This window comes from Paenibacillus zeisoli (assembly GCF_003994465.1).
In the GTDB taxonomy this organism is placed as follows: domain Bacteria; phylum Bacillota; class Bacilli; order Paenibacillales; family Paenibacillaceae; genus Fontibacillus; species Fontibacillus zeisoli.
Genome location: NZ_RZNX01000001.1, coordinates 1,153,427 through 1,317,101 on the forward strand (window position 1 = coordinate 1,153,427; position 163,675 = coordinate 1,317,101).

At 48.6% G+C, this 163,675-nt stretch carries 111 protein-coding genes and 1 other annotated feature (1 of these 112 only partly in view); of the genes, 12 read left to right on the forward strand and 99 right to left on the reverse strand.

The window, feature by feature from the left end; genetic code table 11:
• From EJP77_RS05540 to EJP77_RS05560, 5 genes are all read right to left on the reverse strand, one after another.
• Positions 1-2,801, reverse strand: the 5' portion of a protein-coding gene (locus EJP77_RS05540) for an AAA family ATPase (RefSeq protein WP_127198124.1). It extends 625 nt beyond the left edge of the window; 2,801 of the gene's 3,426 nt are visible here — the first part of the coding sequence; the start codon lies at positions 2,799-2,801; its stop codon lies off the left edge, out of view.
• Positions 2,798-3,982 (reverse strand): exonuclease SbcCD subunit D, encoded by a 1,185-nt coding sequence (locus tag EJP77_RS05545; protein WP_127198125.1) that lies wholly within the window; start codon positions 3,980-3,982, stop codon positions 2,798-2,800. The genes EJP77_RS05540 and EJP77_RS05545 overlap by 4 nt, the downstream gene beginning before the upstream one ends.
• A 45-nt stretch (positions 3,983-4,027) precedes the next feature.
• Positions 4,028-7,933 carry a helicase-exonuclease AddAB subunit AddA gene (addA, locus tag EJP77_RS05550; RefSeq protein ID WP_127198126.1) on the reverse strand — a complete coding sequence of 1,302 codons (3,906 nt, stop codon included), beginning with the start codon at positions 7,931-7,933 and terminating at the stop codon, positions 4,028-4,030.
• Positions 7,930-11,484 carry a helicase-exonuclease AddAB subunit AddB gene (addB, locus tag EJP77_RS05555; protein WP_127198127.1) on the reverse strand — a complete coding sequence of 1,185 codons (3,555 nt, stop codon included), beginning with the start codon at positions 11,482-11,484 and terminating at the stop codon, positions 7,930-7,932. The genes addA and addB overlap by 4 nt, the downstream gene beginning before the upstream one ends.
• A 216-nt stretch (positions 11,485-11,700) precedes the next feature.
• Entirely contained in the window at positions 11,701-13,077 is a 1,377-nt protein-coding gene (locus tag EJP77_RS05560; RefSeq protein ID WP_127198128.1) for a class I SAM-dependent rRNA methyltransferase, read from the reverse strand.
• Positions 13,078-13,204: 127 nt separating this feature from the next.
• Here EJP77_RS05560 and EJP77_RS05565 point away from each other — a divergent pair, with 127 nt between their 5' ends.
• Positions 13,205-14,194, forward strand: coding sequence for a Na/Pi cotransporter family protein (locus tag EJP77_RS05565; protein WP_127198129.1), 990 nt, complete (start codon positions 13,205-13,207; stop codon positions 14,192-14,194).
• A gap of 204 nt (positions 14,195-14,398) precedes the next feature.
• On the opposite strand, the gene EJP77_RS05570 is transcribed toward EJP77_RS05565, so the two are convergent.
• The 7 genes from EJP77_RS05570 to EJP77_RS05600 all read right to left on the reverse strand — a co-directional run bounded on the left by EJP77_RS05570 (position 14,399) and on the right by EJP77_RS05600 (position 19,548).
• Complete coding sequence (locus tag EJP77_RS05570) at positions 14,399-14,830, reverse strand: NUDIX hydrolase (protein WP_127198130.1); 432 nt, start codon at positions 14,828-14,830, stop codon at positions 14,399-14,401.
• 156 nt (positions 14,831-14,986) lie between these two features.
• Entirely contained in the window at positions 14,987-16,327 is a 1,341-nt protein-coding gene (mtaB, locus tag EJP77_RS05575) for a tRNA (N(6)-L-threonylcarbamoyladenosine(37)-C(2))-methylthiotransferase MtaB (protein ID WP_127198131.1), read from the reverse strand.
• A gap of 4 nt (positions 16,328-16,331) precedes the next feature.
• Complete coding sequence (locus tag EJP77_RS05580; protein ID WP_127198132.1) at positions 16,332-17,096, reverse strand: RsmE family RNA methyltransferase; 765 nt, start codon at positions 17,094-17,096, stop codon at positions 16,332-16,334.
• Positions 17,097-17,196: 100 nt separating this feature from the next.
• Positions 17,197-17,877: a site-2 protease family protein gene (locus EJP77_RS05585; RefSeq protein ID WP_127198133.1), complete on the reverse strand. Its 681-nt coding sequence runs from the start codon at positions 17,875-17,877 to the stop codon at positions 17,197-17,199.
• A gap of 3 nt (positions 17,878-17,880) precedes the next feature.
• Positions 17,881-18,846, reverse strand: coding sequence for a 50S ribosomal protein L11 methyltransferase (gene prmA, locus EJP77_RS05590; protein WP_127198134.1), 966 nt, complete (start codon positions 18,844-18,846; stop codon positions 17,881-17,883).
• A gap of 129 nt (positions 18,847-18,975) precedes the next feature.
• Positions 18,976-19,149 carry a YfhD family protein gene (locus EJP77_RS05595; protein ID WP_127198135.1) on the reverse strand — a complete coding sequence of 58 codons (174 nt, stop codon included), beginning with the start codon at positions 19,147-19,149 and terminating at the stop codon, positions 18,976-18,978.
• Between the two features lie 30 nt (positions 19,150-19,179).
• A complete protein-coding gene (locus EJP77_RS05600; protein ID WP_127198136.1) occupies positions 19,180-19,548 on the reverse strand; it encodes a hypothetical protein in 369 nt (122 codons plus the stop codon).
• A gap of 214 nt (positions 19,549-19,762) precedes the next feature.
• Here EJP77_RS05600 and EJP77_RS05605 point away from each other — a divergent pair, with 214 nt between their 5' ends.
• Positions 19,763-20,179: a DUF2207 domain-containing protein gene (locus EJP77_RS05605; RefSeq protein WP_425464227.1), complete on the forward strand. Its 417-nt coding sequence runs from the start codon at positions 19,763-19,765 to the stop codon at positions 20,177-20,179.
• Between the two features lie 2 nt (positions 20,180-20,181).
• Positions 20,182-20,460, forward strand: a complete 279-nt coding sequence (locus EJP77_RS05610; RefSeq protein WP_127198138.1) for a YxcD family protein — start codon at positions 20,182-20,184, stop codon at positions 20,458-20,460.
• 166 nt (positions 20,461-20,626) lie between these two features.
• Here EJP77_RS05610 and dnaJ read toward each other — a convergent pair whose 3' ends face one another.
• The 11 genes from dnaJ to gpr form a co-directional block, all read right to left on the reverse strand.
• Positions 20,627-21,751, reverse strand: a complete 1,125-nt coding sequence (dnaJ, locus tag EJP77_RS05615) for a molecular chaperone DnaJ (RefSeq protein WP_127198139.1) — start codon at positions 21,749-21,751, stop codon at positions 20,627-20,629.
• A gap of 139 nt (positions 21,752-21,890) precedes the next feature.
• Positions 21,891-23,735 carry a molecular chaperone DnaK gene (gene dnaK / locus EJP77_RS05620; RefSeq protein WP_127198140.1) on the reverse strand — a complete coding sequence of 615 codons (1,845 nt, stop codon included), beginning with the start codon at positions 23,733-23,735 and terminating at the stop codon, positions 21,891-21,893.
• 51 nt (positions 23,736-23,786) lie between these two features.
• Positions 23,787-24,404 (reverse strand): nucleotide exchange factor GrpE, encoded by a 618-nt coding sequence (grpE, locus tag EJP77_RS05625; protein WP_246021683.1) that lies wholly within the window; start codon positions 24,402-24,404, stop codon positions 23,787-23,789.
• Between the two features lie 48 nt (positions 24,405-24,452).
• Positions 24,453-25,481 (reverse strand): heat-inducible transcriptional repressor HrcA, encoded by a 1,029-nt coding sequence (gene hrcA, locus EJP77_RS05630; protein ID WP_127198141.1) that lies wholly within the window; start codon positions 25,479-25,481, stop codon positions 24,453-24,455.
• 196 nt (positions 25,482-25,677) lie between these two features.
• Positions 25,678-27,231 (reverse strand): stalk domain-containing protein, encoded by a 1,554-nt coding sequence (locus EJP77_RS05635; RefSeq protein WP_127198142.1) that lies wholly within the window; start codon positions 27,229-27,231, stop codon positions 25,678-25,680.
• Positions 27,232-27,472: 241 nt separating this feature from the next.
• A complete protein-coding gene (locus EJP77_RS05640) occupies positions 27,473-27,934 on the reverse strand; it encodes an N-acetyltransferase (protein ID WP_127198143.1) in 462 nt (153 codons plus the stop codon).
• A 149-nt stretch (positions 27,935-28,083) separates the two neighbouring features.
• On the reverse strand, positions 28,084-29,307 hold the full coding sequence (gene hemW / locus EJP77_RS05645; RefSeq protein ID WP_127198144.1) for a radical SAM family heme chaperone HemW: 1,224 nt from the start codon (positions 29,305-29,307) through the stop codon (positions 28,084-28,086).
• Positions 29,308-29,692: 385 nt separating this feature from the next.
• Entirely contained in the window at positions 29,693-31,510 is a 1,818-nt protein-coding gene (gene lepA / locus EJP77_RS05650) for a translation elongation factor 4 (protein WP_127198145.1), read from the reverse strand.
• A 109-nt stretch (positions 31,511-31,619) separates the two neighbouring features.
• Entirely contained in the window at positions 31,620-32,159 is a 540-nt protein-coding gene (locus EJP77_RS05655; RefSeq protein WP_127198146.1) for a hypothetical protein, read from the reverse strand.
• A gap of 39 nt (positions 32,160-32,198) precedes the next feature.
• The gene (locus tag EJP77_RS05660; protein WP_127198147.1) at positions 32,199-33,476 is read right to left on the reverse strand and encodes a stage II sporulation protein P; all 1,278 of its coding nucleotides are present in this window, start codon (positions 33,474-33,476) and stop codon (positions 32,199-32,201) included.
• Positions 33,477-33,620: 144 nt separating this feature from the next.
• Positions 33,621-34,637, reverse strand: coding sequence for a GPR endopeptidase (gpr, locus tag EJP77_RS05665; protein ID WP_127198148.1), 1,017 nt, complete (start codon positions 34,635-34,637; stop codon positions 33,621-33,623).
• A gap of 161 nt (positions 34,638-34,798) precedes the next feature.
• On the opposite strand from gpr, the gene rpsT reads away from it, so the two are divergent.
• Positions 34,799-35,071: a 30S ribosomal protein S20 gene (gene rpsT, locus EJP77_RS05670; protein WP_068616180.1), complete on the forward strand. Its 273-nt coding sequence runs from the start codon at positions 34,799-34,801 to the stop codon at positions 35,069-35,071.
• 120 nt (positions 35,072-35,191) lie between these two features.
• Here the strand turns inward: rpsT and holA are convergent, their stop codons facing one another.
• From holA to EJP77_RS05700, 6 genes are all read right to left on the reverse strand, one after another.
• Complete coding sequence (gene holA, locus EJP77_RS05675) at positions 35,192-36,211, reverse strand: DNA polymerase III subunit delta (RefSeq protein WP_127198149.1); 1,020 nt, start codon at positions 36,209-36,211, stop codon at positions 35,192-35,194.
• Positions 36,212-36,483: 272 nt separating this feature from the next.
• Positions 36,484-37,692, reverse strand: a complete 1,209-nt coding sequence (locus EJP77_RS05680; protein ID WP_127198150.1) for an anti-sigma factor family protein — start codon at positions 37,690-37,692, stop codon at positions 36,484-36,486.
• Positions 37,689-38,237, reverse strand: a complete 549-nt coding sequence (locus tag EJP77_RS05685; RefSeq protein WP_127198151.1) for an RNA polymerase sigma factor — start codon at positions 38,235-38,237, stop codon at positions 37,689-37,691. Before EJP77_RS05685 ends, EJP77_RS05680 begins: the two co-directional genes overlap by 4 nt.
• 210 nt (positions 38,238-38,447) lie before the next feature.
• Entirely contained in the window at positions 38,448-41,054 is a 2,607-nt protein-coding gene (locus EJP77_RS05690; RefSeq protein WP_127198152.1) for a DNA internalization-related competence protein ComEC/Rec2, read from the reverse strand.
• A gap of 236 nt (positions 41,055-41,290) precedes the next feature.
• Positions 41,291-41,812, reverse strand: coding sequence for a deoxycytidylate deaminase (locus EJP77_RS05695; protein ID WP_127198153.1), 522 nt, complete (start codon positions 41,810-41,812; stop codon positions 41,291-41,293).
• Positions 41,813-41,828: 16 nt separating this feature from the next.
• Entirely contained in the window at positions 41,829-42,329 is a 501-nt protein-coding gene (locus EJP77_RS05700; protein ID WP_127198154.1) for a ComEA family DNA-binding protein, read from the reverse strand.
• Positions 42,330-42,441: 112 nt separating this feature from the next.
• Between EJP77_RS05700 and comER the strand changes: the two genes are divergently transcribed.
• Positions 42,442-43,281 carry a late competence protein ComER gene (comER, locus tag EJP77_RS05705; protein ID WP_127198155.1) on the forward strand — a complete coding sequence of 280 codons (840 nt, stop codon included), beginning with the start codon at positions 42,442-42,444 and terminating at the stop codon, positions 43,279-43,281.
• On the opposite strand, the gene leuS is transcribed toward comER, so the two are convergent.
• Positions 43,278-45,719 (reverse strand): leucine--tRNA ligase, encoded by a 2,442-nt coding sequence (leuS, locus tag EJP77_RS05710; RefSeq protein WP_127198156.1) that lies wholly within the window; start codon positions 45,717-45,719, stop codon positions 43,278-43,280. The two genes, comER and leuS, sit on opposite strands and share 4 nt — an antisense overlap.
• Positions 45,720-45,830: 111 nt before the next feature.
• Positions 45,831-46,086 (reverse strand) — a binding site (T-box leader).
• Positions 46,087-46,158: 72 nt separating this feature from the next.
• Positions 46,159-46,296, reverse strand: coding sequence for a hypothetical protein (locus tag EJP77_RS20575; protein ID WP_185897160.1), 138 nt, complete (start codon positions 46,294-46,296; stop codon positions 46,159-46,161).
• A gap of 258 nt (positions 46,297-46,554) precedes the next feature.
• Between EJP77_RS20575 and EJP77_RS05715 the strand changes: the two genes are divergently transcribed.
• Entirely contained in the window at positions 46,555-46,866 is a 312-nt protein-coding gene (locus EJP77_RS05715) for an ArsR/SmtB family transcription factor (RefSeq protein WP_127198157.1), read from the forward strand.
• 48 nt (positions 46,867-46,914) lie between these two features.
• Here the strand turns inward: EJP77_RS05715 and EJP77_RS05720 are convergent, their stop codons facing one another.
• The 13 genes from EJP77_RS05720 to spoVAE form a co-directional block, all read right to left on the reverse strand.
• Positions 46,915-47,688: a class I SAM-dependent DNA methyltransferase gene (locus EJP77_RS05720; protein WP_127198158.1), complete on the reverse strand. Its 774-nt coding sequence runs from the start codon at positions 47,686-47,688 to the stop codon at positions 46,915-46,917.
• 26 nt (positions 47,689-47,714) lie between these two features.
• On the reverse strand, positions 47,715-48,632 hold the full coding sequence (locus EJP77_RS05725) for a CvfB family protein (RefSeq protein ID WP_127198159.1): 918 nt from the start codon (positions 48,630-48,632) through the stop codon (positions 47,715-47,717).
• The gene (rsfS, locus tag EJP77_RS05730) at positions 48,629-48,976 is read right to left on the reverse strand and encodes a ribosome silencing factor (RefSeq protein WP_127198160.1); all 348 of its coding nucleotides are present in this window, start codon (positions 48,974-48,976) and stop codon (positions 48,629-48,631) included. Before rsfS ends, EJP77_RS05725 begins: the two co-directional genes overlap by 4 nt.
• A 43-nt stretch (positions 48,977-49,019) precedes the next feature.
• Positions 49,020-49,589, reverse strand: a complete 570-nt coding sequence (yqeK, locus tag EJP77_RS05735; RefSeq protein ID WP_127198161.1) for a bis(5'-nucleosyl)-tetraphosphatase (symmetrical) YqeK — start codon at positions 49,587-49,589, stop codon at positions 49,020-49,022.
• Positions 49,570-50,166 (reverse strand): nicotinate-nucleotide adenylyltransferase, encoded by a 597-nt coding sequence (locus EJP77_RS05740; RefSeq protein ID WP_127198162.1) that lies wholly within the window; start codon positions 50,164-50,166, stop codon positions 49,570-49,572. The genes yqeK and EJP77_RS05740 overlap by 20 nt, the downstream gene beginning before the upstream one ends.
• A 20-nt stretch (positions 50,167-50,186) precedes the next feature.
• On the reverse strand, positions 50,187-50,483 hold the full coding sequence (gene yhbY, locus EJP77_RS05745) for a ribosome assembly RNA-binding protein YhbY (protein ID WP_127198163.1): 297 nt from the start codon (positions 50,481-50,483) through the stop codon (positions 50,187-50,189).
• A 57-nt stretch (positions 50,484-50,540) separates the two neighbouring features.
• On the reverse strand, positions 50,541-51,407 hold the full coding sequence (locus EJP77_RS05750) for a shikimate dehydrogenase (RefSeq protein WP_127198164.1): 867 nt from the start codon (positions 51,405-51,407) through the stop codon (positions 50,541-50,543).
• A 65-nt stretch (positions 51,408-51,472) separates the two neighbouring features.
• Entirely contained in the window at positions 51,473-52,600 is a 1,128-nt protein-coding gene (gene yqeH, locus EJP77_RS05755; protein ID WP_127198165.1) for a ribosome biogenesis GTPase YqeH, read from the reverse strand.
• Entirely contained in the window at positions 52,600-53,124 is a 525-nt protein-coding gene (locus EJP77_RS05760) for a YqeG family HAD IIIA-type phosphatase (protein ID WP_127198166.1), read from the reverse strand. Before EJP77_RS05760 ends, yqeH begins: the two co-directional genes overlap by 1 nt.
• Before the next feature lie 110 nt (positions 53,125-53,234).
• Positions 53,235-55,448, reverse strand: coding sequence for a transglutaminase TgpA family protein (locus EJP77_RS05765; protein WP_127198167.1), 2,214 nt, complete (start codon positions 55,446-55,448; stop codon positions 53,235-53,237).
• Entirely contained in the window at positions 55,441-56,643 is a 1,203-nt protein-coding gene (locus tag EJP77_RS05770) for a DUF58 domain-containing protein (protein WP_127198168.1), read from the reverse strand. Before EJP77_RS05770 ends, EJP77_RS05765 begins: the two co-directional genes overlap by 8 nt.
• Before the next feature lie 43 nt (positions 56,644-56,686).
• On the reverse strand, positions 56,687-57,643 hold the full coding sequence (locus EJP77_RS05775) for an AAA family ATPase (RefSeq protein ID WP_127198169.1): 957 nt from the start codon (positions 57,641-57,643) through the stop codon (positions 56,687-56,689).
• Between the two features lie 274 nt (positions 57,644-57,917).
• Entirely contained in the window at positions 57,918-58,268 is a 351-nt protein-coding gene (gene spoVAE / locus EJP77_RS05780; protein WP_127198170.1) for a stage V sporulation protein AE, read from the reverse strand.
• A gap of 400 nt (positions 58,269-58,668) precedes the next feature.
• On the opposite strand from spoVAE, the gene EJP77_RS05785 reads away from it, so the two are divergent.
• Positions 58,669-59,742 carry a M42 family metallopeptidase gene (locus EJP77_RS05785; protein ID WP_127198171.1) on the forward strand — a complete coding sequence of 358 codons (1,074 nt, stop codon included), beginning with the start codon at positions 58,669-58,671 and terminating at the stop codon, positions 59,740-59,742.
• A gap of 443 nt (positions 59,743-60,185) precedes the next feature.
• Here EJP77_RS05785 and EJP77_RS05790 read toward each other — a convergent pair whose 3' ends face one another.
• Both EJP77_RS05790 and EJP77_RS05795 read right to left on the reverse strand, forming a co-directional pair.
• Entirely contained in the window at positions 60,186-61,373 is a 1,188-nt protein-coding gene (locus EJP77_RS05790) for an MFS transporter (protein WP_127198172.1), read from the reverse strand.
• A 70-nt stretch (positions 61,374-61,443) separates the two neighbouring features.
• The gene (locus EJP77_RS05795) at positions 61,444-62,022 is read right to left on the reverse strand and encodes a YcdB/YcdC domain-containing protein (RefSeq protein WP_127198173.1); all 579 of its coding nucleotides are present in this window, start codon (positions 62,020-62,022) and stop codon (positions 61,444-61,446) included.
• 264 nt (positions 62,023-62,286) lie between these two features.
• On the opposite strand from EJP77_RS05795, the gene EJP77_RS05800 reads away from it, so the two are divergent.
• A complete protein-coding gene (locus tag EJP77_RS05800) occupies positions 62,287-62,631 on the forward strand; it encodes a MerR family transcriptional regulator (protein WP_221885997.1) in 345 nt (114 codons plus the stop codon).
• Between the two features lie 77 nt (positions 62,632-62,708).
• Here EJP77_RS05800 and EJP77_RS05805 read toward each other — a convergent pair whose 3' ends face one another.
• Positions 62,709-63,173, reverse strand: a complete 465-nt coding sequence (locus EJP77_RS05805) for a CBS domain-containing protein (protein WP_127198174.1) — start codon at positions 63,171-63,173, stop codon at positions 62,709-62,711.
• Positions 63,174-63,390: 217 nt separating this feature from the next.
• Between EJP77_RS05805 and EJP77_RS05810 the strand changes: the two genes are divergently transcribed.
• Entirely contained in the window at positions 63,391-64,362 is a 972-nt protein-coding gene (locus EJP77_RS05810) for a helix-turn-helix transcriptional regulator (protein WP_127198175.1), read from the forward strand.
• Between the two features lie 84 nt (positions 64,363-64,446).
• The gene (locus EJP77_RS05815) at positions 64,447-64,902 is read left to right on the forward strand and encodes an SRPBCC domain-containing protein (protein WP_127198176.1); all 456 of its coding nucleotides are present in this window, start codon (positions 64,447-64,449) and stop codon (positions 64,900-64,902) included.
• A gap of 438 nt (positions 64,903-65,340) precedes the next feature.
• Here the strand turns inward: EJP77_RS05815 and xylB are convergent, their stop codons facing one another.
• The gene (xylB, locus tag EJP77_RS05820) at positions 65,341-66,837 is read right to left on the reverse strand and encodes a xylulokinase (protein WP_127198177.1); all 1,497 of its coding nucleotides are present in this window, start codon (positions 66,835-66,837) and stop codon (positions 65,341-65,343) included.
• Between the two features lie 62 nt (positions 66,838-66,899).
• Positions 66,900-68,216 carry a xylose isomerase gene (xylA, locus tag EJP77_RS05825; RefSeq protein WP_127198178.1) on the reverse strand — a complete coding sequence of 439 codons (1,317 nt, stop codon included), beginning with the start codon at positions 68,214-68,216 and terminating at the stop codon, positions 66,900-66,902.
• A gap of 177 nt (positions 68,217-68,393) precedes the next feature.
• On the opposite strand from xylA, the gene EJP77_RS05830 reads away from it, so the two are divergent.
• A complete protein-coding gene (locus EJP77_RS05830) occupies positions 68,394-69,611 on the forward strand; it encodes an ROK family transcriptional regulator (RefSeq protein ID WP_127198179.1) in 1,218 nt (405 codons plus the stop codon).
• Between the two features lie 21 nt (positions 69,612-69,632).
• On the opposite strand, the gene EJP77_RS05835 is transcribed toward EJP77_RS05830, so the two are convergent.
• The 10 genes from EJP77_RS05835 to EJP77_RS05880 form a co-directional block, all read right to left on the reverse strand.
• Positions 69,633-70,523, reverse strand: coding sequence for a DMT family transporter (locus EJP77_RS05835; protein WP_127198180.1), 891 nt, complete (start codon positions 70,521-70,523; stop codon positions 69,633-69,635).
• Between the two features lie 90 nt (positions 70,524-70,613).
• Positions 70,614-72,110, reverse strand: a complete 1,497-nt coding sequence (locus EJP77_RS05840; protein WP_127198181.1) for a hypothetical protein — start codon at positions 72,108-72,110, stop codon at positions 70,614-70,616.
• Between the two features lie 225 nt (positions 72,111-72,335).
• On the reverse strand, positions 72,336-72,791 hold the full coding sequence (locus EJP77_RS05845; protein WP_127198182.1) for a DinB family protein: 456 nt from the start codon (positions 72,789-72,791) through the stop codon (positions 72,336-72,338).
• A gap of 224 nt (positions 72,792-73,015) precedes the next feature.
• A complete protein-coding gene (locus EJP77_RS05850) occupies positions 73,016-76,174 on the reverse strand; it encodes an alpha-mannosidase (RefSeq protein WP_127198183.1) in 3,159 nt (1,052 codons plus the stop codon).
• Positions 76,174-78,477 (reverse strand): glycoside hydrolase family 3 N-terminal domain-containing protein, encoded by a 2,304-nt coding sequence (locus EJP77_RS05855; RefSeq protein ID WP_185897162.1) that lies wholly within the window; start codon positions 78,475-78,477, stop codon positions 76,174-76,176. The genes EJP77_RS05850 and EJP77_RS05855 overlap by 1 nt, the downstream gene beginning before the upstream one ends.
• Before the next feature lie 33 nt (positions 78,478-78,510).
• Entirely contained in the window at positions 78,511-79,428 is a 918-nt protein-coding gene (locus EJP77_RS05860) for a carbohydrate ABC transporter permease (RefSeq protein ID WP_127198184.1), read from the reverse strand.
• A 27-nt stretch (positions 79,429-79,455) separates the two neighbouring features.
• Complete coding sequence (locus EJP77_RS05865; RefSeq protein WP_127198185.1) at positions 79,456-80,385, reverse strand: ABC transporter permease; 930 nt, start codon at positions 80,383-80,385, stop codon at positions 79,456-79,458.
• Positions 80,386-80,473: 88 nt separating this feature from the next.
• Positions 80,474-81,955, reverse strand: a complete 1,482-nt coding sequence (locus EJP77_RS05870; protein ID WP_127198186.1) for an ABC transporter substrate-binding protein — start codon at positions 81,953-81,955, stop codon at positions 80,474-80,476.
• A gap of 276 nt (positions 81,956-82,231) precedes the next feature.
• A complete protein-coding gene (locus EJP77_RS05875) occupies positions 82,232-83,755 on the reverse strand; it encodes a response regulator transcription factor (protein WP_127198187.1) in 1,524 nt (507 codons plus the stop codon).
• A gap of 2 nt (positions 83,756-83,757) precedes the next feature.
• The gene (locus tag EJP77_RS05880) at positions 83,758-85,587 is read right to left on the reverse strand and encodes a sensor histidine kinase (protein ID WP_127198188.1); all 1,830 of its coding nucleotides are present in this window, start codon (positions 85,585-85,587) and stop codon (positions 83,758-83,760) included.
• Between the two features lie 248 nt (positions 85,588-85,835).
• Between EJP77_RS05880 and EJP77_RS05885 the strand changes: the two genes are divergently transcribed.
• Positions 85,836-88,586 (forward strand): endo-beta-N-acetylglucosaminidase, encoded by a 2,751-nt coding sequence (locus EJP77_RS05885; protein WP_127198189.1) that lies wholly within the window; start codon positions 85,836-85,838, stop codon positions 88,584-88,586.
• Between the two features lie 61 nt (positions 88,587-88,647).
• Here the strand turns inward: EJP77_RS05885 and EJP77_RS05890 are convergent, their stop codons facing one another.
• The 40 genes from EJP77_RS05890 to EJP77_RS06080 all read right to left on the reverse strand — a co-directional run.
• Positions 88,648-90,411, reverse strand: a complete 1,764-nt coding sequence (locus EJP77_RS05890; protein WP_127198190.1) for a sensor histidine kinase — start codon at positions 90,409-90,411, stop codon at positions 88,648-88,650.
• Positions 90,412-90,751: 340 nt separating this feature from the next.
• Positions 90,752-91,735 carry an aldo/keto reductase gene (locus EJP77_RS05895; RefSeq protein WP_127198191.1) on the reverse strand — a complete coding sequence of 328 codons (984 nt, stop codon included), beginning with the start codon at positions 91,733-91,735 and terminating at the stop codon, positions 90,752-90,754.
• A 51-nt stretch (positions 91,736-91,786) separates the two neighbouring features.
• On the reverse strand, positions 91,787-92,485 hold the full coding sequence (locus tag EJP77_RS05900; protein WP_127198192.1) for an SDR family oxidoreductase: 699 nt from the start codon (positions 92,483-92,485) through the stop codon (positions 91,787-91,789).
• A gap of 51 nt (positions 92,486-92,536) precedes the next feature.
• Positions 92,537-92,992: a VOC family protein gene (locus EJP77_RS05905; protein ID WP_127198335.1), complete on the reverse strand. Its 456-nt coding sequence runs from the start codon at positions 92,990-92,992 to the stop codon at positions 92,537-92,539.
• 49 nt (positions 92,993-93,041) lie between these two features.
• Entirely contained in the window at positions 93,042-94,085 is a 1,044-nt protein-coding gene (locus tag EJP77_RS05910) for a LacI family DNA-binding transcriptional regulator (RefSeq protein WP_127198193.1), read from the reverse strand.
• Between the two features lie 232 nt (positions 94,086-94,317).
• The gene (locus EJP77_RS05915; RefSeq protein ID WP_127198194.1) at positions 94,318-94,500 is read right to left on the reverse strand and encodes a hypothetical protein; all 183 of its coding nucleotides are present in this window, start codon (positions 94,498-94,500) and stop codon (positions 94,318-94,320) included.
• 234 nt (positions 94,501-94,734) lie between these two features.
• Positions 94,735-97,896 carry an alpha-amylase family glycosyl hydrolase gene (locus tag EJP77_RS05920; protein ID WP_246021685.1) on the reverse strand — a complete coding sequence of 1,054 codons (3,162 nt, stop codon included), beginning with the start codon at positions 97,894-97,896 and terminating at the stop codon, positions 94,735-94,737.
• A gap of 556 nt (positions 97,897-98,452) precedes the next feature.
• Positions 98,453-99,697: an extracellular solute-binding protein gene (locus EJP77_RS05925; protein ID WP_127198195.1), complete on the reverse strand. Its 1,245-nt coding sequence runs from the start codon at positions 99,695-99,697 to the stop codon at positions 98,453-98,455.
• Positions 99,698-99,723: 26 nt separating this feature from the next.
• Positions 99,724-101,412: a methyl-accepting chemotaxis protein gene (locus tag EJP77_RS05930; RefSeq protein WP_127198196.1), complete on the reverse strand. Its 1,689-nt coding sequence runs from the start codon at positions 101,410-101,412 to the stop codon at positions 99,724-99,726.
• Between the two features lie 363 nt (positions 101,413-101,775).
• Positions 101,776-104,061 carry a glycoside hydrolase gene (locus EJP77_RS05935; RefSeq protein ID WP_127198197.1) on the reverse strand — a complete coding sequence of 762 codons (2,286 nt, stop codon included), beginning with the start codon at positions 104,059-104,061 and terminating at the stop codon, positions 101,776-101,778.
• A 63-nt stretch (positions 104,062-104,124) separates the two neighbouring features.
• Positions 104,125-104,334 carry a hypothetical protein gene (locus EJP77_RS05940; RefSeq protein WP_127198198.1) on the reverse strand — a complete coding sequence of 70 codons (210 nt, stop codon included), beginning with the start codon at positions 104,332-104,334 and terminating at the stop codon, positions 104,125-104,127.
• A 241-nt stretch (positions 104,335-104,575) separates the two neighbouring features.
• Entirely contained in the window at positions 104,576-105,778 is a 1,203-nt protein-coding gene (locus EJP77_RS05945) for a cohesin domain-containing protein (protein ID WP_127198199.1), read from the reverse strand.
• Between the two features lie 99 nt (positions 105,779-105,877).
• On the reverse strand, positions 105,878-110,233 hold the full coding sequence (locus EJP77_RS05950) for a beta-L-arabinofuranosidase domain-containing protein (RefSeq protein WP_221885998.1): 4,356 nt from the start codon (positions 110,231-110,233) through the stop codon (positions 105,878-105,880).
• Positions 110,234-110,555: 322 nt separating this feature from the next.
• Positions 110,556-110,726, reverse strand: coding sequence for a dockerin type I domain-containing protein (locus EJP77_RS20580; RefSeq protein ID WP_185897164.1), 171 nt, complete (start codon positions 110,724-110,726; stop codon positions 110,556-110,558).
• A 38-nt stretch (positions 110,727-110,764) separates the two neighbouring features.
• Positions 110,765-114,244 carry a carbohydrate-binding protein gene (locus EJP77_RS20975; RefSeq protein ID WP_281278464.1) on the reverse strand — a complete coding sequence of 1,160 codons (3,480 nt, stop codon included), beginning with the start codon at positions 114,242-114,244 and terminating at the stop codon, positions 110,765-110,767.
• A gap of 130 nt (positions 114,245-114,374) precedes the next feature.
• Complete coding sequence (locus EJP77_RS05960; RefSeq protein ID WP_185897166.1) at positions 114,375-115,367, reverse strand: S-layer homology domain-containing protein; 993 nt, start codon at positions 115,365-115,367, stop codon at positions 114,375-114,377.
• A 274-nt stretch (positions 115,368-115,641) separates the two neighbouring features.
• Positions 115,642-118,896, reverse strand: coding sequence for a family 43 glycosylhydrolase (locus tag EJP77_RS05965; protein ID WP_127198203.1), 3,255 nt, complete (start codon positions 118,894-118,896; stop codon positions 115,642-115,644).
• Between the two features lie 348 nt (positions 118,897-119,244).
• Positions 119,245-120,276 carry an ABC transporter substrate-binding protein gene (locus EJP77_RS05970; protein WP_221885999.1) on the reverse strand — a complete coding sequence of 344 codons (1,032 nt, stop codon included), beginning with the start codon at positions 120,274-120,276 and terminating at the stop codon, positions 119,245-119,247.
• 17 nt (positions 120,277-120,293) lie between these two features.
• Positions 120,294-121,289 carry a sugar ABC transporter substrate-binding protein gene (locus EJP77_RS05975; RefSeq protein WP_127198204.1) on the reverse strand — a complete coding sequence of 332 codons (996 nt, stop codon included), beginning with the start codon at positions 121,287-121,289 and terminating at the stop codon, positions 120,294-120,296.
• A gap of 17 nt (positions 121,290-121,306) precedes the next feature.
• Positions 121,307-122,875 carry a response regulator gene (locus EJP77_RS05980; RefSeq protein ID WP_127198205.1) on the reverse strand — a complete coding sequence of 523 codons (1,569 nt, stop codon included), beginning with the start codon at positions 122,873-122,875 and terminating at the stop codon, positions 121,307-121,309.
• Complete coding sequence (locus EJP77_RS05985; RefSeq protein WP_127198206.1) at positions 122,847-124,667, reverse strand: sensor histidine kinase; 1,821 nt, start codon at positions 124,665-124,667, stop codon at positions 122,847-122,849. Before EJP77_RS05985 ends, EJP77_RS05980 begins: the two co-directional genes overlap by 29 nt.
• A gap of 185 nt (positions 124,668-124,852) precedes the next feature.
• Positions 124,853-125,092, reverse strand: a complete 240-nt coding sequence (locus tag EJP77_RS05990) for an HPr family phosphocarrier protein (RefSeq protein ID WP_127198207.1) — start codon at positions 125,090-125,092, stop codon at positions 124,853-124,855.
• Between the two features lie 42 nt (positions 125,093-125,134).
• A complete protein-coding gene (gene yjfF / locus EJP77_RS05995; protein ID WP_127198208.1) occupies positions 125,135-126,118 on the reverse strand; it encodes a galactofuranose ABC transporter, permease protein YjfF in 984 nt (327 codons plus the stop codon).
• Positions 126,115-127,131, reverse strand: coding sequence for an ABC transporter permease (locus EJP77_RS06000; RefSeq protein ID WP_127198209.1), 1,017 nt, complete (start codon positions 127,129-127,131; stop codon positions 126,115-126,117). Before EJP77_RS06000 ends, yjfF begins: the two co-directional genes overlap by 4 nt.
• A complete protein-coding gene (locus EJP77_RS06005; protein ID WP_127198210.1) occupies positions 127,121-128,647 on the reverse strand; it encodes a sugar ABC transporter ATP-binding protein in 1,527 nt (508 codons plus the stop codon). The genes EJP77_RS06000 and EJP77_RS06005 overlap by 11 nt, the downstream gene beginning before the upstream one ends.
• A gap of 93 nt (positions 128,648-128,740) precedes the next feature.
• Complete coding sequence (locus EJP77_RS06010) at positions 128,741-129,772, reverse strand: ABC transporter substrate-binding protein (protein ID WP_127198211.1); 1,032 nt, start codon at positions 129,770-129,772, stop codon at positions 128,741-128,743.
• A 286-nt stretch (positions 129,773-130,058) separates the two neighbouring features.
• Positions 130,059-132,749 (reverse strand): cellulase family glycosylhydrolase, encoded by a 2,691-nt coding sequence (locus EJP77_RS20855; protein WP_127198212.1) that lies wholly within the window; start codon positions 132,747-132,749, stop codon positions 130,059-130,061.
• Between the two features lie 657 nt (positions 132,750-133,406).
• Positions 133,407-134,681 carry an ABC transporter substrate-binding protein gene (locus EJP77_RS06020; protein ID WP_127198213.1) on the reverse strand — a complete coding sequence of 425 codons (1,275 nt, stop codon included), beginning with the start codon at positions 134,679-134,681 and terminating at the stop codon, positions 133,407-133,409.
• The gene (locus EJP77_RS06025; protein WP_127198214.1) at positions 134,681-136,534 is read right to left on the reverse strand and encodes a GGDEF domain-containing protein; all 1,854 of its coding nucleotides are present in this window, start codon (positions 136,532-136,534) and stop codon (positions 134,681-134,683) included. The genes EJP77_RS06020 and EJP77_RS06025 overlap by 1 nt, the downstream gene beginning before the upstream one ends.
• 106 nt (positions 136,535-136,640) lie before the next feature.
• Positions 136,641-137,534, reverse strand: a complete 894-nt coding sequence (locus tag EJP77_RS06030; protein ID WP_127198215.1) for an RCC1 domain-containing protein — start codon at positions 137,532-137,534, stop codon at positions 136,641-136,643.
• A gap of 242 nt (positions 137,535-137,776) precedes the next feature.
• Positions 137,777-139,360, reverse strand: coding sequence for a cysteine peptidase family C39 domain-containing protein (locus tag EJP77_RS06035; protein ID WP_127198216.1), 1,584 nt, complete (start codon positions 139,358-139,360; stop codon positions 137,777-137,779).
• 49 nt (positions 139,361-139,409) lie between these two features.
• Positions 139,410-140,303, reverse strand: coding sequence for an alpha/beta hydrolase (locus EJP77_RS06040; RefSeq protein WP_127198217.1), 894 nt, complete (start codon positions 140,301-140,303; stop codon positions 139,410-139,412).
• Between the two features lie 27 nt (positions 140,304-140,330).
• Entirely contained in the window at positions 140,331-141,167 is an 837-nt protein-coding gene (locus EJP77_RS06045; protein ID WP_127198218.1) for an ABC transporter permease, read from the reverse strand.
• On the reverse strand, positions 141,154-142,104 hold the full coding sequence (locus EJP77_RS06050) for an ABC transporter ATP-binding protein (protein WP_127198219.1): 951 nt from the start codon (positions 142,102-142,104) through the stop codon (positions 141,154-141,156). Before EJP77_RS06050 ends, EJP77_RS06045 begins: the two co-directional genes overlap by 14 nt.
• A 28-nt stretch (positions 142,105-142,132) precedes the next feature.
• Positions 142,133-142,864 carry a thioesterase II family protein gene (locus EJP77_RS06055; RefSeq protein WP_127198220.1) on the reverse strand — a complete coding sequence of 244 codons (732 nt, stop codon included), beginning with the start codon at positions 142,862-142,864 and terminating at the stop codon, positions 142,133-142,135.
• Entirely contained in the window at positions 142,861-148,608 is a 5,748-nt protein-coding gene (locus EJP77_RS06060; protein WP_127198221.1) for a non-ribosomal peptide synthetase, read from the reverse strand. The genes EJP77_RS06055 and EJP77_RS06060 overlap by 4 nt, the downstream gene beginning before the upstream one ends.
• 12 nt (positions 148,609-148,620) lie before the next feature.
• Positions 148,621-158,781 (reverse strand): non-ribosomal peptide synthetase, encoded by a 10,161-nt coding sequence (locus tag EJP77_RS06065; protein WP_127198222.1) that lies wholly within the window; start codon positions 158,779-158,781, stop codon positions 148,621-148,623.
• Positions 158,782-158,799: 18 nt separating this feature from the next.
• Positions 158,800-160,437 (reverse strand): type II CAAX endopeptidase family protein, encoded by a 1,638-nt coding sequence (locus EJP77_RS06070; RefSeq protein WP_185897168.1) that lies wholly within the window; start codon positions 160,435-160,437, stop codon positions 158,800-158,802.
• A gap of 11 nt (positions 160,438-160,448) precedes the next feature.
• Positions 160,449-161,702, reverse strand: coding sequence for an ACP S-malonyltransferase (locus EJP77_RS06075; RefSeq protein ID WP_127198224.1), 1,254 nt, complete (start codon positions 161,700-161,702; stop codon positions 160,449-160,451).
• On the reverse strand, positions 161,699-163,675 hold a 1,977-nt coding region (locus EJP77_RS06080; protein ID WP_148115055.1), incomplete at its 5' end, for a non-ribosomal peptide synthetase. The genes EJP77_RS06080 and EJP77_RS06075, both read right to left, overlap by 4 nt.

Genomic DNA, 163,675 nt, shown 5'->3' on the forward strand with positions numbered 1-163,675 from the left:
GCTTCCTTGCTCATAGCAAGTTTTGACTTGCAATCCTCCCATTCATCCTCTTGAAGCTGTCTGCCTCCTAGTTTGGATTCCAGCTCGCGCGTCTGAATCGTGAGATCACGCTCAAGGTCGCGGTGAACGGTTATCCGTTCTTCCAGTTTCTCTCTTGTCTCAGAGTCCAGCAGAGCCGCTTCAGTCTCTTCCTCCCGGGCAAAAGGACTTAGCTCCAATTGCTGCTCAAATCGGATTCGAAGCTGCTGCTCCTGCTCCAGAGCTGAGATTGAAGTCTGCTGCGCGGCGGCTCCTATCTTGGCGGTCTCCTGATTCGCTTGATCCGCTGTCATGTGCTGCTTCTGGAGGGCCGCAGCCTCTCTTCGCAGCAGATCAAGACGGTCCGCTGCATCCTGGAGCAGCTTGCCGACCGCTTCATCCCCCACTATAGCATGGAGGCGCTCCTCCTTCTCTTTCAACAGGTCACTTTTGCCGGCAAGCTGGGTCTGCCACTGCACCCGCTGCTTGTCCAGTTCAGACGCTTCCTGCGTCAATGTGCGAAGCAGGGTGGTCTTCTCTTCAATAAAGGGACCGCTGACCTCAAGTCTCTTCTTCACATCGTCAGACACGGCATCCTTCTCATGGATATCCCCGACCAGCCGATCTGTATCGGCCAGTGAATACTCGGGCAGTTCCTTGCTCCACCTATCTTTAAGCTCCTTCTGTTCACGCGTGAACTCATCCAGCAGCTGAAGGGACTGGTCATATTGACTTTGAAGAGAGCTAAGCTCCGCATTTAGACCCGCAATCCGGGGTTGAAGAGCAGCGTGGCTGCCAAGGACTCTTTTCACCTCTCGCTGAAGGTCTTCAAGGAACGCCTGAGCCGTCTGCATTTCCTTCCGAGCTTTATTCAGATCTACTTGCCACTCGCCATACGTCTTCGATGCATCGGACTCGTAATTCGGATCCAATGCCTGCAGCGAGGCAGCAGCCTGAAGCAGAGGATCAGCCTCAGCAGATGTAGCCGCTGGACTCAGGGATTCCATTAGTGCCTGGCAGGTGCCAAGCCCACTGGAGAGACTGTATTTCATGTCCCGAAGTGAAGGCAGACCAGCTGCAATCTGTTCCATTTCAGCTTCAAGCTGTTTAGCTTCTTCCAAGATGTGTACAGCCGGGGCAGGATGGTGATCCGAACCGCAGACAGGGCACGTTTCGCCGTCAATCAATTGCTCTGCAAGTCGCGCAGACCATAAATGCAATTCCTGTGATTTCACGGCGAGACGAAGGGTATTCTCCCGCTGTTCCAGACCGTTAAGCATATGCTGGCTGTCCTGCATCAGACTAATAAATGTCTCTATTAATCCTGCAGCCTGCACGGCAGCCTGATGGCGATTTCCGATTTCTACGGTTTCAAGCTGCTGGGCTTCATCCAGTGCTTTCCGGGCTTTAACCAGACGCTCCTTAAGCTCAGTGGAGTTGTTGTCTGCTTTGGTTCTCCGGTCCATAAGCTGTGTGAACCGCTCCTTAAGCGATGCAGCCGCCTGTACTTTGCGTCTTAGGACAGCAGGGACCTCCACTTCCTTAAGCCGCTGCTCCAGCTCTTGACGACGCTGAACCGCTTTAGCAAGAAGCTGCTCTTCCTTCGCAATCTGTTCCGTATGAACTTGAAGAGAGCGGACAGCCTCTTGGAGCCTGGATTCCAGTTCAGCTGATTCCAGCTTCACCGCATCCCGCTCAGTCTGAAGCTGTTTTGCCTGTTCAAGCTGATCGAGCCGGACAAGCAGACCTGGCTCTTCAGACACCAGCGCTTGGCGGGCAGATTCAGCCGCTACAGCAGCCTGTGCTGCCGCAGCTTCCGCCTCGGCAGCGGCCGCCATCGCCTGCTGCGCGGTCACTTGGCGCTCCGCAGCCAGACGCCTCGCGTCATGCCACGCGCCGAGCGCCGGACGCAGCTGCTCGGCTGCAGCGGCTAGCGCAAGCCGCGCCTCCAGCTGCGCGATCTCGCCGCTCTGCTCCTGCAGCTGCAGGAGCGACTGCTTGCGCTGATGCAGCTCGGCGCCAAGCTCGCGCAGCTTGGAGAGCTGCTCGTACAGGCGCTCGGCTTCCAGCAGCTCACGCCGGCGCAGCTCCGCTTCCGCAGCAGCCGCCTTCAGGCGCCCGGCGGCTTCCTGCAGGGCTTCCTCTGAAGCCAGACCCAGCCCCTGCTGCTCTGCAGCAAGCTCTTTAAGCCGGCTGTCAGTCTCTTTGACCTTACGGCTGAGCTTCATCCCCAGGTGATCGCCGTACTTCTCCAAATGGAACAAGCGCTGAAGCATCTGCCGGCGTTCACTGCCTTTTAGAGATAGGAACTCCGCGAATTTCCCTTGCGGGAGCACTACGGCCCGGGTGAAGTCATCCATCTTAAGTCCGATCTTCTCCTCTACACAGCGGGTGACCTCGGCCAGCTTGTCAGCGTGAACCTGATCCCCTTCCGGCAGAACCTGAATAAAACGGCTAATCGTATTGCTGACGGAGACATCCCCTGTTCGCTTGAACCTGCGCTCTACCCGGTAACATTCCGCCCCTTCAGCAGACATCAGCTCAAAGGTAAATGCAACAAAGAGGCTGTCTTCCGAGTGATTCATGATGCCCTGCGTACCATTTACTGCGCGCTCCACTTTGCCGTATAAAGCAAGTGTAATGGCATCGAGTAGAGTGGATTTACCGCTGCCGGTAGGACCGAAGATGCCGAACAACCCGGTCTCGCACAGCTTTGTGAAATCTACCTCCTGAGGCTCACGGTAGCTTTGCAGACCTGAGAGTTTAAGAGAAATTGGCTTCATGATGCGTCTCCCTCCAAGCCAGCAGGGTGTTCATCCTCAGCAACAAGCTGCATAAACAGCTCCACCAGCTCCTCCTCCGGCTCAGCTCCGCCGCTTTGGCGCTGGTAGAATTTGCGGAACAGCTCATGAACCGGCATTTGTGAGCGCCCAGCGGCCGTCTGTTCAATCTCCCGGCCTGGATACACCGGTCTGATATGAATAATTCCTTCGCGTGATTTACGAAGTAACTGGATATCCCCAAGTGACATCGCCTCCGTGAGGCGAATCTCCAAATCTATGAATGCATCCGCATCACGCCCGTCATCCAACCAGCGGTGAACCTCTTCAAGTCCGCCCGTACAGGTCCAGCGAACCAGCGGCCTTCCACTCCGCAGGTAGATTTCTTCAGTTACCGGTGTCCCCCCAGGTACAACGTCTATGAGCATCACCGACTTGGCTTGTCCAGCTTCAGAGAAGCTGTAGGCGAGCGGTGAACCGCTGTACCGGATCAAGCCGTTCCCTTTAACGGATTGGGCACGGTGGAGATGCCCTAGTGCCGTATACTGGGCTCCTATATCCAGTGCGGCAGGATCTACGGTATAGGCGCCGCCAATCTGAATCGGACGTTCGGAATCACATTCCACGCCTCCCAAGACATAGATATGGCTCATCGCCAGATTCACTGTGTTCTTGCTGAAGGATTGCCCCAGAAGGCGCATTAAATGTCCAACCCGTTCACTATAAGCCAATCTCAGTTCTCCTTCATCCACCTGACCGGCAAGGAGCTCGCCGAGTCTTGCTTCAGATGGATAAGGCAGTGCTGCAATGACTGCTGACTCTCCAGTTCGGGCTGCATTCAGCCGAATGGGCTCTGACGAAGGAAGTCCTACCAGCGTAATCCCGCTGCGGGTAACCAGCGGCGTCACGGAGGCTACCCGCTCAGGCTGGTCATGGTTGCCTGCAATGGCAACCATTTGTCTGCCATCCTCGGTTAACCTCGCCGCTGCATCATAGAACATCATTTCCGCAGCCGCTGGGGGATTGACGCTATCATAGACATCTCCCGCCATCATAATCAGGTCGGCCTTGGTATCCTTGGCAAGCTGCACCAGCTCATCCAGGAACTTTTCCTGCTCACTTAGCCGGCTGCGCCCTTCAAGCGTTCTTCCAAGATGCCAGTCTCCAGTATGCAGAATTCGCATATTCTTCCCTCCTCTTCTCCGGCAAGGATTCATTCCTGCCCGTATTTATAATTTCACGGCCTCCCCCTGATCAAAGAAATACAACCATTTCTCATGAATAGGAACACCTGTAATCTCCTCTAAGGCTCTTGCATAAAGCTCCAGCTGGTATCTATATTTCTCAGCAAGGGCGGTAAGTCCGCCCTGATGCTCCAGCACACGGTCACTCTTATAATCAAGTAAAATCCACTTCCCGTCGACACAGAACAAGCAATCGACAATCCCTTGGACGAGCACGGTTTCTTGAGTCAGTCCCTGCCCTATTTGAAGCTTGAGTGTTTCGTTACCAAGAACATCCTGCCCATCTCCCGTCAGCATGGGATAAGCTTCCGAAGCCGGTACTCCGTAACTGAATGCAAGCTCTCGCTTGATCCATTCCGCTTCGCGTAGACTGAGTCCAAGCGGACTCTTCAGGAATTGGATAATCCGCTCCCGCTCCAGCTCTTCCGCCTGATCGGCAGCCATAATCTGCTGCTGAATAAGCCAGCGGATCGTCTCTTCAACTGCAAGTTCCGCATTCTCAGCATCAAAAGAAACATGTTGCATGACCGTATGATAAGCAGTTCCCCGCTCTGTTGGTGTCATTCTGCGCTGCTCCATGAATTTCGGTCTTCGAAGATGAAGCTTGAAGGTAGACGGATCAGCTGGCTGACTAGCCTCCTCCTGCATGGCCTGACCTTCCAGGATATTAACTGGAGGATCATCCTGCATTGCAAGCAAGGCCTTCATCTCGGTTACAGTCGTCTTGGCAGAAATCTGACTGGCCGCTTCAAATGGATACGACCAACCCAGCCTGGAAGCAACAGCGCTGGATAGGTTCGGGTCAACCTCTTTCTTGACTAGAACAGGACGCCCGGATATTAGCGCCTGCAGTGCTGCTCTTTCTTCTGCATCGCTAGTCTCTCCCGCTTTCTCAGACGCTGCCGCTGCTTGTCTCTGCATAGTTTGGGATGAGAGGACTCCGATTCGCCAATTCAGGGATGGTGCAGGGAGCCTTGCACCCGTATCTTCACCAACGTCTGCAAGCTCTCTCAGTACAGAGGCTGCCGGGTGCCGGATCAATGCAGGACCGATCCAGTCCAGATAGCTTCGGCCCCGGGCGAGCATGTAGTCTGGAAGCATTTCATCTCCATTCTGGAGCGCCTGACTCCAGACTGCTGCTGCCTTGGGCAGATCCTTAACAGCAGACACCAGCACTAGCTTATCTTTTGGACGAGTAAGAGCGACATAGAGTACCCTCATTTCTTCAGCCAGCAGTTCCATGTTCGCACGTCTGCGAATGGCCAGGTTAGGAAGTGTTGGATAACTTACCCGTGTATCCGCATCAACGAATTTCGGACCGAACCCCAGCTCCTTATGCATCAGGAAAGGAGCATTCATGTCCTGTCTATTGAACATCTTGGATAGACCTGCAACGAACACGACAGGGAATTCAAGTCCTTTACTCTTATGAATCGTCATGATTCGAATACCTTCATTCTGGTCGCTGCCCGTACCTGGAGCACCGAAATCGCCGCCATTTTCTTTCAGCCTGAAGACAAAACGTAGAAAGCGGAACAACCCACGGGAAGAGGTGGACTGCTCATAATTCCGCGCTCTATCATAGAGCGCTCTTAAGTTGGCCTGACGCTGCGCTCCGCCTGGCAGACCTCCAACCCAGTCCAGATATCCTGTCTCTCTGTAAATGTTCCAGATCAGCTTTCCAAGCTCGCCCTGTCTGGCTTCAGTTCTCCAGCCTTCAAGCTGGACAAGGAATCTGCCAAGCTTGCGGGACAGCTCATCGCTGGACGATTCGTCCGCAGCGGTCGCCTGAACCGCCTCGTAGAAGCCTCCATTTGGGGCTGCTAATCGGATTCCAGCCAGTTCCTCCTCCGTCAATCCGTAGATCGGAGATCTAAGAACAGAGGCCAGCGGGATATCCTGCTGGGGATTATCAATAACCTGAAGCAGGGACAGCATAATCTCCACTTCGGATGCCTGAAAGTAGCCTTGGCTAAGTTCACCATAAGCCGGTATGCCTTCAAGCCGCAGCTCCTGAATCATGGCCGGGGCCCAGGAGAGCGTTGACCTTAACAGGATCACCATATCCCTGTACTGAACGGGACGGTGATCTTGTAACGTCTTGTCAAAGATATACAGCGGCTTGCCGTTCTCCCCCATCATTTCATGAATGCGCGCCGCAATCAGGCGGGCTTCCAGCCTAACCGCTTCCAGCTCGGCTGCGTCTTCCGCATTTCCTTCATCTTCCGGATTCAGTTCCGCTGCGCTCTCTTCTGACGACGTGTCCGTCTTACTTCGGTCAACTAGCAGCAGCTCGGGAAGATAACCGGAGCTATCCGGGGAGTCCTCCGGAAATCCCTCCCCATAGACAAGCTCTGCACGGGTGTCATAGGCTATTTCCGCCACACCTTCATTCATCATCTGTCTGAATAAATAATTGACCGCGCCAACGACCTCTCTCCGGCTCCGGAAATTGCGTGCCAGATCAATTCGGAGTCCCTCTCCCGAGAAATCCGGGCCGTAAATTCGGTATTTGTCCAGGAATAATCCGGGCTCCGCCAGTCTAAAGCGGTAAATACTCTGCTTCACGTCACCGACCATGAACCTGTTGCCGGGGGTCGCTGTAGAAATCAAACGTACAATGTTCTCTTGAACCGTGTTCGTATCCTGATATTCATCCAGCAGAACCTCCTCGTACTGCATTTGATATTCAAGAGCGGCATCGGATGGGATAATATTCTCCGGGGTTGAATCCGGGTGTCTCAGGATTTGCAGACAGTAATGCTCAAGGTCCGAGAAGTCCAGCCATCCTTTGGCCTGCTTCTCCTCCTGATACCTTCGAGCAAATGAGATGATTAACTCTGCCAGCTCATTCATAAGTGGAGCAGCCTTGTGCAGCTCAGCCACAAAGTCCTCGGCCGGTCGTCCGAACAGCTGACCGCGCAGCTCCGTGATCGTCTTCTTGGCCTCTTCACGCAGGCCTTTTACACGCTCCTGCAGAATGGGGTCCGTCTGGTCCTTCTTGCAGGGCTTCAGCTTACCGAAGCCTGAATACTGGAACACATGATATAAATTCTCCCATGGCTGATAAGAAGCTGCTTCAAGAAGTCCCTCAACCACTTCGAGATCCTCATCCAGAGAAGCAGCATAAGGAGCAGGGCCGCCGGGAGATAACGCGATCTCCTTCGCCTGCTTGAGCAAATCCCGCACCCCGTTCAAAGTCAGCACGGTATCTGCAAGGATCGATTTCACCCATGGGCTTTCAGACATCTGATTCATATCGGCCATTTCGAACAGCGCAGCCGTAGAGCGAAGCCAGTGGTCCGGCCAAGAATGGCTTCGGGAGAAGTCATATAACCGCTGGACCAGCAGGAACATCGCATCATCACTGCGTTCTCCGCTGAACCAATCCACCAAAGAAAGGAAGGCTCCTCCCTCGGCTTCTGTTCCATACTTCTCTTCGAACAGCTCCTCCAGCACTTCCTGACGGAGCAGCTTCACATCGCTCTCCGAAGCAATTCTGAAGCCGGGATCAAGTGGAATTAAGGTGTAGTACCGCTGTATAACTTCCAGACAAAATGAGTGCAGCGTTGTAATCGATGCACGTCCAAGCATAGCCAGTTGACGGCTTAAATGCTCATTTGACGGGTCCTCTTCTAGCAGAGCTTCAAGTGCCGAGCGAATACGTTCCCGCATCTCAGAAGCTGCGGCTTTGGTGAATGTCGCCACCAGGAGACGGTCCACACTAAGCGGCGCCTCCACATTGGATATTTTGCGAATAATCCGCTCTACCAGCACTGCAGTCTTGCCTGATCCCGCTGCAGCGGCAATCAGCATATTACCTCCGGACTGGGAAATGGCGTTCCACTGATCATCACTCCATTTACTTCCTGGCGGTTTGGGCATGCTCATTCCAGTCCCTCCTCTCTAATCCGTGCTGCTCCAGAAGACAGCCATTCAGAATCCTCTTGGCGGCTGCGTTCTCCCAGCAGATCCCAGGTCTGCTCTTTGCCGGGTTTGATCAGCATATTGTATTTATTGTCTTCCATTGTCTCGTCAAATTGGCACACAGACCTGTATGAACAGTGCGTGCATGCCGTCTCTTGTCCAATCCGGTAAGGCTCAATTGCTACGTCTCCCTCGGTAATCCGCGTTCCGATTCCCTTGATTGTATTTCTGACCGATTGAAGCAGCGTGTCCCACTGGTCTGGAGTGGCTACAGAAGCGCTGCTGTAGAAGGTCCCGTCTGTTTTTAACGCAACAGGAAGAATATCCGAATAACCTTTCTCCAGCAATCCATCCATGTGGGAAATGATATCCTTGTCAGCCATCAGAAGGCCTTTCATTTTGAACCGTTTGAGCATTTCCGCGCCTGCCTGCTGTGGGTCAAGTCCATTAGCAGATTGAAGCAGGGGATTATGCACATGGAAATACAAGGCTCCGGCCGGTACAGCAGAATTTCCAAGCCACTCTTCCGCCGAGCTGATGATAACGTCCAGATAAGTAAGCATCTGGAGCGAGAGGCCGTAATACACCTCGTGAAGCTTAAGATCGGTCTGGCTCGATTTATAGTCAATGACACGCAGCAGAATCCCCTGCTCGCCTTCCGCCATATCGACGCGGTCAATTCGGCCGACAATCTCCATGACACAGCCGTTCGGAAGCTCAAAAGTAAGCGGCGGAAGCGTTCGTCCAGGCCCGAAATCCAGTTCCAAACCAATCGGCTCAAAGCTTCCGCGGCGGGACTGTTCTCCCAGAATGACAGAGGCCCGGCCTACAATATTCTTAAGTTTGCGGGAAATATAACCGTACCGCTTCGAACTTAACAGAATTTCTCCCTGCAGCTTGGGAGCCAGCTTGTCAACAGCCGCTTCGGCTTCTCTGATACATTCGTCAGCTGACAGACTGCCCCAGCTTCGATTCTGTTCTTTGAAGGTGATGGCCATTGAGCTTAGAGCCGCATGGAAGAGTTGTCCAATATCTGGAGCTTTTAGGCGATAGAGTTGTCTTTCTCTAAGCTTCAATCCATGTGAGGCAAAATGCGAAAAAGGACAGGAGGCGAACCGCTCCATCCGGGAGACGCTGGTCCGCAGTCTTTTACCGTATAATTTGCGGCTTGTAGCCGGAGTAAGGGCATGGGTTCGATTGCGATAACCGAGTGAACCGAGCAGCTGGTTCAGCTTCGCGCTCCACTCCGGTCTCGACCGGTACCATTCCAGCACATCCCACCAGACCGGAGCGATTTCCGTTCCGGTCTTCCACAGGCGCAGCTGACCGATCAGCTCGGTAAGTGTCGGGGAAGGGTGTGTTACTTTCGCCATATCAATGGCTCCTTCAGCTGGGGATAATGAGCCCTGAGTCTCCCCGCGCAGCGCAGGAAATATCGTGTAAATATGCCGAATCACCTCGGAAGGCAGCAGCGCCTTCCCGTCCTCATCAGCAGACGGATAACTCACCCAGAGCGAGCAGCTTGCAGCGGAAAGCGCGTGATAAATGAGAAACCTCTCATCAAGCAGCTGACGAGTGATCCCAGGTGAAAGCTGCATTCCTGTCTTCGCCAATGTGGTTCTTTCCTGATCGGTCAAAATGCCTTCTTCCTGAATGAGGGCGGGCATCACACCTTCGTTAACACCCAGGAGGAATACATGCTTCACGTGACTGGTGCGGGTCCGGTCGGTCGAACCGATAAGAACCTGATCCAGAGAGGGCGGAACTAAAGCCAGCTTCAAACTTTCTAAACCCGTACCCAGGATCCCCGCAAATATTTCATTGCTTAAGATCTCTTCGCCCATCATTTCAACCATCTGGTCCAGCAGATCCAAGATAGCCCCCCACAACTGTCTATGCTCCATCGCCTCTTGCGGATGTCCCTTCGTCAGAGCATGATGAGCAAGCAGATCCAGCCGCTGCGGAGCTTCTATATCCTCGAGAAGCCGGTAGACAGCTTCACATTTCTCACGTACGGTCTTCCCTTTCTTAAGCCGTTTCTCGAAAGCCCCTAAAGGGCTGGCAATCGCTTGGCGGCAAAGCTCGATCCTTTCCATACCACTTGCGGCAGAAGTCTCATCTGCAGAGGTCTCGAGTGACAGACTCGGTCTCCCTTTCCACGGCCGCTGATCCGTCCATCTGGACCCATGAACCCCGCTTGCAAGAACATAATTCTCGAGCGTGTCCATATCGTTTCTATTAATTGAACCGTCTAGTGGCAGAACGAAATCCGTTTTGACGCAGCGGAACACATCGTCATATTTCCAATACTTTTGCACCACATCCAGGGAAGCGCGAAGATATTCAACAAGCGGATGATGGAGCACCGAACGTTTCTGATCAAGAAAGTAAGGGATATCATAATCTTCAAAAACTGAAGCTGCAATGTGCTCATAATCGCTTAAATTCCTCACAAAAACCGCGATATCCCGCCAGCGTGACCCCTTGTCCCTCACCAGGCTCACGATGGCACGTGCCGACTCTTCCACTTCCGCTCTGCGGTCAGGTGCAGCATGCAGGCTCAGGCTGCTATAGAAGTCTGCGGGAAGCTCGCCCCTCCAACGGATACGCTTTTCATAAGCAGACTCCAAGTGAGCCAATGTCTCACTCTGCACAAACCGTGGGTATGGCTTAGCATCTAACACCACTGTATCCTCGATATCTATATATAGGGATTCGGCCAAGGCTCGTAGTTTCATGTAAGCCAGTGCTGTAGGATGAAATAAATCCAGTTCATGAGGCTGCGTGCCGTGATCATAAGGCTTGTCCAGCGTGAGCGAAATCCGGACCTTGGAAGCACTCTTCAGGAGCTGTCCAATCGCTTCATATTCTTTGGGTGTGAACGTATAGAAGCCGTCAATCCAAATTTCACAATTTCTCAAAAACTCAGACTTCTCCGCTCCCTCAGCCAGCTTGGTCACATGGTCCTCGGCGTCGACGTAGTGATGCGAGAGCTCTTCTTCAAACTCCTTATAGAGCAGTGATAGATCATGCAGCTTGTCCTTAAGCAGCGGAGATTCCCCTTCATCCTCCCGCAGCTGGGAATAGTAATCCTCAAGCGCTGCAGCATCCCCCATGTACTTCTTCATTTCGGTATATAAAATATTCAAACGGTCAATCAGCCCCAACTGATCGCCCGCATTCTTGTATAATTTAAGCTCGCTTCTGCGTCGCCGCATGATTTTGTACAGCAGCATCCTTTTCCCCTCGTCACTAATGGGTATCAGAGCTGAACCACCAGTCTCCTGCATAACCCTAAGCGCTAGTCGGCGGAAGCCGAGCACCTGAGCACGAATCGTACCTTTCAGCTCTTCGGTCCCTACCAGAGCCCGTTCAATTTGAAATGTTCCTTGTTCAGGAACTAATATGATGATCGGAGGCCCCGAAGGGTCCTCGCGCAGTCTTGTTCGAACTTGTTCAAGCACCAGGCTGCTCTTCCCGCTGCCCGATCGGCCAATAATAAATTGAATTGACATTCTCCAGGCCTCCCGCCCCATTATCCGTTAATTCGTTCACGGACAAAATATGATTCCTATTATATCACATAGAGCAGCGAATTCAGAGAACGTATGTTTGTAAAATTTGCCTTGAGCTATCGCTCAAGTTCTCCTTAACAACAAAAAAAAGCACCCTTGGTTGGATGCTTTTCTTAGCTTAGGTAGCTTATAGAAATAATACTTAGGTGGCCTAGATTAGAGATTCGTTTTGCTTCGAACCTCGAAGACGGCAAACTTCAGGTAATGTCCTTCCTCAACACCCAGAATCTGCGGGTGGTCCTTTCCAGCAGCCCGCCACTCCACCAGACGGAGTACCTTGCCGGCATCAGCAGCCGCATCGAGAATCGTCTCCAGGAAGAGCTCTGGCCGCATGTGGTATGAACAGCTGGCTGTTACCAAATAACCGCCTTCATTCACAAGCTTCATCCCGTGCAGATTAATATCCTTATATCCCCGGGTAGCTCCTTTAACCGCGCTCTTTGTCTTGGCGAAAGCTGGCGGATCCAGAATGACAACATCCCAGGTACGTCCTCCTGCGGCCGTCATAGGTACGGAAGTATCAGCCTTGCTCTCTGAAGCCTGGGCCCGAACCTTACGCTCATCTACGCCTTTGACCTGTTCACGTAGATAATCGAAGGCATCGGCAACGACGAACTCCACCCGCTCTCCGAATCCGTTCAATTCCACATTGGCTTTGGCACTTTCAATCGCATGGGCCGAGATATCCAGACAGGTGACTTTCTTCGCCCCATATTTGCAGGCATGAAGGGTGAAGCTTCCCGTATGGGAGAAGCATTCAAGCACTGTAGCCCCATCCCAGTAAGGGAATGTAACTTCTTTGCCCTTACTGTTAAAAGGTACCAATCTAGTCTCATCTGTATCTCCTGCAACCTCCTGAAGAGTAATTCCACTGCGGGCTCCCCAGCCCGTCATCAGCGGCTCGATGGAGGCGCGGTTCTCACGCTGATCGAAGAAATAACCTGTCTTCTGGCCCTCTTCAATATCTACAGAAATAATCAGGCCATTCTCCATCACCGTCACATGACGTGGGCAGGTGCCGTACAGTGGCTCCTTGATCTGTTCCAGGCCTTCCATTTCCCGGACGCTGACATCGCTGCGTTCATAGATTCCGATAGGCTGTATAACCTGGACCAGTGCCTTCACAATCTGCTCCCGCCGAAGATCCATTCCAAGTGTTAGCACCTGGATGACGAGCACATCGCCAAAGCGGTCCACAACCAGCCCAGGCAGGAAATCTGCTTCACCATAAACAAGGCGGTAAGCCTTCTCTTCCACAAAGCGTTCACGCAGCTGAAGACACTCTTTGAATCTTCTTGTAAAAAATGCCTCGTCCATTTCTTCTAACGGTCGATAGGACACCACTCTGACACTGATCTGCGACTTAGGGTTGTAATAACCCGTCGCCAAATATTTGCGCTGATGATTCAGAATCTCAACGAGTTCGCCCGGCTGAGCTTCACCCTCAATCGTCTCGATTTCATTGCTAAATATCCAAGGATGTCCCTGTTCCAGCCTTTTTCTCCGGCTGCGCGACAAGATTACAGATGCCACCAAAAATCACTCCAATTTATTCGTATTAAAATATAATATAGCCCAAGAATGGCTTGTCATGCTCGTATGACTCCACGCATAGCCTAACAATAGAGGCTCAGAACAACAGAAGGAGGGATTCATCCTGCTGCTGCGTGAAATTATGATTCCACTAACACTCGGACTCTCCCTCTTTATGTTCGGTATGAAAATTATGGAGTCCGCCCTTCAGGCATGGGCAGGCCCTCTGCTGACCAAGCTGCTGAACGCATCCACGACAACACCCTTGAAGGGGATGGTGTTCAGCACCTTGGTCACCGCCGTACTGCAGAGCAGTACGGCCGTCACAGTAATGACAATCGGACTTGTGAATGCGGGCCTCCTTACTTATGCACGCACGCTTGGAATCATACTCGGAGGGAACATCGGCACGTGTCTGACTACTGAACTCATCGCCTTTAATTTCACCCAAATCGGCATGCCGCTGCTTATCATCTCTTCCGCACTCTGGGCAGCCTCGATCTTGATTGAGGACAAGCTTGGATCTGGACGAAACTTTACTGTTAAGCTTAGAGCAGTTCAATACGGCGCTCTCGCTGCCGCAGGCTTCAGCTTAATCCTGATTGCTATCAAGTGGATGCAGTCGGTTAGTCCAGCACTTGAAGCTGCCGGAATTCTGGACTGGCTCATCAGAAAGGCCTCAGACAGCCTGCTTTGGGGAGCAGCCGCAGGAGCTATTCTAACAGCTCTGGTCCACAGCAGCGCCGCTGTGATTGGGATGACGATGACCCTTGTAGGATCAGGCGCACTGCCTGTAGAATTGGGTATCGCCATGGTGATTGGCTCCAACGTCGGGACCTGTGTCACCGCGCTGATCGCTTCCATTGGCGGTACCCGCTCAGGGAGCTTTGTGGCCTGGTCACATATTATCCTCAATCTGGGAGGAGCCGTCCTGTTCCTTCCTTTGATTCCTAGTCTGGAGGCTGTCTCGGCATGGATAACGAATGATCCAGCCTCCCAAATTGCCCACAGCCAGACTGTATTTAATGTTGTCTGTTCCGTTCTTGCCCTGCCGATCTGCTACCTGCCCGTGTGGAAAGCAGGCAAAGACCTTCCTCCAGCTGGCAATGCGGCTTAAACCGTTCCTGGATTCCTTCATTTTAATAAAGGATTGGTCTTATTGACGTATTGTTTCTTACTCTAACACCAGCGGAGGGGGCGGAATCGTCCTGAAGAAGCGAAGCGTTCGCCTTTGCTCCCGGATTCCATCACAAAAGTGATGATAATAAGGAATCCGGAAGCAACAGCGATCGTAAGGACGATCCGCCCATAGAGCGCAAGATTACACCTCTAGGCCCAGCAGCTTAAGACCCTTCTCCAATATAAAATCATTATTGTCATAGCCAGACTTTTGCTGTTTTTCCCAGGCTTCTTTCGGCTCATACCAAGCTACACCGCGAATCTCTTCCACCTGTGCCCGCAAATCACCGCTCACACTCTCGACAAGATAATAGTGCACTTCCTTGTCCACATTTCCATGCTGAGGATGCTGATAAGTATATGCAATAATATCGATTGGCTGCACAATACGCCCGGTTACACCCGTTTCTTCTACAATTTCTCGAAGAGCGGTCTCTTCAATTGTCTCACCAGGCTCTCTCTTCCCTTTAGCAAATGAGATCTTGCCATAGCGGTCAGTAATCAGCTGAATTTGCAGTTGATTCTGGACATGGCGATACACAATCCCACCCGCGGATATTTCTTTGAATGACATCCTGTCAGGCCTCCTTCTTGTAACGCTGTACAAATGTATTTGAACAACAAGGATTTCAGCCCGAAGCGGGTTGAAATCCTTGTTGTTATTCCACCACTTAATTATATGGGTTTACCCAGGTCTACTGATGAGTTCTAATTCTCCGGTGAATATGAATTAGGCAATTGCTTCAGGCGCAGAGTCAAGCACTCGAACGAGCTGCCCCTCACAAGTATTTACACCGGCCTTTGTTACTTTAACCCGGCACACCTCGCCTCTTAGCTCTTCAGGACCATCGAACAGAATTTGCAGATAGTTGTCACTATAGCCCATCAACTTGCCTGGGCCGCACAGCCCCTTGTCATCACGTTCGGGTATAACATCCAGAACTTGACCCACAAACTTCTCCGCATAAGCGAGCTGCATCTGTTCAGACATATCAATTAAATCGTGAACGCGCGCATGCTTAATCTCCTCATCCACTTGATCTTCCATTCTCGCAGCTGGAGTACCTGTACGTTTGGAATAAGGGAAGACATGCATTTCCGAAAATCCGATTCTCTTGATCGCTTCAAAGCCTTCCTGGAACAGTTCATCCGTCTCACCAGGGAAGCCTACGATAATATCTGTCGTAATGGCTACATCCGGCATGAAGTCACGAATTAACCGGATCTTCTCTTCGAACTCGGCAATCGTATATTTCCGGCGCATACGTTTCAGCACTTCATCACTTCCCGCTTGAAGCGGAATGTGGAAATGCCGGGACATCTTGCTTGAGTTCTTCAGAACGTCAAGCATTTTCTCATCAATTTGGCTTGCTTCAATCGAGCTGATACGAATGCGCTCAAGTCCTTCAACTTTGTCGAGGTCCCAGAGGAGATCTGACAGGCGGTAATTCTCCAAATCGTCGCCATATCCCCCGGTATGAATCCCGGTAAGAACAATTTCCTTGAATCCGGCAGCAACCAGCGAATGAGCCTGCTTGATCACACTTTGCGGATCACGGCTGCGTGATAGCCCGCGAGACCAAGGGATGATGCAGAAGGTGCAGAAGTTATTGCAGCCCTCCTGAATTTTGAGGAAAGCTCTCGTGCGATCGGCAAAATCAGGCACATCCAGCTCCTCAAATTCCCGGGTCTTCATAATGTTGCGAACCGCATTAATCGGCTGGCGTTCAGCTTGAATTTGCTGAATAAAGGGCATAATTTTGTCCCGATCCTGCGTACCAATTACAAGATCTACACCGGGAATGTCCAGAATTTCAGCGGGTGAAGTCTGGGCATAACAACCCGTTACCGCAATAATGGCATCCGGATTGCGGCGGACCGCACGGCGGATAATTTGACGGCTCTTCTTGTCTCCTGTATTGGTTACGGTACAGGTGTTAATCAAATATACGTCAGCTGTCTGTTCGAAATCGACTTGTTCATAGCCCTCATTCTTAAACAGCTGCCAAATGGCTTCAGTGTCATAAAAGTTCACTTTGCAGCCCAAAGTGTAAAATGCTACGGATGGCATGTTGTCATGCTCCCCCCATTTCTCCGGTTTCATAAAGCATACATGTCAGGGCGGCCATTCCAGCCGTCTCCGTCCTAAGAATGCGCCTGCCTAGCCCGACAGATAAGGCACCTGCGGCCTCGGCCTCTTCAATTTCCTTCTCGGTAAATCCACCTTCAGGTCCAACTACAATCATAATCCGATATTTACGGTCCCTGTTCATCTGTTCGGACCAAGGCTTCAGCACGTCACGCAGTTGTTTGCCGTTCTCCTTCTCGTAACATACGCAGACGAGATCATAGGCTGTGAACTCCACCTTCAGCTGTTTCCAGGTTAATGCCTGCTCTACTTCTGGAATCTTGCTGCGATGAGCCTGCTCAGCAGCTTCCTTGGCGATCTTGCGCCAACGGGTAATCCGCTTCTCTTCCTTCTTAGCATCATACTGAACAATGGTCCTCTCCGACAAAAAAGGCACAAAAGAAACTGCACCGATCTCGGTGCATTTCTGGATAACTATTTCCATTTTATCGCCCTTGGGCAGGCTCTGAGCCACAGTCACCTGGAGCCAAGGCTCCTGGGACAGCGTGAGATGTTCAACAATCACCGCCTGAACCTCAAGCGGTTCAATGGCCTGAAGCTCGACGATGGCTTCCTTGGAGATGCCGTCACTTACAATAACCTTATCCTTCGGCTTCCCCCGCATTACCCGGGCAATATGCCTGGCATCTTCGCCTGTAATCGTTACTGAAGTCTCTCCGAACTGTTCAGACGTAATGAAATAACGCTGCATGTCTTAACCTTCCTTGTCCAAAATCATCAATGTACATCATACAACTTTTGGCGTAGGCTGACCAGTGTGAAAAACACTCTTCCAGCGTCTTCCTCCCAGCCTAACCAGAGACCAGATTAAATAGTCCTAAGTACATCGAATACGCTGCATTATACAGCGGAGTAATGGTGAACTGTTTCAGCGCCGGAATGAACAAAATGAGCAAGAAGATGAATAATGCCCACCGTTCGAACTGTTGAAGTCTTCCCAGCATAGAACGTGGTGCCAAATCCTCGATAATACGATATCCATCTAAAGGAGGCAGCGGAATTAAATTGAATAAGAACAGAAAGAAATTCATTAAATTGAAATAATAGAAAAAGGAAGAGATCGCTTCCGCCAGCTTACTGGGATCACCTGACCACAATGAATTCATCACGCCGAAATGATGAAGGGCCGCATAAATCAAAGTTCCCAGAATCCCGAGAAGCAAGTTACTTATCGGTCCTGCTGCAGACACAATAATCCCCATAAGACGTGGATTACTAAAGTTTTCCCGGTTCACCGGCACTGGTCTTGCCCAACCAAAGCCAGCAAGCAGCAGAAGCAGCATGCCTATAAAATCGAAATGAACAGTCGGGTTAAGCGTGACCCGGCCGAGCAGTTTAGCAGTTGGATCACCAAATTTATTAGCAAAGTATGCATGTGCAAATTCATGAACCGTAAAGGCAATAATTAATGCCATAAGAAAGAATGGCAGCTTAGCCAAAGGGAAAACAAATATATTATTTAGAAAATCCATACTTTACCTCTTCCTGGCCACGAAAGCCACCCAATCTTCTTCACGTGCCGTTTCCGTTATTTCAAAGCCCGCCTTGATGAGAGCTTCTTCTACCAGCTGCTCTTTGTTCTTATAGATCCCTGAAGCAATATAATATCCGCCCGGCTCAAGTGCCAGATATACATCATCAATGAACAAAAGAATAATCTCGGCCAAAATATTAGCCACCACAACGCGTACGGGCAGCTTAATACCCAACCCATCTGTACCCTGCTTCAGTACAGACAGCAGATCGCTTTCATGTACAGTAATCTGCTCGTTCAGTCCGTTAAGCAGTGTATTCTCTCTGGCGCTTACGACGGCTACAGGATCAAGGTCGATGGCCAGCACATGCTTGGCACCCAGCTTCACAGCCCCAATCGCCAATATCCCTGAGCCAGTCCCCACGTCCACAACCTCGTCCCCTTCACGGATAACACCTTCCAGTGTTCTGAGGCATAGAGCTGTCGTAGGGTGAGTTCCTGTACCGAATGCCATTCCGGGGTCAAGCTCAATAATACGCTCCTCCGGAGTCTCCGGTTCATACTGCTCCCAGGTTGGCTTAATTGTCAGGCGCGTGGATACACGCAGCGGCTTGAAGTACTGCTTCCAGTTATTCGCCCAGTCATCCTCATGAACATCCTTGATTTCATATTTGAGCTCCCCTGCATCGATACCAAAGTCCTTCAGCTCTTCGATCCGGGGCTTAATTTCCTCTAACACTTCCTCTACGCTGCTTGTCTCTGGGAAATACCCTTTCACTCTGGCCTTCCCTTCAGGGATATCATTAGGCTCCAACTCATACCACTGTCCGTAGGAAAGATCCTGCAGCTTGCTGTTGTATATGGATTCCTCGATAGATACCCCACCTGCACCCGCTTCATGCATAAAATTGGTAATCATCTCCACCGCTTCTTCTGTTGTATGTATAGTTAACTCTCTCCAATTCATGAGTTAAATGCCTCCTCTTTCCTAATTGCATAACTCTCATTGTACTATACAAATTGAAGAGAGACAAAATTCCCCGCAAAAAAACCCGCCGGAATAAAATACGACGGGTTTTGAATAATCAGCTTCTTTTTACATCAATCGATTGCCATGCTGACGAGCATCTGCCCGCTCACTCCGCTGCAGGGCTTCCCAATCTTCCTGATCTGCACGCTCTTCAGAAAACTCTACATCAAGATAGCTGCCTTTTAGATTCTGAGGTACCTTGCCTGTAAAGCGCTTGATATACGCAGGCCTCTTGTTCATCTCATTCCCTCCTTATCATTTGGGTTGCCCCTATAGCATGCCACCTGCTTCTTCAATAATTCGCAGTGCCTGATGGTGAGACCCTTCATCCACAACCACCGTAAGCAGAATGTCTCTCCCTGTTGGCCCGCCTTGTCCTCCGTCGCTCATTCCGCTTGCCGCAGGGTCTGCTGCAGCCAGGATTCCTGCGGAATGATTCGTAATCTCTGCATCCTGGGTAAGGGATGCAAGGGAGCTCCACTCCCCCGAGAACATATTGACAGGATCATAACCTTCACCAGGATAACGGCTGAACCGGGTTATGGACATGTCTACCACCCGAAGGGCCTGAAGCTTACGCTGAGCTCCTTCGGCCTCTTCAGGGCTTTTGAAGTACGCCAGGATATTTTTCTCGGTCATCTGTATCGTCCACCTTTCTCGTCAATGGTGCTCAACACAAGCTCTTGGAGATTTAGGATGCGGCGCATCAGGCATTTTTATTCGGTAAATAATCTAATCTGTTAAGGGAAAACTATTTTGCCATATAAAAATGAAACCGATTCCTGCCGCTTCCGTATTAAATGTTATAGACAAACAACAATATATCTTTATAGGAGGCTTCAAGACACACATGATGAAGAAGTTAATGCTTGTCGTAATGGCGTTTACATTGTTCTTTGCATTCACCGCACCGCATGCAGTCGATGCTAAACGTTCGGGTGGAGGATTTAAATCCGGTACACGTTCCTACACCAACACACCTAAGAAATCCAATGATTATGATTCAACTAGGAAATCTTCAACTACAACTAACGGACAAACAGCTAAACGCGGATTTTTCAGCGGCGGAGGATTTATGAAGGGCCTTATGATCGGCGGCCTTGCAGGAATGCTCTTTGGCGGAATGTTCTCCAATATGGGTGCTTTTGGAAGCATTCTCGGTTTGATGATTAACCTGCTTGCCATTTATGTAGTGGTAATGATTGCAATTGCCTTGTTCCGAAGATTCAAGAAACCGAAATATAACGATCATCGTGGAGGAAGATACTAAGTATGGTTCTCAGTATGGATGAAATCATCAACGCTATCTGTCTTCATATGGCTCAACGCAAAGACGTTCGTCCAACCGAAGTTCAGGTCGAATTAGCCTGGGATGAAGATACTGGTTACACAGCTGAGGTATGGGTCAATGGCAGAAGTCAGTATCTCGTAGAAGCCAATATTATTGAAGCCATATTGCTGTACGCACATACGGAATATGGACTTAGGGTGTTCCGGGAAGATGTTACTCTCGACCTGGATGAAGAAATCACAGCGAGAATTGCGAACTAAATAGACATTAGACAAGCCCCCTGCCGATGGCAGAGGGCTTTCTATATGCCTGATATATCCGGGCGCCAAATAAAAAACTGTCCTACAGTCTAGCGACTTGTAGAACAGTTTTTTTCATTATGGACTGAACTTTACGAAGTTCGTTCCAAAGGGTTAAAACTTCGGATTAATCTCCACGAAAGGCACGCTTCATACGATCAAAGAAAGATTGCTCATTCTCATGCGTGTGCTCGCCCTCAAGTGCTGAGAATTGACGAAGCAGATCCTTCTGATCGTCGGTTAGCTTGCTTGGGGTAACAACGACGACCTTAACATGCTGATCGCCCTGTCCAATTCCGCGCAGCCGAGGTACTCCTTTTCCTTTTAAACGGAAATAAGTACCCGTCTGAGTGCCCGCCGGGATTTTAAGCTTAACTTTCTCCGTAAGGGTTGGGATTTCAATTTCATCACCCAATGCAGCCTGAGCGAAAGTAAGCGGAATTTCACAGTATATGTCGTCTCCTTCACGCTCGAAGAAGTCGTGCGGCTTCACGCGAATCACGATGTAGAGATCGCCAGCCGGACCTCCGCGCAGACCGCCTTCACCTTCTCCAGACATGCGCAGCTGAGCGCCATCATCGACTCCCGCAGGAATGCGCACATGAATCTTGCGCTGTTTCTTCACCTGGCCGTTACCATGACAGGTAGGGCACTTCTCTTTGATAATCTTGCCTGCACCACCGCAATTGCTGCACGGACGGCGATTCACCATACGGCCAAACGGCGTATTCTGAACCACTTCCTGTTGTCCTGAACCATGACAGACGGAACAAGTCTCCGGTTTCGTTCCAGGCTTGGCACCCGAACCGAAGCAGGTATCACAGGATTCGGTACGCGGAATCGTAATGTCAGACTCTTTACCGAATACGGCTTCCTTAAATTCAACCGTCATCGTATACTGCAGGTCATTCCCGCGCTGTGGGGCGTTCGGGTCTCTTCTTCCCCCGCCACCACCAAAGAACATATCAAAGATATCGCCTAGACCGCCGCTGCCAAAGTCACCGGAGAATCCTCCACCCATGCCTTGGTTCGGATCCATATGTCCATATTGATCATAGCGGGCCCGCTGCTGCGAATCACTGAGGACATCGTATGCTTCCTTAACCTCTTTGAACTTCGATTCAGCGTCCGCGGCTTTATTTACGTCAGGATGATATTGACGTGCAAGCTTTCGATAGGCCTTCTTAATCTCTTCATCAGAAGCACTTTTACCGAGGCCCAGGACCTCATAGTAATCGCGTTTCTCTGCCAATTGTTCCACCCCCCATATCTTTAAAGGCTAGCACTGCAAAGTGACTTAGCTAGGCAAAAGGAAAGCCAAAGCGCGGGATGCCTATGCGCTTTGACCTTCCCTGTTACCTAAATAAGCTATAACACCAGTCCCTGGTGAATTAGTTCTTCTTATCTTCGTCAACCACTTCATAATCAGCATCAACGATGTTATCTTTACCTGCCGCTCCGCCAGCAGAAGCACCATCAGCGCCTTCAGCTTGCTGAGCTTGTGCAGCCTGCTCATACAGTTTAACAGAAAGCTGCTGAACAATCTCGGTCAATTTCTCGGTAGCTGCTTTGATTTCATCCAGGTTGTCGCCTTCCAGCGCTTTTTTCAGCTCGTCTTTGGCTGCATTTGCCTTCTCAACTTCACCAGCATCTGCTTTTTCACCAAGGTCTTTGATGGTTTTGTCAACAGAATATACAAGTTGGTCACCAGCATTCTTCGCTTCAACCAGCTCTTTACGCTTCTTGTCTTCCTCAGCGTGCAGTTCTGCATCCTTCATCATTTGTTCAACTTCAGCATCGCTCAGACCGCTGGAAGAAGTGATGGTGATCTTCTGGCTCTTGTTCGTTCCTTTATCTGTCGCAGATACGTTCACGATACCATTGGCATCGATGTCGAAAGTAACCTCGATCTGAGGCACACCGCGTGGAGCCGGAGGAATATCTCCCAGCATGAAGCGTCCAAGTGTTTTGTTGCCTGCAGCCATTTCACGCTCACCTTGAAGCACGTGAATCTCTACGCTAGGCTGGTTATCCGCATAAGTGGAGAACACTTGGGATTTGCTTGTAGGGATCGTAGTGTTGCGTTCGATCATTTTCGTAAATACGCCACCTGCAGTCTCGATACCCAGGGAAAGAGGAGTTACGTCGAGAAGGACTACGTCTTTAACGTCACCTGTAAGTACGCCGGCTTGCACAGCAGCACCAAGAGCAACTACTTCATCCGGGTTAACGCCTTTATGAGGTTCTTTGCCTGTCAATTTCTTAATCGCTTCCTGAACGGCAGGAATACGAGTAGAACCGCCGACAAGGACGATTTTGTCGATATCCGCAGGAGTCATACCTGCATCGCTAAGTGCACGGCGAGTTGGTCCGAGTGTTCTTTCTACCAGATCAGCAGACAGTTCTTCGAACTTCGCACGAGTCAGGTTCACTTCCAAGTGCTGAGGCACTCCGTCTGCTACAGTGATGAACGGCAAAGAGATCGTTGTCGTAAGAACACCGGACAATTCTTTCTTCGCTTTCTCAGCTGCGTCTTTCAGACGTTGTACAGCCGCTTTATCCTTGCTAAGATCAATACCTTGATCTTTCTTGAATTCAGCAACGAGGTAATCAATGATAACTTGGTCAAAGTCGTCACCGCCAAGACGGTTGTCCCCGCTTGTCGCTTTAACTTCGAAGAATCCGTCACCCAGTTCAAGGATGGATACGTCAAATGTACCGCCGCCCAGGTCATAGACCAGGATGGTCTGATCTTCGGACTTCTCAAGACCGTAGGCAAGTGCAGCTGCCGTTGGCTCGTTCACAATACGCAGAACTTCAAGACCTGCGATTTTACCGGCATCTTTGGTTGCTTGACGCTGGCTATCGTTAAAGTATGCAGGAACCGTGATAACCGCTTGAGTTACCGGTTGTCCAAGATAGGCTTCAGCATCAGCTTTCAATTTTTGCAAAATAATTGCGGAAATCTCTTGCGGTGTGAAATCTTTGCCATCAATCGATTCTTTGTGGCTCGTACCAATATGTCTCTTGATTGAGATGATCGTACGATCCGGGTTAGTGATAGCTTGGCGCTTGGCTGTTTCACCTACCACACGCTCTCCATCTTTCTTAAAACCTACTACCGAAGGAGTTGTGCGCGCACCCTCCGGGTTAGGGATAACAACGGCTTCGCCGCCTTCCATAACTGCTACGCAGGAGTTCGTTGTTCCAAGGTCGATACCGATAACTTTACTCATTAGTATATTTCCTCCTTAAGGATGTAATGTTCATCTTGCTTATGTGTGTAATTAGCCGCTTACTTTAACCATTGCAGGGCGCAGAACTTTATCTTTGAGCAGATAGCCTTTCTGTACTTCCTCTACAACGATGCCTTCTTCGTATTCATCCGATTCCACCTGCATGATCGCTTGATGGTATTCCGGGTTAAATGGCTGGCCTACCGAATTCATAGGCGTAAGTCCTTCTGCAGACAGGATTCCTTCCAATTGACGGAAGATCATATCTACTCCCTTGGAGAACGATTCCGCTTCCGCATTCTCCTTAACTGCTGCAAGAGCGCGATCCAGGTTATCTACTACCGGCAAAAGCTCGGTAATCAGCTTGGCTGAGGCATACTTTCCAAGCTCCTCTTTCTCCTTCTGCGTACGTCTGCGGAAGTTGTCGAAATCAGCTTGAGAACGCAGGAAACGCTGCTGATGCTCCTGCACTTCATTGCGAAGCTGTTCCAATTCAGCAGACACGGCAGACTGAGCGGATGCTGCACCCTCGCCCGCATCTGTAGAGTTAACTTCTTCCGCCTCAAGATTATCGTCATTGGATACATTAACATTATCATTAGAAGGGTTCATGTTATCTTCCTTTACCTCATTGTTGAGTTCTTCTTGAATAGGTTGTTGTTCCTTCAAGATGTCTTCACCTCCTTAAAATACGAAAATTGCTGTTATTCATTCAATTTAATGTTTGGACAAAAATTTCGTCATATCTTTCGACAAAATATTGAGGATGCCGATGACTCTGGCATATTCCATACGGGTTGGGCCTAATATACCTATAGTTCCGAGCGCTTCACCTTCGACGGCATAAGTGGCTGTGATTAAGCTGCAGTTGGCAAAGGCAGCATGGTCATTCTCCGTACCTATACGAACCTGAATACCCGAGCCTGAAGAAGCCGAAACCAGCATTTTCATTAAAGTTGGAGTCTCCTCAAGCAAATCAAGGATGCTCTTCACTTTATCCACGTCGCGGAATTCCGGCTGGGTTAACATATTTGTTGTCCCGCTCAGGAATACGCGCTGGCCTTCATTACCACTGTCAAGAGCTTGATCCAGAACCGTCATTACCTCCTCAAAATGGGATACATGACGCTGCAGCTCTTGACCGAGCTCGGTGTAAAGTGCTGATTTCAGTTTGAAAATTGGCACCCCAGCCAGCTTGCGGTTCAGTAGATTAACGACTTTCTCCATCTCCGATACAGATACTCCGGCGGGAATAGACACCGTCTTATTCTCCACCTGTCCTGTATTCGTCACCACAATTGCAACTGCCGTATCCTCATTAAGTGGCAGCAGCTGAAAGTGGCGTAGTGAAGTATGAAAAACCTCCGGTCCCAGCAGGATGGAAGTATAATTCGTCATATGTGAGAGAATCGTGCCCGCATGTTGAATGACCTGCTCAACAACATTCAGCTTCTCAGCATAAAATGTCTTAAGCTGCATTAATTCCTCAGACGCAATAGCTTCCGGTGGAACAAGGTGATCCACGTAATATCTGTAGCCTTTATGTGAAGGTATCCGCCCCGCAGAAGTGTGGGGCTGTTCCAGGAACCCAAGCTCCTCTAAATCGGACATTTCATTTCGGATTGTAGCCGGACTGTAACCGACATCGCCACGCTTGGAAATGCTCCGAGAGCCTACAGGCTCAGCCGAACGGATATAGTCATCTACAATAGCAGTCAAAATCATTCTTTGCCGTTCCGTTAACATGATATCCCTCCTAGCGGACTTTATCGTACTTTCATTCAGCCACCGTTTCATCGTTAGCACTCACTTCTAACGAGTGCTAATCGGTAATACAAAAATACCAAACCAACCTGGACATTGTCAAGTCAGTTCGGTATCTTCGCACCACTATTTTATCGGCTTTAGGTCTACATAAAAGGTGACGTATTTTGCTGCCGAATTATTTAATTCTTACTTTCTCATAATTCTTGTTGTTATCAGGATCTATAAGGTAGTATAAATAACCTGAATCATAGTCCACCGAGCCAATTATAAAGTTGTAGACTAGGTGATAACGACTTCCCTCTTTAGTAATAGACGATGCTGGAAAGCTGCTTGGATATTGAGTCACATAAACATCTAGGTATAAGGAAACCATGGTATCCGAGATATTCAAATTATTACGCAGTTCATTAGATAGGTATAATATAAAGGTTGGCATAGCGTCTTCATTAGCATCCTGTTTATCAACCCAATCCGACCACTGATCACCATCCAGCATGGTCCCCCCGATAAGATACATCGTTCGATCCTCCGAAGGAATTACAAACCACTCAAAATCCAAATGCAGACCGTCGTAAGTTAGGCCGCCGTAGTTGTCGTTTAAGTATTTTTCTAAAGTCTTGGCACCCTCAGTATTTACAGCAGCAATGCTTGTATTAGGCTTTGATTGCACTATGGAACTTAAACTCTGTTCTGCTTGGGGCTTCGCAAGAAATGTCTTAACATCACTGGACGGAATAGCCAGGTTGATATTCGCTGAACTTTGAACGCCCGCCGAGGTCACACCTACCAACTCACCCTTCATATTAAATAGAGCTCCTCCACTGCTCCCATGATCAATAGGAGTGGAGATTTGAATGTAGTTTTGACCATCCACTTTTCTTATAGTTTGACTAACTACCCCGCTTGTCAAAGTGTTTTTGTAACCCAGAGGAGAGCCAATGGCAACAACTTCTTCTCCTAATTGAAGACTAGTAGAATCACCTATTTTAACGTATTGCAAGTTAGTGGCAGGAATTTTTAATAGAGCCAGATCAAGATCTTCATCCTTAACCAGCAAGGTTGAGGTTGTGAAAGAACGTTGATCATTAAATTCTATTTTTACTGAAGAAGCACCCTCGATCACGTGGAAGTTCGTCAGTATTTTGCCGTCACTGCTCACAACAATACCACTCCCCGTTGCGAGCGGCTTGTTGGAGCTGTCATAGGTTTCGATGTAGACTACACGATTTGACAGCTTGCCAATCTCCTGCACAGAAAAATTAGTACTAGGCTGGGCTGTAGTATTTGAACTCCCATCATACTCAAAAGAAGGAGGCTGTGGAGAAATGATATTAATCACTTGACCTTTTACCTCGATCGTATTCCCGAAAGATTCACCGATAAAACGAAGTGGAACATAAGTCACTCCATTAATAGTACGCGGCTTTGTTGTTAATGTGATTTTCGTGCCATTACGTAGGGCGAATTTCTGCCCTAATTTGATTTCAATGTTCACACCGTTTTTTGAAGCTTTTACCGTCTGAGTTTTTGCATCCCACTTCACATTAGCGCCCAGACCTTCAAAAATCGTTCTCAAGGGAACGAGTGTAGTTCCATTCTCTTGAATCGGTTTGCTGGTAAATTGCAGCTTTACTCCGTCAATATAGACGTTGATCCCTTGATCAGCTCCAAACACCGTAGCAGGTAATATTAATGATAAAAATAAAACCAACACTACTACTTTCTTCATCTTTTTTCCCCATTCTGTCTACTAAATAGTTTTACCCTCACTTAATTATAGGATAAAAGTACCAATAAAGGGAATGTTTTTTTCAAAACTAGTACAACAAACATAGATCTTTTTTCACACCAGCCACGAGAGTTCCCTATTATGAAAATAAACCACTCCCGCATATTAGCTAAATGAATGTGCTAATAAGGTTCGTGGTCTATTACGTAGTTAGTGAAACTTTATAAATTTGTGCATCACGTTAGTTCAGCATCTTCAAAACAGCAATCTCATCACACGCATGCTGCTTCGGACAGACAATGCAATCGGTCCAAACCTTCTCCGGGAAAATCTCTTTATCCACAACGGTAAAACCGTTCTTCTTAAAGAAAGAGACCTCATAGGTCAGCGCCATAATCTTCGGAATATTCCGCTCTCTGGCCTGCTTGATCAGCTCGTCGATAATCTTCGAACCAATTCCCATTCCCTGATAACCTTCGGAAATCCCAAGGGAGCGAACCTCTACCAGATCTTGTCCCAGAAGGCAAAGAGACCCGCATCCAACCACTACTCCGTCCACTTCCGCAACAACAAAGTCATTAATCTGCTGTTCAAGAACCTTGCGCGAGCGCGGCAGCATAATCCCCCGGCGTGCATATTCTTCTATCATTTCAAAAAGCGGACCAACATCTGATAATGCCGCTTGTCTGCATACCACAGCCATTATACTGCCTCCTGAGTTGTATATAATATGAATAAATATACACTAAGTCGTATAACGTTTCAATATAAAAATAACTATATTGAAACAGGGTATGCATACGCCTGACAGGGGTTACAGTGAATTCAGTTTGAAATATCCTGAAGAAGTTCTTATTCGTTATTAGCAGTCAGATAACCGATAAATTCAGCAAAAACTTCATTCCCGAACAGAATACCCTTCTCGCTGAGCTTATATCCCTCAACTTCATTTGTCCGCTCTAACAGACCAGCCTGGAGCATTTTGTCCAAGGGTGCTTTAAACTTCTCTTCGATAGAGACCCCAAACTGTTCAAAGAAATGCCTGCTCTTGATCCCGTCCAGAACACGCAGGCCAACCATAACGAAGTCTTCCATTGCCTCATCTGTAGTAACCTCAAATTGATCAAGGCGGGGCAGTCCGGTAGAAGCCGCCTCATTATAAGGATTGACGCCTTTGATGTTAATATGACGCTGCCCTCCAACGTACCCGTGAGCTCCGGCACCAAGTCCGTAATAATCCTCATTACGCCAGTAGGTCATGTTATGTCTGCTTTCGTAGCCAGGTTTAGCGAAGTTGCTAATCTCATACTGTTTATAACCGGCCTCTTTCATTCGGGACATGAGCAGCAGATACATCTGCAGCTCATCCTCCTCATCCGGCAGAGGAAGTTCATTCTTCTGATACATCGTATGGAAAAGCGTGTTCTCTTCAACTTTAAGGCTGTAGATCGAATAATGCGGAAGCCCAAGGGCCAGCGCCTTGGTAATGCTCTGATCCAGCATTTCTACAGTCTGATTCGGCAGTCCGAACATCAGATCTATGGACATATTGCTGATGCCTGCCTTATGAGCGTTCTCCAGGCTGCGGTATACATCATCCGTATTATGAATACGTCCAATGCGTCCGAGGAGTTCATTCTGGAACGCCTGCACGCCAAAGCTGACCCGGTTCACGCCGCCATCCTTCATGACAGCTAGCTTCTCCAAATCAGTTGTTCCCGGATTGGCTTCCATGGTAAATTCAATGTCTTCAGCCCATTTGGGAAAATGCCGGCGGACAGATGAAAGGAAGAACTCCATTTCTTTGGGTGTCAGTACCGTTGGCGTTCCGCCGCCAACAAAAATAGTATCAATCACTCCTGGCGGGGTTTGCTGAGTGGTGAGCTCCATCTCATGATCCAGTGCCTTCAAATACTCCATAACCGGCTGATCCTTAAGGACATAGGAATTGAAATCACAATAGAAACACTTATTTGTACAGAATGGAATGTGTATATAAATGGCTTTAGGCGCCCCAGCTCCAGCAATTCTTGAACTCGCGGCCTCACCTGACTTTATGTTAGCTGTGTTATGCATATGGTTACCCTCCTTACCTATAAGCCTTATGCTTTAAGGTAACTTCTACTGCTGTCTATTCTTCCTACTTCAAAAATCGATAACATTTATATCGATTGTTCTTTCTTCTTGCCCGCTCTCCTTACGGAAAAAGGAAAGCCTCGCGGCTTTCCTTCAGCGTTCTGACAAAGTCTTTATTATTTAATAATCAGATCAGGTAGGAGGGAAAATGTCTTGTAAGAGTTCACGTCCGCCTTTGGGAGCCCTTTGCCACCACTTGGTCTAATCAGGCAAAGGGCGGACAAGAAGCGGCTGGAAAGACATTTCCCTCATTAAATCTGCTTATTAAAAATCTCTTTGTCATCTCTGAGTATGCCGCAGCTTTCCCTTTTCTCCGTAATCTCGTTTAATCTTCGTCGATCTTCAGAACCGCCATGAACGCTTCCTGCGGCACCTCAACGCTGCCGACCTGCTTCATGCGCTTCTTACCTTCTTTCTGCTTCTCAAGCAGCTTCCGCTTACGGGAGATATCTCCGCCGTAACATTTGGCAAGTACGTTCTTACGCATCGCCTTAACCGTCTCACGCGCAACAACTTTTGTACCGATGGATGCCTGGATTGGCACCTCGAACATTTGCCGTGGGATGAGCTTTTGCAGCTTCTGGCAGATCAACCGTCCCCTGTGGAACGCTCTGTCCCGGTGAACGATGAACGAGAACGCATCGACCTGCTCACCGTTCAGCAGGATCTCCATCTTAACGAGGTTCGAAGGACGGTATCCTGTCAGCTCGTAGTCAAATGATGCATATCCTTTGGTACCGGATTTCAACTGATCAAAGAAATCGTACACGATTTCAGACAGAGGAATGTTATAGGTAATTGTAACACGCGTCGTATCCAAGTACTCCATGTTACCGAATTCACCGCGTTTGTTCTGACACAGTTCCATAACCGTACCCACGTAATCATTAGGCACGATAATGCTTGCCTTAACGTAAGGCTCCTCTACCTTATCGATCTTACCGACTTCCGGATAGTGTGAAGGGTTATCAATGGTAACCACTTCCCCATTGGTCAGTGTGACTTTGTAGATAACGCTCGGTGCCGTTGTAATCAAAGGTATGTTGAATTCACGTTCGATACGCTCCTGGATAACATCCATGTGCAGAAGGCCAAGGAATCCGCATCGGAAGCCGAATCCAAGGGCGCTAGATGTCTCCGGCTCGAAGCTCAGTGACGCATCGTTCAGCTGGAGCTTCTCAAGCGCCTCGCGCAGATCGTTATAATCCGAGGTCTCAATCGGATACAGACCGCAGTAGACCATAGGGTTAATTTTGCGGTAACCCGGTAAAGGCTCCGGTGTCGGGTTCTTCGCATCCGTTACGGTATCACCCACGCGGGTATCACCCACGGATTTGATTCCGGCAACAATGAAGCCTACATCCCCGACATTAAGCTCGTCCACAATGCCCATCCGTGGCATGAAGGCACCGACTTCAATCACTTCAAACGTCTTCTCAGTCGCCATCATTTTAATCTTGGAGCCTGCTTTGATCTTCCCGTCAATTACACGGACATACACGATGATCCCTTTGTATGGATCATAGTGAGAGTCAAAGATCAGGGCTTTCAGCGGCTGATCCGGATCTCCTGTTGGAGCCGGAACCTTGCTTACTACTTGCTCAAGGATTTCTTTAATCCCGATTCCTGCTTTGGCTGAAGCATGCACGGCTTCGCTAGCATCCAGTCCAATAACATCCTCAATCTCCTGCTTAACCCGGTCCGGGTCAGCACTCGGAAGGTCGATCTTGTTGATAACCGGTAGAATTTCAAGGTTGTTATCAAGTGCCAAGTACACATTTGCCAAAGTCTGGGCTTCAATTCCCTGCGCCGCATCGACAACCAGCAATGCACCCTCACAAGCCGCAAGGCTTCGGGAAACTTCATATGTGAAGTCGACGTGTCCCGGCGTATCGATCAAATTAAGCAGGTATTCTTCACCATCATCGGCCTTGTACGTTAATCGAACGGCCTGCAACTTGATCGTGATCCCGCGCTCACGCTCTAGATCCATCTGGTCAAGAACCTGCTCCTGCATTTCACGGGAAGATAGCGCTCCCGTATATTCTAGAATACGGTCTGCGAGCGTTGATTTACCATGGTCTATATGTGCAATAATACTGAAGTTTCTGATTTTCTTCTGTCTTGCTCTAATATCCGTCATGCCTTACCCCCACCAATGAACCTGAAGTACAATCAACTCATTATATCAGCTACGCACGATGAATTAAAGACTGCGTTTCATGAATGAGGGATTGAGTCTGCTTGTGAACCTAATTAGTTAAGGAACCAAACAAGGATACTACCCATTTGATTCCATTCTGGGAGGCTTGCTGCAGCAGCTCTCCGGTACGGTCGGCAAAATGATCAATCGGTGTCTTGGGAGATGCGGGAAGCAGGATATTCCCTGGAGTTTGAAGCACTCCAGATGTATCCTGTGTCTGAACCTGCTGCTGAATGAACTGCTGCGGTTGACCAGACTGAATATATTGCCCGTTCTGTGCCTGATAACCTGCAGCATTTGGATTATTTAAATTGCCTGAACCTACTCCCTGGACAGACTGCTGCGGATTCCCCTGTACTACACCACCTTGCACTACACTTCCTTGCACTGTACTACCTTGTCCTTGATTCGGTTGTAGCGAATTAGCAGACAAAGCAGTACCGCCCTGCTGAATATACTGCTGAGCAGTAACCATGCCCGTACCTGCGGCCATATTTGCCGGAGCTGTATCTGCAAGCTGGATGCCTATGGTGGCTCCTGCCACAAGCAATAGACCATACAGTATCGTTTTCCTGAACGTCCTCTTCATCCCCACTACCTCCTTTACTGCTTCATCCATCCCCTGTCATTAAGCATGCGGGGCCGTCGCCTTTTCCGTTTGAGCCGTATTTTTCGGCTTATTCTCCTTCGGTTCATCTACTTTCTTAGCTTTTTGATCACTCCAATACACTTCAGCAATCATATCAGCCAGGATTTTGGAGGTCCGCTCCAGCTCTTCTTTAGTATTGTCAATTCCACCAACCTCAATCAGCACACTGTTAGCCGAAAAAGATTGATTGTACTCTCCGTTGCCCTGTGCAGAGGTTTTCCCCCAAATGCCGCGGGAAATGCCGGGGTAAGCCTTTTCCAGCCGGCTGTGGATCCGGCTTGCAAATGCTTCATTCTTCCGCCAATTCGGATTGGCGTGGCCGATAATAAAGTAGAGTTGGGCATAGGTCACTCCGTTTAATGTCGTTGTTGTCTTTTTATAACGTTGGGAGTCCCTATGAATATCAATGAAATAAGAAAGATCCTGGTTCTGGCTCAGTGCCTCTTTCACGGTAGCTCTTGAGTACTTGTACGAGTAGTTATAGTTGTAGTTCTTGACAGAGGAAGCATAGTCAGCAAGCGTATGGAGCGTAGACAGACCTTTTCGCTCGAGCTCCTTGGTTACCATACTCCCAACAACACCCACATTTTTGGAGAAATTCGCCGAACTCGGATTGTCACCCGATGACCCAAGCAGCGGATTATAGGATTCTTGAGGATGAGAATGATAGATCATGACGACTTTCTTGGAGCCTGGTTTTACACCTTGACTTTTATCGGTCTGTCCGCCTTTCTCCGCGCCACTTGGTGCCTTGTCCTTGTCAGGCTTAGTAACATCTGCCTGATTCGCCTTATCTGAGGCCGGCTTATCGGCAGCCGGATTATAATCCTCTGGTGCATCAACTGCCTTGTTACCTGAACCCGTGCGCAGAAGGACGGGATTGTTTGCCCCGAGACCTGGAACTTCACGAGCCAGTAAGGTTTTGGGATCAGAAGGATTCACATTGGTCAGCAGCTGGAACACGAAATTTGTCATGTTCTTGCCCGAGAGAGCCGAAGGGCCTTGTCCGTTACCAAGATGCGGAACCTCCATACCTACCATGTCTACGAAGAAGCGGCTGGACAGTGAGGCCGCGAGGCCTTTCATAGAGGACACCGGAGAAGTATTGAGGCTTCGTTCTGCCAACCCTCCTATGCCAAGAAGAATAAAAAACACTATCGACAACACCATGAGCAGCAGCAAAGTACGGCCCATTGCGAGCACCTGCATCAGTTTCTGTCTCCATTTCGCAACATTCCACGTTCTGAATGATTTCATCGTCGCCTTGTCCTCCTCTTAGCCGGTTAAGTAGTTAACTCTTATAGTTCAAATCTATGAACCGGGCTAGAAAGGTAGAACCTCAATCTCACAAAAAAAAGAAGTCCGCTAGATTGCGAACTTCATAGGTTTGACTTCCATCTCCTAGTGGGTATATGCCCCGACATTATCAGCATTGACCGCTTTATGCAGCGAAGCATTTAAGCCGCTGGCAATAATATTGGCAATATCCTCGATAAATTCGTCAATTTCTTTGGGGGTTACGATCACATCGTGACCGAGCGGCTGCAGAACTTCTTTTACCAGACCCAGTCTCTCCTGTTCGCTTAACTCAGTAATAAGCCCCATAATCTGCTTCGTCTGACCGCTTCCAGCCCCCCCGTGTTCCTGATCAAAATGCTTGAGCAGAAGATCAAACGTATTATTCACTATGGTGGAGGCATAACAAACGGTTGGAACACCTATAGCGATACAAGGTACGCCAAGAATTTCCTTGGTCAATCCGCGCCGCTTATTTCCTATACCCGAACCCGGGTGAATGCCGATATCGGCAATCTGTATCGTAGTGTTCAGACGATCCAGGGATTTCGAGGCGAGAGCGTCAATCGCAATAATAACATCCGGCTTGGTTCGCTCAACTATGCTCTGTACAATCTCGCTGGATTCGATCCCCGTTGTTCCAAGCACTCCTGGAGCTATGGCGCTAACTTCACGGTAACCAGGGGCAACCTGATCCGGAGCAAGCTGGTAGAAATGGCGGGTTACTAAGGCATTCTCAACAACAAGCGGACCCAGCGCATCGGGCGTAACATTCCAGTTCCCAAGCCCGACAATTAGCACCTTTTTGTCTTCTGTAATCCCGATTTTGTCCAGGAAGCCGGTAAATTCCGTTACAAATGTGGCTGCCACTCTTTCCTGCAGTCCTGTATCCTGATTCCTTAAGGCAGGAACCTCTATCGTTACATAATGGCCTTGAACTCTGCCAATCTGCATGGAGGCCGACTCATTAAGTACATCAAGCCGGGTCACCTTGATCCCGTCATCTTCAGTAATATCCTCATTCAATCCTGGGATTGGGGCACCGTGCATACGTTCAGCCAATTCCTTGGCTTCCAAGGCTAAGTCCGTTCTCACCATATACTGACTTAGATCGAGCGTCATTCCTGCAACCTCCTTAGTGAATGTTTCCTTTATTGTGCGGGAGAGGCGTGCAGATTATACAATAGATGTTTTATGATGAATTTATTGCTTTTTAAAAGGGCACATGCTAAAATATTTTAAGTTGTGAATTTTCGATAGATGCTTTACAGGAGGTGAATGCAATGCCTAACATTAAATCCGCCATTAAACGTGTGAAAACTAATGACAAACGCCGCGCGCTGAACGCTTCTCAAAAGTCTGCTCTTCGTACGGTTGTTAAAGCCGCTGATTCCGCACTGGCTAACAACGAAGTGGACACAGCTAAAGCCGCTTTCGCCGCAGCTTCCAAGAAATTGGATAAAGCCGTAACGAAAGGTTTGATCCATAAAAATGCAGCTGCTCGTAAGAAATCCCGCTTGGCAAAAAAATTGAACGCTCTTACAAAGCAAGCGTAAGGCGCTATTATATGTCAAATGCATGAAACGGGCACTTCCCTCTGGGAAGTGCCCGTTTTTTGATTGGCTGCGCAGCGGACCCAGAAGAGGGCTTTGGCATATCCGCCAAAGCCCTCTCTATTATGCTCCGAGTCCGAGCAGGAACATTTCAAGTCCAAGAACCTTATCGATCCGGCCGCTCTTCATCCGGAAGTCCAGCTCAGCCAGCTCCGATAATGAACGTCTGAGCCGGCTTACCTCGAACTTTCTAGCTTGCTCACCTGCGATCTTAACCGCATACGGATGAAGTCCCAGCTGTGAGGCGATCTGCTGCTGAGAATAACTTTGTCCGCCGAGCTCCTTTACCTGGAGCATAATCCGGAACTGCCTTGCAATCAGAGCAGCAATCTTAATCGGCTCCTCACGCTGCTTGAGCAGCTCGTAGAATGTGGATAAGGCTCGCTCGAGCTTGAGATTGGCAATATCCTCGACCATGCCGAACACATTCTGTTCTGTCGTCCGTGCTACGAGCTGGTTAATCGCCTCAGTTGTGATAGTACCTCCAGCTCCAGCATATAGACACAGCTTGTTCACCTCGGCAGACAGCGCAGCCATCTGCACTCCGGCACTGGCCAGCAGCGCCCCAGCCGCCGTCTCATCCATAGTGCAGTTCCGGCTGGAGGCCTGCTTGATCACCCACTGAATCAGCTCATTGCCTCCAAGTGGCATGAACGAGAGCACCTGCCCTTTCGCCTTCATGGCTTTGACGGTCTTCTTCCGTTCGTCCAGCTTCTCCCCATTTACCGTAAATACGACGACACTATGTTCAGCCGGATTATCGAGATACGCCAGCAAGCGATCAACCTTGTGCTCAATTTTCCCACTTTCCTTAGCGGCTGAGAACAGCGAGCTGTCACGAACCAGAACCAGCTTGCGTTCTACAAGAAAGGGCAGCGTTTCTGCCTCTTCCACAACCGTCTCGATCTGGGTATCGGCCAGATCATAGTGGGCCACGGCGAAATCACGATTCTCCGGATCAACAATCTGATCTTGAATCAGCTGAATAAATTCCTGAATCTGATACTTCTCCGAGCCATAACATAAATATAATGGGGATACTTGACCCCTCTTAATCTCTTTGATTGCTGCCTTCATGTCCAAAGCTGCTTATCCCTCCTGCCATTACCTCTCTATTGTATGTAAAACTTGTTTCCAAGTCTACGCTCGGCCCCTGATCCACGTGATGCAACCTTACGATAAAACAACAAAGAGACCCGTACCATATGGCACTAAGGTCTCTTTGTCCCGGAACATCTATATAAACGTCAGGCAAGAAAGCTCTAGAAACTCTCTGCCCGGCGGTCATAGACGATCAGGAAACTCATTGCTCGTTACTTATTATATAACCTATTCAGATAGGTCTGAAAAGGTTCCTATTGTGACAAATTGGTGGAATTTCCCTTATCCGTATTATCTACGTTAATGGAGTAATCTTTAGTGATCTCATCCTTTGAGGTCTGATAATTGAAGATTTTGCTATCCTCAGACCACTCACCCTTCACCCAATCTCCATTTAAATTAATGTCTGACAAAAGTGTCCGGCTCTGTCCGTCATTGACATAGACTTTCAGGTGATTCTGTTCGACTTCCGCCGTATATTTACCGTCCGGGGACACTTTAATTGGCGGGAAGCTGGTAATTCCCATGAAGGAGTTGTCAGGCTTCGTGACAGGTCCAGTTGCAGTGACCTTTTTGTCAGGAGCCTCAGCTACCTGATTCTCTTGGCTCCCCTGTGTATCTGCCGGTTTCTTCGCATCGACTTTGTCAGAGGAAGCAGATTCATGCACTGAGGAAGAGTCTGCGCCAGCGGCTGTTGTCTTCTTGTCACGAATAGAAGCCGATTCTTTCTTTGGACTCTGCTGTGTCTTCTTCTCAGGTACAGAGGACTGAACCGAGCTGCCTTGCTCCTTGGGAGCTGCAGCCGAATTATTCGCCATCTCGTTATCCTTAGTGGATGCCTCTGTCTTCAATTCCGTCTTCGCATCCGCCTGCTCGCTATCAGCTGAGGGAGCTACTTCATCCGTGGACTTCGCAGTCTGATCTTGACCCCCAGAAGGAGTCACCGTATCCGATGCAGCCGTTCCGGGTGAATTCTCATCTGTAATTGACTTCTCCTGATGAGAAGATGAAGTTGCAGTTGAGGCAATTTCAGCATTAGGTACTGAAGTAGGCTCATGCTGATAGATAAAGAGACCTAATATCACGGCCGCTGCAGCCACTCCGCCGACCCAAGATCTTGAAGACCTGCTGCGCCAAACTGAACTTCGCTTCGGCTGAGTGGTCCGGCTCTGAACTGTTCTCATTAAAGGAACCTCGGACTGAGTCAGCTCAAGTGTGCTTCCTTCTTCCGCACGCGCTCTATCAATCTCCTGAAGTTTTGGCAATATGGAGTCGACAATACTATACTTCGGAGTTACATCCGGAAGCTGATAGAGATTGTCCGACAAATGTTTCAGTAACCCGAACGCTTCAGCACAATTATCACAGCTGCGAAGATGCACAATCAGACGATCGCTCTCTTCAACACTCAGATCCCCGTCCAAATAACGATGCATCCATTCCACCGCTTCCGGGCATTTCATCCTGATACACCACCTTTCTGATAATCTTGTAGTAAGTTCTGTAGCTGTTGCCTTGCTCGAAACAAATAGGATTTAACAGTATTAAGCGGGAGGTCTAGACAATCGGCAATTTCACTATAGGATAAGTCCTGAACATATCTAAGTACGACAACTGAGCGATGATGATCCGGAAGCTGATTGATCGCCTCCTGAATGTCTTGTGCCAAGTAAGTCGACATGACCTGCCGCTCCACATTCTCCTTACCCTGAAATACCATCTCATGTTCATCAATGGATACGGTAGGTTTGCTGCGACGAAATTTGTCGATACATATATTGGTTACAATCCGCTGAACCCAGGTCTTGAACTGAGCCTTCTCTTCATAGGAATCAATTTTGGTATACACACGAATAAGTGCTTCCTGGGCGGCATCATGGGCATCCTGCTCATTATTCAGAATATAATAGGCTGTGCGATACACCTGTTGTTCTATCTCTCGCAATAGGGTAATTAGAGCGTCGCGATCGCCTGATTGAGCGGCTCTGATGAGTCCCTGCTCGACCACAAAGGATCCCCCTTCCTTGCAACTATACAGACGTTACATTTAGGTAATATGTTGCAATAACATCTTCTCTTTTTTCTCATTTTACCGCAGAAATAATATGGAAAAACACTGGTTGTTTATGCCATAAGTCTCACCTAAGAATAACAGAAATCTGACACAGAGTCATCCGGGCCTTCAATACGCGCAGAGGAATGGTTTCATATAGTGATTTTAGTCCTTCTGAGCCAGCTTATGTCGTGTGACTAGCCCCGTGGAGCGTACTTGTATTTGGATCTCACCCATCTCATCGGTGCGGTGGATCTGAATCTCCCGCTTTTTCAATTTATCCAAAGTATCCGTATGTGGATGACCGTAGCTGTTCGACACACCCACAGAAATGACGGCTGCCTTAGGCCTCCAGTAATCCAGCCAGTCCTCTGAGGTCGATGTATGGCTTCCATGATGGGCAACTTTTAGAACATCGAGAGTTTCGAGACTCTCGGAGGAACCCAGTTTCTCAAGCACGTCCTGCTCTGAGGCTGTGTCCATATCTCCTGTGAATAGAAAGCGGGCACCGTCCATCTCCATTAGAAATGCAATGGATACATGGTTCTGTTCCTGGATAAAAGGGAGTTTCCCCGCGTTACCTTCTACAGACGTAACAGGCGCCAGAAACGTCAGCATCGTGCGGCTGTCCGGTTTAATCTGCATCCCCCCGAAGATGGAGTAAATCTTAATCTTTTTGCTCAGGGCCGTATGTACAAGATCCTTGATGGTCTTGGTGTCGGTAAGAGTTCCATTTATTAATAATGCATGTACTGGAATAGAATCCAGCACGGCCTGAAGTCCCCCGGCATGATCCTGATCCCCATGCGTTAGAATGATGGCGTCAAGCTCGTGAACACCTCTTTTCTTCAGCAAAGGCACGACCACCTTCGCACCGACCTCGTAAGGCTCTTTCTTGTTCCTCCAAGCTTCCTTCGGCTTCCCGAATGTAACGGTACCCCCTCCATCCACCAGGATGTTCCGGCCTTCAGGTGTAGTAATAAGTGCACAGTCCCCCTGGCCAACATCAAGGAACTGGACCGTTCCCGTGTTATAAGGGTTCTCCGGCTGATATCCGGTATACAACAGTCCCACCAGAACGCAGCAGCTTAGAACTTGGCCCACGGAGTAGATTCTGAGCCTACGGCGACTCAGATTGCTAACCCTTGATACAGGGGATAAATCCGGAGTAAGAGGCTGAGTCTCGTTGGAGGCAAAATTACTGATAGCTGGATACTCTGACTCTGCTCTTCGTCTACCTAGATACAAGAAACAGTAGATGACAATATAGTATGCGGCTACCCAGCCTGCCGTGGGTGATTTCCAGATGGTCATAAATCCGCTCCGGTTATTCATCCAGGATGCTGTCATAAATGTAAGCTCATTCATTATTTGGACGGGATAGGCGATCCATCTGCCTAATTGCAGCCACAACAAGCTAAGCAGTAGAGCAGCAGTCCCGGCGGATAGAGAGAACACCCCAACAATAGGTACGATGAGGAAGTTGGCTGTAAGGGACAGCAGAGAGAATTGATTGAAATAATAGATGGTTAAGGGGAACGATACAATCTGGGCCACGAGGGTCATGGATGCGGCAGTTCTTATTTTGTCCGGGAGAAAGCTCAATAACGGATTCACCAAAGGGACAAGCAGGATTAATCCAGCAGTGACGATAAAGGATAGCTGAAAGCTAATATTGTACAAATAATACGGCTCCCAGATTAACATCAAGAGAGCTGCCGCCGCTAAAATATTCAAAGCATCCTTAAAAAGCCCCCTTCGGAGCAAGTAAATGCCAAGCATAGCCATGATTCCAGATCGGACCACAGAAGGGGTCAACCCAGTTAGTAAGACGTAGAGCGGGATAAATATCAGCACGACAAGATAAGCTTTCTCTTGGCTGACTCTAAATCGTCTTAGCAGCCAGAACAAGATACTCATATTAATAGCGACATGACTTCCCGAAATAGCAAGAATGTGGGTTAGACCGAGCTGGGAAAAGCTGCTGTAGGTCTCCGGATCGAGGTCATCGGTTACGCCGATTAACAACCCCTTCATGAAACCGGCACTTGGTTCTTCAAATAACTGACTGATACGGGCGGCCAATTGACTCCGTAGCTGATCTGTCCATCCCATTATGGCAGTAAAGCTCCAGCTCCCCGCTGCCGTCTGGACATTTGCTGCCCCTTTAACTTTGAATATCCAGTGAATGTGTTCCCTATGTAAATACTCGCTGTAATCAAAGCCGCCAAAATTGCGGGCCGGAGCAGGTGAGGCGAGACTCACATTCTTCAATTGTACAACTTGTCCCCGTACCCACTTTCGAGAATCTCCAAGCTCCTCTTCACTAAGCAGGCGAACCTGTACAATCACCATTTCACTACGCAGATCGTTCACAGTCAGCGAATTCTGTTCTGGCCGATCTATAGAGATACGGGTAAGCCTGATCCTAAAATCCGTTCGGTCCCCATCCGTAACGGGAGCAGAGACGATAACTCCCGCCGCCTTGCTGATTACAGATTCTTCCGCTGTTATAGCATGTGTGTCCAAAATATTCGTTATCATGCTCACATTCCTGATCTCATTATAATTCCAGAACTGAGCTGAAGCCGCGAAGAGCAGCCAGTATATCAGAGTTTGCTTCCAGCTGCACTTAGTTAGGTGACCTATTAGAGGAAAAGCCAATGTCGCTCCTGTCCAAAAACACCAGAAAAGCCATCCTTGATACTGACTTGCCATTACACTGCCTGTGATCCACAAGCACACAGCTATCAACAGTGGTCTCCGAGTCATCCCCCCCTATCTCCTTTCATTCCACCCAGTAATTTAGAAGAAAATAAAAAGAACCGCACCCTGCTTCCATCGCAAGATGAGGTTCTTCCTCAGCACAAAGCTATTAATTTACCATCTATTCAGTAATACCAGGAATACCATTACAGGTACTGCTATGATACTACTATAGGAACTGCTAACGGGAACTACTTACGGGTATGGCTACCGGTAACTGCTCCGAGTGAGTATACCCTCCACTAATCCTGCACCTTCTGGACCGTCTCCGGTGGCGGACAATAACCTTCAAGCTGCCTGAACATGATCCCTTTTTGATCCATCATGGCCTTAACTTTAGCCGAATCTTTAGGATACGGGCGGTGGTATACAATTAGGGTAATCCCGCTATTTGCGAGCATATTGGCACATGTCCAGCACGGCTCATCAGTCACATATACACTGGAGCCTTCCCGGTCAATCCGATCGGTAAAAAGCAGCAGATTCTGCTCCGCATGAATCGTCCGAACACAGCGCTGCTTCTTGATCATCCGCTCCTCCTGGCCGTTCTCAGTAACCAGTTCATATTCCTCGGCAATCATACAGCCGGCTTCAGAACAATCCGGAACTCCCGATGGCGCACCGTTATAAGCTGTTCCCAGCAGCTTCTTGCCTTGTACAAGAACTGAACCTACATGGCGCCTGCTGCAGCGCGAACGGGTGGACACCATATAAGCAATATCCATGAAATAAGTATCCCAATCTTTCCGTTTATCCAGGTTCACCTTCCCCAACTCCTATCTAAAGCCCGATAAAAGGCTTCATTTTTTCAAGCATTTTTGGACCAATCCCTTTGATCTTGGTTAGGTCGGACACCTTACTGAAGGCACCATGCTGATTACGGTAGTCCACAATGGCAGCCGCCTTCTTAGCCCCAATACCCGGTATATTCTGAAGTTCCTCCAGCCCAGCGGTGTTGATGTTGATGGATTGTGTCTGTTCAGAGGACTTATAAGAATTCGAACTACTGCTCTTATCCATAGAGGACGGGCTTACGGATGCCTCCGCCTTAGCTTCCGCTGAACGGAACTCAGCGCTGCCGCTCTTCACTGCTTTATCTGAAGCCGGACCTTCCAAGGTTCTCTTCGTCTCTTCCTGTGACTCTATGGCCTTGGCTGCCTGGTTATTTACCGGGACCCACCCATCAAGACCTGCAGGCGGTCTTGCTCCTACTGCAAGCAGCATTAGACCTGCACCTATTACCGCCGATACAACGGCTGTTCCAACCAACTTTCTATACATTCATCCAGCTCCAATCTCAAATCTATAAATTCATTGTCATGAATATCTATCTGAGCTGCATACATTGTAAACGACGAAGCCGCGCCTTCGCGCAGAAGGAGAGATCTCCGTGATGAGAATAGGATTTATCGGAACAGGAAGTATGGGAAGTCTTCTAATTGAGTCATTTCTACGTTCCGGAGCACTGCAACCTCGGCAGATTACGGCAAGCAGCCGTACATTAGCCAGAACTGAACGACTGTCGGCCAAATATCCGGGCCTAACGGCCGTGAGCAGTAATGTTCAGACTGTGTTCCAAAGCGATATTATATTTCTCTGTGTGAAACCCCTGGAGTTCCCGCATGTTCTCAGTGAAATTCAGGAAGCCTTAAACCCCGATCAAATTGTTGTATCCATAACTAGCCCGGTTCAGATCAGTCACCTCGAAGGCATTCTTCCATGCAAGGTAGCCAAAGTTGTACCGAGTATCACCCACGCCGTTCTGAGCGGCGCTTCCCTTTGCATGTATGGCCAGCGTATTCTTCCGGAAGACAGGCTGCTGCTCGAACAGCTGGTCTCTTCGGTGGGCACCCCGGTGCTGATTGAAGAAGCCCATGTCCGGGCTGCTTCAGATATCTCAAGCTGTGGACCAGCCTTCCTCGCTTTTATTCTTGGACTATGGGCAGATTCTGCAGCGGAGTTAACCGGACTTCATCGGGCAACGGCTGTACATCTAGGCGCAGAAATGCTGCTTGGTACAGGACGCCTTCTCACCGAGGGTGGCTTCTCACTGGAACAGCTTACCCAGCGAGTAGCCGTTCCCGGGGGAGTAACTGCGGAAGGCCTTTCCGTACTCAAGCAGCATTTAATTTCGGTATTCCCAGAACTAATTCAAGCCACTACACGTAAGCATGAACATGATTTGACTACACTCGATACAAGCTTTAGCCAGCTGGAAGAAAGAGATGACTAACCAACAACAATATTTACAAGCTTGCCAGGTACGGCAATTACTTTACGAATCGTCTTGCCCTCGATTGCCTTCTTAACGTTCGGAAGCTCCATAGTGAACTCCTGCATGGCAGCTTGATCCAAATCCTTGGCAATTTTAGCACGATCCACAATCTTGCCGTTCACCTGCACAACAATTTCCACCTCTGCGTCCACAGTCCAAGCCTCGTCATAGGACGGCCATGCCACATAAGTTACACTCTCTTCATGACCAAGACGCTGCCACAATTCCTCTGCAATATGCGGAGCAAGTGGGGATAACAGCTGTACGAAATTAGCTGCCGCTTCTCTAGGGACTACATCTGTCTTGTAGGCTTCATTGATAAAAATCATCAGCTGGCTGATGGCGGTATTAAAGCGGAGTCCATCAAGGTCCTCTGTCACTTTCTTGATCGTCTTATGCCAAGTGCGTTTGAACTCCTCGCTACCTTCTCCGTCCACGATCTTTGAACTAACAGCGCCGTCCTCACCGATGAACAAACGCCATACACGGGACAAGAATCGGTAGGTTCCTTCAACCCCGTTTGCGTTCCAAGGCTTGGTAGCTTCAAGCGGTCCCATGAACATCTCGTAAATACGAAGTGTGTCTGCCCCATATTCATTAACAATCTCATCCGGGTTAATGACGTTACCCCGGGATTTACTCATCTTCTCGTTGTTGGTTCCAAGTATCATCCCTTGGTTAACCAGCTTGTGGAAGGGTTCTTTCGTAGATACCACGCCAAGATCATAGAGAACTTTGTGCCAGAACCGGGCATACAGCAGGTGCAGAACAGCGTGCTCCGCGCCCCCGATGTACAGATCAACTGGCAGCCATTCCTTCTGTTTCTCTGGCGAGCACAGCTCCTTATCGTTGTGAGGATCTATGAACCGGAGGTAATACCAGCAGCTTCCTGCCCACTGCGGCATGGTATTGGTCTCACGGCGTGCTGGCAGACCTGTCTCTGGATCTGTAGTATTCACCCATTCGGTCACATTGGCCAGTGGTGATTCTCCTGTTCCTGATGGCTTGATCTGCTCCACGTCAGGCAGAACAAGCGGAAGCTGATCCACAGGAACCGGCTTCATAGTTCCGTCTTCCAGATGCAGAATTGGAATTGGCTCACCCCAGTAGCGCTGACGGCTGAACAGCCAGTCACGCAGGCGGTAGGTGACTTTGCCTTTACCTTTACCCTGCTCTTCCAGCCATGAGATGGCTTTCTTGATCGCTTCTTCGTTATTCAGTCCGTTCAGGAAGTCGGAGTTGACATGCTCACCGTCACCGGCATAAGCTTCCTTGCTGACGTCCCCGCCTGACACCACTTCAAGAATAGGCAGATCAAATTGCTTCGCAAATTCATAGTCGCGCTCATCATGAGCCGGAACAGCCATAATTGCACCTGTACCGTAACCAGCAAGTACATAGTCGGCAATCCAGATTGGCACCTTCGCACCATTGACTGGATTAATCGCATAAGCCCCTGTAAAGACTCCTGTCTTCTCTTTTGCAAGATCTGTACGTTCCAGATCACTCTTGCGGGCAGCCTGCTCTTGGTAGGCCTTCACAGCCTCGCGGCGGTCATTAGTCGTAATCACCTCGACAAGGGCATGCTCAGGTGCAAGTACCGCATAGCTGGCCCCAAACAAAGTGTCAGGACGCGTCGTGAACACGGTCAAAGACTCGGTCTGGCCTTCAATTGTGAAATCAACTTCTGCACCTTCCGATTTACCGATCCAGTTGCGCTGCATGTCTTTAATGCTTTCTGACCAGTCAAGCTCCTCCAAATCTTCAAGCAAACGCTCAGCGTACTCAGTAATCTTAAGAACCCATTGACGCATCGGCTTGCGAATGACCGGGTGTCCACCACGTTCACTCAGCCCGTCGATGACTTCTTCATTAGCCAGAACAGTTCCAAGTGCAGGGCACCAGTTCACGGGCACTTCTGCGACGTAAGCAAGTCCTTTGTTATACAGCTGGATGAAGATCCACTGTGTCCATTTATAGTATTCAGGGTCCGTAGTGCTGATCTCCCGATCCCAATCGTAAGAGAAGCCAAGCGACTTAATTTGACGACGGAAGTTGTTGATATTCTTCACTGTAATGTGACGAGGATGTTCACCCGTATCGAGCGCATGCTGCTCAGCAGGTAGACCAAAAGCATCCCAACCCATTGGATGAAGCACGTTATATCCGCGCATCCGTTTGTAGCGGGAGACGATGTCTGTAGCCGTGTAGCCTTCTGGGTGACCTACGTGCAGGCCGGCACCTGATGGATAAGGGAACATATCGAGGGCATAGAACTTAGGTTTGCCTGCATCTTCCCTCGTCTTGAAAGTCTGGTGTTCATCCCAGTATGCCTGCCACTTAGGCTCAATTGCCTGTGGGTGATAGACATGATTATTACCGTTCTTCTCTGTCATGAAATAAGATCCTCCTTGGATTACACATCTGTACATCTGAATTCAATTTCGGGTATTCAATAGTTAGTTAATTTGTCACAAAAAAACCTCTCAGTCCATAGCGTTATTACCGCTAGGGACGAGAGGATTATTCCCGTGGTACCACCCTAGTTAGCGCGTCAACATGCTTTGTTCTGCGCTCACTTTAGCACCCTTAACGCGGGTGTAACGATGTATGTTCACCAGTATACCAGCATTAACCTGCCTGGTTCCCGGCTTGCATCATAACTCCGAGGCGAGTTCATTACAGTCTGGTCAACCGGTTCGCACCCCCACCGGCTCTCTGTGTGACTAGGTCTGAATTACTGGTCCTCATCATAGCTTAAGTATCCAATTTTATTAACAATTATTATATTCATATCTTCGCTTATAGTCAATGCCAGGTGCCCACTTCTAGACTTTAAATTGTCTTCTCGAACAGCTTGTTAGTCAAAATCATCAGTTCCTCTGATGAAGAGGTGATCTCCTCCATAATCGCTGACACTTCATGAGCCGTATTAGATATTTGCTTCGCTCTCTCTGAGAAGGTGCTCGTCATGACAAGAATCTCATTCGCACTCTGATATAATTTGCAGTTAACACCCCTTTGTGCCTAAGTTCTGCTGTTAACTTCATCCCTGAAAATAAGGTAAACTTTGTTACTAATATCCTAATTAACTATTTACCTATCTAAAATATAAGGTTTTAGACGCAAATGAGTTCATTTCATGAATTTCTTTGACTTTTGTTAACTTCAGGTAAATTTATCTTTGAGGAAATGCTTTGACAAGTCGGGAAGAACAAATATAATGAAGCCATGGATTACTTGACTATTTTTAAAGCTCTAGCGAACGAAACCCGGCTGCAGATTTTACTGTGGCTTAAAGAACCGGAGATGAATTTCCCCAGTGCGGTTCCCCTCGCAGATGAGCACGATTTCAAAGATGCGATCTGTGTTGGCAAAATTCAGGAGAAGGCGGGCATGTCCCAGTCCACGACGTCACAATACTTGTCTCTGCTTCAACGTTCAGGTCTGCTGGAAGCTAGACGCATAGGCCAATGGACGTATTACCGCAGGAATGAAGACACCATTCAGCAATTAGCCAAGTATATTGGAAAGGAGCTCTAAACAAACAGCCGGTCATCCTCGGGATGACCGGCTGTTTGTTTAATTAATTTATTTTACCGCCACATAGAAAAGTCTGGCCGCATCATTACCAGCTTCAACCCATTCGAAGTCAGCATAACAGTTCACCTGTGAAAAACCGCATTTCGTAAGCTCTATGCTGATCCAATCGGGATCATAAGCACGCTGAATATGCGTCTCTTCAAATCTGCGATACATATCGGAGCCCTGCTCCTGTTCCCGCGCAAATATCGTCAGATGATGCTCAATCTCATTTCGGTATGCATCTCTCTCACACGTCCAAATATATGAGACGGACTTCTCGTCCCAAATGAACGGCTGATCTTCCTCATACCGCTTCAAGGTGTTCGGATGATGAACGTCAAAGAGAAAAGTTCCACCTGGTTTCAGTCCCTCAAATGTACGTTTAAATGTCCTGGTGAGATCCTCCGGCTCCAGCAAATAATTGATACAGTCACAGAAGGAGATTACGGAGTCGACGGGCTCTGGCATCTCCCACTCTCTCATATCCTGCTGAACCCAGCGCACGGATCCATCCCGGAACAGTCTGTTACCGCGCGGGGTCTGCTCCATCTTGCGCCTGGCTACCGCCAACATATCCGGAGACAAGTCCATGCCCGTTACTTCAAAACCTGAGTTAACAAGCGGAATGGTTATGCTTCCGGTTCCACAGCCAAGCTCGACCACCGTCTTGGGCATCCCCAGCTTATCCCAAGCGGTTCTTGCGAACCGAATCCAGTCAGGGTAGGGCATGTCTTCCATTAATTCATCATAAACATACGCGAATTTGCGATATGAAGCCATCCATCAACACCGCTTTCCATAGAAGCTTAGGCTAGTCCGTCTCCGTCACTTGTGTCATTAGCTGCAGTTTCCTTGATGAGATAAGTCCAGTTCTCTTCCTGACGGATCTTTCCTTCTTTCATCAGCTTGCCCATGGCGCGTTTGAATGCAGACTTGCTAATTCCGAAACGCTGCTTGATGACATCCGGCGGGGTGGCATCCGAGTAAGGCATACCGCCGCCTGGCCGACTCTCCAAATATTCTAAAATTCGGTCGGCATCCTCATTGCGGCCGATTTCCTTGCGCGGAGCCATAGACAGGTTAACCCGTCCATCCTCCCGAATATGTGCCACTCGCACGTTCACACGCTCCCCAAGACGCAGCAGCCTGCTGCGCTCAGAAGAGTGGATCATCCCGATCGCGCCAAATCCAAGCACACCACCCTGAACAACGACAAAGGTTCCCATTTGCAGCGGCTTGTAGACTATAGCTTCCAGCCATTGATTATTCCAAGTCGTAGGGGCGTGGAAAGCCAGCGGAGCAAGCTCCTGCTCACCGGCCAGCTTTGCCTTGAGTCTGCCTTGTTTGTCATGCTCCATGATTACGTATACCTGATCTCCTACCTGCGGATGAAGCTCTTTAAGCTCCGGCAGCTCCCGGATCGGCAGCAGCAGCTGCCTGCCTAGTCCCATCTCTAGAAAACAACCCAGCCTCGGATGAACATCGGCTACTTCAAGCAAAGCCAGTTCTCCAAGTGTCAGGTAAGGCGTCTTCATTGTGGCAGCAAGCCGATCCTCCGTATCATAGAACAGGAATACATCAACGGTATCCCCTGGCTCAACCTTGCGGGTCAGCTCTGTGTAATGCAGCAGAACATCCTCAGAACCATAACTTAGAAAGAAACCGTAGGGCGAGACCTCCCTGTCAATCATCAGAGAGACAATCGTACCCGCAATCAGACTCATACCGTCTCCACCACTTTGGCATCTGACCACAGACGCTCTATATTATAATATTCACGTTCATCGCGGTGGAAGATGTGTACGACCACATCACCAAGATCCATCAGTACCCAGCGAGCTGAATCCATGCCTTCAATTCCACGAATCGTTGTCCCCGCTTCTTGAGCGCGTTTGCGAATCTCTGTTGCGATAGATTGAACCTGAGTATCCGAATTCCCGTGACAAATGACGAAATAGTCTGCAATCATGGAAATCCCCTTCAGATCCAGCGCTACGATGTTGGCTGCCTTCTTGTCATCAGCGGCCTCTATAGTTATGTTAAGCAGTTCGTTTGGACTTACTGTCATTCATTTACCTCCTAATAGTAAAAGTGAGCTTCGTCTCTAATCTTCACTTGATTTGCCGAATCAGATCGTTACGCGAAAGAACAGTAAGCGGATAGATCACTTTTCTCTTCTCAAGCAAAAAATGGATCGTTGAATCCAGTCCGGCGATCAGCCCTTCTTCAAGGCTATGATTCGCCAGTTTCCTTATATTATTCACACCCGGAAAATCCCTACCGGGTTCAATATAATCAGCCAGACAAATCACCTTATCCAGCATGGTCATGCCAATTCGGCCAGATGTATGATAGCGAATCGCATCCAGAATTTCTTCGTCTTCAATCCCGTAGTCCCGCTTAGCAACAAATGCCCCTACCTCAGCATGCCACAGCTGCTTGTCATTTCCAAGCAGGTCCTGGTTCAAATGATTCTCACGAATCACCTGCTCCTGCTGATCAATAGGCCAGAACTTGGCCACATCGTGCATAAGCGCCGCCAGATCCGCCTTCTGCGGATCGGCTCCATACCGCTTAGCTAGTTCAACAGCAGATTTCATTACGCCTTCCGTGTGCTTCCAGCGCTTCTCCGGCATTTGCCCGGATACCGCCTTGATCAATTCATCCCGGCTGTACCGCATAGATTCCGCTCCTTATCATGTATTCATATACACTTTCAGGTACCATATAGCGAACCGACTGCCCTTTGGCCATTCGTCTACGGATCAGACTAGAAGAGATATCCACAAGCGGCATCTCGGCAAGAAGCACCGCATCTTCTATAAACTGCGGCAGCGTATCCAGATCAAGCATACTCCCCGGTCTCTGGAGGCCGATGAATTTGACCATGTGCACTAAATCTTCAATGCCTTCCCATTTCGGGAGATAGTTAATCATATCCGCACCGATGATGAAATAAAACTCGATATCCGGATGCTGCCCCTTCAATTCCTTCATGGTGTCGATCGTATAAGATATCCCGCCGCGTACAAGCTCAATATCCAGCGGCTTGAAAGCCGGATTGCCTTCGATCGCTTCGGCTACCATTTCAAGCCTCATTTGACCGCTCACCCCGGCCTGCCGTTTATGCGGCGGAAGATGAGAGGGCATGAACCAGACCTCTTCAAGTCCGAACTGGTCTCTGGCCGCTTCGGCGACGAGCAGATGGCCGACATGAATCGGATCGAACGCTCCGCCCATGATTCCGATTTTTCTCATGATCCAACCATCCTTCCGAATTAATTCTTAGGAAGCTCGATTTGCTTATTCTCCTTGGACTCTTTGTAGAGAACAATAGTCCTTCCGATGACTTGGACCAGCTCAGCACCTGAATCTGCTGCCAGCTCTTCACCAATCTGCTTAGGGTCATCCAGACAATTGTTCAGGACGGATAATTTAATCAGCTCCCGAGTTTCGATCGCATCGGTAATATGGCGGATAATTTGTTCATTGGTACCGCCTTTTCCAACTTGGAATATGGGCTGCAAGTGGTGCGCTTGACTGCGCAAAAAACGTTTTTGTTTGCCTGTAAGCATGTGTTGTTCTAACTCCTTAGATGGCCGCTACTCTTGGCCAATATTCATATTCTGTATTTAAAGTATACCCTGTAAGCTGCGAAGTACCGCTTCCCTCATCACACCGACCGGAGCTTCACAGCCTGTCCAATATTCAAAAGCATACGCGCCTTGATAGATGAACATGCCTAGTCCGCCATGTGTACGGCAGCCTTTGATCTCACCCTGGCGAAGAAGTTCGGTCTGCAGCGGATTGTAAATGAGATCACTTACGACAATTCCCTCCGGTATCCATTCCGGATTTATCGGAATCTCACTTACGGCCGGATGCATGCCGACCGAGGTTGTATTGATCAGCACATCTGCATTCTTCACCGCAGCGGCAATGTCGTCATTCCCGCATCCCGTCAAATGCCCGAGACCCGACCATTCCTCGGCAAGCTGTTTGGCTTTGTCCGGTGTGCGGTTCGCCACAATAATCTGTGCTGGCGATTCTTGTAGAAGTGCATAAATAATCCCTCTAGCAGCGCCTCCAGCTCCAAGGACAAGGATCGTCTTCCCCTTCAAATCAGGCACAGCCTCTTCCTTCAATGACCGTACATAACCAATTCCGTCCGTATTGTAGCCTGTAAGTACACCGTTATGGTTAACGATTGTATTTACCGCACCGATGAGGCGCGCTCCTTCATCCAGTTCATCCAGCAGGTCCATCACGCTCACTTTATGCGGAACCGTAACATTCACCCCGCGAAAGCCAAGCGCTCTTACTCCCTCAACTGCCTGCGCCAAACGGTCAGGCTTAACATGCAGAGGCACATAGCTCCCCGGCAAAGACACAGCGCGCAGAGCCGCCTCATGCATTACGGGAGATTTGGAATGTGCAATGGGATCTCCCATAACACCTAATAATAGCGGTCCTGAAGAATGGCTAATCTCCTTGCCCATTAGGCAACCTCCCCACTTCACATGGATTGAACTCAGGTTCACTCCATGTAACATCATTGCTAATTCTAGATCAAGGATGGACGCAGCAGCACCTTGATTCCTTTCGGAACATGAACGGCCACGACCGCCCCTGATTCTCCGTTAACCTTGATCCAGCCAAGTCCGGAAATGAAGATATCGCTCCGGCTTCCCCGCGGAATCCGGAATTCATGTCTTGTCCATGCTGGAAGCTTGCTGATCTCGTCGCGGTTCGGAGGAGACAGCATTTCCCCGGCATGCTTCTCAAACAGCTCATCCGCTCGCTCCAGCTTGGTCCGGTGGATCGGCATCTTGCCGCTGACGAAGCAGGTGAAGGACTGATGATCGCCTTGTATAAAGTCAAAACGGCCAAATCCGCCGAAATAAAGCGTCTGTCCTTCGTTTAGCTGATAGACGATCGGCTTAAGCGGCTTGTCGGCCATAATTACAGACAAGTCTTTGGGGCCAATGAGCTCACTGTAACGCGAAGGATACATAATCCCTGGTGTATCAATGATATACTGCCCATCGTCCAGCGGAATATTGACCATATCCAAGGTCGTCCCCGGATAACGTGAAGTGGTCAGCTCTTGATCCAGATCACTATAATCGCGAATCAAACGGTTAATCAGTGTGGATTTGCCCACATTAGTAGCGCCAACGACGTAGACATCCCGGTCTCCCCGATACTGCTCCACCGCCTCAAGCAGGCGGTCAAACCCCTTGTTCTGCTTGGCACTGCAGAAGATGATATCCTGAGTCCTAAGTCCAAGCTCCTTCGCCTGCTTCTGAACCCAGTTCAACAGCTTGTTCCAATTCGTTACCTTCGGAAGCAGGTCAATCTTGTTCACAGCCAGCAGCACGGGATTAGTGCCAACAAACCGCTGTAAGCCTCCAATTACACTGCCCTCAAAATCAAAAATATCCACGATGTGGATGACAAGTGCATCCTTCTCTCCAATCTGACTGAGCAGACGAAGGAATTCATCCTGCTCTACAGTTACAGATGAGGATTCATTGTAATTCTTGATTCTGAAGCAGCGCTGGCAAATGACCGGTTCACGTTCCAATGCCTGCACTGGAAGGTAACCGGGCTTGTTCGCATCTTCATTCTGCAGCTTCACGCCGCATCCGCTGCACTTTCTCCCTTCCGGGAAAAGCGGTCCTTCTGTCATTAGTTCTTGTCCTCCTCGGTCCATACTCCAACTTTACGCAAACGACTTTGAACGATACGTTCTACCCGGCGATTGAACCGGGTGACGAAGCCTTCATCTTCAAGGGCAATCGGCTGAACCAGCACCGTATACAGGCCCATGCGATTCCCTCCATAGACATCGGTAAGCAGTTGATCACCGACCACAACCGTCTCACTCGGCTTATATCCGAGCAGCCCCAGGGCTTTATGAAAGGGTATATTGGATGGCTTCCTGGCTTTGTGAATGAATTCAATATTTAAAGGGGTGGCAAATGAAGACACCCGTCCCAAATTATTGTTTGACACGATCACAAGTTTAAAACCATGCTGTTTCACTTTTTCAAACCATTCTACAAGGATGGGTGTTGCCGAAGGTTCTTTCGCACCTACAAGCGTATTATCCAGGTCTGTAATGATGGCCCGGTAGCCAGAGGCATAGAGTCCCTCCAGATCAATATCAAACACCGTGTTCACCCTAAGTTTGGGCATCAACTTCTCAAACAAATGTCGTCACCTCAGTTTCTACGACAAACTATACCATAATCTTTCTTTATAGTAAAAAAGAAACGCCCCGGAAAAAGTGCTTCCCGAGGCTTCCTAATTGGATGATTGCATTAGTGTGAATAGGTCTTTTTCAAAGATCTGCTTATATTCTGCAGCATCACCTGAAGGGCTCTCCAATCCTGCTCCGAGACGGCATGCGGACTGTACTTCGCCTTCTCAAATTGCAGCAGCAGCTCATCAAATGGCGAGGCCATATCAGGAGCATCGTCTTTCCACCGGGTAACTGCTTCACGAAGAGTCTCATGCTCTTCTCTGGTAAATCCCCGTCTTCTCATAAAGCTCAGCCAGCGGCCTGTCTCTACCACAACTTTTTCTCCGGAGGTCAGTTCACGACCTTTTCTCACACGAAGATAGGCATAGTACAGAGCGCTGCGGTATCTCCACAAGAGATACCCACCGAGAATTAGCAGTATACCTGCCGTGATCGATAAGAACCAGCGAAGGAATGCTGAGTTCGTCTGAGGTGCAGACGCGGCTTCTGGTTCAACGTCTTCAGGTTCAGCTGAAGCCGGCTCCGCGGGCTGGTTATCCATCTCGTCGTCGGCCGTATTCAGTGGAGCGTCAAAACCCGGTGTAGCCTCAAACGTAACCCAGCCATAGTCTTCGCCAAAATACACTTCGGCCCAAGAATGGGCATCCGCATTGGTTACCATATAGGGACCCGTGGGTTCATTGGTCAGATTCTCCGGACCTTGGTATTCCTGATGTCCTGTGGAGAAACCTTTAACCCATCTGGCGGGCAGACCGATTGAACGGGCCATAGTCACCATTGAGGTGGAGAAGTAGTCGCAATAGCCCTCTTTGATATCGAACAAGAAGCCTTCCACCAGGTCCTTATGGACTTTGCGGGTGAGGTCCGGGGTATTGGTGTACGTGTAGGTGGTCTTGAGATAATCCTGCAGCAGTACCATTTTCTCATAAGGGGTCTTTCCCTTTGCGGTTACCTTCTCAGCAAGCTGCTTCACACTGTCCGGGAAGTCAGGGTCCAGCTGAACATACTTGCCGTCAACTCCATTAGGATAAAGTGCCTTATAACTGGCGCTTCGCAGCTCATTCAGCGGAATAACCGGCATCTCGGACACCACTTTGTAGACGGACGGATAGCCGGCATTTTTCGCATTTCGGTCAAAGCCATTCCATTTCACAGATCTGTCTTCGGGATACCATCTAGCTAATGGAGCCTTGGCTTTCTCCTCATCATTAAGCAGGCTAATATGAGAGATGGAATAGGCTCCGAATAGAACCGGATAGCTTCGCTTCCCGCTCATTACAATCGTCTGCTCTACCTTCTCGGTCTTCACCTTTCTTCCCAGACTGTAGAAACTCATGGACTGATCCAGAATATCAACCGTTCCATCCTCGGTACGATCCTGAGGCTCCACCCAGCCCGTACCGGTGTAGATGTCTCGGGTCTCTCCCCGCCAATAAGCGGCCTTAGGTGAAGTTACCGTCATGACGGTACTGTAGTCGAAATTAAATCCGCCACCAAGTTTTGAATCATCCCGGCTGTAACCTGAAGCAGACTGCCCAGTCTTCTCAGCCGTTTCCTTCACCTTCACATTATTGTTCCCCTGCGCGTTCTGCCAGGCCGAGTAAGGGTCAGTCAGCAGAGGAGCCACCTCAGGCATATTCACCCCAACCAGCAGCACACAAGAGAACACGACCACAATATTTACGAACACTCTGAATGGATACATCCGCAAGTGGTACCAGCCTTGAGGATATTTAATCTGATACCTGCGGAAATGAAAGCTGACCAGCCAACCAAGTCCGGCGAAGACCGTCCAGGCCACCTGTGTCCACAAATAATAGCTGGTGAACGAGTCCAGAATAGCGAAGGTAACGATATTGATTCCTGTAAATAGAAAGATAAAGCCGCGATAATCTGCAAGCCGAATCGCCAGCTCAAATAGTCCCCATGCCGGCAGAGAGAACCAGATATATGGATCCAGGCTTTTCATGAACTGGATGATTCCAATAGGCAGCAGAGGTCCATCTGTAACGAAAACATCATAGGAAGATAACACAGAATAATGAATAATGGCGATAACGACACTTTTCACGATCCATTTCAGCCACCTGTTAAAAGGCAATACGATCTCGGCAGCAGCCGAGGCAATCAACACATCCAGGACCAGCACCGAGGTCTCATCGTACCAGATCGGCTTGACGAAATTGATCCATTGTACCGCCATAACCATGACCCAAATAATACAAAATATGAAATACCATGAGTACTGTACTCTCTTGAAGCTGTTAATCATAACGTCCTCCTCTCATGGATACAGGAAGCTCCTGTAGAGAAGGAACAACAATCCCCCGCAGCCCTTGCTGACGTAAAGAAGTTAAGAAACGGCCATCCTGCGGCGCTTCACCAATAAATATATGATAAGGGGACATCTGATTGGACTTCGCCCACTGCAGGGTCTCCACTATCTCTTTGTCAGTCCGGGAAGAAATAAGCACAAAGAATGTACCGGGTGCAAATAGTTCTTTTTTGCCTGCCAGTCTTTCCTTTAAACTCCCCTGGCCATCAGCCTTAAGGTCCACCAAATGCTGCACCATCCGCTGCCGGTCTGCGGTGTTGTTCATCGGGAGAAATCCCTTAAAGCTGCTTCCTAGTGTGCACATGCCAATGCTTATGCGCTCTCTCGCACTGTAATCCAGCAAGGAGGCTGCCGTGGATATGGCAAGCTCGAATTCGGCCGGGTCCGGATAACTGTTCAGACCCGCGTCCAGCACCAGTACGGTCTTCGGAAGTGATTCATGCTCAAACTCCTTGGATTTCCAGCTTCCCGTCTTCGCTGTAGCGTTCCAGTGAATTCTCGACAACCGGTCACCATATACGTATTCCCTTACTCCATTAATCTGGGTTGTCTCACGCCGAGACAACGACTGGGCATTCTCCGGACCCGCAAACCGGGAGTTACGGTCGGTTAAATGCCAATAGGGAATAAATACGGTTCTCGGCAGCACGTAGAATTCACCTTTGAAATCAAATGTGCGTGTATGCTTGATGAGCCCGAAGATATCTTCTGCATGGCATTCGGTCTCGGCAAATGAATACCTGCCCCGCTCCAAAGGCGGTGTCTGGAAGGAGATCTCTGCTCCTGAGCGGAAGCGGGGAATTACACTCTCTTCAAAAGCCCAGGAACCGCCGCTGTGCCGCTTTAACATCTCGCGGACCACAATAAATGGATGAGGCGCCCAGCCGCGATGCTCCAGGTTCAGCTTGACATGGACCTGATCTCCCGCTTGCATCTGGCCTCCCAAGCCTCCGTCCATAGACAGGGAGCGCGTTCCACTCATCTTCTTCAGACCGATCCAGCTGCAAAGAATCCAGTAGACCATCAGGATCGTTACCATCATCAGCAGCATGATCGAGGTCTTGCCGCCTTGATATACGGTGTACAACAGGCATACCAACCACAATAACCCCGGTCTCCATAATCGCTTCATCCCTGATCCTCCCTTTAAAGCCGATAAGCTTCGATCCACAGGCTTATCGCTCCACAGAAACCGGGACGTAGACTTGTCTAAGAATATTCTGCAAGACCGTGTCCGCGTTCAGGCTGTCCAGTCTTGCTTCCGGGCGAAGTAGAATCCGGTGACCCAGAACAAAGGGAGCCAGAGTCTTGATATCATCAGGAAGAACATAGCTTCGTTCACTCAGGAATGCATACGCTTTCACTGCATTAAGAAACGCTAGGGAAGCCCTTGGACTGGCACCAAGCAATACACCCTCATGTTCCCGGGTACGACGCACGATCTCCAGCAGATAATTCAGCACTGCATCATCCATATGCACATGCCTAACTTCTTCTTGGATACGGGCAATTTCGTCCATCTGTGTCACAGGCTCAAGCTGATCTACAGGCTGTCCCTTCTGGTGGGAGTGGAGCATGGATCTCTCGGTATTCTCATCCGGGTACCCCATACGAAGCTTCATCATGAAACGGTCGAGCTGGGCTTCAGGCAGCATATATGTTCCTTCAAAATCAATCGGGTTCTGGGTTGCGCACAGCATAAATGGATTTGGCAGCCCATAGGTCACTCCATCCACCGTTACATTTCGCTCTTCCATAACCTCAAGCAGGGCCGACTGCGTCTTCGTGGTTGCCCGGTTAATCTCATCGGCAAGAAGAATATTAGTCATTACAGGGCCTGGCCGAAATACGAAGCGTTCTTCATGCGGGTGAAATACGGAGACCCCCGTAATATCACTTGGGAGAATATCAGGATTACACTGGATTCTCCGGTATTCCCCATTCATGGATCTGGCCAGAGCCTTGATCAGCTGGGTTTTCCCCGTCCCTGGCACATCTTCAATCAGAACATGCCCTCCGGCAAAGAGTGAAGTCAACAAGAGCTTTATTTCAAAGGATTTCCCTAATATACATGATTCCAGATTTGATTTGATGGCTGTAACGATCTGTACGGATTCTCTCATCAACGTCATGCCTGACTTTCCTCCTCATCAAAATAAGTTCACAAAATTACAATATACATTAAGCCTGTATATATCTTCCTATTGTACATGATGTAACTGGCCTGCGTACAGTTCCATCGCTTACCAAACGTATTGGAGCAAATTCCAAAAATACGCCAGGGATGCATGGCTCTGTTCGTTTAGCATGGGTCAGAACACCTGCTAAGGCTTTTTTACACAAAAAAAGAGGTGCCTCCCGCAGCCATTTGTTTGGCTGTTGGTGCACCCCTAAGCTAGTCGATTCTTATCCTTTGGGACGAACAATTAATGCAGCAAGGAACGAGAATATGATCGCAGAGGAAATCCCTGCGCTTGTTACCTCAAATATCCCGGTAACTATCCCGATCCATCCATCCTTTTGCAGTTCTGTCATAGCTCCGTGAACAAGTGCGTTCCCGAAGCTAGTAATCGGAACCGAGGCGCCGGCACCCGCAAATTTGACCAAAGGTTCATACCAGCCAAATGCATCCATGAGCGCTCCAATGACCACTAGTGTGCTCATCGTATGAGCCGGTGTAAGCTTAAATACGTCAAACATAAGCTGACCAACGACACAAAATAAACCTCCAATAATAAATGCCCAGAGAAATATCATCTACTCGCCCCTCCTTCAAAAATTGTCGCAGTAACTCGTCCCCATCATTATTTGTCAGTGCGTGGATTGTTATGATTGGTAAATCATCCATATACCCAAGCTAAACCTAAAAAAAACAGCCTCCGGCAGGAGGCTGTTTAGTACATCAGCAGCAGACGAGACTGTCTTTCAAAAAAATAGAGCACAATAACAAGTAAAATGAACAGCAGACAGATTACAAGCAGTTTTTTCAATTGTACAATTGTCATGAATTAGATTCCCCCCAAGCAGGACCTTCCCATCACATCGTATGCCGCCGGGAGGCTTATGTGCATGTCTAATGACCTTAAGCCGCTGAACTCGACAAGGCGGAATTCGTAGTTCATACTGGAAATATTGAATGAAAGGGGAGTACATAAAAATGAATGAACAAACACTTGAGCTATTTCGGACTTTGACCGAATTCCCTTCAGCACCTGGCTTTGAACGGGAGCTTCGCAGCTATGTGAAAGAGCAGCTCTCTTCCTATACTGAAGAATTCGTGCAGGATCGACTCGGAAGTCTGTTCGGTGTTCTCCGTGGAGACGAGCAAGGCCCTAAGGTGATGGTTGCCGGGCATATGGACGAAGTCGGGTTTATGGTTACCGGCATAAGCCCTAACGGGATGGTCTCCTTCACCCCTCTGGGCGGATGGTGGAGCCAGGCTGTTCTTGCTCAACGGCTTCAGATTATTACCCCCAAGGGACGTATAGTTGGAGTAGTCGGTTCGATTCCAACTCACCTGATTGATGATGCTATGCGAAGCAAACCTGTAGACCTCAAGACTATGTATCTGGACATTGGGGCAGACAGCAAGGAGGAGGCTGAGAGCTTCGGAGTACGCCCTGGTCTTCAGATCGTCCCGATCTGTGAGTTCACTCCTCTGGCCAATCCGAAGAAAATTATGGCGAAGGCATGGGATAATCGTTACGGGGTCGGTCTCGCCATCGAACTCATGGAGGCCCTTCATCAGGAGAAGCTCCCCAATATTCTGTATGCCGGGGCCACGGTTCAGGAAGAGCTTGGTCTTCGAGGTGCGCGCACTTCAGCCAATTTGATTCAGCCGGATATCTTCTTCGGACTGGATGCAAGCGCAGCGAATGATATGACAGGAGACAAACGGCAATTCGGACAATTGGGCGAGGGTGCCCTGCTCCGTATTTTGGACCCGACAATGCTGACACACCGCGGTTTGGTTGAATATGTACAGGATACAGCCGACACTCACAAAATTAAGTACCAATACTTCGTATCTCCGGGCGGAACGGATGCCGGCCAGGTGCACCTGAGCGGCATCGGCGTACCCTCTACAATCATAGGCGTATGTTCGCGTTATATCCACACCTCGTCCTCTATCCTCCATACCGACGATTATGCGGCAGCCAAGGAGTTGTTGATCAAGCTGGTACGCGGACTGGACCGGACAACACTGAATACGATTCTGGAGCGAAGCTAAGTTCTGAACTTGCGGCAGACTATGCCTTGGCAGCAGTATTTATCCCGAGTTTCTAAGGCGATTTGCGAATAACCTTGTGTGGGCATCTGTTTTGCCGGGTGGATGGGCACAGCCAGAGACTCCTCGCGCCAAAGCCTTAGAGGGCGGAATCAAGTTACCATTTACAAACATGGAAGTGTCGCTGATTAAGCGGCACTTCCTTGTTTGCATTTATGAACAGGCTGCACGCAAAGCAACACGTCATCTTCGGCATTCAGAGGGCGGTCATGCGCGGTTTTCGGACTCGACATGCCGCTCGCCGCACAGCATCAGCGGTGTGGACACGGTAACCTAAATCTCTTCTCCGCTGCGGAACCGTGCAAGTGGCGCGACCGTGCCTTCCCTACGACAGCAGGTCCTTCCTGCAGTGTCGGCGCCCCATCATCGGCCTAAATTAGTTGGGATTATAAATCAACGCTTTCATGCCCTACTTTCCCTGAATGTCGGAGTGAAGGTTTATGATATAGCGTATATAAAGCTGCGACAAAAGCCAGCATGACAATGACTCCGCCGAACCAAGCATTGTACGCTGCGGATGAAGTGCGATGGATTACAATACCACCGATGGCCGATCCAGCTGCGATACCCGCATGCAGGGCGGAAAAGTTAAAGCTCTGTTGAATTTCTGACGTTTCCGGTGCCGTTTCAATCAGATAACTTTGCTGCGCAGGAGCCAATGCCCAACTTGACGCCCCCCAAATAAAGATCAGCACTGCAAACAGAGGGAATAGCGAAGCTGTAAAGGGCAAAATGAACAGAGGCAGTGAAAACACGCCGACGATAATCAAAATACTCCGCTTCACGCCAATCGTATCCGATAGTATACCGCCGATCATACCGCCCGCCACGGCCGAGGCACCGAAGAAAAAGTAAACGATACTGATCCAGGAAGCCCCCATATGCATGATGCTTTCCAGGAATGGCGTAAAGTAGGCGTACAGCGTATAGTGTCCCGCCATCATCAGCAGCGTTACTACATGAGCCCCCGCAACCCGAATATTCTTCAGCGAGGTAAGCTGCTGGCGGAGCGGCATCACGTGCTGCGGCTCGATCGGCGTCATGAGTTTGTATACAACAAGCAGGGTCAACAAGGCAAAAACGGCAATGAACAGAAACAGCACACGCCAGCCAAACCGGTCGGCAGCCAGAACGCCCAAAGGAAGGCCGAGTACGATGGCCGAGCTCATGCCCATCGATATGACACCAAGTACACGAGCTCGGAACTTTTCCGGCACCGATCTTACGGCAATGGTCAGTGACAAGGTTGTAATCAACGAGCCGCTGGCCGCTGTAACAAAACGTGAAATCAGCAGAACACCAAAACTCGGGCTCCAAAAAGCAAGCAGGCTTCCAAGGACAAAAACAACCAATGACCATAAATACAGCTTGCGGCGCTCGGCCTTGGACGTCAGTGCTATAAGTACAGGCCCGGATATGGCGTATACGAGGGCATAAGCTGTAATGAGCTGACCGGCCGTACTGACAGGGACGCCAAGGTCACCGGCAATTTGCGGCAGTACACCGCCTATAATCAATTCTACAAGACCAACGGTGAAGGCAGCGATCGTCAGTACGAGAACTTTAATTTTCATGAGGTGAACTTGCTCCTTTTCCACATGCTTTATGTGTTTCCTACGATCCCGTTTGATTCTCTTGCTGAAGCTAACTATCGTGAAGCCATTTTTCCGTAACTCTGCCTCCCTCCCAATAGATTCCCTGTTCAAACGTAATCAGTTGTCCCCCGGGGCCAAATATAACCCAGGCATAATTCTGCTCGTCTCTTAGATAGCATTTGTATTTCATTCCAGTCACGACCACTTCCTCGTGTTCCCCATCGTGATTTCTAACAAGGATCGTTTCATGATGAAGATCGGTCCATTTATGTTCCAACCGTTCAAACAGCCCTGGCTCTATTTTGTTCAAAAAAGACTCAGCCAGCTCTTCCGTTTCCTCTTTGGAGGGAAGGTTGCCGTATGAAAGACTCTCGTCCATCCAAGTGATTCCGAGGAGCTTATGATTATTTTCCTGCATAACAAAGGAGTAATGCTCTCCCCCTATGCCGCTATTGTCTCCTGAATCTTTCTCATAACGAAAAACCCATACCTCGTTATTATTTTGTTGTTGACATTGTACATGCTGAAAAGCATAACCTTCAGGTACAGATACAAGTTTCAACATCCGCTTCAATACTTGGCGATACTCCTGCTCATCTATCACATCTTCTGTTCTCGTATGATCCATGTTCTACACCTCATCTATTTTTTTCTTCAAACTCTAAGATCGTCGACCGTACCAATAGGACTGTATTCCAATGACATCGAGTCAATTCAAACAATCTGCCAAGCCCAAATCGCCCCTCCTCTCCACAATAGATCAACAAATATAATGTAATATTTCTACGCAGATTGTAACATATCTACAATTTAAGTCAATAATATAACTAAAGTTGTTAACAGCATTCACATATTGTAGACTAGTTACAATAAATGAACTCAGAGGGTGAACATGATGAAAGAATCAATAGATCCTATGCTTGATCTGGCCTTGTTAAAAAAATTAGTCATTGGCATAGGGGAAGTGTCTGATATAACGGGAGTTCCACAAAGGCAGATTCGATATTGGGAAGAAAAAGGCGTGATCCACTCTGTAAAAGAGGGGGAAGGATCGACCCGAAAATACGACTATATGAGCATTAAAAAAATTATTCTGGTAAAAGAACTGCTTGACGATGGTTTCACCTTGGATGCAGCAGCAAAAAGAGTTGAGGAGCGGATAAAAACGATTGACGAGGTATTTCAAGCGCTGGGAGAACGAGTAGAGATGAAAAAAGACAAGAAATCAGACTTATAGCTTTCTATATTCAGGTTTACAAAGAAAGACCTTGGCGCCACAATAAGGTGCCAAGGTCTTATGCATATCGAACCGAATTACGAGTTAAGAACAAATGAATTCACCAGCTGGCGAATCACATCTCCCCTGCTAATCACACCTACGATAGTTCCATCGGAATCGACAACAGGGATTTTCTTGAAGTGATGCGTACCCAGTATTTCAATGGCTCTTTCCAAAGGATCATCCGGTGATACGGTGTATAAATTTTTGCTGACCATTACCTGGCCAACCGAAGTTTCAAGCTTATTCATCACGGAGCTGTCCAAGGTTTCTGTCTCCGTCTGGATTACATAACTGAAGAAATCATAGACGCGGCCCGTGCTTGGCTTGAGATAGCGAATGACGTCACCATCACTGATCATCCCAAGCAGTTTGTTACTGTCATTCACGACAGGCGCGCCGCCTATCCGCTTATCAACCAGCCTTTGAAGCAGTTCTCTAAGTGAAGTTGTACTGCTTACCGTAACGGGACTTGTAATCATGAAATCTCTGACCTTCATATCTACTCCCCCTATATATGGAGTTACAGTTCTATTATATTATATACCCAAAAAGTAAGCGTGTGCATTGTATCACAGATAGCCTAATCAGGGGTATAACGGGTCTTTCCAGGGACCGGTTTTCTGATTTCGCAAGGACATCTCCGTCTGCTTGTGGAATATGGCAGTTGGAAGCTTAACCCAAAACCCATGATTAATGAAGAAGGTGATTCCTTAAATGGCCAAATCGGATTACATGATGTCTATACTATGGATTCTCCAGACCCGCCAAAGAACCACGGCCCGCGAGCTGGCCGAAGAACTGGAGATTAGTGTTCGTTCAGTCTATAGGTATATCGATTCTCTGTGTGCCAGCGGAGTTCCTATTATCGCGGATTCTGGGCATCATGGCGGCTATCGCCTGATGGAGCATTTCCAGTCTGCTCCGCTGCTCTTCGACCCTGACGAGCAAAAAAGTCTCGTTCAGGCGGCACAGATCGCACAGGATGCTGGTTACCCATTTCCAGATCATCTGAACCGGGCTATTTCTAAGCTCAAAACTTATATCGGTCCGAATCAGCTTCAGCACGTGCAGCTTCATGAGAACCGGATTGGGGTCATCACTCCTTCATCCAAAAAGTTCGAGGATGATCTTCAACTGCTGAGCAAATGTGCGGCGGAAGGTTTGACCATTAGCATGACTTATGCCAAAAGAAGTCTTACGGCAGCTGCAGAGCGTCTTCTCGATCCCTATGGGCTAGTACAATGGAAAGGGAGCTGGTACGCAGTCGGCTACTGTCATCAACGAAGGGAAATCCGGAGCTTCCGCGTGGACCGGATACAGGCGATGTCGATCACGAAGCTGAACTTTGCGCCACCCGAATCCTTCTCTGCCAGCCAATTCTTCATGAGCTCTCTCCTGCCCGGATCCGAGGAAGAATCCGCCCTGATCGATGTAAGGATATCCGGGCAGGAAGGAGCGCTGAACGAACTTAGCAGGCACTGGTTGTTCTCCCATACCCTTGTCAGCTCTGAGAACGGAGAAATCCTGTTCAGATTGACGGAAGAGTCCATTCAGACCTTTGCTCCCTATTTCTTATTATCTTACGGCAGGGCAATCCGCATACTCGAACCTGCAAGTCTTCAGCAAAGAATGGTCGAGGTCCTAACCGACATGCTTGAACATTATGAGCAGCCTGGACATGACTGACAGCAGCTGACAGTGATCTTGTTCTATACTTGGCGAAGATACTTAGTATATGTATCTCATATAAGAATTGAGGAGGTCATTGACATGCTGGAATTGAAATATGAAATCTATATCGGGGGCTCTCCGGAAAAGGTATGGGAGGCTCTGGTTGCTCCCCATCAGGTGCAGCAGATTTACTATGGCAGTGTGATTCACTCTACCTTCAATGAGGGGGACCTTCTGGAGTATATCGGTCCAGGAAATGATGGAGAGAATACTCTTCACGTGTTCGGAACTGTATTGGAGTTCAGTCCTCAGAAGGCGTTCCGATTCACACACAAGGTTGGCCCTTCTTATCTTAAAGAACCGGATTCCGAGAATTATGAATCACGAATCTCATGGCTGCTTGAACCTGTGGGGGGGACAACCAAGCTTACGTTGATCCATGATAATTGGCACAAGGATGATCCCTCCTACCAGGGAAGCCAGAACGCCTGGCCCATGATTCTCAGCAATATTAAGACTCTTGTAGAGACTGGACAAACCCTACGCCTAGGATGACAAATGCTTACCAAGAAGGCGGAGCAATGCGGTTCGCACCTTCTCTGCACACGTAGATCCTCTTGGTTCAGACTACAAAAAGTACCCCACCAAGCTCAAGCGTCCAATAGTCGCATCATGCAAAAGGGTCCACATTGCCATAACAATGGCTTTGTGGACCCTGATTGTGGATTCGGCTCTCTATTCTTTGGCAGCACTTAGATTTATCTCTGGTGTGCTTCTACAATTCACTCTATGTTGGTATACTTCCATACTCCTTAGAGTGTCTAGGGTGCTCCTTACTCCTCTATATGCCTAGTATGTCTAGTAAGTTCATACTCCTCTGTACGTCTAGTTTGCTTCTAAACTCCACTGTAGTCTAGTCTTTCTTCTTACTCTACTGTACGCCTATTGTGTTTCAATACTCTTCTGTATGTCTGCTGAGCTGCCACACTATCTCTAAGCCCGGTATGCTTCCAAGCTCTTGTTCAGCTGCTTCGTATCTGCATAGACGCGCTGATAAATCTTGAACAGGTCAGCATAGACCTGTACCCGTTCCGGGTTGGGCTTATAGGTTTTGGAATGCCGGATAAATGCCGCTGCGCAGTCTTCAAGGGATTCATACCACTTCAGACCGAACGCTGCCAGCATCGCTGCGCCAAGGGCTGGTCCCTGCTCACTCTCCAGGCGGACGATCTCTGCATCGAAGACATCCGCTTGAATTTGCAGCCACGTTTCATTCCTCGCTCCGCCGCCAATCGAGACAATGGACAATATCTGCTGACCTGAATTCCTGAGAGTATGAATGGATTCTGCCAGAGAGAATGTAATACCTTCAACGACTGCCCTCACAAAGTGATCCCGGCTGTGCCCGGCATCCATCCCAATAAAGCTGCCTCGTATCACGGCATCCGCATGCGGAGTACGCTCACCTGACAAATATGGTGTGAACAAGAGTCCGCCTGCTCCAGGAGGAATCTGGTCCAGATTACGAAGCAGCTCATCGAAGGACAGACCTTGTGCGAACGTATCCTTGAACCAGGTCAAGCTGTTGCCCGCGGCAAGTGTCACTCCCATCGCGTAGAAGGCATCTGGCTTCCCATGATTGAAGAAATGCAGCCGGCCTTCGTAATCTGCATCAGGATTCTCCTCATAGGAGAGCACAACACCCGAGGTGCCGATACTGCACAGTGTCTCACCTGGACGCAGTATGCCTGCTCCGATAGCTCCGCACGCGTTATCCGCACCACCGGCAAATACTTGGACATGCTCACCAAGACCTGTAAGCTCTGTCATCACAGGAAGAAGGGTTCCTACTCTCTCATCGGAGCCTGTAAGCTCAGGACAGAGATGCTGCGGAATATCGAAGGCTTCCAGAATTTCCGGACTCCAGCGCTTGGCGGACACATCCAGCATCAGCGTACCTGCTGCATCCGAATACTCCATGGAGATTCTTCCTGTAAGGCGATACCGAAGGTAATCTTTGGGGAGCAGAAAAGTCGCAGCTTGGCTGTAAACTTCCGGCTCATGCTCCCTTACCCACAGCAGCTTGGGCAGCGTGAATCCTTCAAGTGCGGGATTCTTCGCATATTTAAGTAGGTTCTCACCGAGCTTCTGCTCAATCTCACGGCACTGCTTCGTTGTCCGTGTATCATTCCATAGGATAGCATGGCGGAGTACACGATGCTCCTGATCCAGCAGGACCAGACCATGCATCTGTCCCGAGAAGCTGATCCCCCCGATATCTTCACGCGGTACATTCGTCTCGGTGACGAGTCGGTTAAGGGCCTTGGCTGTCTGAGTCACCCACAGCTCGGGATCCTGCTCACTATAGCCAGACTTCAGCTGGATCAAGGAGTAAGACTCCGAGGCTTCGCCCCGGATGCTGCCCTCCTGATCTACCAGCAGAACCTTAACGGAGCTGGTGCCCAGATCAATTCCGATTACATATTTCATAGAGTACACTCCTTATCGCTGGCCGGGTGTATCCCGAAGATCAAATTGACTACACATCTATTCTATAGATCGCCCAGGATATATTGGTTAAATACAGAGCGAATCAGTTCCAGTCGGCCTGATTTGTTGTTAACAGGATTGTTCTGAAGCGCATGAGCCTCAAGGGATTGCAGAGTTGCCTTGCCGGATACAATATCCTGTCCGATGCCTTCCTTGAACGTAGCATAGCGTTCCTCAATCACATTCTCAAACACGCGGTCCTCTATCATTTTGGCCGCTACTTTAAGTCCCTTGGCATACGCATCCATCCCCGCAATGTGGGCATAGAACAAATCCTCGGGCTCGAAGGAACCGCGGCGGACCTTCGCATCAAAGTTCACGCCCCCGCGGCCGATGCCGCCGTTCTTCAGCACTTCATACATGGTCAGTGTAGTCGTATAAAGATCCTGCGGGAATTCGTCCGTATCCCATCCGAGCAGCATATCCCCCTGGTTCGCATCCAGCGAGCCCAGCACGCCATTGATCCGGGCAACCCGGAGCTCATGTTCGAAAGTATGTCCGGCAAGCGTGGCATGGTTAGCCTCAAGGTTCAGCTTGAAATGATCCTTAAGACCATATCTGTGCAGGAAGGCAAGTGTAGTAGCCGCATCAAAGTCGTACTGGTGCTTGGTTGGCTCTTTCGGTTTGGGCTCAATCAGGAACTGTGCGTTGAAGCCAATCTCCTTGGCATAATCAATCGCCATTTGATAGAGGCGGGCAAGATTATCAAGCTCAAACTCCATATCTGTATTTAGCAAAGTCTCATAGCCTTCACGACCGCCCCAGAACACATAGTTCTCTGCACCAAGCTCCTTGCCGACTTCAAGGCCTTTCTTCACCTGGGCAGCCGCATAGGCATAGACCTCTGCGTTACTTGTCGTACCTGCGCCGTGGGTAAAGCGGGGGTTCGTGAACATGTTCGCTGTATTCCAGAGCAGCTTGGTGCCGCTGGTCTTCATGTATTCTTTTATCATATCAACAATAACGTCCAGATTCTTGTTCGTCTCCTGCAGCGTCTCCCCTTCTGGGGCAATATCCCTGTCGTGGAAGCAGAAGAACGGAGCATTCAGCTTGCTGTAGAATTCAAATGAAGCTTCAACCCGGGCTTTGGCCAGATCCAGACCGGAATATTTATTCCAGCCGCGTACTGCTGTACCTACTCCGAAGGGGTCCGTACCATCAGCTGTGAAAGTGTGCCAATAGGCAACCGCGAAGCGAAGGTGCTCTTCCATCGTCTTGCCGCCAACCATTTCCTGTGCGTTATAGTACTTGAAAGCTAGTGGATTCGTAGAGGATTTACCTTCGTAAGCGATTTCATTAACATTTGAAAAATAACTCATGCAAATGCCCTCCCAGACAGTATGATAATTGGTTCTGCCCATATCTTACACCCTCAAACTTAGTTTGTCTATTGCATAAACTAAGTTATTGATTAATTTTAATGAACGTTCTACACTTAATGAAATGAACTGTTTTAACGCAGGTCTTCTAACTCTTTGGAATATTGAGGTGCAATTATGCGGCAGCTTACGGGCGACCAATTCCTGGTCAAACAAATTAACAGCTCTATCGTACTTGATCTGATCCGAACGCATTCTCCCATATCGCGAGCAGCCGTATCGGTCAAATCTGGTCTGAATAAAGGGACGGTCTCCAATCTGGTCAATCAGCTTATCGAGAACGGATTAGTCGAAGAAATGGGACAAGGGGAATCCAGCGGCGGTAGAAAACCGGTTATGCTTAGCTTTAATCAGCGCGCCGGGTATGCAATTGGGGTTGATCTGCGAATTGACATGGTCTCGGCCGTGCTTACGGATCTCCAAGGGAGCATTGTGCAGCAGATTGAATCTTCGCTTGAATCTATCGAATCTGAGCTCGTCTGTACTGTTCTCTCCAGAATGATTCATGAACTAATTGCATCAGCACCTAAAAGCCATTACGGAGTTGTGGGCATTGGTGTAGGTGTTCCGGGTATTGTGGATGACAACGGCATGGTTCTTTTTGCTCCAAATCTGCATTGGAATAACGTCAATCTGGGAGGAAGGCTCAGGGAGGAGTTCCAGATTCCTGTGGTAATTGATAACGAGGCCAATGCCGGTGCACAGGGAGAGAAAGCCTTTGGAGCTGGCACAGATCGTGACCATTTAATCTATCTTAGCGTCAGTCATGGGATCGGCACGGGGATCGTAATTAATAAAGATATTTATAAAGGGGCATCGGGATACTCCGGCGAAGCTGGACACACGACCATTGAAGCAGATGGCAAGCAGTGCAGCTGCGGCAATTATGGCTGCTGGGAGCTGTATGCCTCCGAGCGTGCTCTTCTTGAAGAAGCGCGTCAATCAGATACTCTTAAAGAAGCGGCCAAAGCCTATATACCGGATGGTGATGATCTGAGGCTCGAGCACCTAGTGCAGCTTGCGGAAAGCGGGAACGAAGAAGCAAGGTTTATATTGAAGAACAACGGCCGCTTTCTCGGGATAGGAATTGCCAACATCATTAATATTTTTAACCCTGAGCTGATCATTATCGGGAACCGGATTGCCTTGGCCGAAGCTTGGATAGCGGGGGAAATTCGGGAGACTGTTGCGAGACGTGCACTGCCTTACCATAAAGACAAAGTTCAGGTCGAATTCTCCCACCTTAATATGGGAGCTACCGTGATCGGGGCTGCTTCACTAGCCTTGACCCAGTTCTTCGACAAAATGCGGGTATCTGTGGAAAGATCAACCTAAGGAGCAAGCCCTGGCTGCTCCTCAGTCCCTGGCTGTCTCTCTGCCGTAACGGATAAACACCCAGACCCCCACAATAATGATCACCCCGGCCACCAGCTGCAGCCCAGTAAGTCTCTCACCCAGTAGCTGCCAAGCCAGAATGGAAGCCACCACCGGTTCACCCAGAACCGCCATGGACACGGCAGAAGCATTCATATACCTCAGCAGCCAATTGAATAAATAATGGCCAAACAACGTGGGAATTAGGGCAAGCAGCAGGAACAACCCCCACTCTCTCTCCGAATACCCTCCGAATGGAATACTATTGACCGCATTATAGACAGCCAAGAAGACACCTGCAAAGGCAAATACAGAGAAATTATAGACATAAGCACTGGTTCTCTCTCGCATCCGTTTCCCAATCAGAAGGTGGGCAGACACCGCAATTACGCTTAGGAAAGACAGTACATCCCCAATTAACGCAGATCCGGATAATGTAAAATCCCCCATGCTGATGGCCAGCGACCCGGTAATGGCTACGGCCATTCCTATTCTCATGGCTCTATTTGAATGCAGGCGGAACAAGAAGAAAGAGCCGAGCATAACGATAATCGGCTCTAAGGTCAGGATGACGGTTGAACTGGCCACCGTAGTATAGCGAAGGGAGGCCATCCACAGCAGGAAATGAAGTCCCAGCGCAGTCCCCGATACGAAGAGCATGCCGAGCTGTCGTAGGGTCAGCTTAGAGAGTTCAACTCTATATTTCCAGAGCAGCGGAATTAAGAGCAGGTCTGTGATGAACAGACGGTACATGGCAATAATAGATACCTCAGCCTGCGACCATTTCACAAAAATGGCCGCAAACGAGATAGCGATTATACCCAGCACATAGAGTATTTCGATGGAGAATCCGTTGTTGTGTGAAGGTTTCAAGTTATGTAGGTTCTCCTTTCCTGGAATCCCAGGCCATATAGATTAATAAATTAAGACAGTGTGATGGATTCCTTCTTCAATTCAAGTCAATTATTTGGGCAGATAGGGACGAACTACAAGAAGTGTGGCTGTGGCCTTATATCCTTGGTATTCAGCTGTAATCTGAGTAATGCCCGGAGAGAGTCCGGTAATATCCCCCGCTTCGTCAATGGAGGCGATTTCGGGATGCTCTATGGAGAATTTGGATTCACCTGTCACGGGGATTACACTCCCGTCTGATTTCTTGAACAAGGCTATCAGGTCTATCGATTGGTTGACGGTTAAGGAGTACTCATCCGAGTCAAGAGTAAATACCCCATCGATCTCTCCGGGTTCACCGCCGGGCAGGGCCGATTTGAAACTCGTAAGATTCAGCTGTTCGGCATTCTCAGAGGTGCCCAATAAGGCAAGACCTCCATCAGGCAGATAAGCTCTGAATCCACCGGTTGAAGCCGATGCCGGAATATCTTGATGAAGCACGGAAATTATTTTCCCGCCGAGACTGACCTTCACGGTCACCAGATCACCACGATCTTTGGTACTGCCGATGACTTCATATCCATGATCCGAAGGTTTCAGATAGTCAAAACTTGTACCGGACAGCTCCGGCGAGGAATCCGTCAGCCTCTTGTTCCATAGAGTCTGCCCGTCACTACCAACCTTCCACAGACCTTCGGCATTCAGCATCGTATACCCATCGCCCTCTGGAGCAGCCTCGATTTGTTTGTAACTTAATCTTCCCCAGTCTAGGGACTCTTTAATTCGTCTGGACACAAACTTACCGGAGGAGCTGTACTTTACAAGCAGCGGATAGCTGCGGGGCAAATTGACATTCTGGGTATCCCCTATGGCCCAGTATCCACCATCTAGCGCCGGGACGGCATCCCAGAACGATTGGCCTGCACCGAAGTTTTCGAGGGAATTACTGAAGGTCTGCTCCCATTCCTTCTTTCCATCTCTATCCGTCTTAAGAATATATGCTGGAGCCGTATCTGACCTGTTATATGTCGAAGAGGTCACAATGAAACCGCCATCCGAGGTTTCCCTCACGCTGTTGACCGGGTTTGCTACTTTAGATACGTAGATTCGGCCCCATTCTTTGCTGCCGCTAGAAGATAACTTAAGGAGATAGGCAACGTAGATGGGTCTCCCATCGCTGTTATCTTTAACAGCTGCCCCAATGATATAACCGCCATCGCTCACCTGTGTAATCGTATAGCCGTGGAGCGCGTCTGTGTCATATTGATTATCAAAAAATTCCTTGTCCCACTCCACGGTCCCATTCTTATCGGTCTTAATCACATTCAGTTTCGTAATATAGTCCGTGCGCCCCGTCTTGTCAGCCAGAATTACCATACCTCCATCTGCCGTTGGCGCCACATCACGGGGCTCATTGTAATTAGAGGAATCCCCATAGAACTGTGTCCATTCCTTCTCAAGGACAGGCGAACCTGCCGAGGCATTCCCGGTGCCGGATTCACTCAGCGACAGTCCAAATCCGAGACAGACCACCATGAATAACTTCACGTATTTTCGCACAACTGGCATAAGACAGCATCACTCCTTTATTTGGAATAAAGAACTGACTTCATTGTGCAGGATAGCGTTCCGCATCCAACAGGTACATCAAGATCAATCTGTCTATGAGGTTTGATGCATTTCACACCTCTGACCGCAGCAAGCCAATTTCTGTTCCCGGACATTTGAACTAGGCTGCTAACTGTCTATGCGATTATGCGAGATACTAAATTATTGTTCTGAATAAGAGCAGCTTCACTCTTCTGCCTGCCCCAAGCCTCTTCGAATGAAATTAGCCGAGATCGGCGTCAGTCCCAGCTCTCTCGACCAGATGGACAGCTGGCCTATATGATGGATCTCATGAGCGATAACGTGACGGATCACCTCGCCATAGGTAAAGGAGTCCAATTGCCGCTTTTCCTCATCCTCGGACCACCTATCAATATAATCCTTGATCTCCAGTCTGCATTTGTCAGACAACTCCCGTACCGACTCAAGGGTAGGATAGTCTTCATATCTGTAATGGAATTCAGGTGCGCCCATTAGTCCTCTGATCCAGGACTGCTCAACATCTACAATGTGCAGCAGGGTACGCAGAATGCTCCCCACACCGCCGATTCGTTCACGAATCAGCTCTTCTGCGGCAACTTGTTCACACCAATCGAACCATTCTTCCCTAACCTGCCAATTGTACCTGAAAAACAGCTTCATCTCGCCACACTCCCACTGTTCATGATTAGATTCCTAAATAAATTGATCTTCGAATGGATTTCATTAGACTAGTAGAGTATTCGACGACTTGGGATACATTCCTTGTAACCATTCTTGTATCCGTTAAAATCAATAAAGGCACCCAATACGGGTGCCTTTATTAGTACGAAAAGGTGCTCCAGTGTATACGTATTATGATCGGTTAGATTAGATACGTAGGATTCCTATTGAATGAGAATGGTGACAATCTCATAAGGTGAGAAGGAAAGTTCGATCTGGCTCTCGTTCACCTCTAGTACATCACCCGGATCCTCCAACGCGTTAGAAAGATATACCGTCTTGAAGGCATACGGCCAGTTCAGCTTCACCGTCTCCCGGCCACCGGAAGACTCATAGAATCTGAGTATTGTCCCCTGTCCGTCTTCCGCGGGCTTCACCGTATCAAGAATGACATGCCTGCTCTCAAGTTCGATAAGAGAACCGCTGACCGGGAGATTACCCGCATGGCGACTTGTCTGCTGCACGGACACATCGTGATTCAGCTCGGCTGCCCTTCTTAGCGTATGGGCAGTACGCCAGTCTCCCTCATGGGGATACAGAGAGTAAGTGAACTCGTGTTCTCCCAGATCTGCTTCTACATCCGGCCATTTCGGTGCGCGCAGCAGGGACAAGCGAATCGTACTTCCCTGAATGTCATATCCATATTTGCAGTCATTCAAGAGGCTTACGCCGTACCCGTGCTCTGAGACATCCGCAAAGCGGTGGCCGCACACTTCATACTGGGCCTGCTCCCAGCTGGTGTTCCGGTGTGTTGGGCGCTCCAGGGTACCGAACGGAATTTCATACGTTGCTTTATCTGTAACCACGTCAACAGGAAAACCAACCTTGAGCAGCTTATGCGCTTCATTCCAGCTCACCTCGGTGCTAAAGTCAATTCGGCGGTCATTGTGATAGAATATCATATCTTGTCTGATCTCCGACTGATGAATCCGCCAGCGGAACCTCAGCACATCCCTAACGGTGCCTGCGTGTACAGTTGGGGGCTCCAGCAGCTGCGCCTCTCCCGCCACCTGCTCTTCATAGCGGTCATCAAGATCCCAGGCATCCCATAGGGTTGGACGATCATGAAAGAAGTGGAACTGGTTCGCACGCTCTCCCTTCTTCACAAGCTCTCGTCCTGCTGCCTTGTCGTACAGGCTTGTGATCTCGCCCCGATCATTGAAGTTCACCCGGTAAAATGCGGTCTCCCAGGTGTTATTCCACTCAGTGGAGCTTCCTGAGCCCAAGACTTCCTCAGAACAAGACTTCAACCAAATGGTGGTATAGCCCAAGGCCGGAATTTCCGGTACAAGAACCGTCACCCCGTCTGCCTCCCTCTCAATCGGAAGCTTTCTTCCTTCTGAGTCAAACACACTAAAGGCCTGCTCATACTCCGCCGCTTCGGTTCTGATGCGGATTACCGCACTGCGGCACCAGCCCAGACTGTTGAACACGATATAGGGGGTTCCTTCACCATATCCATCTGTTCTCACCTGATCGGCAACGATCTCAAGCCCATGTCTCAGACTCGAAATCCCATAATCGAAGATCTGGGTGTATTCCTTCTCCGAGGTCACATAGGCTTCCGTAATGGCTGACCCCGGAATAATATCATGGAACTGATTGAGCAGAATCAGCTTCCAGCCTTCATGCAGAGCTGAACGGATCTCAGCCTGAGCAGCTTTGTCCATGGCTTTGTCCATGGTTCTGTCCATCGCTTTATCCATCGCTTTATCCTTCGCTTTATCCACGGCTGCCAGTGCCAGCGAATTCCAGAGCTCCGCTTCCCGGTACAGCACCTCTGCTTTGCGGTTCTTCCTCTTATTGCGGGCATGGGTAGTATAAGTACCACGGTGGAGTTCAAGGTACAAATCCCCGTGCCACTCGGGCAGCTTCGGCTGTGCCTTGCTGATTCCGGCAAAGAATTCGGAGGCCGTGCTGTATCTGCTTGCAGGCTGGCCTACCATAAGCTCGGCACGGTCGATATATTCAAGCATTTCCCGGGTAACTCCACCGCCGCCATCTCCATGTCCATACAGGAGCATCTGCTCAGGATGAGCTGCCTTCTGACGATAAGATTGCCAATGATCATGAATATCCTTCGGAAGCGTGTGCTCATTCACCCCGTGATTCAGATAGGACAGCATGGAAGTGCCATCTATGCCGACCCAGTGAAATAGATCATGGGGAAAAACATTCGTGTCATTCCAGCCAAGCTTGGTCGTCATGAAATACTCCACTCCGCCGTGCTTCAGAATTTGCGGAAGCGAAGCGCAGTATCCGAACGTATCCGGAAGCCATTCGATGCGGGAGGTTCTACCGAACTCCTCACGGTAGAACCTCTGACCGTATAACATCTGCCGAATCAGAGACTCGCCGCTCGGGATATTCAGATCAGGTTCAACCCACATCCCGCCGACCAGCTCCCATCGTCCTTCGGCAACTCTTGCTTTGACCCGCTCATACAGTTCAGGATCTTGCTGCTTCAAGAAGGCAAACAGGAGCGGCTGGCTCTGTGCATATCGATATTCCGGGTATTCATCCATCAGCCGGTCTACGGTAGAGAAGGTTCTGCTCGTCTTCCGAACCGTCTCGCGGACTGGCCACAGCCAGGCAATGTCAATATGTGACTGGCCAACCATGTGCTCCAGTCCCTCTGCATTGCCTCCAACCTCCTTCACTCCGCGAACCAAGGTCTCTTCGATCGAGGCAATGAATTCCCCCTCATGAATCTCCTTAGTTTCCAAATTCATAAATTGATCCATTGCCCGGTACAGGGCTTCGATCAGCCGAGTACGCCGGAAATCCTCTCCAGATAAGAGTAGCGCCGTATCCCTGATGACCGTAACGGTATACATGAGGCTTCTCACCTGATGATTAGGACGTACCATAAGACTAGTCACCGAAGTAATCGGCGGCTGAATGACAGCCTGGCGATTCAGCGGGTCAACCGGCTCAGGAACGGGATCGAACAGCTCAATCTCGAGCACGGGCGTTGATCCCACTTTAGACGGATCCAGGGTAACATAGGTATGATTGCGATCCAGTCCCTGAAAGGACCTGCCATTCACCCGCAGCAGTCCCTCCCCGCCGGATTCAAATACGAGGCCAAATGGGGCATTCATCCAGCTGGCGGGGATATCCAGTTTTTTTCTAAAAAAATAGGTAGTGCCCTGCTTGCTTGGAAAAGGCTGCAGCTGCTGTCCTTCCGGATACGGTGCCGCATCCTCATACTCTCCAGGCGCTTTATAGTAGGAGCGAGTAATTTCCCATTCTTGGAGCTCTTGAACCTCCAGCCACTGACACTCCGACAATTCGCGGATAAATCTTCTAATACGCTCCATCACTTACTCTCCTTCAGGATGAGATCCGTGAACATGACATCCTCCGAGTGCCTGCCTACTCCGATCCGGAACAGGCCAGGCTCCACCACCGGCTTCAAATTCCTTCCAATATACTGGAGCTGCTCGGCTCCTATTTTGAAAGACACCGTCTTGGTCTCGCCCGCCTCCAGTGCAATCTTGGCGAAGCCCTTTAATTCCTTCCCTGGGCGTGTCACGGTGCTTACGGCATCTGTGATATACAGCTGAACCACCTCAGAGCCTGCACAACTTCCCGTATTTGTAACCTCTACACTGACTGTTCCAGACTCCCCGACTGCGATTCGTCCGGCACTCAGCTTCAAATTGCTGTAGCTGAATGTCGTATAACTCAGCCCGTAACCGAAGGGATAACGGGCCTTCGAGTCCTCTTCCAGGTACCTTTTTCCGCGTGTGCGCTTGCCGTTATAGTATACCGGCAGCTGCCCGACATGCTTCGGTACCGAGATCGTCAGGCGCCCGGAAGGGTTCACATCCCCGAACAGGATGTCCGCAATCGCGTGTCCACCTTCCTGCCCGGGGTACCAAGCTTCGAGAATCGCATCCGCATGCTCATCCACCCAAGGCTCTACGATCGGCCGGCCATTGATATAGACGACAATAAGCCGTCTGCCAAGCTTATGAATCTCCTGAAGCAGTTCGAGCTGAACCCCCGAAAGTCCAAGGGTCATTCGGTCGATCCCTTCCCCGCAGTCCATGTCGCTCCATGCATTCCCGGATACCTTGGAAGCACCGGTCTTCAGGTCAATCGTGCCCTCACCAAAGTCTCTTGCACTTGATCCGCCCACAACCATAATGACGGTATCCGCCTGAGCGGCACAGTTCAGAGCATGCTCGAAGCCTTCCTTGACATCGCCTCTGATCCGGCACCCCGGAGCGTACAGCACGCTATCCGGCGAAGAGACCCGCTTGCTGCGAATTCCCTGCAGCACGGTAGTGACCTTGGATCTCTCCTGCGGTGAAGTGTAGTCTCCCAGCTGGTTATAGCCTTGATCCGCATTGGGCCCGATGACTGCAATTTGCCCCGCTGCCTTGGACAGCGGGAGTGTCCCAGCTTCGTTCTTCAGAAGGATGACGCCCTCCGCAGCAAGCTGGCGGGCCAGCTTCACATGCTCCGGACTTCCGATCACCTTCTCCGCCCGCAGCGGATCTACATATGGATTCTCGAACAGTCCAAGCTTGAACTTCAGTCCAAGCACCCGCCGGACCGCGAGATCTAGCATTTCCGGCTCAAGCCGGCCTTGGTTAACGGCATCCACCAGATGCCTGCCGAACATCTCGCCGGACATCTCCATATCAATGCCTGCGCGAAGAGCCTGAACCGCTGCATCTAATCCATCCTCTGCCACATCATGTCCACTGGCAAGCATATCGATCGCCCCGCAGTCGGTAATAACCATGCCATCGAATCCCCAGTCCTGACGAAGAATCCGGTCCAGCAGCTCTGTGTTTACGGTACAAGGAATTCCGTCAATCTCGTTATAAGCCGGCATAACCGAGGCAGCTCCAGCCTCAATGGCTTTCTTGAATGGGTATAGATCTACCTCAAGCAGCTCGCGCCAACCCATATGTACAGCACCTGCATTACGGCCTCCCTCCGAGCTTCCATAACCAGCAAAATGCTTGAGCGTGGCAGCTACACTATTCCCGCTCTCTAGGCCTTCGCCCTGAAGCCCCTCCACAGAGGCAACTGCGAACTCGCCAATCAGGAAGGGATCCTCGCCGAAGCACTCCTCCGTCCTTCCCCAGCGCGGATCCCGGACTACATCCAATACAGGCGAGTACGTAACGGCCCCTCCCTGTGCCCGGGTCTCCCTGGCGACTGCCCGGCACATTTCCCGGTACAAATCCACATTCCAGGTGCTGCCTACCGATAAAGGAACCGGAAATACCGTGCCATCGATGGCCATATGTCCATGCGAGCATTCCTCACCAATCAGAATAGGAATCCCGAGACGGGACTCCTCCACGGCATAGCGTTGAATGAGATTCACAGCCTCTGCCCCTTCACTGGCAGACAATCCATTCTCCAGCGTCACCCCGGTCCAGGGATCAGCCCGAAGAACCCCGTATAACGAGCCGATTCCGCCCTGCTGAACCTGCTGCTTGAACGACTCGTTCAGCGTGATCTTCCCATCTCTATTCTCATAGGTGTGCCAGCCGAAAGGTTGAAGCAGCTGACCTACCTTCTCTTCCGTAGTCATAAGTCCGAGCAGGTTCTCCACCCGCTCAGCAATCGGGTACGTCTTATCTTGGTAAGTCATCATATCGGCAGTCTCCCCACTAGAGTGATCTTCTCTTTATTCCTTGACCGCACCGACCGTCAGGCCCTGTACGAAGTAACGCTGGAAGAACGGATAAGCAAATACAATCGGAAGTGTTGCAAGCACAACCATAGCCATGCGGGCTGTATCCTGCGGGATGGATTGAAGCGCAGTCATACTTAGCGAGCTGTTCGCAGAGTTCTGCTGAATGAACTGGATGCTCGATTCAATCCGCATCAGCATGGACTGTAGCGGCACAAGATTTGGATTCTCAATATAGAGCAGGGCATTGAACCAATCATTCCAGTACCCCAACGTACTGAACAGGCCGATCGTTGCAAGTCCCGGAAGCGACAGCGGCAGCACGATTTTGAGGAAAATGTAGAAGTCGCCTGCACCATCGATTTTGCCTGATTCGATAATGGCATCGGGTACACTGGTGCTGTAGAACGTGCGCAGAATCATGATATAAAAGGCATTCATGGCCAGCGGAAGAATCATGGCCCAGATCGTATCCTTCAGACTAAGCAGCTGGGTTACAACCATATAGGTCGGTATCATACCGCCGTTGAACAGCATCGTCAGAATCGCGAAGATAGCGAAGAATCTCCGGTAACGGAAGCTTTTTCTCGAGATAGCATAGGCATAGAGCGAGATCAGGATCAGACTGATCAGCGTTCCAAGAACCGTTACAAGTAGGGTCACTCCATAGGAACGCAGCAGCGTATCCCCGGTCTGGAAGATGAACCGGTAAGCTTCAAGACTCCACTTGGCTGGAATCAGCCGATAACCATCCCTGGCGAGCGTCTTCTCATCAGTTAGCGAAATGATGACTACGAACAGAAATGGGAATACACAAAGGAAAGCAAACACAGCCGCAATCAAATTCAGCACCCAATTCCAGCCGCGTGAAATATGATGGAAATCACGTTTTTTTCTAATTACCTCAGCCATGGCTCGGCACTCCTTTCATAACGCGTTCTAGAATAATGCACTGTCTTTGTCCATCTTGCGGACAACAAAGTTCGATACGATAACCAGAACAAATCCGACAATCGACTGATACAGCCCGGCTGCGGTGCTCATCCCGATCTCCCCGGTGGTCTTTAGTCCCCGATATACGTAAGTATCAATGACATTCGTTACCGAGTAGAGCGTACCTGAATCTCTAGGCACCTGATAGAACAAGCCGAAATCGGCATAGAAGATACGTCCGACGGCCAGGAGGGTCATGATGATAATAATGGGCGACAGCATCGGGATTGTAATTCTCCGAATCTGCTGCCACTTGCTCGCGCCGTCGATCATGGCCGCCTCATACAGCGACTTATCAATCCCCAGGATCGAAGCCAGATACACGACACTGCTGTAGCCGATGGCCTTCCAAAGGTTAACGATAACCAGAATGTAGGGCCAGTACTTGGATTCCGAGTACCACTGGACCGGATCGGCCCCGAACCAACCCAGAATCTGATTCAGCATGCCGCGATCCAGGCTCAAGAAGCTGAAGGCGAAATAGCCAACGATGACCCAGGAGAGAAAATACGGCAGGAACATGCCCGTTTGATAGATTTTGGCCAGCCGCTTGTTAACCAGCTCCGAGAGAAGAATCGCCATAGCTACGGAGAGAATAAGCCCGAGCAGAATAAAGGCAATATTGTACAGGAGCGTATTCCGTGTAATTACATAAGCATCATCCGTACTGAACAGAAATTTGAAATTGTCCCAGCCTACCCACTCACTCTTGGCAATACTGGCCCAGAAGCCTTCTCTGCTGAACCGGTACTGCTTGAATGCAACAATCGTGCCGACCAGTGGCAGATAGGAGAAGAAGAAGAACCAGATGGCGCCTGGCAGCACCATGAAGAGCATGACTTTGTTTTTGGCCAGATTTCTGAAGAACTGAACCATAGGTTATCCCTCCTGAAGTTATACTGAAAAGGACCGGGCGAATTAGTCACCCGCCCGATCCTCACAAAAGTTATCATCTTATTAAGAATTACTTGCCGCCACCGGCTCTCCAGGCATCAAGCTGCTTTTGTGCTTCTGCGATGACTTTGTCAAGACCCGCCTGATTGAATTTCTCAATCGCTTTTGGAAGGTTCGTCTCTGGATCAAGTGTACCGGTCATCAGTGCGGCCCAGAACTGCTCTTTCACATTCTGAACGGCTGCAAGCTCGGAGGATACCTTGGTTCCATCAAAGTTAAAGCTCAGGATTGGTGAGTTTGTGCCTGCCGAGTTGAATTTCTTGAACTCATCCCACTTGTTGTCAGGGTCATTCGGATTGAGATAGAGCAGCATGTTATTGCCCAGGGAATAGGAAGGCATGTCGTAGTTCTTGGACTCAGGCAGATTCTCAATATGCTTGTCATCTACCTTCTTGTAGTGTGTTCCTTCAAGGCCTGAATCGACCATGTTGCGAAGTTTCTGATCTGTATTGAGCAGGTTCAGGAACTCCATGGCTTTCTCCGGGTGCTCCGAGTTGGCTGAAATGGCCATAATCGAACCTTGAACAGAGGTGTTCGTAATAATGGCATCACTCGCTGGAGTAGACACTACCGGATATCCATAGCTGGCAGACCACTGGTTATCCGCAAGCGGCTGAGTCTGTGCACGGTCCAGGAACCAATTGCCTGAAGTCATGAGGTCATTGGTCGATCCGGTTGTTGCTGCTTCCGGAGATACGTAACCCGCTTTGTAATACTTGTGCATCGTAGTCAGAGCTTCCTTCATCTCCGGTGTCTCAAGAATATTCACAATCTTGTAGTCGGTGGTATCCAGCTTCACCGCCATTGGAAGGTTCTGAATAATATAATCGTAAGGAACATAAGGAACGTAGTTCTTATCCATGGCGAATGCTGTTACGCCTGTCTCCTTCTCCTTGATCGTCTTCAAGAGAGGCTCAAGGCTGTCAAGAGAGCGTATATTGGAAGTATCCAGCTTGTACTTGTCCAGCAGGTTCTTGTTGAAACGCCATACTTCCTGCTGAGGAAGCTCTTTGTTCGCCGGAATCCCGTAGTTATGAGCATCAACCTTGGAACCGCTGAGGAAGGCCGGATCAATCGTCTTCTTCAAATCTTGACCATATTTGTCTAACAGATCGTCCAGTTTATAGAAGGCGCCTTTTCTGGCATTCTGCACATAATCGAACCCGCCTGAGGAAGTGAAAATAATATCCATCGGTTCACCGGATGCTACGTTTACCTGCATTTTTTGAGAATAGTCTCCCCAGTCGATCATTTTCATCTTGATCGTGGCGTTGATCTTCTCTTTAGTGTATTTGCTGACTTCGGTCATAACCTTGTCAACATCCTTCTGCGGAGTCCCGATGGTGTACCAGATCAGCTCAACTGGCTTGTCGCCGTCTGTTCCACTTCCTCCACCTGCACTTTCCTTGCTGCCTCCACAGGCACTAAGAACGAGTGTAAGGGACAATAGCGTAGCTAAAACGAAAGAAAATCTTGTCTTCATCTTGCTCATGAACGTATCCTCCTCGAATTCATTATGACTCCCCAAGCTTGCAAAGTTGCTGGTATTGCGGGGCTGCCGCTTCTAATTTCTTAACATGCCAGCCCGTATCAGCTACATTAACCTTATCGAATGAAAGCATTTTCAAAAAGAAGTTAAACCTAAGATATTGAGATATAAATTAAAGAAAAGTAATGCGCTTACATCCACGCCACAAAAAAAGCATCCCGCAGGTCCGATGTTCTCCCGGGGGAACAGCTGAACTTCTGCCTTGGATGCTTCGGCCTTTTAACTGAGCCCCTTGTAATCGGTGGGGGATATTCCGACGTATTTGCGGAACTGCTTGTAGAAATATCCGGTCTCCCAGTACCCGACATTCCTTGCGATTTCGTGCACCTTGAGATTCGTATTCTTCAGCTGTTCCTTGGCTCTTTCAATACGGTATCTGTTAATATACTCTGCAAAGGTTTCCCCAGTCTCCTTATGGAACAGCTGCCCCAAATATACAGGATGAAGATGATACTGAGCTCCGAGAGTCTTCAGTGACAGCTCAGCTGCATAGTGGACCGCGATATAGCTAAGCACCTGATTCACAATCGGATTCTTCATATCCTGCAGAAGCGAATTTATGGTCACCTGGGCTGCATCCTGCAAGGCACGAACCAGTTCTTCAAAAGAAGTACACTCTCGTATGCGGCCTAAGAACAGTTGATACAGCTCGGACTCATCCGTATGCTTGATGCTCTCAAGCTCCATCTTGAACCTGATGATCAGCTCTAGGGCCGCATGCTGCAGTTCATAAGGCCGGATGCCGCTCTGCAGCTGAAGCTGCCCGAAATCGCTCAATATTCGGGCAGCCAAGGCTCCATGGTCCCTTGCAATAATCAGCTTCGCATAGTCTCTCCACTGAATGGGGAACCCAGCGCCAGTGCGCTCTCCTGCCGATTCGAGCGAGGCATAATCCATCAGATAGCGATCCGGGAAGATCATAAAGTATTCCATTGACTTCTTCGCCTCACTGTAGCAAATAGCTGATTCATCAGGAAGCATGCCTACCCTGCTGACACCAATCCGAACTGCCTGTCCCTGATCCCTAAGGCGGTCAGCAAGCTCTTCCAGCTGCCTGAACAGCTTCTGCCCGTCTACTGCTTCATTCGCGAGAGCAGCAACTATAATAATATCCCCGTCCACATCTCGAAACTGGGTAACCTGATCTTCATTACTGAACTGCTGATGAACCTGCCGGAAGATATCAGTAGTACTCCCTTCTGGCCGCAGAACGGCAATCCGGATAAAGGGACGTTCAAATGAAATACCTAATAGTTCGGCCCTTTGAGCAAGCTCAGATTCCGCAATCTGCTGCGTAAGCCAGCGATATAGTGTATTGTCCTTCAGGATCTGTATACTGTAATCGTCATATAATTGATCTGACTTTGAACTATCCAGCTTGGCCACTGTATTCCTGAGCGTGGACTCAAGCTCTTCCACGTTGATCGGTTTGAGCAGATAATTCTCAATACCGAGCTGCATGCCTTCCTTGAGATAGTCAAATTCGTTGAACCCGCTGAGGATGATTACCTTCAAATCAGGATGCAGCTTCCGCGCCTCACGGATCAAGCTGAGTCCGTTCATAACCGGCATGGAAATATCCGTAATCAGAACATCCACCGGCTTGGTTGCCAAGGCCTCCAGCGCCATTTGTCCATGCTCAGCCTGACCCACAATCTCCATCTCAAACTGCGACCAATCAAGCAGGTCATAGAGTCCTTCAAGAATAAACGGCTCATCGTCCACAAGGAATACTTTATACATAGTTACTCCTCAACTCCTTCTTGATTGGGATAACGGACTTTGATGCTTGTTCCTTCAGCAAGCCTGCTCTCGATCACAATTCCAAAGTCAGGTCCGTACAGAAACCTCAGTCTACTGTGCACGCTCCGCAAACCGAACATCTGGCCGGTCTCCTCGGGTTGATTTAGTTCAGTAAGTATTTCGCTGAGCCGCTGAGGTTCAATCCCCTTTCCATTGTCCTTCACTTCGACTTCAAGCACTTCCACCAGCTCCCTGACCTCAATCGATAACAAATTATCGGTACGGTCAGTCCGCAGCCCGTGAACAATATAATTCTCCACTATGGGCTGAAGCGACAGCTTCATCACGGAACGGCCCATAAACTCGGGGCTGGCCGTAATGACGTAATTGAACTTCTCTTTGTACCTTATCCGGAACAGCTCCAAATATAGACGGCACGCCTCCAGCTCATCCTTCATGGTGTAATTCTTCTTCTGCTGAACAAGACTCTTGAACAGGACAGACAAGCTGTAGATCATCTCTCCCACATCTCTTGCACCTTGGGAGACGGCTCTCATCCGGATAACCTCAAGCGTATTGTATAGAAAATGGGGACTTATTCGAGCTTGTAAAGCGACCAGCTCTGTCTGCTTCTGCTTGATCTCCGCCTTGTAGACCCGCTCAATATACTGATTAAGCTCATCCAGCATCGCGTTAAAGCTCCGCGAAATCTGGCCTAGCTCATCGTCCCGCTGATCCTGTATCCGTGCCCCAAAATCCCCATTTCTTACTTTTCGGGTAAATTTGATAATGCGATTCGTCCGTTTGGCGAAATTAATGACAAAGAGCGCCGGGAACAAAACAGCGAACAGGATGCAGATCGCCGAGATCGTCATAATCGTATTGCGGATTCCGTGGTACGACTCAGCTATTTCCCCGCTTGGAGCAGCGCCAATAATGACATACCCCTCGTCAGTGGAGATCAGCTTGTTAATATACATTTGCTGACCCATGTTAAACAATCCATAATCAGAATCATCATAAACGGTCTTGCTCTCATTGAGATACGGGTATTTTTTGCCATAATAACGATCCTTCGAATCGAATAGCACGGTGCCTTCCGAGGACAGGACCACAATTTCTCCCTTCAGATTGTTCATATCGCTGGATATCGCATCCGCAATACTTCGGGAGTCCAGATATACAAGCAGCTGACCATCATTCTTGAGTGACTGCTTGTTGTTGATCGGAACACGAATCGCGTACAGGGCTGGGTCGATCTGACCGACGGCCTTCCGAATCCAGGAATTGGGGGCTGAGATGTTCTTGCTCTCCAGCGCCATCACGTCTGGAATATAGGAATGCGCCACATTCGCAGATAGCTGCTTGAACTGCTTGTACTGATTAAATGTAGACAGATACTGGCGGTTGGAGCTGTACAGCATCACATTCCGGATATCCCCGTTCTGATCGATCCAGTTCTGGAAGTACTTAAGCACATCGCTGGAATAATCGTTGCTCTGCCCATAGAATTGGTCCATCCGGTGCTGCACATATTCCGCATAGGCATGGTTCATGAAGAAGGAGACATTTGCCGATAAGGCCTCATTCGAGTATAAGTCCCTAACCAGGTCCTGAACGGACTGATGGCGCTGGTGGATGTAACGATCCACACTCTCCATCGCAGTCTTCTGGATGTCCAGCTCCCTTCGGATGGTAGCCTGGGCAATGGATGCGTAGATGAAATAGGAAAGAGTGATGATAGTGAGGATGGCGATAAAGGAAAATAACAGGAACATTCTCATAAACATATTATTTTTGAAATAGGCTCTGTAAACGTTATCAATTCTCATGCTGAGGCCCCCTGGGACTGGATCAAAACTACCTTTCATTGTACTCTTTCCCGGTGGCTTGTATAGAAGATGGAAAGATTTTTCTATATTTTAAACACCTTATCTTTAATTTCGCCCTATTTGAAAATGCTTTCATAAACTATCTTTAATCTTAACTGCTCGGTCGCAGCAACTGGCCGGCAGATTCCAAATCGGGGAGGGAGAGTCAGGGATACGGTCAAATTCAACTATTAGAAAGGGGACAAACAATGAACCGAAGCACCATTCGTAAAGTATTCTCGTCAAAATCTACAGCTATTGCTCTTACTTCTGCCATGCTCATCTCCTCGTTTGCCTCAATTGCCCAAGCTGGAGATACGCTCCCTTATCAAGGTGAAAGTGCCAAAGGTGCGAATCAGCCTTACCAGCATGGATACACCAGCTCTAATATTATCGACTGGACCCCTGAAAGCGATGTCTACGGGGACATGCTCAGAGCACGAGTTCCGCTGCAAAAAAGAATCGGTTCCTTCTCAGCCACCCAGGCTTATCCCAAGCTGAGTCCCAAGACACAGAATTTCACCCTTAGCGGTGATTATGGCAATGCTTTTTTTGACAGCTACTCTTATACGAATGAATTCAGCCAGTATCTCTTCAACTATTGGCAGTACACGGATTACTATGGTTCCTGGCATGGCATGCCTACGGCTGAAGTTCCCGAAGAGCTGTATGATCCGAACAAGGACTGGACCGAGAAATGGTTCGAATTCGGTATATTGAATCTTCCCAATCCAGCCTACACGAATGCAGCCCACAAGAACGGCGTCCTCTCGATTGCCTGTATCTTCTTCTCGGATAACGACCGCGGGCCGCAAACCTACAAGCAAATGCTGGTACAGGATGAGAACGGGGAATTTCCAGTCGCCAAAAAGCTGGTCGAGATGGCCAAATACTATGGATATGACGGTTATTTCATCAATCAAGAGGAAGTCTCAAAAGGCGTAGCCGCCGAGGATATTCCCCGCTATAAGCAGTTTATGAAGTACCTCAGAGATCAGGGGATTTACGTACAGTGGTATGATTCTACCTTGAATTCAAATGGCCAAATTTCTTACCAGAATGAATTCAACGCGGAGAACAGCCCTTTTGTCAAAGACACTGAGCTCGGTCAGGTCTCGGATTCCATCTTCCTGAACTACTGGTGGAACAAGGACAAGCTGAAGAACTCCAGTGAGCATGCCAAAAGCCTGGGACTTGACCCGCTGCAGACCGTCTTTGCGGGCGTTGAAGGCGGGAACGGGGACTTCGGGAGATGGAAGCAGAAGTATGACCTGCGCCTGAATCTCGATGATCAGGGCCAGCCCATGAACAGCATTGCCACACTCGGAGCCGACTTCACCCAGAGTGCGCTTGATGAGGATTTCGGTGGAGCTGATTTGAACCGCCGGGCGAACGACGACTATCAATGGATGACCTTTGTCCGCGACCGTGCCTGGTGGTCCGGCCCGAACCAGGACCCTTCGAATGCTAGGAGAAATGCGGCCGTGGATCTGTCCGATGTCAAAGGCTCTGGCGCCAACTGGGACGGTATGGCTGCGTATATCGCTGAACGTTCCGTTATTGAGGGGGCTAATTTTGCAACCAACTTCAATACAGGACATGGCCTTGCTTATTATGTGAACGGCAAAGTATCCAATCCCAAGGAATGGTCCAATATCAATATTCAAGATATTCCTGTGACCTGGCAGTGGTGGTTGGAATCCAAAGGCAGCAAGCTGACTGCCGATTTCGACTTCGGTCCAAATTACAATAAGGGCTCGCGCTTTACTTACCAGCCTGTAGGCGGCTTCAATGGAGGAAGCTCACTTGTCTTGAATGGCAAGCTGGATGCGGATAACTTCCTTCACCTGTACAAGACCGAACTGGACGTTCACAAGAATTCCACCCTGTCGATCTCTTATAACAAGCCTTCAGCCAGTGACAAATCGACCTTGAGTGTTGGACTCATCTTCAAAGATCACCCGGACAAAGTCGTTAAGGTGAAGATTCCGGACTCCGGCAAGCAGACCGAGGGCTGGGTGACCCGTAACCTTGATCTGAAAACCTATAAGAACAGAACGATTGCCGCAGTGGGCCTTTTTATTGGCAAATCGAACAAACCTGTAGGCGACTATCAGATCAATATCGGTCAAATCAAAATCTCTGACGGTTCATCTGTCAAGCCGGCAGCGCCAACAGGCTTTAGACTGACCAAGAACCTAACCAATACCGGAGAAATGGGTGTGGCCTGGAATATCGAGGATTATTCCAAAGTAAAGCAGTACAATCTGTACGAGAACGGTTCCTATGTTGGCGGAATATATGACTCGGTGTACTATATCAAATCCCTGAGCAAGAAATCAGGCAAGCTGTCCCTTACCGCGGTGGGTGCGGATGGCACGGAAAGTGAACCTGCTACACTTACCTATGACCTGAATGATGCGGTTACGAATATTGCGGTTCAGCCTCAGGCGAACGGACAAGCTGTAGTGACCTGGAAGCAACCCGAGCATGCGGTAGGTCCGGTAATCATCAAGTTAACGACAGAGTATACAGACACTCCTTTCTCCAAAACGTTTACAGCGCAAAGTCAGGATGAGTCTGCCATACTAACGGGGCTCCCAACAAACGGCGACCGCTACTCCCTGGATATTGTTACTGAGGGCGGGGCTCTCTCGACCTACACCGGACGGTTGGCAGATAACACGATTGAGCCTTATGCCAAGGAGAATGTAACGGTAAAAGGTGATACGTACACGCTGGCTCTACCGACTCTGAAAGACTGGCACTATGTATACGTGTATGAGGATAATGTGCCCAAGGAGTTCGGGGTCACTTATGTAACTAAGAAGTTCCCTTATATATTGCGGGGCAGAACCAAGCTTAGTGGGCTTACCTTCACACCTGATTCCACCACCAGCTCACTCAAGCTGGTAATTGAAGATTACGCGGGAAATCAGGCAACTACGATTCTGAGATAGAAAAGAAAGGGGGTCCCATTAGCCTTGAAATGGCTTGGGACCCCCTTCCCTACTATTAACGTTAAACATTCCCATGGAGCTCTTTGGGACTGAGCGGAATTTCGATTTTGAAGCAGGTGTATTCATCGCTGGTCTTAAGCTCGATCCGTCCATGGTAGCCTTCAACTAACTTCCTCACAATCGCAAGACCCAGACCGCTGTTCCGGGTTCTCGGCTTCGTCGTGAACCCATGCTCAAAGATCCGTTCTCTCAGCTCATCTGGAATGGGCTCCCCGTTATTGAGCACTTGAATGGTCAGCCTCTTCTGCTCCACCCGGGCTATAACCTCCACTTTGCGGTCATCTTCATCCCTCTCCTGCACCGCATAGAAGGCATTATCAACCAAATTGCCGGTGATACGCACTAAGTTAGTAACTTTTAATATATCAAGATTGAGATGTTCGAACCCGGTGAAATCATATTCAAAATTAATTTTTCTTTCCAGCGCCTGCGCGGCTTTCGCTTGAATAAGCCCGTTAAAGGCGGGAACCTGAACATCAACAATTTCGTTAAACGACTTGTTGATATGGGAAAGGCTGTGAAGGTACTCCTCGAGCTCATCATATTTCTTGATTCTCGCAAGCCCGGTCAGCGCAAAGATATGATTCACGAAATCATGCCTGTACTCCTTGATCGTCTTGAACAGGCTGTCGATATTCTGAAGATACATGCTTTGAACATCATTCACAATTCTGCCCTGTTTCTTGATATAGCTAACGACAGCACTAATCATCAAAGCCCCGATGACCAGAATAATCAAGGCTACAATCGATATCCTTACCTCTTTGCGGACCAAATCCGAGGTCATCTGATCCATATCGGAAGTGACGATAATCAGCATGCGGTCGAACCCTTTATTCACATTATCCTCAAGACTAATGGGAGAGTAGGTTCTTAGAACAGATCTCCCGTTGATCTCCATTACCTTGTGCACCTTTTCCATCTTGGAGAAAGCTTCCTTAGCCATGGCTGAATCTTCAGACGAGGTATAACTATATTTACCGTAGAGAAGCTTACGTTCGGAATGCCATTCAGGTTTATCCTTGGGGGTCTTCCATTCCCCCTGCAAAATCTTGTCGTTCAGGATGCCAATTTCAAGAATTAATGGATTACTCTTCTCCTGTTCTTCAATGTTGAACTCCACGCCGGCCTTGTCTCTGAACCGGTTAATGATGCTCTCTGAAATGTAAGGATCAATCAGATAATCCGTAGTCCCGTCGTTGTAATATCCCCACTTGCTGATCTTCGAAGGGTCTGAAGACGAAGTGTCGAACGGACCGGCCCAGAAGCTGGGCAGATTCTCCCCAAAGTTGGGGATTGGCGTAGCATTATGCTTCTCCATCAATTCCTTGAATACCTTATTCCACTTTCCGCCGCCCCAGGTTTCTGTAGTCATCCCGATCTCTTTGGGATCACTGGATTTCACCCCGACGAAATTGTTCTCCTCCTTCAAATACTTGAACAAGGTCAAATCTTCAATGCCCAACTTGGCCCGAATTTGAACGAGCTGTTCATTGGTAACCTCATCAAGCTTGTGAGGCAGCATATTCTGGGCTGCAATTGACGCCAGACGCAGCTTGTCCGCCAAAGCCTCTTCGAACAGCATTTCTCCTTTTTGCGTGATCTCCAGTGAAGATTTAATGTGGGAGGTCATCATCTCTATGCTCTGCTTCTGTCCGTCAAGAAGCGTACTTCTCATGGTGTAATAGTAGATTCCGTTCAGGAAAATCAATAAGAGGCCCATCACTAGTATGTATACAATCATTAGTCTTCTAAATCCAATCATCTCAGATAAGGTTCCTTTCTACTATTCACATCTATCCTATTATCTATATCTATCGACAAATTTCTCCTTTTTGTGACACCATTCTCAAAATCGCTAGTTGTAAAGATGATCTTACCGCTAATTTCTATATTAATACAAGAACTTATTCGAGAATATTTTCCAATGTCCTTTATATAGCTGGAATCGACTTATTTTCGACAAAATTCTCCCTTCGCTCATATCCTGGAAGTAGTGCTCCAGCTTTGCAATTTGGCTGCCGGAATAAACACAAATAGCAAGCCTCCATTGAATGGAGACTTGCTATTTTGATCACTGCATATAGGACGGTCTCTCTTAAAGCCTAATAAGGACCGCGGATTTCGCCCTGTACCTTTGCTTCATAGAAGCTTCGGAGACGAGCCAGCTCGTCTTCGGTGAAAGCAGGAACTTCCTGTACACCAAGGTTATCCTGAACCTGAGCAACATTCTTAAAGCCAGGTATAACGCAGGTAATGTGAGGATTGTCCAGAATCCAGCGCAGGGAGGCACGTGTCATATTGCCTCTGCCTTCACCGATCCAGGCCAGCTCGCGGCTGAGCTCGACGCCTTTCTCGAACGGTAACCCCGCAAACGTCTCTCCCACATTGAAGCTTTCTCCATTCCGGTTGAAGCTGCGGTGATCATCTGCATCGAACGTGCTGTTCTCGGAGAACTTTCCTGTCAGCAGGCCGCTCGCCAGCGGAAGGCGAACCAGAATGCCGACGCCCTGCTGATGAGCTTTGGGGAACAGCACTTCCGCCGGCTTTTGACGAAAAATATTGAAGATCACCTGCAGCGCTTTAACGCCAGGATACTCAAGGCAGATTAGGCCTTCCTCCACCGTCTCCACACTAACCCCGTATTCACGAATTTTGCCCTCTTCCCGCAGCTTATCAAGTACTGCGAATACTTCGCCATCCTGCAAAATTTCTTGTGGCGGGCAATGAATTTGATAGAGATCAATACGCTCTCGATTAAGCCGCTTCAGGCTTGCTTCACAGAACGAACGTACGGATTCATAAGAATACACAGAAGGATCGTAAATGTCCGCTGCTCGGCAGAACTTTGTGGCGATATGAATGCTGTCCTCACGTCCCTTGGTTGCTTTGGCGAGAAGTTCTTCACTATGTCCGTCGCCATAAACATCTGCGGTATCGAAAAAGTTAACGCCCGCATCCATGGCTGCAGCAAGCGCTTCAAGCGAATTCGCATCTTTGACATTGCCCCATGAACCGCCAATAGCCCAGGTGCCAAAGCTAACCTCACTTACCGACAAGCCAGTACTGCCTAATTGTCTATACTTCATTTAATTCCCTCCTAGTTAACCGGGCAATAGATGAGATACTGGGTATACCTTTCAGATCGGCATTTCGTTCCCGGAATAATCCACAAAGTTAAATTTCGTCTTCGGAACTACCTTACGCTCAATAAGATCAAGAATGCCGGCTGCACTCTCCCCGGCAGAAGTTGGAGCATCCTCGCCTCCCATATCTGTCTTCATCCAGCCGGGATGAACACTAAGTACCTGAATGTCCTGATCCTTAAGCAGACTTCGCAGCTGCGCGGTGAACATATTCAGTGCACTCTTAGAAATTGCATAAGGGTAATCGCCCGGATAAGCGTTCGAGATACTGCCCGCCTCGGAAGAAATATTAATGATTGCCGCATCCGTCTCAGTCATGAGCGGAAGAAAATGTTTCAGCACCCGCATCGGTCCATAAAGATTAACCTCGAACGTCTTCGCTACCTGCTGCATATCAAGCTCTTCAATCGGCGTACTACGGGCAGTCAGAATACCGGCGTTATTAACAATTGCGCCAAGCTTCGTCCCTTCTTTGTTAAGAATGGAAGCTAGCGAGGCTATTCCTTGCTCATCCGTGACATCCAGCGGGACAATGTGGAGTCTTGGACCATACTTGTCCTCTAGTAAGCTGAGCTTGCTGCTCTTCACATCCAGAGAACGCGTTCCGGCGATCACGGAATGCCCGCGTTCCAGAGCTGCGGCTGCCATTTCATAGCCGAGGCCTCTGCTTGCACCAGTGATAAGCAGGTTCATGATCGTAGCTCCTTCCGGTATCGTATAACTATCTATAGAACCCTGTATCTGTTACTTTTTATCGTTCTCAAGCAGCTCTACAAGTACTTTAAGCTCCTTGAATGTGTCCATATATGCATATCGGCCCCCCGTGTATTCCCCTTTCTGCTGAAGAGGAAATCCTTTGCTTTCCAGGAGTGTAATCTTCTCCTTCATCCCTTCAATGACAAATGCAATGTGATGCGGTCCTTCACCGTGCTCGTCCAAATAATCCCGCCAGGTGCTTGGATGCTCATCCGGCTCAATTAGCTCTACCTGCAGAGAACCCATGTCAAAAAAGGCCAGCTTGGCCCGAGCGGGGCTTGGGCCTCCGTTATATTCCGTCTGAGCAATATCTACAGTATCGGTAATGATAGCGTCCGGTTTCGTTACGCCGAAGAAATCAGCATACGCCTGGCTTACTTTGTCAATGTCATGTACAAGTATCCCAATTTGGGTAATCACTTTATTTCCGAGCAGACCTGTCATATTGGATAACATCCTCTCATTGTATATAGTGAATGAAATGGTATGGAGCTTATATTCTTCTGCATGACTCTCTGACAATTAAAGTGTACTCCGCCGTAATATCATGGATCGCCTCGTCCGGATGCTCAATTCTGGCAATCAGCTTTGAGGTCAACTGCCCCAGCATTTCACTGAAATCAACCTGAAGGGTCGTTAGTGCCGGGTGATGCCTCGCGCTTAATGGATGATCATCGAAGCCGATGATCGACATATCATCGGGCACCCTTAATCCGTGCTCTTTTAGCGCACGAATGGCTCCAAAGGCCACACTGTCATTGGCTGCAATGATCGCTGTAGGAAGATCATGCTTCTCACAATGGAGAAGTTTCTTAACGGCATTGCAGCCGCTATTCTCATGAAAGCTGCCCCCCAGCACCCATGCCGGGTTCACTTTAAGTCCCTCTGTCTCCATTGCCTGCATGTAGCCTTCATATTTGGTCCGGCCGGACAGACGGTTCATATCCCCGTTGATGACTCCAATACGGGTATGTCCAAGTTCCGCCAAATAGGCAGCAGCCTGCTTCATCCCCGAAGTATTGTTAAATATGGCGGCAATCCGGTTCGGCTGACAGGGAATCGGCTGTTCCTGGTCCATAACGCCGACCATGAACCCTTCCCTGATCAAATCATCAATTAAAGGCTCCCTGTCTGCTGCTCCAATGAAGATACCCCCATCAATTCTGCCCTGGAAGAAGATCTCCCGCACACTCCTGATGGTATCCGTATCGGCAGTGTCCCGAATAATATGTGTCAGCACATAATATCCGTGCGAAGAGGCGTTCTCGATTACACTGACGATTAGCATATTGGTCAGAATGTCACTAGACACGCCGCCAGGCTCAATCAAGAATAAGCCGAGGGTTCGCGCCCGTTTGCCAGCCAATACCTGTGCAGATACATTCGGATAATAATTGTGATCTTGAATCACTTTCATTACTTTCGCACGCGTTTCTGGCGGAACATTTGCATAATTATTGATGACCCGGCTAACCGTACTTCTAGATACGCCCGCAAGGCGAGCGATCTCTTCACTCTTCATCTCAGACTTCTTCAATCATCCCAGCCTCTTTCATAAACGCGCGTTCATGAATACATCATAAGGACCGAGGAAAGCGCTGTCAATAGCGATGGGATGGCGAATCCGTACAGCAAGCTTACCAAGCAACTTTTTCCTTAGGCAGATGAGAGAATAGCAAAAAGCTTAGTCAGTGCAGCCCGGCTGCGCTAACTAAGCTTTCTCAAACTACATATACTACATCGTTATTTACCTAAGGTTACATGACGGGTTAGTCCCCGTTTAGTTCAAGCGGCTCCTGTTCATTTCCTTCGTTAATATCATCCTTCATGATATTGACTGGCGTCGTATTCTTGGCATTCTCTAACGTATCATTAACAAAGCCCATATCCTGATTCTTCGCGTGCATGTTGGTGGTTCCTCTATAATTCCCGCTGTGTGATTTATTCTCCATTCCATTCAGCTCCTTTGTATGTTGACTGCCATTCAGATTGAACTAACGAAAGGATCATGCTCATGCTGACATTAGTTCAGTTCCTATAGCTTTAACAAACAACCAAAATTTATGTACTAATTGGCCATAAGCAATCAGCGCTTAAGCCGATCTTCCGCGTTAGCTCTTCCATCGCAGACAAAAGGCCACTGATCGAAGATCAGCAGCCTCTAAATATTAATATGTGCAATCTGACTATTTCAGATAAGTGTTGCCGGATTCTGCAATTTTACCAGGACCATTCAGCACATAGATTCTAGCATTACCTTTGCCTGAGCAGGACAAGGTGATGCTTCCATTGGTAACACTCTTGGTGTCGCCAGTTACGGCATCTACATAGGTGCCGTTCGGGATTCCCGTAAAAGTTGCATTTCCCGAAATTGTGACCAGTACAAAGCTGTCGATACCTTTAGCGGTATCTGTATATCTTCTCTTGAACGCCAAATCCCCGCTTACATTCTCAGTGGAGTATTGGCCTTTTTGCAGGGCAGGCACGGCTCTTCGGATCAGATTCAGCTGACGGATATGCTTGGCCAGCGGATAATTAAGTGATTCAGCGAGTGTTCCCGTAGCATTCGTGTATTTACCATAGTCTTGTGTGGTTACGCTTCCTTCAATATGATCGCCGAAATAAGCTCTTCCCGTTGTGCTAAGTGGAGCATTCGGACCTGGGTCGATAACCTTACCCTTCTGGAACTCGATTTCAGAACCGTAGAAGATCGCCGGAATTCCACGGAAAGTGAACAAGAGATCGAGATTCTCTGCCCAGGTGTCTTGTGTTCCTGCGAATCTTTGATTCTCAGGTGCTTGGTCAGGCGCATAGTCATGGGAATCCACATACGTTACATTCCATGTTGCATCATTATAGAATTTGTCTCCGCTTCTCATGCTGAATGCTTCCTGAGCGCTCTTGAATGCCCAGTGCATCGGGAAATCAATGACATCCAGTCCGGATTTCATCGAATAGTCCGGCGCATGATAAGTATTGCCGTTCAGCAAAGCGTTGTTCGAAGTAGGCTGCCCCGCCGTAGTGGAGTTGTCAGCCCAGTTCTGTTCAACCGAAGCCTTGTTGGAAGCGTAATCATCTTTGCCGTCACCCGGGTAAGCTTTCGACTCTTTCCAAGTATAGAACGGGGTGGAAATGGACGGGATTCCGCTGTTCCAGACATCTCTATATCTGGTGGCCACTTCGCCAAATAGATAGAAGTTCGAGCCGCCTCTCTGCTTCCAGGCAGGTATGAAGTACTTATTGAAAATATATCTGTTCACATGCTTCACCGTGTCGATCCGGAAAGCATCTACACCCATATCAATGTACTTGTTGTAAGTGTCGATCAGATAATGATCCACCGCAGGCTCTTCTGTATTCAGATCCACACAGTCTCCTGCAATTTGCCCTGTCTGAACCGTGTAAGATTCCCAGGAAAGACTTTTCTCGGTGTGATAAATGTTGTTGTTAGCCCCTTCGGTCTTCATTAATGCCAGTCTTGCCTGATACTGCTGATCCGGTGTCATGGTGTCATAGTTGGAAGGCAGTTTATTCGTAATCTTGGTCATATTATTGACAGTATCCGGTTTGGTCGGATCCTTCTTGAACATGGGGAACAGGTTCTCTTCCCCGAAGTTCCCGGTATGATTGACGACAATATCCTGAATGATCTTCAGCCCTTTCGCATGGGCCGCATTAATGAGATCCTGGTAAGACGTGCCGGCAGATTCGTAGCGCGGGTCTACTTTGGCGAAGTTAATCGCATGATAGCCATGGTAATCATATCCGCTGGCATTCTGCACTACAGGTGTAATCCACACCGCACTGAAGCCCAGGGCCTTAATGTAATCAAGCTTGTCGATCAATCCTTTAAAATCACCGCGCCAGGCCGGATCTGAGTCCGGGTTGCCTGCCTTGGCGTCATCCCATGCATGCACATTGTTGCTCTTATCCCCGTCATAGAACCTTGAGGTTATCACGAAATAGATACTATCCTCACGGAAATCTCCGCTTTTCCCAATGTTATAGACAAAGCTTTGCGTGGTCTTCAGTCCAGCGCCGTCGATAACCAGGAATTTCAGAGTAGTCGTCTTGGAGACCAGAATTCCAGGGCCCGTCATGCCGGCCGAAGCGTTCCCGGAGATATAGACCTTGGAGCTCGTGGTAGGCTCTGTCCCGTCCTCAGTATAGTAAGCTGTGGTCGCTGCTGATTTGTTGTCTTTTACCACAAAAGATACCGTAACTGCCGTACTCGAATTCCCTACAGGCAGGTTCGGCGTAATCGTCGGAGCCTGGATGTCTGTATTCTGGTCAATGACATAGGCGAAGGAGGCTGCGCTTCCAGCTTGGCCTGCTGAGTTAACCCCCATCGCTTTGATAGTCATCGAAGCGTCTACCTTAATTCCGCCCGTGTACAGCTTCGAAGAAGCCGTTGGGACTGAACCGTCTGTTGTATAGTAAATCTTGTCGCCCGAATTCGTGCTGGATAGAGTTACAGTCTGGGCGGTATCGTAAGTTTTCGGTGCAGGAGACGCCGAGATTACAGGGATCTTTGGACTTTCCGGATTGGCATCATACCACTTGTTATCCGTATAGTACCAACCTTCTTTAGTACTGCGGGATAAATCTGCAGTCTGTTTGCCGTTACTGTCATTGAAGATGAGACTGGCACTTGTTGCCCCGGCAATCGTGTAGCTGTACCAGTCATTCCCATCGGACTTCATCAGAACCCCCGGCCAAGCGCCGCTTGTTGGCACAGAGGTCGGAACCAGATTCCAATAATGAATGCGGAGTGCTGAATTCCAATCTGTCGGTTTCTTCACATGTACGGTTAATCCGTCCGTAACCGGATCTACTGTAGAATCAGACGAGAGAACTGACATATAGTCGATATTGATATTCCCGCTGTCGCCGGAGTTATACTTGTAGGTGATCGTATTGTTCCCTTGTGGCAAGCTCAAAGTCTCTGTCTGGTCTGCCCAAGTATCCCAGTTCGCCAAGCTAGCCAGCGTGGTCTGCTTGATCAATGCCCCATTCACGTAAATGGAGACTTTCTTGGCACTGCCGGTCGCGTTCGCATAGTGCAGGGTTGCATTGTAATTGCCTGCTGCCGACGTCTGCACGTTAAAAGTCGCAGCTGCGCCAACTGCTAAATATCCGTCAACAAATCCTGTTCCGGAGTATCCTTTATGATCGGTATTTACCTTCGCTCCCCCAGATAGCGAAGCGCTCTCGCCTTCATACTTCTGACTGCTTGCAGCAGCGTTCGTTGTGCTGACCAAGGCGCCGTCCGTGATTCCCAATAAACTGATAGAAATTACAAGTACGAGCAATAAAGCAACAAATCGATTAAACTTTCTCCTTATCAAATCAACAACCTCCTGATTAAAAATTTAGGTAAAACGTTTGCACAAAACTCAGCAGATGATCCTAGCATTGAAATGAAATAATTTACCTCCTTCACTTTCCAAATAAGACAGTAAGCGCTAGCATAAATGGATCCACAATCCCTCTCCATCTTGATGCCAGCCGACAGGCAGCGTTAAAACTTCTTCACTCTCACCTCCTTTCATATCCCTATCCCTATAAATGTATGCGTTTTCAAAGAATGATATAAGTTCAAGGTTCAGGAATTATCTTCCTATCCCTCGAGTATATTCTGCTAGTTTTTACCGGTCAATGCAGCTTTCTAACTACTTTGTAGCATAACCTTTCCTTAACATGGACTTAAGTGTCATTTTGTAAGCCTTAAGACCTTTGAAACTGATTACTTTGCACTAACTTATAAGCCTGATCTTTATCCCCCCTAACGGATAATTTCTCCACAGAAAAGCAGCCTAGATCTTGATGGATCAAGGCTGCTCCGCTTTATCAATTTATATTCATATATTAATTAATTCTACTCCAATTACTGGAGGCAGTTGCTCATCGATCCAGCTTAAGGAGCTCCCGCCAAGCAACTTCAATATTAGCTGCGGCTTGCTGTGGTGTCATTTTGTCCAGCAGCAATTGTCCCAGATTGGCGGTGAAATCGCCAAACATTTCAGCTCCTTCCGGAATACGCGGACGCGGCTTGGCTGCGTCCAACACCAGCTTAAAGCTTTGAACAATCTGATCGGATGCAAAGCTAGGATCTTTATATACACTGATACGGCTTGGCAGGGTTTTGACTTCTTTCACCTGCTTGGCCTGAACCTTGGTGCTGGTCAGATATTGTATCAGCTTATAGGTTTCCTGTGGATGCTTGCTGTACTTGGAGACAACAAGACTGTGTCCACCGGCAGGAGACCCCTGCCCCTTCCGTCCTTTCGGAACGGCTGCAATACCCAGGTTACCTGCATCCTTGAACTCACTTCCACTAAGCAGATCGCCCACAGCCCAAGGACCATTCAGAATCATCGCGGATCGGCCTTCTTTGAAATCGTTCATCATTTTGTTATAGCTATCCGTGAAATCAGGATAAGGCTGTGTTACACCTGCCCGGCGAAGCTCCTGCATGAACTCCAAACCCTTAATAGAATCTGGAGAAGCGATATGGACCTTACGGTCGTCCGTCATCGTCTCTCCACCAAATGCCCAAATATAGGGCAGCGCAAAGTAGGAGTCATCCGAGACATAGACACCATAATGTCCCTTGTCGTTGGTTGCTTTCTTCGCTATGGACATCATTTCATCCATCGTCTGCGGAGGATTTGAATAACCAAGCTCCTTAAGGATCCGCTTATTATACAGCAAAGCCGGAGCCTCCATTACAGTCGGCAGACCATAGAGCTTATTGTTAATTTTAACGGAGTCCAGTGCCGTCCGGTTGAAATCGGCCTGATCCTCTTTCGTAATCATGGAATCCAGCGGCTGAAGCAGCCCTAGTTCTACGAACTCGGGTACCCAGGAGTTATCGGAACGGAAGCCATCCAGTGCCTGGTCCCCCAGCAGCGCGGTCTTGACATAATTGGATGCTGAACCAAAGGCAACGTCCACTATCTTTACCTTGATTCCAGGATTCTCTTTCTCGAAATCTTTCACACGGCTCTTGAAGAACTCAGCTTCCTTACCGTCATATGTGCTTACGAAGGTTACAGTTACCGGCTGTGCGGTACTGGACGTAGTGGAACAAGCACTGATTACTAATAAAGATGAAGCCATTAGAATAGCCAAAAATCGTTTTAACATGCTGTATCACCCTTAACTTTTAGGAATTATATACGGAATTTGCCGATAAGCGTCTTGAGTTCATCCGCCGAGTCCGCCAGTGCACTGGATGAAGCTGAGATCTCTTCCATCGAGGCTAGCTGCTCCTCTGTTGATGCGGCAACACTTTGTGTACCTGACGAATTCTCAGTTGCGATTTGAGAGATCAGGGAGAATCCCGATACCACAGATTCGGTATCCGTCATAATATCAGCCGTTGACTCGGTAACCCCCTGTACGTCGTGCTCTACCTGGCGAATGAGTTCCATAATTCCTTCAAAAGATTGACCTGCGACTTCAATAAGCTCGATGCCCTTCTGAACTTCGAGGGTTCCTTGCTCCATTTCAGCAGCAGCCATGCTCGCTTCATTCTGAATCCCTGTAATCAGGCTGCGGATCTGATCGGCCGAGACACGAGACTGCTCTGCAAGCTTACGGACTTCTTGTGCCACAACCGAGAATCCGCGCCCCTGCTCACCGGCTCTGGCTGCTTCGATGCCTGCATTCAAAGCCAGCAAATTCGTTTGAGTAGAAATATCCATGATGAGCTGTGTAGCTTTGCCAATTTGGATGGCCTGCTGCTCCAGATCGGCTATTACTTCAGAGAGTTTGCCGTTGCTGCTCTCAATTGTGCGAATCTGATGAATAACCTTAATCAAATCCTCTTTTCCTTGCATAGCCGTTGTCGAGGTATGGTTAACTGTCTGAAGCACAGCCTGTCCGTTACTGGCAATATGATGAACCTTCTCCGAAAGATTCGTTATCGTATCCAGGTTCTGTGCAACCTGACTGGATTGATTGTCTGTTCCTTCGGTAATCTCCTGCATAACCGTTGCGATGTGCGAGGTGGCCTGGCTTGTCTGCTCGGCACTGGCCTGCAGCTGTGCTGAAGATGCCGCAACTTGCAGGGATACTGACTCTGCACTTCCAATGACCGTGCGCAGCGAATCTGTCATCACATTAAATGCAGCAGCCAGTTCGGTAAGTTCATCCTTGCCCTTGAACTTTAATGACTCTACCTGAAGATTCCCCTCGGCAACTGCACCTGCTGATTGAATTAGCTTCCGGGTGCGGTTGATCAAGTAACGGGAGAGCAGAAAAGCGATTCCGACAGATAGCAGAATAGCAATACTTACTAGAGAGTAATTGACCAGCTTGACCCGCTCGTTCATGCTGGAAATATCACTTTTGAACGTTTCAATCTTGGCCTGCTCATCCTTCATGAAAGAGAGAAGAGAGAAGGCAATCGGATCGAATGAATCCTTCGTATATTTCTCTTGTGCCGTCACAGCTTGTCCGGCTGCCTTCTTATCCATTAGCGTTGTCTTATACTTAATATTCTGGGACCATAATGTGCTGAATTGTTCAATCTGCTTCAAGCTATCTGGATCCTTAGTCATTTTCTTCAAATCAGATAGTTCTAAATCCACGAACTTTACCGTCTCATCGAAACGGCTTTTGAAGCTGCCCATCAAATGGTCGGGAGCAAGCAGATAATGTGCCCCGTTGTCGTTGGCTGTTCTGGCGAACAGGTTCAAGCGCTGAATGACTTCCATTCTTTTCTGAGAATCGAAAATCTGATCATTCAATCCCCCAATACGCTGATTCATAATCGTCGTTACCGTTACCGTAATTAAGAACAATACGATTATGGAGAAAAAACTGAGTAATAATCTTGTTCGAAGTTTAATTGCCAAAGTCATGACCTCCGCTGTTAAAATAGATACTTAAATAAAAAATGAAATAACGAAAATATCTCCCCTATTTACACCGACAAAGTATATATATCGACAGAGGACGACTGATTTGTTACCTTATTCACTAGGTAAAAATACCCATTTACTTTCCAGTTTTGATTTTGGGATGTGCTCCAGTGAATGAATTCCGTGAAAACTACGTAATTTCTGCCCCTCCATCAATTTTAAATTCAAAAATAAAACTAGTGCCGTAATTTCTAGACACTAATTAAAAAGCCCTATCCTCTGATAGGATAGGGCTTGCCAAGAATTCAGTTCTAACTTTACACAAACAGCACGTCATTTTACTTTCGCATAAGTGTACTAATCTAAGATCTTGGATCCAATATACGCCAGATCGGTGATATCAATCTGGTTATCGTTGTTGATATCGGCAATCTTCGCTGTCGCCCAGTCTGCATCGCCGGAATGCTTGCCATATTGGTAAGCTACAATCGCAAGATCGCCTACATTGACGCTTCCATCTTTATTCAGGTCTGCAGATACCTCCTTAATCACCGCTTCCCTGAAATTATCCACAGCACTACCCAGCGCTGCTGTGGAACTGTCTACCTCGGACTGCGTCGCGCTTCCTTTGCCTTGAACGGCTTTGGCTGCACTTAAGGCAGTACCCAAGGCATCCTTCGCTTGCTGCGGATATTGACCTGGCAATGTTCCCACGACTGCTCCATCATACAGACTCTGGGCATTCGTAATCGCGGCTTTCAGCGCGGTCGTGTCTACAACCGGTTGGTCAATATCGCCTACCGATATGCTCTTAATGCCGCCCACCGCCTGAATAACCGTTCCCTCCGGAGCCACGCCAAGCTTTGCCTCACTGATGGCAATCGTTCCGGTAGTATTCCATACTCCGGCCTTGACCTTGAAGGTTAGATTCAATACCTGCGTGCTGGTGCCGGATACTCCTCCGGTATCCGCAATGAACAGTCTCACCTTCCCGGTCGTATCTTTGTCCTCTTTAACAACTTGAGTATTGCTGTTGGCGCCCAACGCACTCACATATTCAAATACCTGGGAATCATACTTCAAGGTAAGGTCCTGGGCATACACACTTTGTTCCAGGTTGTTCAGGCTGATGGACACGGCAACGCTGCTTCCAGGCTCCACACTGCTGTCTGCTGAGAGCACAGCTGCGGTGGTGATTTCTTGGGAATTCGGTGTGTAAACTTCCGCAATGAATGTTGTGACACTTTTCCCCTTAAGCGTGGTGTGAAGTGAGCTTCCATTTGCCGTGGTATCCCCTAAATTGGCAATATTCTCGCTAGACGAAGTTCTATAAGTAGCATATGAACTTACGGCTTTGCCATTTAGATTGAATGTCAGGGCAGTATCGCTGTCATTCTCATTTATAGCTACGATAACCAGCTTCCCATTGGAAGGGTCTTTATAAGCTGTTGTATATATTCCTGCTGCCGGAGCTGCATCTGAATGGACCCTAACATAACCCGGTCTGACAAATCTGCTATATTGTCCAAGAGTATACAACCTTTTGTTCAATTCATAACTTTGGACAGAACCATGATCATCCGTATGAAGTGTAATCAATGCGCCTTTATCCCCAACCGAGTTAACACTGTCTTTGGTGTTATTCCAAAGCCACCAGTAGGAGAACGCGTTGACTTCAGCTATAGTCATATCCTTATGAATCATTTTTGCCCAGTACAGACCATCCTTTATGGTTGGATCATTGGGTTCGCTCGTGGATACTTCTGTTACCCATAGCTTTTTATTATAATATTTCGTTTGAGTTAACCATTTAGCTCCAAGATTGGGGTCCTGCTGACTTACGGCATACTGATGTACACCAACAATGTCCACCCGGTCTCTGCTATCGGCATCATTCAATGTCGGAACCGCCAAATCTTCGCTGAAATTTAGCCCTTCTGGCATAATCAGCATAGCAGGTACGTCTTTCTTGGCAAAGGTAGGCTTCAGATAACCCTTTACAAATTTATGGAAATCATCCGCTGACCAACTGCTGGACTCATAATTCGGCGCCCAGTTCGGCTCATTTTGTATTGAAACTGCCGCTATGTCGATTCCCTTATGGGTCTTGAATCCATTCACATAGTCAGCCAGGAAATCAGCGTATGCCTGATATTTGTCAGCTCTAAGCTTCCCGCCGATTTCTCCGTATGTTCCTGTGCTGCCGGTCTTCATAAACGGCGGCGGCGTCCAAGGTGTAGTGAAGAATCGGGTCACATTATAGTCGGCCTTTATTCTATTAAAGAGCCAGGTTGTACCGTTAATATCCCAATTGTTCCAGTTCCAAACACCTAATTCCGAGACTAAGTCATACGGAAGCCTATTTCTTACCATACTAAGTCCCGCACCATTCGATGTGCTAAATAGCGCATCTAGTATTGCCTTCTGTGCCGGGTTAGGCAGATTGGACACAATCCCTGTCGACCAAGCATTTGATGCGCCAAAGCCGTCGATTTCCTGCCTTTCGTTATTGTAATCAATAGTAACTGCAGGTGCAGCTGCAGCATGAGCCGAATGATTACTACTAAGCATGGGGGTTAATAGAAGACCTAGGCAAAGACAAATTTTTAGAGCTGCACTCGATTTAACCTTTTCTTTCCCCAATTTGTTCCTTCCCCTCAATAAATTTATAGTCGTAAGAGAGTTAGTTATCTAGTCCATATTGGATCATCCCGTCTGCTGCTCCGCAGCAAGCACCAGGAGATTCTCATTTTTAAACGCATAAGCAATAAAAGATAGCTCGGAATCATGAGGAAGATTGTTTTCTCGGATCAGTCTTTTCTTCATCCTGCCGAGCAGGCCCTCCGCCTGTCCTGCTTCTACCTTTTCCCAGACGTAGTATTGATGTTTCTCCTTAATCATCTGCAGGTTCATCATAATAATCTCCTCCTATTACGCATCTAATTAAGCGCTTTCAATTTATGGAAATGAATGCTGTCCGCTACTCTACTATGCCCTATCCCAAGAAGGGGATGGATTGCTATTTCTCGAAATAGGGCATTACTAGAGTTCAGTTGTTCACGCTTGCTATATAAGTTGAACTAATGGTTTACATGCTAGTCAGCCGTATGAAATGTTCCTACGATCGCTGTTTCTTAAATTCAATTTATAACATAACTTATTCAAGTATTTTGGAGGCAATATACGCTAGATCCGTGATATCAATTTTGTTATCGCTGTTCATGTCCGCTATCTTCGCTGCTGTCCAGTCTGAGCCGACGGAATCCTTACCGTAATGGTAAGCTACAATCGCAAGGTCGCCTACGTTGATGCTTCCATCCTTGTTCAAATCTGCGGACACTTCCCTAATGACCGCTGCCTTGAAGGTGTCTACGGCACTGCCCAGCGCTGCTGTGGCACTGTCCACCTGGGACTGCGCTGCGCTTTGGTTGTCTTGAACCGCTGTTGCCGCTTTGATGGCCGCTCCGAGAGCATCCTTGGCTTCCTTCGGATACTGACCTGGCAATGTGCCCACTACAGCTCCGTCATACAGGTTCTGCGCATTCGTGATTGCGGCTGTAAGTGCAGTCTTGTCTACAACCGGTTGGTCAACATCACCGATCGTTATGCTCTTGCTGGCAGGTGCAGCCTGAATAACGGTTCCCTCAGGAGCCACACCGAGCTTAGCCTCGGTAACCGCAATCGTTCCGGTCGTATTCCGTGCACCCGGCTTTACCTTGAAGCTTAGATCCAGCACTTGAGCGCTGGCTCCGGTTATCCCTCCAATATTAGCGGTAACGAGTCTAACCTTTCCGGCAGTCGCCTTGTCCTCTGTCACGATCTGAATATAGTCGCTTGCCCCTGCCGCGCTCACATATTCAAATAGGTTCGAATCATAGGTCAGGGTGATGTCCTGGGCATACACACTTTGTGACAGCTTGTTCAGACCAACCGCCACGTTAAAGCTGCTTCCAGGCTTAACACGACTGTCCGCTGAAAGTACAATTGCAGCAATTGCAGGTGCCTTGGACACAACGGTCACATGAGTTACCGCTGTCTTGCCGCCATCTGCCGATGTCGCGGTAATAACGGCACTCCCAGCCGCTATCGCATGCACGGTTACACTTGTTGTACCGGATACAGAATCATAAGTTGCGCCAGTTACCGTGGCCACGCTCGGATTACTTGATGAGAACTTCACGTCCTTGTTAGCTGCATCTGCAGGGGTTATCGCTGCGGTCAGTATAGCGGTTGAACCTTCCTCAAGGCTGAGTGAAAGGGTTACCCCTGTTACCTCTATTGGATCGTCTGCAAAGGTGACCGTTGCAAACATTGTCGAAATTATAAAGACTAAAACTAATAGGCTTAAGACCTTTTTCATTAACCAATCTCCTCTCCATAGAAATTTATCAAAAAATTCTTTAGTAGCTGTGGACCTGAGGATGAAGAATCCCCGTCCACAGCTGCACAATTGATAGGTTTAGTCAGTAATTTGGGATGCAATATACGCGAGATCCGTGATATCAATCTTGTTATCGCCGTTCAAATCCGCGATCTTCGCTGCCTTCCAATCTGCGCCAGTGGAATCCTTGCCGTAGTGGTAAGCTACCATTGCAAGGTCGCCTACATTGACTTTTCCATCCTTGTTCAGGTCTGCGGACACTTCCTTAATGACCGCTGCCTTAAAGGTATCTACGGCATTGCCCAATGCTGCTGCGGCACTGTCCACCTCAGACTGCGTTGCATTTCCTTTGCCTTGGACCACGTTGGCTGCACTTATGGCAGCACCCAGAGCATCCTTGGCTTCCTTCGGATACTGACCTGGCAATGTGCCCACTACAGCTGCATCATACAAGCTCTGTGCATTCGTAATCGCGGCTGTCAGCGCAGTCTTGTCTACACCTGGCTGCTCTACACCATCGCCGATCGATATGCTCTTACTGCCCACCGCCGCCTGAATGACGGTTCCCTCAGGAGCCACACCAAGCTTGGCTTCGGTAACCGCAATCGTTCCGGTCTTATTCTGTACATCAGCCTTAGCCTTGAAGGTAAGATTTAGAACCGGCGTGCTCGCTCCGGATACTCCTCCAATATTGGCGGCGATGAGTCTAACTTTTCCGGCAGCCACTTTGTCCTCTGTCACAACCTGAATGTCGTTGTTAGCACCTACCGCACTCACATATTCAAATAGGTTTGAATCATAAGACAAGGTCAGATCCTGAGCATACACACGTTGTTCCAAGTTGTTCAGGCCAACGGCCACGTTAAAGCTGCTTCCTGGCTTCACACTGCTGTCTGCTGATAGTGCGGCTGTGGCTCCTTGTGCTTGCTTATTGATACTTACGGTATATGCTTTTTCTGTTACTCCATCTTCGGCCACCACTCTAACGTTCATAGTAGTCGTGTCAGATTGTAAAGATACTTTTCTATCTACTGAATCATCAATTAAGATGTTATCAACATATACCAGAGCATTCGTGTTTTCAGGAGTGAGCTTAACTAAAGCCTCCGTAGAATCTTTAGGAATAGAAATGGAATACTTATTATCCGCTCGTGTTGCGGATGCCCCACCTACAGTAACACTCTTGAGGCTCGGGTCATTATTATAGTCTTTCAAAATGGAAACCGTTCCGAAAAGTCTGCCAACGTAACCTGAGCCCCTACTCGCGAATTTTACAGTTACTTTTGTTTTTCCAGCTATCAAATTTGCCGGAATTTCATATCTTACGTCATAAAATTGGTCAGGCGTTTTGGCCGCTATCGTTTCTTCCTTAATTAGGTTACCGTCAACATATACATTGAAAGCTCTCCCTTTATCACCGCTATAGTACCTAGTGGAAATAAAATTAGTAACGGAAGGATTAACTTCCATGTCATAACTTAGCCAGGCGCCTCCCGCTGCTCCACTCCAAGCTTGACGATACTGTTCTCCGCCATAAGAGCCTCCACCCGTATTTCCTTGGAGGTTATGCGCCAATTCATGCTGGTCATTCGTAATTTGCACTTCGTCGATCTTGGCAATTGCCTTTTTAGCGGCAGTCTTTCTACTCATAATGTTTTTCTGGAAATTCGGAGAATCCAGTGCAGACAAATAGAAGTAAACCCCATATCTTTCCTTGTACAAGGAGTAATATGGCGTAAATTTCAAATGATTATCTTCATCCGTTTTCCGCAGTGTGAATTCTAGCTTCCCTTCCGTCTTAACCAAATTGTTTTTGACGTTATTGATCCAGTCTTTCACATTCCCATCTTTTATAAGGATATAATCCTTATAGGTAACGCCTGAAGGCAAGTTTGCTTTTTGTGAAGCAAGATGCGGAATCGCGACCATTTGCTCTGTTCCAAGGCCTGCGCTTAGAACAAGTGGACCATAACTAAATGCTGCCGCTTCGGGATTATCTTGTAGGGTTGATACCTGTACTTCCAAAGGGAGCGTCAATTCAACAACATCCCCAGTCTTCCATACTCGATTTATATCTATATATCCGTTAGCTTCTCTTACATTTAAGGTTTCCCCGTTGATCGCCACAGCTACTTTTTGGCCTTGGGCAACCCACTCCGGTGATCTGAATTTAATATTAACGGCCTCGGAAGGTGCTGCGTCAAGGGTAAACTTGGCTTTATCGCTTTCAGGGATATCCGTCTGCTGTGTTAATTGAAGGCCCTTCTCGGTCCAGTTCACAGTTGAGCTCAAGTACATGTTGACATAGAGATCTTGATCGGTATGGTAATAGATACTGTCGTCCAGCTTACTAAAGCTCTCCATACCACTTCCCGTATCACACCAGAAACTATCGAAGAATGTGGAGAATACTTTGAAATACCCTGTACCCATTGGCTTAAAATACGTACTCATACCCGTTTCCGGATTAATTGAGGACATGATCTCATTTTTCAATGTTTTCTCATAATAGTTGGCATATTTAATATCTCCTGTAAGTCTGAACAACTCTCTGGTGAGCTTTAACATGTTGTAGGAATTACATGTTTCATCGTTTATGTTATTCCTGTAATTATCCAACTGCCCTGGTTCTCTAAATTGCTCATTTTCACTATTCCCGCCTGTAATATACGTATGGTCTTTGACTACCATCTCCCAGAAGTTCTCCGCCGCTTTTAGATAGTACGACTCGGCTTCACCTAATGTTCGATACCGATTCAAAGCGCCAATAAACTTTGGAATTTGTGTGTTTGCATGCTTATTTGCCAGTTTGTCTTGACCCTTAACGATAGGAGTAAACAGGGATTCTTCATCAAACATATGGGCTGCCGTTAAATGATTCGCATTATTGGTGTACTTATACAGTTCATACAAGGCGTCATTTATACCGCCGTATTCTACATTCAGTACTCTTGTATGCGTGGCATCATCCCAGGTTTGAGTTCTGTTATATGACCAATCTCCGAGCTTACTTGCAATCTCCAAGGCGTCTCCATTACCTTCGTATTTATAAACATCCACAAGCCCTGCCACAATTTTATGCATGGTGTACCAAGGTACCCAGCTTTGGCCTTCAATCTTCCCTTCGATTACATCAAAATGGGATTCCGGTGTGGCAAAAATATAACCATTTTTGCTTGCATTCTGGCATGCTTTCAGTTCACTGATGATGTAATCTATTTTGCTTTTTATTTGCGTGTTCAGCGTTTGATTACCTTTAGTTTGTTTGTATGCCTGAGCTAACGCTGTCATGTAATGCCCTAATGTATGCCCTCTAAGGTAACTCCAACTGCCTTCCCAACCGTTGTAAAGCTCTGCTTTCTTAGGGAGACCCGCTACCGTTCTGAACCCAGACAAAAGACGATCCGGATCAAGTTTTAATAAATAATCAACATCTTTATTGAGGGCATTAACATAATAAGGGTCTGTGACCTCTACCTGCTCCAAGTCAAAATTTTTGATTTTCGAAAAATCACCTATATATTTATTCGTTTTTACAACCACAGAAAATTCTTTGGTCAGAGTTACTGAGCCGTAAGTGATAGAAACTCGTACTGTAACTGGAGTATCGGCCCCTGGATCAGTGACCACTCCGGTGTTTGATATAACATTTGGATTTGAAGTACTCCACGAGATTGTGCTTCCATTTATACCTTGCGTCGGGAAAGTCAGATTTCCTCTTGTTGTCTCTGGCAGAACGATTGCATCTTTGTCTTGCTGTGCAATGACCTTCTCGTCAATTACCCCACCTTCCGTTCTATAGACATCTCGAATAGCCTCATCTGTTGCAGCATCACTGTAAATCTTGAACTCATCCAGGTTCAATTTAGAATAGGCGCCGCCATATGAGGGTGAGTTAAAGCCCAAATACTTATGATCCGAACTATTTGCGACAATACTGCCTCCCTGTTTATTATAGATGACCTTTTGAGCGAGACCGTTACGGTAAATAGCCACACTTTTTGTTGCATTATCATAGGTGACCGCAATATGGGTCCACTCTCCGACAGGGAAGAATTTGCTTCGATCCCCAGTAACATACGATTCCTGAACGCTAGATCCAGTGGAAAGCTTCAATGGAACCGTATCACTCAGGATGCTTAAATACCAACCTTCTCCGCTCCAGTTGCCACTTGGCTTGTTCCACATAATCATATGCTCGCCTTGTAACGTTGCATCGGGCTTTACCCAGAAAGACACAGTCAGATTCTGCGGCTGTAATGCCGAAGACGTCCCTAAATCAATATAATTATCCGTTCCGTTAAGTTGTAGAGCTTTACCAACCTTCCCGTCCACATATTTGGCGGTGCCATTTAATCTCCCTTGTATCCCTTTACTGGAGGAATCTGCAATGTTATTTTCGAACTTTAAGTCCAGTTGCTTTGAAACTTCCAACGCTGCTGCATATGTCGGAATCGCGAAAACGGAAAAACCGGACACAGCCGTTGAGATCAATGTTAAGCATATGATTTGAGGTGCTGTCCTCCTTATTGCCTTGTTTATACCCTTTAATAGTTTCATTTACATTTCTCCCTCTTTATAAAATATCGAGCAGAATTCCGAATTTGCTTGTGTCACAAAGCGATTAAGGACTGCGTCTATTTTAGGAAAGCTAGAGATCTGAAATATCCAACTTAATATGCCCTATCCCAATGATGGATTGCTATATCTCGGGATAGGGCATAACTAGAGTTCAGTTGTTCACGCTGCTAATTTGTTATTCAAGTATTTTGGAGGCAATATACGCAAGATCCGTAATATCAATCTTGTTATCGCTGTTCATATCCGCAATCTTCACGGTTGCCCAGTCTGCGCCAGTAGAATCTTTGCCATAGTGGTAAGCTACAATTGCAAGGTCGCCTACATTGATGCTTCCATCCTTGTTCAAGTCGGCGGACACTTCCTTAATGACCGCTNGCTAATTTGTTATTCAAGTATTTTGGAGGCAATATACGCAAGATCCGTAATATCAATCTTGTTATCGCTGTTCATATCCGCAATCTTCACGGTTGCCCAGTCTGCGCCAGTAGAATCTTTGCCATAGTGGTAAGCTACAATTGCAAGGTCGCCTACATTGATGCTTCCATCCTTGTTCAAGTCGGCGGACACTTCCTTAATGACCGCTGCCTTGAAGGTATCTACGGCATTGTCCAATGCTGCTGTCGCACTGTCCACCTCAGACTGCGTCGCGCTACCTTTACCTTGGACCACTTTGGCTGCGGCAATCGCAGCGCTCAGGGCATCCTTGGCTTTCTGCGGATACTGGCCTGGCAATGTGCCTACCACTGCTGCATCATACAGGCTTTGTGCTTTCGTGATCGCGGCGTTTAGTGCGGTCTTGTCTACAACCGGCTGCTCCTCACCGCTGACCGAAATGCTCTTGCTATCAACCGCCGCCTGAATGACGGTTCCCTCCGGAGCCACACCCATCTTGGCCTCGGTAAGCGCAATCGTTCCGGTTGTATTCCGTACATCCGCCTTTACCTTGAAGGTTAGCTTCAATACCGATGTACTGGCTCCCGATACTCCTCCGATATTCGCCGTGATCAGTCTTACCTTCCCGGCCGCTTCTTTGTCCTCCTTAATGATCTGGATATTGCTGTCCGAACCTGCCGCGCTCACATAGTCAAATACGTTAGAATCATAAGACAAGGTCAGATCCTGGGCGTACACACTTTGTTCCAGGTTGTTCAAGCTGACATCCACCGTGAAGCTGGTTCCAGGCTTCACCCTGCTGTCCGCTGACAGCACCGCTGCGGGTCCTTTTGGTTCAGCGGACGGCCATACTGGATCGGTCGTGGAACTACTTGTGGTTAAGTAGATCCGGTCTATGATAAGTCCGGATTCTCTTCCCCAGAAGTTCAGCTCGTGCTCGCCCGCCGTAAAATTCAATGGCGAACCCCCAGGCACAGCCGGACCACCATTACTAAGGTTCACCCATTTGAACTGACCGCCGCTAACGCCCTCGATTCCGTTGGATGTGAATTGATATTGGTTATCCAAGCCCACGTGAACCGAGTCCGTTTGGAAGCTATGGCTCTTGGCCAGAACCCAAACATAGTAAGCTCCTGCCGTTTTAAAGTTAATTTTGTAATTCAGACTGGAGCCGGCGGCAAGGCTCGCTGCATCCGTACCCGGTGTAACGGCAGTACCGTCATCCGGCAGGAACTGCATCGCTTTCGTCTTCTCTCCGTCAACAAGTGACCATAAATGGCCGTTCGCAGTTCCACGTACGTAGGCGCTGCTTGTGTTCTCTGCTGCGGTCTCCGCTTCAATGGCTACAGAGACAGGGGTATTAACTTTTACAGTGATTTGCGTAGTTACCGCGTCACCAGAGCCTCCCTTATAACTTACCGTTACATTGGTTGTTCCACTGGCTTTAGCAGTTATCGTCCCGTTCAATACCTCAGCAACATTAGGATTCGAATTGCTGTAGGTAGCTGTTTTGGTTACATCTTCGGTATGTCCGTCAAGAAACTCCGCTGTAACCTTAAATGCTGCCGTTTTCCCCGCATCCAGGGCAACGGAAGGTGTGTCTACGGTGAGCTGCTTCACCGTTAGTTCACTGTTCAAGTCTTTTACCAGAATATTCAGAGAATCTGTCTTTCCCCCATAGCTAATGTCAATGCTTGTAGTCCCGAAGCCCACTCCGGTGACAACCCCGTTATCTACAGTGACAATCCCGCTTTGTGCCGGTGTTGCTATGGCTTGATCCGTAACATCCTTGCTTGTTCCATCAGCATAAATAGCGGTAACCTTGATGTTGGCTGTGTTACTTCCACTCACCATATCAATCTTTTGTTTATCGATAGAAGCGTTAATTGCAGCGAGCTCTTGAGCCTCACCCTTGGGCTCGAACTGCCAATAATCCACCTTGAAGAGATTACCTGATGATTCTCCTCTGTATACCAAATATAGATCATGGACACCAGCAGCACCGGAAATGTTTGTAGTCTTGATCTTCCAAATGTCGTCTCCACCAGTATTGGAGATGGGAAGCGTCCCTATTAAGGCTCCGTCAGCGCTGTCCAGATGAAGCTCTATCTTTCCGCCGCTTGAACCGCTTGCCACATTAGCTTTAAACGTTCCGGCGCCTTTATCGCCAAAGTCAACCTTGGATACGGCTGTCCAGTCCCCGTCATTGATGCTGCCGACATTCAGATTAATGCTGCTGACCAAAGCTCCCGGCTCAGTAGTAGTTTCTGTGCTGATCCCTCCGTTCCAGCCTATGGTTTCAGCCTCAATCCTTGTATAAGGGTTGAAATTCTTCAATTGTGGAATGCCCTCGTAATCGCCGGTAATGTTCTGAATGACTCCTTTGGCATCAAAGCTTACTTTGTTGATGTGGGCGTTACGATATCCATGCGGCTGACCTTTCAATTGTGGGACAGCCCCACTCTCCGCCATTGCTTTTGCCAAGGTCTGGGCGTGGTAGGTAATGTACCATTCCCCATTGAACTCGAACATGGCATGGTGGTTGTTGCCTCCTACACCGAAGAAAGCAGCAGGGTTGGGCAGGATGGTCTTGACATAGGTGAAGGGACCCATCGGATTGTCGCTTACCATGTAAGCAATCGTTCCAGTAGGTATGTCGGCCGGATGATTGCCGGAGAAGTTGGTACAGTAGGAGTAATAGTATTTCCCGTTATATTTGTTGATCCCTGAGTCTTCGAATAGGAATGGTGGATTGATAGGCTTAGCCTTTCCGCCGCTAGCGTCAAGATCGAGACTAATCATATCCGCCCCAAGCTTCGCGACACGCGCTGTACCTGGATCAGCGTCCTTCCCTGCCGGAACACCGCCGCCAAAATATAAGTAGCCGCTTCCGTCATCGTCAACCAGAACAGCAGGGTCAAAGAGCCACGTAACATCGGCTACCCCTGGAGTATTTCTGCTAACGAGAGCTTTTCCAATCGGATCTGTGAACGGTCCGAATGGGCTATCCGCCGTAAGCACGCCAATGCCGCTTGCACTATCTGCAAAATAAAGGAAGAATTTCTCCTTGCCATTTATAGTTTTATGTGCGGCTGCCGGCGCCCAGGAATTGTTTGCCCATTTCGCTGCGCCATTTGGACCGGCTACAGGTATTTCTCCGTGGTCTGTCCAGTTCACCATATCATCGGACGAAACAACCGTAATTTTGTTGATCTTACTATATCCGTTATCCTTAATTGACCCGTCAGCATTGTACTCAAATATATCATTTGTCATGTACACATAAACTCGGCCATTATAGACCATTGCATAGGGATCGGCACCAAACTTCTGTGTAAACAGCGGGTTCCCTTTGCCAGGCGTTTTAGCCAGTGCTGGAGTGAGCTCAGCTGTTGCAGCCTCTACCTTATTTGTAAGCGGGCCAGGTGTGAATGCACAAGCAAGAACTAAAGCCATCGTCATCGAAATCATCAAAAGCCTTTTCCACTTCTTCACGGAAACAACCTCCACCTTTCAAGAATGATTGATAGTTGAACTTGACTCGTCTTGAGAGAGATCACCACCCTTCACTACTCATCTAGCAAAGACACCACTCATGGCTCTACTTGTATAAAATTCTGTGTATAATAACAGCCGCTTGAGCTCTTACCGCGGTATCATTAGGATTGATCTTACCGTTGTCTCCAAGAATGATCTCCTTCTTGATCAGCTGAGCCAAAGGGTTCACTGCATAGGGTGCTACTTCACTGGCATCACTGAAGCGGCTAAGGTCTGAATCTGACTCATCCAGCATTTTTCCGGCGATTTTCATGGCCCTCGCGGCGACCACCATCATATCCTGTCTAGATATGCTTTTCTTAGGCTCGAACTGGTTATTGCCTTTGCCTTGGGCGATGCCTAGCTTTTTAGCTATACCTACCTCTTTGTAATAGTAGTCAGACGGCCCCACATCATTGAAATTGCCGTCTGCATCTGCATTAAGTTTTAATGCCCTGACCAGCAAGCTAACAAAATCAGCTCTGCTGACATTAGCTCCAGGGCTAAAGCTAGTATCTGACGTACCTTTAATAATTCCTACAGAAGCAAGAGCTTCTATTTCCGTTTTGGCCCAATCATAGCCTGCCAGATCGTTGAAGGCTGTTCCATAGTTATAGACAGTTTCCGAGAGTCTCGCATCTAACGCCTTCACGGATACCAGCTTAATATTGGCGTTTCCCTGGCTCTTTACCTTGAAGGTAATCGTACTCAGAGCCGTGTCTCCAGTCTCTCCTTTCACACTTCCTATCTTGGTAAATGCTACTGTCATCTTTCCCTCAGTCGCCTTTGAAGGTATAAAATATCCCTTCAATTTGGATTCAGCCTTATCCAGTTCAACAAAGTTCGGGTCAAATGTAATTAGTGCTTCGTATGCATAGAGATCCTTCATGTTACTTCCATTTAATGTAACTTCCAAACTCTGACTGAGGGAAGCGCTTTCTTTATTCTCAATCAGTGTGAAGACCGTTACTTCTTCCGCATAACCTGCACCGGGCATCCAGGCAGTCAGGAATAGCGCAATCAGACACATTGCAATCGTCATTTTCCCTTTTCTCATGTTCATTCTTCTCCTTATGGGCTAGGTTAGCTGCTCTATCAAATTCCTTACTCTAGGTTGCCTGAATACCCTTACTGATTTGCTGCCTTTATTATAGAAGCGGTATTTGAAAATCACGATGTAATTTCTTATTTGAAAACTTCGATTTCTTAGGCAAGTATAAGCCCAGATTATTCTAGTAAGCCCTATACCCTGGTTGGGATAGGGCTTGCTAGAATTCAGCTAGTCACTCAATTCAAGCAGCACGCATATTCACAACGAACAGACAGCTCGCTTATTCAAGTATCTTGGAGGCAATGTACGCAAGATCCGTAATATCAATCTTGTTGTCGCTGTTCATATCCGCGATTTTCACGGCTGCCCAGTCTGTACCGGTGGAATCCTTGCCATAGTGGTAAGCTACAATCGCAAGATCGCCAACATTGATGCTTCCATCCTTATTCAGATCTGCAGACACTTCCTTAATCACCGCTGCCTTGAAGGTATCTGTCGCACTGCCCAGGGCTGCTGTGGCACTGTCCACCTCGGACTGCGTCGCGCTACCTTTACCTTGGACGGCTTTGGCTGCACTTATGGCAGCACCCAAGGCATCCTTAGCTTGCTGCGGATATTGACCTGGTAGTGTGCCCACGACAGCAGCATCATACAGGCTCTGTGCATGCGTAATCGCCGCTGTCAGCGCTGTCTTGTCTACAACCGGCTGCTCCTGATCGCCTACCGATATGCTCTTGCTGTCAACCGCCGCCTGAATGACGGTTCCCTCAGGAGCGACACCCAGCTTCGCCCCGGTGACTGCAATCGTTCCGGTCGTATTCCTTACACCCGCCTTGACCTTGAAGGTCAACTTCAATACCGGCGTGCTGGCTCCCGATACCCCTCCTATGTTCGCGGTGAACAGCCTCACTTTCCCGGCCGCTTCTTTGTCCTCCTTTACGATCTGGATCTTGCTGTCCGTGCCTGCCGCGCTTACGTAGTCAAAAACGTTCGCATCATAAGACAAAGTCACGTCCTGCGCATACACACTCTGTTCCAGGTTGTTCAAGCTGACATTCACTGTGAAGCTGCTTCCAGGCTTCACATTGCTATCAGCAGAGAGTACTGCTGCGGGTCCTTTAGGCTCAGGTTCAGCGGATGGCCAGACTGGATCCGCCGTTGAGCCGCTGGTGGTTAGATAGATTCGGTCTATGATAAGTCCCGATTCTCTTCCCCAGAAATTCAGTTCATGCTCGCCCGCCGTCATGTTGAGCGGCGCGCCCCCAGGCACGGCCGGACCGCCGTTGCTGAGGTTGACCCACCGGAAATTGCCGCCGCTGACTCCCTCAATTCCGTTGGATGTGAATTGATACTGATTATCTAAGCCCGCATGGACGGAGTCCGTTTGGAAGCTATGGCTCTTGGCGAGAATCCAAACGTAATATGCTCCTGGAGTCTTAACGTTGATTTTGTAATTCAGACTGGAGCCGGTGGCAAGGCTGGCCGCATCCGTGTTTGGTGTAACGGCAGTGCCGTCGTCCGGCAGGAACTGCATGGCTTTCGTAGTCTCGCCGTCAACCAGCGACCATACATGTCCGTTCGCGGTTCCACGTACGTAGGCATTACTTGAATTCTCTGCCGCGGTCTCTGCCTCAATGGCCACTGTGGTAGAGGTAACTAAATTAATCGTATATACAGCCGTTTGTAAACCGTCTCTGCTTACAGTTACTGTGGCTTTACCCGGCACTGACGTGGCTTGTGTTATAGACACACTTGCGCCAGGATCATTGGGAACCGCTGTAACTTGCGGTGGAGCCGATCCGGCAGGAACATCCAGGGTATAGGTATACGTATTGGGACTAAACCCGTTAACGGGTTTACCGTTGACCTGAAGGCTCTTCAAATTGGTGTCAAAATTAGATCCAGTCAACTTGTCATCCAGCTTGAAGTAATCGAAGTCAACATAACCTCCAGTTGTCTTTGTCGCAAAATTAAATAAGGCAAACCGATACCCCATGAAATGTGGCAATGTGTAGGACATTTGAAGGGTATTTCCTATAGCTGCCCAATGTTCACCGTCAAGACTGTAGTAGAAGTAAGCTTTATCTGTCCTATTCTTGAAGTCGAGCTCAGTCTTTAGATAGATGATGTTCTGATTAACAGGGATACTTGCCGCTTCCACTGCCGAGCCTGAGCTTCCATTCACCATAACAACAGATTTCGTTGTGCCTGACATCTTAACCCCGACAAATCCATAGTTTTTCTGGAATGCGGCAATTCCGGCATAATCCCCGTCCTTCATATGGCTGGTATCTATTGCAGTTATTCCCGAGCTTTCCGGTCCGAAGGTCCGCTGTGTCAGCGTATTTCTCGCATCAAGAATGCTGGTGCTCGTTCTTCCGGTAGTGAGTCTTAAATACCCTGGCCGGTCGGTAAGGGACCAGAATCTATTGTCTGGATTATGGTTCCACTGCCATACCAATCCGAGATTGGAACCGTTGTAGACCGCTTCCCCGCTGGCAGTCTCACCATGATACGCCCCCGATTTCTCAGCCCGCTGGTCGAAATTATCCGATGAGACCCACGATCTGGAAAGCTCGGCGGCGATCCCTGTATCATTGACGTCCCCGAATACAGGCCATCCATCCTGACTCCAGGTCACCGGTATAATGAAGGGAATGCGTCCCACGGACCCATAATCTTGGAACAACATTCCATACCATTGTCCATCAGAGGCCTGAACGATTCCCCCTTGAGCTACACCGGCACTATTTGAATTGCTTCCCGATCTTAGAGCAACCTTTCCTTCATAAGGGCCGTCAATCGCATCAGCCCTGTGTACTAATTCCGTACGAATGCTTCCCGCTGGCCACGAGATATTGAAGATATAATACTTGCCATTTATTTTATGGATGTGTGAGCCCTCAGCTCCGAGACCGCCGGAGCCGCCGGGAGCGCTTGCATTTTGAATGATCGTTTTGTTCATTCCGCCTGCTTTGATGGCTGTGGCATCTGAAGTTAGTTCAATAACCTTGATGGCTCCGCCGCCGTAAACCAGATATACACGTCCGTCATCATCAAACAGCAGTGACATATCATGATAAACGCCGCCCGCAAGCTCATACTTTTCCCATGGGCCCTTTTCTATGTCGGTGGTTTGAAAGATATACGTTTTGCCAATATCATTGGAGGCAAACACCACATAATACTTGCCGTTATGGAATCTAATACTGCTTGCCCAGGAGCCTTGCCCATATATGTTTTGCCCATTTGAAAGGGTTTGTTTGTCGGTCTCCGCGAGTCTGTCATATACATAGTTGACGATTTCCCAATTCACGAGATCCTTGGATTTCATAATAGGAACACCAGGGTTCATATGCATGGTTGTACTGGTCATGTAATAGGTATCATTCACCCTGATCACATCAACATCGGGTACATCTGCCCATATAATTGGGTTCTTGGCCGTGCTGTCGTCAGCATACGTAGATGAGATCGGCAGGATACTAATTAATAAAGTAAACACTAAAGCAATTGAACATAGCTTTTTGTGCATGGATCTTAACCCCTCCCAGATACATTATGAAATTCAGTTGTAATTTTGGAGATACTACGAGAAGAGCGGAATTTAGAATCAGAATGCAGTCTATAGCTGAAGTGAATTAATCCGGGGAATAACCTTGGCCTGAAAGCTTAGAAAACTATCTTAAAATGTGCTCGCCACCACCCCTTAACCTGAAAAAGCCCTTTCTTAATGGACATTTTATCATTCAGCCAATAAAGTAACGATGTAATATCTTCTCTGAAAAATTACGTTTTTTTACGATGTTATCTCCGTCACCAGAAGCTGCTGACATAATTAAAAGGCCTTAATCCTGTGTTCAGGATCAAGGCCTTTAAGGCTCTAATATTTGCGGTTTTCGATTTCCCGGGCAGCCGTTCCCTTCGTAAATACACCCTCACGGGTTACAATTCGTTTGGGCAGCGTATGGCCAGCCACAACCTCCTTCGCCGCTTGAATCAATTGAGGCCCTAGCAGCGGATTGCATTCCACGGTACAGTTTAATTTCCCTAAAAGCATAGCCTGAAAAGCTTCCCTTCCTCCATCAACGGATACAATCACGATATCCTTACCTGGTCTGAGGCCGGCTTCCTCAATAGCCTCAATAGCTCCAAATGCCATATCATCATTGTGAGAATACAGCACTTGGATGTCTCTGCCATATTTCTGCAAATACCTGGTCATAATGGCCTTGCCGGATTCACGCGTGAAATCCCCGGTATCTGAGGCGACAATGTTCATAGCATGATTTCCACGTATCACCTCTTCAAAGCCTTTCTTCCGATCAATGGCAGGTGCCGAATTAAGCGTTCCTTGGATTTCAGCAATGTGAATCGGGCCGCGAACCAATCGCATCTTATCGAGTACGTATTTGCCTGCTTTACGGCCTTCCTCCTTGAAGTTAGAGCCAATAAGAGTGATATAGAGCGAGGAATCCGCAACCTCTACGGATCGGTCCGTGATGATGACAGGTATACCGGCGTCCTTCGCTTCCTTAAGAACTTCACCCCAGCCGCTCTCTACAACGGGGGAGAAGCCGATCACGTCCACTTTACGTGAGATAAAAGAACGAATTGCCCTGATCTGATTCTCCTGCTTCTGCTGGGCATCTTCAAATAACAATTCTACATTCGCCTGCTTGGCCGCTTCCTTAATCGACTTCGTATTGGCTGCACGCCATGCGCTCTCCGATCCCACCTGAGAGAAGCCGATCACTAGCGGACGCCCTGTATCCGGTGGAAGGTCGATGGTCTCCTGCTCATTAAGTGCGGGCAGAACAGTCGCCTCTTGTGTCGCTACTTCGGCATCCTGTTCCGAGCGGCAGCCGCTAATGAACATCAAGATGATAAACAGCACGCTGATCCGCCTCATCATCTCTACTCACCTCCCCTTCATTTACCTCCCGCAGTATTCCAATTGTCTCTGTTCAGTATCTTTACATTTAATCGGTTGTTAACCGGAAGTGCCTGCCCAGAACATGCCGCGGTCAACTGCTGAAGAATAATATGACCCCAACTATCCTCCGATTGGTCAATCGTGGCGGTGATTTGATCATTACGGATGCTGCTTAGTATAGAAGGCGTATTATTGAATGTGACGGCGAATTGACGTAGTCCCTTGGCCTTCCATACCAGAATGGCTGAGGAGCTCGCCTGGGAATCGAAACCCACAAACGCATCAAAATGAGGATGCGCTTCAATCATTTCTTCTATATCGGCAGTAGACTTGTCAGCATGGTCCCCGTCTGTGCGCAGTTCAAGCAATTGAACCCCGGATGAAGTGGCTAAAAAATCTTTAAATCCGGCAACCCGCTGCCGAATGTTATGGAAACCGATCATTCCGGTTTCTGCAATGACCATACCTTGGCCACCAAGCAGGTTATCGACGTACTCCGCAATCCGTCTTCCGGCTTCATAGTTATCAATCCCGATATAGGTGAGCCGCTTACTATGCGGCGCATCATTATCGAAGCAGAGGACCTTAATCCCCGCTTCTACCGCTTTGTCAATATAAGGCGTCATCGCTTCGGAGTCCACCGGACTGATCGCAATCCCGTCTACCTTTTGTTTAATCAAATTCTCCATGATTCGGATCTGCTGTTCCAGATTCGCTTCATTTGGCGCCTTCACTATGAGCTGAATGCCTGCCTTGCTAGCTGCGGCTTTAGCACTTTTAGTCACCTGCTTATATACGGGATCTGCGGTTGCAAAAATAATAGCCATAGTCAGCGTTCTTGCGGTAGAACTGTTAGTATCAGTCTGTATATTGGCGGCCATCTTAATAGGCTGTGAGCTAGGGACATCCGCGTCGCTGCAGGAGGTTAAACCCAGACAACAAAGAACGATAATTACAATTAAGTAATATACTCGGCTATCGGCTGGGCGCATTCCATCTAACTTCCTTCCTAAAGGCAGATTCGATTCTCTTGATTCCTGTACACCTTGGTAGTCACTCCAGTGATTTTTTTAAATACGGAGTTAAAATAATGTGGATCGTTATATCCCACCATAGATGCAATTTCGTAGGATTTGGCATTTGTAGTCTTAAGCAGCTTCATTGCTCTCTTAATTCTCGTTCTGATTAAGTAATCGATGAAAGTCTGCCCGATCGCATTCGAGAAAACACTGCTGAAGTGATTCGGACTGACATTGACATAAGCGGCAACGGTTTGTAGAGAGATCTCCGGATTATCAAAGTGATGGTCAATATATTCCTTCGCTTTGCTTATGATATCGCTGTATTTATTCTTGATCTGGTCTCGATATTGAAACACAAGCCTAAGAATAACAGAAGCCGTATCTCGAAGTTCTTCAAGACTGAAGATTGCCTGCAGACGCTCCTCAACTGACTCCAGTTCCAATATAAATGCACCTACATCCCCGCGTGACTCATGAATGAATTGTGTAGCAGATATGATCAAATCCATGATCAAATAATGAGAGTATAGAGTATTGTGATCCTTTCCCTCATCCTGTATATAGCTAAATACAAACCCTTCTATCCTGGAATTGTCACCCTGTTCAAGAAAGTCATTCAGCTTGCTGCGCTTAAAGGCGAAAATCCCCTGCAATTCTTTCCCGTTAATTGGCCTTTTCCGCAAAAAATACTGATAGCTTTTCTTCTGATCGGCTTCCGAGAACGAAATGGAGATCTCCTGTACACGGCTCTTCACTGAGCCGATTCCGGTATAAATAGTGCAGATCAGCTTCTCCTCCATCTGCTTCATGTCCCTGACCAGCTTTTCTGCCAACCCTTCAAGGTGTTTCGGGTCCTCGCCCTTAAGAATCCATGCGTGCTGTTTCTTATTCCGCTTCACATGAAGATGAACCGAATATTCATTGCTGATGCTCTGGAACAGGGGATCGTGTTCTATATTAAATATGGTGCTGTCTTCCCCATTCTTGACTTCAAACTCAATAAGGGTCACCAGATAATAATCAGAAATCAAGAGAATCCCAAATTCCTCTGACATCTGTATCGCCTCTGCTGTCGGGATCGAACCGGTGCACAGATCGATGAGCATTTGCTCCCGCATGAAATCCATATTGGCGCTTGCTCTCTCCTGCAGCTCCTCCAGCTCTCGCTTGTCTCTTCGCTCGCTATCGATCTTGGCCGATACCTTATGCAGGGTACTTAGCAGTTCTGCTGAGCTTAACGGCTTCAGACAATATTCCTCCACTCCGATTCTTAATGCTTCCCGGGCATAAGCGAATTCATCATGGCCGCTAAGAATAATAATTTTAACGGAAGGCATCCGTTCTTTCACAATCTTGCTTAATTGTATGCCATCCATGAAAGGCATTTTGATGTCTGTTAGCACAATATCCGGAGCCATTCGTTCGATCAGGGGTAAGGCTAATTCTCCGTCAGGAGCATCCCCGCTAAAAATAAATCCTTCGCTTTCCCAGTCAATACGGTCTCTTATTCCTTCTCTGACAAGGATTTCATCGTCCACCAGGAAAACTTTTTTCATCAAATTCCCTCCTTACCGGTATATTCACAGTGACCGTTGTCCCCACGCCCAACTCGCTTTCCAGCTCAAGTCCATAGAGATCTCCGTGATAAAGACGCAGCCTTTGGTGCACATTGCCAAAACCAAATCCTCCGTCTTGCTTGAGCTCATCCTTCACTTCCTGATCCAGGCTAGCCTGCAGCTGCTGTAAGCGCTCGGGCGTCATCCCTGCTCCATTATCATGAATGATAATCTGGATGGTCTCATTGGATAGGAAAGAACCGCTTATCCTAATCATGCCTTTGCCTCTTTTGTTCTTAATCCCGTGATACAGAGCATTCTCTACCAGAGGTTGCAGTGTCATCTTCAGGATCTGACATTTCAGAATATCTTCTTCAATCTGGATCTCATAATCAAGAATATCCCGGTAACGCATTTTTTGAATAATTAAGTAGTTACCAATATGTTCGATTTCATCCTTGATTGTAATCAAGTCACGTCCTCGACTAAGGCTGATCCGGAAAAAGGTCGTCAGTGCGTGTACAATTTCGATCACTTCTTCACTCTTTCTGTTCTCAGCCAACCAAATGATTGAATCGAGTGTGTTATATAAAAAATGCGGATTAATCTGTGCCTGCAGCGTGCGGAGCTCGGCGATTTTGATCATCTCCTGTTCTTTTATACTTGTCTCGATCAAGATTTTGATTTTATCCAGCATCGTATTGAAGCTTAGGCCCAGATCAGCGATTTCATCTCTCCCCATCTGGTGTACCTTGGCATCAAGAAAACCTGAAGCAGCCTGACGCATCTTTTTCTTAAGAAACCGGATCGGATGTATCAGTTTGGATGATATGAAGAAGTACAAGGTTATCGTAAAAATAATAGTGAATATAACAATGACCCCAATTAACCTTTCAATACGATCGGCATCCTTAAGTACCTCTTTCAGCGGCACTTCCCCAATAATCTTCCAGCCAGTCTGTTCGGAAGAGGTATATACAACGAAATGATCCACACCATTCACAGAACGAGTGAAGTTGCCCGTGTTCCCCTTCAGAAGCTTGAATTCCGTATCATCAAAGCTTGTAAATCTTTCAGATCGATCTGGTATTATAATGGGCTGACCCTTCTCATTCGCCACATAAAAAAATCCGTTCTCGCCAATATGCATGTTATTGCAGAAATTGGAGATCACCGAAGCATCGAGCGTGATGACCATATATCCAATCACTTCATCGGTAATCTCTTGTTTGACGGTTGATACAATAGAGACGGCAAATTGACCCTCATCACTGGAGTGATCGAAATAATCCGGTCTTTGCGAAGAGAGCGGGGGAATAATCATGACCTTATCCGGATGTTTCATAAGATTGACAAATACCGGATACTTCGAAAGATCCTGATCGAGCTCAAAGATGCCTTTTCTCTCACTGATTCCCTTGCCATATAGATTAAACAGCATCATATTGCTGATCCGGTCAGATAACCTGTAAGTGTCGCGGTATAGACTAAAGGTGTTGAGAATATCCTTTGCTTCCTGATACGTCTCATTCTGTATGAGAAGAAATCTTAAGACATTCGGGTTCTTGCTAATATCGAGAAACTTGCGATTGTCCGAGAATAAGGAGTCAATATCATTCTTTAAGTGCTCTGCGGTTAACTGTATGGTTGCAACACTATGTTTCGACACGGTCTCGTAAGACATACGATAGGTAATCATTCCAACGAGAATCAACGGAAATGCCGTCAGCAGGACGAACATCGTTAACATCTTCGCGCGCAGACTAGAAGTAATCCAACTATACAGTTTCATACCGGTGAGAGCCTCACTTCTGCTGGAGTTCACGACAGGGATTAATACAGATACAGCTAATCCATTCGTAAATATTTACAAAAAATTAGAATTATTCCATTTCGATTATAAAGCGCTTTCATAAGTACGGCAAGAAGATTTTATCTCTCTTATGAGTTATAAAATCCTCTGTCATTCAAAATGAGTTATTTAATTATATAAGACAGGTCATAACGGACAAACAAATCAGACAATGCCCTCTTTGCTTCGTCTTCATCGGGACCCATAACATAAAGCTCGTAGTTATGGTGCTCGGTTAATGTGACGAAAACACCCAGAATACTTTTGGCATCGATGATGATTTTCCCAAACTTCAGCACACAAGAAGATTTGAATTTGTTAGCGGTTTTGGAGATTTCCCAACCGATTTCAGTAGTATTGCGCATCCAGCCATGCCTCCTTAACTATTCATTATGCGGCTCGTACGATTATGCGGCTGCTCCACTCTTTTTCTTACGTGAGATAAACACTTTCTGAAGCAGAATGAACAGGAACAACAGCATCCCAATCGCAATCTTGGTCCACCAGGAGCTAAGTGTACCCTGGAACATAATCAAAGTTTGGATAATGCCCTGAATCAGGACACCAAAGATCGTACCGACTACATATCCGGTCCCGCCGGTCAGTAGAGTACCCCCGATCACAACCGCTGCGATTGTATCCAGCTCCATCCCGACTGCATGAAGCCCGTACCCGGACAGCATATAGAAGGTAAAGACAACTCCAGCAAGCGAAGAGCAAAAGCCGCTGAGCGTGTAGACAAGCACTTTGGTCCTAGCGACCGGAAGACCCATCAGCAAAGACGATTGTTCGCTGCCGCCGAGTGCATATACATTGCGGCCGAACTTGGTGAAATGCGCGATATAAATAGCTGCTGCGACTACGACCAGCGCAATAATAACGCTAATGGAGATATAATTTTTGCCGAATAGGTAGACCTTGGTCTGTGACACGGTTTTATACCATTCGTTGTCAATAGTTATGCTTTCGATGCTGATGAGATAACAAAGACCTCTGGCCAGGAACATGCCGGCAAGCGTAACTATAAACGGCTGAAGCTTGAAATACTGAATCAAGCAGCCCATAGACCAGCCGAAAAAGCTGCCGACAAGCAAAACGAACGGAATAACCACCCAAGGTGACCAATGATGGTTCTGGACAAGCGTTGCCGACAGCATCGTAGTAAATGCGATCATGGAGCCGACGGATAAATCAATACCACCCGTTATAATGACGAAGGTCATGCCTACTGCCGTGATTAGCAGAAAGGCATTATCAATTAATAGATTCAGAAATACCTGAAGCGAGAAAAAACCATTATATTCAATCGAACCCGCCGCAAACATAACTATGAATAACGCAACGGTAACCAAGATTGGAAAGTAACGTCGATCCAGTTTGAATACATTCATGCCGATACCCCCTGTTTGGCAGCTTTATCTCTCTTCCTGCGCCTTGCGGCGAATACACTTCCGAAGGCTTCCGATTGGATTAAGCAGACGACTAACACAACGACGGATTTCACAACCAGTGTCACTTCTGGGGGAACGCCCATCGAATATATCGAAGTGGTCAATGTCTGAATAATCAGAGCGCCTACAATGGTGCCCGACAGATAAAAACGGCCGCCATTCAAGGAATTCCCACCAATGACAACAGCCAGTATGGCGTCAAGCTCATACCACAATCCAGCATTGTTGCCGTCTGCACTGGATACGTTGGAGCTTAATATAAAGCCCGAAATCCCGCTCAAAAAAGAACACAGCACATACACGATGAAGATGATTAGTCCGGAGCGGATCCCGGCGAGGCGGCTTGCCGTTGGATTCGTTCCAACCGATTCAATAAACAGACCCACAGCCGTCTTGCGTGTCAATACGGACGCAATAATGAAAAAGAATGCAATAATATAGATGGAGAACGGCAATCCGAACAAATAGCCAGCTCCAATGAAGGAATAAGGCTTCGAGGAAATCGTCAGAATTTGGCCGTCTGTAATTAATTGTGCTACTCCGCGCCCTGCTACCATCAGAATTAAGGTTGCTACAATTGGCTGTATACCTAGTAGACTGACAAGCAGTCCGTTCCAGGCACCCGCAGCAAGAGCTAGCAGAAGTGAGATACCCAGAGCAGTGAACAAGACACTCATGCTCGATCCGTCTCCCTTGCTTATGATCAAGCAAGCCATTGCCCCGGTTATCGAGACTACCGAACCTACGGATAGATCAATCCCTTTTGTAGCGATGACAAAAGTCATTCCAATCGAGATCAGCACAAGAGGTGCTGCACGGTTCAGAATATCGATCAAGCTGCCAAACAAGTGACCATCCTGAATAGTGATGGAGAAGAAGTCATGGTTATGAATCAAATTGGCCAAGAGCAAGACGGCCAGGGTAACTAGCGGCCAGAACAGCTTATTTTTCATTTGGGACCCCTCCTGCAATAGCCTTCATGATATCCTGTTGACTGACATTGTGATTATCAATCTCAGCAATTTTATGGCGGTCACGCAGAATGGCGATTCTGTGGCTGGTTCGTACAACCTCTTCAAGCTCAGAAGAAATAAACAGAATCGACATTCCCTTCTGGCACAATAAGCCCATCTGCTTCATGATCTCCGCCTTGGCACCTACATCAATCCCCCGTGTTGGTTCATCGAGAATCAGGAGATCCGGATTGGTAAGCAGCCATCTGCCTAGAATAACCTTTTGCTGATTGCCACCGCTCAAATTTTTGATCAGAGTCTCCGGCCCTGGAGCCTTGATATTCAGCAGCTTGATATATTCGTCTGCAAATTCCGTTTGTTTCTTCTTTGGCAAATACTTGAATATCCCCAGCGAGGCTTGCATGGCCAAGATGATATTCTCACGGATGGTAAGGTCGTCAATAATAGCTTCACTCTTCCGATTCTCTGGACAGAATGCAATACCGTTGTCTATCGCTATACGCGGTGATTTCAAGTTCACGGATCTGCCTTTGATCTTAAGCTCCCCCTGATCGGCACGATCTGCCCCGAACAATATCCTCGCAATTTCTGTCCGGCCTGAACCCAGCAGTCCGGCAAGGCTTAGAATCTCTCCGGGATATAGCTTGAGATCAAAGCGTTCAATAGAACCCTTACGGGCAAGCTGCTTGGTCTCCAGGAAAGGGGACTGATGACCGATGCTTGAATGGGATTCCACCAACTCCTGCACCTGTTCCATCTCATCCATCTCTTTGCCGATCATTTTGGATACCAGTTCCATGCGGGAGAGTTCCTCGGCCTTATATTCCCCGACAAATTCCCCGTTACGTAAAATGGTAATCCGGTCGCTCATCTCATACACCTGATCAAGGAAGTGAGTCACGAACAAAATGGCCAAACCTTCCGATTTCAATTTGCGCATGACTTTGAACAGCTCGTTCACCTCGTTAGAATCAAGGCTTGAGGTTGGTTCATCGAGAATTAGAATTTTGGCTGATATATTCAGTGCTCTTGCGATCGCCACCATTTGTTGAATCGCTACCGAATACTCTCCCAGCTGTTTGGTAGGGTCAATATCTACATTCAGCCGCTTCAAGAGCACTTTGGCCTCAGCATGCATTTCCTTCCAATCGATCCTGCCTCTCTTCATCGGCTCCCGCCCAATGAAAATATTCTCCGAAACCGTTAAGTTCGTACATAGATTAACCTCTTGATACACCGTGCTGATCCCGAGCTCTTGTGCTTCAAGCGGGCTTTGCGCTCTAATCTCCTTGTCATCCAGCCGAATTTCACCGCTATCGATCGAATAGACTCCGGTTAACACCTTGATAAGTGTAGATTTACCAGCCCCGTTCTGACCCATCAGGACATGAATCTCGCCTGGAAACATACGAAAGCTTACGTTAGTTAGTGCCTTCACACCGGGAAAATGCTTGCTTATCCGGTCCATGATTAAGCGATGTTTCTTCTCGTCCATTCCTCTGTCCCCTCCTGTCATCTCTGAAGAATAAAGAGAAGCCGAAGCCGGCTTCTTGTTTAAATAGATTTCTAGATTTCAGAATCTGCCTTCTTAATACTGACGGTTCGGCAGTTCTTTCTCTGCTGTGTCTTGAGGGAAAACGCCTTCATTTGTCAGGATGCGTTTCTGCACGTCTTTACCAGCGACAACGTCCTGTGCAATTTGCATCAACTGCGGTCCCATGAGAGGGTTGCATTCTACGATCAGGTTGATCTTGCCGTCCTTCATGGCCTGAAATGCATCCTTGATGCCGTCCATCGAAATAATCAAAATGTCTTTCCCTGGCTTGATACCCGCCTCTTCTAAAGCTTGAATAGCCCCCAGCGCCATATCGTCATTATGAGCATAGAGTACGTCCATCTTGGTATTCTCAGCCTTTGCGGATTTGATAAACGCTTCCATAACTTCCTTGCCTTTGGCGCGGGTGAAGTCACCTGTTTGGGACTTTACAATCTTCAGGTTCGGATTGTTCTTAATGATTTCCTCAAAGCCTTTCTTACGGTCAATAGCTGGCGCAGAACCTGTTGTGCCCTGCAGTTCTACGATATTTACTGGTCCTTGATGATCTTTCATTTCATCAAGTAGCCATTTACCGGCACGACGGCCCTCTTCTACAAAGTCTGAGCCAAGAAATGATTTATACAAGGAGGTATCACTGGAATCAACCGCCCGGTCTGTAAGAATAACCGGAATTCCAGCATCCTTCGCCTCTTTGAGCACGGTGTCCCAACCGGATTCTACAACCGGCGAGAAAGCGATAACATCAACCTTTTGAGCAATAAAGCTGCGGATCGCCTTGATCTGATTTTCTTGTTTTTGCTGGGCGTCCGAGAATTTAAGATCAACGCCTGCAGCCTTGGCTGAATCCTGGATGGATTTCGTATTAGCCGTTCTCCATCCGCTTTCTGCGCCAACTTGGGCAAAGCCGAGTGTGATCTTCTTATCCGTCTGCGTTGCACCCTCAGTCCCTGTCGCATTCGTGGAACTTGCCTTGTTCCCGGAATCCGTGTTCCCGCAAGCTGAGATAAGAATCATTGTTACTGTCAACAGAAGCACTGCACTAGACTTAAAGATGTTCTTCATTTGACTACCCCTCCTTGTTTTCACCATATGGTCAGGTGTTAACTTGATTTTATAAGCAATCCGTTAGTGTCTAAATGGAATTCAATACGTATTTATTTAGGATATCTTTGAGAAATGGAGTGTTCTGCTTAGTAAACTTGTGATTTGTTCCGCAATTCATTTGTTTTCTTATGATGAGCTATTCTCAAGAACCATTTCATGTGTACACTTGTGTCTATCGGCAAAGCAAAAAGCCCGGGATGATATCCCGGGCTTCTTCGTTCACAGCTTTCATTTGCCAATAGCTTCAATTGAACACGGTACAAATCTTGGAAGTTGCCTTGATCCCATTCGGACCGTTGATGATCGCGTTCCCCTGCTCTGTATAACTGGTTCCAGCCCAGTCGTTAGCCATATCCAAATATTCAAGTCCTGAGCCATTTCCTTTCCAGGACCATCCGAGATAGCCTACTCCCTTCTGCTGGCTATAGCTCATAATTGTTGCCTCATCTACATCGCCATTGGTATGTTTAATGCCAAATTCACCTATTACGAGTGCCAGATTCTTATTAAGTACATTGTCAATGTTGCTCTTTACCGTCGAAGCATCTTTTCCTGCATATTCATACATGTGTATGGAGAACATTGTGTTTTTGAGAGGATCGGAATTAAATACCTGGGTTCCATAGTCAAAGATCGACTGTGGATATTGTCCCCATCCTGCGCCGTCAACCATCAATGTGTTCTTAATGCCTGCGTTCCGAAGCTTAGGAATCACCGATGTGTATCCTTTAGCCCAATCTGCCCCATTCCATGTACCGTACCATTCATTTGCGATATTGAGGATCACTGTCTTCTCTTTCCCGATTAAGGCGCTCTTCATCTCTATCCAGTAATTCGCAATATTATCGAGTACGGCAGCACTATCCGAACCCGTACCGTCATGCACCTCAACAATAGCGACCAGTTTATTCTGTTCACACAAGGTGATCAGGCTTTGTAACGTAGACAAGCTGTCCTTGGTCCACTGCTGGCCATCGGAGAGCACGATTCTTACTGTATTTGCACCTGTTTTGGCAATTGCAGGAATGGCCACGGCCTCTTGGCCTTTATACCAAGTGTAAGCGTGATTAATTCCTCTCATCACAAAAGGATTACCGTTCGCATCATAAAGCGTGGTGCCGTCAATGTAGAATCCGGCATTTTTAGTAGTTGAATTTGTAGTAACATTCAGCACGCTGCTTGCTGCAGACACATTGCCTGCTGCGTCCTTGGCCTTTACGGTTAAGCTGTATGCTGTTCCCGCGGTCAAGCCTGTTACAGTATAGTTCGTTGATGTACTTGATCCCGTAAGTGTTGTCCCTCTGTAGATATCATATCCGGCTACGCCAACATTATCTGTTGATGCTGTCCAGGTGAGAGTTACGGTTGTGTCTGTCTTGGATGTGCTCGTGAGGTTAGTTGGTGCTGTAGGAGGTGTGGTATCCTGCTGTGTTGAACTTGATGTAGTAATATTCAGCACACTGCTTGCTGCAGACACATTCCCTGCTGCGTCCTTGGCCTTTACGGTAAAGCTGTACGCTGTTCCTGCTGTCAAGCCTGTTACAGTATAGTTAGTTGTCGTACTTGATCCCGTAAGTGTTGTCCCTCTGTAGATATCATATCCGGCTACGCCAACATTATCTGTTGATGCTGTCCAGGTGAGAGTTACGGTTGTGTCTGTCTTGGATGTGCTCGTGAGGTTAGTTGGTGCTGTAGGAGGTGTGGTATCCTGCTGTGTTGAACTTGATGTAGTAATATTCAGCACACTGCTTGCTGCAGACACATTCCCTGCTGCGTCCTTGGCCTTTACGGTAAAGCTGTACGCTGTTCCTGCTGTCAAGCCTGTTACAGTATAGTTAGTTGTCGTACTTGATCCTACGAGCGCAGTCCCTCTGTAGATGTCATATCCGGCTACGCCAACATTATCTGTTGATGCTGACCAGGTGAGGGTTACGGTTGTGTCTGTCTTGGAGGTGCTTGCGAGGTTAGTTGGTGCTGTAGGAGCTGTGGTATCCTGCTGTGTTGTGACTTGGGTAAATTTCCACTTCTGCTGTGCATTTCCGTTATCGGTCCATTGCTGTACATTGGCTCCATCTGCCGTAGAGCCTCCAGCCACGTCCAGGGCTTTGCCGCTCGACCCAGAAATCAGCTTATAGTATCCTCCGCCAACGTCGATGATTTTCCATTTCTGATTCGCCTGGCCATTGTCTGTCCATTGCTGCACATTGGCACCATCATAGGTGAATGCTCCCTCTACATCCAAAGCTTTCCCGCTGGACCCTGAGATCAGCTTATAATATCCACCGCCAACATCGATGGCTTTCCACTGCTGCTGAGTTTTACCGTTATCCGTCCACTGCTGTACATTGGCTCCATCTGCGGATGAACCACCGGCTACCTCCAGGTTTTTTCCGCTGTGCTGCGCCGTTAATTTGTAAATTCCACCAGAGACGATTCCGGTTTGTCCAGGATCCGTCGTATTACCCTCAGCAGCGTATACCTCGAAATCCCAAATGGAAAACCCATAATTCGTCGCTCTTTGAATCCCATACATTCTTACATATCTTGCACTGCTTGCTGCAAAAGAGATCTCGTTAATTCCCCCCTGACCTGTTGTTGTAGAATACACGGTAGTCCAATTATTATTGTCCTTTGAAGTCTCAATCTTGTAGGATTTCGCATAAGCTGTCTCCCAGTTCAGCTTCACGCCATTAACATTTGTAACAGTACCTAGATCAACGCTAATCCACTGGGAATCAGAATAGCTGGATGACCACCTTGTGGAAGGATTTCCGTCAAAAGCCATCGCTGGTGTCTTCGATGAGTCTTCTGTCGAGCTTGCTGTAGCAGTTTTGTTAAGCGCGACATTCACTTTTGTGGCAGCGCTCACGGTTGTAAGCGGTAACAAGTTAACGAATAGGCCTAGTATAACTAAGCAGGACAACAATCTCTTCATTATTTAACCTCCGTAATTTGAGAAATGAACAACTCTAAAAGGCTTTGATGTACCAATAAATAAGAAGAGGGTCATCGAGTAAAGTTCATGGAGTTATTGAAAAAAGGAAGTTGATGGGGTGAAAACACTACTGGAGAAATTAAGAATTAACAACGTTCTAAGAGTCTGTTTAGTTGAGAATTTGTAAAGAACAGTTAAATACAAAATGATTTAATTTCATTTCCCTCCTTTGTAGTTTATTTACAACAATAAGCACCGATTTCTTCCTCCGGTATCCATTCATTCTAGGTGCTTAAGTGTATATTTAAAATATTTCCAACTACTATCGTCGAAAATATCTTAAACCAAACCCACTTGCCGAAATTAACTAATCGATAAACTTAAATTTACTATAAATAGATAGCGCTTTCATGTCAACATATATTTCCATAAAACGTACTATTAGGTCTTTAGGTTTATACCTATTAAGTATAGGAGAGATTTTATCTATTAATTGAACTTTTTTAACTTAAAATAACAACAAATTAACTAATCGATAACTAGAAATAAACACTTTTCTTAAACTGATTATAGATAAAAAAAACAACCTTACTCCGGGGCAATTCCCCAGATAAGGTTGCAGTAAGTTCAACTCTGCTGTTAGTAAAAAGTTTGTACTTAATCTTTCAATTGGATGGCTTCTTTAATGATTGCCCTTTCCTCTTTGGTTACCTGCTCCATTTGCTCCTTGAGCAGTGCAAGTTGATTGGCAATAGGTTGGTCGGATTCAATAATTCCTTGAATATTTTTGTCCCATAGGGCTTTCAGCTCCGCATCCAGCGGAGTTGGATATATTCCTTTATTGTACTGAGCATTACTTCTGGCCATATTCAAAGTATCTTGTCCACCCAGGTAGCTATCCTGTCCCGACACATCAACCGATTTCGTTAGCGATACAACATTTTGTACGTATTTCCCAGCCTCCGACTTATGCTGGCTGTCTTTGGCAATCCCAATCATCGCACCATCCCGGTAGCCATATAAATGAAGCGGCAGCTGGGATACCCGCCATGAACCAGCCTGATCCGGTGCCCAACTTTTTAGCGAATCCGTTATCCATGGACCCCCATATAACATCGCGAGCTGTCCATCACGCAGCGCCTGTTCACCAGAGGGATCCCATATGGTGCTTCGAAGAGCAAGACCATTTCGGCGAATCTCACGAGCTACATATATGGCGTCCTGAAAGACCTGACTGTCCCAAGCGAACTCCAGTTTACGATTAAGGATGCTGGAAGACATCGCCGCCACATCAATAGGGTCTGTATAATGCTGAAATAGATAAATCCCTTTTGTCTTCAGCTTTATGGCCATGTCTACCCAATTCTGCGGGGTACTCAGGTACTCGGTCAGTTTATCAGGATCTGCAGGGAACCCATTCTCTTCAAGTAGATCAGCACGATAATAGGTGAAGGCAGTCGGTAATGCTATGGGCATAGCAATCAATTTGTTCAACTTTACGTCTGAATACTGCGGAAGCATATTAACCGGGATCTTCTTTGCAATTTGATTGACCTGGTTCCCCTGTCCCCTAAGGTTACTCAAGATATCAAGACCATTCAGCTGTCCCGTCATGGAACTGTCAAGAAAGACCACATCTGGCGACTCACGAGTTCCATAAGCCTTGATAAAAGCGTTCGCGATTTCTTCGTATTTAAGACGAACGGTTTTTACCTTTATTTGAGGATGAAGGATCATAAACTGCCGATCTGACTCTGTAGTATCATAGAAGGTCCATACAATCAGTTCATTCTTCGTTTCAGTGTCGGGGTGAGCTTGCTCCACCACTTCTGTACCAGGTGAGATTGGCGTCATCTCTGTCACATAACTGCTGCATGCCGTCGTTATCAGTAACAACATTAAGACGGTCATTCTCCAGAATCTAATCACCATCAAACATCTCCTTGTTCTTTGCTGTACCAGACAACCTGGGAGTCTGACTGTTTGGCCAGGTACATAGCCTGATCCGCAAGCTTTAACAGCTCATCCGGATTGCCCGTGTCCCCAGGATAGCATGCAACACCGATGCTCGTTCGTGGCTGAAGCGTAAGGCCCTCACCTTCAATGTGCAGAGGTAACTGGAACAACTCGAGGATCTTCTCTGCTATCTGTATAACAGGAACTCGGTCAGCTGTCGGAAGGACGACCACAAATTCGTCTCCCCCAAGACGGCATACATTGCCGGTTCCGGCTGCTGTTGTCAACAATCCGGCAACGTGCTGCAGCAGTCTATCACCTATCTCATGCCCATAAGTGTCATTGATGTTTTTGAATTTATTCAAATCCATGAACATAACTGTGACCGCTGAGGAACGTTCTTCGATCAACTGCTTCAAATGCTTATGGAAATAAAGACGATTTGGAATTTTGGTCAAAGCATCTGTGAAAGCCAACTGCTGGAATTCCTGCTCAGATTGTCTGATCTGCTTCGCCTGCTCGGTTAGTACCCGGTTCATCCGTGTAGCTTCGGTGAACATTTCCTTAAGTCTGAGTGCCATATGCTGAAAGTTTAAATTCAGCTTATCGAATTCAACAATATGACTCTCGGTTCTGGACATTTCGAAAGCAGCTGCTATTTTATCCGGCAGACCTGTCGTTTCTTGGGTGAGTTTAATCAGAATTTGGACAATTAGCTTACTGAGCACGTATACAACAATAAGGACAAGCAAAATAAACGCTATGACCAGTCCGAATTCTATCGCATAAACTCCATAAACCTCATTCAGGAAGTGGGAAGCGGGAACAGTTATGTTGATGTTGTAGTCTACACTTGCATGCAGAGAAATGCTATACCAATAAACCCCGCCGCTCCATACAGACAGCTCAGTAAAATGTCGGCCTTCCGGTAGTGTTAAATACAGGTTCGAATTGTATTGATATAATCTGCCCTCAGGTTGACTGCCGGCTGAAGAGGTTGAATCCGTATGCTGAGAGCTAGCCAATACATCACCCGCAGCGTTAGATATGACGATTTGAGTTCCTCCCGAAGCGGCATTGTTAACAATTCTCTGCAGCTCACCCAGCTGAATAACATCCCGCAGCTCCAATGCACGGTAATTCCCTCCGCTCCAGCTGCTGACCTGTTCCTGAATACTGGATGCCGCGGATTGCGTCAGCTGCAGAGCACGTAGATTAATAACGTGATTCTGAGAGATTCCTGTCATAATCATGAAGCAGACAAAAGGAATTATTAGACCGCTGATAGAAAGATGAACGAGAATTCGCTGAAGCGGGATCTTCTTGCTCATATTCTTGATTTTCAAACGACGTATAAAAGGAAGGTAGGTTGTCAGCACCTCCGCCATTAAAGCGTTCGAGGAACCATTCACGCTTGATTTGGCAAGGAGAAGAAGCAGTTGTGTATGTGAAGGAAACAGATCCACATAGAGTGTTGAGATGAGTAGTATAGCACTGGTTAGGAACCAGAAGAGCAGATCATACAGGAAAACAGAACCTTTACGGATCCTGCAAGCCAAAGCCAAAAATAAGATCTCGGCGAAGACGATCACGGAATCCCATACGGACATTTGAAGCCATACATAATTACTGCAGGCAGTAATTAACGCCATAATGATTGCCGCCGGGCTTCCGATAAGTATAAATGCCAAGATTAAAAACAGGGTTGAGAAGTGAAACCTCATTCCATATAGCATAGGCAGGGAAAGGAAATCGCCTAGCAAGCTAAATAAGAGCAGCAGTATAGCAAGTGGAAGTCTGGCTTGCAGACGAAGTTTAGAACCTAGCATATTGTCAATGCCCCCGTATATATAAACGTGTGAAATTTACAAACCGCATTTTGGACGATACTTCCTTTATCGACGATAACGAAAATTTCTTTATGTTATGGGTTTGTTAATTATTAACATGGATGCTGCTCCATCTGCTTACATCACATTGTCCATAATTATTCTCGCCCACAGCCACAACGGTACCGTCAGATTTAAGTCCGAGAGTATGGGCACAGCCCGCTGCAATAGCCCTCATGTCATGCCAACCACTTACATCACATTGGCCATGCTTATTCAACCCCACAGCCACTACCGTTCCATCAGATTTAAGACCCACAGTATGATAACTACCCGCCGCAACTGCAACAATATCGCGCCAGTCGCTTACTTTGCATTGGTCATGCTTATTCAATCCCGTAGCCATAACCTTGCCGTCCATATTAAGTCCAACAGTATGAAGATAACCGGCCGAGACAGCCACCATGCCCTGCCAGCCACCTACCTCGCATTGACAATACCTGTTGTTACCAACTGCCGTTACCGTTCCGTCTAATTTTAGACCAACTGTATGCCAGTCACCCGCCGCAACCGCTCCAATATCCTGCCAGCTGCTTACGTCGCATTCGCCTTCATGATTTCGACCCACAGCCACTACCGTGCCATCCGATTTAACCCCAATGGTACGGCACCAACCTGCTGCAACTGCGACAATATCGCGCCAGTCGCAGACATCGCATTGGTTGTGCCTATTCCAGCCCACAGCCACCACCGTACCATTAGATTTAAGACCCACGGTATGAGCATTCCCTGTGTTCGTTGCCATGTGAACATTACCAGCATCAACCGCAACGATAGGGTACCAATCGCTGACATTACATTGACCGTATTTGTTATCACCCACCGCTGTTACCGTTCCATCAGTTCTAAGAGCAACGGAATGACGACGTCCCGCTGCTAGCGTATTGTTAAGCCATTGTTTTGTCTTAAACACGGCTTCCTTACTTGAAATGTAGTCCATATCTTTCCTCACAAATATATAAAATTATGTTGTGTTCAAATGTTAGACCCTACAATATGTAAGCGCATTCCTTAACGTTATACTAATTATAGCAAATTTCTTTCTATCCGAGTCTACTTCTTCAACCACATATGGATTTTTCACACTCAGGTGTGGCTAATTAAAGAAGACCCGGACACCATTTAATTATGGTGTCCGGGTCTTCTTATTCCTTTTCCCATTTAACAGCCCGAGTACTGTTCCTACGTCGTTCCTATCGTTAACGCAAAAATATGGATATTAGGCATCATCGGGAGCACAAGCGACTGAACCGGGCGATCCGGTTGCAGCCTCAGCTTCGCGGCGTAAAGATGCACTTTATGGTTAATCAATCCCTGCTCTTTTTGCGCAGGCGGTCCACTCCAGGCAACCCGCTCGTTATTGACTGCATGGAAGTTCCACCAATCGCTAAAGCCAAAATTCAGCGTGTCTTTAGTTCCGTCTTCATACTTAACGGTAAGCTGGTCCAAAAAGCTGCCCATTTCACTGCAGCCGAGTATCGTTAGGAAGTGCCCTTTCTTCCCTTCCAGTTCTACTTCTTGACCATAACAAGCAATGTTGTCATATTCGTTATATTCTCCAGCTAGATTCATGTTAAATGACATGTCGTCAAGGAGAAGATGCGTTCCAAGCGGGCTCCCTGACAAAGGCAAATAGTACCCGCTGGAGTCAAACTCGGCTGGACGCTCTTCGCAGCCGAATCCTCGATTGTTGAAATAGCGGCTCAAATCCACATGATGGTTCACCGTAATGGTATCCTCTTGATGCTCCACAGCCGCGGCGCTGTACCTTTCCGCTTCTAATAGACTAGCTTCACCCGGTATTCTATACAGCGTCAAGAGCCGCTCCATAACTTCCACTTCTTTATTAGCAATATCGGTCAGTTTTTTCACCGTATTTTCCTTTAAGTAAGCATGCATGGAGGCCTCATCGACCATGGCCATCTTCATCAAGAAACCCCGGACGGAGGACCACTGGAATGAGAGAACCTTTAACTCCTCTTCCAGCTTTTCAAATCTCTCATCTTCATAGGTTTCATGCAAATAATGCAGCAGCTTGCCATAGCTATTTCTTCCACTCGAAACTCTCCCTAAATTCACAAATAAGGGCGATGTCGACAGCATGGCTTCCGCTGCAGCATCAGGCTCAAAAGGAAGGGAGCCTGTCTCTTGGGCAAAAGCTTGAATGGCCTGCACCGTTTCCCTCGTTTGCAGCCATTCCTGTAAAGTCATGCTGAGCTCATTCAGGATATCTTCATAGACAGTCAAATGGTTGTCGACCGGTGTAACCGTTACACATCCATAATAGCCATGTTCAAGCTGTTCATAAGAGATAGGAATGGATTTTTTCTCAAAAAAGGGATCGGTCACGAGTAATTCATTCGTATTTGTATCAAATCCGACCCCGAGCATCGTATGACCGTAGTCGTGTATGATCTGATATTTGTCCGTCCAAGGAATCCAGAAGCAATCTAGTAGAATTAGCAGCGGATTACCAGCTTGAAGCTGCTCGGTGATCATCTGAATTCCCTGACTAATAGGCTGATTCAAATGCATTTCGCAATGAAGCCCATGAAACTTTTCGATTAAAGGCAAATAATCATTGCTAAAGTCGGCCATAATCCGTTCGCCAATATCTTTGGCAGTGTGTTCTGAATCGAATTGAAAGTTTAAAGAGTGTGCATACATCAGCTCGTAGCGTCGATGATGCCAGCTGCACACCGTAGCAATAACGTCATCTAGACAATTTACACCTTGCCGAACAATTTCTACATCCAGTGCGATCATTAGAAAGCCTCCGCTTCATGTTCTTATTCAGGAATATTCTGCTTTCTCTCTAGCTGCCGACGTAAAACTTCAAGTAATTGTCCAGCTGGCTTTTCCAATAATCGAGCTCGTGGCCCCCTGGACTTGTATGCCACTCGGCAGGTACGCCCCGGGTCTTGAGAATCCTGTACAAGGCTTGATCCTCTTCGGATAGCTGGTCGGACTCGCCTGCATCCAGATATACCTTGAGCCCGGCTAACTTCTTGCTTGCGGCAAGGAGCAGAGGATCTCTCTGCTGTCTAAGCTTTTCATTCGGATACAGCCAATCACGCTGATCGGTGAACTGATCCGCTGGACTGTAGTCCCATAATGCGGCGCTGTGCCCGCCGACTTTACTGTACAATTCCGGATGGTTGAACGCCAAATACAGCGCCGCGTAACCTCCCATTGAAGCTCCGCCGATATAGCGTCCTTTTTTCGAAGGAATCGTACTATAATGCCGGTCTACATATTTGATGAGGTCTTTCGTCAAATAATCCTCGTACATGCCTTCGTCCACGCCGCCCGGGTTGACCCCTTGCCCTGGCTTCGTATTGACACCAAAGCTGTTGCCGTAGGCCGGACTCACAATGATCACCGGCTTTATGGTGCCTGCCTGAATCAGTTGGTCTGCGGCATTGTTCAAGCCCAGATAAGAGAACCAGGAGCTTTCATTGCCTCCGTAGCCATACAGCATATACAGAACCGGATAGCGTTCTGAAGTTTTGTATCCAGGCGGCAAATAGATCTGTACATTCATCTCCTGCTGTAAGGCGTGGCTTGACAAGTTTACGGTGTCGATTGTAGAGGAAACCGCCGGTTTAGAGACGGCCTCGGTATCTATGACGGGCGCGGCATGCTCCGCGCTTTCCGTACAACCGACCAGAAGCGCAATGGACAGTATGGAAGCTGAGATAATTTTCATAAATTTCCCTCCTTATTCTTAAGCCTGCTATTCGAGTCTCCAATCCATTTTTTTGACTACAATCCATACGGACAGACAGGTAAATGCCAGCAGGGCCAGCATGTCAATCGTGACAGACGAGGACCAAACCCCCTGCAGCAGGTGCTTCAGCCCATCAGCGGCATAGGTAGTTGGAAAGAAATAAGAAACCACTTGCAGCACGGACGGGAGCTGATGAATATCAATCATGACAGGGGTGAGAAAATTCAGGAATACCATCAGCAGGTTGGTGATCATTGTGGTCATATCCTGATTCGGTGTAAGAAACCCGATGAGCGTTCCAAAGCCCGCCGAACCTGAGATCGCCAGCAGGACGATCGGAATAAGTCCCAGGTTCAAGTGAATATCGACATGAAATACGAAATGTCCAACAACCGTCATAATGATCACGGAGGGCAGTGTCATCAGGAATCCGCGAATAATAAACGCCAGCAGGAAATTGATCTTGGAGATCGGCAGCGAGGCATAGAAAGTGAAGTGGCCCTGCTGCTTACTCCAGGATATGTGGTTGCCCAGCCCGTTTATACTCATGATAATAATCGGAAAAATAATATTACCGCTGACAATCCGCATCATCACATCCGGTGAGGGAGACTCCAAAAAGAATTTCATGAACAATAAGGTCGAAAATGGGAATAGCGAGGCCAAGAGGACGACCCAGATCCAGGTTTCACGCACTTCGGCGTACTGGATTCGTAGTAAATAGTACAGCTCCGTGCCCAATGAACGGATTCCTTTGCGGGCTGCCGGCTGCGGTATTAGCGCTGACACAGCTGCAACTGCCGTATGCTGCTCGGAAGCGGCGGCTTCACTATTGATGTTCATCGCGATTTCCTCCTCCCAGCTTGATATACACGTCTTCCAGACTGGGCGGTACAATCTTGTAAGCCTCGCAGGACAGCTGATCCAGATGCTCTGTGATATTAGACACGAGACGGCTGACTTCATCTCGCTCCACGAGCATTTGTACGCGATTCTCACTCAGCGTTTCGACCGCTCCCCACTGGCTTAACAGCTGTTCCGCCTGTTCCCTGTAACCGCTAAGCAGCGTGAATTCCACCTTAAGCCGCGGATCCACCCGGTTCTTCAAATTCGTAATCGAATCGATGACCTGTAACTTCCCGTGGTCAATAATCGCGACACGGTCGACGACCTGCTCGGCCTCCAGCACATTATGAGTGACCAGCAGCACCGTCGTGCCTTGTTCCCTGTTCTTCTCGCGCACCAAATCCCATACCAGCTTGCGCTTCACAGGATCGAGCTCATTTGTCGGCTCATCCAGAATGAGCACCTCAGGGTCCCCGGCCATGACTGCGGCAAGTCCGGCAAGCCTTCTCTGGCCGCCGGAGATGCGTTTGATCATTTTGTCCGCAATACTGCTCAGATCGAATTTGCCGATCCATAACCGCGTTAAGTGTTCCGCGTCTATTCGGTTGATTCCTCTTAATCTAGCGGTGAAGAAGATTGCTTCCTGCACGGTCAAGTTGGCAAGCGCCCAAGATTCCTGGGCATAATATCCGACTCGCTGCGCAACGTCACTGGAGTAGCGAATGACATCCCGCCCATACAAGGTAATTTGCCCGGACGTAGGCTTCGACTGCGCGACCATTTGTTTCACAAGTGTCGACTTCCCTGCACCGTTAGGTCCCAGTATCGCTAGAATTTCGCCTTCGTGCACATCGAAAGTGATATCCTCATTGGCGAGTTTTTTTCCCTTTTTATACACTTTCCGTACGTTCTGGATCTCGTAAACCTTTCTCATCGGCCCCTCCTTCGTCTGCAGACCAACATCACGCCTGTACGGCTATGTGCTTGTCTCTTACCGTTCTCAAACCATCATGAAGCGCAGCGAGAACTTCTCCAGTTCGTTCGTAAATGAAAAAGTGGCCGCCCTCGAATTCATGATACTGACATCCCTTGGTCGTAAGCGTACTCCACTCATGGATGTTCTCTCTTGTCCAAGGATCGTCTCTTCCTGTCCATATGAAAAAGTCCGTGCTCAGCGGCCGTTCGTTCCCGGCGAACGTGTAGGTCTCGAGTAACCGATAATCCGACCTTATGATCGGAAGGAAGAACTTCAGCAGTTCCGGATGATCAAATAACTCCGGGCTGCTGAGTCCCATCTGCTTGATCTGTGCGGCGAAGGCTTCGTCCGGGAGCTTGTGCAGCTCCTCGCCCCCTTCACTTAAATGAGGCGGTATCCGGCCTGAAAAGAAGGCAGCGGCCGGATCACGGAATCCCATTTTGCGGGCATGCATGCACATCTCATATACGAGCAAAGTTCCCATGCTGTGACCAAGCAGGGCGTAAGGCTGATCGCCAGCCTCTTGCTGAAGCTGATCGAACAGCTGGGTGGCGGCTTCCTGGATACTCTCATAGAACGGAAGATTCGCCTTCGCCCCGCGTCCGTTTAATTCAAGGGGGCACAGCTCAATCCAAGGCTCGAGCTGTCTGCGCCAGCGGCTGTATCCAGCAGCCGACCCTCCAGCATGCGCCAGACAGAATAATTTGACTGTGGTCATGTCAGGTCATGCCCCCCGTTAGCAATCAGAAAGTCCGACTGCTCCTCAATCGTCTGAAAGTTGTACACAAACATATCCATCGGAACCTTGGCGTACTTCTCTACCTCAAGCTCCAGCTTCACTGCCAGCAGTGAATGCCCGCCAACCTCAAAGAAATTGTCCTGAATCCCTACATCGGCCACATTCAGTACCGACTTCCACATGCCGATCAATTTCTCATCCAGTTCATGACGTGGAGGCACGTAAGTGTGCTCATTCACCGTGAACACCGCCTTAGGTTCCGGCAGACCTTTACGGTTGATCTTGCCGTTAGGCGTTAAAGGCAGCTGTGGAATCTGCATGAACATACTTGGTACCATATAGCCAGGGAGCACCTCTGCAAGCTGATTCTTGATCTCGCTAACCGGAATCTCCTGGGCAGCAGCGTAATAAGCACACAGGAACTTGTTCCCTTCCTGATCCGTCAAATCGATAACGCATGCTTCCAGGATGGAAGGCAATTTACACAGCTGGCTCTCGATTTCGCCGAGTTCGACGCGGTAGCCGCGAATCTTCACCTGGTAATCTTTTCTCCCCAGAAATTCCATATTCCCGTCAGGAAGCAGCCGCCCCAAATCGCCGGTTCTGTACATCCTCTCCGCCTCGCCAGGCAGGAATGGATTAGGCATAAAGGAACGCTCCGTGCGCTCCGGATCATTCATGTAACCTTTGGCTACGCCGACGCCGCCAATGTAGAGCTCCCCAGCGACACCTTCCGGAACTGGATTGCAATCATCATCCAAGATATAAAAGTAGTTATTAGCGAGCGGTTTGCCATAAGGAATGCTGGCTTGATAGGCGCTAATCTGCTCCACAGGATAGTAATTGGACCATACCGTCGCTTCCGTCGCGCCGCCTAAGCTGATCACTTGGGCATTCGGGAAGATCGTGCGAATCCGCTCCGGCAGTTGAACCGGAATCCAGTCTCCGCTCATAAAGACTAGCCGCAGCGTTTCATTACGCAAATCTGGCTCGATCTGCTCTACATGCTGAACCAGATGATTCATGGTACTCGGAACGGAGTCCCAGAACGTAATCCCTTCCTCCGCCATTAACCTTCGGAGCTGAGCAGGACTCTGCACCTGCTCCTTCTTCGCAATAACAATCTGGCCGCCTGCCGCAAGCATTCCGAATACATCATAGACGGACAAATCAAAACACATCGAGGTGATGAACAGCAGCCGATCCTGATCGGAGACATGGAACGTCTCGTTGACCCAATGAATCAAATTAACAGCAGCATGATGTGCAATCATGACGCCCTTGGGCATTCCCGTAGATCCCGAGGTATAAATGACATAGGCCAGTTCCGATGAGTCCAATACGATGTCAATCGCCTCGGAGGAGAACTCTTCTGAATCCGCGATCTCTTGCAGCAAAATACACTGGGCCTCCTGTACACCTTCAAGCGGATGGTCCGTGAGGACAACTGAGATTTGCGCATTCTCCATGATATAAGCGATTCGGTTCTGCGGAAATTCAGGATCGATAGGGACATAAGCGGCCCCGCATTTGAGAATGCCCAGCATAGATACGACCATCTCGAAGCCGCGGCCCACCCGCAGACCGACATGATCGCCGGATCCGATTCCGTTGGACACCAGCAACCGCGCGATACGATTCGAAGCATGGTCAAGCTCACGGTAAGTCATCTCCTGATCTTCGAACCGAAGGGCCACCTGGTTCGGTGTGCGCTCTGCCTGCGCTGTGAACAACTGATGCAGCGTCATCACTCTCGGGTAATCTGCTTCTGTACGATTGAATTCGACAACCGTTCTTTCGATTTGCGAAGCAAGCAGACAGTCGGCGGCCTGAATCGTATCCTCATGATCGGCAAACTTCTCAAGAACCCTTACATATATCTCAAAGGCCGTACGCATTTCATTATCATGGAAGTAATTGGGCGAATATTTAAGCTGGATATGCAGTTGATGCAGCGTTCGGGATACTTCTAGGTCGAACAGCGTATTCGTCATTTCATTGGCATTGAGCTTGATCTCATTGCTGCTCGGACCAATTGGCCGATCCTCCGAAACTTCCATTTTCTCCAGCACATGCATATCAATGAAATTAAACAGCGTATCAAAGAACGGATTGTCACGCTGCCCGCCTTCCCCTACCGCCGCGGCGATATCGGCCAAGAACATTTCATGCGGCTTCGCTTCTCCAAGCAGGCTGCGGATTTTTGCAATAAAATCGTTCTTATTCAGCTTCTTCTCGACCCGGGTTCTGAACGGAACTGTGTTCAAGAAGCATCCGAGTACTTTCTCGCTATCCATCACATCTGGCCGATCATGCGTCACCAAGCCGGTCACGATATCTTGTTCTGTCGTTAACAAGCCAAGCAGGTACAAGTGGGCGGCAAAGCACACTTCCATTAGCGTACATCCCAGCTCCTTCGCCTTCCTCTCCAGCCCCTGCAGCAATGAAGGTTCCAGGCGTTCTCTGATGATTTTCCCGGCGGGTACGTCATCCATTTTTCTGGATGTAAAATTGAAAGGAAGCTTGTTGCGCGAGTAATCGGCCAGTCTGTTGTTCCAATACGACCTGGATTCCTCGGATGCAACCCGGCTCATTTGTATAGCGACATAGTCCTTGTAGCTTGCTTGCAAAGGCTCCGGCGCCACCACTTCGCCTTCGATCAGTCGTGAATACGTATCCACCAACTCCGCAATCAATGAGGCGACGCTCCAGCCGTCCAGAATGGCATGATGGAACGAGATGATCAGGCAGTAATCCGAGTCATCTACCCGGTACAGACGAGTCCGCCACAACCGGTCGTTCTCAAACTTATACTTGAGCTTCAAATCCACGTCCAGGTAAGCATGAAGATATCGTTCCTGTTCCTGTTTGGTTTGGGCCGATATGTCCTCATATACTAGTTCTGGTTCCATGTCCTGATGAACGATTTGCACCGCTTCACGGAATGCAGATAAATGAATCGTCGTTCGCAGAATAGGGTGTTTGCTAATCATCAAACTTAGCGCATGCCCGAATCGCTGCAGGTCAAATACACGGGATGAGAACTGGTAGCAGAATTGATCATGGTACATCGGTTCATCCGGCCGCATTCTGGAGTAGAAGACCATACTTTGCTGAATGTTGCTCAGTGGATACAGGTCTGTCCAATCTCTCGGAAGTGCCTTGGCCTGATCGGGATCCCCCAATATCGAAGCATGCAGACGCTCAATGGAAGCCAATCCAGCCTGCCGCTCGTGTACGCCGTCCACTTCTTGATGATTACGAACCAACTGGGCCAAGCCCCGGATCGTCGGATTCGCATAGAAGTCTCGCGACTTCACATGGACTTGAAACTCCTGGTTGACCTGACTAATCAACCGAATAACCTTGATCGAATCGCCGCCCAGCATAAAAAAGGAGTCCTCTACGCCTGAAGAAGTGAGCGCCAGTTCAGCTGACCATAGTCTTACAATCGTGCGTTCCATATCATCTGCGGGGCTCACGTGTTCCGTATGGGCCAGCTGAACCTTACCCGGCCTAGGCAGCGCGGCACGATCAGCCTTGCCATTCGGCGTAAGCGGGATGTGATCCAGACGAACAAGATGCGCCGGGATCATATACGCTGGGAGCTGATCAGACAAGAACAGCTGAACCTGATCTGAGGTTAGAGCCTGATCGCTGACGATATAAGCACATAGATAACTGTCACCCGCGTCATCGCGGTGTGCCGTGACGATGGCTTCCCGAATATCAGGATGGTTCAGGAGATGATACTCAATCTCGCCGCATTCCATTCGCTGCCCTCTGATTTTCACTTGATGGTCAATACGACCCGCGTATTCCATCGTGCCATCCGGCAGCCAGCAGGCCAGGTCGCCTGTTCGGTACATGAGCTTTCCTGGCTCAAATGGATTCGCTACGAACTTTTGCCCGGTTAGCTCCGGCTGGTTCCAATACCCGCGGGCTAGTCCTTCTCCGGATATACATAATTCCCCGATTACACCTTCAGGCTGCAGCCGATCGTCCGCATCCAGGATATATAAGCGAATGTTATCGATAGGACGCCCAATCGGAACGGTGTGGGTCAACTCAGCTCCGAGACAATCATAGTAGGACACGTCAACCGTCGCTTCCGTAGGACCATAGAGATTGACCAAGTCCGTTCCCGAGGAACGGTGAATCAGCCGCTCAAAACGCTGAACCTGCTGAACCTGCAGGGCTTCGCCGCTAGCGAACACTCTTCGCAGAGAAGCGGCAGCATGGACGCGTTCATTACGCTCCAGGTGATCCAGGAAAAGTGAAAGCATCGAAGGAACAAAATGCATCGTCGTGACCTGATAAGCATCAATGGCCTGCAAAATTTCTTCAGGGTCCTTCTCTCCTCCCGGTTCAAGCAAGCAGAGCGAGGCTCCTGCCATGCACCACCAGAACAACTCCCACACGGATACGTCGAAGGTAACTGGCGTTTTTTGCAGAATCACGTCATCCTCGCTGAGCGGGTATTGATTCTGCATCCACTGCAGCCGATTGATGACGGAACGATGCTCAACCATAACCCCTTTCGGCTTCCCTGTAGATCCTGACGTATAGATCACGTAAGCCAGATTCGAGGAAGTCACCTCGACATTGAGATTGGAATTGTCGTATTGATAGAGCGCTGAGTCTTCCAGATCTAGAACGACTCGATCTGTACACAGCCCGCGGATAGATTCCAGGCCGTCCTGAGCTGCCAATACCCATGCAGCTCCGCTGTCCTCCAGCAAATGACGGATACGCTCCTTCGGATGTGCCGGGTCAATCGGCACATAGGCACCGCCCGCCTTTAATATCGCCATAATCCCGATGATCATCTGCAGGGAACGCTGCGCCATAATGGCCACAGGCTGATCAGGCTTAACCCCGAACGCCACCAGATGTCTGGCTAACTGGTTCGCCCGTTGGTTCAGACATTCATAGGAAAGCTTCTCTTCTCCGCAGAGAAGAGCCGTGCGGCCCGGATTCCGGAGGGCTTGAAGCTCCAAATATTGGTGAAGCAGTCCCTCCTTATTGAACTCCCGTTCCGTATCGATATACGTAACGAGCATACGATGCCTCTCGTCTTCGCTGACGAAATCCAATTCCCGCATGGGCCGTCCCGGCTCCTGTAGAGCCTGCTGGATCAAACTCAGCCAATGTTCGGCCATTTGAGCTATTCGCTGCTCCGTATATACATCCAGACTGTAATGAATTCGCAGCTTAAGCTGGCCGGATTGGCGATACAGTCCGAATGCCAGGTCGGAATAGGCGAAGTCGGCAGCGTTATCTCCGTGCAGCGTATCCATAAAGATGAGCGCTGACTTTAGCGGCTCGCCCTTGGAGGAGAATACTGATGCGGAGGTGGCTTCTGAAGCCTGCCCCTGAACATGCTTCAGCCAATCTTTGAAAGCTTCCTCTCCCTGCAAGCTCGCGGATACCTCGATCGCCTGCTGCTTATGACGCTGCACCTGACCTTGAACAGTAAATTCAGGGAACGCTGCAGTGATCGATCGATCACCCGAATACCGGCTGAGCAGATACATTGTGCCAGCCAGCATGACCATGAACAAAGCGGCATCCGAGTCCCTACTGACAGCAAAGAGACGCGATACAAGTTGTTCCGGCAAGTCTATTACATGTACGTCATTCGATAGAATCGTACGGCTGGGCGCAATCGGCTCCGAGGAGGGTGGGGTTGTCCCCTTTTTTGGCAAGTAAATATTCGTCATCCATACATCTCCCTATAATTCAAAATGAAATTGAATATCTCCGAGCGGGTTGTCCGCTGCTGCACTAGCGCTTATTCCCGGAAGCAATTCGCTGAGTTTCGCATCTAAGTCTGAAACCATCATGGCCAGGATCTCTTGATAACGGTCGAACAGGTTCTCGATCGTGCCCTCTGCGAACAATGCGGTGCGGTATTCCAACGTGAATTTAATTTCGTCAGGAAGTTCCAGCGCCTCCAGCGTGATATCGAATTTGGCACACGGATGGTCAAATGGATACGCTGTAAGGGTGATTTGCTCAGTCTCGATCTGCTTCATACTGACGTTTTGCAAAATAAACAAGGCATCGAACACCGGGTTCCTTGTCCTGTCGCGTGGAAGCGGCAATTTCTCGGCTAACTGTTCAAACGGATATTCCTGATGCTCGAACGCTTCAATAACGGTGTGCTTATAACCGGACAAGTAATCAGCAATTGTCTGCTCCTCACGAACCTGGGTCCTAAGCACAAGGGTGTTGACGAACATTCCTATCAATCCCTCCGTGTCGGGATGCGATCTTCCTGCCACATGAGAGCCGATGACGATATCCGTCTGTGAAGCATATTCAGCAAGCGTAAGCTGGTAAGCCGCCGCCAAAATCATATAAAGCGTCGTTCCCGTGTGACGCATCAGATTATGAACTGGACGAGAATCGATCGTTCGAACGATTCGTCTTCCTTCCGCGCTGTCATATTCGGTGCGCACATAATCTGTCGGCAGTCCCTTTGCCGGATTGTAATCCGCCAATTGCTTCAGCCAGTAAACCTCCTGCTTGCGCAGCGCTTCGCTCTCCAGATGTTCCCTCTGCCAAACTGCGTAATCCTTATATTGAACAGGCAGTGCGGGCAGCTCTCTTCCCTCGTACAGCGCGATCCACTCCAAAGCCATATTTCGAATGGACGCTCCGTCCGATACGATATGGTGGAGATCCAGAAGCAGCAGATGCTGTTGCTCAGACATCCGGCTCAGGCCTATACGCAGCAGTGGAGCTTCAGAAAGCTTGAAAGGTCGAAGGAACGAAGAAGCGGTTAGGGCGATGGAGTCGGCAGCCTCCGGCAAATGCTCGATAACCACTGAGACATTGTTATGCACTTTTTGCACAAATTCTCCCTCTACAATTTCAAAAGAAGTTCGTAAGCTTTCATGCCGTTCCACTAAAGTCTGCCAGGCCCAGGTGAACCGTGTTTCATCCAGCGTGCCGTTCAGCAGGAACACACCTGGCATATTGTAGCTGACATCGTCCTCGTCCAGCTGCTGCATGACAAAGATCCGATGCTGGCCTGAAGAGAGCAGATAATAATCCGATTCGGCCGCTTTGGGGATTGGCTGGAAGAGTGACTTCTCCTTCTGCTCCAGGGCGTGTGCCATCTGTTCAAGGGTCGGGCTCCGGAATACGTCACCCAGCTGCATATCAACCTCATACTGCTTTTGAATGCGGGCCACCAGCAGAGCGGCTTTCAGGGAATCTCCCCCGATTTCAAAGAAAGAATCCTGCACGCTAATCTGGCTTCGTCCGAGCATTTCCTCCCACAGAGCCGCAAGCCTACGCTCCATAGGTGATCTCGGAGCCACAACATCATCAGAGCGCAGAGAATCTGGCTCTGGCAAGGCCTTCTTATCGATCTTGCCGCTTGGAGTCAGCGGGAACTGATCCAGCTGAACATACGTGACAGGCACCATATATTCTGGAAGACACTGCAGCAGACCCTTTCTTAGCTCACCAGCCGAAATGGGTCTTGACCCAGTGTAGTAAGCGCACAAATAGGCTTCCAGGTTAGGTCCTTTAAGACTGAGAACCATTTGATCCATAATCGCTTCCTGCTTCGCAAGCGCAGCTTCGATCTCTCCGATCTCGATCCGGAACCCGCGAATCTTCACTTGGTCGTCGATTCTTCCGCAGTATTCAATCGTTCCGTCCGGCAGCCAGCGGCCAAGATCCCCTGTCCGGTACAAGCGTTCACCCGGCTGATAAGGATGCTGGATGAACTTCTCACGGGTTAAGTCTTCCTTGCCCAGATAGCCGCGGGCCAGTCCTTCGCCCCCTACGCAAATTTCACCTACAACGCCAATCGGCTGCAGCTGCAGATCCCGGTTCAAGATGCAGATACTCGTATTGGTGATCGGCCTGCCGATCGGTACGGGCACAGAATCATCACGCCCCTCTAGCTCCGCTTCCCATATCGTTGCGCAAATCGTGGTCTCCGTAGGGCCATATGCATTGAAGTAACGCACATAGGGCTTCCATCGACGGATCAATTCGTAATTCGTGGCCGAACCGGCCGTAATGATCTTGGTCAGCGTCTGAAGCCGCTGCGGCAGCAAATGTACCGTATAAGTAGGAGGAAGTGTAGCCACAGTGATGTGATGCTCATTCATGAAATCCTCGAACTTACGGTAGTTCAGCAGATCCTCCTTCGCTGCAAGCACCAGGGTTGCCCCGGTCGTTAAAGCCATGAAAATTTCCCAGACCGAAGCGTCAAAGGAAAGACTCGCAAATTGCACAATTCGATCGGCAGGGGTGACACCGAGTTCCTGTTCAAAGAACACCTTCAAATTCAGCAGTCCGTTATGCTCGACCATCACGCCCTTTGGCTGCCCTGTTGAACCTGATGTGTAGATCACATAGGCAAGGTCTGTAGGCATGGACACGCGGACAAGATTACCGAACTCTTCTTGATCGTAAGGCTTCGAGATATCCAGCCACTCGCCATCAAACTGGATCAGGTCGGCATAACCTGGATGACCCAGCACAAATCTTGTCCCGCTGTCAGCCACCATATAGGCCAAGCGTTCCTGCGGATAAGCAGGGTCCAGAGGCAAATAGGCGCCCCCGGCCTTCAGCACAGCAAGGATGCCGACAACCATATCCAGGGATCGGTCAGCCATAATGCCGACGATATCATTGGCAGATACCCCTCGTTTCCTCAAGTGGTGGGCCATTCTATTCGCTCGCTCGTTCAATTCACGGTACGTCATGGTTCGATTCCCGAACGTAAGCGCGATATGATCCGGCTGTGCTGCCGCTAACCCTTCAATACATTCAGGTACGGTCAGATCGGATGAATATGGCGTAGGAGGCGGGTTGAAATCCAGAAGCAGCGCAATCTGCTCGGCATCCGGCAGCATGTTCATCTGCGAGAGAAGCACTTTTTGATCCAGCAGGATAGACTCTAGGATCTGTACGTAATGGCCCGCCATTCGCTCGATCGTTCCGCGATCAAACAAATGCGCAGCATATTCAAACGTAAACGTGAATTGATCCGGTTGATCGGTAACCTCCAGCGTAATATCGAACCGGCTTTGCCGAATCGGTAATTCGTAAGGTGTAAACCTCAGGTCGCCAGTCTGGCGAACGCCCTGGTCCATATTTTGAACGACGAAGAATACATCGAACAAAGGATTGCGCGAAGCATCCCGCTTAACTTGCAGCTGTTCAACAAGCTCCTCGAATGGATAGGACTGATGCTCAAAGGACTGCAGCGTATCGTTCTTCACCTCATCTAGATAATCACTGAAGGATTTGTGCCCTTCGGGTTGCAAACGCAGCGGAAGCGTGTTCACGAACATGCCGATCAAAGGTTCAAGATCTGCATGGTTTCTTCCGGCAACCGGGGAACCAATGATGATATCCTGCTGCCCCGTGTATTTGGACAATAGGATGGAAAAGGCCGCAAGCATAATCTGATACGTTGTCGATCCTGTGTCCGCGGCCAGCCGCTGCAAATCTGCACGCAGAGCAGCGCTCGCTTCCAGATGAAACCTCGATCCTTTTGCCATGCCACTGCTAAGCGGAGCCCGCGGCCGATCCAGCGGCAGATCCAGTAATGGCAGTTCGCCTTTCATTCGATCCAGCCAGTAATCCTGATGCAGTTGGTGGGATTCCTCCTGCAAAGACTGCTGCTGCCAGACGGCATAATCCTTATACTGAATCGGGAGCTCCACCACCGGGTGCAGGCCTTCGTATGCGTCCATGACTTCCCTCGCCATGTTCATCATCGACACGCCATCCGAGATCAAATGGTGCATATCGATAAACAGCACATGCGTGTCCATGTCCGTCTGAAGCAGCCCTGCGCGAAGCAGCGGAGCTTGGTCCAGATTGAACGGACGCACAAACTGGGCTGCAGCCGTGTCCGTAAGAAGATCGGCCGCGTCCGCTTGAAGATTAGTTCCAGCCAGTTCTTCCAGTACGAAAGCCGCTTCCTGTTCAATTCGCTGAACAGGGCCCTCTGCCGTCCAATGGAAGGAAGTGCGCAGACTCTCATGGCGCTCAACGATAAGGCGGAACGCCTGTTCCAGCCTGCCAAGATCCAGCTTCCCTTCTATCCTAAGCGCACCAGGCATATTGTAGCTCGTCCCGGCCGGATCCAGCTGATTCAGAATCAGCAGCCTTTTCTGAGCAGAAGATACGGTATAGTGCTCTAGAATAGGCGCTTTCGGAATCGTGACTGCATGACTGGTCAAGTCGTCTGCTGCCAGTAAAGACCGCACGATTCCTGCCATTCCCCTGAGAATCGGATACTGGAAAATATCCTTCAGCGTAATCGGAACATGGAACTGTTTATGGATTCGCGATGCCAGCGAAGCGGCATGCAGCGAATTGCCGCCAATATGGAAGAAATGATCGTCCAGACCAATTGGACCTACATGTAGCAAAGCTTCCCAAAGCTCGGCCAAGGTCCGTTCCGTATCGTCCGAAGGAGCTGCGTAGACCGCCCGCTTCAAATCGTCCGAATGCTCCCGCTGCGGGAGCTGCATAATCGATGCAGCCGTATGATATTGAAGTGGAAGCAGGTAGACCTTGGGCTTCATGCCCGCCGCATCGTTATCGTCAAGCTCCATTTGCCATTTCAGAGGGCTCTCAGCATGAGCGTATACGGCTTCTTCCTCCTCGGTGAATTTGGATGCCGTCGCTGCAATCTCCGAAACCGGCAGCGACGTTCCAGCTTCCATGCTGGAGTCGGCGAAGACATCTGTTAATTCGATACACTCGGCCGAATCCGCGATAGCCTCGAGCGGCAGATTATATAGCCGAGCATCATCCAGGTGGCCGTCCTCCGTCCAACCGGATGCGGACAAGAACTGGCGGAATGGCTCGTTTTTGGAGCTAGGCCGATAAGCAGACTGAATTTGTGTTATACCGACGCTTAAGCTGAACTGCTTGAGAACAGACAGGATCGCATATTCAATTCGTCTTCCCAGAACTCTACAGCTCAGCAGAAATGTATCTATCATCAAGGTATCCTGCTGCGTGCGGCCAATCACCAATCCTACGAGACCATAGTCACCAAAACGGTCTCGTACCTCAACGGTCCAGCATTTCCACTCAGGATCAGCCATTAATGCCCGAACCTCATCCTCCGTCCTGCGAATCGTGCTCATGTTGAATTGGTTCGTTCGCTCCGTAAGTTGGGCAGCACGCGGGGTGTGCTCAGGCGTTAGTTCCTTCATTCTCATTTGAAGCTTCAAATCCCGCAGAAATTCGTCAAGCGAAAGCTCTGTCTGATCTTTCAGCACTTTCCGCTGTCTCTCGGATCTGTACATCGCCGTACGATTTCGGTCTTCCTCTGTGCTGCGGCTCCTGTCGAAGGCCCAAATATGCTTCAAGTAGGCAGGAATTTGCCCCGGATCATTCGGAAGCTGAATCGTCAGCACATCCGGACAGTTCAGCATCACTTCCCGACATTCTACGGGATTGTCATCAATGAAGATAAAGCTATCCAGCCCCAGATTAAGCTCCTCGGACAGTTCCCTGAGATTGGCCGATTTGGCCTGCCAGTTAATTTTCCAGCCTACAAGATGCTCTTTCTTCAGCGGCATACCGGGATGCACGTCAAAAACTTCCCAGACATCCGCTTCATTGTTCTTGCTGCAAAGTGCCAGCAGCATTCCCTGCTCGCAGAGCGTAATCATCATCTGCTGCAGCTCTTGGTAAGGCCGCACACCAGATGCACCGGCTTCCCCGCATACACCCTGCCAAAGGGTGTTGTCGCAATCCAGAACGATGACCTTGAAATCCGGCCTTCTCCACGAGACCATGCGTCTTGCGACGGCGGTACCCAAGGCCGCATAATACTCATCCGTAAAAGGAATATGGGCTTCCTGATTCTTGACCCTATCGAACACCTCAGGGATCTGATATCTGCGCTCGATATCGCTAAGATCCAACAGCGTCACATGCTCAATCGGTGCAATCATTTGCTTGAAACGCTCATTCAGATTGCGGATATAGGCGGTGACCACTGGATGATAGTCTTCGCTCGGCTGGAAGACGGCCATCCATACAGGGCCCTTACTCGGAAAGTTCCGAATTGCTTGGACGAGATCGACATAACTTCTTTCTAACTGCTGGATCTGCTGGTCCTGGGATAATGTCTCTCCCCCGATCCAGTCTTCAAATCGAATGAGCAGCAGATTCACTCCCTGATTCGCTGCGAGCAAGCTGTCCGGGCTCAGTAACTGCTGGAATACCTGGTGATAAGGAGCGAACGAGATTTCTGCCTGAACCTGGAATCGTTCACACCACCACTGGATATAATCCTCAATCGGTTCCGCGGTGAAGGTGGCGCTCACAGCAAGGGATACTGCCTGGCTAGTGACTTCTGCCTGCTTCACGGGGGTAAGCGTCTCATAGTGAGCTAATTCCTTATTCGAATCGTTCAAAACGTCAGAAATGATGCCCATGAACTCGTCTCGGAACGAGTGCATCGTAGTCTCGTCAAACAGATCGGTGCTGTAATTCAACACCGCATGGAGACTGCCCTCAGCATGTTCCCACATGTCCATTTTCACATCTAGCATGGACGTATGCTGGGGAATCGGATACTCTGCAACATGCAAGCCCTCTTGCCCAAGCAGCATACTGTCCTGAGAATTCATCTTGAATTCGTTATGGAAGACAAACATCGTATCGTAGACCGGATTGCGGGATGGGTCGTTCTTTAACACAAATTTTTGCATCATGCTGTCAAACGGATAATCATGCTCATAAGCGCTGATAATCTGCCCATGCACGTCCTTGGCATACGCCTTGAAGCTTGAACGCTCATTGATTCTTAACCGTATAGGCAGGAAGTTGATGAACATGCCCATCATCGCTTCCAGATCCGGATGATTTCGTCCCGAGACCAAAGTAGCAATGATCATGTCTTCCTGGCCCGAGAATTTGCGAATCAACAACGAATAGAGTGCAAAGCAAAGCGAATGCAGCGTGACTTGATTCTTGGCCGCCAGTTCGCGCAGCGCGTGAACCTGTTCGCTCGGCAGAGTGAATCGCACTGACTGACCGTTGAACGTCTTCACTTCCGGCCGCTTGCGATCGGCAGCAAGACTCAGAACAGGAAGCGGACTAGCTAGCTGCTTCGACCAATACTCCGCCCGTTGCTCCAAAGCGCCGCTGCTTAATTGACTATTCAGCCATACCGCATAATCCTTATACTGCGCCTTTACCGGCGGCAGTGGCAGCCCTTGATACAAGGCACAAAATTCCCGGATAAAAATGCTGTTCGTTACTCCGTCGGAAATAATGTGGTGCATATCGAGCATTATGATATGCTCAGTTGCCGTTAACGTGAGGACTCCAACCCGGATTAATGGCGCCTGCGCTAAATCAAACGGCTCAATAAAAGCTTCGATCCGTTCATCCACCTGCTCTATGGAAGCCTCGAATAAGGCTACCTTAATCTCCAAATGCGGCAGCACGCGCTGCATGGGTTCGCCATCCACGAAGTCGAATACCGTTCGAAAAGCTTCATGCCGCTCTACAATTTGATTGATCACCTTCTCAACCCGGGCCGCATCCAGTTCCCCTTCCACCTTGACGCAAAATGGCGCATGATGGCTCGTCTGAATATGTTCCATTTGCTCCTGAATATAGACGCGCTGCTGGGAAGGTGTTAATGGATACCCGTCAGCCTGCTTGGCTGGAACCAAGCGGAGTTCATCTGACTCCACCTCAGGCTGGGCAGGCAGTCGCTGCGAATCGATCCACTCCGCAAGCCGGTTGATCGTGACATACCGAAGTAAATCCGCGATCTCGATGGAAACGTCAAATTCCTTTTTCAAGCGGTTGGCAATTTTCAAGGCCAGAATTGAATCCCCGCCAAGTTCATAGTACGTATCCTCAATATGAAGCTCCTGAATCCCTAAAATATCCCCCCAAATATTCGCGATTGTTCGTTCCGTAATTGAATATTGTTCTGACTCTCTTCCGCGCAGTTTCACTTCGGATAGACGCTGTCCGTCATGGCGGCTTGCCGCCGGAGAAGCAGCGAGTGCACTTTCATCAATGTCCAGCCAGCAGCGCGTTCTCTCGAATGAGTACGTAGGAAGAGAGATTCTTTTTCTGCGTTCTCCCGAGTATAAGGAAGACCAATCCACACTCGCCCCGTCCACATAGGAAGCTGCAAGCTTACACAATTGTTCCAACTGCATTATTTGCGCATCCAGCACGATTCCAGCCGCAATAGCTTGGGAACGCCCTTGTCCTACTGCCTCTCGCTTGGAATCTCCATAGTAGATTCTGAACTGCTCGCTTGTATGAAGGCCGTCTTCCTTGACGCGGCGCAGCTGCTGCATCCATTCCTCCTTGGTGTCAAAAACCATGGCAAGCCTGTGAGCGTAATGCCCTCTCCCTACGCTTGCAGTAAAACAAATATCACGCAGGCGATCCTCGGGCAGATCCTGCTGGCAGTAGGCATCGACCAGACCGCGAAGCGATGCTTCGCTGCTGGCCGATAACACGAATAAGTGCGGACCGCAGGCCTCATCTGCCATCGTTTCAGCTAGAAATTCCTCCAACACAACGTGACAGTTGGTGCCGCTCATCCCGAAAGAACTTACCCCGCTTCTTCGCGGATGTCCGTCAGTCTCCCAAGCCGTCAGTTCATCGGATACGTACACAGCTGAATCAATAAATGGAATCTTCGAGTTCGGCTTATTAAAATGCACGATTGGCGGGATTTGTTTGTGCTTCAGCGCAAGCACCGCTTTCAGAACACCCATTAATCCTGCGGCATGATCGAGGTGCCCGAGGTTTGTTTTGACAGAACCCACAGCGGCGAATTGCTTACTGTCCGTGAACTGACGAAAAGCACGGTTCATTGCATCAATTTCAATCGGGTCCCCAAGCTTCGTTCCCGTACCGTGAGCCTCCATATAACCTATTGTGGTCGGGTCGATCCCGGCATTCGTCCATGCACGAACCAATACATCCTCCTGAGCCAGTACATTTGGAGCCGTCAGCCCAATCGACCGACCGTCCTGGTTCACTGCACTTCCTTTAATGACGCCATAAATGGAATCCCCATCCTCCATCGCCTTGCCAAGCGGTTTGATGACCAGAGAAATGACGCCTTCCCCGCCTCCTGTACCGTCAGAGCTGTCGTCGAATGTTCTAGCCCGCCAATCGGAGGATTCAATGCCAATCTTGATCTCATCCAGAGGCAGCAAATTAACTTTCACACTGCCTACAATCGCCGATTCGCATTCCCCATTCCGGATAGACTGACAGGCCGTATGCAAGGCCACCAAGGAGGAGGAACAAGCTGTGTCCATGCACACACATGGGCCTCTAAGATCAAGAACATAAGCGATTCTTCCTGCCGTCACACTGGTCAGATTGCCTGGAACCGCATAGGACAGCAGCGATAAATCCGATTCCGATATCATCCGTTTGTAGTCGTAAATCGCATCATTGTTCAGACCGATGAATACGCCCGTCCGGCTGCCGGCAAGCGCATCCCCTCCATAACCTGCATCCTCGACCGACTTCCACACCGTCTCAAGCAGCAGGCGCTGATTCGGGGACATCAAGCTCGCTTCTTTCGGAGACAATCGGAAGAAGGCATGGTCGAATTTATTGATTTCATCCAGATAAGCCCCGTCCATGTAACCCGCAGACGGGTTAGCCCTTCTTCTTGCCTGCATGAAAGGCTCGGTATCTTGGCGGCGGTTATGCGGGAATTCGGAAATGAAGTCCACGCCGTTCTTCAGGAATTCCCACAGCTCATCCAGATCCTTAACGATCGGCAGGTTGGCCGATATCCCGATAATGGCAATATCCTGGACGGATAATTCCTCAATTTCAAAGTCGTCGTTGCCTGTGGGCTGCTCATCAAGCCAGTTCAAATTCAACATCCTGATCCTCCTCGGGGCTTAAAGTGATACGGCGGATTGAACAGCAGCCTGAACATGGGCCGAATTCGCATTCTCTTGATCAATTTCTCTGCGCTTCCACAACCAATACATCGTGTAAATGATCACTACGGAACTTGCCACCATCGCGATAACAATCCCTGCGGAGAAGGTGAGCTGCAATTTTTTCATCACAAAGTAAGTGCCGAACAGTACAATCTCGTTAATAATCGGAGCCCAAATGGAACGGTACCATTCGAACAGCAGGCCGAAGATCAGTGCCCCTGCCGAAGCATAAATCGTAAGCGGAATATCCCAGTTGAAGAACAAGCCGCCATAGATAATTCCCGTCACGATAATTGACATTGGTACCGAGAAAGCAGGGCGCAGCACATTATAGATCAATGCCCGGAAGTAGACTTCTTTGTACATCGAGTGAAGAATTAAGAAGGCGATAAATACAGGCAGCGAAGCCGTCGTCAAGTAGTCGAACAGCTGCTGAAACTGCGGGAAATTATCGGCAAAATAAGGAATTTTGAAAAAGCACTGCACCCAGACTCCCATCGCCGCACCCAAAATGCCCATGACAATTCCCGCCCTAGGGGGAATAGCAGAGAAATTGCATTCGACGATTAGGCTTTTTTTATGAATAAGTCTCATCACCACGTAGAACACGGCTAACGAGATCGTGTCAAAGAAGATAAAGCCAAGCACATTATTCTCGCCCAACCAGCCTGAGATGGAGGCAATACTCATGATATGGTTGTTCCAGATAAACAGAATCGGGTAGTAGATGACGACGTACAGTCCTGTCCACAGCAGCAGATTTCCAATAACCTTGATATAAGGAAGCTTCCGCTCTTCTTGGCCCAGCACAATCAGACTGGAGACGATGACGAATAGGCATAGAGCGATGATGATGAGCAGTGTGGAAGGTGAAAAGCCTTCAATCACCTCATGCAGCCCGATTTGTTTCGACGTAAAAATAAACGCATTCAGCAGCACGCCCGTCCATATGGTGGACAGAATCGTCTTCATCTTCGTGTACATAATTCCGTACATAATAGCTAGGAAGAACCCAGTAACCTGAATCGAAGAGCTCGGTTGACAGTAGCCATAGATCACGGCCTGTACCAGTAGAGCGACGAGAAAAGGAAGTTTGCCGCGCATCATGGAGAACAAAATCCCTCTGAAGAAGATTTCTTCGAATAACGGTCCGATCACGGCAAGTCCAAGCAAGGTCAGAATGAAGCTGTCCGAATTCATGAATAAATTAATGTAATCCTGCATGTCCGGGAAGTTGGCCTTCACGAAAGGAAGCTTCAGCAGGCAGACGAACAGCAGTCCTGCAGCAATCGCAACATACGTAGAGATCAGAAAGTCCTTCCCTTTTAAGCGGGAGAAATTGCATAATTGCGATACCTTGACGTAACGGTCTTTCAAGATCGACTTTTTGATCAGAAAATAGATGGTAAGCAGCACAGCATCAATGGCAAACATAATCGAGATCCATAATGGCAGATTGTGCATTAAATATTGACCGTAGCTTCCGGAATTCGGAACCAGCACGTAATTGTGCAGAACCGCCACCGCGAGAAAGATCCCAGCCAGTAAAATAACTTCGCCCAACGTGAAGAAATACGTTTTAAATGTTTTCATCCATACACCCCTTAATAGCTTTTTGCCAAATCCCGTATGCCGCTGGCTGCTTCGCATCCTTCAGCATACAAGCGGTTTAGTCTGCGCAGCTGCTCGTCCTCAGGCACCTTCTTCCCCTTCATGATCTGCAAAAGCAGTTCAATTGCCGTCTTCAGCTCATCACCTTGCTCAGACAGTGAGCCTGCGCTGTGCTCCGCATGGGCATTCGCAAGCTCTGCCAGCTTGTGAAATGTCTCTGCCACTTCACTTGAGTACTGCTTAGTGTCTTCGTTCCGATTCCGGCAGGAGACGGCATGCGCCAGACACTTTCCTAATAGATCGCCAGTAGAATATTGCAGGGCTTGGATCTTGGGCAGATCATCTGCTTTATCCAGAGCATACGTCCTGATATTCCGCGCACTTCGCTTGGTTAGTGTGGATAACGTCGATTTCGGACCCAGCTCAAGCGCGTGGGATATCCCCCTGCTCTGCATATATAACATGGTATCGAGCCATTGAACCGGCTGTGTTAACTGCATGGCCAGACCCGTCACAATGGATTCCTCATCCGTATAAGGCTTGGCCGTGACATTGGAAATGACGGGCCATCTCGGCACCTGTATAGGCGTCCGGGCTAGCTGCGCGCGGAAAGGAGCCACCGCTCCGTGCAGCAGTCTGCTGTGAATGGGGGCCTGGATAGACAGGGGGATCGCCCTGCCTCCAAGTCCTTCAAGAATGGCAGCAAGCTGCTCCGTATCCGGCCGGCAGCCCGAGATTACGGCTTGATCCTGCGCGTTGTAACAGGCAAGATCTACAGAACGATCTGGATAGTTGTGATTCCAGTTCATCACTTCCCGCCTGGTAATCTGGATCGGAAGCTGCTTGCATGCAATCACCCCGCTCTCCGTATGGTCGGCTGTCTCGATCATCAGCTTGCTTCGCAGGCACACTAGATCGAGCGCATCAATATAGCGGATGGCCTCTGCCGAGACCAGGGCGGCATACTCTCCCAGACTATGTCCAGCTGATAAATGCGGAGTAATCCCCACTTCCTGCATATAGACACGGTAAGCTGCGACACTGCAGACGAAGATCGCAGCTTGTGCAGTTACGAGGTCCATGTCATGCTGAAGCTTTTCGCTTGTGCACACGTCATAGATAGAGAATCCCATCCGCTCACTCGCTTCATCGAACGTCTCCCGGACGATCGGGTAAGTTTCGTGCCAAGACTGACCCATCCCCGCATACTGGGTCCCAGATCCAGGGAACATCAAGGCGATTTTCATAAGCTTCTCTCCACCTTCCTGTCCTCGCTTGCCGCAGCGGCCTCCATGAATTGAATTTCGCTTGCGTACTGCTGAATGACGGTGCGAATAATGCGGATATACTGACCGAATAATTCTTTCATTTTCAATTTCGATAGACGCTTGTCGTTGTATTCACAGAGGATGAAGATCATATCCTTCTCCGAATAGTAGGAGAACTGGAGGTCAAATCTACTGCGTTGCGCATCCCGGATGGGAACGGCCCCTCTCTGGTAAAAGAGTGGGAGCACAGCCTGCGGACTCTCCTTGATCTTCACAGGCTGGATTTGCTCCAGCTGCAGTTCTCTTGAAGCGCCCTTGCGCAGGGCGTCTTCCGCCATGGAGATCAAGGCTGCAATTCCGCTCACCTGCCCCATTTGCAGCTCCGCTGCCTGGAAGGATCGCAAGGAATCGGAATTTACAATCGTAAGCTCCGTGCTCTTAGTAACAGCAGCGAGCACATATGCGAGGCTGGCCAGCAGCACAACGTGCCGCTTGGCATGTCCGGATTGCTCAAATTCGCCGAGCTGTCTCGTTTCAAGCTCACCTAGCTGCAGCTTATATACCGCTTGCTGAGCAGCAGCAGTCTGCTGAACGAAGTAATCGCTAGGCAGTGTGAGATAAGAGATCGGGGCAGCCGAATGCTGCTTTCCGGCCTGCTTCATAAATGCCGCCAGCTTGGATATAGTTGGGTAAGCGAACAAATCGGTTACCTGGATTAACCCTGGGTAGGAAGCTTCCAAGCGAGTGTGAAGCTGCAGGAGAAGCAGCGAATGCCCCCCAATTTCAAAGAAATGGTCATGAACACCAATGCGTTCTCTGTTCAGTAATTGCTGCCACATAAGCACAAGCTGTTCTTCCAGTTCATTCTGCGGGGCCGTGTACGTTCCCTCAGTCTCTTCTGTGATCACCTGCTGATGCTGCAGCTGTCTGCGATCCAGCTTGCCGTTATTGGACAGCGGCATTTCCGGCAGATACGCATACTGCGCAGGAATCATATAGTCAGGAAGCGTCTGAGCAAGCGAAGCACGGATTACCGATGAAGGAATCTGTTCCTTCATTACGAGAAAGGCGCATAAATAGGGGTTACCTCCCCTATCCTCCTTCACCAATACGGCGGCTTCCTGGACACCTTCAATCTCGAGCAATTTATGTTCGATTTCACCAAGCTCAATCCGATAACCGCGAATCTTCACCTGATGGTCGAGTCTTCCCAGGTATTCAATATTGCCGTCCGGCAGCTGCTTCGCCAAATCCCCTGTCCGGTACATGCGGCTGCCCGGCCGGAATGGATTGGCCGTGAATTTCTCCTCGCTCAGCTCGGGCCTACCTAGATAACCTCTGGCCAGTCCCGCGCCGCCGATGCAGAGTTCGCCTGGAATCCCCGGCGGCAGCAGCCGTAGATTACCATCCACGACATACAGCTCGGTATTGTCGATCGGCTTCCCGATCGGCACATTACTCGGTGTTTCGCCTGCCAGACATTCGAAATAAGACACATCCACCGTCGCTTCGGTTGGTCCGTACAAATTAATCAGCTTCGTACCATGTTGCTCGCCCAGCAGCGCTTGGAATCGCTCGACTTGATGCGCGAGCAGCGCTTCGCCACTGGTGAACACACATTGCAGAGTCCGCAAGCGATCCAAATGCTCGGGTTTTGCTTCGAGGTACGCCAGGAACAAATGCAGCATAGATGGCACGAAATGCAGCGTAGTTACCCGGCTTGTCTCAATCGCCTGGATAATCTGTTCCGGGTCCTTCTCTCCTCCCGGAATGAGGAAGTGCACAGCAGCTCCCGCCTGCGCCCACCAGAACAGCTCCCATACCGATACGTCAAAGGTGAACGCCGTCTTCTGCAATATGACGTCTTCCGCTGTAAGCGGATAAGCCTTCTGCATCCACGCAATCCGATTAATCACGGAATGGTGCTCAATCATGACCCCTTTCGGGTTCCC

What these genes read in the sequence shown, in the direction of transcription:
- EJP77_RS05545 (WP_127198125.1), bottom strand. Translation starts at nt 3,982, where the DNA reads ATGCGAATTCTGCATACTGGAGACTGGCATCTTGGAAGAACGCTTGAA.
- addA (WP_127198126.1), bottom strand. Translation starts at nt 7,933, where the DNA reads ATGAGCATGCCCAAACCGCCAGGAAGTAAATGGAGTGATGATCAGTGG.
- addB (WP_127198127.1), bottom strand. Translation starts at nt 11,484, where the DNA reads ATGTCAATTCAATTTATTATTGGCCGATCGGGCAGCGGGAAGAGCAGC.
- EJP77_RS05570 (WP_127198130.1), bottom strand. Translation starts at nt 14,830, where the DNA reads ATGTCATTCAAAGAAATATCCGCGGGTGGGATTGTGTATCGCCATGTC.
- mtaB (WP_127198131.1), bottom strand. Translation starts at nt 16,327, where the DNA reads ATGCCATCCGTAGCATTTTACACTTTGGGCTGCAAAGTGAACTTTTAT.
- EJP77_RS05580 (WP_127198132.1), bottom strand. Translation starts at nt 17,096, where the DNA reads ATGCAGCGTTATTTCATTACGTCTGAACAGTTCGGAGAGACTTCAGTA.
- EJP77_RS05585 (WP_127198133.1), bottom strand. Translation starts at nt 17,877, where the DNA reads ATGGATTTTCTAAATAATATATTTGTTTTCCCTTTGGCTAAGCTGCCA.
- prmA (WP_127198134.1), bottom strand. Translation starts at nt 18,846, where the DNA reads ATGAATTGGAGAGAGTTAACTATACATACAACAGAAGAAGCGGTGGAG.
- EJP77_RS05595 (WP_127198135.1), bottom strand. Translation starts at nt 19,149, where the DNA reads ATGAACAAGAGGCCTGCGTATATCAAGCGCTTTACAGGCAAGGTACCT.
- EJP77_RS05600 (WP_127198136.1), bottom strand. Translation starts at nt 19,548, where the DNA reads ATGACCGAGAAAAATATCCTGGCGTACTTCAAAAGCCCTGAAGAGGCC.
- EJP77_RS05605 (WP_425464227.1), top strand. Translation starts at nt 19,763, where the DNA reads ATGAAGAAGTTAATGCTTGTCGTAATGGCGTTTACATTGTTCTTTGCA.
- EJP77_RS05610 (WP_127198138.1), top strand. Translation starts at nt 20,182, where the DNA reads ATGGTTCTCAGTATGGATGAAATCATCAACGCTATCTGTCTTCATATG.
- dnaK (WP_127198140.1), bottom strand. Translation starts at nt 23,735, where the DNA reads ATGAGTAAAGTTATCGGTATCGACCTTGGAACAACGAACTCCTGCGTA.
- hrcA (WP_127198141.1), bottom strand. Translation starts at nt 25,481, where the DNA reads ATGTTAACGGAACGGCAAAGAATGATTTTGACTGCTATTGTAGATGAC.
- EJP77_RS05635 (WP_127198142.1), bottom strand. Translation starts at nt 27,231, where the DNA reads ATGAAGAAAGTAGTAGTGTTGGTTTTATTTTTATCATTAATATTACCT.
- EJP77_RS05640 (WP_127198143.1), bottom strand. Translation starts at nt 27,934, where the DNA reads ATGGCTGTGGTATGCAGACAAGCGGCATTATCAGATGTTGGTCCGCTT.
- hemW (WP_127198144.1), bottom strand. Translation starts at nt 29,307, where the DNA reads ATGCATAACACAGCTAACATAAAGTCAGGTGAGGCCGCGAGTTCAAGA.
- lepA (WP_127198145.1), bottom strand. Translation starts at nt 31,510, where the DNA reads ATGACGGATATTAGAGCAAGACAGAAGAAAATCAGAAACTTCAGTATT.
- EJP77_RS05655 (WP_127198146.1), bottom strand. Translation starts at nt 32,159, where the DNA reads ATGAAGAGGACGTTCAGGAAAACGATACTGTATGGTCTATTGCTTGTG.
- EJP77_RS05660 (WP_127198147.1), bottom strand. Translation starts at nt 33,476, where the DNA reads ATGAAATCATTCAGAACGTGGAATGTTGCGAAATGGAGACAGAAACTG.
- gpr (WP_127198148.1), bottom strand. Translation starts at nt 34,637, where the DNA reads ATGACGCTCGATCTAAGTCAGTATATGGTGAGAACGGACTTAGCCTTG.
- rpsT (WP_068616180.1), top strand. Translation starts at nt 34,799, where the DNA reads ATGCCTAACATTAAATCCGCCATTAAACGTGTGAAAACTAATGACAAA.
- EJP77_RS05680 (WP_127198150.1), bottom strand. Translation starts at nt 37,692, where the DNA reads ATGAAATGCCCGGAAGCGGTGGAATGGATGCATCGTTATTTGGACGGG.
- EJP77_RS05690 (WP_127198152.1), bottom strand. Translation starts at nt 41,054, where the DNA reads ATGACTCGGAGACCACTGTTGATAGCTGTGTGCTTGTGGATCACAGGC.
- EJP77_RS05700 (WP_127198154.1), bottom strand. Translation starts at nt 42,329, where the DNA reads ATGTATAGAAAGTTGGTTGGAACAGCCGTTGTATCGGCGGTAATAGGT.
- comER (WP_127198155.1), top strand. Translation starts at nt 42,442, where the DNA reads ATGAGAATAGGATTTATCGGAACAGGAAGTATGGGAAGTCTTCTAATT.
- leuS (WP_127198156.1), bottom strand. Translation starts at nt 45,719, where the DNA reads ATGACAGAGAAGAACGGTAATAATCATGTCTATCACCCACAGGCAATT.
- EJP77_RS20575 (WP_185897160.1), bottom strand. Translation starts at nt 46,296, where the DNA reads ATGACGAGCACCTTCTCAGAGAGAGCGAAGCAAATATCTAATACGGCT.
- EJP77_RS05715 (WP_127198157.1), top strand. Translation starts at nt 46,555, where the DNA reads ATGGATTACTTGACTATTTTTAAAGCTCTAGCGAACGAAACCCGGCTG.
- EJP77_RS05720 (WP_127198158.1), bottom strand. Translation starts at nt 47,688, where the DNA reads ATGGCTTCATATCGCAAATTCGCGTATGTTTATGATGAATTAATGGAA.
- EJP77_RS05725 (WP_127198159.1), bottom strand. Translation starts at nt 48,632, where the DNA reads ATGAGTCTGATTGCGGGTACGATTGTCTCTCTGATGATTGACAGGGAG.
- rsfS (WP_127198160.1), bottom strand. Translation starts at nt 48,976, where the DNA reads ATGACAGTAAGTCCAAACGAACTGCTTAACATAACTATAGAGGCCGCT.
- yqeK (WP_127198161.1), bottom strand. Translation starts at nt 49,589, where the DNA reads ATGCGGTACAGCCGGGATGAATTGATCAAGGCGGTATCCGGGCAAATG.
- EJP77_RS05740 (WP_127198162.1), bottom strand. Translation starts at nt 50,166, where the DNA reads ATGAGAAAAATCGGAATCATGGGCGGAGCGTTCGATCCGATTCATGTC.
- yhbY (WP_127198163.1), bottom strand. Translation starts at nt 50,483, where the DNA reads ATGCTTACAGGCAAACAAAAACGTTTTTTGCGCAGTCAAGCGCACCAC.
- EJP77_RS05750 (WP_127198164.1), bottom strand. Translation starts at nt 51,407, where the DNA reads ATGGGCAAGGAGATTAGCCATTCTTCAGGACCGCTATTATTAGGTGTT.
- yqeH (WP_127198165.1), bottom strand. Translation starts at nt 52,600, where the DNA reads ATGACAGAAGGACCGCTTTTCCCGGAAGGGAGAAAGTGCAGCGGATGC.
- EJP77_RS05765 (WP_127198167.1), bottom strand. Translation starts at nt 55,448, where the DNA reads ATGATTAACAGCTTCAAGAGAGTACAGTACTCATGGTATTTCATATTT.
- EJP77_RS05770 (WP_127198168.1), bottom strand. Translation starts at nt 56,643, where the DNA reads ATGAAGCGATTATGGAGACCGGGGTTATTGTGGTTGGTATGCCTGTTG.
- EJP77_RS05775 (WP_127198169.1), bottom strand. Translation starts at nt 57,643, where the DNA reads ATGACGTTGATGAGAGAATCCGTACAGATCGTTACAGCCATCAAATCA.
- spoVAE (WP_127198170.1), bottom strand. Translation starts at nt 58,268, where the DNA reads ATGATATTTCTCTGGGCATTTATTATTGGAGGTTTATTTTGTGTCGTT.
- EJP77_RS05785 (WP_127198171.1), top strand. Translation starts at nt 58,669, where the DNA reads ATGAATGAACAAACACTTGAGCTATTTCGGACTTTGACCGAATTCCCT.
- EJP77_RS05790 (WP_127198172.1), bottom strand. Translation starts at nt 61,373, where the DNA reads ATGAAAATTAAAGTTCTCGTACTGACGATCGCTGCCTTCACCGTTGGT.
- EJP77_RS05795 (WP_127198173.1), bottom strand. Translation starts at nt 62,022, where the DNA reads ATGGATCATACGAGAACAGAAGATGTGATAGATGAGCAGGAGTATCGC.
- EJP77_RS05800 (WP_221885997.1), top strand. Translation starts at nt 62,287, where the DNA reads ATGATGAAAGAATCAATAGATCCTATGCTTGATCTGGCCTTGTTAAAA.
- EJP77_RS05805 (WP_127198174.1), bottom strand. Translation starts at nt 63,173, where the DNA reads ATGAAGGTCAGAGATTTCATGATTACAAGTCCCGTTACGGTAAGCAGT.
- EJP77_RS05810 (WP_127198175.1), top strand. Translation starts at nt 63,391, where the DNA reads ATGGCCAAATCGGATTACATGATGTCTATACTATGGATTCTCCAGACC.
- EJP77_RS05815 (WP_127198176.1), top strand. Translation starts at nt 64,447, where the DNA reads ATGCTGGAATTGAAATATGAAATCTATATCGGGGGCTCTCCGGAAAAG.
- xylB (WP_127198177.1), bottom strand. Translation starts at nt 66,837, where the DNA reads ATGAAATATGTAATCGGAATTGATCTGGGCACCAGCTCCGTTAAGGTT.
- xylA (WP_127198178.1), bottom strand. Translation starts at nt 68,216, where the DNA reads ATGAGTTATTTTTCAAATGTTAATGAAATCGCTTACGAAGGTAAATCC.
- EJP77_RS05830 (WP_127198179.1), top strand. Translation starts at nt 68,394, where the DNA reads ATGCGGCAGCTTACGGGCGACCAATTCCTGGTCAAACAAATTAACAGC.
- EJP77_RS05840 (WP_127198181.1), bottom strand. Translation starts at nt 72,110, where the DNA reads ATGCCAGTTGTGCGAAAATACGTGAAGTTATTCATGGTGGTCTGTCTC.
- EJP77_RS05845 (WP_127198182.1), bottom strand. Translation starts at nt 72,791, where the DNA reads ATGAAGCTGTTTTTCAGGTACAATTGGCAGGTTAGGGAAGAATGGTTC.
- EJP77_RS05850 (WP_127198183.1), bottom strand. Translation starts at nt 76,174, where the DNA reads ATGGAGCGTATTAGAAGATTTATCCGCGAATTGTCGGAGTGTCAGTGG.
- EJP77_RS05855 (WP_185897162.1), bottom strand. Translation starts at nt 78,477, where the DNA reads ATGATGACTTACCAAGATAAGACGTACCCGATTGCTGAGCGGGTGGAG.
- EJP77_RS05860 (WP_127198184.1), bottom strand. Translation starts at nt 79,428, where the DNA reads ATGGCTGAGGTAATTAGAAAAAAACGTGATTTCCATCATATTTCACGC.
- EJP77_RS05865 (WP_127198185.1), bottom strand. Translation starts at nt 80,385, where the DNA reads ATGGTTCAGTTCTTCAGAAATCTGGCCAAAAACAAAGTCATGCTCTTC.
- EJP77_RS05870 (WP_127198186.1), bottom strand. Translation starts at nt 81,955, where the DNA reads ATGAGCAAGATGAAGACAAGATTTTCTTTCGTTTTAGCTACGCTATTG.
- EJP77_RS05875 (WP_127198187.1), bottom strand. Translation starts at nt 83,755, where the DNA reads ATGTATAAAGTATTCCTTGTGGACGATGAGCCGTTTATTCTTGAAGGA.
- EJP77_RS05880 (WP_127198188.1), bottom strand. Translation starts at nt 85,587, where the DNA reads ATGAGAATTGATAACGTTTACAGAGCCTATTTCAAAAATAATATGTTT.
- EJP77_RS05885 (WP_127198189.1), top strand. Translation starts at nt 85,836, where the DNA reads ATGAACCGAAGCACCATTCGTAAAGTATTCTCGTCAAAATCTACAGCT.
- EJP77_RS05890 (WP_127198190.1), bottom strand. Translation starts at nt 90,411, where the DNA reads ATGATTGGATTTAGAAGACTAATGATTGTATACATACTAGTGATGGGC.
- EJP77_RS05895 (WP_127198191.1), bottom strand. Translation starts at nt 91,735, where the DNA reads ATGAAGTATAGACAATTAGGCAGTACTGGCTTGTCGGTAAGTGAGGTT.
- EJP77_RS05900 (WP_127198192.1), bottom strand. Translation starts at nt 92,485, where the DNA reads ATGAACCTGCTTATCACTGGTGCAAGCAGAGGCCTCGGCTATGAAATG.
- EJP77_RS05905 (WP_127198335.1), bottom strand. Translation starts at nt 92,992, where the DNA reads ATGACAGGTCTGCTCGGAAATAAAGTGATTACCCAAATTGGGATACTT.
- EJP77_RS05915 (WP_127198194.1), bottom strand. Translation starts at nt 94,500, where the DNA reads ATGGAGAATAAATCACACAGCGGGAATTATAGAGGAACCACCAACATG.
- EJP77_RS05925 (WP_127198195.1), bottom strand. Translation starts at nt 99,697, where the DNA reads ATGTTAAAACGATTTTTGGCTATTCTAATGGCTTCATCTTTATTAGTA.
- EJP77_RS05940 (WP_127198198.1), bottom strand. Translation starts at nt 104,334, where the DNA reads ATGATGAACCTGCAGATGATTAAGGAGAAACATCAATACTACGTCTGG.
- EJP77_RS05945 (WP_127198199.1), bottom strand. Translation starts at nt 105,778, where the DNA reads ATGAAAAAGGTCTTAAGCCTATTAGTTTTAGTCTTTATAATTTCGACA.
- EJP77_RS20975 (WP_281278464.1), bottom strand. Translation starts at nt 114,244, where the DNA reads ATGATTTCGATGACGATGGCTTTAGTTCTTGCTTGTGCATTCACACCT.
- EJP77_RS05960 (WP_185897166.1), bottom strand. Translation starts at nt 115,367, where the DNA reads ATGAGAAAAGGGAAAATGACGATTGCAATGTGTCTGATTGCGCTATTC.
- EJP77_RS05965 (WP_127198203.1), bottom strand. Translation starts at nt 118,896, where the DNA reads ATGCACAAAAAGCTATGTTCAATTGCTTTAGTGTTTACTTTATTAATT.
- EJP77_RS05970 (WP_221885999.1), bottom strand. Translation starts at nt 120,276, where the DNA reads ATGATGAGGCGGATCAGCGTGCTGTTTATCATCTTGATGTTCATTAGC.
- EJP77_RS05975 (WP_127198204.1), bottom strand. Translation starts at nt 121,289, where the DNA reads ATGCGCCCAGCCGATAGCCGAGTATATTACTTAATTGTAATTATCGTT.
- EJP77_RS05980 (WP_127198205.1), bottom strand. Translation starts at nt 122,875, where the DNA reads ATGAAAAAAGTTTTCCTGGTGGACGATGAAATCCTTGTCAGAGAAGGA.
- EJP77_RS05985 (WP_127198206.1), bottom strand. Translation starts at nt 124,667, where the DNA reads ATGAAACTGTATAGTTGGATTACTTCTAGTCTGCGCGCGAAGATGTTA.
- EJP77_RS05990 (WP_127198207.1), bottom strand. Translation starts at nt 125,092, where the DNA reads ATGCGCAATACTACTGAAATCGGTTGGGAAATCTCCAAAACCGCTAAC.
- yjfF (WP_127198208.1), bottom strand. Translation starts at nt 126,118, where the DNA reads ATGAATGTATTCAAACTGGATCGACGTTACTTTCCAATCTTGGTTACC.
- EJP77_RS06000 (WP_127198209.1), bottom strand. Translation starts at nt 127,131, where the DNA reads ATGAAAAATAAGCTGTTCTGGCCGCTAGTTACCCTGGCCGTCTTGCTC.
- EJP77_RS06005 (WP_127198210.1), bottom strand. Translation starts at nt 128,647, where the DNA reads ATGGACGAGAAGAAACATCGCTTAATCATGGACCGGATAAGCAAGCAT.
- EJP77_RS06010 (WP_127198211.1), bottom strand. Translation starts at nt 129,772, where the DNA reads ATGAAGAACATCTTTAAGTCTAGTGCAGTGCTTCTGTTGACAGTAACA.
- EJP77_RS20855 (WP_127198212.1), bottom strand. Translation starts at nt 132,749, where the DNA reads ATGAAGAGATTGTTGTCCTGCTTAGTTATACTAGGCCTATTCGTTAAC.
- EJP77_RS06020 (WP_127198213.1), bottom strand. Translation starts at nt 134,681, where the DNA reads ATGGTGATTAGATTCTGGAGAATGACCGTCTTAATGTTGTTACTGATA.
- EJP77_RS06025 (WP_127198214.1), bottom strand. Translation starts at nt 136,534, where the DNA reads ATGCTAGGTTCTAAACTTCGTCTGCAAGCCAGACTTCCACTTGCTATA.
- EJP77_RS06030 (WP_127198215.1), bottom strand. Translation starts at nt 137,534, where the DNA reads ATGGACTACATTTCAAGTAAGGAAGCCGTGTTTAAGACAAAACAATGG.
- EJP77_RS06035 (WP_127198216.1), bottom strand. Translation starts at nt 139,360, where the DNA reads ATGATCGCACTGGATGTAGAAATTGTTCGGCAAGGTGTAAATTGTCTA.
- EJP77_RS06040 (WP_127198217.1), bottom strand. Translation starts at nt 140,303, where the DNA reads ATGAAAATTATCTCAGCTTCCATACTGTCCATTGCGCTTCTGGTCGGT.
- EJP77_RS06045 (WP_127198218.1), bottom strand. Translation starts at nt 141,167, where the DNA reads ATGAACATCAATAGTGAAGCCGCCGCTTCCGAGCAGCATACGGCAGTT.
- EJP77_RS06050 (WP_127198219.1), bottom strand. Translation starts at nt 142,104, where the DNA reads ATGAGAAAGGTTTACGAGATCCAGAACGTACGGAAAGTGTATAAAAAG.
- EJP77_RS06055 (WP_127198220.1), bottom strand. Translation starts at nt 142,864, where the DNA reads ATGACCACAGTCAAATTATTCTGTCTGGCGCATGCTGGAGGGTCGGCT.
- EJP77_RS06060 (WP_127198221.1), bottom strand. Translation starts at nt 148,608, where the DNA reads ATGACGAATATTTACTTGCCAAAAAAGGGGACAACCCCACCCTCCTCG.
- EJP77_RS06065 (WP_127198222.1), bottom strand. Translation starts at nt 158,781, where the DNA reads ATGTTGAATTTGAACTGGCTTGATGAGCAGCCCACAGGCAACGACGAC.
- EJP77_RS06070 (WP_185897168.1), bottom strand. Translation starts at nt 160,437, where the DNA reads ATGAAAACATTTAAAACGTATTTCTTCACGTTGGGCGAAGTTATTTTA.
- EJP77_RS06075 (WP_127198224.1), bottom strand. Translation starts at nt 161,702, where the DNA reads ATGAAAATCGCCTTGATGTTCCCTGGATCTGGGACCCAGTATGCGGGG.